Origin of the sequence: Variovorax nivicola, from assembly GCF_051216475.1 — a bacterium.
In the GTDB taxonomy this organism is placed as follows: domain Bacteria; phylum Pseudomonadota; class Gammaproteobacteria; order Burkholderiales; family Burkholderiaceae_C; genus Variovorax.
This window is the reverse complement of the sequence record NZ_JBPJZK010000001.1, coordinates 614,347-839,097: the sequence shown is the minus strand read 5'-3', so window position 1 is coordinate 839,097 and position 224,751 is coordinate 614,347. Positions and strand designations below refer to the sequence as shown.

The following is a 224,751-nucleotide window of genomic DNA, read 5'->3' as shown; positions in this document are numbered from 1 at the left end:
TGCCCAGCGCCACCACTGGCCGGTGCGGCGCGTGGATGAAGGTGTTGCGCGAATTCAGCGCGCTGGCCTTGCCGCTCAGCCGGTTGCCGGAGTCGTCCGCCGGGTGCAGGCTGGCAACCGCGTTCCAGCTGCCGACGTCGCTCCACAGGCCTTCGAACTTCACGACCGCGATGTCCCTGTGCTTTTCGAGCACGGCGTAGTCGATGCTGTCGGGGCGGCAATCCTCGAAGGCGGCGCGGTCCAGTCGCAGGAAGCTGCCGTCGGTTGCAACGGCTGCGGTGGCACGCTCGCAGGCCAACAGGATGTCGGGTGCATGCCCGCGCAGCGCCGCGATCAGCGTGCGCGCCTGCACGAGAAGGATGCCCGCATTCCAGCTGTAGCCGCCATGCAGGATCAGCTGTTCAGCCACCGCAGCTGTCGGCTTTTCGACAAAGCGCACCACGGCTTGGCTGCGCCCGTCGGCCGAAGGCTCGCCGGCTTCGATGTAGCCGTACGCGGTGCTCGGAAAGCTTGGCACCACCCCGAAGGTGACGATCTTGCCGGCCAATGCGGCCTCGACGCCGGTGCGCACGGTGCGGGCGAACAGCGCGGCTTCGGGAATGTGGTGGTCGGAGGGCGCGAACAGCAACAGGTCGTCGGGCTCGGCCAGCAGGGCGGCCGAGGCCATGGCGGCAGCGGTGTTGCGCGCCACCGGCTCGAGGATCTGCCGGCCCGTGGCATGCGCGTTTTCCACCGCTTCCTTCACCAGGAAGCGATGGTCTTCCGAGGTGACGCAGGTGATGTCGGCATTCAGCACCGCCAGCCGTTCGAGCGTGAGGTGCAGCAGGCTCTTGCCGCCGACCAGCGGCGCAAACTGCTTGGGCAGCGCCTTGCGCGACAGCGGCCACAGCCGCGTGCCGCTGCCGCCGCACAGAACCACGGGATGGATGAGTGGGGTGTTCATGATCGTTTTGCGTTGTGGCGGGGTTTGATGGGGTTCAGATCAGGCCGGAGTACGCCGCATAGCTCACGGCCTGGGCACGCGAATGCACGTGCAATTTCTTGTAGATGTTCTTGATGTGAGCGTTGACGGTCTGCCCCGAGATGCCCAGCTTGAGGCCGATTTCCTCGGTGACGTGGCCGCGCGCCACGAAGCGCAGGATCTCGCACTCGCGCGCCGTCAGCGTCGCTTCGCGCGGAGGCGGCTCCACAGATGGCGGCGTGCTGCTGTCGGGCCGGTGGCTCAGCCGAGAGAGCAGCCGGCGCGCCAGCCGCGGCGTGATGGCCGCGCCGCCGTTGACCACCTGCAGCACGGCTTGCGCAAAGCTCTGGAGCCACGCGTCCTTCAGCAGGTAGCCGGTGGCGCCCAGCTCGAAGGCATGCAGCACGTGCGACTCGTCCTCGAGCGCAGAGATCACGATGATCTCTCCCGTGCGGTGGTGCTCGCGGGCTTCCTGGATCAGGTCGAAGCCGGTGCCGTCGCCCAGCCGCAGGTCGACCATCAGCACGTCGAACTCGTGCGTGGCCAGCAGACGGCGGCCGTCGCGCAGGCTGCCGGCCTGGCCTTCGAGCTGGATGCGCAGGTCAGACAGCAGCTCCTGCGCGATCACCCGGCGCATGAATTCGTCGTCGTCGACGAGCAGCACGCGCACCGGTGCATCTTCCTGCCCCGTCAGGAAGCCGGGCCACAGCGGCGCAACAGGCGGAACGATGCCCGGTGGAAACCCCGAGCGGCCATCGGCCTGCTCGCCAAGAAAAGGGGATGCGTTGTCAGGCATGGGTGTGTCCCAGGTTGGAGTTGATGTGGGTGCTGGTGCCGTTGCTCTGAAAGCGTGTGAGGTCCGCCGTGAAGGCCGGCGCCGGGTCGTCGAAGCCGTGCGGGTTCGCGGCCTGCCAGCGCCAGCAGTCGGCGCACATCTGGTCGAGGTCGCGGCGCGCGCGCCAGCCGAAGGCGAGATACGCGCCGCGCGCGTCGGCCCAGTAGGCGGGCGCGTCGCCGGGGCGGCGCGGCCCGATGCGCAGGGCGATGCGGCGGCCGCTTGCGCGCTCGAAGGCCGACACCACTTCGAGCACCGAAGCGCCACGGCCGGTGCCGAGGTTGGTCATGAGGATGCCGCTGCGGCGCACTGCATGGCGCAGCGCCGCCACATGGCCTTCGGCCACGTCCATCACGTGCACGTAGTCACGCACGCCGGTGCCGTCGATCGTTTCGTAGTCGTCGCCGTGCACCACCAGGCATTCGCGCTCGCCGGCCGCGACCTGCGAGATGTAGGGCATCAGGTTGTTGGGCAGCCCGTGCGGGCGCTCGCCGAGCAGGCCGCTTTCGTGCGCGCCGACGGGGTTGAAGTAGCGCAGGCAGGCAATGCCCCAGCGCGCGTCGGCTTGCGCCAGGTCGGCCAGCACGGTCTCGACCATCGCCTTGGTGCGGCCGTAGGGGTTGACCGCGCCGTGCGGTGCGGTCTCCGCAATGGGCGAGGTTTGCGAGTCGCCGTACACCGTGGCCGACGAGGAGAACACCAGCGTGCGCACATCGGCACGGCCCATGGCCTGCACCAGCGCCAGGGTGCCGGCCAGGTTGACGTCGTAGTAGCTCACCGGGTCGGCCACCGATTCGCCGACCGCCTTCAGCCCCGCGAGATGCACGACCGCTTCGACCCCGTGCGCGGCGAACACGCGGTCGAGTGCCGCCGCATCGCGCACGTCGCCGCGCACGAGAACGGGTTCGACGCCCGTGATGCACGCCACCCGCTGCAGCGAGCGCGCGTCGCTGTTGACGAGCGAGTCGAGCACCACCGGCAGGTAGCCCGCCGCGATCAGCGCCACGCAGGTGTGGCTGCCGATGAAGCCGGCGCCGCCTGTCACGAGGATCCTGGGGGTGGGCATGGTGGTGGTCCTCGGGTCGTGTCAGCCGGCGATGCAGCGCTGCAGTTCCTCTTCGAGGCGCTGCAGGATCGTGTTGCGGTCAAGTTCGGCCTCGGCGAAGCGGCGGCCGGCGGAGCCCAGCAGCTCGCGCGTATCGGGCGACATGGAAAGCTGTTCGATGGCATCGGCCAGCGCGGCCGCATCGCCCGGCTCGACCACCACGCCGCGGCCCCACACGGCCTCGCTGAGCGCGGTGCCGGCGTGCGCGGTGACGATCACGGCGCGGCCACTCGCGAGCATGCCGCCCAGCTTCGACGGCATGACGAGGTCGGCGGCATCGGCGCGCTGGGGCAGCACGTGGATGTCGGCCATACCCAGCAGCTCGTTAAGCCTTTCGGTAGGCTGCAGGTCGAGAAAATGCGTGTTGCCCAGGCGGATGCACGCGTCCATCAGCGAGGCCCGGCTCGGGCCGTTGCCGCAGAACACGAAGTGGATGTTGTGGGAGCACACCAGCAGGCGCGCCGCCTCGGCCAGCAGCTCGATGCCTTGCTTGCTGCCGAGGCTGCCCGCGTAGAGCACGACCACCGCGCCGGCCGGAATGTTCAGCTCGGCCCGAAAGCCCTGCGCCGGCACGCCTTCGGCCACCGGCGGGCGCGCAATGGGCTGAATGGCTTCCACGTCGACCCAGTTCGGAAACAGCACCAGCCGCGATTCGTCAACGCCTTTCTCCATGGCCTTGGTGCACATCGTGGAAGAGATGCTCGACACCCGGTCGAACTTGCGCATCAGCCAGCGCTCGGCGGCTAGGGCGAAGCGCCGCACACGCTCGCCGCGCACCCAGCCGAGGCCGAATGCAGCGTCCACTTCGTAGTCCTGCACGTGCAGCCAAGACCGGATGCCGAGCAGCTTCGCGAAGCACAGCGCGGCCGGTGCGCAGGAGATGGGCGGCTCCACCACGAACACCACGTCAGGCTTCCAGCGCAGCTGCGCCAGCAGCAGCGGAATGCTCGACAGCGTGAAGGACAGTAGATGCCCGATGCGTCCCAGCGCACGGGGTTTCGACGGTACCCAGGTGGGCGCGCGGCAGACCGTCACGCCATTCCAGTCGGTCTTGCGGTACGCCCAGGCCGAGTAGCCCTCGAGCACCGACCACTGCGGAAAGAAGGGCGGCGACGCAATCACCCGCACCTGGTGCCCGCGGGCGTGCAGCCACTCGGCCATCTCGCCCGAGTACTTGCCGATGCCGGCCAGCTCGGGAGCGAAGTTCATCGAGTAGACGAGGATCTTCACGATGCCCGCCTCCGCGTCAGCAGGCGCACGATCGGGAAGAAGCCGAATTGCAGGCGCATGCGCGTCTCGTACAGCACGAAGTCGGTCACGCAGGCAATGAAGAACACGTAATGCGGCCTGTCCGGAAAGACCATCACCACCGCGCCGTAAGACGCCAGCCGCAGCGCAACCTCCAGCAGCGCCCAGGCGCCGAGCGACCCCATCGAGGTCTTCAGCGAGAGCACCATCTCGTGGTGGATCGTGTAGGTGCGCAGAAGGAAGTACGGCGCAATGCACATGAAGATGGTGCGCGCCTCGTTGCCCAGCTTGAGCAGCGGCGCAGCCACCGAGATGAGCGCGGCCAGCCCGACGAAGAGCCCGCAGCCCAGCAGGAAGGAATGCTTCGCCAGGCGCAACTTGGCCGCGTTGAAATTGCCTGCGTCCGTTTCCAGCATCGCGGGCGTCTTCGTGACCAGGAAAGCCTGCACGAACTGCGACGGCGCCTCGGCCAGCAGGAACGCGAGCTTGAAGGCCCCCACGTAGCTCAGCGGCATGAAGTACGCCACGATGAGCAGGTCTGACTTGCGCAGCAGGAACATGAGCAGCGAATACACCGTCGCGCCGGCCTGCGAAGCCAGCCCGAGCGCGGCCCGTCCGGCTGGTGGCGCGGCGCCGTTGCCCGGCAAGCCGACAGCCACGCACACCACCACGACGGCGAACAGGTTGATGAGCAGCAGGTGCGCCACGCCCAGGTCGAAGCGCACCGCCACGCACAGGCTCACGCCCACGACCAGGATGGTCGCGCGGATGCCGCTTTCCAGGTTGAGCAGCCCCGCGTGGCCGAGGCCGCGGCTGAACGAGAGCCGCAGGCTGTTGAACGAGAAGACAGCCAGCGTGGCCACCAGCAGAAGGAAGGGCGCGTCGCCCACGGGCATGTGCTGCACCGTGAGGATCACCGTCACCAGCACCGTGGCCAGCGGCAGGCCAATGGCCAGCGTGCGCACCACGTCGCCGCGCGTCACGCCGGGTGGCACGGTCGCAGCATTGCGCGAGAACAGCAGTGAGCTGCCCAGCGTGCCCATCACCAGTGCCACTTCCATGACCGACTGGTAAATGGAGTACTCGCCGAAGCGCGCCGGCGAAATGCTCGCCGCCATCAGGAAGATCGCCAGGAAGCCCGACAGGTACACATACAGCCGCGAAGCGAGCGCGCCCAGGCCCGACAGCCAGGCCATGCGCGCGCCGGGCGGAGCAAGTGGCAGGCTGAAGTGCTTCATGGCGTCGGCTGGCTCCACGCTTACTTGCCGACCGGGGCGCGAGACACGCGGCCCGTGTCGAACAGCCGGCGCACGAATGCACCGGCCCGGAACGCGTTGTTCTTCGCGCGGCGGGCCATCTGCAGCGCGTAGGTCACGGCCGCCACGGTGTGCATGTGGCCGCGCAACGCGAAGGGCATGGCCATCTTGGCGCTGCCCTGGAAGTGCAGCGCCACCACGCGCGTCAGCTCGCCGGCGGTGCTCGTCAGCCAGGCCTTGCCGTCGCGGTACGCAATGCGCTTGGCGCCGCCGAGCACCTGGAACTCCCGCCGCGCGAGGTTGTGCATGCCGTTGATGTTGTGGTCGATGACCGTGCCGTCGAGCACCCGGTTGATGGGGGCGTCGTTGCCCGTGGCGTGGGCCCAGAGATAAAGCAGCGTCATGTCGGACACGCCGCCGCGCACGCCGCGCGCTACGAAGCGCGCCGCGATGTCGCGCAGCTTTCTGCGGCCGGAGGGTGTGGTGTAGCTGTCGAGCACGTAGGCCACGAAGCGGCGCAGGCCGTTCGCGGTCCAGTAGCTCACGTGTGGCGAGATCTGGCAGGGGTTCCAGCCGTCAGCGGACTGCATGCAGGAACCCGAGAAATCCGACTTGCCCGCCAGCCGCACGATATGAGGCCCTGCACCCTGAAAAAGCAGCACATCGCTGTCAATCAGCACGAATTCGCGCACATCCGCGTGGGATTCCAGAAACTGCGCTAGGAGAAAGTAGCGCCGGAAGCAGATCTTTTCGAACTCCGGCGGGTTGCTCGACAGATGCACGTAGGACCGGCAGAAGCGTTCATACGCCGGACCCGCGTCGGTGTCCGACAGCACGAAAAGCGGCTCGCCGGCCAGCGCCGCCGATTCGCGGCAAAGTGCGAGGGTCTTGTTCTGGCGGTCTTCCACGACGATGAAGGGCAGGGTTGAGTTCATGGCGCTTGGTTGAGGGTTGATGGGATGTGACAGCGTTCGTTGTGTTCAGGGCTTGCGCGCCGTGACGCTCTTCATCAGCGCAACGTGCGCGGGAAGAAAGCGGCCGGCGGCGTCGATGGGCATGTCCAGCGTGAAGAGGCCGCGCACGGCAGCCGCTTCCGAAATCCAGCTGCGCAGCTGCGCAGCCGTGAAGCGCGCCGGCGCCTCGCGGCCCCACGAGGCGCTCAGCGGCGTCAGCACGTGGAGCGCCAGCTCCGACGGCGGCGCGGTGAGATGCGCGGGCGGTTGCATGTACTCACCGGCCATCAGGTTCTGGCAGGGCGCCGACTTGACGCTGAAGCGCTCCGCGCCTTCGCCCGCGTTGAAGGCCAGCCAGCGGTTGGCGGCGCCCGTGCGGGCCGCGCTGCACAGCATTTCCCAGCCGGCCGGCGTGATGCCCTTCGTGTTGTAGGTACCGTCGAACCACCAGCCGCTCACGAGCGAGCCGTAGCGTTCCGACCAGTCGCGGATCACGCTCGACCAGGCGGCGATGAAGCGCGCGGGCGGCGGTTCCTGCTCGGACACGTCGCCCAGGCAATCCATCAGCGCGCGGTCGGCCTGCGGGGCGCGAAACGGCAGATAGAGGATCAGCGAGATGCCGCGCTTGCGCAGCGCCTGGCCGATTTCCATCGGCAGGTCGCGCGGCGAGCGGTTCGCGGCACTGGCCGGGCAGAGCACTTCGAGCGCGGCATTGGGCGCGATGTACTGGCCGTTGTTCTGGCCCAGCGTCAGGATCAGGTGCGACGCGCGCATGTCCGCCAGCGTTGCAGCGAAGGCCTCCACGTCGAAGCGCTTGATCTCGTTGATCGATTGCTTGTCGGGCAGGTAATGCACCATCACGCCGAAGCCCGGCATCGGGGCGCTCGCCGATGTTCCCGCGGGTTGCGCGCGGCCGGCCAGCGGCATCGCCGCCAGCAACAGCAGCGCCGCAAGAAAACGCATCGCGGGGAACGGCCATTTCGTCATGGCATGGCCCGGGCGAGCGACAGCGTGCCGCGCTTGAGCATGAGATAGCGCCCCGCGACCGCGGCGGGCGCGCAGGCGGTGGCATGGACCCACACCGGATGCGTGCGTTCGTGGTGCGCGAGGTGCTTGGCCAGCCGGTACGGGTCGCTGGCAGCGCTGCCCACGAAGAAGGCGTAGTCCGTGAACAGCTCGCGGTGCACCGGAATGTCCGACAGCAGCAGCGGCACGCCCAATGTTGCCGCCTCGGCTGCCGAGAGGTTGAAGCCCTCGAAGGTAGACAGCGAGATGAACGCGGTGGCGCCCTGGTACAGCCGCAGCAGTTCGTCGCGCGACACCAGCCCCCGGTGCCGCACCGAGCCGCGCACCTCGGGCGCCAGCGCGGCCACCATGCGCTCGACGTCGGCCGCGCCGTTGCCGGTGATGTCGAGGTAGTCGACCAGCCCGGCGCGCTTCATGCGCTCGAAGAGGGCGAGGATGCCGCCGAAGTTCTTGTGCGGGTAGTAGTGGTAGGCCGCGATGAGGTAGCGCTCGCCCGGTGCTGCATCCTTTGCCGCACCCGGTGTAGTGGGTGCCGCCGCGCCCCGGGGCGCGTCCACCGGGTTGAAGATCACAGCCGAATGCTTGCAGCGGCCGAAGTGGCGCTCGAAGTCCTGCTGGCTGCTGCGGCTGATGAAGACCACGTCCGCCGCGCTGTGCGCCGCGCGCCACAGGCTCCAGTCCAGGAAGAGGCGCTTGCTGCGCTTGAAATACTGCGGGTAGGCCTTGTACTGCAGGTCGTGGACGATGACGATCGAATCGCGATGCCGCCCGAACAGCGTCACCGGCAGAAAGTAGTTGGGAAACACCGAGAACAGCTGCTCACCCGTGAGCAGCGCGCGCAGGCAATGGAAGTTGTAGAGCAGCGTGTCGAGCACGAAGCGGCTGATCTTCAGGCGCTGCGCTAGCGCGTAGATGCGCGGATGCCGCTCGCTGACCGGCTCGATGCGGTCGTCCCGCGACATCCGCATGTGGCGCAGCAGCACCTCGGACACGTTGAGCACGCCGCCGGCCCCCTTGTTCAGGCGCACGGTGTCGTAGTAGAGGTAGGTGGCCATGATGGAACGTCCTCACGCGCTCGGAAGACCATGCCGCACCGCACGCGGGAGCGGCCGGCGGGCACGGGAGCTCAGGGCGCCGGCAATGACGGCGGCGATCAGGCCCGAAACCGCGAACGGTCCCCAGCCCAGGATCGGGCCGCGCATGAACGGCACGTAGGCTGCGAGCAGCACCAGCGCCGACAGGTAGGCGCCCGACAGCGGCCGGTTTGGATCGATGGCGCGGTCGACCACGCGAAAGCCCACCGAGATCGCATAGCCGAACAGCGCCGGCCCCGCCAGTCCGAAGTCGAAATACGCCGTGGTGAAGGGCGGCAGCGACAGGTTGCTTTGCGAGAAATTGCCAAGGATGGCCGACCAGCCGAGCGGGTCGAAGTCCGGAAACATCTTCAGGTCGCGCGGCAGGAAGAACGAGAACGCCGAGAGCAGGTAGCGGCCCCAGCCGAGATCGGGAATGGGTGCGCGTTCCAGGATGCCTGCGACCACGAACATGGCGTCGAAGTCCTGGCTGAACGGGAAGGTCGTGAGCTCCTCGCCCCAGAAGCTGCCGCGCGAGATCAGGTTCAGCACCGGGCCCAGGCCCGCGATGGAGCCGAAGATCACGCTGCCGAGCAGCCAGCGCCGGCTGCGCCCCAGGCCGTGGATGAGCAGCGGCAGCAACCCGATCAGCAGGATTTGCCGCGCCGTGTTCACCGGATTGGCCGCGACCACCGCCAGGCCGAACGCCAGCACAGCCGCGCACCACGACCACAGCGTACGGCGACGCACCGCGTGAATGGCCAGCGCCACGAAGCACATCAGCACCACCAGCTTGGGCAGCGTCGAATAGAAGATGAAGTCGATCGGCACGCTGTCGTCGCCGCCCGAGATGCCGCGCGCCACGAAGTTGAGCTCGGGCTTGATGAACAGCGTGGCGAAGGCCGCGAGCGAGCAGCTCAGCAGCAGCAGAAGAGGGTGGGCCACGCCGACCAGCCGGCGGTCGTGGCCTCCGGGCAGGTGCGCGGGTACGTCTGGCACGCCTAGCCGCGCGGCCTCCACGCCGGCCATGTACAGCAGCAGGAGCATCAGCGCCTGCGTGTGCGCCGCCGTGCTCATCACGCCTGCCTCCCAGAACTCCACGTCGTGAGAGATCTGCATCGCCGGCGCGATCGAGAAGTAGGTGAGGATCGTCGCGTAGTGGATCAGCAGGAACACGCTGGACCCGGAGGAGCCCAGCAGCGAGAGCTGGATCAGCGACAGCGCGCACACCGCCGCATAGCCCCACACGGGGTCGACCAGGCCGCACAGCATGGCGCAGACGATGCCGGACCAGAAGGAGAGGATGCGCATGGTGGGCCTGCTGTGGTGTGGCTGCTGGGTGGCTCAGGCGGCGACGTGTGCCGTCTGCACCGGGTCGATTTCCTCGACCGGGCGGATCGCCGTCTGGTAGTCGGCGTAGGTGCGGCGAAGGCCTTCGGCCAGCGACACCGTCGCGTGCCAGCCGAGGCTGCTGGCGCGCGACACGTCCAGCAGCTTTCTCGGTGCACCGTCGGGCTGTGCGAGGTCGTAGCGGATGGCGCCGGTGTAGCCCACCACATCGCGGATCAGCTCGGTGAGCTCGGCAATCGACACGTCTTCGCCGGTGCCGAGGTTGATGTGCCCGCGCATCGCGTCGGTCTGCCGGTCGTATTCGGCGCGCGACAGGTTCATCACCTCGATGCAGCCCTCGACCATGTCGTCGACGTACAAAAACTCGCGCCGCGCGCGGCCGCTGCCCCAGATCAGCACACTGGGCGCATTGCTGATCTTCGCCAGGTGAAAGCGCTGGATCAGAGCCGGCACCACGTGGCTGTTTTCCAGGTGGTAGTTGTCGCCGGGGCCGTACAGGTTGGTCGGCATCACGCTGCGGTAGTCGATGCCGTGCGTGGCGCCGTACTGGCGGTTGTAGCTCTCGCACAGCTTGAGCCCCGCGATCTTGGCGATCGCATAGGGCTCGTTGGTGGGTTCGAGCTTGCCGTTGAGCAGGTATTCCTCGCGGATCGGCTGCTCGGCCATGCGCGGGTAGATGCAGCTGGAGCCGAGGAAGAGCAGCCGCTTCACGCCCGAGACGAATGCCTGGTGCGTGACGTTGGTGGCAATGGCCAGGTTCTCGTAGATGAACTGCGCCGGGTAGGTCATGTTGGCGTGAATGCCGCCGACCTTGGCAGCTGCCAGGTAGACCTGGTCGATCTGCTCCGTTGCGAAGAAACGGGCCACGGCCGCCTGGTCGAGAAGGTCGAGTTCGCTGTGGGTTCGCGTCACCACGTCGTGGCCCAGTTCGCGCAAGCGCCTTGCCGTCGCCTGACCCACCATGCCGCGATGACCTGCAACAAAGATACGCATATGAGCTTTCGTGAAGAGGTTGATGAAGTTCGAGGGAGACGAAATCGAAAGAAATCGAAAGGAACGGTGATGGCCGTGGCTAGCGCGACCCGCGCGCACCGGTCACCACGCCGAAGGTCTTCAGCAGGATCGCGAGGTCCCGCCACAGCGACAGGTGGGCCACGTACTCCGCGTCCATCGCGGCGCGGCGGCGATAGCTGATCTCGTTGCGCCCGCTGATCTGCCACAGGCCCGTGATGCCCGGGCGCACGGCGCAGTAGTGGTCCCAGTAGTCGCCGTACAGGTCCTTCTGCGTGAACATGCAGGGGCGCGGGCCGACCATGCTCATGTCGCCCTTGAGCACGTTCCAGAACTGTGGGAACTCGTCGATGCTGTACTTGCGCAGGAAGGCGCCGAAGCGGGTGATGCGCGGGTCGTGCACCAGCTTCTGGTAGATCGCCCACTCGCGCCGCGCGGCCTCGTTCTGGCGCAGGTGGCGCGCCAGCACCGCGTCGGCGTCGGCCACCATCGAGCGGAACTTGTAGAACTTGAAGACGCGGCCGTCCTTGCCGTAGCGCGGCTGCATGTAGATGGCCGGGCCGCCCGAGGTGTAGAGCACGCCGAGCCAGATGAGCGCGTAGGCCCAGCCGAAGAAAACGAAGAAGGAGCCGGCCATCAGGATGTCGGCCGCGCGCTTGGCGCTGCGCAGCCAGGGCGAGCCGCCGAGCGGCCCGTACGCAGCCGTGTTGGCCGCCGCGCTGCCTGTTGCTCGCCCTGCGGAGGTGGTGGATCGAAGCGTGCTCATGATGTTGCGTGCTCCGGTTCGATGCGTTTGGGCATGACGGTGTCGGCCGTGTCCAGCGCGTAGTGGGGTTCGCTGCGTGTTGTTGTTGTGGCTGGGGCATAGCCGTAGTAGCCGTAGCCGTAGCTGCGGTGCTGGCGCCGCGAGGTGTCCACCGCGTTGAACACCACGCCGTGGAAGGCCGCGCCCACGTGGGCCAGGCGCTTGGCGCTTTCCACCAGCTCGCCCATCTCGCTGCTGTCGGCTCGGGCCACCAGCAGCAGCGTGCCCATGCTCGGCGCCATCGCGGCGGTCTCCGATGCCAGCAGGGTGGGGGGCGCATCGACGATCACCACGTCGTAGCGGCCGGACAGCGTTGCCAGCGTGTGCTCGAAGGCATCGCTGGTCATCAAGCCGGCGGGGTCGGGATGCAGCGTGCCCGCGCTCATCACGTCCAGGTTCAGCAGCACGCGGTGGTGGATGCCCTGCTCGAGCGGCACGCCGCCGGCGAGCACGTCGGACAGGCCGTTCTTGCGCTGCAGGCCGAACTCCTCGCTCAGGCTGCCGCGGCGCAGATCGCCGTCGATCAGCAGCACGCGCTTGCCCGAGGATGCGAGCAGCGTGGCGAAGTTCGACGACACGAAGGTCTTGCCCGCGCCGGCCGTGGCGCTGGAGATGAGCACCCGGTTGTTGGGCGCGCCCAGCATCGCGTACTGCAGCGTGGTGCGCAGGCGGCGCAGGCCTTCCAGCGCCGGGTCTTCCACATGCAGCGCCGCCAGCACCTTGACGCCGGGCTTGCCGGTGCGGATGGCGCGGTCGAGCACGCGTTGCTGGGTGCTCAGCGGAATCGTGCTGTACACGCTCAGGCCTGTGATGGCCTCGATGTCCTCGGGGCTGCCGATGGAGCGCTTCAGGTTCTTGCGCGCCAGCGCCGCGGCGCCGCCCAGGAAGAGGCCGCCCGCCAGCGCCAGTGCGATGACGATCAGCGGCTTCGGCCGCACGGGCTTCTCGGCCAGCAGGGCTTGGTCGAGCACGCGCACGTTGGCAACCTTGCCTTCCTTGGCCAGCCGCATCTGCAGCGAGCTGTTCAAAAGCGTCGCGTAGAGGTCGGTGTTGACCTTGATGTCGCGCTGCATGCGCAGCGAGTTCTGCTGCAGCATGGGCATGCGGCGGATGCGGCCGTCGACAGCGCCGAGCTCTTTCTTCAGCGAAGCGATCTGCGAGTCCAGCGTCTGCACCATCGGGTGCGCGGCGGTGAAGCGGCCCACCAGGTCCAGCCGCTTCTGCTTTGCATCGAGCAGCTTGGCCTGCAGGTCCACGTTCTGCGCCAGGGCATTGCGGGCTTCGTCGTCCAGGTTGATGGTGCCGTTCTGGTTGCGGTACTGGTTGTAGGCGTCTTCCGACTGCTCCAGCTGCTGCTTGAACTTGGGCAGCTCGGTGCCCAGGAAGGACAGCGCGCGCTCGGCCTGCACCGTCTTCTGGTCGATGTTCTGGCGCACGTAAAGGCGCGAGATCTCGTTGAGCACGTTGGCCAGCTGGCCGCGGTTCTCGGCCTGCAGGCTGACGTCCATCACGCCGGACTGCTTGCCTTTCTCGACCACGCGCAGGTCTTTCTGCAGGCCCAGCAGGGTGAGCTGCTTCGAGTAGCGCACCAGCTCGAAGGCGCCACCGGGCTGGGCCTCGAACGAACCCACCAGCAGGTGCAGCACGCCACCGGGCACGCTGGCGTCGAGCGGCACGCCGGCCTTGCCGTTCAGGGGCGTTTCCAGGTCCGGGTTGGTCAGGGTGTAGTTGCCGCCTTCGCCCGCAATCAGCGTGAACTTCTTGCCCTCGAATGCGCTCGGCACGTCCATCTGCGCCACGGCGATCTGCTCGGTGCCCGAGACGTAGTTGCCCATTCCGAAGATGCCGGGAGTGGAGAGGTGACTCGAATGCCGCGCGAGGAACTCACCCACCACCGGGGTGTAGCGCGGCTTGGCGCTGATGAAGAGCTTTGTGTTCTCCATGGCCTGGCCGAGCACCATGCGCGAGCGCAGGATCTCGGTTTCGCCAGCGGTCGACGTCTTCACGCTGATGCCCCCGCCGCCGTTGGCGTCGCCGGGGAAGTTGCCGCCCGAGCGGTCGGGGTCCTCGACCTGGATCAGGATGTTGGCCTCGTACATGCGCTGGCCGAACAGCGCGTAGCCCACGCCCACCAGCAGGGCCAGCGCCGCGACGATGGCAATCAGCCAGCGGCTGTCGATCAGGATGTCGAGGTATTCATGGAACCGGGACTCCCGGGTCCAGGCGGTGGTCTCGAGCACCGTCACGGGAGCTGCCGCGGGTGCGGGAAGCGTAGGTTGCCAACGCGCGTTCATGGGGTTCACCTTTTCCTGTTGCGGGGGTGCTAGGCGCTTACCGGCGTGCGGTGTCGCGGGCAAGGTTGATGACCTGGGCGGCCGGCAGAATCAGGCCGAACACGCGGCTCAGGCTGACCAGCGGCACGCGGTCGACGTACACCACGTCGCGCGGCTGCAGCTCGAAGCGGTCGGCCAGCGCAAGCGCCACCGGGTTTTTCGCGTTGAGGTTGTAGACCTGCTGCACGTCGAGGTTGTCGGGCGAATTGCGCACCACATAGATCTGGCCGGGGTCGGAGGTGGCCAGGTCGGGTCCGCCCGCGTCGCCCAGCGCTTCGTTCAGGCTCAGCCGGCCGTTGTTGCGCATCTGCAGCGCCGACGGGGCCTTGACTTCGCCCATCACGTAGACCCGGCTGTCCTCGCGGGTGCCGACGTTCACCACGTCGCCGTTGCGCAGCGGGATGTTGTTGCCGTCGGCGCCCAGGGCCTGGAGCACCGGCAGGTTGATCTCCGTCGAGACACCGCCGCGCGTCAGCGTGATGCGCGAGCGGTCGCCGGCCTGGGTGAAGCTGCCGGCGCGGCTGATGGCCTCCGACAGCGTCATCGGCACGTCGGTGAAGATCTGCAGGCCGGGCGTGCGCACCTCGCCCTGCACGTAGGCGCGCTGGCTGCGGAACGACTGGATGCGCACCGAGACCTGCGGGTCTTTCACGAAGGCCTTGATGCGCCGCGCGACCAGCTCCGACGCGCCGCTTTCCGTCAGGCCCTGCAGCTTGGCGCGCCCGATGTAGGGGAAGAAGATTTCGCCCTTGGCATCGACGATGAAGCCGGGCGCGACGGTCACGCCGGTCGGGTCTGACTGCTGCGCGATCACCGCGCCGGCGTTCGGCAGCAGCTCGGGGTGGTCGTACACGATGATGCCGACCACGTCTCCCGGCCCGATGGTGTAGGTCGGCGGCGCGGCGAAGAGGCGCTTGATGTTGTCGGGCACGCTCTTGGGCTTTTGCGCGATCTGCGCGCGGATCAGGTCGGGCGTGATCGCAATGACCTTGCCGCTGCCGGCGGAGGCCGTGCTGTCACCCGTGGAGCGGTCGAAGCCCAGCGGCCCCACCGAGCCGAAGCCCGGCGCGCAGCCCGAAAGCGCGACCAGCCCGAGGGACAGCAGCAAGGCCAGGCCAAGCCATCGCAAGCGGGACTCCACCTGTGCCTGGGCACGGACTGCGAGAGGGCGCGTTCCGCATGACTGCGTCGCTGGATCTTTGCGTTGCATGGTGATCTCCTTGACGGCCGGTTGAGGGTGGGTGCTTGGGGTGAATGAATGAAAGGGTGAAAGGGCTTGCCTCAGGGCGCAGCCCAGGTGGTGGGCATGGCGTGTTCGGCGCCCGCGAGCGGGCGGCTCTGGCTGCGTCGTCCGGTGCTGGCGCCGAAGCAGCGGTCGGTGACCCAATCGCCGACACACTGGAGGAACAGCCGCTGTCCCTTCTCCGTGCAGACGGTGTGATCGACCTCGCCCATGAACTCGTACTGCACCGCCTGCGTGAAGGGCTGGCGGGCGAAGGCGCCGAGCTGGTCGCGGCCGCGGTCGCATACATGCAGAGAGCCCGAATACAGCAGCTGCACCGCCACCTTGCGTTCGACCAGGCTCTGGAGCGCAGTGCCGAACCAGGCCGCGTTGACTTCAGGCGCGCGCTTCTCCGCGAAGAAGCCAGGCAGTGCTGTCGTCGAGTGGCTGCGCAAAAAGTGGCGCTGCAGCCAGCGCCTGGCCTTGCCGGGAAAGGACGGATGCGCGGGCGCGGCCAGCGCGCGGCGCAGGTTGCGCTCCCAGCGGGCACGCCGCTCAGGGAAGGCGAAGCCGTCGAACAGCGACACCGCCACCACGCGCGCATCGGCCAGGGCCGCCGACATGGCGTGTTCCACGCCCGAGCACATGGCGACGATCACGAACTGCCGGGCACCCAGCATGCGTTCGGCGATGTCCATGGCCGCCTGGAGGCTGTGCACGGCACGCGCCTGCAGGTCGGGCGAGGTGTCGAGCGCGTCGCTGTCGCCCACGCCGCCCAGGTCGAAGCGCAGGCTGCTCACACCGCGTGCGGCCAGCACGTGAGCCAGCTTCACGTTGATGCGGCGCGGGCCCACGCGATGGTTGGCGCCCATGTTGAACATGAGGCAGGCAATGTCGCCCGGCGCCTGCTGCGCGGGCGCCGTGAGCATGCCCACCAGCGCCTCGCCGGGGCCGAAGCGCATCGGCGTCTGCGTTGCTCTTGCTGTCGTCATGTCATTCATGAAGGGCCCCCTGGAGGCGGTTGAGCGCATCGGCCGGGACCATTGCGCTGTTGGGGTACGGGTCGGAGGCCCAGTCGAGCTGGTGCTTGAAGTACGCGAGGCGGACCGGCATGTGGCGCGACTGCTGGTCGGCGGCCCATTGCGCGGTGCGCTCGTCGTCGGGCTCGGCCAGCACCAGCGTGTCGTGCAGGGCGGTGAGCGGCAGCGATTCGGGAACCAGCGCCGCAAGCTGAGCGCGCAGCGCGGGCGAGAGCGCGGTGCCCAGGGCTTCCTCGGGCAGCGCGTCGGGCTCCTGCATGAGGCCGCGGCGCCAGGCCAGGTCGGGAATGCAGAAGGTCGTGTCGATGGCGGCCACGTGCTGTTCGCGCAGCAGCCGCGCATAGCGGCGTCCGTCGATCACCGGCTCCCACAGCACCAGCCGCACGGGGTCGCAGCGTCCGCCGCGCGCGGCCAGCACGGCCAACGTGGCGCCGAGCCGCGCGCCGATCCACACGATGGAGGCGCCCGGCGCGCGCCGGCGCAGCTCCTCGTGCGCCGAGCACAGGTCGCGGCGCCAGCCGTCGAGCTCGCCCTCGCTCTCGTCGCCGGGTGAGTCGCCCGATCCGTAGAAGTCGAAGCGCAGCGTGGCGATGCCGGCGCGCGAGAGGCGCTCGGCCAGCACCTTGAAGAAACGATGGGTGCGCAGGCCTTCCTGCCCGAAGGGCGGGCACAGGAGCACCGCGGTGTTCTCGGCCCGGTCTTCGTCGGCGGCATGGAACACGCCGAAGACCTGGCGCGAGGCCGGCCCGAACATGAGCGGCGTGAAGCGGGTCATTGCGTGGCCCCCGCGTAGCGCGCTGCAGTGTTCGCCTTGGGAGCGGTCAGCTGGCTCATGCGTGTGCCGCCGTCACCCGACCCGAACGATTGGGCGCGGGCTTCGGTCTGGCGCCATTCGGCGAGCGAGCCCACGCAGTCGAGCCGCTCGGGCGCCGGCCCCACCACCAGCCACAGGATGCGGCCGGCCACCGAGAGCTCGACGCTGCGGCGCTCCGGCGTCAGGCCCACCTCGAAGGTCTGCGACGACACCAGTAGGCCCACGCCGATGGCCTTCAGGCAGGCTTCCTTGCGGCTCCAGCAGGTCAGGAAGGCGCGGTCACGCTCATGCGCGGGCAGGGCGGCCAGCGCCTCCTGTTCGCGGTGGGTGAAGTATTCCGCCGCGAGCACTGCCGCATCCGGCACCGGGCGCATCAGCTCGACATCGGCGCCCAGCGGGCCGCGCCCGCCGATGGCGATCAATGCCAGGCCCTGGCTGTGGCTCAGCGAGAACTGGGTGCGCGTGTGACCCGACAGCGAGGGCCTGCCGAAGGAGCCGGTGGACAGTTGCAGCGCGGCGTTGTGCAGGCCCGTGTACTCGCTGAGCGCTTGCCGCAGCGCGATGTGCGCAGCCACGAAGCGCTGGCGGTCGATGGGAGAGCGCAGGTTCTCGGCGCGCGCGCATTCTTCTTCGGAGAGCACCTGGGCGGGCAGCAGGTCGGTGAAGCTGTCCAGGTCGACGTACCGGCAGACCGGCGCGTCGATGGAAAGTGCGTAGGCGGAGCTGTTCATGCTCGTCATCCCTTGCGCAGCCAGTGGCCGAGGGCACCGAACAGACCGCCGCGCTGTGCCTGCGCGGCCGTGTCGGCGGCCAGTTCTGCGAGGTCCGACGGCACGCCCTGCGGCGCGCTGTGCGCCGAAGAAGCGATCTGCCCGAGGTTCTCGAACAGGTAGCGGCGCGGCTCTACGCGGTGCCCCAGCATCTGCGCGGCCTGCTGCACCGCGCGCAGCACCAGCAGCGAGTCGCCGCCGAGGTCGAAGAAGTTGTCGCTGGCGCGGATGTCGCTCACGTCGATGCCGATCACGCCGGCCCAGATCTGGGCGAGCTGCGCCTGCTCGGGGTTGAGCAGGCTCTGCGGCGCCTTGTGCCCGTTGCCATTGATGGCATCGGCCGGCGCGCTCTTGTCCGCGTCCGCGGCTGCCAGCTTGCGCAGGTAGGCCGCGCTGGTCGAGCCTTCGGTGCTGGCGATTTCCGCGAGCGTGGCGGCAGGGTCGTCGGCCACGCGGCGCAGAACTTCGAGATAGCGCTCGCGCAGCTGGGCACCCGTTTCGCGCAGGTATACGTCGGCGTTGTAGATCAGCGCGCCTTCAAGGCCGTGCGGCTTGTCCATGAGCCACACGCCGATGTCGTCGGTGGCGCCGTGCTGCATCACGTGCATCTGGCGGGTCTGCAGGCTGCCGACGCTGCGGGCACGCTCGCGCGCATCCTGGAACGAGAACATCGCCTGGTAGGGCCCGGAGGTCTTGATCTGCCCCGCATAGCCCGGCTCGGCCATCAGGCGCTCGAACGGCACCTGCTGGTTGTTCATCATCGACAGCAGTTCCTGCTTCACGTAGCGCATGAAGGCAGGCAGCGGCAGCGTCTGATCGACTGCGAGCGAGACCGGCAGCACGTTGTTGAAGAAGCCCATGACGTCTTCCGTCTCGGCCTGCTGGCGTCCCCGCACAGGGTTGGCGATGACGATGGTGTCGTTGCCCGTTACCTGCGCCATGGTCAGCGCGTAGATGCCGAAGGTCAGCATGCTGAGCGTCACGTCCATGTCGCGCGCGATCTCGCGCAGATGCTGCGTGCTCTGCAGGTCGACGTGGATCCAGTGCGCGCCGCCCTGGCCGCTCTTGCCCGCGCGGCGCGGCATGTCGGTCTTTGGCGGGCGCACGGCCTTTGCGCCTTCGAGCCGGCCGCGCCAGAACGCGAGCTGTTCCTCGCAGGCAGGCTCCGTCAGCCACTTCTCGAGCCACTCGGCATAGTCGCCGTGGGTGGTGGCGAGCGCAGGCAGGCTGTGCGGACGGCCGCGTTCGGCGGCGTCGTACAGCGCGCCCAGCTCGCGCTGCATCAGGTCGAAAGACCAGCCGTCCCAGATCAGGTGATGCGGCACGAACAAAAAGACGTGCTCGTTGTCGTCGAGCTGGAACAGCGTCGTGTTCATCATCGGCGCGCGATGGATGTCGATTGGCCGGTCCGACATTTCCTGCATGCGTTCGGCCAGCTCGGCCTCGCGCTGGTCAGCGGGCAGGCCGCGCAGGTCGACCAGCGGCAGGGCGAATTCCACAGACTCCGCGATCATTTGCACCGGCTTGCCGCTCTGCGCATCGATGCCGATGGAAGTGCGCAGCGAGGGCTGGCGGCGGATCATTTCGCGCAGTGCGCCTTCGAAGCGCGCCGCGTCGAGTTGTCCGGTCAGGCGCTGCGCCGAGGGCGCGTTGTAGACCGAGCGGCCCGGGTGCAGCTGCTCCATGAAGCGGATGCGTTCCTGCGCAAGCGTGAGCGGCGCGCTGCGGCGCTCGCTGTGGCAGGCAATCGGCGCCTCCAGGCCGACGCCCGCGCCCTGCAGGCCCTGGATGGCCGCGGCCAGCTTCTCGGCCGTGGGCGCCTCGAACAGGGTGCGCAGCGGTAGCGTGACCTGGAACTCGCGGCTCAGCAGCGTGGTGAGCCGCGCGGCCAGCAGCGAGTGGCCGCCCATGGTGAAGAAGTTGTCGTGCATGTCGAGGCCCGGCAGGCTCAGCACCTTCTCCATGACCGCGAGCACCTTGCGTTCGTGCTCGTTGCGCGGGGCGGCGCCGCGCCGCACCTCGTTGCGCGCAACCGCTTGCGGCGGCGGCAGCGAGACGCGGTCGATCTTTCCGTTCGGCAGGGTCGGCAAGGCATCGAGCGTCACCACGTGCTGCGGCAGCATGAAGGCCGGCAGGTGCTTGCGCAGGTGCACCATCAGCGCATCGAGGTCGAAGCCGGCGCCCTGGGCGAGCGCAAGGTAGGCCACCAGGCGCACGTCGCCGGGGTGGTCTTCGCGGGCCACGACCACGCTGCGCGAGACACCGGCTACTTCGCAGCAGCGCACCTCGATCTCGCCGGGCTCGATGCGGTAGCCGCGCACCTTCACCTGGAAGTCGAGCCGGCCGAGGTGGTCGAGCAGCCCGTCGTTGCGCCAGCGGCCGCGGTCGCCCGAGCGGTACACCTTCTTCGCAGTGCCGAAGATGCGCACCGTGACGAAGCGCTCGGCGGTCAGCTCGGGGCGGTCGAGATAACCCAGCGAGACGCCTTCGCCCGCGATGCAGATTTCGCCCGGCACGCCGATGGGGCAGGGCTGCAGGTTGGCGTCGAGGATCCAGATTTCGGTGTTGTCGACAGGCTTGCCGATCGACACGCCGCGCGACGCGATCTCTTCGGGGCGAACATGCCAGGCCGTGGAGTACACCGTTGTCTCGGTCGGGCCGTAGCCGTTCCACAGGCCTTCCATGCGCTCGCACAGCGCCAGCGCCATGCTCGGGCGCAGTGCTTCACCGCCGGTCCAGCCGCGAAAGCCGGGGGCGCCGCCAGCCCACTGGGCATCGAGCAGCAGCTGCCACATGCCGGGGGTGGCCTGCAGGAGCGTGATCTGTTCTTCATCGAGCGCTTTGGACAGCCGATTACCGTCCATGGCGACTTCGCGCTTCACCATCACGAGCTCGGCGCCCGCCGCCAGCGGCAGCAGCAGATCGGGCACGGCCATGTCGAACGACAGCGTCGTGACGGCGGCGATGCGGTCGGCCGGGCCGATGCCCGATTCGCGCTGCATCCACTGCAGCAGGTGGGCCACGCCCCGGTGATGGGCGATGACGCCCTTGGGCAGGCCGGTCGAGCCGGAGGTGTAGATCACATAGGCGGCGTCTTCGGGCCCCGGGTCGTCGGTGCTGGGCGGCAGCGCATCGCCGGACAGCTTGAGCCAGGCGGTGTCGCGGTCGATCTCGAAGACCCGCAGAGCCGCGTCGGCACGCCAGCCGCGCGGCGCCGCTGCGATGTCCGACGTGGTCAGCATCTGGCTGAGGCTGGCGTCGGTCGCGTAGTGGTCCAGCCGCGCCTGCGGAAACGAGGTGTCGAGCGGCACGTAGGACGCACCCGCCTTGAGAACGCCGAGCATCGCGACGACCATCTCCAGGCTGCGCTCCAGGCACAGCCCCACGCGCTGGCCGCGGCCCACGCCGCGCATGCGCAGTGCACGCGCCAGGCGGTTGGATTGCGCATCGAGCTCGCCGTAGCTGCAGCTTCGCGCGCCGTCGCGCACCGCCGGGTGGTTGGGTTGCCGTGGCACGCGTGCAAGAAAGCCGGCGTGCGCCAGCGGCTCGCCGACCAGCGGAACCCGCGCGGGCTGCAGCGCCAGCAGTGAACGCGCGGCGGTGCTGGACAGCACTTCGAGCCTGCCGACGGTTTCGTCGGGCTTGTGCGAGGCCGACTGCAGCACGCACTCGAACATGCCGAGCCAGCGCTGCACGCTGACCTCGTCGAACAGGTCGGTGTTGTATTGCACTTCGACCTGCAGGCCGCCGTCGAGCGGGCGCAGGTTGACGAACAGTTCGAAGTTCTCGTACTGGCGGGCGATCGTGTCCTGCACGACATTGAGGGTCGTGAACGCCTGCGCGCTGCTCGCCACGTCGGGGTCGACGTTGAAGGCCACGCTCACCAGCGGCAGCCGGCTCGGGTCGCGCTCCAGCGACAGCTGTCCCAGCAGCGCGCCGTAAGTCAGCGCCTGGTGGTCGAAGGCGTCGAGCACGGCGGTGCTGCATTCGTCCATCAGCGCGTCGAAGCGCATGCCCGAATGGGCGGCGATACGCAGCGGCAGCAGGTTCACGCAGTGGCCAACCAGGCCGGGCATGTCGTGCGCGAGCTGGCCCGAAGCCGGAATGCCGACGACGATGTCCTCATGGTTCGTGAGGCGGTGCAGCGTGGCAACGAAGCCGCTGAGCAGGCCCGTGAAAAGGCTGACGCCGGCCCTGGTGCTCGCCGTGCGCACGGCATGCACCAGGCGCTTGTCGAGCAGGCGCTCGGCGCGGCGCGAATTGAAGGTGCGAACGGCTGGGCGCGGGCGGTCCAGCGGCAGGTCGAGCACCGGCAGCGTGTTGCCGGAGAAGCGGCCCAGCCAGTAGTCGATGTGCGGCTGCATGTCGGCACTGGCGGCCGCGGCGGCTTCCTCGGCGGCGAAGTCGGCGAAGAGCGGCGCGGTCTTGAGCTTCAGGCCGATGCCGGTTTCTTCGGCATAGAGGTGGCCCAGCTGCTCGGTGATGACCGCCCACGACCAGCCGTCGCACACCACGTGGTGCGCCGACATCACGAGCTCGTGCTCGGCATCGTCCAGGCGGTACAGCGCGGCCCGGAAGAGCGGGCCATGCTCCAGCGAGAAGGGCGTGCACACCGCATCGTCGTGGGCCTCGCGCAGTGCCTGCGCGCGGGCTTCAGGTTCGAGTGCGCCCAGGTCCTGCTCCACCAGCAGGTTCTCGCCGGGAGGGCTGACCAGCATGTAGGTGCCGTCGGGCGAGATGGTGGCGCGCAGCGCCTGGTGGCGCTCGAGCAGCCGGGCCATGGCACGCGCCAGGGCCGGGCAGTCCAGCGCGCCGCGAAGGCGCAGCACGACCGACTCGTTGTAGGCCATCGAGGCTTCTGTGCTCAGGGTTGCGCCGAGCCAGACTTCGCGCTGCGATTCCGTCGTCGGAATGATGCATTCGATGACACCACCGCTGGCGGTGGGCTTGAGGACGGCGTTCATGCTGCGGCCTTTCCATTGATGAGGTGTTGATGGGAGGCGGCGTCCTCGGGCACGTACCAGAAGGGCTGGCCGTCGATGTCGCGGGCCAGGACGCAGCCGTCCTCGACGGGCTTGCGCACGTCGAAGCGGGTGGGGGTGGGAGCGCGGCGCGGCAGGAAGCCGGACTCCTGCATCTCGGCGACCGAGTCCTTGAAGGCGCGCTGGATGAAGGCGATGTCCTCGGCGCTGTGCGCGCTCGTGAGGAAGCACGGGAAGTTGTCCAGGATGTGCACGCCGCGGCTGCGCATCATGGCGAACAGCAGGTCTTGCAGCGGGTGGTCTTCGAGCCAGCTCACGCGCCACAGCGAAGCGAAATGGCGGATCTCGATGGGCGCGCCGACTTCTTTGCACCAGCCCGAAAGCTCGGCGGCCATGGCGGCGGTGTTGCCCGTGAGTCCGGCCTGCAGCGCGGGGCCTGCCTCTTTCAGATGCGTGAGCGATGCCTTGGCCGCAGCCAACGCCAGCGGATGGCGCACGAAGGTGCCGGCGAAGTAGGTCACGCCCACGCCCGGAATCGAGTCGTCGCCGTACTGCCAGGGGCCGCCGTCGAGAGCATCCATGAATTCGCGCTTGCCCGCGATCACGCCAACCGGAAAGCCGCCGCCGATCACCTTGCCGTAGGTGGCGAGGTCGGCGCGCACGCCGAACAGCTCCTGCGCGCCGCCCAGTGCGGTGCGAAAGCCGGTGATGACCTCGTCGAAGATCAGGCAGCAGCCGCTCTTGGCGGTGATGTCGCGCACCTCGTGCAAAAACTCGCGCGGCTGGAAGTCGGGGCGACGGCTTTGCACCGGCTCGGCCAGCACCGCGGCCAGGTCGTCGGCGTTCTCGCGGATGAATTCCAGCGCCTCGGGCGTGCCGTAGTCGAGCACGCGGATGTCGCCGAACATGCCGCTCATCACGCCCGGCGCGGCCGACAGGCCCTTGCCGCCCCTGCCGGCGCGCACCAGCACTTCGTCGAAGGTGCCGTGGTAGGAGCCGGTGAACACCACCACCGTGCTGCGGCCGGTGACGGTGCGCGCAATGCGCAGCGCGGCCATCACGGCCTCGGAGCCGGTGTTGCACAGGCCGGCGCGGTCGCTGCCGGTGAGCTCGCAGATCAGCGCCGTGACTTCGGCTGCCAGCGGGTGCTGCGGGCCGATCTCGTAGCCGTCATCGAGCTGCTTGCGCACGGCGTCTTGTACGAAGTCGGGCTGCCAGCCGAACATGTTCATGCCGAAGCCGTTGAGCGCGTCGACATACTCGTTGCCGTCGAGATCCCACATCTTCGAACCCTTGGAGCGCTCGATGACGATCTGGTAAGTGATCTCTTTGGTGACCGGCCGGAAGCCGTTGACCACGCGCGGGTCGGCCATGTGGGCGCGGTTGGCTTCGGTGAACTGCTTGCTTTTTTGCGTGCGTTCCACGTAGCGCCGGATGAAGGCGGCAAGGCGCGCTTTCTGGCGGCCGCTAGGCTCGGCGTTGCGCTGGGTGTGGATGCGGGCGATGGCGCCGAAGGCCTTGTTCACGTCATAGCGCACGGGTTGCGCGGGGTCTTCAGCAGGCGCCGCGGCCGCAGGCGTGGCAGGCGCGGGTGCGGCCTGGGCCGGCATGGCTTGCAGCGTGATGATTGGCGTGGCCGGAATGCCGCCCGACAGCAGTGCGAGCTGCTGGCGCATCAATTCCATTTGCTGCGAAATCAGCTGCGACAACTGGGCGTCGCCTGCATTGCTGCTCTGCATCGGCATGTACACCGGCATCTGCTGGCGCAGTGCGGCCTGCGGAACAGAGACCGCGTTTTCGACTGGCGCGGCCACAACGGCAGCTGCCGGTGCAGGAGCTGCCTCGGGCGGCAGGCTTTCGCGCAGGAAGGTCGAGAGCGCATCGAAGCTGCGGTAGCTTTCCATCAGCTGGCGGAAGCTGAGGTTGACCTTGAAGTGCTTCTTGATCTGCGTGGCGGCCTGGGTCAGTGTGAGCGAGTCCAGACCCAGTTCGCCGAAGGGCGCGTGCCCTTCCGCCTGTGCCATGTCTAGGCCGGAGATGTCCTCGAACAGGCTGCGCAGGCGCGCGTCCACGTTCGAAGCGGGGGGATGAAGAGGCGAGGGCGTTGCTGCTGTCACGATCGACTCCAGAGCGGTAGGTGGAACAAGAGGGACGAAGGAAGGGGCCGGGGCGGCGACGGGCGCGGCCACGGTGGCAATGGCTGGGACGGCGGCGATGTCGACCCAGAAGCGCTTGCGCTCGAACGGTGTGGTGGGCAGGCGCACGCGTTGCGCGCCGATGCGTGAGACGAGGCGCGACAGCTCGACATCGGCGCCGCAGGTCCAGAGGCGGCCCAGCGCCAGGTGCAGGGTGCGGGCCTCGTCGGCCGGCTCGCCCTGCAGCAGCGACACGACGCCGCTTGCGCCGTGCTGGCGCACGAGCGTCGCGAGCATGTTTCGCGGGCCTGATTCGACGAACAGCGGGTTGGCTACCTGCTCCATCGCGCAGCGCACGGCCGGCGAGAAGCGCACGGTGCCGCGCAGATGCCGGGCCCAGTAGGCGGGGCTGGTGGCTTCGGCGTCTTCGAGCGGCTGGCCGGTCAGCGTCGAGTAGATGGGGGTTTGCGGTGCACGCAGTGCCACCTTGCCGACCAGCGCCTCGAAGGGCTCGACGGCCGCGTCCATCATGGCGGAGTGGAAGGCGTGCGAGGTCTGCAGCGGGCGGCTCGGAATGCCGTCTGCTTCCAGTGCCACCTGCAGGGCCGCAATGGCGTCGAAGGGGCCAGCGGCGACGCAGGCCGTGGGGCCGTTCTCGGCGGCCAGCGAAAGCTGCGGGCCGAGCCGGTCGAGCAGTTCGGCCGCGCCCAGGCGCACCGACAGCATCGCGCCGGCCGGCTGGGCCTGCATGAGTGCGCCACGGCGGGCGACGAGCCGGGCGGCGTCTTCGAGCCGCATCACGCCTGCGATCACGGCCGCGACGAATTCACCGACGCTGTGGCCGATCAGCGCATGCGGCCGCGCGCCCAGCGCCAGCAGCCGGCGCGCGAGGGCGTATTCGAGCGTGAAGATCGCGGGCTGCGTGGCGGCGGTGGGCGCCAGCGATTGCGGGTCGTCCGAGAACATGCGCTCGCGCAGGTCGAAATCGGTCGCGCCTTCGAAGGCGGCCATGCAGTCGCCGAACGCTGCGGCGAACACCGGGTCGTTCGCATGGAGGTTCTTGCCCATGCCGGCGTACTGCGCGCCCTGTCCGGGGAACATCAGCACGAGTTGCAGTGCGCGCGAGGCGGTGCGGCCGCTGACGCGGCGGGGCGAGTCGGCATTGCGCAGGGCTGCGATGGCCTCGGCGGTGTTGCTGGCCACGACAGCGCGGCGGAAGGCGTGGGCCTTGCGGCCGACAGCGAGGGTGTGGGCCACGTCGGCCAGCGGCAGTTCGGCGTGGGCTTCGAGATGCGCTGCGAGCTGTTCCGTGGCCAACGTGAGCGCGGCCTCGGAACGTGCCGACAGCGACAGCAGTTGGTCGCCCGTTGCCAACGGCGAGGCCGGCCGCGGCGGCGCCTCTTCGACGATGACGTGTGCGTTGGTGCCACCGACGCCGAAGGAGCTGACGCCCGCGCGGCGCGGCAGGTCGGCGCGAGGCCACTGCTGCAGGCTGGCGGTGACGTGGAAGGGCGTGCGCGCGAAGTCGATGGCCGGGTTCGGCGCGCTGAAATGCGCGGTCGGCGGAATCTGTTCGTGGTGCAGCGCAAGCGCCGTCTTGATGAGGCCGGCCGCGCCCGCCGCCGTGACCATGTGGCCCACGTTGCTCTTGAGCGAGCCGAGCGTGCAGTAGCCGAGCGCATCGGTGTGCTCGGCATAGGCCACGGCCAGCGCCTCGACCTCGATCGGGTCACCCATCGGCGTGGCGGTGCCGTGCGCTTCGACGTACGAGATGCTGCCCGCATCGACGTCGGCCGCCGCCAGCGCGGCACGGATCACCGCGGCCTGCCCATCGACGCTGGGCGCCGTGAAGCTGGCCTTGGAGCCGCCGTCGTTGTTCACGCAGGCGCTGCGCAGCACGGCGTAGATGGTGTCGCCGTCGGCTTGTGCGTCTGCGAGCCGCTTGAGCAACACCACGGCCGCGCCGTCGCTGAAGACGGTGCCCTGGGCCTTGGCATCGAAGCTGCGCGTGCGGCCGTCGGGCGAGAGCATCGAGCCCTCGTTGTAGAGGTAGCCGCTGCGCGGCGGGCAGGTGACCGAGGCGCCGCCCGCGAGCGCCATGTAGCACTGGCCCGTGCGCAGTGCATGGAAGGCCTGGGCCACGGCCACCAGCGAGGTCGAGCAGGCGGTGTGCACGCTGACGGCCGGGCCGGTGAGGTTGAGCCGGTTCGCCACCCGCGTGGTGATGTAGTCCTTCTCGTTGGCCAGCATCACCTGGAATTCGCCGACCGGCTCCACCAGGTCGGGCCGGGTGCTCACGTGGCGCTGGAAGTAGGTGGCGTTGTACATGCCGGCGTACACGCCGACCGGGCCCGGTGCGGCGTCGGGCACGTAGCCGGCGCGTTCCAGGCATTCCCAGCAGATTTCGAGGAACACGCGCTGCTGCGGGTCCATCAGCTGCGCTTCTTTGGGGCCGATGCCGAAGAAGGCGGCGTCGAAGTCCTCGATGCCGTCGATCACGCCGCGTGCGCGCACGTAGGCCGGGTCGCTGCGCAGGGCCTGGCTGATGCCGGCGTCGAGCGTGGCGTCGTCGAAGAAGCTGATGGTGTCGCGCCCGGCGACGAGGTTGTCCCAGAACTGCTCGACGTCTGCCGCGCCGGGGAAGCGGCCTGCGGTGCCTACCAGGGCGACTGCGTCGTCGATGTCGCTCGAAAAGGTGGCCGCTGCGGTCGGTCGATCCTTGGAACCGGCCGCAGCGGCCGTGGCGGGCTGATCGCCCGCCGGCTGCATCCGCTCGCCCATTGCTTTTGGCGTGGGATTGCGGAAGAAAAGATTGGTCGACAGCGGCAGCCCGGTGCCGCGCTGCAGGTCGGCCAGCACCTGCAGCACCAGCAGCGAATCGCCGCCGAGATCGAAGAAGTTGTCGTTGCGCCCGACCTTCGAGATGCGCAGCGCACGGGCGAAGGCCTCGCACACCTGCTGTTCGATGGCGTCGTGCGCTTCTTCGAAAGGCTGCGCAAGTTCGGGGCGCTCGCCGGCCGGCTCGGGCAGCGCCTTGCGGTCGAGCTTGCCGTTGGGCGTGACGGGGAGTTGCGCGAGCCACACCTGTGTGGTGGGCACCAGCGCAGCGGGCAAGCGGGCGCCGAGGTGGGCGCGCAGGGCATCCCACGAGATCTTTTCCGAACGCGCGACCAGATAGGCCACCAGGCGTAGCTGCCCACCTTCGTCGGGCCGCGCGACCACCGCGCAAGACTGCACGGCGGGGTGCGCGAGGATGGCCGCCTCGACCTCGCCGGTCTCGATGCGGTGGCCGTGGATCTTCACCTGCCCGTCGCGGCGGCCGATGAATTCGACGGTGCCGTCGGGCAGCCAGCGCGCGAGGTCGCCGGTGCGGTAGAGCCGGTCATCGGGGCCTCCGAATGGGTCGGGCACGAAGCGTTCGGCGCTGAGCGCGGGTTGCCGCAGGTAGCCGCGGGCCAGCCCGTGGCCGCCGATGCAGAGCTCGCCCACGAAGCCGGTCGGCAGCAGCGCCATCGAGGGGCTCAGCACGCGCAGCACGGTGTCCTTGATGGGGCGCCCGAGCGGGACGGAACGCAGGTCTTCGGGCAGCGGCGATGCAATGCGATGCGTGGCTGCGAAGGTTGTGCACTCGGTGGGGCCGTAGCCGTTGCTCAGCGTCAGGCCGGGCAAGGCGGCCAGCGCGCGTCGCACATGCGGCACCGACAGCGCTTCTCCGCCGGTGAAGAGATGCCGCAGGCCTGAGAGGTGGGCTGGGTCGTCGTCGACCACGGCATTGAAGAGCGCGGCGGTGAGCCATGCCGTGTGCACGTGGTGGCGCGCGATGGTGTGTGCGAGGCCGGCGCCGGTGGGCACGCGTTCGTCGTGGATGACACAGCAGCCGCCATTGAGCAGCGGACCCCAGATTTCGAGCGTGGCCGCATCGAAGCCGAGCGGCGCCGCATGTAGCACGGCGAGGCCGGGAGTGAGCGCGACATAGTCCACGCCCACGACGAGCCGCAGGATCGAGCGATGGCAGATCTCTATGCCCTTTGGCGTGCCCGTCGAGCCCGAGGTGTACATGACATAGGCCACCGATTCGGCATCGAGGGTCGGAGGATTCCATGCACTGCGGTTTGTTTTGTCTTCGTATTCGTCGAGCAATAAAACGCCGTGATCGGGGGGGACGAGGTACTGGTGCGCCTGCGTCGTGAGCACGTGGTGCGCGCCGGCCTCGCCGAGCATGTAGGCGACGCGCTCGGGCGGGAAATCCGTAGGCACCGGCACATAGGCGCCGCCGGCCTTGAGGATGCCGAGTTGGGCGACGATGGCCGCCATCGAGCGGTCGAGCAGCAGGCCAACGCCGTCGCCGCTGCGAACGCCCAGGCCCTGCAGGCGCTGCGCGAGTTGGTCGGAGCGCCGGTCGAGTTCGCCGTAGCTCATCTGCGCGTCGCCTTGCGCGAGGGCGATGGCGTCGGGGGCGGCCATCGCCTGGCGGGCGAACATGGCGGGCACCGTGAGGGCAGGGTCCACCGGCGCGAGGGCCGTGTTCCATTCGACGAGCTGAGCGGTTTGGTCGGCGCGCGGCAGCGTGCGGATGTCGTTCAGGGCTGCATCGGGGTGCTGCAGGAGGTCTTCGGCGGTGTCGACGAGGGCTGCGAGCAGCTGATCGATTGCGGTGGCATCCATCAGGCTTGCGGCTGCATCTATATAGAGGGACGCCGAAGCGGCGTCGAAGCGCAGCCGCAGCGGGGCATCGGCATCGGCTTCTTCGCGCAGCCAGAGGGAGGTGGGCTGCACGGCTGCTTGCGATGCCGAGCGGCGGCCGAGATCCAGTTCGGCCAGCCAGGCGCCAGCGGCCTTGGTGGCGTCGAAGGCGACGGTGGTCGAGCAGCGCATCGGCGCGGCGCCTGCCTCATGCAGTACGGGCCAGAGGCCTCCGAGCCAGCGCGACTGCAGCAGCAGCCACGCGCCCGCGAAGAGGGTGTCCGGCAACTGGCCGGTGGTGGCGAGCCACTGGGTCCAGCGCTGGGCGAAGCGGGGTTCAAGTGCCACCGAAGCGCTGCGACGGTCGGCCGATCCCTCCGAATTGGATCGCGGCACGAACAGGTCTTCCAGAACAAGGTCCGGAGCAGCGAGTGCTTGCGAAACAGTTTGAATTTCCATGTAAATATCCCAAAAGAAATACAATGGAAGCAATTGGGTGAATGGAAATTCCATTCACCCAATTAAAGAGGAGGAAGCTGACTTGCGTTCTTTTCGTGTCTTCATCCTAGGAGGTTTCCCTTGGCCAATGTGTGCACTTTAGGCCTCGGTTACAACTGGATAAGGTTATTTCGAAAACGTACTACCCGAATCGTCCCGTTCGAGGTAACTGATGCGCGATTTGGAGGAAAAAGCCCACCGCACGGGCCCTCCAAGTGCCCGAAAGGGGCCACTGAAGCGGGGTACTCCTGGGGAGAAACAGGCTGCGCACAGGGAGGGAATGCGCTGTCGACCGCCTTGCGCGCATGACCACCTCGGATCACGCGCTACACCGGAGAGTCATGCGGAAAACGCACTGGCCTCACTGTCGAAAAGTGAAACATCCTTCCGGGCGCGACTGTTATTAATTGGATTAGTCTGTAACCGTATAAAAAATAACTGTACAAAACCTGAAAATCGCAAAGACTGAAAGAGTTATCGGCTTCAAATCTTCCGAGGGTAAAAAATGCTTCGCGACATCCTATTACCCGATGTAGTTCTCACGCGCTGTGATTACTATTTGGAATCGATTCTTCCGAACAATTCAGATGCATTGACAGCCAACGCCACATACTTCGGCAATGCGGCGTGGGCCAAGGAATATCTGGACTACTGCCACCGCGACGCGCATTTCCGCAGCCGCTGGCTCGCCGCCGGGGGCGACTGGACGGACAAGGTCGTCATCGACCTGGGCTGCGGGCCGGGTAACCTCTTCGCCACGCTGGGCGGCAGGCCCAGACTGCTGATCGGCGTCGACGTGGCCGGAGGCTCGCTGGAGCTGGCTGCGGGCCTGGGCTACACGGCGGTGCTGGCGGACGCGGCGCACACGCCGTTCCGCTCGCAGGTGGCGGACATCGTGGCAATCAATGCATCGCTACACCACTGCGACGACATGAAGGCGGTGCTGCAGGAGGGGGCCCGCCTCGTGAAGCCCGATGGCCTGCTGATTACCGACCACGATCCGCAGCTCACGGCGTGGGACTATAAGGGCCTGGCCAGGCTGATGTGGGATGCGCGGCTGTGGGTCTATCGCGCGACAGGGCACGGTTTTCACAAGACCGGCAGTCAGCAGTCATGGGGGCTGAGAACCGAAGTGCATCACCGGCCCGGCGACGGCGTGACGAAGGAGCTCTTCGAATCCACGCTGGAGCCGCTGGGCTTCGAGGTTCGCGTGCATCCGCACAACCACCAGATAGGAGCGCAGGCGCTGGCTGGCGACGTCGGGCCGGCGCAATGGAAATACCGCATGGGCAATGTGCTGTCGGGCCGCGACCCGAAGGCACCCGCGAGCGCGCTGTCGCTGATGTGCATTGCAAGGCGCAAGACCGCAGAAAAAGCGCCAACCAACTGAACGCCCGGCGACTGCTGGTAGCCTTCCCGGATTCTTCGAGCGCGGCCCCGGGCATCCGGGAGCGCGAGATTCAGTTATCCAGGAAGGAATCCGGTAGTGGTTGTGACAGGAAGGAACTGGCGCGCGGGCATTGCGCTGACCGCGGCATTGATGGTGGCAGCGTGCTCCACCTCCCCCAAGGCGCCAGTGGCGGGGCCGGGCGAATACGTCGTCCAGCCGGGCGACACGCTCTATCGCATCGCGTCGAAGACCGGGCGCTCGCCGGGCGACATTGCCCGCTGGAGCAATCTGCAGGACCCCGACAAGCTCGAAGCAGGGCAGGTGCTGCGCGTGGTACCGCCGGGTGGTGGTGCATCGTCCGAGCCGCCTCCTGCCAGGAGCGCAGGCGCCGAACGTCCGGAACGCCCCGAGCGTTCGAGGCCGCCCCGGGCCGCGGCGCCCGAACCAGTCGCACCGCCGGCGTCGCGGCGCAGCGACTGGGCCTGGCCCGCGCAAGGCCAGGTGATCGCGGGCTTCAACGGCACCAGCAACAAGGGCGTCGACATCGGCGGCAGCGTCGGCGACCCGGTGGCATCCATCGGCGCTGGCAAGGTGGCCGTGACGGAAACGCTGCGCGGCTACGGCAGCGTGCTGATGGTCGATCACGGCGGCTCTTATATGTCGGTCTACACCAATGTGCGTACGGTGCTCGTGAAACAGGGCCAGCAGGTGAAGCAGGGCCAGAAGATCGCCGAGATCGGCGGCGCGGACGGTGGGCGCGCCAGCCTCCACTTCGAGATCCGCTACCGCGGCAATGCGGTCGACCCGCGCCAGTACCTGCCGGCAAGGTGACCGGACGGGGCGGCCTCTGGCGAAAGGCATCCCCCAAATTGGCGATATCGCGGTGCCTGTGAAATGCGCAGACTCTCGCCCTTAGTCTTAAAAAAAGGGGCGGTAATGGAACTCGTGCATTGGCTGTTCATCATTTTCGGCATCGCATTGGCGCTGACCACCCAGTGGTGCCTGCTCGCACCGTTCAGCCTCGAATGGAAGCCACTGCGCGAGCAGATCACTGAACAGGTCACTCAATCGGCCGCGCTGCTCGAAGAGTGCGCCTCGGGGCGCGACGCCAGGGCCTAGCCTCCCGGCCGGTTCCAGCCCGCCTGCTGTCGCAGGCCCTCTAAGATGCTCGCTCTTTCTGGATGACGTGAAGACGCGAGAGGCAAAGGGAGGGCCACGCATGATTTCTTTGCTCCACACCGCGGACTGGCAGATAGGCCGCGTGTTCTCGCAATTCGAACCCGACGACGCCGCGGCACTGTTCGAGGCGCGTTTCAAGGTGGTCGAGCGGCTGGCCGCCATTGCGGCCGAACGCAAGGTCGATGCTGTACTGGTTGCAGGCGATGTGTTCGATTTGCAGACCGTATCGGACAAAACCATTCGGCGCATGTTCAACGCCATGCAGGGCTTTTCCGGCCCCTGGCTGCTGATTCCGGGCAACCACGATTCGGCGCTGAGCGAATCGGTCTGGAGCCGCGCGCAGCGGCTGGGCGCCATCGCACCGAACATCGTCTGCTGCCTGGAGCCGAAGCCCCACACGGTGGCGGGCAAGTTCACGCTGCTGCCCGCGCCGCTCACGCAGCGCCATACCTACGGCGACCTCACCGACTGGTTTGCCACGGCGCCAAGCGAAGAAGGGCTGCCCCGCATCGGGCTGGCGCACGGCTGCGTGCAGGGCATCCTGTCCGAAGACATCGACTCGGCCAATCCCATCGCGACTGGGCGCGCGGCGCAAGCCCGGCTCGACTACCTCGCGCTCGGTGACTGGCACGGCACGCGGCAGATCGACGATCGCACCTGGTATGCGGGCACGCCCGAGACTGACCGCTTCAGGGCCAACGACTCGGGGCAGGCGCTGCTGGTCGGCATCTCAGGTGTCGGGGCAGTGCCGACGGTCGAGGCGATCCGCACCGGCCAGTTCGACTGGCAGCAATGGGAGCCGCGGCTCACGGTGCCTTCCGACATTGATGAACTGGTGGAAAAGCTGGAGCAGGTGAGCGGCAGCGACGTGCTGCAACTGCGCGCGCAGGGCGCCTGCGACCTCAACGGCCACAACAGGCTGAGCGCCGCGCTCGACGCCGCCCGCGCTCGCGCCCGTGCCCTGGTGTGGGACGGCGAAGCGCTGCGGCTGGAGCCGACGGAAGACGACATCCAGGCGCTGCACGCCGACGGCTTTGTCGGCGAGGCGCTTCAAGAGTTGCGCTCGCAGCAAGGCGATGCCGATGCCGAAGTGGCTCGCGACGCGCTGCTCACGCTCGCCCGCATCCTCGACGCTCAGGGAGCGGGCGCATGAAGTTGCAGCGTCTTCGCATCGAGAACTTCAAGCTGTTCCGCGCACCGCTCGAAATCGACGGCTTCACTGACGGACTGAATCTTTTCGCGGCGCCCAACGAGTCGGGCAAGTCCACCGTCGCCGAGGCCATTCGCGCCGCCTTCTTCGAGCGGCATCGCTCCAGCGCCGTCGAGCACCTGCGGCCATGGGGCGAGAGTTCGGCAACGCCCACGGTCGAAGTCGATTTCGAACTCGACGGCAAGCCGTGCCGGCTCACCAAAGCCTTTCTCGGCAAGAAGCGCTGTGAGCTTGTCATCGATGGCAAGGCGATGGACGGCGCGGTGGCCGAAGACCATCTGGCTGCATTGCTGGGCTTTCGCTTTCCGGGCAAGGGCGCCAGCACGCCGGAGCACATGGGCATTCCGGGGCTGCTGTGGATCAAGCAGGGCACATCACACGACATTGCCAGCGCCGTGGGCTTCGCCAGCGACCACCTGCGCAACGCACTCGGCGAATCGTTGGGCGAACTGGCTTCCAGCAACGGCGATGCGGTGCTGAAGGCGGTGGAGAGCGAACGCAACGAACTGCTCACGCCCGCCGCCGGAACACCGCGCGGCGCCTTCGCGGATGCCATCAGGCTGCGCACGGAGCTCGAAGCCGACATCGAACAGCTGCGCGCCGACATCGAGTCTTATCAGTCGGGCGTAGACCGTCTCTCCGGCCTGCGCCGCGATCACCAGCGCGATGAAGCCGCGCGGCCCTGGACGGCGCTGCGGGAGCAACTGGCCATCGCACGGCAGCGGCTGGACGAAGCCAAGGGTTTGAACGACAGGAAGACCGCGCAGGACGCCGCGCTCAGGCAGGTCACGGCGCAGGTGAATTCCTGGCGAACCCAGCTCCAGGCGATGGAGCGTGAGGAAGCCACAGTCGTCCTGCGCGAGAAGAATCTGCAGGCGGCACAGGAAGGCTTGGCCAAGGCGCTGGGCGAATTGCAGGCGTGGGAACCCCGTCACGCGGCTGCAGCAAGGGCCGATGCCGGCGCGCGCGAAAACCTGCGCCTTGCGCGGCAGGCGGCCTCGCGCATCGCGCAGGAGAAAACCGTCGAAAGCCTGGCCGAGCAGCTTGAGGCGCTTGCACAGAGCCACGAGAAGGCAAAGGGCGAGCAGGACAAGGTCACGCGCCTGCAGGCCGAGGCGCAGGCGCTCGCGGTGCCGGAGGGCGAGCTCAAGCGGCTTCAGCGTTGCGCAGATGCGCATCGCACGGCGCAAGCCAGGCTCGATGCGGTGGCGACGGCCCTGGAGTTCGAGCTGCAGCCTGCTGCGAAGGTCCGGGTCGCCGGCACCGAGCTTTCCGGCTCGAAGCGCCAGACCGTCATCGCGCGGACCGACATCGAGATCGAAGGCGTAGGCCGCATCACGGTGCTGCCGGGCGGGGCTGATCTGGAAAGCCTTGCCATCGAACGGGACCGTGCACGCGACGAACTCGCCGGGCTGTTGCAGGTCCTGCGCGCGGAGAGCGTCGCGGCTGTCGAGGAGCGCATGCGGCAGCAGGCGTTGCGCAAGGGCGAAGCCGGTGCGGCGGTGGCCGTGCTGGCTGCGCTGGCACCGAAGGGGCTGAGCGCGCTCGCCGCGGACATCGCCATGCGCGAGGCCCGGCTGGCTGAAGCAAGGCAGGTTCTGCAGGGCATGCCGCCGGCCGACGCGGCGATGCCGTCGAGCGCGCAGGCCGAATCGGAGGAGGGCGCCGCACGCGCGGCGCTGGAGGCTGCATCCGCGGCACTCAACGACGCCAAGATTGCCGCCGGCAATGCGCGCGAGCAGGTCAAGGCTGCTGAAGACGAACTCGCGGCGGTCAAAGCCACGCTGAATGACCCGATGCGCGCCAACCGCAAGACGGAAGCCGGCGCTGCATTGACGGATGCGCTCGCGCAGCAATCGGCCCTGCAAGACAAGGTCGCTGAGCTGGCACAGCAGTTGCAATCCGCCAACCTGCCGGTGCTCGCTCAGGACGTGGAACGGCTGGAGCAAAGCGTCAAGCAGGCCGAGTCCACGCACAGCCAACGGGCCAACGAGATCACCCGGCTCGAAGCCGAACTCGAAGCCAGAGGCGCGCTGGGCCAGGAAGAAGCTGCGTCCGAGAAGCGGCGCGAACTGGAGCATGCCGCGCGGCGTTGCGCCGAACTCGAACGCCGCGCGAAGGCGCTGGACCACCTGCTCAAGCTGCTGCGCGAAAAGCGCTCAGCCCTGGCACGACGCCTTCGCGCGCCGCTGCAGAAGCACCTCGACCACTACCTGCAGATTCTTTTCCCTGGTGCGCAGGTCGAGGTCGGCGACGACCTTTCGCCAGGCCGCATCACGCGGCAAGGCCTGCGAGGCGCCCAGAGCGGCGCATTCGAAGAACTCAGCGTGGGCGCGCGGGAGCAGATGGGCGTCGTCGCCCGGCTGGCCTATGCCGACCTGCTGAAAGAGGCGCGCAAGCCGACCTTGCTCATCCTCGACGACGCGCTGGTGAACACCGACGAAGATCGCCTGCGGCAGATGAAGCGGGTGCTGTACGACGCGGCAACGCGCCACCAGATACTGATCTTCAGCTGTCATCCGGAGGCCTGGCGCGATCTCGGCGTCGTGGCGCGCGGCATTCCGTGATGTCTTGGCATTGCGACGTCCACCTGCAATCACACTATCCAGAATATTCGGCCGGTCGCTAAACTGCGCCGTCATGCGTCGCTGGCTTTGTACGTCCGCAGTTATTGCCTTTCTGTGCTGTCACGGGTTGGCCGTGCTTGCTCAGAACATGGTGGGCTTCGGGCAGCACCAGGCCAACGTCGCGCAGGTGCATCAGGCCAGCGCCTGCGAGCTTCATCAGGGCCACGCCGGTGCTTCGGTTCTGGATAACGGCATCGATTCCGACGAAGTGGACCTTGCCGCCGGAAGGCGCGAGATTTCACTGCCGGCCCTTCGACCGGAAGCTCCCCTGGAATTTGCCGTGACGGTCTTGCCGTCCGCGCCTCTCGAGCGGCCCATGCGGCCGCCACAACGCCTCTCCTTCCTCGCATAGGTCGTCTCGTTTCGACCTGGGGCCTTCGGGCCCTGCTCATTGCGTGTGCTCGCGCCGTCGGCATTGACGGCCGTCCGATGCACATCCGCCATCAAGAGGACGAAGAAGAGGAGAAAAAACCATGGAGCAATCGAGTGACGTGATGTTTGCCAGGCTGGCCGATTTCAGGATCGACGCCGAATTGCTGAGGCAGCATTTCCTGGCACACGTGAAGCCGATGCCGTCGACGCCATACCGCGACAACCGCGTGGACTACATCGGCTGGGCTGTCACCAGCCGCGACGGCACGCTGGAGGACGGCATCCGGCGGATTCCCGCAAAGAATGCGCGCGGCGTCACGCCGACAGACGCCTGCAGCGGTTACCTGGCCCGGGTGATGAATGCGCTGCGCAGCCATGGCCTGACGCCCTTCAGGGCCCGGATCATGCAGCTCGAAAGCGAAGGCCAGGAGATGCCGCTGCACAACGATGCGGCCAAGGAAACCTGGCGCCTGCACATCCCCATCATCACCAACCCCAATTGCTTCTTCGAATGGCAGCGCGCCGACGGCAGCATCGAGAGCGTGCACTTGCCGGCCGACGGCTCGGCCTGGCTGGTGCGGGTGGATGTGAACCACAGGGCGGTCAATCGAAGCCAGCAGCCGTCGAACCGGGTTCATTTGCTGATGGGACTGGATGCCAATCCATCCTTCGAGATGCTGACCGAGCCCTGGCTGCCTGTGCTCCAGCAGCAGTTGGTGGCTTGAGCTCGCATGAAGAATGCGCGATGGCTGGTGTGCCTGGTAGCAGCCGTTCTGCCAGTCGCGGCCCAGGAAATCGAGGCCGGCCGTTGCCGGGTGGAGCGCAACGCAACGCTCTCCCAGCTCGACCGCGTCTACGTGCGCGACGAGTTCCGCATTCGCTACACGCTGGAGGGAACCCACGCGCTGCCGGACATTCGCGATCTCGACCGCAATGGCATACCCGACAAGGTGCAGGACGTGGCAACGCAACTGGTCGTGGGCCGCAGGCTGTTCACCGATGTGATGGGGCTGACGCACCCCATGCGCCAGCCACGCTATGCACGCGCCACCTCGATCGACGTGTTCCTGCTGAAGATGGAGAAGGGCAACGGGATGTCCTACGACGAGGTGATGAACTATCGACTGGGCTCCGACGAAGCGGCCGGCGGCTGTGCCCTTCGCATCGATCTGCTCAACCGCCACGCGAACCAGAACGTGACACCGATCCACGAGCTTTTTCACCAGTACCAGTACGGCTACACCATGTTCAAGGCGCGCTGGTTCCTGGAAGGCACCGCGCGCTGGTCAGAGTACGCGCTGCGCCCCGGAAGCGGACCGCAGCAGCCGTTGCCGGCCACGCTGCCGGCACTGCGCGAGCAGGTGTTCTCGCAGACCTACGGGGCGAGCGGCATGTGGAACCGTCTGGCGGGCATGCTCGACCCCGACGGCCGGCTCAGGCTGCCGCCCGGCTTGGCGCAGACCACCTATGTCGATGGCAGCCTGGTCATCCGGGGCGACCAGTTGCACGGCGCGGCCTTCATCAAGGCGCTGCTGGAGGCGCTAGGCCCGCTCGACCGGCAGGTCGCGGCACGCAATGGCTGGCCGGTATTTGGCTGGAAGGAGGAGGATCAGCGTTCTTCCGCACACGACGCGGAGATACTCAAAGGCGTGCTCCAGGCGACGCGGAATGAAGCGGCGCGCTCGAAGGCCCGCAGGCCGGCCGAACTGGAAGAATTTCTTGCGCTGGAGGCGCTTGTGAAAAAGGATGTGCCATGAGTCTGGGTGAACTGCTGGCGTCGGCCAGGCCCGCGATTGCGACGCTGTGGGACGAATGCACGAGCGCCTGCGCCGGCATCGACGCAGAGGCCGCGGGCGTGCTCTTCATGTCGGTCTGCAACGGGAAGGAACGGGCTCATGTCGTGACCATCCGCGGAAAGAACTTCGAGCAGACATGGGTCAGGGGCGCGCAGCTGCTGCATGCCTGGCTGCGCAAGCAGAAGAGTGCTGCGCCAATCTGGCTGCGTGTGGATGTGGTGCACACCGTGCACGCCATGTCCTGGCAGGAGCTGAAGCAGGGCTTTGCGACGACCAAGCGCAACTACTTTCGCCATGGCATCGCGTTCAAGCCCGATTTTTCCGTGGCCATTCTGGAGCCGGAGATCGGTGCGCACGCCGTGCTGTACGACGGCGCACTCGACGAGGCGACACCCAATGCGGCGAATCTGAAGCTCTACGGCAAGTACCGTTACGGGCTGGAGCTGGAATGGCCGACGCAGGCGCAGGAGCCGATCTGGGTCTTCGACACGCGAGCCGTGTTCACCGACGGCAAGCAGCTTCACGCCATCGAGCATCAGGGCCGGGGCAAGGGCCATCGCGTCATGCCCGAGTGGAACGCAGGCCAGGTGCACGACATCGTCACGACCAGCACCGCATACCTCGCACGGCAGGTCAAGCCGACCGGCCAGTACCACTACGGCTGGTTTCCCTGCTTCGACCGTCCCATTCCCACCTACAACGCGCTGCGGCACGCCAGCTCCACTTACGCGCTGCTCGAAGGCTGGGAGCTGACGCAGCGCCCCGAGCACAAGGCCGCCATCGACCGGGCGCTGGCCTACCTCACGCAGACGCTGATCCAGCGCGCCACGCTGCCCGGTGGGGAGCAGGGCGCTTTTCTCGTGGACGTCGACAACGACAACGAGATCAAGCTGGGCGGCAACGCCGTGTGCCTGCTGGCGATGGTCAAGTACACCGAACTCACCGGCGACCGGCAATACCTGCCGCTGATGGAGCAGCTGGCCCTGGGCATCGTGCACATGCAGGACCCGGGCTCGGGCCGCTTCGTGCACGTGCTGAACCACCCTGACCTCAGCGTGAAGGAAGAGAACCGGATCATCTATTACGACGGCGAAGCCGCCTTCGGCCTCATGCGCCTGTACGGGCTGACCAGCGATCCGCGCTGGCTGCAAACCGTCGAGAAAGCGTTCGGGCATTTCATCGAAGCCAGACACTGGCAGGCCCACGACCATTGGCTGAGCTACTGCGTCAACGAACTCACGCTCTACAGATCGGACGAGCGCTACTACCGCTTCGGCCTGGACAACGTGCGCGACCATCTCGACTTCGTGCTCGAGCGCATCACCACCTTTCCGACGCTGCTGGAGTTGATGATGGCGGCGCAGAAGATGATCGTGCGCATGCAGGCAGATCCGCAGCACGAGCACCTGCTGCAAGGCTTCGACATCGACAAGTTCTACCGGGCCCTGGAGCAGCGTGCGCGCTACCTGCTGACGGGCCACTTCTGGCCCGAGATCGCCATGTTCTTCAAGAACCCGGGGCGCATCGTGGGCAGCTTCTTCATTCGCCACCACAGCTTTCGCGTGCGCATCGACGATGTGGAGCACTACCTGTCGGGGTACGTGGCGTACTGGAAGTACCTGCAGGGCGGCGGGCGACCTTCCCTGACGCAACAGGAAGAGGCAAGGCAAGCGGCACCGGCCGCCATCGCGCAGACATAGCGGTGCCTCTTGCTGCCCGGAAACGCTCCGGGTAGGCGTTTTGTCATGGTCCCGTGCCCACGCGGGCAGGGCGCTTGACTCCCCTGCAAAGGGGCGCTTCGCTCATGTGCGAAGACAGCGTGATTCCTACAGTCATCCCCAGGCCGAACGCTTCTGTCCATACCGGGCAGACAGGCGGTTCAGGCCGGTCACGACAACCGGGGAACACGCATGGAACCGCTCGCATTGCTGCCGAGACCCTTCATGAACCTGCTGCGGGAAGACGCAGGCATGTCGTTCATGGAGTTCGCTCTGATCGGCGCTCTGGTGATGGTCGTGTGCCTGCTCCTGCTGCTCGCCATCCGGCGCAGCGCCTGAACTCGCGGAGCCGACCATGCAAGAACTCGACGCCGTTCTCGAACTGCTGGCAATGCTGGCTTCCGACATCCGCATGCCCGCGCTTTTCGCGCTGCTCGTGGTGGCAGCCGTCAGCGACTGGCGCTCCTACCGCATTCCCAACTGGCTGACCTTCGGCGGCGCGCTCTTCGCGCTCGTCTACGGCACGCTCGCTGCCCGCACGCCAGCCGCAGGCGCAATGAGCGCTTTCGGTGGCCTGGGTGTGGGCTTCGCTGCGATGCTGCCCTTCTATGTCCTGGGATTGATGGGGGCGGGCGACGTGAAGCTCATGGCCATGGCAGGAGCCTTCATCGGTCCGCAGCAGACGCTGATGGCGGTGCTCTTCACCTTCATTGCCGGCGGCATGGCGGCGCTGGTGTTCGCCATCCACCGCCGCCGCCTCGCGCACATGCTTGCCAACGTCAAGACCGCGGCACAAGGCATGGCGTTCTCGAGCATGGCGGGCATCCGCCCCACGGGGCACGTTCACATGAGCCAGTCCGTGGGGAAGCTGCCCTATGGCATCTGCATCGCGGCGGGCACGGTGGTCGAAGTGCTCGCACATCAACTGGGCTACGTCTAGCCCTCTCATCTTTTACCTGCGACGGAGGTTCGTATGAAGAACATCAAGGCGATCGGGCTGATCCTTCTGGCCCTTCTGACGGGGCTGGCGGCCGCGGTCTACGCGGCCGGGTGGATCTCCAGACAAAGCGGCATCGCGTCCAACAAGGTCGTGGTGGCCGCCGTGGACATCGAACTGGGCAGCCGCGTCAACGCGCAGATGCTGTCCACGGTCGACTGGCCCAGCGACTCGGTGCCGAACGGCTCGTTCAGCGACATCAAGGCGCTGGATGAGCGCGTGGTGAAGGTAGGCGTGCTGCGCGGCGAAGCGCTCATTGAAGGCAAGCTGGCACCGGTGGGCACCCAGGGCGGGTTGTCGGCGGTGATCGCCAGCGGCAAGCGAGCCATGACGGTGCGCGTCAACGACGTGGTCGGCGTCGCCGGTTTCGCGCTGCCGGGCAACTATGTCGACGTGATGGTCAACGCCCAGCAGGACAAGGGCCGTGGCGAGGAAGCGTCGCAGATCAGCAAGACCGTGCTCGAGAAAGTGCTGGTGCTGGCGGTGGCGCAGGAGGCCAACCGCGACGACACCAAGCCCAAGGTCGTGAGCGCCGTGACGCTCGAACTCTCGCTCGAAGATTCTGAAAAGCTCGACCTGGCACGCAGCGTGGGCACGCTGTCCCTGGTGCTTCGCAACCAGATGGACAAGACCACGGTCGCCACCGGCGGCATCACCAAGGGCCAGCTGTTCGGCGAGAAAGACATCGTGCAGGTCTCCACCGCGGCTGCGCCTGCTCCGGCCCGCCCGCGTATCCATCGTGCAGGCCCCGCCGCGCAGCCGGCTTCCCAGTGCGTGGAAGTCATCCAGCACGCGGGCAGCTCGCTGACCTGTTTCTGATCCGGTCATCAGGAGGAACACCAAGTGCGCCATATCTCAACAACACTCGCCCGCCTGCTGGCGACCCTCGCGACAGTGGCGGCTCCCGCCGCCATGGCCGCGGAGGTTGCGGCAACCGCCTCGGCCACGGCCGCCATGCCCGCCGCTGCACCTGCAGCATCCGCTGCGTCCCCGGCGGCAGCGGGCAACGCTCCCAACAGCCGACGCTGTACCGCCATCATTCCGGACGACCAGCCGACCCAGGCTGTGCTCGGAAAGTCGGTGGTCATTCCCCTGCGGGCGCGTGTGGTGCGCATCGTGGTCAGCGGCCAGCCTCCGAGCCGGGCGCCGGCGGCTTCTGCCGCTGCCGTGCCGGCGGGCATGCAACCGCCCGCACAGGCTGCCAATGCGAATGCCGGCGACGGCGTTGCCGATGTCGACGTGACGCTGCTGAGCCCGACCGACCTGTTCTTTCGTGGCCGCCAGGCGGGCTCGATGAACGTCGTGCTGCAGAGCGCCGACGGCACCTGCTACATCAAGGACGTGATCGTCACCATCGATCCGATGGCGCTGCAGGCCAAGCTGGCGGAGCTGATGCCCGAAGAGCGCCGTATCCGCGTGCGCAGCGCCGAGAAATCCATCGTGCTCACCGGCGAGATCAGCGACGCGCTCAAGCTCGACGACGTGATGAGCCTGGCGTCGGCCTACGGCGCGGACGGCAAGAAGGTGGTGAACCTGCTGCGCGTCGCGACGCCCCAGCAGGTGATGCTCGAGGTGAAGATCGCCGAGGTCAGCAAGACACTGCTCGACCGGCTGGGCTCGCGCGTCGGAATTGCGCGCACGGGCAACGGTGGCCTGAACAACTATTCGCTGATCTCCAACTTCCTGAGCACGGGCGCTGGCCTGGCCCAGGCGCTGCGCATCGGCCGCACCTCGCTGACCATCGACGGCCAGAAAGACGACGGGCTGGTGCGCATTCTTGCGGAGCCCAACATCATGGCCATCAGCGGCCAGCAGGCCAGCTTCCTGTCGGGCGGCAAGATCTTCATTCCGGTGGCGCAGAGCGCCGCTGGCGGCGGCGGCACGAACATCACGCTGGAAGAAAAGGAGTTCGGCATCGGGGTCAAGTTCACCCCGACCGTGCTCAACGGCGACCGGATCAACCTCAAGATGGTGTCCGAGGTGTCCGATCTCTCGCAGACCGGCTCACCCTTCACCACGGTCTCGGGCGTTACCGCGGTACTGCCTTCGCTGACGGTGCGGCGCGCGGACACCACCGTGCAACTCAACGACGGGCAGAGCTTCGTCATCGCCGGGCTCATCAAGAGCAACGTGAACGAGACCATCAAGCGCTATCCGGGCCTGGGCGAAGTACCGGTCATGGGTGCGCTGTTTCGCAGCACCGAGTTCCAGAACGAACAGACCGAGCTGATGTTCGTCATCACGCCGCGCCTGGTTCGTCCGCTGGCCGAGTCGCCGCGGGTACCGACGGACAACCACGTCGTTCCCAGTCGCGCCGAGGTCTACCTCAACGGCGCCCTTGAAAGCGCCACCCCGGCACCGGCCGCCCCGGCCAGCGAAACCCCGTGAGGAGCACCACCATGTTCATCAGATCGACCACCGTCGCGCTCGTCTGCCTTCTTGGCGCCAGTTGCTCGACCGTTACGCCTAACTACGACGCGCGCTTCGGCGACGCAGTGCGCGACGCAAAGAAAAAGATGACGCTGAACCCGAACGCCGGCAAGAACGGCGACCCGGTTGCGGGCATGGACGGCCGCTCGGCGCGCGAGTCGATGAATCAGTACCACGAGTCCTACAAGTCGCCGCCACCGGCGGTCAACGTCATCAACATCGGCGGCCAGATCGGTGGTCAGGGCGGCGGCTCGGGCAAGTAACGGGCTGCGTTTTCTCTCGAATTCGATCCTCGAAGTCTTTACATGGAAAGGAGAGCGCCACGAACTGCAACGAACTTTTTTCCCTCACCCACCATTGTTTTCAAACCTGATTTCCAACTGTTCAAACCTTGAAAGGAAAGAACCATGAAGAACTTTCTCCAGGCCATCGGCCAATCGACTCGCGGCTTCATGCTCGAGGAAGAGGGCGCCCAGGTCGTCGAGTACGCGCTGATCATCGCCGTCGTCTCGATCGCACTGGTCGTTGCACTGAAGGGCCTTACGGCCAACAACGGCGGCTTCACGAGTTTCATCACTCGCGTCACGACCTGCCTGACCGGGACGACCTGCACCTGAGCAGTCTGTCGTGGAGGGAAGCGGGTCCGGTTTTCCGGCCCGCTTCGTTCCACCCACCCATCCGCTCCCACTCATTCTTCTTCAACACGAATTGGGGTCATCACCATGTTCAAGTCATTCATGACAGACGAGAGCGGTGCGCAAGTGGTCGAGTACGCATTGATCATCGCCGTGGTTTCCATCGCGCTGGTGGTCGCACTGCAAGCGCTGTCGGGCAGTACCGGCCTGGGCGCGTTCATCGACCGAGTCACCACCTGTCTGGGCGGCACGAGCTGCACCTGACGCGGCTTTCCTGCGTTGTTCCAACCAGCAAGAAAGCCGATCATGTTCACCTGCCGCCAGCATCGCCGCCAGCGTGGCGCGATGATCGTCACAGCCGCGCTGTTCCTGTTGTTCCTGATGGGCTTCATGGGCATCGCACTCGACTTCGGCCACCTGTTCGTCATCAGGACCGAACTGCAGACAGCGGTGGACAGCTGCGCCCTGGCCGCCGCGCGCGAGCTCGACGGACAGGGCACAGCCCTCACGCGAGCCACGAGCGCAGGCCAGACCGCCGGCAACGCGAACCGCGTGAACATGCAATCGAGCACCTGGAGCGGGCAGGGCAAGATCGTCACGGCCGACATCACGTTTCGCGACTCGGCCTACGCCCTCACGACCGCGCCCGCCGTGGCCCGCTATGCGCAGTGCACGCACACCCAGCCCAACGTCAACATCTGGCTCATGAAGGCCATGGGCGCCTTCTCGGGCGATACCGCCGGCAATCCCGCTACGCGCAGCGTCACGGCGAGCGCGGTCGCCACGCGCGCCAGTGCACAGACCACGTGCCCCATTCCCGTCGCCATGAAGCCCAAGCCGGGCGGCACGGCACCGAACTACGGCTTCACCGTAGGTGAATGGGTGACGCTCATCCAGGCGCAGAACGCGGCCGCGGGCGGCCAGATCGGCTGGGCCAATCTCGACGGCAGCAACAGCGCCTCGGAAACCGAATCCGAGCTTGGCAATCGCTGCGGTACCAAGGTAGGCGACACGCTCGGCACGCCCGGGGTGCAGACCTCGGTAGCTGACGTCTGGAACCAGCGCTTCGGCATCTACAAGAACAGCGGCGATCCAAGCGTGGATCGGCCCGACTACACCGGCTATGCCTACACCTCGCTCAACTGGCCCGCGCAGTTCAATGCCTACAACGGCGCGCCGGGCGCCGGAGCACCCGCGAGTGCCCAGAACTTCGTGACCAAGCGGGCTTCCTTCGCGTCCTGCGCCGACACCGGGACCAAGGTGAAGGGCGCGAACAGCTGCGAATCGATCACGGGGCTGTCGCTCAACAGCTTCCAGAAGCTGGCCAACCCGGGCAACGTTGCCGGAGGCCACATGCAATACGGCTTTGACCGCCGCATCGTCACGGTGCCGGTCATCGACGGCGGTAACCACGTGATCGACTACGCCTGCATGCTGATGCTGCAGCCGCTGAGCATTCCGATGACCGACACGCTGCTGGAATTCCGCGGCAACGCGGGCGCCGTGGGCAGCCCCTGCACCACCAGCGGGCTGGCCGGCGGATCGGCGGGGCCACTGGTTCCGGTGCTGGTGAGGTGAACGCCATGAAAAGATCCCATCACACACAGCGTGGCGCGGCACTGATCGAGCTGGCGCTGATCACGCCGCTGCTCCTGCTGCTGACCTTCATTGCCACCGAGTTCGGCCGCGCGATGTACGAGTACAACGCGGTCGTCAAGTCGACCCGCGACGCGGTGCGCTACCTGTCCGTGCAGACGCCCGGCACGCACGTCACCGAGGCGCGCAACCTGATCGTGTACGGCAACACGGCCGGCACCGGGGCGCGGCTGGTGCGCGGGCTGAGCCTGTCGAACGTGCCGTCCGGCAGCTGCTGCACCTGGCAAACGGCCGGGGCGAACCCGATCATCACCACGGTGACGGTGCGTGTCAGCAGCTACACATTCCATTCGCTGTTTCCCTCGGTGATCGGCGTCGTCTTCGCCGATGCGAACGGCAACATCGTCTTCAGCGAAATCGCAGCCACCATGAGGGCGCCATCATGAGAAAACGCATCACCGGCGCGACCACGGTCGAATTCGCCTTGGGCCTGCTTATCTTCCTCATGTTCGTGCTGGGCATCGTCGACTTCTCGCGCATGCTGTTCACGTGGAATGCGGCCCAGGAGGCAACACGCGCGGGGGCCAGGTATGCGGTGGTGTGCGACGACACCGGCCAGCAGGCGCTGGTGCTTGCCCGCATGAAGGCGCTGCTGCCGCAGATCAGCACGGTGTCGGTGGCGTGGGCGCCTTCGGGCTGCACGGCCGCGACCTGCCAGGGCGTCACCGTCAGCATCACCGGGCTCAACTACCAGTGGATCTCTCCCATCGCAGGTGGTGTCGCACCGCTGATCCCGATGCCGGGCTTTTCCACCTACCTGCCGCGCGAGGTGATGCGCAAAGACCCGAACAGCGCAGCCATCTGCTCCTAGCAACGCACCGGACACGACCATGAAGATCGCCATCATCTCCCCCAATCCGAACCACCTCCAGGACATGCGCAAGGTCCTCGAGGCGCGCTCCCACCACGTGTCGCTGTTCGAGGGCGGCAAGAGCCGGATGCAGTGGGTCGTCGAGAAGGCGGCCCCAGAGCTCTTGCTGGTCGACGGCATGTGCTGCGATCTTCAGGAGCTCGTGCTGGTGGAGAAGCTCACGATGCAGCACCCGGCGATCGCGGTGGTGCTTCTGTGCGCCATGCAGACGCCGGAGTTCCTGATCCACGCGATGCGCGCGGGCGTGCGCGAGGTACTGCCGTCGCCATCCGACACTGCCGCGCTCGAAGCCGCCGTCGAGCGCATCGGGCTCAAGATGGCCGGCACGCAAGCGCGCGGCCCTGGCCAGGTCGTGGCGTTCATGCCCTGCAAGGGCGGCAGCGGAGCGACCTTTCTCGCGACCAACATCGCGCACCAGCTCTCGCGTGAGCGCTCGGTGCTGCTGATCGACCTGAACCTGCAGTTCGGCGACGCGCTGTCGTACGTCAGCGACCTGCGGCCGAGCTCCACCATGGCGGACGTTGCACGCGACATCGGCCGCCTCGATGCGTCGCTGCTCGCGGCCAGCGTGGTGCGCGTGGCGCCGGGCTTCAGCATCCTGCCTGCACCCGACGACCTTTCGCGTGCGCTGGAGGTGAAGGCCGAGCACATCGATGCGATCCTGCAGGTTGCGTTGCCGATGTATGACTTCGTGCTGTTCGACCTCGGCACGCGCATCGACACGCTCTCGATCCGGGTGCTGGACCGCGCGGACCGCATCTTTCCCGTGCTGCAGCCGAGCCTGCCGCACATCCGCAACGTGACGCGCCTGATGCACGTGTTCAAGTCGCTGGGCTACCCGGCCGGCAAGGTCGAGTTGCTCGTGAACCGTAGCGCCGGTGGCGGGGAAATCGGGTTGTCGGACATGCGCCGCTCGCTGGTTGGCGCGACGCTCACGATCGTGCCGGACGGCGGCAAGGACGTGGATGCGTCCATCAACCGGGGCGTGCCGCTGGCGGAGATGTCGCGCGGCAGCACGCTCGCCAAGCGGCTCGCCGAGATCGCTCACTCGCTCAGTCCGCGGCAGGAGGTGGCGCCCAGCTTCATCGGACGGCTCTTCCGCCGTGCCTGAGCACCACCGGATCATTCTTCTTCAACAGCAAGGCAGGTTCCCATGTCATTCAGAGAACAGCTCAATGCGATCGACGCCGATCCCGCCGCGCGGCCCGAAGGGCACGCAGCCGACCTGACCGCGTCGCCCTTTGCGTCGGATGCCTACAAGTTGCTGAAGGAGCGCATGCACCTGAAGCTGCTGGAGCGCTTCGACCTGGCGGCGCTGGAAACCCTGAAGCCCGAAGTCCTGCGCCAGGAAATCTCGACCATGGTCACGCGGCTGCTGCAAGAGGAGCCCGAGGCGCTCAACGACATCGAGCGGCGCACGCTGATCCGCGACATCCAGCACGAGATGCTCGGCTTCGGGCCGATCGAGCTGCTGATGGCGGACCCGTCCGTCTCGGACATTCTGATCAATTCGCACGAGAAGGTCTACGTGGAGCGCCGGGGCCGGCTGGAGCTGACCAACGTCAGCTTCACTGACGAGAAGCACCTGCTGCGCATCATCGACAAGATCGTCTCGCTGGTGGGGCGGCGCATCGACGAGTCCAGCCCCATGGTTGATGCGAGGCTGCCCGACGGCTCGCGCGTCAATGCGGTCATCGCGCCGGTGGCGCTCGACGGGCCGATGATGTCGATCCGCCGTTTCGCGAAGATCCCGCTGCGCATGGAGAACCTCGTGAACGAGCTCAAGACGCTGACGCCGCCAATGGCGCAGATGCTCGAGGGCCTGGCCCAGGCGAAGGTCAACATGCTCATCTCCGGCGGCACGGGTGCGGGCAAGACCACGCTGCTGAACATCCTGTCAGGCTTCATTCCGCCGACCGAACGCATCATCACCATCGAGGATGCGGCGGAGTTGCAGCTGCAGCAGCCGCACGTGGCGCGCATGGAAACGCGGCCGATGAACATCGAGGGCAAGGGCGAGATCACGCAGCGCGCGCTGGTGCGCAATGCGCTGCGCATGCGGCCCGACCGCATCGTCATCGGCGAGGTGCGCGGCGCCGAGGCCGTCGACATGCTGCAGGCGATGAACACAGGCCACGAGGGCTCGCTCACCACCATCCATGCCAACACGCCGCGCGATGCGCTGGCGCGGCTGGAAAACATGATCGGCATGGCGAATTTGAACCTGCCGCACCGCACCGTGCGCCAGCAGATCGCGTCGGCCATCACGGTGGTCGTGCAGGTGCTGCGGCTGGTCGACGGACGGCGCAAGGTCACCAGCATCCAGGAGATCACCGGCATGGAGGGCGAGGTGGTCACCATGCAGGAGATCTTCACTTTCCACCAGACCGGCATGGGGCCCGATGGCCTGGTGCGCGGTCATTTCCACGCGACTGGTGTCAGGCCGAAATTCGCGGAGCGGCTGCATGCCTACGGCGTGGACCTGCCTGACACCATGTTCGAGCCGGCCAAGCACTACGAATAGGAGACAGCCATGTTCGACAACCTGGGGGGGCACACCCTCATCACCGTCACCGTGCTGGTCTTCGTGACCGTGCTGCTCATGATCGAGGGCCTGTATCTGCTGTGGCGCTCCTACAAGGGGCCGGAGGCGCGCAAGATCGAGAAGCGGCTGCAGGCGTTTTCCGCCGCGGTCGATCGCACGTCGCAGGCGCACCTGGTCAAGGAGCGCATGCTCAGCGAGGTGCCGTGGATGCAGCGCATGCTGCTGAGCCTGCCGCGGGCGCACCGGCTGGACCGCTTCATCCTGCAGGCGGGGCTGGACTGGACGGTTTCCAGCTTCCTGCTGGTATGCGGTGCGCTCGGCGTGCTCGCGTTCTTCGTGACGGCGTCGATGGCACGCCAGCCGATGCTGCTGGCGCTCGCCGCCGGGGTCTGCGCAGCGATGCTTCCGGTGCTCTACCTGCAGCGCCAGCGCAGCCGCCGGCTGGCCCGCATGGAGAGGCAACTTCCGGATGCGCTGGACCTGGTGACGCGCGCACTGCGCGCGGGGCACTCGTTCGCCAGCGGCGTGCAGATGATCGGCGAAGAAATGGCCGACCCCATTGCCAGCGAGTTCCGCATGGTCGCCGACGAGGTGAATTTCGGCGTCTCGCTGCAGCAGGCCCTGACCAACCTCAGCGAGCGCATGCCGCTCACCGACCTGCGCTACTTCGTGGTGGCGGTGCTGATCCAGCGCGACTCCGGCGGCAACCTGACGGAGGTGCTGGGCAACCTGAGCCGGCTCATCCGCGACCGGCTCAAGCTGCTCGCACGGGTGCGGGTGCTTTCGTCGGAAGGGCGGCTGTCGGCCTGGATCCTGGGGCTCATGCCATTTGCCCTGGCGGCGCTCATGAACATCTTCAACCCCGAATTCATGTCGCCGCTGTGGACGGACCCGATCGGGCAGATGGTGATCAAGTACATGCTGGTGCTGATGCTCGTGGGCATCGTGCTCTTGCGCAAGATCGCGAAGATTCGCGTCTGAAGGAGAAGGACCATGACCATGCTGTTTCCCATCCTCGTTTTCCTGGCCGTGTCGCTGGCGATAGTCGGCCTTGCGGTCTGGATGTCTCCGACGCGCACCGAGCAACGCCTGCAGGCGGTGACGCCGTCGGCCGGCAAGTCGGCCTGGGCCGAGACTGCCGTCAAGATCGTCGGCCCCTTCGCGCAGTTGTCTTCGCCCACCAGCGACGCCGCCTTGTCGCCGCTGCGCGTGCGGTTCCTGAATGCCGGCATCCGCTACCCGGACGCCTACCTTGTCTACTTCGGCATGAAGACGCTGCTGCCGCTGGGCTTTGCCGCGCTCGCGTTCCTGGGGATGCGGGCGACGGGAGCAGCGGACGGCACGGAGATGTTGCTGTACCTCGCGGTGGCGGCCCTGGCCGGCTGCTACCTGCCCAACCTGGTGCTGCGCCTGCTTATTCGCGCGCGTCGCCGCGAGATATTCGAGAACTTCCCCGATGCCGCCGACCTGATGCTCGTGTGCGTCGAAGCAGGCCTGGGGCTGGACGCCGGCCTGGCCAAGGTCACAGAGGAAATCCAGGTCAAGAGCGTGGCGCTGGCGCAGGAACTGCACTGGACCAACCTGGAAATGCGCGCCGGCGCTACGCGCGAGAAGTCGCTGCGCAACCTGGCGCTGCGCACGGGCGTGGAAGAGATAGGCACCTTCGCGACCATGCTGACCCAGTCGGACCGGTTCGGCACCAGCATCGGCGAATCGCTGCGCGTGTTCTCCGACGATCTGCGCCACAAGAGGCAGGTTCGTGCAGAAGAACTGGCGGCCAAGGTACCGACCAAGATGCTGCTGCCGCTGGTGCTGTGCATCTTTCCGTGCATCTCGCTGGTCATCCTCACGCCGGCGGCGATCCGGATCATCCGGATGATCATGCCGATGCTGAACGGGTATTGAACCGGGCGCCGCTCCTGGGGCAACCCGGTGCGGCGCGCTGCTTCAGTGCACCGGCGCCGTGTCGAGCTGGTGCTTCACCGCGTAGATGTACAGCTCGAGGCGGTTCGTCACGCCGAGCTTCTGGTAGATCGACGTGAGGTGGTTGCGCAGCGTGTGCTCGGTGACGAAGAGCTTCTCGGCCAGTGCCTTGTTCGAGGCACCGCTGCCGGCCACGACGATGCGGACGATCTCCCGTTCTTTCTGCGTCAGGCTCGCCAGCCTGGCGGCTTCGGGGTCGGCCTTCGGCGGCTTCTTCGTCGAGGTCAGTTCGGAGAACACACGGCCCATGGTTTGCGCATCGACGCAAAGCTCGCCTCTGTAGACGCGCTCGATGGCCTCGAGCACCTGCTGGGCCGGGGCGTCCTTGCGCATCACGCCGCGCGCGCCGTGCAGCACGGCGAGGTCGAGCGTGCGTTGTTCGCGCTCCGCGGTGAGCACGACGACGCGCGACACCTCGTTCGACAACAGCCTGGGCAGGATGTCGATGGCGCAACGGCCGTCGAGATCGAGGTCGAGCACGATGACGTCGGGCGCGAGATCGTCCGAGGTTGCCACTGCGTCGTCGCAACAGCTGGCCGTTCCGACGACCCGCATGCGCGGCTGTTCGCCGTCGATCAGCCTGGACAGGCCCCACAGCATGGTCTGGTGGTCGTCTACGAGCAGGACACCGATGGGATGGGCAACTGGTTGCATGACGGGCTCCTGATTTGTCTTCTGGGTTGTTTTTCTCAGATGGGGATTTCCACCAGCACCGCGGTGCCGCCACTCGCGCACTGGTGCACCTGTGCCCGCCCGCCGAGAGCCGCAGCGCGCTCGGTGATGGAGCGTGGGAGGAACTTCGTGAAGCTCTCTTCACAGGCTTCGTTTTCGATTCGCAACTGCAGGCGCCCGTTCTTGCAGCCGAGGCGGATGCTGCCGTGACGCGCTTGGGTGTGCTTGCAGATGTTGTTCAATCCCTCGCCCACCAACTGCAGGACTTCCGCGGTCATCCGGTCGTCCAGTTGGACCTGGCCGTCGACGGTGATGGCGATCTCGATGCCGTAGAGCCCCTTGATCCGCTCGGCCTGGCGATGCAGATGGGGCAGTACAAGCCCGCAGGGACTGCTCGCGCTGTGCTTGACCGCACCGGCGTAGCGGCGCAGGTCGGCGATCACGCCATCGGCCACGCTTGCGAGCTTGTCGAGATCTTCACTCAGGGGGTTGTCGGCCGCCGCCTTCTTGCGCAGCGCGCACAGGCCCATCCGCAGGCCGATGTACGGCTGCACGGCCGTGTCGTGCAGGTCCAGCGCGAACTTCAGGCGCTCTGTAGCGGCGGCTTCGGAGGCCATGCGGTCGAGCACCTCGATGGTCTCGATGACCGGAAAGATCTGTTCCATGAGGTGCGCCAGGAACAGCGCGTCGGACTTGTTGAACAGTCCGTCACGGGACGACACGAAGACCCGGCCCTCGCCCAGCCGCATCGGCAGCGGGGCGCTGATGAAGGCGCGGGCCTCCAGCATGGCGATCACTGCGGCGCAGCGCTGCGCGCCTTCGTCGTCCTCTATGCGCCAGCCGCTTGCGCCGGCTTCGAAGACATGGCTTTGCGCACACAGCCAGCTCAGGGGCCAGGGCAGGCGGTTGCAGAGCACGGTGTGGTCCGGCGCCAGCGCCATGAGGGGCGATTCGGCGATGCGGCCGATCGTCTCGACGCTGACGTGTTCGCAGGCGTCGTTCTTGCGCAGCGTGCGCAAGATCCAGTTGCCGGTGGATGTGTCCCGCGTCAGGAGGATGCAGTGGCTTGCCCTGAAGAAGGCCAGTGTCTTTTCCATCGTGCGGGCGACGGTGCGGCCGGCCCCGAATCGGGGGTTCGAAAGCTGACAGACATCGCCCAGGAGCGCGAGGCGCCGCTGCAGGCCCAGCTTCGAGCCGCCCCAGTGCACGATCATGTGCCCCAGCGCCAGCAGGAAGGTGGTGCGCATCAGCAGCTGCGGCGAGTCGCCGCCCGTGCTGGTGGCCAGGCCGCAGGCGGCGAACGACGCGACCGACGCGACCGTCACGCGGGCGCCTTCCTCGAAACCCCAGCGGAACGAGGAGGTGAGGATCGCGAAGAAGTAGAAGAGGAAGAAAAGACTCTGGACGCCGTCGGTCACGAAGATGATCAGCGTGAACCACAGCACGTCGGACCAGTGGATGGCCCTGCCCTGGAAATACGGGCGGCCCATTCGCGTGCAGGCGTACACCAGCAGGCTGTGCAGGATATATCCGGAAAAGGCCAGCCAGACGGGAACCTGCAGCCGGTTGTCACCGGCATCGACCGCGACAGCCAGCAGCGCGGAGACCGACAGCACCATCCGCATACGGGCCACCATGAGGGCATCCGCGGCGACGCTTGCGTCGACGTCGGGGGCAGTGGTGCGGGCCAGCATGGAGAAGGGGCCTTGGCGCGAGGTGCGCTACGACAGGCAAGCCATGCGGCGATGGGCATCGAAGTTCGGCGGTGTCATTTTGGAATTCATTCTTCCCACCTGAAAGTGATGTATGTGAAGGTTTCACATTACTACTTTCGTAGTCAAAGACAATTGGGGGTCGATGCATCCGGATGGCTTGTGACGTTTGTTGCATCAAGTAACATTCATCCATTCCCCAGGCTTTTTCGAGCCCTTGTCGAGGGGCCGCCACTCTCAATCGACAAGAAGTGCGTTAGTTGCGGGTACCCGTTCAGTGCGAACAACAGGGCCGCTCGCCGCTCGTTCCAAGGCTGCCATCCGCCGCGCGACCAACGCCGTCTGGCCCAGGGGAGTGACCCGCAGGACGACCGCCTGTTTGAACTTCTGGTGGGTTTGCCGGGCACGGCAGGCCGGAGGAAGTGTGGCCTCCACCATGCCCGCTGCATTCAACACGGCCACGGAGTTGATCTCTGTCGGATCGTCGACGCGCAGGGGGAATACTGAATTGCCGATCTTGCGCAGGTAGTCGAGCGGCATGACAGGCCATTTCTGCCCCTCGGCAGCTGCTACGTGGCCGGTCTGCAGGCTGGCGATCTCCGCGTGTCCTTCGTCCGTGATGGCGAACACCACGGCACTCTCGTACTGTTGATAGCCGAAGTGATCGAAATGAAATTCGGCCTCGATGAGTCCGGTCGCCAGCAGGACAGATGCGTTCCTGATGTCCGGGTCAGCCGTGAGCGTGACCGGAAACTTCTCGTGAAGAAGTCGAAGGAGGAGGGTGAGCGGCATACATGCTCCTATCTGCACCTTCTGTGCGTATCGAGCGGTTCGTCATGAGGTCCGAGGGTCATTCGGGTTTAAATGTGATTTTTTCACTTTAATTATTTTGTTTTACATCAACCGCTCGACCTTGTCGATAGGAGGCACTCCACGGCCGTGAGGCCGTGGATGAAATCTGCTGTGGATAGCGAAAGAAGGGGGCGCCCAGGCAATGCGGGCGCCCCTCAGCCTCGAGTCAAGGCGTGAACGTCACCCGCTGTGCGATCAGCACACCGTCGACCACACGGTCTCCCACGATGGTCACGCGCTGGCCGTTGGCCAAGTTCGCGACGGTGCCGTTCTCGAAGGCTACTCCGCTGCCGCTTGCATCCACGGGCTGGCCGCGGACCCTGAAACTGGCAGGCGACTGGTATGCGCCGATCGCGCCGATCAGCGTGAACGAAGCCGGGCCGCCGGTGCCCGGCGTGTTGCGGATGCGCAGCTTCTTCACCACCAGCACACCGCCCGACATGAAGCCGTCGACCTCGACTTTCACGCCGTTGCCGAGCGAGCCCGCCGGTCCGCCGGTGATCTGCCCATTGGTCGCGTCGACTGGCGTGCCCAGCACCTTGAACGAGCCGCGCGAGGCGAAGTCGGTGATGACGCCCGCCAGCTGGACAGCAATGCCGTCGCTCACCGGGATGGCATACCAGCCCTGCACTGTCGTGGCCGTGAGCACGCCCGCGACTGGCGCGGCGGTACCTCGGGCGCGCACGATGATGCCGTTGGCCAGCGACGATGCGTTCATGCCTGGGAAGGCAGCCGAGCTGAAGTTGATCGTCAGCTGGCCGAGCGTGAAGGTCTTGCGCACGGTGTCCAGGTTCTGCACGGTCCCTGTGACCAGCGGATCGGTCAGGGTGGGGGCGATCTGGATGCGCGTGGCGCGCAGGGCGCCCGGTGCGCTGGGCAGGCCCCACACCTGGACGATGCTGCCCGCGCCGACGTCCGCCAGCCCGTTCGCGTCGGCCCAGACGGTGGCCGAGTCGATGCTCACGAGGGTTCCCATCACGACGAAGCTGCCGGCCGAGGTGTCGATGCCCGATGCCGCGCCGCGCAGTTCGGCGGCCGACTGGACCTGGGTGGCCACGCCGCTGGTGAAATTGGCGTCGACCTTGCCTGCAACGCGCGCACTCATGCCGATCTGCAGCTCGGTGGCGTCTTCGATCATGAAGGTGGCGCTGTCGGTGTCGTAGCGCAGCCCGTTGAGGATGATGCTGCCCAGGCCGTCCGCCGCACCGATGCCGGCGGCGTCGGCAGACACGCCAGTGCCGCCCGAACCTACGCCAGAGCCGTCCGTGTTGCCGTTGCCGGCGGTCGTATCTCCGCCCGCACCGCCCGAGCCCGTGGAACCTGTGCCAGTTCCAGTTCCAGTCCCCGCTCCTGTAGAGGTATCTCCTCCGGTGCCCGTCTGCGTGGTGTCACCCGTGCCGACGCCCAGGCCGCCCACGGAGCCGCTGCCACCGCCTCCACCCCCGCCGCAGGACAGCAGCAGGGCCATGAGGCCGACGGACAAAAGGCCGAGCATGAGCCGGCGGGGTGTCTTCATCGTGTTCATGGCTTGGGCTCGCTTTCTGGTGGGCGGGGCAGCACAGGCGCGCTCTCGTCTTCGTAATAGGTATAGATGCCGACCCTGATACGCCCCTTTGCTCCGGCAGGGGCGCGGTCGACTGCCTGTGTCATTTCCTGCGCCAGCTCGTGGTGCAGGGCTGCCCAGCGTTCCCGGACGAGGCGCTGGATCTGCTCGCATTCCTGCAGCGTGAGCCCGCGCGCGTACACCGCCCGCTCGAGCATTCTGGGCTCCTCGCCCAGAGTGTTGGAGACGGCCGCCAGCAGGTGGTCGCGGCCGTTGTCGCCCAGGAAGGCGAGCATGGACTGGAGATCCTGCACCGGCACGAAGCCGTCGGCCGTGAGTTCGACCACTCCTGCGTCCTCGGTCACCATTTGCAGGCGCACCAGCTCGTCAAGGATGACGCGATGGTGCACGTCGCCGCGGCTGCTCATTCGCGCCACGGCCTCGAAAGAAGGCGCGGCGTTGCCTGCCGTGATGGGCAGGCGCCTGAAAGTGTCATCCTGGGTAAGCATCTGCAACCACAACGTGAAAGTCTTGGCTGCTGCCGACAGCTCGGTGTGGGGCAGGGGGTCGACGGTAGCCCGGACCTTGGCGGTCACCGCCTTGCGGTTCAGGCCGGTCGTGATGGACAACTGGCTCAGGTTGGGCTTGGGCACGCCCTGGCCGCGCCAGCTTCGCTGGGCTTCTTCGATCAGCAGGTCGCGCAGCAATTCCTCGAGGTGGGGGTGCTTGACCCCCATCGCGAGGGCGAGCCTTACCACCGGGCGAAGAATGCGAGCGCAGGCAGCAAGGGCCCAGTCCAACCGGTGTTCCATGGAGGCGTGCGGTATTCCTGAAGGTGCGGTTCAAAAGAGGATCAGCGGCATCGGCCGCCGATCACGACCCACCATTGTCATGTGCAATAGTCACATATGAAAGCTTTGGACTACTGTTCTTTCGACAGACAAGAACAGGACAAATGCCCCTTTCGGTTCCTGCGCGACGTGCGCAAACTGAACCAATGAACCCGAACCCGACCAGAAATTTCGAAAGCTTGCGTGCCGGCCTGCACGTCCTCAGAGCGGACGTCGGCCCAGGCGCAACCTTGACAAAGCTGTGCACCCAGCTGCACCGAACAGGCGTGCTGATCCCGGACCCTTTGACCGGAATATGTCGAACGGTCAGAAAGACATGCGACGCGTATCTGGAATTCGAGCCGGCTCGGCTAAAGGGCGCGGTGCGCCTGGTACGTGCGCCCGCGGAGACCGCGACTCGCTTCTTCTGGCCGGAAGTCCCCGGCTCGAGCGTTCTTTTTCCTGTGAACGGGTTCATTGCCGGTTTCCTTTCCAGCAATGAGTTCATCGTGGATGACCAGATCACGTACTCCGTCTACTCGCTGAAGCCCGCAAATCCGGCGCCCATCGAGAAGATCGTGATCCGGTGCCGCTGTTGCCTGCAGCGGATGTGGGTCCGGCCAGGCCGAAATCTGGTGGTCATGTGCCCGTTCTGCGGAGTCGACACCGATTTGGATCCGTTCTGCTGAGGAGCGCGGCTCTATTCGATGGAGATCTTCGCCTGTGCAACCACGCCCTTCCAGCGCTGCAGGCCGTCCTGGATAACGCGCGTGACCTCCTCAGGACTGCTGGACTTCACCGCATAGCCCAGCTTCGCCAGCCTTGCTGCCAGATCCGCATCGAGTGCCTTCCGAGTCGCGTCGCGCACCACCGAGAGCACGGGCGCCTGCACGGCGGCGGGAGCCAGCAGGCAATACCAGACCTCGTAGTCGACCGACGGGCCGCCGATCTCCCTGAGAGTGGGCACCTCGGGCAGTTGCGTGCTGCGCTGCGCCCCGAACACAGCCAGCCCGCGCAGCTTGCCGGCCGCGATCTGCGTTGCCACCGAAGGCGAGGTGGCGTAGACCATGTCGATCTGCCCGCCCATTGCATCGTTGACCGCAGGCGCCGTGCCCTTGTAGGGCACGTGCAGCGAGCGCAGCGGCGAGATTGTCGAAAGATATTCGCCCACCAGGTGCGGCGAAGTGCCCGCGCCCGGCGTTCCGTAGCTCAGCGACTTCTGCTTCGACAGCGCCACCAGTTCGTCGAAATTCCTTGCCGGAAAGTCAGGCCGCACCGCCATGACCACCTGCGTGGTGCCGATCATGCTGACGGGTGCAAAGTCCTTGAGCGGGTCGTAGCGGACATTGCGGTTCACGCTCGGGTTCGTCGCGAGGTAGTCGTTGGCGAACAGCAGGGTGTAGCCGTCGGCCGGCGCGCGCGCGACGATGTCGGTACCCATGTTGCCGCCGCTGCCCGGGCGGTTGTCGACGATCACCGTCTGCCCGAGCAGCTTGCCAAGCCGGTCCGCGAACGGTCGGGCGATGGTGTCGAAGCCACCGCCCGGCGGGAACGGAACGACCAGCGAGATCGGGCGCGTGGGGAAGTCCTGGGCTCGGGCATGGAGCAGCGGTGCGCCCATCAATGCAGCGCCGAGGCCGAGCACGGTACGGCGGCGGCTGTCGAAATGACGATGCCCCATGTCAGAGCCTCGGCAACTCGATCTGCAGAAGCTGGCTCCCGGTGACAGCCGTCATCGTGCCCAGAGCGTCGCCGGTGTACAGCGAAGAGTGCGCCTCCCAGTCGCGGTCGCCGGCGCCGCCGGCCGTACCTTGTCCTTCCAGCACGAATACGATGGTGTTCGGCGGTATCCCGACCTCGCTGCCCACCGCAAGCGAGATCTGCGACAGCGTGGTCTGCGCCTCGGAGAAGGTGCCCAGGTGCTTGCGCGACACGCCGGGGCGGGCTTCGTCGCTCACCCAGCCGGCGGTGGAAGGGCGCATGAAGACCGGCTTGTCGTACCGGCTCTCGGGGTAGCGTAGCTCGCGGCCGTTCACGTGCTCCCACACGGCCTCGTAGGCGTCCTGGTTGCGCGTGCCGCCCTCGGGCTTGTCGACCTTGTAGACCCCCGCTTCGAAGCGGCCGGTTTCCTTCAGCTCGCCGATGCCCTGCTGGAAGGCTTCTTCCGAAAGGTAGCCGCTGCGGCTCGCCCCCCCGAACTGCAGCACCAGCGTGAGCGATTCGCCCGAGATGCTCTGCGGGCCGTAGAACACGCCCTCGGGAAAGTAGCCGACCATTCCCGGTTTCATGACGCCGTCGCGGGAGAAGTCGGCGTCACCTTCGAGCTGTACGCGCACCTGGTCGAAGTTGTGGCGATGGCGCGGCGAGTCGAAGTCGTTGAAGGTGTTGGAGAGCTGCAGGAAGAAATTGCCCGGCGTTCCGTCCTTGCCCGACAGGAGCGGGTAGTAGCGAAAACGTCCGCCGCGGGCATGGACGCGCTCGATCATCGAGAGATCGCGCAGGTTCAGAATCTGTTGCATGGCACTGCTTGTCTCTGTCTGTTGGAATGGCTCGCATGCTGGCGCAGTCCCCGCCGTCTGCCCAGCGACATTTATGCACAGCGGCGTTGCCGTTACGGCAACTTCCCCTCTCCACCATGAAACCTAGACGCCCCCTGCTGGACCACCTGAACCTGGCGACCCTGAGGCTCATTACCGCCATCGAGCGCGAGGGCAGCCTCTCGCGTGCCGCCGCAACGCTGCACATCGTGCCTTCGGCCGCGAGCCGCCGCATCACGCAGCTCGAGACTCCCGTGCTGAGCCGCACGGCCCGGGGTGCGGTGCTGACCGCGGCGGGCCTGTCGATCGCACGCTGCGCACACACGCTGATGGACAGTGTCGAGGCCCTCGACGACGAGTTGCAGAATCTCCAGGCCGGCGTCACCGGCCGTATCCGGCTCGTTGCCTCGATCTCGGCCATCGTCCAGCACCTGCCGCAGGATCTCTCGCTGTTCCTGGGCGAGCACCCGGGCATCAAGGTCGAGCTGGCCGAGCACACGAGCGCGGAAATCGTCGAACTGCTGATGCAGCAGCGTGCCGACGTCGGGGTCTTCGTCGCGGAAGGGGAGATCCCCGGCCTCGCGCTGCACCCCTACCGCGCGGAGCGGCTCGTCGTGATCCTGCCCGCGAGCCACCGGTTCGCGAAGCGCAAGCGCCTTCGCTTCGAGCAACTGCTCGAAGAAGAATGGGTGGAGCTCCCGCCCGGCACCGCGCTGGCGACCCGCGTGGCCAAGGAGGCCCTGAAGCACGGTGTTCGGCTGCGCACGCGCATCCAGGTCAAGGGCATGGATTCGGCAAGCCGCATGGTGCAGTGCGGGCTGGGCATCGGGCTGCTGCCGCAAGCCAGCCTGGAGCAGCAGGCGCAGTTTCGCAACCTCGCCTTCGTGCCGCTCGACGAACCCTGGGCAAATCGCGTGAGCTACCTGGCCGTGCCTGCGCTCACCGAGCCCACGCCGGCAAGTCGCATGCTGCTGCAGGCGCTGACGCATCTCTGATTCATGCCGCCGCCTGAGGTCCGATGAAGAACTCGACCGCCCGCGCTACCACCCACGGCACGATGACATGGTCGCCGTCGAAGGGCTGCAGCGTCAGGTCGTGTCCGCTCTCCAGCAGCCGCCGCGCATGCGGGTGCGCGCTGGTCTCGATCGGCAACTGGCTGTCCGAGCGGCCGTGCGCCAGGAACACGCGCGGCTTCCCCGTCTGCGTGAACGCGTTCATGAAGCCCGCCGACAGCCCGATCACATGGCTGGCCACATCGCCGTTGGTCAGGCCGAGCGACAGGGCATAGCTGCCGCCATCGGAAAAACCGGCGAACGCCAGGCGCTCGGGGTCGATGCGGAAATGCGCGGCTACCGTCGACAACGCGCCGTCGAGCCGTTCAAGGTCGGGGCCATGCCCGCCGACCACGATGTCCCACGTCGGGTACATCGACTGCGGGGCCAGCAGAAGAAAGCGCCGCGCACGCGCATGGGCCACCAGATGCGGCAGCACCCGGTTGGCCTCGCCGCCCGCGCCGTGGAACATCACCAGCAGCGGCAGCGGTGCATCGGCGGGCAGCCCCTGGGGCACCACCAGCACGGCTTCGCGCCCTTCGGCGAACGAGAGGCCGTGGCGTCCGGGTGGCAGCGGAGCGGCCACGGGCACAGCGCCCGGGCGAAAGCTCATGCGACCAGTCAGCGCGCCGCCCAGCAGGCTGGCGTCGATCATTCGATCGCTCCCATCTGCGGCGACACCGGCGACGAGGCACAGGCGATGCCGCGAAATACCGCGCATTGCGCGAAAGACTGCGTCGACAGCGGCAGCTCCTTGCGGCGGCAGTACTTGCTGGTGAGCTTGAGCAGTTCCTTGATGTCGCGGCCGCTGGCGCCGGCATATTCGACCACCAGCCTGTCGATCACCGTGCCCGGAAGCTCGACGCCCAGTTGGGTCGACAGCGTGGACCAGAGCCGACGCGCGTCGTCGGGGCCCGGTGACTGGTAGTCGATCACCGCGATGCAGCGCGACAGGATGGCCTCGTCGATGTCGCCGACCCGGTTGGTGGTCATGAACAGCAGGCCGCTGAAATACTCGAGCGTGCGCAGGAACTCGGCCACGATGGCGTTGTGCTGCAGGTCGTTGTCGCGCCGGCGGATGTACACGTCGGCCTCGTCCAGCAGCAGCACGCAGTCCCAGCGCGCGGCGCGCTGAAGGATCTTCGTCAGGCTGGCCTCCACCGAGCTGGCCGTCACGCCGAGCTGGCCCGAATGCACGCGGTACAGCGGCTTGCCGACCACTTCCGCATAGACCTCGGCGGTGAGCGTCTTGCCCAGGCCCGGCGCGCCCTTGCACAGAATGGTGGTGCCGCCCGACTTGCCGGGCACCACGTCTTCCACGAGGAAGCAGCGGTCGGCCGTGAGGATGTCGATCAGGTCGCGATGCGCCTGCGGCAGCACCAGCCGCTCGCGCAGGCCGGGCTGGTATTTGTATTCCAGCACGTGCTGCGCATGCACCCAGATGTTGCGGTGCCAGTCGAGGTGGAACAGGTGCAGGTAGCAGTGTTGAGGAATGCGGTCGAAGCCCTTGTCGACACCACTCTCGCGCCAGTAGTGCGGATCGGCGGCCAGATCGAAGCGGCGCTGCAGCAGTTCCTCGTCGTTCACGCAGCGCGCCACGGCGCCTTCGGGCAGCCGGTGGCACGCCATGCCTGCCCGGGGGCCTTCGCCGGCCGTCCAGGCGCTGCCGTCGATGGTGAACTGGGCACCGAACTGCGGCTGCAGCTTCGTGAAGCACGCTACCTGCTTGTCGTACTCGCGCTTGAACTCGGCACATTCCTTGTGAAAGCCGTGATCGGCAAAGAGGCCGGCCAGCGTGCGGCCGGGCAGGTCTTCGGCGTAGAAGCTCAGGCCCCAGGTCATGCCCGCGAAGCGCAACCGCGGTTCGGAGGGCGGCTCGCGGCCGGCGGCCTGCAGCGTGTTGGCCAGCAGGCCCACCAGCACGTAGGCCTCGTTGTCCGCCGGCTGCACAAGGCGCACTGCATGGACCAGCCAGGGCAACAGTACGCCGTCCTTGCCGCGCTGGTAGAGCCAGCCATCGATCAGGTCACGCGCGAGCCACTCGGTCAGCGCCGGGACCATCGACTCCAGGCTGGAGATGGGCTGCGCGGGCGGTTCGCCATTGAGGTTGTCCAGCGCAAGCAGCTGGAACACCAGGTCACGCGAGCCGGCGGCCAGGCCCAGCTGGAAGAGCAGGTTGAGCGAGTGCCCGTCGAAATGCTGGCTGGACACGATGCGCACACCGCTTCCGGCGCCAAGCCCACCCAGTTGAAGGCCAAGCGGCGTTTGCGCGCCGACCTGACCCTGCAGCGCAGCGGCCAGCATCTCCGGTATCTCGAGTTCCACGGTGTCTCCTCGTGTCGCCTTCGATGCTAGCCACGAGGTTGGGCCTGGCGCTTGACCTGGGTCAAGACTTGGGGGCAGGGCGCTAGGAGTCGTTTGCCTGCGCAAGCAGCCATTGCCTGAAGACCTGCAGCGACTGCATCTGCGCCGACTCTTCCGGATACACGAGGTAGTAGCCCTTGGCATAGCGCCATTTGCGGCGCGACAGCCGCCGCAGGCGCCCCGATGCCACCGACTCGTCGCTCATGTAGGGCGGCAGCAGTGCTACGCCCATGCCGGCCAGCGAGGCGTTCAGGGCCATCGACATGATGTCGTAGCGCGGCCCTTCGCGTCCTGCCTCGCCCACGATGCCTTCGCGTGCGAACCATTCGTCCCACGCGCCGGGCAGGGTCTGGTGGTGGATCAACGCCGAGCGCGGCGTGTTCGCATCGACCGCCTTGCCGTGCGCGGCGATCCAGGCCGGTGCCGCGTAGGGCGAGAGGTCCAGCGGCAGCACGAACTCGCTGCGCAGGCCGGGCCGCTGGCCGTCGCCGAACTCCAGCGAGGCATCGACCGGCGTGGCGCTGAAGTCCACCGGCCCCACGCGCGTGCCCAGGTTGAGCGTGATCTCGCCATGGTCGCGCGTGAAACCGGGCAGGCGCGGAATCAGCCAGTAGCTGCCGACCGAGGCGCCAACCGACAGCGACAGCTCGCCTCCGCGGCCCTTGAGCGCCATCACATTGGCGGTGGCGCGCTCCAGCCGCTGCAACAGCGGCCCGACTTCGCCCAGGTAGTAGCGGCCCGCGTCCGTCAGCGCCAGGGCCTCGCGCCGGCGCGTGAAGAGCCTGACGCCGAGCCGGTCTTCCAGTGTCTGCACCTGCCGGCTCACCGCGCCTTGCGTGAGGCGGAGCTCCTGCGCGGCAGCGGTGAAGGAGCGCAGCCGCGCGCTGGCCTCCAGGCACATCAGGGACATCGTCGAAGGAGCGCGAACGTGATGGTTCATGAGAAAAGAACAAGTCTGGTGCATGCACCCGATGAGGTTGCCTATGCGCACCGGCCTCGTGCATGAGGAAAGCTCATGCTAAACCCAGGAAACATGGCTTGTCCAACCCGGTTGGCGGGCAGATCATCCGCTCACCGATCCTTCATTGCCGGAGTTCTCTGCCATGCGTCCACGTGCCTTGCTGTTTACTCTCGTCCTCGCCGTGCTGGCGGCGGTCTCGATGCCGGGCCTTGCGGCCTATCCCGACAAGCCGATCCGCCTGATCGTGCCCTCGGCCCCGGGCGGCGCACCCGATGCGCTGATGCGTGCACTGGGCGCGCAACTGTCGCAGCAGATGGGCGTGCCCATCGTGGTCGACAACAAGCCCGGCGGCTCCTACACGATCGGCACCATGGACCTGGTGCATTCCGCACCCGATGGCTACACGCTGGCCTACGGCAACATCGTCTCGCTGGCCACCAACCGGTCGCTGCTGCCCAACGTGCCGTATGACGTCGAGAAAGACCTGACGCTGGTCGCCAACACGCTGCGCCTGTCCAACTTGCTGATCGTCAACAACGACCTGCCGGTCAAGAGCGTGCCCGAGCTGATTGCCTACGCGAAGAAGAATCCGGGCAAGCTGGCCTTCGCGTCCGACGGCAACGGCACCACCGCGCACCTGGGCGTCGAGCTCTTCAAGGCCATGACCGGCACCGACATGCTGCACGTGCCCTACAAGGCTGCGACGGCCGCCATCACCGACCTGATCGGCGGCGGTGTGCAGCTCATGATGGTCAACACGCCGGTGTCCGGCCCGCAGGCCCAGGCGGGCAAGGTGAGGGCGCTGGGCATCTCGTCGCGCCAGCGCTCGCCCACCTATCCGAACATTCCCACCATTGCCGAGGCCGGCGTGCCGGGCTTCGAGGTGGAGGCCTGGGGCGGCATCATCGGCCCGGCCCGCATGCCCAAGGACGTGGTGGCGCGCCTCAATGCCGAGATTCGCGCCGCACTGGCCAACCCGGCATTGCGCGAACGCTTCAGGCTGCTGGGCGCCGAGACCGATTTCGCCACGTCGGACCAATTCCTCGACCTCTCGCGGCGCGAGACGCTCAAGTGGGCCAAGATCATCAAGGACTCGGGCGCGAAGATCGATTGAAGGCCCGGTCGATTCCTCCAACAAACCCTTCTTGCCAATGACTCCCTGGAAAGCCGCAAGGCCCGGCGATCGCCTCGACGCCATCGACACCCCCGCGCTCGTGCTCGACCTCGACGCCTTCGAGCGCAACCTCGCGCGCATGGCCGAGGCACTGCGCGACAGCGGCGTGCGCCTGCGCGCCCATGCCAAGTGCCACAAGACCCCGGAAATCGCCCTGCGCCAGATCGCCCTGGGCGCGACCGGCATCTGCTGCCAGAAGGTCAGCGAGGCGGCTGTGTTCGTCGAAGCCGGCATCGCCGACGTGCTGGTCACCAACCAGGTGATGGGCGAAACCAAGCTGCGCCACCTGGCCGCGCTGGCCCGCAAGGCGCGCATGGGCGTGCTGGTCGATCACCCGCAGCAGGTGCAGGCGCTGGTTGCCGTAGCGCAGGCGGAGGACGTGACGCTGGATGTGTACGTCGAAGTCAACGTCGGCGCCAACCGATGTGGCGTTGCCCCCGGCGAAGAAGCAGTTCGACTCGCGCAGCAGATCGCGGCCAGTGCACCGCTGCGCTTCATGGGCCTGCACTGCTATCACGGGCCAGCCCAGCACCTGCGCGCACCGCAAGACCGCGCCGCGGCCATTGCCGCTGCCGCAGAGGCTGCGCGCATGACCCGCACGGCCATCGAAGCCTGCGGCATCGCCGTCGAGCGCGTGACAGGCGCGGGCACCGGCAGCTTCCTGCACGAGCGCGACTCCGGCGTCTTCAACGAAATCCAGGCCGGCTCCTATGTCTTCATGGATCGCGACTACGGCGACAACCAGCGTGGCGAGCACGACATCGCGTTCGAGCACGCACTGTTCGTGCGCACCACCGTCATGAGCCGCGCCACGCCCGAGCGCGCCATCGTCGACGCGGGCCTCAAGGCCTCCAGCGTGGACTCGGGCATGCCCACCGTGTGGCAGCGGCCCGACCTGCGCTACGTGAAAGCCGCCGACGAACACGGTGCGCTGGCCACGCCCGATGCCGCCGCGCTTTCTCTGGGTGACCAGCTGATGCTGGTACCCGGCCATTGCGACCCGACCGTCAATCTCTACGACGACCTGGTCTGCGTACGCGGCGAGCGGGTGGAGGCCCTGTGGCCGATCACCGCGCGCGGCGCGCTGCTTTAACTCCCTTCAATCCAAGGCAATCCAAGGCAATCGATGCAGGAAAAATTCGACCTTCTGATCCGCAACGCAAGCATCGTCGACGGTACCGGCGCACCCCGCTTCACGGGCGACATCGGCATTCGCGGCGACCGCATCGCACGCATCGGCGATCTGTCCGCCGCGCACGGCGAGGTGGAGATCGACCGGGCAGGGCGCATTGCGGCGCCCGGTTTCATCGACGCGCACACCCACGACGACCGCCTCATGCTGTCCGACCCCGACATGGCGCCCAAGGTCAGCCAGGGCATCACCACGGTGATCGCGGGCAACTGCGGCATTTCGCTGGCGCCGATGCCGGGCGGCATCACGCAACCGGTCACGCCGCCGCTGAACCTGCTCGACGAAGAGGGCGGCTGGTTCTCCTTTCCCACCTTCGCCTCGTACATCGGGGAACTGCGCGCCAAGCCCGCCGCGACCAACTGCGCCTTGCTGGTGGGCCACACCACCTTGCGCGTTGCAACGCTGGACGATCTCGAACTGCCGGCGACGCAGGAACAGATCGCCCGCATGCGCGAACTGGTGCTGGAGGCGCTGCAGGCCGGCGCCATCGGCGTATCCACTGGCCTGTTCTACGAACCATCGATTGCCGCGCCCACCGAGGAGGTGATCGAAACCTGCCGTCCGCTGAAAGACTTCAACGGCGTGTATTGCACCCACATGCGCAACGAGGCCGACCGGGTGATCGACTCCTTAGAAGAAACCTTCCGCGTCGGCCGCGAGGTCGGGGTGCAGGTGGTGATCTCGCACATGAAGGTGGTGGGGCCGGCGAACCATGGCCGTTCGGAGGAGGCTCTGTCCTTCATCGAAAAGAACATGGCCAACCAGCCGATCTGCCTGGACTGCTATCCCTACACGGCCGGCTCCACCATCCTGTCGGCGGACCGGGCGGCAAGCTCCTCGCGCGTGATCGTGAGCTGGTCGAAATCGCTGCCCGAACATGCCGGCCGCGACCTGGACGTCATCGCAAAGGAAATGGGCGTCACCGAGGAAGAGGCGATCCGGCGTCTCAGCCCCGCTGGCGGAATCTACTTCCGGTTGGACGAGGCCGACGTGCAGCGCATCCTGAAGTTCGACCAGACCATGATCGGCTCCGACGGCCTGCCGCACGATGCCGCGCCGCATCCGCGGCTGTGGGGCAGCTTTCCGCGCGTGCTGGGCCACTACGGGCGCCTGCTCGGGCTGTTCCCGCTGGAAACCGCGATCTACAAGATGACCGGGCTGACCGCGAAGAACTTCGGCCTGAAGGACCGCGGTGTCCTGAAGGAAGGCGCATATGCCGACCTGGCATTGTTCGACGCGGACACTGTGGGCGAGGCCGCCACGTATGAAACGCCGATTGCACCGGCCCACGGCATCGAGGCGGTGATCGTCAACGGCGCGGTCGTGTGGCGCGACGGCGGTTCGACTGGGGCGCGGCCGGGGCGGGTGCTGGCGCGCGAAGTGCCGCAGACGGCGAGCTGAGGCGCTGCCACTGAATTGAAGCAGCGCGACGCTGCTACGCCGAAGTCATCGGCGTGCCTGGGACCGCGCCATTCGTTCTCGCCGATGCGATCCGCTTTGAGGCTGCTGTCAGCCAATCTTGGCTTGTGGTTGGCAGCCGATCCTTTGGAATCAGCTGGAGCGTGTCACTGGTCGCGCTTGATTCGCAGCCCAGATTTGGCCTTCGCCATCCATGCTCGGATCTTGGCGACGATTTCCTCCCGATAGGTCCAATAGCAGATCTCGCCCCTTTCCTCCCTGTCACTACGCTCACTGAACTCACGGTTGAGATCAAGAAAATGCTCCAGAACGGCACGATCTTTTCTGTTGCGATCCGTGATCCATTGCGCGACCTTATCGTTCCGCATCGGATGGACGAAGTAGTGCCACCAGTAGTTGTAGATCAAGGCTTTGTCGAAGCCTCCATCCCTGACCAAGAGAGCAGCGGTGTCGAGCATTGCAAACATCTTCTTTGCCAACTCTTCGTAATCCGCATCTGAAGCGGCCGCTACCTTGATCGCCTTCCAACCGTCTTCAAGCGCCTGAGTGCGTTTCTCAAGGAAGCCAATCGTTTCTCTGTAGCGCGCCATCCTGGTATCGGCATTGAGCTTCCAGATGAAACTACCAATGCCCGCCACAATTGCAATTAGCTGAAGCCAATCCCTCAATGCCACACCGCTTTGCTGCGAAATCTGCTGTGTGCATGCCGCCAGAAGCTCATCCATGTTCCTTTTCCTCGTCATGATTCGACATCATGTGTGGTTCGATGCCTATTGGGAATGTTGATAAAACGAGCGCGGGATCGGTAGATGGGTGAACAAGCTGTCCGAGGAACCTCTCGTGAGCTTCGGCGATGAACCGAACTCGAGAGGAATTGGCGCAGTAATTTAATTACTCTACTTCGGTGAGGCCAATCCCATGGATGAGGGATACATCGCAAGGTTGCTTGAGTTCAAAATCCGCTCCACTGAAACGGAGAGGTTTTCATGGCGAAATGGGCGGACTATTGCATCTCAGCTGTTCGATACAACAGCGGAAACATTCATATCGATCGAGTCCAAGTGCGAGTACACGACGACGAAAAGAACACGATTGGAGCTGCAAAGGAATACTCGCGTGCAGAAGTCGTCAAGCTGCTTGAGCTAGGCAAGACGTTCATCACCATCGTCGAGAAAGGTGGTCGCTGGAGCAAAGGAGCACCCGTCAAAGTCTTGCCGGTGATGACAAACTACATCACTACTGCTGCTGATAAATCGGCTTCTGACAATCTCGAAAACCTTGCCTCCTTCTGAGTTTCTGGCTGTGGCAACTGCTGTGTCGAGGGTACGCCGTGGAGTTGAATTTCCAGATTACTTTGATCAAGTTCGATAACCGCTTGCACAGAGAAGCTTGGTGAGCAATGCGACGGCTTGAAGCCCTCGAACGACCGACTCGCAATCAATGATGGCAAGTTTGATGGTGCGCAAGATATTTCGATAACAGAGGAAACTTGACGGGAGCTCGCTGTGGTTGACGATTGCAGATGAGCGTTGGCTGGGCCCAGCTACTTCGTGCTGGACACACGCGGCCGGCTGGCGTACTCCGAACTCATGGCCGTCATCGAACCGATCGAGGCCTTCGGCTATCTCCTAGACTGCATCGCGCGGCGGTTGTACGCACGCCGGGTTCACGCCTGAATCAAACACCTGCGCCTGCACCGGCCGCATATCGATCCACGCTTTCCTTCTTTGTGCGCTGAGACGTCCGTTGATACGGTCGCTCTCTTTGCATTTCGAGGCAAGCGACCATGGGCGCGAGAGATTTCGAGCGGCAGATTCTTTCGGGGGCCGATGGCTCCGTTCGGCATCAGGCTGACGTGCTGGTGATCGGTGGTGGCCCCGCCGGCGCATGGGCCGCGGTGAGCGCCGCCGCGCAGGGCGCGCGCGTGCTGCTTGCCGACAAGGGCTTCTGCGGTACCTCGGGTGCGACAGCGCCTTCGGGCACCGGCCTCTGGCACGTGTCGCCCGACGGCAAGGCGCGCGAAGAGGCCAAGGCCAGCCGGCTCGCGATGGGCGGCCACCTGGCCGAGCAGGCCTGGATGGACCGCGTGCTCGAGCAGACCTGGGCCAACGTCGAACGGCTCAAGGACTGGGGTTACCCCTTTCCCGCCGACGACCAGGGCGCGCTGCGCTGCACCTCGCTGCAAGGCCCCGAATACATGCGGCTGATGCGCAAGCGCGTGAAGGAGTCGGGCGCGCGCATCCTCGATCACAGCCCCGCGCTGGAACTGCTGGTCGATGAACACGGCACGGTCTGCGGCGCTACCGGCGTCAACCGGCAGACGGGCGATACGTGGGTGGTGCGTGCCGGCGCGGTCGTCATTGCCACGGGCGGCTGCGCCTTCCTGAGCCGCGCGCTCGGCTGCAATGTGCTCACCGGCGATGGCCAGCTGATGGCGGCCGAAGTGGGCGCGGCGCTTTCGGGCATGGAATTCTCGAACGCCTACGGGCTGGGGCCGGCCTTCTCGTCGGTCACCAAATCGCTGTTCTACAACTGGGCGACCTTCTACGCGGCCGATGGCGTGGCGATCGAAGGCGCGGGCTCCTCCAAGGGGCGCAGCGTGATCGCGCAGACGCTGCAGTCGCAACCCGTGTTCGCCTGCCTCGACCGCGCAGACGCGCAGATTCGTGCGTGGATGCGAACCGCACAACCCAACTTCTTCGTCTCCTTCGACCGCCAGGGCATCGACCCTTTCACGCAGCACTTTCCGGTGACGCTGCGGCTCGAAGGCACCGTGCGCGGCACGGGCGGCCTGCACCTGGTGGATGACAGCTGCGCCACATCGGTGCCCGGCCTCTATGCCGCGGGCGACGCCGCGACGCGCGAGCTGATCTGCGGCGGCTTCACGGGCGGCGGCAGCCACAACGCGGCCTGGGCGCTGTCCTCGGGCTTCTGGGCCGGCGCCGGGGCGGCGGCTTTCGGCCGCGATGCACGACGCGCCGCCGGTGCCAGCCGCACGGCCCTGCGCGCGGGCGGCGTGGCGCTGTCGTCGCGCGGTGCGACACCCTTCGACAGCCAGGAAGTGATCCGCGCCGTGCAGGCCGAAGTCTTCCCGTACGAGCGCAACTGGTTCCGCCAAGGCGATGCACTGCACGATTCGCTCTCGCGGCTCGATGCCCTCTGGGAGCGCCTGCGCACGAGCGCGCCGGCCGCATCGGCCACCGAGGCCGTGCGTGCACGCGAGGCCGCCGCCATGCTCGCCACCTCGCGCTGGATGTATCGCAGCGCCTTGCAGCGCACCGAAACGCGCGGCATGCACCGCCGCCGCGAGCACGGCGTGCTCGATCCGGCGCAGCGCCACCGGCTGCTCAGCGGCGGGCTCGACGAGGTCTGGGTGCAACGGCATGCCGTACAGGACGAGGTGGCCGCATGATCGAAGTCATCAGCGCCGACCGCTGCACCGGCTGCAACATCTGCGTGAGCGCTTGCCCGACCAACGTGTTCGAGGCAGTGCCGGATGCTCCGCCACGCATCGCGCGGCAGGACGATTGCCAGACCTGCTTCATGTGCGAGCTGTACTGCCCCGAAGACGCGCTCTACGTCGCACCCATTGCAGACCGCGGCGCCACAGCCGAAGAGCGCGATGCCGCCGCCGAGGCCTTGATGGGCAGCTACCGCCGCGACGTCGGCTGGGGCCGCGGCCGGCAGTCGACCGCATCGGCCGATGCCAGCTTCGAGCTGTTGCGGCGCGCGCACTGAGCCGTCCTTTTCGTCTTTCTTCCGAATTTTTCTTCCGCGAGCTTTCCCGATGCCAGATCTTTCCAGCCGTCGCCGGTTGCTGCGCGGCGCTGTTGCCGCTGCAGCCGCGAGCGCACTGCCCATCTTTTCCATGGCGCAGGGCAACGGCCAGGTGCTGCGCCTCGGCTACATCGGCCCGGGCAAGAAGCCCGCGAACGCCACTGGCTGGGCGCTGCGCCAGGGGCACCTGCTGCGCGAGCTGGCGCCGCTCGGCTTCAGGGAAGTGACGACGCGCAACTTTCCGAACGGGCCCGATCTCAACGAAGCCTTTCTCTCGGGCGCGCTCGACGTCGGCATCTACGGCGACACGCCCGCCGTGGTGGCCCGCTCGCGCGGACTCGATGGCCAGCTCATCGGCTTCGACGCGGTGGGCATGAACGTCTGGCTACTCACGCCGCGCAACGGCGTGCGCAGCGTGAAGGAACTCGAAGGGCAATCCATCGGCGTGGCGCGCGGCTCCTACATGCACCGCTACGTGCTGGGCCTGCTCAAGGAAAACGGACTGCAGAAGTCCGTCAAGGTGATCCACATGTTCCCGCGTGACGGTGAAGCAGCGCTAGACCAGGGCTCGATCGCCGCCTTTGCGGCGCAGATCGACGTGGGGCCGCTGCTGGCCTCGCGCGGCTACCCGGTCATCGACGAGGCCGAGAAGCATCCAACGCTGCGCGGCACCTCGGTGATCGTCGCGTCCGGCAAGGTGCTTGCGGCAGCGCCCGGGTTGCCCGCCGCATGGACGCGCGCGCGCCGTACGGCGCTGCAGGAGATCCGTCGCAACAGCGCGGACTACTACGCCTTTCATTCGGAGGTCAGCGGCTTTCCGCTGGACATCGTGAAGGTCTCGCATCCGCTTTCGCATTTTCCCGAGGCCGCGTATCCGCCCGAAGGCCTGGCACTGCTCGACGAGGTCAAGAAGTTCCTGCTGGCCGAAAACCTGGTGACCCGCGATTTCGCGCTGGCACAGTGGCGCGTGAACGACGCCTGAGCTAACGCCCGGCAACCTCGGCCAGCAGCGCCTCGCTGCTCATTCGCGGCGACGGGGGTAAGGCCTCCGGCGCGCCTGTCGTGCGAATCACCCGGTTGCTGCTCAATACCCGGTTGCGCACCTGCTGCGCGCCTGCCGTGAGGTTGTAGTCGATGCGGTAGTCCCATGCCCCGACCGGCACCTTGCGGTCGCCAAGGCGCTCGATGCGCACTTCCGCCGCGCTGCGCTCGCCCGGCCCGATCTCGCTGGCCTGCGAGAAGCCATGCCCGAAGCCGATGACCGAGCCGGCATCGTCGTACAGCGTGACCAGCACCTCGATGCCGACCAGCGCCATTTCATCCTTGCGCGTGTTGGCGAGGCGGCCGTACAGCCAAATCTCGCCATCCTGCTGCACCAGCCGCACGCGCGTGAACTGCAGCGGCGGGCCCTCGATCTTCCAGTACGGTGCCGACAGCGCATCCACCTGCAGCTCCTGCCGCGTTGGGGTTCCGTCGCCCGGCAGCTTGATCAGCACCGGCACCATCTCGCCAGGCATCAGCGTGCCGATGGGGACCGCTTCGCTGTTCTCGCCGATGCGGCTGTCGCGGTCGTAGAAGATCGCCTTGACATTCGGCCGTTCGAGGGCCGTGCCGGTTTCGTTGCGCGCAATCACCAGCAGTTGGGGTTTCGCGGAGCTGCCGCTGCCCACCAGCACCTGGCGCGCCTCGAGCTTGAGGCCTTCGCTCGCGATGGTGCGCTGCGCCGTCGAAGCGCCGCCCGGCCTGTATGTGCCCGGCGGCTGGTTGCGGTCGATGACGTAGGCCATGACACCGAAGAAGCCTGTGACCAGCACCACCACCGCTGCTGCAGCCAAGGCTATCGTCCGCGCCATGGTCTTGGCGCGTGCCGACTGCTCGACCGCCAGTCTCCGGCCGGCTTCGTCTTTGACCTGCTCGAGCACCCGCTCCAGCCGGTCGGAAACGTCGTCTTCCACGACCGACATCGACCCGCAATGCGCACAGGTGTACTGGTTGAGGCCGGAGCGTTGAAGCACGCCGCTGCCGCATTCACCGCACTTGAGCGTCTGCAGGTCGATGGTCAAAGGGGCTCCCTCGTGGCGATTGCGCCGCGGCGGCGATGCCGGGCGTTACCGTGCGCATCTTAGCGAGGCGCAGGACCAGCATCGACCCAAAGGGGCCGCATGCCTATGCCGCCGTGGCTTCGCTTCCGAGCGTTGCGAACGCGGGCGGTTCGAAGGCCGTGACCGGTGGCAAGGGCGCGGTCCACAGCGCCACCTCCACCTGCGCACTTTGCGCCGAGCAGCCTTGGCCGAGGCGGGAGCTGCCGGTGTCCGGTGTCAGCACATTCGGGTTGCCGTGCTTCTCCAGGCTGCCCGGCTTGCGTGCATCGAGCGGGTCATACCAGGCGCCCGTCGCTATCTGCGCCACGCCGGGCCGCACGCCATCGGACAGCACCGCTCCCGCGAGGAATTCCCCCAGCGCATTGAAGACGCGCACCAGGTCGCCGCATCGGTGCACGACGAGAGCTTCAGCTTCGACTTCGAGCTGCTCGACCTCGTGCGCATTCCCGAGCCGCACCAGCGCATCGACGACCATCCGCACAACCTCTCGGGCGGCCAGCGCCAGCGCGTGATGATCGCGATGGCCGTGGCCTGCAAGCCGCGCCTGCTGGTGGCCGACGAGCCGACCACGGCCCTCGACGTGACCCAGATCCTCGAACTGCTCGACGGCCTGCGCCGCGAGCTCGATATGGCGCTGCTGCTGATCACGCACGACCTCGGCCTGGTCGCTCAGTGGGCCGACCGCGTGGCCGTGATGTATGGCGGAGAGAAGGTCGAAGAAGCGCCCACCTCCCGGCTCTTTGCCGCACCGTCGCATGCCTACACCAGGGGCCTGCTGGGCGCCTCGCTGCATGCCGGCAGCTCGCTGCACTACGCCGATGCAAGGCTGCCCGAGATACAGACGCGGCTCGATCCCGGTACTGGCGTGCGTGACTTCGCGCTTCATGTGCCCCAACCCACGTCGAAGGTGCGGGCCTTGCCGGTTCGCAACGCGGCCGGCGAGCCGCTGCTGTCGGTGCAGGACCTGCGCACCGATTACCCAAAGCGTGGCGGCGGCGTGCTGCATGCGGTCGATGGCGTGTCCTTCGATATCCGTGCTGGCGAAACCGTGGGACTGGTGGGTGAGTCGGGCTGCGGCAAGTCAACGTTGTCGCGCACCTTGCTGCGGCTGGTGAACCCGGCGAGTGGTCGCATCGTTTTCGACGGCACCGATATCGCGTCGCTGTCCGAGAAGGCGCTCAAGCCGTGGCGCCACCGCGTGCAGATGGTGTTCCAGGACCCGTATGCGTCGCTGAATCCGCGGCGCAGCGTGTTCGACATCATCGAATCGGTGCTCAAGGTGCACGGAGTGTCGGACCGCGCGGAGCGGCACAACCGCATCGCGGCCATCCTGGAGCGCGTGGGTCTGCCGGGCGATGCGGGGCGGCGCTTTCCCAACGAGTTTTCGGGAGGGCTGCGGCAGCGCATTGGCATTGCTCGGGCGCTGGTGCTGCGGCCCTCGCTGGTGGTGCTGGATGAGCCTGTGTCGGCGCTCGATGTGTCTGTGCAGGCGCAGATCCTGAATCTGCTGGTGGAGTTGAAGGAGGACTTCGGGCTTTCCTACCTTTTCATCTCGCACGATCTCTCTGTGGTGCGCTACATCGCTGACCGTGTGATGGTGATGAACCAGGGAAAGATCGTCGAGACCGGCAGCCACCGCGACATCTGGAACCAGCCGCAGCATCCGTACACGCGCAGCCTGATCGCCGCGGTGCCGGGAGCGGAGCAGCGCAAGGCAGCCTGAGCCGCCCTTGTTGTCTGTCAATCCCCGCCGCACCCGCTGCGCTCGAGCACAGGCAGCAACTGCGGCCCCAGCGACTTCAGAAGCTGCGTCGGCAGCGCGCTCGTGAACCGGTAGCGGGCGGCATAGGGTTCGTGCACGTAGGCCATGATGGTGCCGAAGTAGCGGTCGCCGATCATGAACACGAAGGTGGCCGAGCGGTCGATCTTGCGCTCCGAGATCACCCGTCCGCCGCGGCCGGTCTGCTCGTAGCGGTGGTCGCCGGTGCCGGTCTTGCCGCCGATCTCGATCGCGCGGCCGTTCGCGTCCACCAGCGCGCCCTTCAGGCGCCGTGCCGTGCCGTCATTCACCACCTCGACCAGCGCGCGGCGCACCGTCGCGGCCACCTCGGGGGGCAGCACCTGTTCGACGCTCGCGTTGCGCGGCTCCAGCCGTGTCTCGTAGGGCGTGTCGCGCCCGAAGTGCAGTGCGCCGACCCGTTGCGTGGGCCGCCGCACGCCGTCGTTGACGATGATGCCCATCAGTTCCGCCAGGGCGGCCGGCCGGTCGCCCGATGCGCCGATCGCGCTCGCGTAGGAGGGCGTCAGCGATGCAAACGGGTAGCCCAGGCGCTGCCACGAACGATGAACCTGCGCGAAGGCGTCGAGCTCGATCAGCTCGCGCAGGCGCTTGTCCTGCGCGCTCTTGTGGCGCGTCTTGAAGAGCCAGGCGTAAACCTCCTGGCGTTCGCGCGTGCTCGCGTCCAGCACCTCGGTCAGTGTTGCGCCGGGGTGGCGCCGCAGGAAGCCCACCAGCCATAGCTCGAGCGGATGCACCCGGGCGACGTAGCCCCGATCTGCGAGCGACAGGCCGGCGTAGGTGCTGCGCAGCGCCTGCAGTGCGCGCGGAGAGCCGGCGCCGCGGCCCAGCCGTTGCGTGAGCAACTCATCGAGCCTCGCGTCGCTGGCGTCGGGCTCTATCGTGAACAGCACGCTCGCCAGGCGTGGCGCCGACGGCCTCAGGCCGCGCAGCAGCAGTGCCTCGGCGTCCGCGGCCGACTGGCGCTGGTACTTGCGATGAAAGCGGATGAGAAAGGCCGAGCCTTCGCGGTCGGCAAAGCGCGCGAGCAACTCGCGCCGGCCAGGGGCGACAGGGTCCTTCAGCAGGCGCTCGGCGTCCGACGCGCCGCCGAACATGCGGTGGCGCACCAGGTCGCGCATCAGGCGGATGAACACCAGGTTGACCGAATGCTTGAAGCCCTCCCGCACCGTCATCGAGCTGCTGTTGCGCGAGCGCTCGAAGTTCTCGAACTGGTGCAGGCCGCCGCCGGTGAAGAAGGCCTCGCCCGGGCTCGCCGAATACTTGCGCTCCATGGCCGCCTCGAGCATTGGTGCGAGACGGCGATCCTTGGCGCGCAACAGGTACTGCCGCGCCCACGCGCCCAACGGGTCGCGCGGGCTCGGCGTCAGTGCCGACAGCTCGGCAGGGCTCAGATCGGCCCAGTCCGCGTGCAGCTGCGCCACGAGCTCAAGGTAGCTCACCAGGGTGCGCAGCTTGGCGGTCGAGCCGAGGTCCAGCCGCGCGCCCTGGTTCACGTCGAAAGGCTGGTCGATGTTGTCGGCCTGAACGCGCAGCAGGTTCTCCTGCACGCCGCGCTCGAACAGCGTGAAGCTGTAGACCAGTGGGCTTGGGTCCGCACCCGGGTCGAGCATGTGGGAGCCGAACAATCCCGCTGCCTTGGCCGCGGCGGGCGTCCGCAAGCCCGCCAGCACCCGCGCCGCCAGCACCTGTGCTTCGCCGTCCAGGCTGGTCTCGGCTTCGAGGTCGAGGCGCTCCAGGTCGTAGGCACGCGGCACGTTCAGCAGCGTGGAAATGTGGGTGCGCAGCGCGGTCGCGGCCTTGCGCTGCACGAAGTCCGGCCGGGGCGCTGGCGGCAGTTCGGGCTGCAGGCGCAAGGGCAGCGGCAGCGCCGCATCGCGCAGCGAGGGCGTGATCAGGCCTGCCTCGGCCATCAGCCGCAGATAGCTGTCGGTCAGCCGGGCCAGGCCTGCGCCGTCGCCGAGCAGGTGCTGCGACGGGCGGCGCTGCGCGATCATCAGCGACAGCGCCTGCTTGAAGGCCTCGGCCTGCTGCCGGAGCGCTTCGTCCGAGGGAGCTGTCTCTTCAGCGTTGTCGGCGAGCAGGCGGTTGACCTCGCCGAAGTCGCGTCCGTACCAGGCCCACAGGCCGTCGCCCAGGCCGTGCACCTCGCCGATGCCCGGGCGTGCGGCCAGGGGCACGGTGTCGAGGTAGTCGACGACGATCTGGCGGCGTCGCACCTGCGTGTCCTCGCCGTCCTGGTAGGCGCGCAGCGAGGCCGATGCCATCTGGCGCAGCTTTTCTCGTACCGAGCCGGTGCGGCCCTGAGGCGAATGGCGGTACTTTTCGATCTGGGTGGCCAGCGTGCTGCCGCCCGTTGCCGTCTGGCCCAGGTTGACCGCCCGCAGCGCCTGCTCGAGCGCGGCTTTCGCGAAGCGCTCCGGATCGATCGCCGGGTTGCGCTGCGCCGGCTGCGCGTCCAGCAGGTGGCGGTCTTCGACGAACAGCAGGGCGCTCACCAGCAGCGGCGGCACCTCCTCGAAGCGCTCGTACGCGCGCTTCGGCACGCGCGTGTGCAGCAGCGCCGCGTTGCGGCAGTCGCGCACGGTCAGGCCGGCCTGGTTTTTCTCGCGGTAGGGAGCGAAGAGCCCGTACTCCTGCAGTTCGAGCAGCCGCGGCGACATGCGGGCCTGGCGGGTGACGACGTAACCCTGCGGCTTCAGGCGTTCGATGTAGCTGGGAAGGTCGTGGTAGCCCAGCCGCTCGTCGTAGGGCCCGGTATGGGGAAAGCGGATGGCATCGCTGGCACCGGCGTCGACACTGAAGCGGGCATCGTCGGCGAGGTCACGCCACAGGGCCGATTGCAGCCGGGAGGTCTTCAACTCGTCCGCCACGAATACGGCAAGCGCTCCCCCAGTGGCGAGCCCAGCGCCGACCCAGAAGAGCTTCTTGAACCATTTCATGCTCTGCCTCGCGAACAGCCTGCACCGTGGGTTCCTCAGTCACGATGATGCGCTTTTCGCGGCGATTTGGCTTGTGCATGATCAAGCCGAGATTACCGGACGCATGGGCGGCCCCGGCGCCTTGCCAAAGGCGCTACTTCTTCGCCTCGTCCACCCAGACATCGGCCAGGTTCGACTCCACGCCATCCGCCGTCAGCGAGTGGTCGTGCACGCGCTGGTTGGCGATGGTGATGAACACCGGCTGGTAGAGATTCAGGGAAGCGCCCATCCGTTGTTTGGGCCGCAGGGCTGCGCGGCTAACCTGCGACGCCCACGCTTTCTCGTTCTGAGGAAAGCGGGCGAACAAACCTATCTCCAGAGGGAATCCAGAACCATGTTGCTTTCATTCCGACGCGCGTTTTCCGTGACGGTGCTTGCTGTCGCCGGCCTTAGCGCCTCAGCACAGGCACAAGAGGTGCTGCGCGTGGCCGCTTCGCCGGTGCCGCACGCCGAGATCCTGGAGTTCATCCGGCCGCAGCTGAAGGCGCAGGGCGTCGACCTGCAGGTCAAGGTGTTCAACGACTACGTGCAGCCGAACCTGGCAGTGAGCGACAAGCAACTGGACGCCAACTTCTTCCAGAACCGGCCGTACCTCGATTCCTTCAACAAGGACCGCAAGACCGACATCGTGGAAGTGCCGAACAGCGACGTGCACATCGAGCCCTTCGGTGCCTATTCGCAGAAGATCCGTAAGGCTTCGGAGCTGCGCGAGGGCGCTGTCGTCGCGATTCCGAGCGACCCGTCCAATTCAGGCCGGGCGCTGTCGCTGCTGGCGAGGGAAGGGCTGATCAAGCTGAAAGACCCGTCCAACATCAAGTCGACCGCGCGCGACGTCGTCTCCAACCCGAAGAAGCTGGTGATCCGCGAGCTCGAATCTGCGCAGCTGCCGCGCGCACTGCCGGACGTGGACCTGGCGCTGATCAACACCAACTACGCGCTCGAGGCCAAGCTCGACCCGAGCAAGGACGCGCTCTTCATCGAGAGCGGCCAGAAGTCGCCCTATGCCAACTTCATCGCTGCGCGCAAGGACAACGCGGGCTCGCCGGCGGTCGCCAAGCTGGTGGCCGCGCTCCACACGGCGGAGGTCCGCAAGTTCATCCAGGACAAATACAAGGGTGCGGTGATCCCGGCTTTCTGACCACGTGATCAGGGTCGTGGAGATCAGCGGCGGCATGCCCCATCAGGACGAGGCCTGCGCGGTCTTCGCGATCGATGCAGCTGGCTGCTCTGAAGCCATCGTCGGCGTGCCGGTGTTTTCCACCCAGCCGCCGCCCAGCGTCTTGTAGAAGGTCACGAGGTTGGTCAGGCACGACAGGCGCGTGGTGATGAGGTTCTGCTGCGCCGTGTAGAGCGAGCGCTGCGAATCCAGCACGCTCAGGTAGCTGTCGACGCCACGGCGGAATCGAGCGTCCGACAGCCGGTAGCTCTCTGCTGTCGCGTTCACCAGCGACTGTTGTGCATCGAGCTGGCGGCCCAGTGTGTTGCGCTGCGCCAGCGCGTCCGAGACCTCGCGAAACGCCGTCTGGATCGCCTTTTCGTACTGCACCACCGAGATGTCGCGGCTCACGGTCGCGATCTTGAGGTTGGCGCGATTGGCGCCACCGTCGAAGATCGGCAGCGTGATCTGCGGCGCGAAGCTCCAGCTGCCCGAGCCGCCCTTGAACAGGCCTGAGAGCTGGCTGCTCGACGTGCCGGCCGACGCGGTGAGGCTGATGCTCGGATAGAAAGCCGCGCGCGCCGCGCCGATGTAGGCGTTGGCGGCTTTCAGGTCGCGCTCGGCCTGCAGGATGTCGGGCCGCCGTTGCAGCAGCTCCGAGGGCAGCCCCGGCGGAATGGTGGCCAGCGGGCTTGCTGCGGCTGCCATGCCATCGGGCAGCGATTGCGGCAGCAGTTCGTCGGGCACGTCGGCGCCCACGAGCAGCACCAGCGCATTGCGGTCTTGCGCTACCTGCGAGGTGTAGCGCTCGACGTCGACACGCGCGGTGTCGACGCTGGTCTGCGCCTGGCTCAGCGTGAGCGCCGACGCCACGCCCAGCTCGAAGCTGCGCTGGTTGAGGCTGTAGGAGTCGCTCTGGCTGCGCAGGGTGTCGCGCGCGAGCTTCAGCTGGTCCTGGTCGGCCGCGAGCGTGAGGTAGCTGGTCGCCACCTCGGCCACCAGCGTGATCTGCGTGCTGCGTCGTGCTTCGGCTGTGGAGAAAAATTGCTCCAGCGCCTGCGCGCTCAGGCTTCGCACGCGGCCGAACAGATCGATTTCGTAGGAGCTGAACCCGAGCGACGCGCTGTACTGCCGCGCCGTGAGGGCCTCGCCCGTCGACGACAGGTCGGCCGGCGTGCGGCTGCCGCTGCCGCTGGCACTGGCGTTGACGGTGGGGAAAAGCGCCGCATCCTGCACCCGGTACTGCGCGCGGGCCTTCTCGATGTTCAGCACCGCGACGCGCAGGTCGCGGTTGTTGGCGAGGCTCATCTCGATCACGCGCTGCAGCGACGGATCGGTGAAGACTTCGCGCCAGCCGAGGTCGGCGACCGGTGTTGAGGCCGGGGCGTTGCCCGTGTCGCCAGCGAACTTGCCGGCCACAGGCGCCGCGGGCTGCTGGTAGGTGGGAATAAGGCTGCAACCGGCCATCAGGGCGGCGAGCGCGAGCGGAGCAAGGCGGAATGGTTTCATGGCAGACACCTCAGGAAGCGGCCGCAGCCGGTTGTGCATGCGAGTCCGGCAAAGCGGGCAAAGCAGGCGAGGGCGACCGTCCCTTGAAGAGGCCGCGCACCAGCACGAAGAAAAGAGGCACGAAGAAGATCGCGAGCAGCGTGCCCGACAGCATGCCGCCGATGACGGCCGTGCCCAGCGCATGCTGCGCGCCGGCCCCCGCACCGGTGCCCAGCACCATCGGCAACACGCCGAGCACGAAGGCCAGCGAGGTCATGAGGATGGGCCGCAGCCGCATGCGAGCAGCCTCCATCGCCGACTCGACCAGGCTCTTGCCGTGTGCGTGCAAGTCTTTCGCGAACTCGACGATCAGGATGGCGTTCTTCGACGCTAGGCCGATGGTCGTGAGCAGGCCGACCTGGAAGTACACGTCGTTCATCTTCCACGTCAGGATCGCGCCGATCAGCGCGCCCAGCACGCCGAGCGGCACCACCAGGATCACAGAGAACGGAATCGCCCAGCTCTCGTACAGCGCCGCGAGACACAGGAAGACGATCAGGATCGACAGCGCATAGAGCAGGCCGGTCTGGCCGCTCGATGCCTTTTCCTGGCGCGACAGGCCGGTCCATTCGTAGCCGATGCCCGCGGGTAGCTTCGCCACCGCCTCCTCGACGATGGCCAGCGCCTCGCCGCTGGAGGCGCTGCCCGGCTTGGCCATGCCCAGGATTTCCACCGAGGGCACGCCGTTGTAGCGCTCCAGCCGTGGCGAGCCCGAGATCCAGCTCGCCTTCGAGAAGGAGGTGAAGGGCACCATGGTGCCGGCGCTGTTGCGCACGTACCAGCGGTCGATGTCCCCGGGCAGCATGCGGAACGGTGCGTCGGCCTGCAGCAGCACCTTCTTCACGCGGCCCTGGTCGATGAAGTCGTTGACGTAGCTGCTGCCCCAGGCGGTGGAGAAGGTGTCGTTGATGTCGGACATCGAGAGGCCTTGCGCCTGCGCCTTGTGCGGATCGATCTCGAGCCTGAACTCGGGCGTGTCTTCCTGGCCGTTGGGCCGCACGGCCACCAGCCGCGGGTCTTTGGCGAGCGTGCCGAGCAGTTGGTTGCGCGCCTGCATCAGCGCCTCGTGGCCGAGGTTGGCGCGGTCCTGCAGCATCAGGTCGAAGCCGGTTGCGTTGCCGAGCTCCGACACGGCCGGCGGCGCGAAGGCGAACACCCTGGCATCGCGCAAAGTCGCGAAGAAGGCGGCAGCCTTGGCGCCCACGCCAGTCACGCTCAATGCGTCGCCCTTGCGCTCGTCCCAGGGCTTGAGCTTGATGAACGCAAAGCCCGTGTTCTGCCCGCCGCCTGCGAAGCTGAAGCCCGCCACGGTGAAGAGGCCCGAGACCGCATCCTTCTGGTCGACCAGGAAGTGATGCTCCACCTGGCGGATCACGTCGTCCGTGCGCGCGTTGGTGGCGCCCGGCGGCAGTTGGATCAGCGCAAACATCGTGCCCTGGTCTTCGTCCGGAAGGAACCCCACCGGCAGCTTCATGAAGCCGAACACCACCGCCGCCAGCAGCACCGCGTACACGGCCATGTAGCGCCAGCCTTTGCCCACCATGTGCCGCACGATGCCCTGGTAGCGGTGGTTGCCGCGATCGAAGCTGCGGTTGAACCAGCCGAAGAAGCCGGTAGTGGCCATCGCATGATCTTTGTCGACCGGCTTGAGCAGCGTTGCGCAAAGGGCGGGCGTGAGCACCAGCGCCACGAGCACCGACAGCGTCATGGCCGAGACGATGGTGATGGAGAACTGCCGGTAGATCACACCGGTGGAGCCGCTGAAGAAGGCCATTGGCACGAACACCGCCGCAAGCACCAGCGCCACGCCAACCAGCGCGCCGGTGATCTGGTCCATGGACTTGCGCGTGGCCTCCTTGGGCGAGAGGCCTTCGTCGGCCATCACTCGCTCGACGTTCTCGACCACCACGATTGCATCGTCGACCAGCAGGCCGATGGCCAGCACCATCGCGAACATTGTCAGCGTATTGATGGTGAAGCCGAAGGCCGCGAGCACGCCGAAGGTGCCCAGCAGCACCACGGGCACCGCGATGGTCGGGATCAGCGTGGCGCGGAAGTTCTGCAAGAAAAGATACATCACCAGAAACACCAGCACCACGGCTTCGACCAGCGTCTTGACAACTTCCTCGATCGAGATGCGCACGAAGGGCGTGGTGTCGTAGGGCTTCTGCACCTTCATGCCCGGCGGGAAGAACTTCTGGAGTTCGACCAGGCGAGCGTCGATGCCCTTGACCGTGTCGAGCGCGTTGGCACCCGTGGCCAGCTTGATGGCCAGGCCCGCGGCCGGCTTGCCGTTGTAGCGCCCGACCGTGTTGTACGACTCGCTGCCGCGCTCGATGCGGGCCACGTCGCGCAGGCGCACCTGCGAGCCGTCGGTTTGCGTGCGCAGCAGGATGTCCTCGAACTCCTGCGCTGTTTTCAGGCGCGTCTGCGCGGTGATGGTGGCGTTGAGCTGCTGGTTGCTTGCCGCAGGCATGCCGCCGAGCTGGCCAGCGGAAACCTGCGCGTTCTGTGCCGTGATCGCGTTCTTCACGTCCAGCGGCGTGAGGCTGAAGCTGGAGAGCTTGTTCGGGTCGATCCAGATGCGCATCGCGTATTGCGAGCCGAAAAGCGTGGTGTCGCCCACGCCTTCGACGCGGCTGATTGCGTCCTGCACGTTGGCTGCCACGTAGTCGGACAGGTCGGCGCCGTTCATGCTGCCGTCTTCCGAGGTGAAGGCCAGCACATTCAGGTAGTTGGAGGCCGACTTCGTGACGGTGACGCCCTGCTGTTGCACCTCTTGCGGCAGCAGCGGCGTGGCGAGCGAGAGCTTGTTCTGCACCTGCACCTGCGCGGTGTCTGGGTCGGTGCCGTTCTCGAAGGTGAGCGTGATGGTGACCGAGCCCGACGACTCGCTGGTCGAGGCCATGTAGCTCAGCCGGTCCAGCCCCTTCATCTTCTGCTCGATGACCTGGGTGACGGTGTCTTCGAGCGTCTTGGCGGAAGCGCCGGGGTAGTTGGCGGTGATTGCGACGGCGGGCGGCGCGATGCTCGGGTATTGCGCAATCGGCAAGGTGGCGATGGACATGACGCCGCCCAGCATCACGATGATGGCGAGGACCCACGCGAAGATGGGGCGGTCGATGAAGAAGCGTGCCATGGTGGTCTTCCTGGATCAGTCCGCCGTGGTGCCGGACGAGGGGAGGGCGGCCTTGGCTGTCGTTTCGGTACCGGGCTTGGACTTGGGGTTCCACTGCACCGTTTTCACCTCGACGCCCGGCGCCGCGCGCTGCTGGCCGTCCACCACGAGCTGGTCGCCGGCCTGCAGGCCGCTGCGCACCAGCCATTGGTCGCCGATGGCGCGTTCCGTTTCGAGCACGCGTCGCTGCAGCTTGTGCTGGGCGTCCACCACATAGGCCGTCGGCTTGCCGGTGCTGTCGCGCGACACGGCCTGCTGCGGCACCATGAGTGCCTGTTCCTTCACGCCTTCCTGCAACACGGCGCGCACGTACATGCCGGGCAGCAGGTCCGCCTTGGGGTTGGGGAACACCGCTCGCAGCGTGATGGCGCCGGTGTTTTGGTCTACGGTGACGTCAGAGAATTCGAGCTTGCCTTCGAGCGGATAGGCGCTCCCGTCTTCGAGCAGCAGCCGCACCTTTGCGGCGTTGGCGCCGCTCTTTTGCAGATCGCCCCGGGCCATGGCCTGCTTCAACTGAAGCATCGCCGCGCTGGATTGCGTCACATCGACATAGATCGGATCGAGCTGCTGGATGGTGGCCAGCGCGGTCGACTGGCTCGCCGTGACCAGCGCGCCGGGCGTGACCGTCGACTTGCCGATGCGCCCGGAGATTGGTGCATCGATGCGTGCATAGGCGAGGTTGATGCGACTCGTCTCTACATTGGCCCGCGCCGAGGCGACGTCGGCCTCGCCTTGCCCCAGCGAGGCGGCGGCGTCGTCGTAGTCCTGCTGGCTTACGGCCTTGATGGCGACCAGTTCCTTGTAGCGCTCGGCCTTCAGCCGCGTGGTCGTGAGGCTGGCCTGCGCCTTGGCGAGCGCGGCGACGTTGCTGTCGTAGGTCGCCTTGTAGGTGGCGGGATCGATCTGGTAGAGCGTTTCGCCGGCCTTGACGTCGCTGCCTTCGCGGAACTGGCGGGCCTTCACGATGCCGCCGACCTGGGGCCGTACGTCGGCGATGAGAAAGGGCGCCGTGCGCCCGGGCAGCTCGGCCGTGATGGCCACGCGCTGCGGCTGCACCGACACCACCCCGACCTCGGGCATGCCCAGCGCAGCGGGCGGCCCGCCCGGTGGCTTGCCGCAGGCGACAAGCATGAAGGTAGACGCGAGGGCTGCCGTGAAGGTCAGGCCATAGGTGAGAGGTGGACGCATGGCGAATCTCCTGAAGAGCGACGGAATAGTGATGGGGTTGGGCTGCAGTTAAACAGACAGTACTGTCTAGTAATGTATTTTGACTTCCAGCGGCTGTCAATTAATAATGAACACTGTTGTCTAGAAATGAGGAGACATTTAGATGCGAGTCAAAACAGAGGCCAAGCGCGACGCCATCGTTCAGGTGGCCGCCGAAGTGTTCCGGGAGCTGGGGTTCGAAGGGGCCTCCATGGTGGAGATCGCTGCGCGCGTGGGCGGCTCGAGGGCCACGCTGTATGGCTACTTCAGCTCCAAGGAGGAGTTGTTCGTTGCCGTGACCCACGGCATGGCCAAGGTCCATTTCGCGCCGATTTTTGCGGCGCTCGGGCAGGAGAGCGACGACGACCTCGAACAGGTGCTGCAACGTTTCGGTGAAAAGATCCTGGTGGTGGTGTGCTCGCAAGAGGCCATCCAGGCGCGCAGGGCCGTGATCGCGGAGTCGGGCCGCAGCGACATCGGGCGGTTGTTCTACGAAGGAGGGCCCAAGAAGGGGCTGACCGAGTTGGCGGGTTTTCTGGAACTGCAGATGCAAAAGGGCCGGCTGCGCAAGGCCGATCCGCAGGTGGCAGCGCGCCACCTGACGGCATTGCTGGATTCGGAGACCGTCATGCCGTCTCTTCTCGGTATCGAAGGACCGTTGTCCCGAAAGGATTTGCGGGAAGCGACACGACGCGCTCTGCAGGCCTTTCTCGGAGGCTATGCGCCCGAAGGAAAGAAGGCGAAGTGAGCTGGCGACATGCGCGCCGCGCGCACCCAGCTTGCATCGACACGGTCAATCCCGTACGCTGACCCGGCGTCTTCGCGCACCACCCGAGCCCTTGCGGGCCGCCGGGCCGGCTTTGCGGACGCCAAGGAGTCCATGCCATGCCAAGCCGATCGAACGGCCTCGCGGCCGAAGTGGAAGCAGTGCGAACGCTGGCGCTCGTCGGCGCCGCGGCCGCTGGCAAGACCTCTCTTGCCGAGGCCTTGCTGTACAAGGCGGGTGCCATCGGGGCGTGCGGCAGCGTCGAGCGCGGCAGCACCGTCAGCGACCACGACCCGCTCGAGCGCCGCATGCAGCACTCGCTCAATGCATCGGTGATGCACCTCACGCATGCCGGCACGCGCATCCACTTCATCGACACGCCTGGCGGCCCGGACTTCCTCGGCCAGAGCCTGCCGGCGCTGGAGGCGGTCGAAACGGCGGCGGTGGTCATCAATGCCGCCGCCGGCATCGAGCCGATGGCGGTGCGCATGATGGCGTACGCGGCCTCGCGCCACCTCGCCCGCATGATCATCGTCACCAAGATCGACTCGCAGGGCGTCTCGCTGGCGGGTCTGCTGGCCGACATCCAGGCGACCTTCGGCCGCGAATGTCTGCCGCTGAACCTGCCCGACGGGGTCGGTAGGCAAGTGGTGGACTGCTTCTTCAACCGCTTCGGGCGGTCCGACTTCGGCCCTGTCGAAGCGGCGCACCGTGCGCTGGTGGAGCAGGTGGTTGAGGTCGACGCGGCCTTCGTCGACCGCTACCTAGAGGAGGGTGACGTGGATCCGGCCGAGCTGCATGCGCCGCTCGAGCAGGCGCTGCGCGAAGGCCACCTGATCCCGGTGTGCTTCGTCTCGTCGCGCAGCGGCGCCGGCGTGGCCGAGTTGTTGGACGTGATCGTCAAGCTCCTGCCGGCCCCGACCGAGGCCAACCCGCCGGACTTCATCATTGGCGAGGGCGCGCAGGCCAAGCCCATGGAGGCCAGGCCCGACCCGTCGCTGCACGTGCTGGCGCACGTGTTCAAGGTCACGATCGACCCCTATGTCGGCAAGATGGGCATCTTTCGCGTGCACCAAGGCACACTCACGCGCGACAGCCAGCTCTACATCGGCGACGGCCGCAAGCCCTTCAAGGTGGGGCACCTGTTCATGCTTCAGGGCAAGGACCATGTCGAGGTGTCGCACGCGGTGCCCGGCGACATCGTGGCAGTGGCCAAGGTCGAGGAGATCCATTTCGACGCCGTGCTGCACGATGTGGCCGAAGACAGCCACGTGCATCTTGCGCCGCTGGCGTTCCCGGTGCCGGTGCACGGCCTGGCCGTGGAGCCCAAGCGCCATGGCGACGAGCAGCGCGCCTGGGAGATCCTCGGCAAGCTCACGGCGGAGGATCCGTGCCTGCGCATCGAGCATGTGGCCGCGACCAACGAGACAGTCCTCTACGGGCTCGGCGAACTGCACCTGCGCATCGTGCTCGAACGCCTGCGCGAGGTGTACCGCTTCGAGGTCCAGACGCGGCCGCCCCGCATTGCCTACCGCGAGAGCGTGACCGCGCCGGCCGAGGGCCATCACCGGCACAAGAAACAGACCGGCGGCGCTGGCCAGTTCGGCGAAGTCTTCCTGCGCATCGAGCCGCTGGCGCGCGGTGCGGGCTTCCAGTTCGTCGACGAGGTCAGGGGCGGGGCTATCCCGGGGCAGTTCATCCCCGCAGTCGAGAAGGGCGTGCGGGAGGTGCTGGTGTGCGGCGCGATCGCTGGCTACCCCGTGGTCGATGTGCGCGTCGTGGTGCACGATGGCAAGCATCACAGCGTCGACAGCAAGGACATCGCCTTCGCGACTGCCGGCCGCAAGGCCTTCATGGCCGCCATCCGCGAGGCCCGGCCGGTCGTGCTCGAGCCGATCGTCCAGATCGAGATCGACGTGCCAGAGCATTCTGTCGGCGATGTCACGAGCGACTTGTCGGCGCGGCGCGGCCTGGTCACCGGGACGTCGGCCCTGGGGGGCGGCATTGTGGCCGTCGGCGGGCAGGTGCCCATGGCCGAACTGGCCAACTACCAGTCGCGGCTCAATGCAATGACCAGCGGCCAGGGCCGCTACACCATCGCGTTGTCACACTACGAAGCCGTGCCACCGGCTGTCCAGCAGACGTTGATGGGTCAGTATCGGGTGCATGAAGAGGACTAGGGTGGGCTATCTTGCCAGCCATGCGGCGGGCATGTTATTTAACATAATGCACATTGTGTTATTGGGCGGAACCAAGCTACGGCGTTGCTTTATCCGGCTGCTTCAAGATCTGGGTGGTCAAGGTTTCTTGCCTGCGAATTTGAGTTCTTCTATAAAAGGCTGTTGGGCAAGCGAAGCGCGTCAGGCCGAAGGCAAGCGTCGAGGAGCTGTGGGCAAGTCACGCACCCCGAAGGGGCTGTCCACAGGCTTGTCCTGTGGGCAGGTGACTTGTCCATAGCGGACGGGCAAAACACCGTTTCGAGATCTCATTGAGTTCAACAAAGCCGAATCACAACGATGCTCCACGAAGGGATACAGAAGCGACCCATCGCGCTTGACAGGCATTTTCGCATTCGGTTTTGGGCTACCGCCTGGTCAGAACTCGTCAATGTGGGTCTTGCCCCATCGACCCGACGAGATCGACTTTCTCACGTTGACGCTCTGTACTCTCACACCGACGAGGCACATGGCGACGGAGCCCTTGATAACGCGTTGAGCGAGCTGGACGTCGGGCGCGTTCAGTCATTTCTCGAAGCGTTTCTGCTCTCTTTGCAGCTTGGGACGCAATCGACACCACCAACGCGTGTCATCCGCTGGAAGACTGCCTTTGGATTTGTTCGCTGGACATTACTTGCCCTGGGCTCGGTTGTTGACAGCCAAGAGGCGCTACAGGCTCTTGACAGGAGGGTTCAGGCGCTTAGCCAGCTATATGGCAGTCTTCGACCTCGTCGTCGCCTTCCTGCACATGTTGTACGAACAGTTCCCACGGCTGTGCTCGAGGAGTTATGGGAGCGGATCACACCAGGTGCGACGACCAATCCTTTTCGAGATGAAGCGCTTCAGTGGAGAAATCTCGTTTTGTTCAGCATGCTGCTGCTTCTCGGCCTTCGATGTGGTGAACTGCTCTCCGCAGCTTCCGACGCAATCAAGTCAGAGCGATCACGAGACGGACTCATGCGACATTGGGTCAACATCCAGTTCAATAAATACGAGGACGATCCCAGGTCGACACCTGCATCAATAAAAACTGGGAACTCCGTGCGGCAGTTGCCCATTTCAAACCAAATGGAGGCGATGGTTGCCAACTACATCATGAACCATCGCGGTCGAAAGGACAGCAGTTATCTCGTGCTCAATCGATATGGAGCGCCGCTTTCCACGCGTGGCCTCAGGCGAGTCTTTGAGACCTTGACTTTGAGTCTTACACCCGCTGCGCGGAGGTTGTTGCGAGATCGAACTGGAATGGAATGGCTATCGCCCCACGATCTTCGCCATACCTGTGCGGCCTTCAGAATGCAACATCTGATTGACACAGGCACCGCGATGGAGGATGCAATGCAACTAATGCGCGCATTTTTCGGCTGGTCGCACGAGTCGCAGATGCCCAAGCTGTACGCGCGAACTGCATTCGAGTCAAAGCTGAACTCAGTGATGGACAGCCATTTCAATGCTCGCGTGGCTGCGATGAGAGACCTTCAGAGGAAAGAATGACGCTCGTCTCTCAAGTCCAGAATCCACGGGACGGCACGCTTCACTCGGCCCTCTCGGCTAACTTACCAAAGTTGCCTTCTGTACTGCGCTACGAAGACGACTATGACGGCCGTATTCACGCGATCAAAGAACCTGAGATCCTTGATCACTGGGAGATCGTAGAGAACGGATTCACTTCCAAGCTGAACATGACAGGCCACACGCCAACCATTCGGCGGCTCACGAGATGGCTCGTCGCAGATACATTGACTCATCTAGCGCCAGCCACCGCTGCCTTCTACGGAAGAAATCTCCTCAATATTGACAGCAACATCATTGAATACTTGATACTTGCTGGCCCTCTCTGTGTCAGAGAAGCTTGGCATGATCAGTTTCCCAAAGCCTTGGATGGAGGGAAGGCTCGCGCAGCAAAGTCGCTTTTGCGACTCTGCTGCGCGTTGCACATACTCGCATGGTCACCGGAATATATGCCGCTGGTCTCAAGCCTAAGGGAACCTCGCCGCGATCCATATAGCAAACTGAGAGAAGGCGATGCGTTTCTTAACGTTGATGAAGAGAGCATCTTGGTCAGGCTATTTGATCGCACTGCGCATCAAATTCTGATCGAAGCTAGCTCGGTTTCGGAGGTCGAACTTCAGGACATCGGGATGCTGCTCACCGGCTACCAGTTCGGGATGCGGCCGGTGCAAATCGGACGGCTAGCGTTGTCTGGGTATACAGCTCGAACTCACGAGTCTGGTGAGGTCAGTGTGCATCTCTCGTTTCCGATGGCCAAGCAACGCTCTTCGGTCGCACGCTCTCTCACTCTCAATCGTCGTGTAAAGCGCGAATGGGCGCCGATATTTGTGGAACTGCATCGACGCAGAGCACAAAGAGCTGAGCATCCTTCTGAGAAACTTTTTCAGCATTCATCTGCGCGCTCAGTTGGGGAGCATATGCGCGAAGCCCTGAAGAAAAATGGCCTTCCTGGGCGCAGTGCATATTCATTGCGGCATACCGCTGCACAACGCCTCGCAGATTCTGGCGCAAGTGCTGAAGAACTCGCAGAGTTTTTGGGGCATTTGACTTGGAGCACATGCTTGGTCTACTTCGAAGTCTCGCCAGCTCAAGCTGCTCGAGTCAACAAGGCTCTCGGGATCTCTGAGACATACAGACAAGTCCGAACTATCGCGGAGCAGCGATTCATATCATCGGATCAGCTTGCGGCTCTCAAGGGAGATAAACAGATCGCAGGAGCTCCACACGGAATCCCCATTTCTGGGATTGGTGGCTGTGAAAGTGGGCAACCGGCCTGCCCTTTCAATCCAGTCGTGTCGTGCTACGGTTGCCCGAAGTTTATGCCGGTTTACGACATATCCGTGCATAGAGGCACACTCACGGCCATGCGCTCGATCGTCAAGATCTTTGAAGAAGCGTCAAGACTCGAAGCTGCATCGCCAGCGTTCATGCAGCTGCAGCGAACAATCGCCGACATTCAGCAGGTCATACTTGATGCGGAGGAAAGCGATGCTCAGCGCTGAATCTCTCTCCGACACTGAAGGGGTGCCGCCCTCTTCTTTTCAAGCCTATATTGCGACCGGGAAGCGACTGGCCATTGATCGCGGATTGCAATGGGCGATCATATTGAATGCTCACGGCGAGTGTGAAAGAGACGAAGCCTGGGATATTGCCGCACTAACTGGGCGTCCGAAGCGCGGCCAATTGCTGCGGCAATTTGGCCCTCCCGCGTCGATCAAGCTTGCAGGAGAACGGTTGAATAGCTCGGGCGAGCTTGCGATCAAAGTTCGCCTATGCCCAACAGAAGCTTGGTGTGATTTGATGAAGTCGGTTGCGATTCGATCGATAGCAGATGGACTGACGCCGATACACGTGCTTGGACAAGTCCAAGCTCTTCGAAGCATCGCAGCTTGTACAGCTTCAGAGCCCTGGGAGCTCCGCGGTGAGGACCTAAGGATCGCACTGGCGGCTGCGGCGAATTCTGAAGGTGAAGGTGGCGCGCAGGAGAAGATCAGAACGGCCATCCGGCGCGTGTTTGATCGACATCACATTTCGGACTTTGGCCCGCTGGCTTCTTATGTTCGAGACGTTAAGGCTCACGCTCTACCGAAACGGTCCAAATATCTGAATGAGCATCGACTTCAGAAAGAACTGGCAGAGCGCAAGAACTCCGATCGGTTGCCCGACCGAGACGCGTTCTGGGAATTTGTTCGTATCGTGTTTACTGAGAAGCCGCAGACGTTCAATGACTTCATGCGTTTCTCGATCGGCAAGCTCTTGATCTTTACTGGTCTCAGAGTCGGCGAAGCGACCGCCCTCCCCTTGGACTGGCGGAGGTATCGCGAATATGTGGACTTTGACGGTACGCCTGCGGGGCAAAGAGGCGGATATTCCACCGCCTCTTTGCTTCGCTTTTTTTCGGAGAAGCAAGGCGAAGCAGTTGCTTCGGGCTCTGTCCTTTACGAAGACCTTCAACCTGTGCCGTTAATGTTCGCGGAGCAAATCACGGAAACACTAGATGCAGTAGTCAAGGCTACACAGCCGCTTCGAGAAACCTTGGAACTCCAGACACGGACGGGTCGTCCTCTTCCATGGTTTGCTACAGACCAGTGTGTCGACGTCCAAATTCTGTATCCGATCCTCAGTGGAAATCCCTACTGGCTTGATGTCGATGTCGCGCACATGGATCGACTAACCGCGCGCTATGTCGATTCTTTATTTGATCCTATTGTGTTCAAGGAGGCGGAAGCATTGCAGTGGAAGGAGATTGGAGGAAAGAGGAGCGCCGCGTTCTACATGTATTTTCATCGCCTCAAGAGTGATGGCACCATAAAGCTACGAGATCGAAATGGAACAGAGTTGAGAGGCAGGATCGATTGGGACCATGTCTATCTACATATCGGTGAGTTGGAGGACTATCTGCGGACCCGGATGACCACGAAACTCTCAGATGTGTACACGCTGCCAGTCTCGGGTGGAGGATCGATGCGCTCCCATGAGTTTCTTTTCCTCCAGCCGAAAAGATCCTTGGGGGAGGCACGAAGTGGTGCCCCGGTTGACGTGTCCAGATACTTTTCAGTTGGTGTCATGGAGCCCACTTCGATCCAGATCGCTCTGGGTGGAACGCAGGATCATCGCTCGCTCTTCGAAGCGTACGGCCAAACCGAGGCTGATAGAACTTTGCGTGTGAACACACATGCCTTTCGGCATCTACAAAATACCGAGCTCTTTAGGCTCGGCGTTTCCGATGCGATCATCACAAAGCGGTTCAAGCGGCGTAGCGTCGCTGAGAGCTACGAGTACGACCATCGAAGCCTTCAAGAGCAACTGGACCAGATGGAACTCCCCGAACACTGGGACACCATACTCGGTGGGAGCAAGGCTGCGGAGGTCGGAAAGATGATCAAGGCAGGGATTGCAAACGGACCAATCGTCAACGAGTTCAAGGCAATTCAGAAGGCCGACGGCGAAGACGCGGCATTGAATTTCTTGCGTGTTGAGGCGGACGGTTTTCATTCAACGCCGTACGGCCACTGTCTCAACAGCTTCACGGTAGATCCCTGCCCCAAGCACCTCGAGTGCTTTGCAGGGTGTCGGCACTTGTCAGCCACGAACCTAACGGAGAACCGTCGGCATCTTGTTGAGCTTCGCGGGCGATTGAAGAGCGCGGTGGAAGCAGCATCCGAACGACCACCCTCCTCCATCGGTCGCACGAATCAGATTGCACACGCGCAAGCCCGACTCGACGGAGTTGAGCGCTTGCTTGCGACACCACCTGGCCAGCAAGCTTTTCCTGAAGGGAAGGACTTTTCTCGCCCCGAAAGAGGGAGTGTTTTGGATGGGTAGACGAAAAGCGGATGCCGACGATGAGGAACTGCGCGAAGTTCTTGAGCAACTTCTAGTCGAAGACCTGGACATCACCGCTCGGGCTGTCACACGTCGACATTCGCAGCTCGCGAATGCTTCGGCAGTCGTCCGAAGTCCTGAACGATCCGCTTTGCTAAAGCTGTACCAGGAGCGGCAAGCACATACGCGCTCGCTGGTTCGGCAGATTGGCAAGAGGTCGTCTACCGAGGCTGCGCGAATGATCGAGGATCGAGATCAGGAAATTGCGCGATTGAAGGAAAACCTCGCGGTATTGGTCGAATCACACAGACTGATGCTCGTCGCGATGGGTGAGCTCGGAGGCACCAAGAAGTTGGTGCAGCTCTACGAGCGGCATCGCGAGACTCGAGAAAAACTCGCCAAGTTGCACGCGATCCGCTGAGCACGTCAGGGCTGTTTCACTCACCCAATGAGCGAACGTATCTACGAAATACCCAGCCAGACATCTCGCGGCCTTCGACACTGCGCCAGGTGATCAAAGCCCAGTCGGATGTCGTTGCCTCGAGGTGTACGATTTCCCCCTGTCTTATCGTGCCGACCACGGGGGATAGATTGCGAGCATTCAGGTGCACCTTGAGTGCCTTGATAGCAATACGACGATTTTGTAGAAAAAGCGGGGGGACGTCGTTTTCCCTGATTGCTTTCGCGATTTCACGAGCCATGGCTCGGCGGTCCTCCTGTTGAGAAGCCTTTCCCAACAAATCCTTCACGTAGTAGTCCAACGGAGCGGTCAGCATCCAAAGCACGATTCCAATGAGGATCTGTAGCCAAATCTCGGGGCTAACACGCTGCGCAAGAGCGAGAAATAGGTTGCTTGCAGTGTTTGCCGTAGAAGGTGCGCTGGAGCCGTCGTGCAATCCCGAGTCGACGACGACTTGGCGAATGGTCTGGATCTGTGATGGCGCTACCGTCAGGCCAGCGGCCTCGATTGCAGATGCGAGGCCGTCGAATTTGTGTTGTGTCAGCTGAAAGACGCTGAGCATTCGGGCGATGGGATCATCAGCATTGCCCTCGCCCAAGATGCTTCCGACCGGCCCCTTGGGCATCAGAGCATGCACCCACCTTTCATGCCCCGTCAACGCAGCGACACCCGCGAGGGCTGGAAAGGATCCGGCCCCCAGTGACGCTAGCGCGGCGCTTCGACCAATTAGGTCGTTCGAGAGAGCACCCATGTGCAGCGACTTCAAGGCGCTGGCCGCAAGAGTTGTCGCGTTCAGCGATTTCAAAAAGTCGCTTGACACGATGCCGATGTTCAACGGCTTCATCGCGTGGCTGAGGGCCGTTGCTGTATTCAGTGACTCAAAAAGCTTGCTCGGAAAAATCCCAGCGTTCAGCGCCTTCGTCGCAGCCCCGACACGCGTGATCACGTCCAATGACTTCATGAGGTCATTGCCTATGCTCATTGATTTCAACGTGCTCGAAAACAACTTGCTGCCACTCAGCGCGTTGATTTTGTCGCCTATCTGCGAGCTCGATTGCAATGCCTTCAGCACCTGGTACGGCTCTTTGGCCGATTTTTTTGGGGGCGGCAGTTCCGACGATCTCTCCTCATCCATTTCGACCTCCATCTGACTCGTTTTTGTGCCGAAGATCACAAATGAAACGCCAAATTCCTCGCGCCCATAGTGCACGTTCCTTGGGTTGCCAAGCAAAGATACCACTCCATGGTCCCGCTGTGCGGTGAGCTGCGCCGCAACGAATTGCCGCAGGTTCCGCCCGCATGTGATGCGGGCCTGTTGCCCATCCTGTGGAGCAGCAACACCGGCTCGGAGGTGATGACCCGCATTGCCGCGCCCATGGTGGGCGGCATGGTGACCGCACCGCGGTTGAGCATGCCCGTTGTTCCTGCCACTTGGTATTTGTCGCGCATGCCCGTTTGTCTGCTGTTTCCATTTAACCCACTGAAGGAGTCGTTCAATGAAAGTCTTGCATCCCCTCGCATTCGCGCTGCTCGTGGCATCGGCCGCCGCCGCCCAGGCCCAGATGTCGAAGGACGAGATGTCGTCTATGAAGACGCCGGCCCCGGGCCAGCAGGCAGCCTTGATGCTGACCGAAGCGGTCGTCCAAAATACCGATGCCACCGGCGGCGTGATCGTGCTCAAGCACGGCGACATTCCCAACATCGCCATGCCCGCCATGCCCGCCATGACCATGGGCTTCGATGTGGCCGACAGGAAGATGCTCGACCCGTTCAAGCCCGGCGACAAGGTCCGGTTTCATGTAGAGATCATCAAGGGCAAGCCGACCGTGACGCATTTAGAGGCAGCGCGCTGAGCTGATACGATTCTTCTTCCCGGGAAAACAGCCTCCCGGCCTGCAAAGATTGACGGTGTCCCGTCCAAGCGCTGACGACTCATAACGGAGTTATCCGTGGACACCGTACTGCCTGACGCACCCCCTGCGCTTCCGCGCCCCTCCAGCCCATTTCCTTCGCCGAAGCCCTGCGCTTCGGTAAAGTGTCGGCGGCACTGCAGTGGTGCTGCATGCCGCATCGGCAGCCGCGCGTTGAAGAACAAAGGGATGCGGAGCATCGCCGCCGCCTTGAAATACTCACCAAGTCAAGCTAGATGAGTAGCACTTCCGTGCCTCGTACGCGGATGGGTCTCGCGCGCTTGTTGCCCGCTGGCGTCGATCCCGGCGCCTTGCCCTTGCTCGCCGCGCGGGGGCTTCGCGCCTTCGGCGACGGGTACATGGCGGTGCTGCTGCCGGTCTACCTGCTGTCCATCGGCCTGGGCACGCTGGAGGTGGGCATCGTGAGCACGGCGACGATGCTGGGCTCCGCGCTGGCTACGCTGGCGGTCGGCGCCTGGGGATACCGTTTCCCTGGCGGCCGGCTGCTGCGCGGCGCGGCCTTGCTGATGGCGGCCACGGGTTTGGGCTTCGCAGGCTTGGCATCGTTCTGGCCCCTGCTGGTCGTCGCACTGGTCGGCACGCTAAACCCTAGTTCTGGCGACGTGAGCGTTTTCCTTCCGCTGGAACATGCTCGCCTGGCCGCGGCGGCTCAGGGTCACGCGCGAACCGCGCTGTTTGCACGCTACAGCCTCGTTGGCGCGCTGTGCGCCGCGCTGGGGGCCTTGGCTGCCGCCGTGCCCGACTGGCTGGTGCGACACAGCGAGTTCGCGCGTCTGGACGCGCTGCGAGGGATGTTCCTTGTGTACGCCGCGATCGGGCTGACCGTCTTCTGGCTCTATCGGCGGCTGCCGGCACACACATCAGCCAGTAACCCAGACAGTCCGCATGTCGCGCCAGCCCCGCTCGGGCCGTCACGTCGTGTGGTGGTGCGACTGGCGGCGCTCTTCAGCGTCGACGCCTTTGCTGGCGGGCTGACGGTCAACGCGCTGATGTCGCTGTGGCTGCTCGAGCGGTTCGGCTTCTCGCTCACCCAAGCGGGCGTGTTCTTCTTCTGGACCGGCTTGCTGAGCGCGGCATCCCAACTCGCCGCGCCGGTGGTTGCGCAGCGCATCGGGTTGCTCAACACCATGGTCTTCACGCACCTCCCGGCCAACGTCTGCCTGGTGTTGGCTGCACTGTCGCCCAACCTGCCGATCGCGCTGGGCCTGTTGACGATCCGTAGCGCGCTGTCGTCCATGGATGTCCCCACGCGGACGGCTTACGTGATGGCTGTCGTGACGCCAGCCGAGCGTGCTGCGGCAGCGAGTTTCACGGCGGTACCCCGGAGCCTGGCAGCGGCCATCAGTCCGACGATCAGCGGAGCGCTCTTCGCCGCCGGATGGATTTCCTTGCCGCTCATCGCGTGTGGCTTGCTCAAGATCACCTACGACCTCACGCTCTGGCGTGCCATGCGACGGGATCGACTGGATGGGGAGTAGGTACGCAAGGTGCTCCTGATCTGGAGCGCTTTTCGATAGGCAGGAAACACCTGTGCGCGCGTGCCTTTTACGCCGGATAGCGAACGATCACAATGATCGTCATGAAACGCCTCTCGGATGATTCTTCAGGCGGCCGCTCGAAGATGCGGACTGCATTTCGCCAAATCGAGCGGGCTGTCGCATCGGTGCTGTGGTCATCGGCGCCGCGGCCTTGATCGGCTGGTTGGTTGTCGAGCTATACGTCAAGGTGGTCACTACGGACTGACTTTGGCTCAGGTTCTAGACCACACCGGTGGCATGCAGCGATTGAATGCCGTGATAGCCGACGTAGAGCCCGACCAGGATGATCAGGGCACTCGATGCATACGGAGCCCTGCGCGCGAACGTTCCGAAGCCGGAGAAGCGTTTCGACGCGTGCTTCACGCCCAGGGCAGCGACGACGCCAGCGGCAACCATCGTGATCGCCAAGCCGACGCTGAAGCAGAGCACGAGGGACGCTCCGAGGGTGAAGCGCTTGAGCTGCAGGCACAGCAGCAGCACCGTGATGGCGGCAGGACAGGGAATCAGGCCTCCCGTGAGGCCGAACCCGATGATCTGTCCGGTGGTGACATTGCGGCTCGCAAAGCGACGCTTGATGTCGTTGGCGTGCGCCCGTTCGTGCGCATCCTGAAAGCCCGGATCGGAGACATCCAGGCCATGGTCTCCGTGATCATGGCCGTGACCATGTTCGACAAATTCCACATCAAAGCTGTGTGCGTGGCCACCGTGCGCAATCGACAGTCTGACGGTGAACTCGTGCGGCTCGGGAATCTCGTCGACCGATTCGAGATAGCCGCCCTTGCTGGCCAGAACGAACGCTTGACGCTCCCCGCTAGGACGTTGCGTTTCGATGGTGACGGTCTGGCCTTGCGGCACAGTGTCATGCCCCTCGAATCGGACGCGGAATCGAGGCGGAACTCCATCTTCGAACACTTCCAGGTCAACGATTCCATGGCCGGTATCGATGCGGCGCTTCTCCTCTCCATGGCCGTGATGATCATGCCCATGGTCGTGATCTGTCTCGATCCGCTCACGCTGCTGTTCGCGGTAGGTCCGCCAGAGCATCCAGAGCGCAATCGCGATGATCAGCACCGCCGAAGCCACCTGAAAGTAGGGCTCGGTCTCCTCGGCACTCCAGTTGCGGCCGAGGTAGAGGCCACCCATCGCGACGGCCCAGACAACCGCCGTGTGCGAGAGCGTTGCCGCGAGTCCGAGCAAGACGGCCTGTCCAACCGTACCCCTGACCGCAACGATGAAGGCAGCCATCATCGTTTTCGAATGCCCGGGCTCCAGGCCGTGCAGGGCACCCAAGAGGATCGCGGACGGGATGAAGACCCAGGCGTTTCCGGATTGAAGAAGTTGAGCGAAGTTTTCCAATTTGGCGTCCTACTCGCGCTGTCACGGAGTGATGTTTGCTTGCCGTTCAAGTACTGCTGAGTGCGACCTGGTTCGGTCGACGTATCCTATCCCCCCCGAGGGGATGCAGCAATGGAATCCCGGAGACTCTGTGCGGGCTAGAGGAGCTGCGGCGCCACGTCGCCGGAACAACTGCGCAATTTGACGTACACAGCATCGCCCGCTTCAAAGCGGGTACGTGCAGGCAAGGCGACGATGCGCCTTCTGAGGTGACCGAGGTCCGCATACGACAGCAACGCGAATGTGCCTGTCGTCAGTTGCTCGGTTGTGGCAGTGCTGCGACAATCGCTCGGCGCAGCACCCCGGAGCGTCGAGGCAGTGCCGACTTCCTCCACCCGGGCCTTTCGCCAACCATCGTTGAAGGCGTACCTGCCTTCGTAGATGGTGGCGCAGCCGGACAGCACACTGAGGACACATGCAAGCGCACCCAGCACGCAACAGCGTCTGAAAGTCATGCTGATCCTCTGTGCGCGGCCAGCTCGACGTTTACTTGCCCGAGAAATTCGAAGCGATGTAGTTGCCAGGCAGGCTGAGGAAGACGTATAGCGTGCTCTTGTCGGCTTGCGTGACGGCGGCGTTCTTGAAGCTCACCTTCCACTCCTTGCCCTTCTTGCCGTCGATCTGTTCGACCTTCTCCACCTTCACGGCTTCCCAGCTCTTGTCGAGCTTGCCGCCACTGACCAGCGAGGCCTTGCGCTGGGAGGCGCAATCGACAGCGACCTTTTCCGATGCGGGCGTGTTCCCGTGGAAGTGGCAGCTGCCGCCCTCCGAAGCCATGGTGAAACCAGCGCCGGCGAGGGCTGCAAACGAGGCCAGGGCCATCGCGATTCTCTTCATTGAGTCATCCTTTCTTGATGATGGTTAGTCGAGGGAATCCCTGCCAGGATCGGCAGTCTTTCCAATCTCCATGTCCTCGTGCGTGTGCTTGTGCTCTTGGTCAGGGAAACGAAAACCGTTGGGATCTGAGTCGTGCTGGTAGCCATGCAGTTGCATGAGCAGCAGCAACACGCCGGCATAGACCAGCGCAAGGTTGGCGGCGAAGCTGAAGCGCCGGAATGACGGGCGATGACGCCAGAGCGCCAGCAGCGCAACCATCACGGCCAACGCGGCGATCTGGCCGATCTCGACGCCGAGGTTGAAGCTCAGGATGCGGATCAGCATCGAGGTGCTGTCGTCGCCGAGCGGCAGCTGCTGCAGCCGCGTCGACAACCCGAAGCCATGCAGCAATCCGAAGCCGAACACTGCGACGAGCAGGTTGGGCGACTTCATGTCGAAGTACTTCTGAAAGCCGCCGTTGTTGTCGAAGCCTTTGTAGATGACGCTGATCGCGATGATGGCGTCGATCAGGTAGTAGTTCCAAGTGATCTTGAAGTACGTCGCGAACACCAGGGTGATGCAATGGCCCAGTGTGAAGACGGTGACGAACTTGGCCACGTCCTTGAAGCTCGTGAGAAAGAACACCACGCCGAACAGGAACAGCAGGTGGTCGTAGCCGGTGAGCATGTGCGTGGCGCCGAGGCCGACGTACTGCAGGTAGCCGCCGCTGAGCATGCGCTGGCGGTCGGCTTCGGAGATGCCGTGGGCGAGCACGTCAAAAGGCAGGCCGATCATCAGTGCCAGCACGGCGAGTGCCAGCAACGCGAGTTTCCTGTGAGGGATCAACATCAAATCTCTTTCAATGGATACAGGTTCGAAAAATGGACGGGGCAAGGCGCACTCACTCGAGCGCCAGGTCCCAGATCAGGTGCGCATCGATGAGGAGCCGATAGGTCGCACGCAGCGCATCGGCACGCGCCTCGAGCGCGGCGCGGGACGCCTCGAGGAACTGGCGCCGGGCCAGCAGCAGCGATTGCAGGTCCGCTTCTCCCAGCGAGTACGCGCGCTGCGTGAGGCGCGCGCTCTCGCCAGTGGCCGTTGCGCCCCGTTCGGAAAGGTGCCAGCGTGCGAGATGGCCGGTGGCGTCCGCGTAGGTCTCGGCCACCGCCGTTTCCAGCTCGCGCTTCTGGCGATCAACGGCTGCGCGCGCCACCTCGACTTCCTGCAGCGCCTGCTTCATGCGCTCGTCGCGGTAGGTGCCGCTCAACGGAATGCTGACGCTGACGCCCACGATGCGTTCCTTGCGGAAAGCCTCCGACGCCGCGAAGACACCGACGGTCGGATCCGGCACGCGGTCGGCCGAGGCGCGCGATGCGGCCAGTTCGGCCTTACGCAACTGCCCTTCTGCAATGCGCAATGGATCGGCGGCTTCCAGCACGCGCTCCAGCCACCGAGCCTCTGCCTCCGCCGGCGGGCGTGGATCGGCCATTGGCTGCGCGGGCAGTTGGGCGCCCGGGAATCGAACGCGCAGCTTGGCCCGTGCCCTGGCGAGGTTGGAGGCCGCCAGGCTCGCCTGGCGCTCCACGTCCGCGAAGTCGGCCGTGGCCACGCTGACATCCAGCGCCGAGGCATCGCCCGCTTTCTTGCGGCTCTCGACGGCTCTCAGGTTGGCCTGCGCAAAGGACTGCTGCTCCTGGAAGAGTGTCTGAGCCTGTACTGCAGAGAGCCCGTCGATCCACAGGTCCAGCAGGGAGCGCGCGGACTCGTGGACGGCCTCGCCGACTTTGGCCTGCGCGATGACCTGTTCCGTTTCGCCGAGCTGTCGGTCGAGATCCGCCTTGCCGTTGATGCGGATGGGACGCTCCAGCTGCGCATGCCACTCCTTGGAGGCGGGGCCGCCATCGTCGAAGCTGCGCCGCTGCACGGCGAGCCGGGTCGTCCATTCGTTCGGCGACGCGGCAATCATGGCTGCCGAATGGCCCGCAGCCGCCTGGGCACTGCGGGCCTCGCGGACAGCCGGATCCTGTTCGATCCACTGCCGCGCCACGATGGTGGAAGGCAGGTCGGGTGGTGTCACCTGGTTTTCAGCGAGCACGGGCAAGGCCCAGGCGATCATTGCGATCCCGGTCCACAACTTCATATGATTTCTCCCTCGAAGGCCACGGGCGAGGCCCAGTAGCGGATGCCGGTGCCGGCAAAGTCGCGTTGAACACGCTCGAGCAGCTGCGCCAGGTCCTGCTCGCTCAGCAGGACCTGGATCTGCATGGCGCGGCTGCGGCCCATGACCTGCTCCTGCGCACTCAAGCGGCCGTGCGGGGCACCGTGGCTGTGAACCTGGACGCTGGTGAACACCTCGCTGCCTTCGCTCTCCAGCAAGGCGTCGAGCAACTTTTCCTCGACCGCGGGCGGGCAGATCAGGTTCAGGCAGTACTCATGCATGACGCACCTCCAGCGTTGGGTCGTCGCGCTGATCGCGCGCGTAGGCGAACCGCAGGTACAGCAGCGGCAGAAGAGTCAGCGTCAGGGCGGTGGCCGTGATCAAGCCACCGATCACCACGATCGCCAGCGGGCGCTGGATCTCGGAGCCCGGGCCGCTGGTGAAGAGCAGCGGCACCAGGCTGAAGGCAGTGATCGCCGCCGTCATCAGCACCGGCCTCAGCCGCCGTCGGGCGCCCTGCGTGACGCAGGTGACCAGGTCGTGCCCTTCGGCGCGCAGTTGGTTGAAGTAGCTCACCAGCACCACCCCGTTGAGCACCGCGATGCCCAACAGTGCGATGAAGCCGACCGAGGCCGGCACCGACAGGTACTCCCCAGTGACCCAGAGCCCGACGATGCCGCCCACGAGCGCGAACGGGATGTTGCTGAGCACCAGCAGGGCCTGGCGCACCGACCCGAAGGTGGTGAACAGGATCAGGAAGATGAAACCGATCGCCAGTGGCACCACGAGGGTGAGCCGCGCCGCAGCACGCTGCTGGTTCTCGAACTGTCCACCCCAGCTGATGCGGTAGCCGGTGGGCAACTTCACCTCGGCCGCCACTTTGGCCTTGGCCTCGTCGACGAAGCCGACCAGGTCGCGTCCGGTGACATTGGCGATCACCACGCTGTAGCGACTGCCCATCTCGCGGTCGATCTTCACCGGGCCGCTCTCGCGCGTCAGGGTGGCCAAGGTTTCGAGCGGAACGCTCTGGCCATCGGACGTGGTGATGCGCAGGGCTGCAAACTCGGCCGGCGAGATCTTCACGCTGTCGGGCCCGCGAATCACGATCGGAACGCGCCGGTTGCCATCGATCACGGTGCCGGCGCGCTGGCCCTCGATCTGGACCCGCAAGGCATCCTGCACGTCTTCCACCGACAGGCCGTAGCGCCCGGCGCTCAGGCGGTCGACGACCACCCGCAGGTACTGCACGCCGTCGTTCTCGACGGTGTACACGTCCTGGTTGCCTGGCACCGTCTTCATCAGCGTCTCGACCTGGCCCGCCAGCTCGTTGAGCTTGTCGAGCTCGGGGCCGAAGATCTTGATGGCCAGGTCGCCGCGCACGCCGATGATCATTTCGGACACCCGCATGTCGATCGGCTGGGTGAAGCTGTAGCTGATGCCAGGCATCTGGTCGAGCACCTCGCGAATACGGGCGACCAGCGCATCCTTGTTGGCCAGCTTCCATTCGGCGCGCGGCTTGAGGACGAGAAAGGTGTCGGTCTGGTTCAGGCCCATCGGATCGAGGCCGATCTCGTCGGAGCCAGCACGCGCCACCACGCCCGTGATCTCGGGGATCTGGCTCATGAGGGCCTGGTGGATCTTCAGGTCCAGTGCAGCGGTCTCTTCCAGGCTCACCGAAGGCAGCTTCTCGATGCCCACGATGATGTCGCCTTCGTCCATCGCCGGCAGGAAGGTCTTGCCGACTTGGGTATAGACGCCCGCGGCCGCGGCGAGCATGACGCCGGCCACGATGAACACGACCTTCTGGTGACTCAGCGCCCAGCCAAGCACCGGTTCGTAGAGCTTGAGCAGCTTGCGCGGCAGCCATGGATCTTCGTGCGCGACCTTCTTCAGCAGGAATGACGACAGCACCGGGATGACCGTGAGCGACAGCACGAGCGAGCTGAACAGCGCGAACACGATGGTCATCGCCACGGGCACGAAGTACTTGCCTTCCAGGTCCTGCAGTGTCAGCAGCGGCAGGAACACGGTCACGATGATCAGGATGCCGGCGGACACTGGAACCGACACCTCGCGCACCGAGCGCAGCACCACATGCAGCCGCGGCAGCTTGCTGTCCTCCTTCTCGCGGCTGATGTGCTGCACGATGTTCTCGACCACCACGACCGCGGCGTCCACCAGCATGCCCAGCGCAATGGCCAGGCCGCCCAGGCTCATCAGGTTGGCCGACATGCCGACAGCGCGCATCAGGATGAAGGTGCTCAGTGCGGACAGCGGCAGGATGACGGCGACCGCCACGGCCGCGCGCACGTTGCCGAGGAAGGCGCCCAGCAGCACCAGCACGATGATCGTCGCCTCGATCAGCGCGGTGGACACCGTGCCGACGGCCTTCTTCACGAGCTCTGCGCGGTTGTAGAAGACCTTGATCTCCACGCCCTTGGGCAGGGTGGGCTTGAGCTCGGCAAGCTTCGCCGTCACGCCCTCGACCACTTTCTGGGCGTTGGCGCCTGCCAGTCCGAGTACCAGGCCTTCAACCGCTTCGGCCTTGCCGTCCTTGGTCACGACGCCATAGCGCGTGACGCTGCCATCGCGCACCTGTGCCACGTCGCCCAGCCGTGCGATGTTGCCGTCCTTGCGGCTGATCACGATGGCGCGCAGGTCGTCCGCGGTCTTGATGTTCCCTTCGCTGCGCACCAGCAGCACTTCGCCGCCTTCGCCGAGCCGGCCCGCGCCGTCGTTGCGGTTGTTGGCTTCGATGGCGCTCTTGAGCTGCGCCGTCGATACGCCGAGCGCCGAGAGCTTGACGGGGTCCGGCACCACCTCGAAGCTGCGAACCTTGCCGCCCAGCGCGTTCACGTCGGCGACGCCCGGCACCGCGCGCAGGGCCGGACGAATCACCCAGTCGAGCAGGCTGCGCCGGTCCTCCAGCGACATCCCGTCGGCTTCGACGGTGAACATGAACATTTCGCCCAGCGGTGTGGTGACAGGCGCCATGCCGCCGCTGATGCCGGTGGACAGATCGGCCGAGATGTTGGCCAGGCGCTCGGACACCTGCTGGCGGGCCCAGTAGATGTCGGTGCCGTCCTGGAAGTCCACCGTCACGTCCACCAGGCCGTACTTGGACACCGAGCGCAGCATGCGCTGTTGCGGGATGCCGAGCATCTCGACCTCGATCGGGCCGGCGATGCGGCTCTCGATTTCTTCCGGCGTCATGCCGGGCGCCTTCATGATGACCTTCACCTGCGTGCTGGACACGTCCGGGAAGGCATCGATCGGCAGATTGCGGAAGGCATACCAGCCAAAGCCCGCAAGCAGAGCGGTCGCAAGCAGCACGAACAGGCGCTGCGACAGCGCGAACTGAACAAGACGGTTGAGCATGTCAGTTGCTTCCGCTCTTGCCGAGCCATGCCGCCTTCAGTGCGATCACGGAGCCGGTCGCCACCTGCTGGCCAGCGCGCAGGTTGCCCGTGACCTGGACCGACTGGCCCGCGCTGGAGATGACGTTGACCGGCTGCGCGACGAAGCCCTTTTCGGTTCGGACGAACACGTAGGCCTTGTCGTCCTGACGGGCAATCGCTGGCAGGGGCAGCGCCCAGCCGGCGGTGTTCTCCGCGAACGGAACCTTGACCTGCACGACTTCGCCCGGGCGCAGCAGCTCGCCGCCTCCTACCACCCGGGCGCGCAGCGTGACCGTCTGGTTGTCGCTGACCGTGGCACCTACCGACATCGGTGTCGCGCTGGCTTCGCGGCCGACCACCGTGATCGAGCCCGCGGTCTTGCTCGAGAGGGCCTGTTGCTGGCGATCGGATGGAATCTGGATGTCGAGCCAGAGCTGCGACGTGTTGACCAGGCGCAGCAGGGAATCGGAGCCCTGCACGCGCTGCCCGGCTTTCACATCGAGGCCGACGACTGTGCCGGCGCTTCTGGCGCGCACGACGAGGCCGTCCTGCAGGTTGCCTGCGTCTCCCATCTTCCGAATGGCAGCAGGATCTACCCCGGCGAGGCGCAGGGAAGCTTCGGCAAACCGCAGGCGGGCCGCAGCCTCCTGGTTGGCTGCATTGGATTCCTGGACGCGCCGCTCCGGAGTGATCCCCTCGGAAAAAAGCTGGCGTTCGCGCGCGGCGGCCTGACCGGTCAGTCTGGCCTTGCTGACCGCCTCCAGCAACTTGAGCTGCAAGTCGCCGTACTCCGGGCTGCTCAGGCGCAGCAGCGGCTGGCCGGCCTTGACGGGCTGCTGCTCGTCGACGAGCAGCTCTTCCACCCGCCCGCCGAACGGGGCGCTGATGACTTGGTTGCCGCTGGGAGGCACCACCACGCGGGCGGGATAGGCCATGCCGCTGATCGACGATGGTTTTTCCAGCGGCGCGAGCGTGATGCCGAGCGCCTGCATCTGTGCGGCGGACACCGGGAACTCGGCGGTCGATGGCGTGGCCGCAACGGCGCTGGCCACCATGAGAAAACCGGACACGCAGCCGAGCGCGGCACGGCGGGCGAGCAAATAAGACATAGAAACTCCACGAGAAAGCGATCCCGCCGCGCAATCAGGCGACGAGGAGAAGGCAGCGCCGCAATGGCGCCGCCAGGGCTTCAACCGTGGAGCGAGGGCGGCGCGCGGCCGTCAGGAGGAACGGTTCGAAACAGCGGGATGGGCACCCGCTCTCGACCAGGGCGCCAGCGCACGAGCGCTTCGGCCACGGGCTGTGTGATGAGCCCGAACAAAACGAACAGCGGCACAAGCGCCAGGAACTTCGGCGCGGAGTCCGGAGTGGCGAGCTGGATCGGGGTGCCTTGAAGCGCCGACATCGAGTGCCCGCCACCGTGATCCGCGTTGTCCGAATCGACATGCAGCGAATGGTCGTCGTCTTGAGCCACTTGCTCGAAGGACGAGTGGCCCACATCCAACTGGCCGGCGTGGCTCGAGTAGGCCTCGGGGCCGCTTTCGTGGTGATGCGCGTGGAACGGCGAACTGATCAGGTCCACGGCGATGACCAGCACCAGCAACCAGCGCACGAGCAGCATCACCCCGGCCCTGGCGGGGGCGATCGACCTCGACAGTTGGACGGTGCTCACGCTCACAGGTACTTCGTGATGTCTTTGAATTCAGCGATGGCGGTGCCGAAATCGCGAGGCGACTTGGCGACCTCTTTGAGGCAGTGATCCAGGTGATCGTGGATCAGTAATTTCTTGGCGGCGCTGATCGCCTTTTCGACCGCATGCAACTGCTGCGCGACGTCCGCGCACTCACGCCCGCTCAACATCATCTCGATGACGTTCTGCAGGTGCCCGTTGGCACGCTTCAGGCGCTTGATCAGGTCCGGGTGACTTTGGTGGAGGGGTTCGCCGTGCACACCGCATCCTATCAGGGGGGATACAAAAAGCTCCAACAGGTCCGCACCGCGAAGGGGAATTCGTTGCGCGCAGGCTCGCTCGACGAGATGGCGAGCGAGGCGCGATGCTGGAGCCTAAGAGGCCGATTACGGGTTCTGGGCTTACGACGTGCGCCAGCCAACACGGTGCCCGGCTGCTGTCGCATCGTGACGGGCATCGTCCTCAGTGTGCAGATAGATGCTGGTCGTACTGATGTTGGCGTGCCCCAAGTTGTCTCGGACCACTTTGAGGTCGACTTTTTCGCTCAGATGACTTCCGGCTGTGTGGCGGATCCAGTGCGTCGACGCCTGCTCGAGGTGGGTGGCCGCAGCTTCGAAGTCGGGACCTCGCTGCCGCAGCGCGGCCGCGGCAGCGTGCATCACCCCTTTGACGAGTTCGTGGATGGCGCTTCGTGCCATTGGCTTGATCGGCGCGATCAGCGTCCTCACCAGCGGCGTGTCTTCGCCCTCCAGCGGGAGCGGACTCAAGGCACAGACCTTGCGGTAGCGCATCAACTCGGCCATCAATTCGCCCGTGGCCGGCACCAGGCGGGTCTTGTTGCCTTTGCCGGTGATTTCAAGCCACCAGCGCTCACGCCCATCGGTGCCGCGATGGCTGAGGAATCCGCCCATGCGCGCGTCGCAGATCTCGGACACGCGCAACCCACCGATGTAGAGCAGTGAAAACAGCCATCGGCAGCGCGATGCATGATGCCTTTCGCGTTCGCTGGACACGGGCATTCCTTCGATCGCGGCCTTCACCAAGCTCCAGTGTTCCTCTGGCAAAAAGCGGCTTACACGAGGTGCCGCCTGCCGGCGCTTGCGCCGGCTCAACGCCAATGGATTGCCGGCCAGGTACCCGGCCTCTACGAGCCAGGAGAACATGGCGTTGAGGATCGACAGCGCTTGGCGCTGGCTCGAGGCGCCCAGAGGGCCGGCGAATGGTCGCCAGAGGGATGAGTTTCGACTGGGCCGTTGCACTGCCTGCATGACCCAGCGTTCAACTGGTTGGGGATCGCCCAGGAACCGTTGATAGAGCAACAGATCCTCGTGCGTGAGGTCCGAGAGGGCCACGCCGCGCTGCAGGAGGCTCCACAGCATGAGTCGTTCGGCTTCCTTGCGATAGCTGGCGAGAGTGGCCGGCGAGTCGACGTAGCGCGCCAGCCAGGCCAAGACCGCGCTGCGGTCATCCACCGCCGCCAACTGCGAACGCCCGACGGCGCGATTACGTCCACGGCTGCCATCCAAGTCTGCGGGGATGGTCATCTGATCGAAGCTGACGAGTGCATTCATGGTGTCAAGCTACGCGCGAAATCGAAACGGGATTGAGTTTATGGACATTAGAAGGGTTATGTCCATAGATTAGGAGTTAATTCAATAAATTCAACGTATTACGTTGTAATATTTATTAATGAACACTGAAATCGAACTTCAGAGCGACATCGAAGCCCTTAGGGGGCGATTTACGGAAACAAAAGACCTCTACCGCGAGGTTTGCGCGTTGCTGTTCTTTCGCTATGGCGTCACTCCCACGGCGAGCAAGCTGTACCAGTTTGTGCGCAAGGGCTCGATGAGTGCGCCGGCGGAGGCCCTGGCCAAGTTCTGGGAGGACCTGCGCAGCAAAGCGCGCGTCGAAATCGACCATCCGGATCTGCCGCCCGAACTGAAGACGAGTGCAGCGGAAGCCATTGCCGATTTATGGCGGCAGGCCACGGCCGCCGCGCGCCATGAACTCGCGGCGCTGCGCGTGGAGGATCAGGCCGCGGTCGAGCAAGCTCAGGGTGAGGAAACCCGGGCCCTCCAGGCGGCAGCAGAGGCGCTGGCCAGCGCCGATACCCTGCGTCAACAGTTGGGCGCGGCTCAGGAGTCGCTGCAGCAGCGGCAAACGGATCTGGAGGTCGAGCGGCGCGCCCATGCCGGCGCCGCGGCCAGGCTGCAGGATCTGCAGCGCCATCTGGAGGAAGCGCGCAACCAGCAGGAGCGGGTTCGGGCGGATTTCAGCGCGGAGCTGGCCAAGGCACGAGCGGCCGTGGACGTCGCGAACGGCCGTTCGGATGCCGCCGAACGGCGCGCGCTGCTGGAGATCGACCAGGAGCGTCAGACCCGGATCAAGGCTGACAAGCAGCTCGAGACGCTGCGCGGCCAATTGGCACAGACCGAGGGTCGCCATCGCGAGAGCATGTTGGCCCAGGCCGACACCGTCACGCGGCTGCAGGTCAAAGCCGATGCGGCCGAGGATTCGCAAAGAGAGCTGACGGCCAGCAATCGAAGCCTTGTTGATGATCTGCAGGCAACACGGGAGCGCCTCGCAGTAGCTCAACAAGAAGCGACGCAGTTCAGAGCCGAAACACAGACACTGCGTGCCCTCTTGGAGCGGCTTTCGCCGCCGGAACCGGCGCCGCCACAGGGGGCGTCGGCATCAAAGACCGTCAAGGCCGGCGCGCGAAAAGCACGATAGACAGTCCCGTCTCCGACGGGGCTTCGAAAACCAGAACACAACGAGGATCTTCCGACATGACATTGCCGTCGACGTACTACGACTTGGTGTGCCAGCTACGTCCCTACGTGGTGGACTTTGCCGAACAGGATGCGATGGATCTGTTGGATGAAGAAGAGCCACCCGCATCCATCCACAGCGTTGACGACTTTGAAAGCCGGTTCGGCGAGTGCATGCAGGCGCTCGAAGAGCAGGCGCTAGGACCCTGGGCACGTCAGACGGGCCGCAGCATCGACTTCCTCAAGCAGCATTTGCCCGACGAGCAGGCACGCACGTCGCTCACCAGCCTCTACGCCACCGCGATGCTGGAATACCACTGCGCGGTCAATTTCATGCTGGCGGGCAGGAAGACCTTTCACTTCAGCGACAACTTGGCAGAGCATTTGGCGCATACGGAGATCAACCTGAAGGCTGGGATGGTCGAGCTGCCTTTCACGACCTGCCTTTTCACCTTCACCTCGCGCGCGGTGATCAACGCGATGCACGACACCCGACTCGGCTCCAGCAGCGGTGCAGACCCAAATCGGAATGTGGCTGGCCTGGATTATTCAGCGCCGATCTCGGCATTTCTGACGGTACACGCAGCCGATGCGGGTTTGCCGGGCCGCAAACTAGTCATTGCGGCGTGGCACGCGCGCGTTCCGGGCAATGTCTACTACGCGATCAAACGCGAGCTCTATCTGGGCGACGACTGGACGCTGGAGCAGGCCCTTCGCACGGAATGGGAGGCACTGAGCCCGCAGACGGCGACGTCCGGCCTGAACATCGATACGGTCGATGGCGTTGTCTCACACCAGGGCGACGAGGCTTTCTACACCGATGGCTTGTTGTTCTACAGGATCCTGCTGAACGCTGTGCTCTACCTGTCTTCCAGCCAGGCCGAACTGACTCCTCGGCTCAGCCCCAGACCCTCGCGCGACGAGATCGAGAGCATCCGCTCCGACAAGAAGTGGCGCAAGGCCAAGCAGGCAGCGCTTCGGATGTCAGAGCTTGACTACGACGAAGTGGGCCAGTCTGTGGGACGCATTGTGGTGCAACGTGGCATCGAGCCGGCTATTTCGGAAGGTCGCCCCGCGGGCAACAGCCCTCTGGTGCGCTTCATGGTCCGCGGCCACTGGCGCCGGCAGGCGCACGGTCTCGCAGGCCAGGAGCGAAAGCTGATCTGGATCGCCCCCTTTTACAAGGGGCCCGATCTGGCGGCCTTGATCAACAAACCCTACGTGGTGAAGTGATGACTCTCGAAAGTCAAGATCCATTGTCCTCGACCGGGCGCAGCGGCATGGTTGAGCTTGAGGAACTGGAGGCCCGGTTCGCTCTGGTGACTCAGCAGCTCCTCGACAGTGACTGCCGTTGCCCTCCAGCATTGCATGCCGTGCGTCGCCGCACCTTTGCAAACGGCTCGCACCACCACGTGTTGCAGTGTCAGCATTGCGGCGAGCAGCGCGGTAGCCCGCTTCGCGCCAAGGACGCCGAGGCTCGCCTCGCAGGAATGACCGCGCAAGAGTTCGACCCGGCGATCGCGCAGACCTATGCGGAGCACCGCAGGGCGATCGTGACGGAGTTCAAGGAGTTACAGGCCTTGGTGACAGAACGTCGTGGAGGATGGGCTGCACTGATCGCCGCCGACCGAGCGGAGGAACGCGCAAAACTGGAGCGCGTTCAAGCCCTTGTTGCGCAATGCGCTGCCGACATAGCGGCCGAAGTTGGCGAACAAAAAACCGCCGATATTCTGGCCACACAGGCCATCGCGCTGCGCAGAAAACTGCGTGATGCGCTCTTCGACGCAACGACCAGATTCACGTCGGAGGCCGAACTGAAGGCGTGGCTGGTGGCGCATCTGTCCGAAGACTTCGAACTCCACGCAGAGGTGGCGGGACGCCATGTGGCTGAGGGCGTACGCGTGATCATCGACTACCTGGCCTATCCCAAGCCGCACCTGCTGGCAAATGGTTTCGCGCCGGCGCATTTCGGCATCGAGGTGAAATACCTCGGCCAAGCCGACGGTTTCTCACACAAGGCGGCGCGGGGGCTTTGGCAGACGGTGAGCTACACGGACTCCGAGTTCTACCTGGACGACGTCACGATCCGGCCCAAATTCGCGCTGCTGTTCAGCAACATCTCGTTTGAAAGCGAACACCAGTTGCTCAACCGCCTTGGCATGGAACTCGAGAACGATCGAGCGCTGTGGAGCGGGCTGCTGCAGCTGGCGAACCACGCCAATGTCGGGACGCTGGAAATCAAGGGCTCACGCGATGCCTGGAAGGGTTGGAAGATGGCGTTCAGCGGCGGAATGTACTTTTACAGAAACCACTACATCGGCAAGTGCGAGTACGGTCTCTCGAACCCGAGAATGATCGAGAAAGTGCGCGTCGGGAATTTTTAGCCAAAAGACACACCATGAAAATCCGCACATTGCAGACGGCGCTCGTTGATGCCACGTTCTCCCTGGCCGGGCTCGGGTCGCTGGGCTTTGGCCTTTACTTCATGGCCAACAAGGAACTCGCACTTGCTGTGACAGCGCTTGGAGCTGGACTGGTTCTCCTTTTGGCTGCAACCATTGACCGCTTCGAATCCCTGAAGGGCTTGGGGATGGAGGCCAAAACGCGCACGTTGAAGGAGACGATCAATCAGGCGCAGGTTGCAATCGATCAGCTGAGGGACCTCGCCGAGGTCACCGGAGGAACTTTGCTGTCATTGACCAGCGCTGTCGGGCGGTGGGATGCGGCGCCCAGCGTGGCGGAGGCCCACAAGCTGTCGCGACAGGTGCTTCGAATTCTTCAAAGCCTGGGAAGCTCTCAGGACGTTATTCGAGCGGCGCTATTGCCTTGGGCAAAAGCTGCCGCCATGGATCTTTTCCAGGCCCAGCTTCAACGACTGCACGAACTCATCAGCGCGCGGGTGTCCGCGCTTGATGCGGAAAAGGTGAACCTCTCCTCGCCTGAGCAACTGAATTTCGCAAGGAGGGCGCAAGAAGCGGGGGCATATCCCGGTGTGTACGCCGCCCGTTTGCCCGAGTGGGATCTTCACGAGTATGAAATTCGGGTACTGGAAATGTTTGACGGCGCTCCATTGCTCGAGGACGGAGCACGCGCCAAGTTCAGACCAGAGTTCGTGGCTGCAGCCGCGGAATTCGGTTTCCTGGCGTCAAATCTCGACTTCCGCAACAAGATGTTGTGGAGCCGAGTGCGGCAACCAGTGTGATTTGCGAGTCCTATGAGTCGGCAGCTCCGGCCGCCTTGCGCAGGGCACGTAATTCCAAGCGCGCAGACTCGCGGATTTCTTCCCGGTCCAGTTCGACTGCAGTGTCGTCGACCCAGGTTTCCCAGAGGCTTTCGAGCCAGGCCTGCCGGGTGCTGAACGCTTCGACTGCGTAGTCGAGCCAACTGGCATAACCGGCGGGCGGTGGCAATGGTTTCTGAATGGTGAAGAGCGTTCTCCTTGGTGACGCAGTGCAATGCTGAGATCAGCAGATACGAGGCCGGCATCTGGCAAGTCGAGCCCGAGCAATCAGGCCTGTGCGATAGATCGCTAACGAGGAAGAACGCAATGATCGGCTGGTGGATAGTTGTGGCGGCTCAGACGCCTGAGGAACGCGACCGAGCAATCGATACCAGGCCGGCAGTGCTGGCGAATTGGGAGGTTGGGCCAGGCGGAATCGAGTGGCTGCACCAACTCGTCAAAGCAGGCAAAGCCAGCCAGTTGTCATTCAGCGGCTACCCGAACCGCTACACCGCCAATGCGGGTGATGTGCTGCCGCTGCTTGCAGGCGGTCCGCCGGCACACCGAGGCCCTCCAATCATCGGAGACGACTACGTCATGCCGGCGAACTGGAAGGGCAACGTGATCTTCCATCAAGACAAGATCGCAGCCAGCCCGCCCGAGCAGGTACTGACCATCGACGCATGGGACATGTCGTGAGGCCCCTGCAGGTCCATGGCATGACGGTCAAGTTGCGGCGTTTTCGGCCACGGCATTCCGCTCCCAACCCTCGGCCGATGAAACCAGCCATGAGGACCTAAAGCAAAGATTGGTGAAACCAGGGCAGCAGACTCACTCACCAAACCAGAATGTGAGCCAGGAGCATACGGAGACCAGCACAGCCGTTAGTGCGAGTGCATTCGAGCGGAGAAGAACCGTTCGAGCACGTAACAATCGAAAGCTATCTAGCATTGCAGAGTCCTCCTTCTACATGCGGCACCCTTTACGGCAGATTGCCCGCCACCGCTTCGCAAGTCAATTGCCCAATAGTTCGCACTCCGCCACTCTGATCAGGGGGAGCACTTCCGGAGCTCATCACGGCCGGTCAAGCGTTGCAGCGACGGATTGTTTGACGACGTGGGGTGTTCTAGGAGGAAAATCTTGAACATGACCCAGAAAACGAGTCGGAAAAAGGTGCCTCGCCCCGCTTCGCGGCCGCTTGTTCGCGGCGTTTCATCTCGGCGACGGATCGAGGAGCATGCGTTGGAGAACCTACTTAAACGGTTCGATCCAGAGCTACACGGAGGAGAGGTGATGGCCTGGCCACCGCTGGGAGTTGAGGTCTTGCCATGACCACGCAGGAGAAGCGCCGCGATGCAATGACTCAGGCTCTTGCAAACACGCGGATTGCGGGCCATGAACCTACACCACGATTTTTGGCGGACGTCGCTGCGGTGGTTGAGGGCAAGATGACGTATGAGCAGGCCATTCGCACTAGCGCAGCAAGGGCTCGTAGTCGCAATGGCTCAGAACCGTCCGGGCTTCCCAAGACATAGAGCGGCGATCACGCGGTTGTCAGGAGGGGGCCGATACCGCGTGCCCATGTATGGCTGCATAAACAAGTCATTCTTAATGACTTAACCGCTTATGAGCTAAAACTGGCCGTATCCCGGCTTGACCTCGTCAAGGCCACGGGCGTGGCCATCGGCACCGCGATCGCCGTGGGCAGCGGGCCAGCCTGGGCTGGATTGCTTCAAGCGGCCGTGTACCGCAAACCGCCCGCGCCGGTCTGGTGGGCGGGCACCCTGCTCGCGATCGGTGGTGGCGGCCTGATGGTGATGTCGGGATCGGGCGGCGGCCTGCGCGTCGACCTCACCGGGTTGGCGCTGTGCCTGGCCTCGGGGCTTTGCTACGCGATCTACACGCTGGTCAGCCAGCGTCTCGTGAGCCAGTCGCCGCCAGCGACGGTCACGCTGTGGGTCTTCGCGGTGGCCTCCGTGATTGCCATGCCGACCGCACTCTCGATCTTCGGCCCCTTCTCGACCACGCCCTCCGGCTGGGTCCTAGTGGCCTATCTGGGCCTTGTGTCAACCGGCATCGCCTACCTGCTGTTCAGCCATGCACTGCAGCACATCTCCGGCGGCTCGGGCGTCACGCTGGCACTGGCCGAGCCCGTCACCGCCTTCGCGGCTCGCCATTTTCGTCGTGCACGAGCGCCCAGCCCCTTCGGCCTTTGCAGGGCTCGCGATGGTGTTGGCTGGCTTGCTGATCGTGGTGTGGACCGAAGCGCGCAAGGCCCGGTGACACCGCCCTCTGCTCACTCCTGGCCGTGACCACCGGCAGCTTGACACAGAACACCAGCCAGGCGTGCAGGCAGCGGGGTGCGCCGAGCGTTGCCGCAAGCCTCCATGCCGATCAGGCACGGCGGCAGGTTGACGAAGAGCGTCGCCATCTGATCGCACGACTGCGGTGGCACCGGCTCTCTTCAGTTCGATGCGGATGTCACGGGACGGCACTTCGGTAAGCGAACAGCCATTCCATCTTGGCAAATGGGAGCGATCAGTCTCTAGCCACGAGCGATCGAGTCAAGAGTAGACACGGGGTATCCTTGCCTTCCGCTCTACTAGCAGGAGCCTGGACGGCTCCCCATTTCTGCCTTGCAGACATGGCGAGTGGCTGGCTTCAGGCTCGTCCGATCGCTGGATGACTCGCCCTTTTTGAACATGAGCGGATCTGCGAGCCATGCACTTCAACAAGGGGAGCAAAAAATGACAGACCCCAAGCAAATTGTTCGAGACGGCTATGACAAGGTGTCCCTTGCCTATCGAAGTGGCAACGAGGCAGACGAAGACCCCGTCTACTCGCGTTGGACCGCACGTCTTGCCAATGATCTCGAGCCGCCCGCCCGCCTCCTTGACCTGGGTTGCGGCTGTGGCATCCCGACAACCAAAGCGCTTGCGGCACTTGGCAGCGTGGTCGGCGTAGACATCTCGCCAGTGCAGATCGAGCGGGCACGTTCGCTCGTACCAGAGGCCGAATTTTTGTGCGAAGACATGTCAGCGCTTCGTTTCCCGCAGGCCTCGTTCGACGCCGTTGTGGCCTTCTACGCAATCATCCACGTTCCATTGGACGAGCAGCCAGATCTGTTCAAGCGCATTGCGGGATGGCTGAAGCCCGGCGGCCTCTTCGTCTCCACTTTGGGAAGCGGCGCCTGGACCGGTACAGAGAAAAATTGGCTGGGGGTCGATGGTGCTGAGATGTATTGGAGCCATACGGACTCGCGGACTTACAAGGCCTGGCTTGCAGAGGCCGGGATGGACTTGCTGGCCGACGAGCACATCGTCGAGGAGGGCAGCCCGCTAGGCCATCACGTGTTCTACGCGAGACGCAAGAGCTAATCTCTCTCGGGGTCGCCTGAGGGCCGTTGGCTTGGGAGTTCAGGTCGACTATCCGGCCGAACGTCCGCTATCTAGAAAGTTGCGCAGCCGCTCAGGGCCCTCGCTGCCATTTGTGTGGCAGTAGCTCGTCGATGCAGCTGTTCAGGTGCGTCGGCATTCCAATGATGCCGGCAGCGCCCATGCGTTGCCAGGGCAGGCCGAGTACGAGGGCGTCGAGTTGCTCGTGGGTCCGAGACTGCGGCGCGCCGCAGCCGCCACCAGGCCAGGCGAAGCGGCCCTGGTGCAGTCGCCTGGCGGCCAGCCAGATACCGATACCGTCGTGCACCAGGACCTTCATGCGGGTGGAGGCGCGGTTATAGGCGTGGTGAGGCCGAGCGGAGCCGAAGACCTGAACGACACGCGCCAACGCGGTGTCGGTGCCAACGCGCATGTCCATGGGTTCGACACAGAGCCAGACAGCATCGACCCGGATCATCGAAGCCAGTCACGCAACCAGGCTGCGCAAGCTGCGGCGGCCGATGCCGGCCAGACGACTGTGACGGTCGTGCCCGAGCGTTGAAGCTCGATGCGGATGTCACCCTCAATCGCCGGGGCTGTCAGGGCCAAGGGGATGAAGGTCGGCGCGGGTTCCGGCGGGGCTCTTGAGGTGAGACCGCCGGCGGCAGTGTCGGTGGGTTGTGCTGGGCATCGATGACCCATTTGCTCAGCATGTTGGCGTTGAGGCTGTGGGCCAGCGCGACCGCCGCGACGGACACGCCAGGTCGCATGCATTGCGCGATGACCGAAGCCTTGAAGTCCGGGGTGTGCCCGCGCCTGCGTCGCCGACCCATCAAATCGATTCCGTAAGTGTCCATGTGTCCGCTTGAGTTATGCGGACGCGAGGCTCTTACGTGGGGACCCTGAGTCAATATGACTTGGCTGGTCGCTTACGCTTAATCAAACCATCTATCGTCTCCACATCATTCATCGCGGACACGATGCCTGTCGGCTATCAGGCCATCAAGATGACTTCGCTGCGCGCTTACAAAGGAGCGAGCTTCATAGTGCACCGAATACTTTCATGTTCAGCGCCTCATGAAAATCTTTGTGCTCTCGATCTAGCGTTTGGCAGGAGCGCAATCTTTCGGCTGTCTTGAAACAGTTTGAATTTAATGTATCGTTTTACAACAGTGCTTTGCAGGCCGATGCCCAAGGATGACTCAGTTCCTCTTGGCTTGCGTGGCGCCCTTCAACAGTTCAATCCGCCTGACGTGCCATGAAGCTGAACTATCGAGCGATGAAAAAGCCGCAAGTCATCTACCAATGGACGCTAGTCCTATGGGTTGTGCGGTTGTGGGCCACCTCGTGTGTTTCGTGGTTGAAGGCAGTTCGTTACGAACGGACGAGGTGTATGCAAGAGGTCTTTTCTTTCAGGCCGTGGCCTTTGGGTTTTTCCGACTTCCATATTGGATTGGTGGCCTCATTGCTGTCTTGGTCGTTGAAGAAGCTAGCTGTCACACGGGGGCTTCGCTTCTCATCGTCCGAAGGGTTTCCGATCAATCGACTGTCTGAGTAGACCCGTCAAGAACGGATGGTGCTCGACCAGCTTCTTGCCCTGCGCAAACGCACTTGATTCCTCGAGTGTCTGTGCAACGTTGTCGATTGTTGTCGATCAACTGCCGGTCACGGGCGTGCTCGCGCTCCATCCTGAACTCCCAAGAGCCTGACGATCACTTCGTCGTCATGCCTTCTGGATCACCGCCGCATAGGCTTTCACATCAACTCAATCCAACGCAAACATGACACTTTCTCGTCGCACATTCCTAGGGTCGGCCGCCGGCGCAGCCGTAACTGCCATTTCATTGCCTCGCCCAGCCTCTGCTGCCAGTGAGGTCGGAGACGTGGTGGGCAAAATTACAGTCGGCTATCAGGGCTGGTTCGCGTGTACTGGCGACGGTGCCCCGATCAACGGCTGGTGGCACTGGGCTGCGAACATGAGCCAGAGTCCTTCCCCATCCAACAAGGGTATTACCGCATGGCCCGACATGCGCGACTATCCGAATAGCTATCGCACTGCCTTCGCCAATTTTGGCAATGGCTCTCCCGCCAGCCTGTTCTCTTCCTACGACCAGGCGACGATCAACACTCACTTCTTCTGGATGCAGCAAAACGGCTGCGACACAGTAGCCCTCCAGCGCTTCAACCCCACCGGTGGTGAAGGACCCACGCGAGATGCGATCGCGACCAAGGTCCGCAGCGCTGCGGAGACCTTCGGGCGCAAGTTCTACATCATGTACGACGTGACTGACTGGACAAGCATGCAGGCCGACATCAAGGCCGACTGGTCCAATAAGATGGAGGCGCTGGCGGCCTCGTCCGCCTATGCTCGGCAGAACGGTCGCCCCGTGGTGGGCATCTGGGGCTTCGGTTTTACTCCCGGCAACGGCGTTGACCATCACCCATGGTCGGCCGCAGTCTGCCTGGACGTCATCAATTGGTTCAAGAACCGAGGCTGCTACGTCATGGGCGGCGTGCCGACGCACTGGCGAACCGAGACCCAAGACTCCAAGACCGGCTTTCTTGGCGTCTACCACGCCTTCAACATGATCTCGCCGTGGATGGTCGGCCGAATCGCAAGCGTCGCTGACTCCGACAACTTCTACACCAACGTCAATCTGCCGGATCAGGCCGATTGCAACGCCTACGGCATTGACTACCAACCGTGCATTCTCCCAGGCGATCTCAGCAAGCGGCAACGAGTTCATGGCGACTTCATGTGGCGGCAGTTCTACAACATGAAGCGGCTGGGCGCCCAGGGCTTCTACATCTCGATGTTCGATGAGTACAACGAGGGCAACCAGATCGCGAAGACCGCAGAGACCGTTAATTTTGTTCCGACAAACTCGGGCATGCTGCCCCTGGACGAGGATGGCACGGCCTGCTCCGCCAACTACTATTTGCGGCTCACGGCCGATGGTGGAAAGATGCTGAAGGGACAGATCGCGCTCACCGCGACCCGGCCTACCCGACCTGTTCTCAGCGGCGGGAGCAGCAGCACCGGCCAAGTCATCTGCCTGCTTGCGCCAGCCAGCAACCGCTACGTGACTGCGGAAGATGCGGGAGCTTCCTCTCTGATTGCCAATCGCAGTGTCATTGGCGGCTGGGAACAGTTCGATTTGCTGGATGCCGGCAACGGCACCATCGCGCTGCGGGCTCGTGCCAACGGACTCATCGTCTGCGCCGAGAGTGCAGGCGCCTCCCCGCTGATTGCCAACCGAACCAGCGTCGGACCATGGGAGAGTTTCCGGCTAATTACCAATGCCAATGGCACCGTCAGCTTCCAGGCCGTTGTAAATAACCTGTATGTGACGACGGGGAACGCCGGCGCTTCCGCACTGACCGCAAACCGCACGGCCATCGGCGTCTCGGAGCAATTCGTCCTGATTACCGGTTGAGCGTCGACAGAGATTTCCGCATCATTGTTGGCTGGAGTCATGGGATGGACACCCCCTTTTTTTAACGAGGGGGATGGTGTTGGGTAAAGCTGTGAAGCCCTCAACACTTCCAGGAGATCAGCCATGACAACCGTTCGCGTGGGTCTTGATTTAGCCAAGAACGTCTTCCAGGTGCACGGTGTCGATGACCCTCTGCGGTTCATCCGGTGCGGCGCCGCTACCTGAACCTTGGCCTTGGCCTTGGCCGCGGCCTTGGCCTTGGCCTTGGCCTTGGCCTTGGCCGCGGCCGCGGCCAGTGTGATATCGGATCCGGCGTCAGAGTGCCGCAAAGCGCGCCATGGTCTCTTCCAGCATGTCCTCCCGGCGTGCGGGTGTCTTCCCCGCCGGGTTGGAAAAGTTCATCCATCGCAGGTTCTTTACACCTATCTTTCGGAAAGTGCCGCGAAAGAATATCTTGGTGATCGGATTGCCGAAGAGCCAGCGGTACAGGAAATCCGGCGTTGCCATGACAGTCAGCAGCGTGACGCCTCGAAGGTTCTTGAGCCCGTTCTGAAAAGGCCTTCCGGGCTTTGTCTCGGAGTAGACGATCCCCTTGGTCATGACCTTGTCGATGAAGCCCTTGGTCATGGCCGGCATCGACTCCCACCAGATGGGGAACGCGAACACCACGTGATCCGCCGCGCGCAATCGCCGCTGATAGTCGAGCGCGGCGGCATCGACCACGGTCTTGTTTCGCCAGGCGGCAAGGTCCGCGGCCGTCATGACGGGATGGAAACCATCGGCATGCAGGTCGATGACATCGACTTCATGCCCCGCCCGCACGAGCCCGCGAATGGCGGCCGCAGTCAGGGCCGCCGTGAAGCTGCGCTTGTGGGGTGCGTTTTCCGACGCACCCAGCGCATAAGGATGGTCGAACACGATCAGCACTTTCATGGTTCTGGGTCCTCATTGACAAGCCGCCTTGCGGCGACGAAAAAGTAACAGTACAATTGTACCGATACTATTCAATAAGACAATCCCGATGGAACAAGACGGTCGTTTCGCGCGTGGCGAGGCACGCAGGCTGTTGCTGCTCGATGCAGCGGTGCGTGTGATCGCGCGCGAGGGCACAGGCAGCCTCACGCATCGGGCTGCGGCGGCGCAGGCCGATGTCTCGCTGGCATCCGCCACCTACCATTTCCCCAACATTGAAGAGTTCAGGCGCGCCGTGTTCGATCACGCGGGATCGCGCATCGGACTTGCCTTCCGCGCCGTTCTGGAAGCAGGAGATGTTCAGCTGGCAGACATTCCGAGGGTCGTTGCCGAATTCAGCGCTTCGCTGACAACGGTGCGTCGCGAAGATACCGTCGCCATCTTCGAGATGATCGTGGCAACGGTCCATCGCCCTGAGCTGCGATCGGTGATCGAGGTTCTCGACAACCGGCTTGCCGATCTGCTCGCACCGTATGTGGGCAACCGCCGCGAGGCATTGACGGTCACGGCGGCCATCCAGGGACTCATCCTCACCGCTCTGGCCTCGAACACTCCCGCGAACGCCTTGCGGGTATCGATCGAAGACCTAGTCTGTCGGTTTCGCCACACCCCGGATAACGCTGCGCGCCACGCGCCCGGTAAAAAGAGAAAGGACAAAAACCCATGAACACACTCCTTGCTGCCCTGAGCGGATTGGCGTGGACCATCGTCTACATTGCAGCGATTCGCATCGGTCTACGCCAGCGCACCTATGCCATGCCCATTGCGGCACTCGGCCTGAACCTTGCCTGGGAGTGGATCTACGCAACGCACGGCCTGATGTTTCGCCCCCAGCCGCAGGCTTGGATCAATCTCGTGTGGGCGCTTGCAGATACCGGCATTCTTTTCACCTTCTTCCGATACGGAAGAAGTGAATTCCCTCGCTTCGTCAGCGGGCCACTCTTCGTCGCCGCTGGGGTGGGCATGGTCGCGGTGTCGTTTGCAGTGCAGGGCCTCTTTGTTCTGGAGTTCGGAATGGCCGGTATGCAGGCCGCCCGTTACTCGGCATTCCTGCAGAACCTGCTCATGTCGGGACTGTTTATCGCGATGTTCGTTGGGCGGCGTGGTGCACGAGGACAAAGCCTCGTGATCGCCATTGCCAAGTGGATCGGAACGCTGGCGCCTACGATCACTTTCGGTGTTCTGCTCGACCTCCCCTTCATTCTCGGCATCGGCATCCTCTGCTCGGTCTTCGATCTCGCGTACATCGCCTTGCTTGTGTGGGCCAGACGAAAGCCACAGATGTTCACCGCGGAATCTCGTCCACTCGAACGTTAAGGCGCGATGACTCGAACTTGTAGCCCACGCCGTAGATCGACCGGATCGTCACCTGTCCGCTGCTGGCCACGACGAGCTTGCGGCGCAGGTTCTTGACATGGCTGTCGACGGTGCGGTCGGTGGCGGCGGGCCCGCCGGTGTAGAGGTGATTAAGCAGCGTGTCCCGAGGAAATACCCGTTCTGGCGTTGCTGCAAGCACCCTGAGAAGCCGGAACTCGATCCGCGTCAATTCAATGGGTGCGCCGTACCACCAGGCGCGGTAACCATCGTCATCGATCTCCAGTGCATGTTCCTTGCGGGAGGCGAGACCGGTACGGCGCAGCATTGCTTTGACACGCGCAACGATCTCGCGGGGACTGAACGGCGTCTTGCAGATGTAGTCGTCTGCACCGATATCGAGCCCGGTCAAACGGTCAGCTTCTTCGACCCGGGCGGTGAGCATGATGACAGGCACGTTGCTGAATTTTCTGAGCTCGCGGCACACGATCAAGCCATCCTGCCCGGGCAGCATGAGGTCGAGCAGGACCAGATCTGGTCGATGTGCTTTCACTGAAGGCAACACGTCCCGTCCGTCGGCGAGCCACGTCCAAGCATACCCCGACGCATGAAGATATTCGCCGATCAGCGCGGCCAGTTTCGGCTCGTCCTCGACGATCAGGATGTGCCCATCCGTTTCAGGATTGACGACTGTCATTCAGAAGCCTCCGAGCATTGCGTGTTCGCCTGCGGCAGGTGCAACGCAAGCCACAAGCCACCCAGCGGCGAGAGCCCGGCCTCGATACGGCCGCCGTGTGCCTCGGCGAGGCTGCGGCAAATGGCCAACCCCAGTCCGGCGCCACCGCTGGCCCGATTGCGCGAGCTTTCGCCACGGAAGAATCGTTCGAACAGGTGTGGAATGAGGTCCTCGTCGACACCCGGTTCGGAATCCATGAAATCGATGATGAGTTGGCCACTCTCTTCGCGCGCGCAGATCCGCAGAAGACCACCGGCATTGGTGTAGCGGCAGGCGTTCGACAGCAGATTGTTGAAAAGCTGCTGCATCCGCCGCTCGTCGGCAAGCACGATGAGCGGCTCTGGCGACAGTTGCATATCGACCTCGATATTCGCATCCATGAATCGACCGCGAAATGCATCGACAGCAAGTTCGAGAATTTCTCTCAGGTCGCTCTCGACCTTGAAATAGATCAATGCGCTCACGTCTGCCAGCGAGAGGTCGTAGAGGTCGCCCACGAGCTTGTTCAACAGATCGACCTCATGCTGCAACGAGCGCACCGCGTTCATGTTCAGAGGACGCACACCATCCCTCCATCGCTTCCAGCTCGCCATGCAGTACGCCCAGCGGCGTACGCAACTCGTGCGATACATCCGCCACGAACGCGCGCCGCATCTCCTGGTTGCGCTGCAGGGAATAGGCCAGCGAATTGAAATCGCGCGCCAGCTGGCCCACCTCGTCCTGCGAAGCGACATCGACCCGGCTGGCATAGTCCCCCGCAGCAAGCCGGTGCGTTGCCGCGGCAACGCGCCTGACAGGCGCCAGCAATGCCCTGGAAATCCACCAGGCAATACCTGCAGCCATCAACACCGCGAGGCCACTGACGATCCAACTGGTGCGCGCCTGACTTCTTTGAAAACGGCGATCGCTGGCTTCGCTCACGCCTTCGAACGGAACCATGACGAGCCAGCCGACCGTCGCGCCGTCAACCACGACCGATCGCTGCGCCGCTCCCTCGGTCGCCTTTCTGAGGCCGGCGATGACGTTTCGCTGCTCGTCGAGCAAAAGCAGCCTTGGCATCGCCCCGGGTGAACCCGCCAACGGTGAGCGCACCGATCCGACAGGAAATTCCGCCGATGCAATCGGTACCCGACCCGGTCGAACCAGCCTGAGCCATTCGAGTGGGTTGCCGCGCAGGAAATCCCAACTTCCATGCTGCTTGTAGGCGGCCACCACGCCCGGCAGTGCGGCATCCATGCGCTCGACACCTTGTTCATTGAGGTATCCGACGAAGCCCCGCGAAAAGTTCCAGTTCGAGACCGCACCAATGGTCACGACGGCAAGGACGACCGTCGCCAGCACGGCAAAGAAAAGCCTGGTGGTGATGTTGAGTTTCATTGGGGCGATTTTTTGGAGGACAACGCAGCGGACGGTCGCTTCTCCGAACTCTCTGCACATTGTTTGTGCACCATCGTGTCGTCTGGTTCAAGTTGTCCGTGAATTCTCTTCCGACGCACCTGCTTTCCCAGGAATCATCTTGCCGCTCCCCTCGAATCATCAAGCTCGCATCCTTCTTTCCCGCGCCTTTGCGGCGCTTGTCTTTCTTCTGATTCTGGTGACCCGGAGTGTTCATCGCGGAACGATTGCCGGCGAACTGCTTTCTTTCGCGGGCCTGTTGCTGGTGACGATCGCCGTGGTGGGCCGGCTCTGGTGTTCGCTGTACATCAGCGGATACAAGAACACGGAGTTGATCACCGCCGGCCCCTACTCCTTGACTCGAAATCCGCTCTACTTTTTTTCGTTTCTCGGCTTCGTCGGCGTCGCCTGCACCACGCAGACCTTCAGCCTTGTGGCCGTGATCACTTTGGCGTTCGGGCTCGGCTACCCGGTCACGATAAGAAACGAGGAGATTTTTCTACGGCAGAAGTTTGGCAAGGCGTTCGACGACTTCTGCGCAAGAACACCCAGGTTCTTTCCCAACTTTCGCAACTACCTGGAGCCCGACACCTGGGTGGTCTACCCCGGGCGCTTCCGGCGGACGCCGCGCGATGTGGTGTGGTTCATCTGGCTGGTAGCAATTGTCGAGCTGGTTCTGTCCATCAAGCAGGATGCGGGCTCTCCCGCTCTGCTTGTCCTGTTCTGACAAGGGAGACCCATGCGGATCGATCGCGTGAACTGCGCCATTCGCATTGGCCGGTTCGCGCTCATCCGGCTTGTTCATCGAATGAGATTCATGTTCAGGCGTCGCAAGGGAAGTCCCGCGAGCGCGGCGGCACTGCTCGCTCTGTGGGCGGTAGCCCTCATGCATCAAGCCCCCTCTCCGCCGACCATTTCGGAGACGGCACGGCCTTGCAGCCTCCGCCATCCCGCTTATGTCTTCACTGATGTTCCATCGCGCAACTGGCTGATCTGCGATCCGTTTTCACGCTGACCCTCTCCTGGCGATGCTGGTGGCCTCGGCGACGGTCCATGCCTGGTGGATGTGCGCCAGATCTTGGATATCGGAACGCGCGGCAGCAGCATCTCGATGGACTGGAGTTCATGATCTACCTGCCCGGTGGTCCAGACCGAGCGAGTTACCTTGACGCACACGATCTCGCGATCAACTCAATCGGCATCCGTGGCCCGTTCTTGACGCGCTGTCGGCTGTTGCACGCCTGAACTGAAATCGCAGCAACGTCGTGCAACCTCGGCAACCACGTGCCCCAGCGCGGCATGTGACTGCTTCAAGAAAATCGCGTCGTAGCGAACCGCCGGTACCGGTGGATCGGTCATCACGATTTGCATCAGTCCGTTCTGTACCTGCTGCCTGAAAAGATCGACCGGAAGCAGGCTCACGCCAACCCCGGCCGCTACCAGGCCACCCACCGCGACCGCATTGTTGCCGCCACAAATACGCTCGGGATTGACGCCCGCACTCTCGAAGCTCCTTGAACTCATGATCGTGATGATGGAGACCGGCGCCTGGTCGATGACGGGAACGGTACTCAATTCACGCAACGGCACCGTGCGCTTGCTGTCGAACTCGCCGGGGCGACAAAACCAGGCGAAGCGAGCACTGCCGAGCGTCATCCGCGCGACCGATGCGGGCAGCTCTGGCTCGGGCAGGATCGCGAGGTCGAGTCTTCCATCGATCACCTGCTCCTGCAGCGGTCCGGACATGTCGACATGGGGTTGCAGGATGACGTTCGGAAAAGATGCGCGCATCTGCTGCAGGAACTCCGGGAACCAGGTCAACGCAACCAGTTCCGTCAGGCCGATGTGCAGCACACGAGCCATTTGGCGACCGGCGTCCTGGTAGGCCTGCAATCGGCCAATGCTGTCCAGCAAGCCCTCGCACAGCGCGTACATCTCGTGCCCCTTCCCGGACAACCTCGCCTTCTTGCCGCCCCCTTCGAACAAAGGGGCAGCGGACTTCGCTTCGACATCCTGCAGCCGCTTGGTCGCCGCGGACTGGGTGATATGGAGCTTGTCGGCCGCCCGCTGAACGGTACCGAGCTTCGCTACCCAGTAGAACGTCTCGATCTGTTTGACGGTCAGCATCGTTATTCAGCTCCTTGGGTCAGCGGGTCGCGTGCGTCCGCGTCCTGATAGCGTGTTCCATAGTTGCACGTTGCACGCGCAAGCGACAAGACCTTGCGATGGAACGGTGTCAATGCATCGGGCCGCGCGACGGCGACGTAGCGCACAGGCGGCATCGCAGGCGCTACGTGGACTTCGCGCAGCATGCCCAGCGCCACGAGTTCGCATGAGATGGCGTTGGGCAAGCAGGCGATACCCAACCCGGCGCTTGCCATGCCGCCGAGTGCGGAAAAACTATTGCAGGTCAGGATGCTGCGCGGCTGCACACCGTTGCGTTCAAGCCATTTGCTCATGACCTGTCCGACCACCGAGTCGGCAGACTGGGACAGCAATGTCAATTGGCCGAGCTCCGACACAGCGAGCCTGCGTCGCTTCAGCTCGAACGCAGGACTGCAGTACCAACCGTTGCGCACGCTGGCGAGTGGAACCCTCCACATATCCGCCCAGCGCGGCGTGTCGGGCACGATGGCCAGATCCAACTGCGCGAGCCTGAGCTTTTCGTAAAGATCTGCAGCGATGCCGCCAACTTCCAGTTGGACATCCACCAGCGGGTAGGTAGAGCGCAGTGCATCGATGAAGCCAGGCAACCAGGTGAGCGCCGCAAGTTCAGTCACGCCCAGTCTCAACGAGCGGCGCAGTATTTTCTCGCTCGCATACTGGCTCAACAGGGCATCGCGCTGCTGAAGAATCGTGCGCGCTTGCGAGAGGATCTCGAGGCCGTCGACGGTCAGTCGTGCCGATCGCGACGCGCGGTCGAACAGCGGATTCGGGAACTGCCCCTCCAGTTCGCGAACGTGGCGCGACACGCCCGACTGGACGCTGCCGAGCTTGCGGCCAGCGGCCTCGAACGACCCCATGTCCGCAATCGCGACCAGTGCCTCGAGTTGAAGAAAGGTGATCTGGTGCGCCAATCTGTTCTCCCAAATTAATCACATTTTGGAATGAAATGTCATGCGAAATTATCTCTTTATTTTGCATTTCATTCCACCAAGAATACGACCTCCAAGCCGCCGCAATGCCGGTCGAGCTCCTCAGGAGCTCGCAATTGCGTTTTGAAGCACCCCCCCCTGTTTTTGGAGATCACATGAAATCGTCTGGCAAGCTGATCGCAGCGCTGTTCGCGCTCCCCCTGGCCCTGCTCGCGGGCACCGTACGGGCCGACCAACTCACAGATATCAAGGCGCGCGGAACGCTGGTATGCGGGGTGCTGGCCAACTTCGAGCCCTTCGGCTTCCAGGATTCGACGTCACGAGAAATCGCCGGCTACGACATCGACTACTGCAACGGCGTCGCGAAGGCTCTGGGCGTCAAGCCCACGCTGCAGGTGGTGTCGATGGATGCGCGAATTCCCGAGCTGCTGCAAGGCCGTGTCGACGTCCTGGCCGCGGTGCTCGGCTACTCGCCTGCGCGCGCCGAACAGATCGCATTCACGAATCAGTACTACGTCGCCAAGCAAGTCATCTCGGTGAAGACCGGCGGCCCGTTCAAGGTGCGGGACGACCTCGATGGAAAGCGCGTCAGCACGATCAAAGGCTCCAGCAACATTGCGATCATGGGGCAGGTCATGCCTACCGTTCAACTCGTCAGCTATGACGATTCGCCATCCGCGTTCCTGGCCATGGTGCAAGGCAAGGTCAATGGTTTCGTCGTTACCGAACCCATCATGCATCGCTTCGCCGCCAAGCTCGGCCAGAACATCAACGTCGAAGCGCTGTCGCCGCCGGTAGGCCGCGAATACTGGGGACTCGGCATCAAGAAGAGCGAGCCGGCGTTGCTCGATGCAGTGAACAACGCGCTGAGCGGAATGGAGAAATCCGGCGAAGCCCAGCAGATTTTCGACAAGTGGCTTGGTGCCAAGACGATCTATCGGATGCAGCGAGATTTCAAGAGCGCGCCGATCAAAGGCTGATCGTCAAGCCGTCATGTGTGCCGAGGACTACTCATGTTGACGCATCTCGACTTCGCGAGCATCTTCGCGGGCCCGAATCTGAAACACCTCGTGTGGGGAGTGCAGTACACCGCACTGCTCACGCTGACGAGCTGGGTACTCGCGGTTTCGCTGGGCACCGCAATGGCGACGCTGCGCACGACCGGCAACCCGCTCTTGGAGAAGCTCGTTGCCGGCTACGTTGCCTACCATCAGAACGTACCGATGCTCGCGCAGTTGTTCCTCTGGTATTTCGGGTTTCCGACGCTGCTGCCGGAAGCCGCTCAGGCATGGATCAACGCGCATGGGGGCGAATTCATCTTCGCGTCGATTTCCATCGGCCTGTGCATGGCGGCGTACTACTCGGAAGACATCAGAAGCGGCCTGCGGGCGGTGTCGACGGGCCAGCACGAGGCCGCTCGTTCGCTGGGCTTGAGCTTCGTGAAGTCGATGCGCTACGTGATCCTGCCGCAAGGCTTTCGCATCGCAATGCCGCCGTTCATCAACCATACGGTGGTGCTTTTCAAGAACACCAGTCTGGCCATGGCCATCGGAGTTGCCGAGATGACGTACGCGGTACGCGATATCGAGAACCAGACTTTCAGAACCTTTGAAATCTATCTCGTCGGAACGGTCTTCTACGTGGCCGTTTCATTGGGCTTGATGGGTTTGGGGGCCGCGATCACGCGCCGCACCCGTGTCATGGCGAGATGAACGATGTTTGACATCCTGGTCCACAACGGGCAGTTCCTGCTGCTCGGGCAATATCCCAACGGACCGATCGGCGGTCTTGCGCTCACGCTGATCCTCGCGCTGCTCGGCCTCGTCTTCGCGTTTCCGCTCGGCGTGCTGCTGGCGTTGTGCCGGGTTTCGTCCTACAGGGTGTTGAGCGTGTCCTCGGCGGTACTCGTCTACATCGTGCGCGGCGTGCCGCTCGTGATGCTGGTGTTCTGGAGCTATTTCCTGGTGCCGGGGCTGATCGGCCATCTCGTCAGCGCATTCACGACCTTGGTCGTCACGCTGGTGATCTATCAGGCGACCTACCTGTGCGAGATCGTCCGGGCGGGCATCGAGTCGATACCCAAAGGGCAGACCGAGTCCGCACGCTCGCTCGGCATGAGCTACGGGTCGACGATGCGTCACGTGACGCTGCCGCAGGCGCTGTACAACATGCTGCCGAGCATTCTGAGCCAATGCGTATCGACGGTGAAGGACACGTCGATCGGCTATGTCATCAGCGTCCAGGAGCTGACGCAGCCGTTTCAGGTTTTTTCGATCCTCGCGCTGACCTACTTCGTGGTGTGCTATTCGCTCACCCGATGCCTGCAGGCAGTCGAACGGCGCATCTCGCGTCGACGCACTGCGAGGAAAACACCCAACGTCAGGAACCTCATCGATGATTCAGTTCTCCAAAGTCAATAAGTGGTACGGCGAGTATCAGGCGCTCGTCGACGTCACCGCCGAGGTGAAGCGAGGCGAGGTGGTGGTCGTGTGCGGCCCTTCGGGGTCGGGCAAGTCGACGCTGATTCGTACCGTCAACCGCCTCGAGGAAATTCAAGGCGGCGAGATCACGGTCGACGGAACGAACGTCCATCAGGCTTCCTTGAACCTGAACCGGTTTCGCACCCGTGTCGGCTTCGTGTTTCAGCAGTTCAACCTGTTTCCTCATCTGTCGGCGCTCGACAACGTATGCCTGGCGCCGATGAAGGCCGCCGGAAAAAGCCGTGCGGACGCGAAGCAGCAGGCATTGGCGCTGCTCGATCGCGTGGGACTTGCCAGCAAGGCGGACTCCTATCCGCAGCAGTTGTCCGGAGGACAGCAGCAACGCGTCGCGATTGCCCGCGCGTTGGCAATGGAGCCGCCGGTCATGCTGTTCGACGAGCCGACAAGCGCCCTCGATCCTGAGATGGTCGGCGAAGTGCTCAACGTCATGAAATCGCTCGCGAGAGACGGCATGACCATGATGTGCGTCACCCATGAGATGGGGTTCGCGCGCGAGGTGAGCGACAGCGTCTGGTTCATGGATCACGGCGCGATTCTCGAAGTAGCCGATCCGCAAACGTTCTTTCGATCGCCGGAACACCCGCGCGCGCAGGCATTCCTGTCCGACCTGCGCCACTAGCCAATCGTCGTCGAAGCGAAGCCGCTCCCTGGTGAGATTCATGCCACCTGGCGGCTGCGCTACGCCCCAACCATGACTCTATGACAACACGCAACATGATCAACCCAATTACCGCGGACCTGGTGCCGGCGGTCGCAACACCCTGCTTCGTGGTGATGGAAGACCGCGTTCTGCACAATCTGCAGATCACTGCGCAAGCTTGCGGCGGCGTCGATCGCCTGATGCCGCACGTGAAGACCCACCGCGCTGCGTGGCTCGTCGCCTTGCTGCTGGCCAATGGTGTCGAAGCCTTCAAGGCCAGTACGCTTGCCGAGGTCGAAATGGTGCTGGCCGCAGGCGCCACGCGCGTCACGTGGGCGTTTCCGACCGTCAATCCACAGAACATCGGCCGCTTAATTGAACTGGCCACGGTATTTCCGAGGGCTGAACTCACGGGCTTGGTCGATTCCCCCGAGGGACTCGACACCTGGGCCCGCCTGCTCGACGGCGCTGCGCCTTCGATTCGCCTGCGTGTCGACCTCGATCCGGGGATGGGCCGCACGGGAGTCCCGATGGACCAGGCCGCGCTCGAACTCGCGCGCGCGGTCGCCCGGCTCGGCCGGCTTGCAGGGTGGCATCTCTACGACGGCCACATCCGCGGCGAGTACGACGAGCGCAAAGTTGAAGTTCAAAAGCTTGCCCATGCCCTGGAGGCTCTGCAGTCGAGCCTGCGCGATGACGGCATCGAGGTCGATGTGGTCGGAGCCTGCAGCTATACGTTCGACCTCTGGCCGCGCTCGGTGATGCGTCATGTGTCGCCCGGCACCTGGGTGTATTCGAACGCCCAGCACCTGAGGGAGCTTGCGCATCACAACTGGGTTGCGGCCGGGTTTGTGTTGACGACGGTTGTTTCCACACGCAATGGCACCTCGACGCTGGACGCCGGCAGCAAGGCGATCTCGCCGGACAAGCCGATGAGACAGCGCTTTCAAGACGTCGGCGAGATCGTGATGATGAACGAAGAGCACACGGTGATCGGCAACGACACCCTCGAAACCGGCGATCGACTGTTGCTGGTCCCGGAGCACACGTGTACCACCGCCTACCTGTACAGCAACGCACTGGTTCGATCCCTGGACGGACAGTGGGAATATCGCGATCAGCTTGGCAACGAGCGTTCGGTCGTTGCATTGACGCGGTCATCGCCCGAGCCGAAAAAGCGCCCGTCCACGGGCGGGCACTACAGCCTGTGGCGCCGTGCAGGTGGCCTGATCTTTGTTGCGGGGCAAGTTCCACGAGATCCTGCACGAAACATTCTTGGCGACACGATCGAAGAGCAAACGGTCGCTGTGCTCAACAACTTGCGTCTGGTCCTGGAAGACGCCGGCACTGATTTCAGCCGCCTTGTCCGTCTGCAGGTTTATCTGTCCGAGATCAGCGAATTCCAGCGCTTCAACGCCGTGTACGCCGAAGTGATGGGCAGTGCCGCTCCCGTGCGAACCACCATCGGATGTGCATTGAACGGCGTGCGTATCGAAATCGACGCTGTCGCGGAGCCTGGCAACGGGTCGATCGGCGCGCAGCGCTAACCAGGCCACCAGTTTTTGATAGGAAGAGAAAATGGATCTACAACTGAAGGACAAGACCGCGCTCGTGCTCGGCGGTGGTGGCGGGCTCGGCAGCGTCATCGCGCGAACGCTTGCGGCCGAGGGCGTACGCGTTGCCGTTGCCGACATCGATCTGGAGGCCGCCGAAAAGACCGCGCAAGCGGTGAGAGAAGCGGGCTCGCATGCCATCGCGCTTCAATGGGATCTCGCAGATCTGTCTACCGTGGACAGTCATGTCACCCGCATCGAGAACGAACTGGGATCGATCGACGTACTGGTGAACAACACCGGAGGGCCGCCGCCAACGCCGGCCCACGGACAGGATCCTGCTTTGTGGCGCAAGCATTTCGAGAGCATGGTCCTGTCGGTGGTATCCATCACCGACCGGGTACTTCCGGGAATGCGCCAACGTGGCTTTGGCAGGGTGATCACCAGTGCGTCATCGGGCGTTGTCTCGCCCATACCGAACCTTGGCTTGTCGAACGCATTGCGGATGTCCCTGGTCGGCTGGTCGAAAACGCTTGCGCGAGAAGTCGGTCGCGACGGCATCACATGCAACGTCGTCTTGCCTGGGCGCATCGCCACGGATCGCATCCGCTTTCTCGACAACGCCAAGGCCACGCGCGAAGGGCGATCGGTCGAGGAGATTGCGGCCGACAGCACGGGATCGATTCCAGTGGGCCGGTATGGCGAGCCGCAAGAGTATGCGGACGTGGTTACCTTCCTCGCAAGCTCTCGCGCTTCATACATTACCGGCTCGACAGTCCGGATCGATGGCGGCCTCATCGCCAGCGTCTGATCATTTTCAATTGAAGTTTCTCACCATGACCATCGACTCCCTGCAACTCGACGAAAAGATCATCACCGCCCTCTCGGGCATATCGACAGCCACGCTGACGACGGTTCTGCTCAAGCATGGCCTTCGCAACGTGTGGCTTCGCGGCACCCGTCCGATAGCGGAGGGCCAGCCGCGACTTGTCGGCCGCGCATTCACCCTGCGTTTCGTGTCGGCCCGGGAAGACCTTGCAACCCCCGCTTCGTGGGGCTCCCCCATTTCAACCCGCGCGGCGATCGAAGCAATGCCGCACGGCTGCATTGCCGTGGTCGGAGCATTGGGCGTCACCGATGCCGGAATCTTCGGCGACATCCTCTGCGCACGGATGCACAAACGCGGCGTTGCAGCGCTCGTGACGGACGGTGTGGTTCGCGATATTGCCGGCGTACTGGGCACCGGCCTGCCCGTGTGGTGTCAGGGAACCGCATCCCCGCCGTCCGTGGCCGGCCTGACCTTTGTCGGTTGGCAGGAACCCATCGACTGCGGTGGCGTTGCGGTATTTCCAAACGACGTGATCGTGGTCGACCAGGACGGCGCAGTGCTCATTCCCGCCGCGCTCCTGGACGAGGTGGTGGCGGCATCGGTGGAGCAGGAGCGGCTTGAGAACTGGATCATGAGCGAAGTCGAGGCTGGCGCCGCGCTGCCTGGCCTTTACCCGCCGAATGAGCCAAACAGGGCTCGCTACGAAGCAGCCCGAATATCGTCGGGCGGTGTCGGCGCCGATTCCATATAGACCACTTGCCCCGTCGAGACTGGCGAATTGGAGCGGCGCCAAAAATAGCCTCGAAGTCGAGGCGCTCGGCGCTTCCTCCTTCGCAGCGATCCTAAGCCCGGATCTTTTTCGATCCGACGTTGAAGTTTCCCGCAGGCACATTGCTGCTGCCCATCGCTGGTTCTTCATCGCGCAATCGTCGCCACAACGTGGCGCGGCTGATGCCAAGAATGGCGCAGGCCTGACGCTGGTCGCCCTGCACCGATTGCAGCACTTCGCGCACACGACGCAGTTCGGCGGCACGCCGTGCGCCCTTGAGCAGGCCATCGCGGACGGGCGCCGGGCGGGCTTGCGTGCATTCCGGGAACACCTCGAGCAACCGCGCGCGGTCCAGCTTGCCGGCGGGTGCGAGGTGGTTGTGGCAAGCCAACAGGCGCTCGACCATGTTCTCCAGTTCACGCACATTGCCGGGCCAGCCGTAGCCGGTGGCCAGCTCCAGCAAGGCGGCGAGCCAGGCCGATGCCTGCGCCGCCTGCACGCCCGCTGCGTTGGCGCGACGCGCCAGCAGGCTGGTGGCCAGGAGTGCGATATCGGCGCCACGCTCGCGCAAGGGTGGCGTCTCGATGCGCAACACCGCGAGCCGGTAGTACAGATCGCGCCGGAACAGGCCGCGATCGACCTGCGCGGCCAGATCGGCATGCGTGGCCGCGATCACGCGCAAGTCCACCGGCACGGCCGCGGTCGCGCCCAGGCGCAGCACCTCCCGCTCCTGCAGCACGCGCAGCAGCCGCGTCTGCAGCGCCAGCGGCATGTCGCCGATCTCGTCGAGGAACAGGGTGCCTGTATGGGCCGCTTCGATCAGGCCGGTCTTGCCACCGCGCCGCGCGCCGGTGAAGGCGCCTTCCTCGTAGCCGAACAACTCACTTTCGAGCAGGCTTTCGCTCAGCGCGGCGCAGTTCACGGCCAGGAACGGCTGCGTCGCGCGGCGACTGGCGGTGTGAATACCCTGGGCCACCAACTCCTTGCCGGTGCCGCTCTCGCCGACGACGAGGACCGTGGCGTCGCTGGCTGCGCACTGCACCGCCAGCTCGCGCACGCGCCGCGCCGCGGCGCTGTCGCCTGTGAAAGCCTCGATCCGGTAGCGCGCGGGCGCACCACGCTGCCGCTGGTTGGCGCGCAGGTGGCGGTCGGCGCGCTGTATGACGGCCGGGTCGCGACACACCAGCAGCGCGCCGGTGACCTCGCCGCTTTCGACGATGGGCGCGCGCCGCACGACCAGCGTGCGCATGCCGATCTGCAGCACTTCCTCGGCTGGGGCTTCGCGCAGGAGCAGCGTGGCGCCGAGGTCCAGCACGGGCTCCACATCGCTCAGCACGCGGCCGGCGAGCTCCGCAACGGAAGCGCCCAGCAGTTCCGCCATGACGGGGTTCAGGGCCTCGATGCGCTGGCGCAGGTCCACGGCGACCACGCCGTCCTGCAACTGGCCGAGGATGGTGCCCAGTCGTTCGTGGCGCGCCCGCTCCGCACGGCTGTGGCGTGCCAAGTGGATGGCGTCCTGCAGCGCCTGGCGCACGGCGTCGTCGGAATACATCAACACGCTGGCGATGCCGGCCTGTTCGGCCAGGTCGGCCACCAGCCCGGGCGAAACCACGGCCTCGATCCCGGCAGCGCGGAGGGCTTCCACGCAGGCAGGCGCATCGTCCGGTCCTCGGTAGCTGAACTGTGCGATGCCCATGCCGAACAGGGCGTCCAGCTGCGCCAGGTGCTCCGATGGTCCCTCGAACGACACCAGCCCCACTTTGTGCGAGATGGCGCGCGCTGCGGCCAGCGCGCGCATCAGATCGAAGCCGCGCACCTCCACCATCGCCACCGGAATGTCCAGGTGCTGGCGCAGCCATTCGCCACTGGCACCCGCGGCCACCACCGCGTCGACGGGGGTGCGGGCGTGCAGCGCGCGCACGGCCGCCACGGCATCGTCGAAGGCATGTCCGACCAGCTCGACATGTGCCTGCCCAGCCACCTCCGGTATCAGCCGCGCCAGCACGCGGCCTAGCCGATGGCGGGCCACGGCCACGATGTGGGGCGGGCGGGGAGTGGCAATGGAGGGTGCGTTCATTTCAGTGAATTTTATTGTTTCATGAATGAAATTCAAATGAGACGGATGACAGGCGTGCAGAGTTGCCAACGGCGACAAATGCCTTTTGAATCAATGGGTTAGAACGGGGAGGGTTTCCCCTTGGGCGCGTGGCACAGCGTTTGCGCAAACGTTGAGGCAACCCCTTGCGGAGCTCTTCTCCGCCAAAACACAGGAGACCAACTTGAATTTCCATCGTCTTTCCCCCGTGATCTGCGCAACCGCCGCCGCGCTGGCTTGCACGCTTCCCTTGACCGCGCAGGCCCAAGCCTGGCCCGCCAAGACAATCCACTTCGTCGTTCCGTTCTCGCCAGGCGGTGCCAACGACCTGATGGCGCGCGCGGCAGCGGAGGGCGCCGCCAAGATACTGGGTCGGCCGGTCATCGTCGACAACCGTCCCGGCGCGGGAGGCTCGCTCGGTGCCGATCTGGTGGCCAGAAGCGCACCCGACGGCTACACCTTCCTGATCAGTGCGGCAGGCGTCATCTCCAACAGCATGATCAAGAAGTCCATTCCCTTCAAGGATGAGGACCTGGTGCCCGTGGTCATGATCGGCCTGGCGCCCTCGGTGGTGGTGGTGCCCAAGTCGGCGCCGTACAACAACCTGCGCGACTTCGTCGAGGCATCGAAGAAGGGCCCGGGCTTCAACTTTGCCACTGCGGGCACCGGCAGCACGCCGCACTTCGTGGCCGAGATGCTCAACGTGAAGTACGGTGCCAAGCTGCAGCCCGTGCCGTACAAGAGCGGCTCGGAGAGCACCACGGCCGTATTGGGAGGACAGGTCGAAGGCACGTCCGAGGCCAGCATCATCGCGCTGCCGCATATCCGGGGCGAAGGCAAGTTCAAGGCGCTGGCCACCACCTGGACGCAGCGCATCTCGGCGTACCCGCAACTGTCCACGGCCGTCGAGCAGGGCTTCCCGGACCTGCAGATCGCGCACTGGGCCGGACTTCATGCGCCGCGCGGCACGCCCAACGACATCCTGGACAAGGTCGCCGCCGCCGTGGACAAGGCCATGCACGAGCCCGCCACCGCGGCAAAGCTCAAGGGCATGGGCATCGAGCCCATGGGCGGCACCCGCCAGGACTTCGTGAAGTTCACCGACGCCGAACGCAAGCGCCTGGGTGAGATCGTCAAGGCTGCTCACATGCAGGAAGAGTGATGAAAAAACTCAAGGCAACCCTTGTCGCCATCGGCAGTGCTTTCACCTTCGGCGCGTATGCCCAGGGCCAGGCATTGCCCTACCCAGATACATCCTGGTCGCAGGGCGACCCCAAGGGCCTCGGCTGGTCGACACAGAAACTGGCGGAGCTTGGGCAGTATCTGAAGACTGTTCCCGAAGGCAGTCTGATGGTCATCGACAAAGGGCAAGTTGTGGCGCAGTGGGGCGACGTCACCAAGCGCGTGAAGCTGAGTTCTGTGCGCAAGAGTTTCGTGAGTGCCCTGTATGGAATCTATGTGCAGGAAGGCCGCGTGGATCTGTCAAAGACGCTCGCGCAAATGGGCATCGACGATGTGCCCCCCTTGACCGCTGCAGAGCGCCAGGCGACTGTGCGCGACGTTCTCGAAGCGCGCTCCGGGATCTACAGGGCTTTCGTGGGAGGGACGCCTGCCATGCGTGCAACGATGCCCGCACGCGGCAGTCATGCGCCCGGCACGTTCTGGTATTACAACAACTGGGACTTCAACGTCGCCGGAGCGATTCTTGAGCAGCAGTCTGGAATCAAGCTTGGAACGGCTTTTCAAGACCGCATCGCCAAGCCGTTGCAAATGCAGGACTTTCGACCAGAGGACCTCTACTATGTGACCGGCGCACCTGGCACGCCTGCAGAAGAGACGTCGAAATATCCTGCGTACCAATTCCGCATGAGCACGCGCGACGTTGCACGCTTCGGCTATTTGCTTCTTCGCGCTGGCAGCTGGACCGGAACGAACATTGTTCCAAGCGCCTGGGTCCGCGAAAGCACGACTTCTTACTCCGACCTCGGCGCAGCGGGCGGGTACGGCTACTACTGGTGGATCAACGACTGGCCGGGCATTGCCGAACCCCACTACAGCGCCAAAGGCGCGCTGGGAAAGAACCTCGTGATATTTCCTCGCAAGGAGATCGTGGTCGTCTACCTGAACCATACCGACTACCCCGAGAACATCAACTCGGTTTCCGAGTCCGAGCTGAAAAATCTCCCTAACATGAAGCCCCCTCAGATGGCAAAGCTCTTGCAACTGATCCTCGAGGCAAGTCCGCAGCAATGAAATGAACACCAAACAACAACTACGCGCCCTGGTGCAGGCCTGCCGCGGCGTCATCGTCCCGGGCGCCTTCAATGCACTGTCGGCCCGGGTCATCGAAGACTTGGGCTTCGAGGCGATCTACATCACCGGCGCCGGCGTCACCAACATGCATTTCGGCATGCCCGACCAGGGCTTCGTGGGCCTGGCCGAGATCGCCGACCACACGGCGCGCATCCGTGACGCGGTCGGCCTGCCGCTGATTGTTGATGCCGACACCGGCTTCGGCAACGCGCTCAATGTGCGCCACACCGTGCGAACGCTGGAGCGCGCGGGCGCCGACTGCATCCAGTTCGAGGACCAGGTCGCGCCCAAGCGCTGCGGCCACTTTGCGGGAAAGCATGTGATTCCCACAGAAGAGGCCGTGAACAAGATCAAGGCGGCGGCCGATGCAAGACAGGACGCCGACCTGCTGATCCTGGCGCGCACCGACGCCTGCGCGGTGCACGGCTTCGAGGCGGCGATCGAGCGCGCGCAGAGGTTCGCCGAAGCCGGTGCCGACATCCTTTTTGTCGAGGCCGTGACCACCGCAGACGAAATTCGTGCACTGCCACAGCGCCTGGATCGCCCGCAGCTCATGAACATGGTCGTCGGTGGGAAGACACCCATCTTCAGTGCCGAAGAACTTGGAGGCATGGGCTACGGCCTCGTGCTTTATGCAAACGCCGCGTTGCAGGGCGCGGTGGCCGGCATGCAAAAAGCGCTCACGGTTTTACGCGATGCAAAGCGCCTGGAGGAAGACCCCGCGCTGGTCACGCCATTCGCGGAACGCCAGCGGCTCGTCGGCAAACCCGAATGGGATGCGCTGGAGCGTCTCTACATCTGAACAATGAACAAACTTTCATCTATCGACATCCAGCAATCGGTGCTGCTGATCATGGACTACCAGCCCGCCGTTCTGGGCTTCATTCCCGATCCAGGACCGCTGTTCGCGAAGGTCATGCCTGTACAACGACTGATGCGCTCGCGAGGAGGGACGGTGGGCTTCGTACGCGTGGCCTTCGATGCGGCCGACCTCGAGGACTTTCCCGCGCACAGTGCCATGGGTGTGCGCGTCAAGGCGGCGGGGCACAACATGCATATCGACTCCCCTTCGACCGCCGTCTATGCGGAACTGGGCTCCATGCCGGGCGACATCTTCGTTCGCAAGACCCGGGTCGGCGCCTTCTCCACGACCGACCTCGACGCCCAGTTGCGGCGCGCGGGCATTGAAACCGTGGTGCTCGCTGGCGCGCACACCAGCGGAGTCGTGCTCACCACTGTTCGCGAGGCACACGATCTCGACTATCGGGTCATCGTCCTCTCGGACGCCTGTGCCGACCCCGATGTCCGGGTCAACGAGTTTCTGTTGAAGGAGGTCTTTCCCAGGCAGGCCGTGGTGACCACTGCGGCAGAGTTCTGCGAGGCATTGACCCCTTAGCCCGTGCACATCACGCTTATCTATTTGCCAACACGAGGGCCAACCGCATGAAGGTTCTCGTGCACGACGGCATCGGCATCTGGCCGAATTGACCGTCCTCGCGCCCCTCAAACCTTCATACCCGAGGTAACACCATGGTCGACGATTTGATCGGAAGAAGTAAATGAAAGCCATCGTTGCGCACGCGAACGGTATCGGCCTCGCCGAACTGCCCATCCCGACGCCAAGTCCGCAGGAGGTGCTGGTGCGCGTCCGCGCGGCTGCGCTGAATCGCGCCGATCTCGCCATGGCGAGCGGTAAATCCCATGGTGGAAAGGGTGGTCCAGGTACGCCCATCGGCTTGGAGTGGGCTGGCGAGGTCGTTGCCGTGGGTTCCGCGGTGACGGGAATCGAAATCGGCTCCGGCGTGATGTGCTCGGGTGGTGGCGGCTACGCCGAATACGCCGTCGCCGACCATCGGCAAGCGCTGGCCATTCCGAAGAGTCCGCCCGATTTCACCGCGGCGGCTGCGTTGCCGATCGCCCTCAGGGCCATGCACAACGCGATCGTCGGTCTTGGCCGCCTCGCGCAAGGCGAAACGGTACTGGTTCTGGGCGCCGGCTCAGCTATCGGCCTGGTCGGCCTGCAGATCGCCCGGATCATGGGTGCGGGGCGGGTGATCGGCTCGTCGCGCGATGCAGGGCGTCGGGCCCGGCTCGCGGAATTCGGCGCGGATCTCGCGATCGACACGGACGACGAAAATTGGCCGGGCCTCGTGATGGCGGCGACCGACGGCCGAGGTGCCGACCTCGTCGTCGATCTGGTCTCCGGTCCCGGCATCAATCTGACGCTCCGCGCGACGGCGCTCGGCGGGCGCATCATCAACAACGGTCGTCTGGGCGGTGTCGGCACGAGCTTCGATTTCGACCTGCACGCAAGCCGCCGGATTACCTATATCGGCTCGTCGTTTCGACTGCGGACGCTTGACGAGATCGCGGCGATCAATGGCCGCATGCTGCCCGATCTTGCCGCGTCGCTCGTCGATGGACGGCTGCGCATGCCGATCGATGCGACTTTTCCGCTTGGCGAGGCTGCTGCGGCCCTGGCCCGAATGCGGGCCAACGAGCATTTCGGGAAGATCGTCCTGATCCCATGATGTTGATTGACCTCTGCTGCCAAGAAGTGGAAGCACTGCCCCCGATTCCTCTAAGGTCCCCTGTATGACTGATTTGCCCTTCTATGCACTACCCGGATTGATGAACGATGCACGGCTCTGGCAGCACGCGATTGCAGCGATGCCCGGGCGGCTGACCCGCATCGCTGACGTCGTCGCACACGACAGCGTCAGTGCGCTGGCCGCCGCGGCATTGGTCAGCGCGCCAGCCGAGCGCTTCGCACTGGCTGCTTTTTCGCTCGGAGGCTATGTTGCTTTTGAGATGCTTCGGCAAGCACCGGAGAGAGTTGTGGCGTTGGCTCTCGTGGATACGAGCGCTCGGCCAGACACCCCGGAATCGATTGAGATGCGGCAACGCATGATCGCGGGAGTAGCCGCAGACGCCGAAAATTTTGCGGCCGTAGCTGGCGCCTTCCTGCCCCGGGCCGTCCATCCCTCGCGCGTCGGCGACGCCACGCTCGGCGAATTACTCGCATCAATGGCGCGCAGCGTCGGCACCGAAGGTTTCGTGCGACAGCAGCGTGCCGCGAGCGGTCGGCCGGACAGCCGGCCGCTGCTGAAAGACATCCAATGCCCGACGCTTGTCTTGTGCGGGCGGCAGGATCAGCTCACCCCACTTGAATGCAGTGAGGAAATGGCGGCTGGCATACCGGGAGCGCAACTGGTGATCCTCGAAAATTGCGGACACGTGGCACCGCTCGAACAACCTGAAGCCGTGAATGCAGCGCTTTTGCGCTGGCTGGAGCGCGCCTAGATCGTTTTTGATTTCAGCTGTTGCCTGACTGAGATTCCGATATGCCCTGGTATCACTACGTGTCCTACTTCTTCGGCGGTGCCTTTCTCGTGAACGCGATACCGCACGTCGTCGCAGGAACCTCTGGGCATCCATTCCAGAGCCCTTTCGCGAAGCCTCCCGGCAAAGGCCTGTCTTCGCCCTTGGTGAACGTGTTGTGGGGAGCGTTCAATATCGCAATCGGCTACTTGCTCGTCTGCCAGGTCGGTGACTTTGATCTACACAGCCCCCTTCATTCATCGGTCGCAGGGCTGGGCGCGCTGTTGATGGCGGTGTATCTGTCTCGCTCGTTCGGGCGCCTTCACAAAGGCAATGCACCGCGCGAGTGACCAGCGGCCCACCGTCCGTCGAGGCCTTGGAGGCTGTGAGACTGCCTCTCAGCTCGCGGCGCGGTGCGCGTTTACGGGTTACTCTAATATCAAGCCGCTTTGATTTGTACGCAAACCGGAATCACCGCCGCTCTGCGAGATTCTTCCGGGAGACATAAAGCGGTCCGTCGGTGTACTCGACCACGTCGGTCTCGGAAAACCAATCGCCCAAGAGGGTCGCGCAATTGAACACGCCTGAAACCACCTACATGACCGCGACCGAACTCGCGGGTGCGCTGGTCGCGCGCAAAGTCTCGGCCGTCGAACTCGCGCAGGACGCGATCGCGCGTATCGAGCAGTGCGACGTGCAGCTCAATGCGATCTGCGTACGCGACTTCGATCGCGCGCTCGATGCGGCGCGCGAGGCCGATGCCGCGCGGGCGCGCGGCGAAGTTCGACCGCTACTCGGCATCCCGATCACGATCAAGGAGTCGTTCAACATCGCGGGCTTGCCCACCACTTGGGGCATGCCGCCATTCAAGGATTTCAAGCCCGCCGAAGACGCTGTCGCCGTCGCCCGCCTGAAGGCCGCGGGCGCCGTGGTGCTCGGCAAGACCAATGTGCCGTTCGCGCTCGGCGACGTGCAAAGTTACAACGAAATCTACGGGACCACCAACAACCCGTGGGATCTGGCGCGCACACCCGGCGGCTCGTCGGGTGGCTCGTCCGCGGCATTGGCGGCCGGCTACGGCCCGCTCTCGCTCGGCTCCGACATCGGCGGTTCGCTGCGGGCGCCGGCGCACTACTGCGGCGTGTACGCGCACAAGCCGAGCTTCGGGCTGCTGCCATCGCGCGGCCAAATACCACCGCCGCTGCCGGCCTTGCCGAACGATCGCGACCTCGCCGTGATTGGTCCGATGGCACGCAGCGCCGGCGACCTCGCGCTGATGCTCGATCTGCTGGCCGAGCCCGATCCGCAGACGCTGGGCATCGCGTACCGCGTGGCTTTGCCCAAGCCGCGCCACGAGGAGCTCACGAGCTTCCGTGTGCTGGTGCTCGACACGCATCCGCTGATGCCTTCGGATTCGAGCATTCGCACGATGATCGACAAGTTCGCGAATCAGTTGTCCAAGGCCGGTGCCAAGGTTGCGCGCGAGAGCACGTTGCTGCCGGACCTGGCCGATGTGGGGCGGCTCTATATGCGCCTGTTGCTGTCGACGCTTGCGGCCAACTGGCCAACCCCGATGTACGAGGAAGCGCGGGGCCGCGCTGCGGCGCTCGCCGCCGACGATGTCAGTCTTGCCGCCGAGCGCACGCGCGGTATGGTGCTGAGTCACCGCGACTGGCTCGCGGCGAACGGGGCCCGTGTGCAGCTGCGGCGTCGCTGGCAGGTGCTGTTCGAGAGCTTCGATGTGGTGGTGTGCCCGGTGATGCCTACGCCTGCTTTTCGGCACGACCAGAGTCCGGATCAAGACGCTCGCCGCATCCAGGTCGATGGCCGCAGTCTCGACTACACCGATCAGTTGGTTTATTCGGGCACTGCGACCGTGCCGGGCCTGCCAGCCACGGCGGCGCCGATCGGCCTGTCCGAAGGCGGTTTGCCGATCGGTGTGCAGATCATCGGCCCCATGTTCGAGGATCGCACGACGATCCACTTCGCCGAGTTGGTCGCGCGCGAGTTCGGCGGCTTCGTGCCGCCGCCGGCGCTGTGCGGTTGATCGGGAACAGGACACGCCGACCCTCGACAGACAGCAGTCATCTACTGCGAGCTAAGTCCTTGATCTGAACCGGCAACGTGTGATCCAAACTTCGACAATGCGAAGCTTGCCTACCAGGCCACCACGTCGTCTGTGCCGCCCTCGCGGTAGCGCGCGAACCTGTCGTGCAGGAAGTCGACCAACGCGCGCGTCTTCGCCGACATGTGGGCCTTGGTCGGAAAGACGACATAGATGTCCGCCGACGGCGGCGCCCAGCCTTGCAGCACCTGGCGCAGGCGGCCTGAACGCAGGTAGGGCGTGGCATCCCATTGCGAACGCAGCAGGATGCCGTGCCCATCGAGCGCCCACGCCAGTGCGCATTCGCCGTCGTTGCTGCTGAGCGCGCCACGCACCTTGACGGTCTCCTGGCGGCCGCCCGAACGCAGGTGCCATGAGCCGAAGGCCTCGTCGCCTTCGCGGATGAACAGGCAGCGGTGCTGCTGCAGTTCGCGCGGATGGACGGGTTCGCTGGCCTTCGCCAGATAGGCCGGCGCGGCGCAAAGAATGCGCGTGTTCGACGCCAGCTTGCGCGCCGTGAGCCGCGCATCGGGCAGCGCGCCGATGCGCACCGACACGTCGAAGCCCTGCTCCACGAGGTTCACCGGACGGTCGGTGAGGTGCAGCTGCACCTCGACCTCGGAGAAGGCCCGAGCGAACTTCGACAGCGCCGGCGCGATGAAGCGCCGCCCGAAGCCCAGCGTGGCGCTGACCTTCAGCAGCCCGCGCGGCGCGACCTTGGCGCCCGACACCGCGCGCTCCACGGCATCGAGCGCATCGAGCACGCGCGCGCCTTCGGTCAGGTAGGTTTCGCCCTCGGGCGTGAGGCTGATGCGCCGGGTGGTGCGGTTCAGAAGCCTCACGCCCAGGCGCGCCTCGAGCGCTGCGAGACGCTTGCTCACCGAGGGCGGCGTGATGCCCAGTTCCTGCGCCGCCGCGCTAAGGCTCCCCTGCTTCATCAGCACCGCGAAGAAAGAGAGATCGGAGAGCGCGTCCATCGTGGTCGCGATATTAAGTCGCCACAGGAAAGAATCAATTGCCCCGAGCGACTTTGTGGCGCCAGAAGAACTACCTACGATTCATTGCAAGCGGAAAGCCGCAGCGTTTTCGAAGGAGACACCCCATGAATGAACTCTTCCCTGGCTTCGAACGGCACCATGTCGACGTGGGCCATGGCATCGCCATCTCGGCGGTGGTCGGCGGGCGCGGCGCGCCGCTCCTGCTGCTGCACGGCCACCCGCAAACGCATGCCATCTGGCACCGCGTGGCGCCCATGTTGGCTGAACAGTTCACCGTCATCGCGGCCGACCTGCGCGGTTATGGCGACTCGTCCAAGCCCGAGGGCGCAACAGACCATTCCAACTACTCGAAGCGCACGCTGGCGGCCGACCAGGTCGCGCTGATGCGCCATTTCGGCTTCGTACGCTTCGACGTGCTGGCGCACGACCGCGGCGCCCGTGTCGCATACCGCCTGGCCATGGACCACGCACAGGCCGTGCGCAGGCTGGTGCTGCTCGACATCGCGCCGACGCTGGCGATGTATGCGCAGACCACCGAGGCCTTCGCGCGCGCCTACTGGCACTGGTTCTTCCTGATCCAGCCGGCGCCCTTGCCCGAGCGGCTGATCGAAGCCGACCCCGCCGCCTACATCCGCGACGTGATGGGCCGGCGCAGCGCGGGCCTCGCGCCCTTCGATCCACGCGCCCTGGCCGAGTACCAGCGCTGCCTCGCGCTGTCCGGTGCCGCGCACGGCCTGTGCGAGGACTACCGCGCTTCGGCCGACATCGACCTCGTGCACGACCAGGCCGACCGCGATGCCGGCCTGCTGCTGCAGCCGCCGCTGCTCGCGCTGTGGGGCGAACAGGGCGTGGTGCACCGGTGCTTCCGCCCGCTCGACGAATGGCGCCGCGTGGCGCGCAGCGTCGAGGGCAAGGCAATGCCCTGCGGCCACTACATCGCCGAGGAAGCGCCCGAACAGCTCCTGGCCAGGGTGCTGCCCTTTCTCTCGACAGAAAGCCATTCATGAAGACGCCCGCGACCCTCTACCGCAAACTCGTCGATTCGCACACGGTGACGCCACTCGACGCGCAGAACGTGCTGCTGTTCTGCGATCTGCACCTGATGAACGAATACACCAGCCCGCAGGCCTTTGCCGGCCTGCACGCGCAGGGCCGCGAGGTCGCGATGCCGGGGCAGAACGTGTCGACGGTGAGCCACATCATTCCGACGCACCCCGTGCGGCACCGCATCATCCAGGACCCGGCCTCGGCGCTGCAGGCGAGCAATCTCAAGCGCAACTGCGACCGCCACGGCATTGCGCTGTTCGACACCAACGACGCGCTGCAGGGCATCGAGCACATCATCGCGCCCGAACACGGCATGATCCGCCCCGGCATGGTGGTGATCTGTGGCGACAGCCACACCACCACCTACGGCGCGCTCGGCGCACTGGGCTTCGGCATCGGCACGTCCGAGGTCGAGCACGTGCTGGCCACGCAGACGCTGGTGTACCGCCTCGCGCAGGACATGCGCATCCGCGTCGACGGCCAACTGCCGCTGGGCACCACCGCCAAGGACCTGATCCTGATGATCATCAGCCGCATCGGCGCCCAGGGCGCGCGCGGCTTCGCGGTTGAGTTCTGCGGCAGCGCCATCGAGGCACTGTCCGTGGAGGCGCGCTTCACGCTGTGCAACATGGCGGTGGAAGCCGGCGCGCGCGGCGCGCTGATCGCGCCCGACCAGGCGGCTGTCGACTACGTGCTGGCGCGCGCCCCCGACATCGACGCCGCCCTGCGCGAACGTGCGCTGGCGCACTGGGCCACGCTGCACAGCGACGAGGGCGCGGTCTTCGACGCGGAGCACCGCTTCGATGCCGGCGAGGTAGCACCCTACGTGACCTGGGGCACCAGCCCCGACCAGGCGATTCCCATCGATGGCACCGTGCCCGCGGCCGAAGGCGCGCAGCGCCTGAGCATCGAGCAGGCCACGCGCTACACCGGCCTCGCATCGGGCGCGCCGATCGAAGGGCTGGTGGTGCAGCACGTGTTCATCGGCTCGTGCACCAATGCGCGCATCGAAGACCTGCGCGCGGTGGCACAGGTGGTGAAGGGCCGCCACGTGGCGCCCGGGCTGCGCGCGATGGTGGTGCCGGGCTCTGGCGCCGTAAAGGCGCAGGCCGAGGCCGAGGGCATCGCGGCGCTGCTGATCGAGGCCGGCTTCGAATGGCGCCAGCCCGGCTGCTCCATGTGCTTGGCCATGAACGACGACGTGCTGTCGCCGGGCCAGCGCTGCGCGTCGACCACCAACCGCAATTTCGAAGGACGCCAGGGCCGCGGCGCCATCACGCACCTCATGAGCCCGGCCATGGCCGCGGCCGCCGCACTCACGGGCCGCATCACCGACGTTCGCCAGCTGGAGACCCTGCCATGACCGCCACCCACGACCGCATCCAGGGCATTGCCGCGCCGATAGCGATTGCCAACCTCGACACCGACCAGATCATGCCCAAGCAGTTCCTGCGCGGGATCGACAAGGCCGGGCTGTCGCAAGGCCTGCTGTGGGACCTGCGCTTCGATGGCGAAGGCCGCGCGCGCCCAGACTTCGTGCTCAACCAGCCCGCCTACGCTGGCACGCGCATCCTGATCGGTGGCGCCAACTTCGGCTGCGGCTCGAGCCGCGAGCACGCAGTGTGGGGACTGCAGCAGTACGGCATCGAGGCCGTGATCGCGCCGAGCTTCGGCGAGATCTTCTATTCGAACGCGATGAACAACCGCCTGCTCGCGGTGATGTTGCCGCCCGCCGAGGTGCAGGCGCTGTTCGACGCCGCAGGCACCAGTGCTGCGCCGCTGCAACTGGAGATCGACGTGCAGCGCCTGGAAGTCCGTTCGCCGGTCGGCACCCACGCCTTTGCGCTGTCCGAGCGGCACCGCACCATGTTCCTCGATGGCCTGGACCTGATCGGTGCGTCGCTCGTGCACCGGCCGGCCATCGAGGCCTTCGCGCAGCGTCACTGGGCCGCGCAGCCCTGGACGCGCGACGTTGCCCGGCGAACGAAGGAGCGGCTCGATCACCCACAACAACAACCAGAGACAAGTCCATGACAAACCGCCACCGCTTCCTGCTTTGCGCCCTTGTGCTGTCGTCAACCGCTGCCGCGACAGCAGCCTATCCCGACAAGCCGATCACGCTCGTCGTGCCCTACACTGCCGGCGGTCCCACCGACCGCGTGGCACGCGACTTCGCCGAGGCCTTGCGCAAGACCCTCGGCGGCACGACGGTGATCATCGACAACGCGGCCGGTGCCGGCGGCAACATCGGCGCGGCCAAGGTGGCGCGGGCCGCACCCGACGGCTACACGCTGCTGCTGCACAACATCGCCATGGCCACCGCGCCCGCGCTGTACCGCACGCTGCCCTACAAGCCGCTGGAGGACTTCGAGTACCTCGGCCTAGTCAGCGAGGTGCCGATGACGCTGATCGGCAGCCCCAACCTGCCCGCATCGAACCTGGCCGAGCTGACGCGCCTTGTCGCGGCCAAGCCCGGCAAGCTGACCATCGCGAACGCGGGCATCGGCTCGGCGGCGCACCTGTGCGGCCTGCTCTTCCAGCAAGCGACCAAGGGCAGCATGGTGGCCGTTCCGTACAAGGGCACGGCACCAGCCATGTCCGACCTGCTGGGCGGCCAGGTCGACCTGATGTGCGACCAGACCACCAACACCAGCGCGCAGATCGCAGCCGGAAAAGTCAAGGCCTTCGGCGTGACCACGGCGGCGCGCATCCGCACGCCGCAGCTGGCGTCGGTACCAACCTTCGACGAAGGCGGCCTGAAGGGCTTTCGCGTGGCCGTGTGGCACGGCCTCTATGCGCCGAAGGGCACGCCCGCCGCCGTACTCGACAAGCTCAACGCCACGCTGAAGGCCAGCCTGAAGGACCCCGACTTCCAGCGGCGCGAAGCCGACCTGGGTGCGGTGATCGTCACCGACGAGCGCTCGGGCCGCGAGGCGCACAAGCGTTTTGTGGCGCAGGAAACGCAACGCTGGTTGCCAGTGCTGAAAGCTGCAGCCCAATACGCAGACTGAAAAACAGAACGGAGAAGACAGGATGAATGAGTGCTGCGAGCTTTGCACCATGCCGACGTTCCCTCCTTCTCGGGCCATCCACTTCAACAAGAAAGCACCATGACCACGCGATCCTTCTTCTTCGCACTCCGATCCGTCGCACTCGCATGCGGCCTTTCCCTAGGCGCTGTCGCGTCCGTGCAGGCCGCGCCCGACACCGGGCTGCTGGCGGCCGCCGAGAAGGCGCAACCCGCGGTGATCGACAACCTCAAGGAGATGGTGCTGATCGAGTCCGGCACCCTGAATGTCGACGGCCTGCTCAAGATGGCCGACGTGGTCGAAGGGCGGCTCAAGGCCGTGGGCATGAAGACGGAGCGGCGCAAGGCCACGGCCGGCGCGGGCGCTGACATCGTGATCGGCACGCTCAGGGGCACCGGCAAGCGCAAGATCATGCTGCAGGGCCACATGGACACGGTGTACCCGATAGGCATCCTGAACGGCCAGCCCTACAAGGTCGACGGCAACCGCATCTACGGCCCCGGCATCGCCGACGACAAGGGCGGCCTCGCGGTGATGATGGCCTCGCTGAAGATCCTGGCCGATGCGGGCTGGCGCGACTACGACACGCTCACGGTGATCACGAACCCCGACGAGGAAGTGGGATCGGTGGGCTCGGGCGAACTGATCGCCGCCCTGGCCGACCAGCACGACACGGTGCTGTCGTTCGAACCCACGGTGGCCAAGACGGTGGTGAAGGGCGAAGGGCTGGTGCTGGGCGCGGCCGGCGTTGGCAGGGCCACGCTCGAGGTGACGGGCCGAGCCTCGCACGCGGGCGCCGCGCCCGAGCTGGGCCGCAACGCGCTGTACGAACTGTCGTACCAGATGCTGCAGACCAAGGACATCGCCAAGGACATCCCGGGCGCCGCGCTCAACTGGACCGTGTCGCGCGCCACCGGCCCGCTCAACCAGATCACCGAGAAGGCACAGGCCCTAGGTGATGTGCGCATCACGCAGCCCGGCGCCGAGACGAAGCTCGAGGCGGCGCTGAAGACCAAGATCGCGAGCAGCAAGCTGATTCCCGATACCGAGACGACGGTGAAGGTCAGCGTCGGCAGCCCGGCCTTCCTGGCGGGCGAGAAGGGCCGTGCGCTGGGCGAAAAGGCCCAGGCGATCTACAGGGAAATCGACCGCGACCTCGTGCTCACGCCGATGATCGGCGCCGGCACAGACGCGGGCTACGCGGGCCGATCGGGCAAGGCCACGGTGGTCGAGAGCTTCGGCCTCGCAGGCTTCGGCTACCACGCGCGTGACGAATACATCGAAGTCGATTCGATCGTGCCGCGCCTCTACCTCGTCACGCGTCTCTTGACCGAGATCGGCAAGCAGTAACCGGCGCCGCGAAGGCCTGAAGTCGGTCAATACGCTGGTGTGCCGCCCGCGGAGCATCGTCGCAAGGCCAATTCTGACCAATGCCGCCAAACAGCGATGCATACGCAGACGCTCCACAGGTCCCCGATAAATGATGGTCAGCCTGCTTTGCGGTCGAATTTGGCTCGCGCAACCTCGATATTCGTGCGGTTCGCGTACGCCCACTCCCCCAACCCGGAGATGGGGAGAAGAAGGGACAGGCCAAGTGCAGTGAGTTCATAGTCCACACGCGGAGGAATCGTCGGAAAGACGGTTCGAGTGACCAGGCCGTCACGTTCGAGACTTCGCAGTGTCAAGGTCAGCATGCGTTGCGAAATGCCTTGGATGAGTCGCCGGATTTCGTTGAATCGCTTCGGCCCGTGTCCAAGCACCATGACTATCAGCACGCTCCACTTGTCGCCTACACGCACGAGGATGCCGGCGACCGGCTTGCAACTTTCCTGCAGTCCTGCGACGTCGTGCGCCTTGAGCTGTGCCTGCAGCGCATGGGCCTTCGCGGCGGTGGTTGAAGTGGTTACTTTCATGTGCCTGGGGTTCCGTTCATGTGCCCACGGTTCTCTGCATGTGCCTTCTTGCGAAGACCAATGGTGGTCACTACGATGACCTTAGTTACTAGTTTATACCTGCCTCATATCGGCAAAGACACACCATGAAGATCCTCCATATTGACTCCAGCGTTCTTGGCGAACACTCGGCGAGTCGCCGCCTCACCACGGCGGTTGTCAAGCGATTGCTCGAAGGCAACCCTGATGCTTTCATTACCTACCGCGATCTGGCTCGGAACGGCGTCCCGCAGTTCAGCGGAGCACTGGCGAACTTAGCGAGTGTCCCAGTCGAAAAACGAAGCTCCGAGCTGCAGCGTGATGCCCTGGAACTCTTCGCTGCAGTCGAGGAGGTCCTGGCCGCTGACGTCATCGTCGTCGGGGCGCCGATGTACAACTTCGGCATTCCGAGTCAGCTGAAGTCATGGCTTGACGCACTGGCCGTGCCTGGAAAGACCTTCCAATACGATGCCACCGGTGTCAAAGGCCTGCTCGGCGCGAAACGCGTCGTGATCGCGTCGGCTCGCGGTGGGTTCTACGGGGCTGAGACGCCGATGGCCGCGCTTGATCATCAAGAGACCTATCTGCGCTCATTCTTCGGCTTCCTGGGCGTGACCCGCATGGAGGTCGTTCGCGCCGAGGGGTTGAAAGTCAGTGACGAGATGAAAGATCTGGGCATGGCTGCAGGTCTTCGTCAGGCAGCGGAGTTGCAGGTCGCTTGAGCAAGCGTCTGGGCGACCACACGTAGGCGTGAAAGGCTGACGCTGCCCGCGAGCGTCTTGCCCTGCGCGGGCAGCACCGAGCCGACGGCCAGCGGTTCCAGTCGATCTTCGCCTTCATGATGCCAGTCAAGACCGTGCCATAGCATCTCGTGATGTTCATCCCGACTTAGAGCGCCAATTTGACTATCTCGACAGGCTTGCCGCTTGATCCAAGCAGAGCCGCGTCCTTCAAAGCTAGAGCTGAGCTTTCATAAAGAGCTCCGCCACAGTCATCTCCAAGGCACCTGCAATGCGCAAGACTGAGACAACGCCAGGGTTCTGACTTCCACGCTCAATGCTGCTCATGTAGGAGCGATCAATGGAGCTTCGATGCGCAAGTTCTTCCTGAGAAATTCCCTGCTCGAGTCGGGCACTTCGAATCGCAGCACCAAGAGCAACCAGCGCGGGATTCTGCGCGTGCCGAGGTGATGAAATTGGCATCCAGCGATGGTTGCCATATGATGCCAATCACACCACGGATGATCTTCCACATTTTATAAAATGCCAAGTGCTGCGACTGGTGGTCAAGACCAATCGCACCAGATCACATGTGTTCGGCCAACGCCAGATTCTGTATAGGAGCGCACTATGTCCACCAAGGCTCAACGCCAGTACGCGATGCAGCAGGCTCTTGCGAACACCCAGCTCGCCGGTCATGAGCCAAAAGCCGAATTTCTTTCAGATTGCGAGGCCGTCGTCGCAGGACAGATCACTCACGAAGAGGCGTTGGTCGCGAGTGTGGCTCGGGCGCGGCGCCTGGACTCCATGCTCGAGAAGTTTGACCCCGAACTCCACGGAGGTGAGGTGATGCGAACATTTCCAGTGGGCAAAGAGGTGTTCTAGAGCGACGGGTTCGCCATGTCGGTGAAGCTCCCATGAAACGCGACATGCATCTGATTCGACAGATTCTCTTTGCCCTTGAGCATCGACCGGAACACAAGGCGAGCTTGGACCTTCACATCGATGGCTGCGATCGAATTCTGATTCGATACCAGCTCCTTCTTTTAGCGCAGGCTGGCCTCGTGGATTTCGAACCTGAAGTGGTCGACTCGGGTCGGATTGCAAGGGTCCATGTGTTTGGTCTGACCTGGAGCGGGCATGAATTCCTGGACGCAATTCGGCCCGAAGAAATTTGGGCCGAGATCAGCGATTGCGTAGAAGAAGCCGGCGCCCTGCCCTTTGAACTGATCCAAGCTCAAGGGATGCGCTTGTTAAAACGAGCGGCCCGGAAATCCAGGCAAATAGATCGCCGCCCGCTTACCTGAGCGTTTCATCTGCACAACGGCCGCCGAAGAAATAGAGCAACGTTGCCTAGTGAATCCATTTGGCAACGCCATTGCCCGTTTAGATACCTTGAAAGCTACGTATCGCCGCGCTGAGCGATACGTCTTTCCCAAGTGAAAACATGATGAAAACCGACGGCATGTGGGGAATCGCAACAGCGACCGCTGGTTCCTACTTTATTTCTCCGAACATTCATTGTGTTATTCACAGACCCCCGGTCGGCCACCTCGAAAAGATGCCGAGGCCCGCGCCGCTATTGCGACAAGGTTCAAAGTCATGTGTTTGGATGCAGGCCTCAAGGTCCCGCAGGTCGCACAAGCTCTTCAGGTGACAGAGCGCACCGTCTATGCGTGGTTTTCAGGCAAGACCGCGGTGCCGTACGCGGCCTACAAGCTGCTGCGCATCCTCAACCGGTTTGAGCTCCCAGGCTGGCCCGGCTGGCACATGCATAGCGGCAAGCTGTGGACGCCTGAGGGCTTCGGGTTCGATCCGGTCGATGGTGCTTGGTGGTCCCTCCTGGTACGCCAAGCAAGGGCCTTCAAGGGTCAATACGACCGTGCGAACCGCCTCGAGGATCTGATGCAGGCGCAGGGTGCAGCGCGCGCGGCGCAGGCCAAGGAGGTCACGACGCTGGCCGGAGCGGCGCTCGCAGCGCCCGGCCCCTCGGGCTTGTCCGAGGGGCGGCGCGCAGCGCCGCCTAACTTGTTCTTAAAACACTTTGGAACACAGACACGCAAAAACACCGGCTTCTCATTGGAGAAACAGGTGTCTTCGTTCGCTATCACTTCGATAGCAAATTGGTCGGTGGCCACTAACAAAGGGGGTGCGAATGGTTAGGCGTTCGCAGCGTAAGGGGCGCAGCGTCTCGGCGTCATCGGGTGTGACTTCGCCAGGACGGCAAGCGCGACTGAAGACCGCGATGGGTCAACGTGGTGTGGGATCGGCAGGCCTTCTTGGCGGGCTCTTGGCGCGCGCGGGCGTTGCTGATGGCCCCCTGCCCCCTCAGTTGCCTGCTGGCATGCGGCAGGTGGCTCCTGAGCGTGTTCAAGAGGCCATGAAGGTGGTCGAGGACTGGGTGGCCGGTCTGGACGATGGAGGTGTCAGAAAGCCTTGATTAAGTCGGTCCCCGGGGGTGGTGGAACACCGTCCGAGGGCCTAACCAAATTCAACTGTAGGAGAGCTGAAATGGCTATTGGTGAGTCTATTGCCGGCGATGTCGGCTGTGTGAGCTGGCAACAAGAGGTCGATGCTGCCGCATCGTTGTCGATGACCGAGGCGCTTCCTCGGATGAGTGGCGCTGCCGCACTTCTGCTGCGTGTTGCTCGTGTCGACCAGTCTGAGGATGCGGCCGCTGCTGCAAGGTGGCTTGGCCGGTATGGCCCCTTGGCGGCTGCTGTAGGGGCGATGGTGCGCTCTGTCGAAGGTGGCGCATGAGTGCGTTCACTGACCGGCTCTACCGTGAATGGCTTGCTCCGCATCGTCGTGATGACGCCCGGGTGCAGGGCTTCCGGCTTCGTGAATCCCTCGATCGAGCACGTGAGCGAGAGCGCTGGGTGGCGGATGCCCTCGCTCTTGGGGCTGCATACCAGTGCAGGATACGAATTGAGCGCGATTTCTGTGGTCCGCAGGGGTCGGAGCGAAGCGTAGAGAGGGGCAGCATGCCCCTGCATAGCGGGAGCCCGAATTGAGCGACGGTGACCTCCCCCTATTGGTTCTCGCGTGGCTAATTGCTTGTTTCTGCGCAGACAGAAATCGCGCATTGCTAGACGGTATTCTTTTGCTGTCTAATTGAAGGAAATTCAGTGCGCAAAAAGCTAAAGCCCAATTGCACATTGTGTGCAGAAAACACTCAGCGCTTCGGCGCGCCCCCAGAGCCTCTGCCTTCGTAATTCACACCCTTCGTCTGCTTGATCTCGATCTTCTTGGCATCGAGACACGGCTCATTCGAATAAACGACCTTGCCGCCTTGAACGCACTTGTAGATCGCGTGCTGTGCCATCGCGCTGGATGCAAAGCCCATCATCGTCAAGCCGAGGGCCAACGTGGCGCCTGCCTGTCTCACCATTTGCCGTCCTTGGGTATCGCCTTGGGCGCATTGGCTCGTGCCGCCGCGGCCGCGGTGATCATCGCCGCGGTATCCGACCGGTTCACCTTGTTTGCGAAGTCGACGGCCGTCATGCCCAGCTGGTTCTTCATCGTCGTATCGGCGCCCTCGGCCAGCAGCAGCTTCACCGCTTCGCTCGAACCGTACATCGCCGCCATCATCAGCGGCGTGGTGCCATTGGGCGATTGCGCGTCGATGAACGCGTAGTTGTCGAGCAGCACCTTCATGATGGTCAGCTGGCCGCTGGTGGCTGCGTAGTGCAGCGGCGTCCAGCCCGTCTTGTTGACTGCCGCATCGCGCTTCAGCAGTTGCGTGACCAGATCCTGCTGGCCCTTGATCGCAGCCAGCATCAACGGGGTTTCGTCCTTGGCGTTGGCCAGGTCCACGTTGGTCTGCGGCGACTCGATCAGCACCTGGATGACTTTCGGCGACGGCTCGCGCAGTGCGATCAGCAAGCCAGTCTGGCCGTGCTCATCACGCGTGTTCGGGTCAAACCCGCGCTGCAGCAGGCTGCGCACGCTGCTGGCGTTGTCGCCGCGCACGGCTCGGAAGAAATCCTCGAACGAGCCTGCGTGCGCAGAAAAAGATGCAGTAATGACAATGAGATAAATCGATCTCTTAATGTAGTTTTTCATGATTTGACATCCCTGAACAATGTTTCGAAGTTGTCGCTCGTCGCCTTGGCGATGGCCTCTACGGGCATTTTTCGCAGCTCGGCGATCTGTTGCGCCACGAATGGCACATACGACGGATTGTTGGTCTTGCCGCGGTACGGCACGGGCGCGAGATAGGGGCTGTCCGTCTCGATCAGCATGCGATCCAGCGGCACGAAAGCGGCCACGTCGCGCAGGTCCTGGGCCTTCTTGAAGGTCAAGATGCCAGAGAACGAGATGTAGAAACCCAGGTCGAGCGCCGCGCGCGCCACCTCGGCGGTTTCGGTGAAGCAATGGAACACGCCGCCAGCCGCGTTGCCGGCGCCGTCCTCGCCCTCCTCCTTCAGGATCGCCACCGTGTCGGCCGAGGCCTCGCGGGTGTGGATCACCAAGGGCTTGCGGGTCTGCTGTGCGGCGCGGATGTGCACGCGAAAACGGTCGCGCTGCCATTCCATGTCGGCAATGCTGCGGCCGCCCTTGCGCTCTTCCATCTGGTAGTAGTCGAGGCCGGTCTCGCCGATGGCAACCACGCGCGGCCGGGCGGACAGCCGCACCAGGTCTTCGACGCTGGGCTCGGCGATGTCCTCGTTGTCGGGGTGCACGCCCACGCTGGCCCAGAAGTTGTCGTAGCTGGCAGCAAGGGCCTGCACTTCGTCGAACTCTTCGAGCTTGGTGCAGATGCAAAGCGCCCGGTCGACCTGCGCGGCGGCCATGGCGGCGCGGATCTGCGGCATCTGGCCCGCGAATTCGGGAAACGTGAGGTGGCAGTGAGAGTCTGTAAACATGGCGCTGATTGTCGGGCCCATGCCAGAAATACCGCGGTACCGGCTTTGCCGGGCCGCAATGAGGAGAAGACGATTAGATAGTTTGCGTGGGGCGGTCGGACGCCATCGAGCCGCCCAGTGCGGCTTCGATGCGCGCCTTCAGCTGACGCGACTTTTCGTCGGACGGAAAACGAATGCCCACGCCAGGCGCCCGGTTGCCAGCCGCGCGCGATGGCGTGATCCAGGCAACCTTGCCGGCCACCGGATAGCGCTGCGGGTCTTCCGGCAGTGTCAAAAGCACGTAGACGTCGTCGCCGAGCCGGTATTCGCGGGTGGTCGGAATGAAGATGCCGCCCTCCGCAAACAACGGAATGTAGGCCGCGTACAGCGCACCCTTTTCCTTGATGGCGAGCTGGATGACGCTCGGCCGGGCGGGCGTGGCGTTGGCGGCGGGGGCTGTGGGTTGATTCATGGGCGACGAGCGGCAGAGTTTAGGGTGGTTCGCGCTTCGCTCACAAGCGCTTCCAGCATGAGGCCCGCATTGAACGGGTGTTCCGCGGTTCTCGCGGCGCTTGCAAGCGACTTCGACCAGCGTGCCAGCGCCAGCCGGGACGGTGCCGCAGGCAAGTCGGCAGCATCGAAGAATCGGGGTTCGGCGCCGTTGCCGACAGCCATCAGGTCGTGGCAAAGCTTCTGCAGCGCGCCGACTGCTTGCGCCGGCGCGTGATCGACCAGAGCACCCACATCGCCGCGCGTCATGGCCTTGGGAAGCAAGGCCCATGCCTTGGGCGACTGGCCCGAGCGCGCAAGCCGCAAGGCGTCGCTCGGCCGGCCGCCGGCAGCGCGCAGCAGGGCGGCCGCATCGGCAGCGGGCACATCTTGCGCGGCCAACCAGGCTTCGGCCTCGGCAGTCTCGGGCCATGGCAGCGTGAAGCCCAGGCAGCGACTGCGGATGGTCGGCAACAGCTGCCACGCAGCCTCACTGGCGAGCACGAAGCGCACATCGCCGACCGGCTCCTCGAGCGTCTTCAGCAAAGCATTCGCGGTGATCGTGTTCATGCGCTCGGCCGGATACACCAGCACCACCTTGCCACGGCCACGTGCGCTGGTGCGCTGGGCAAAGCCGACCGCATCGCGCATCGCCTCGACGCGGATCTCGCGGCTGGCCTTGCGCTTCTTGTCGTCGATGTCGGCTTGCGCCTTCTCGTCGAGCGGCCAGTTCAGCTCCTGCATGGCGACTTCGGGCATCAGCACGCAAAGGTCGGCGTGGGTGCGGACCTCGATGGCATGGCAACTGGCGCAGTGGCCGCAGGCAGTGCCCTCCTCCGTCGGCTGCTCGCACAGCCATGCGGACGCCAGTGCCAGAGCCAGCTCGTACTGGCCGATGCCGGAGGGGCCTTGCAGCAGCCAGGCATGGCCGCGCTGGCGCAGCAGTTCCGCGAGCGGCCGGCGCAGCCAGGGGGTCAGTGCCGGAGCACTCATCGGGTCGCTCCGCCGTTCAGCACGCCACGCGCCACCAACGCCGTTTCAACCTGCTGCCAGACCTGGTCGCGGGACTGGCTGGCGTCGATGCACACGAAGCGCTTCGCATCGGCAGCCGCACGGGCCGCGTAGCCCCCGGCGACGCGGCTGAAAAACTCGACAGGCTGGGCTTCGAACTTGTCGGGCACGCGGGCACCGGCCAATCGCTGTGCCGCGATCTCGGGCGCAAGGTCGAACCACAGCGTGATGTGCGGCTGGAGCAACGTCGCCCTGCCCGCCTCCGCCTGCACCCACCGCTCGAGCGTCGACAGCACGGCTTCATCGAAGCCACGTCCCGCGCCCTGATAGGCAAAAGTCGCATCGGTGAACCGGTCGCACAGCACCACGTCGCCACGCGCCAGCGCCGGTTCGATGACCTGCACGATGTGGTCGCGCCGCGCCGCGAACACCAACAGCGATTCGGTCAGCGGGTCCATCGGCTTTTCGAGGATCAGGCCACGCAGCGTCTCGGCCAGCGGCGTGCCACCGGGCTCGCGCGTGCGCACCACTTCGCGGCCCTGCGCCCTGAACAGCGCCTCCAGCGCATCGAGATGGCTCGACTTGCCGGCGCCGTCGATGCCTTCCAGCGTCAGAAACAGACCGTTGTCACTCATTGGGTCGCCTTCGGTTTGTTGGGACTGCCGCCGCCGCGCTGATATTGGTTGACCGCACGGTTGTGGTCGTCGAGCGAGCTGCTGAACTGGCTGGTGCCGTCGCCGCGCGACACGAAGTACAGCGACTTGCTCTGCGCCGGCTGCACGGCTGCGAGCAACGCGGCCTTGCCGGGCATGGCAATCGGCGTGGGCGGCAGCCCGCCGCGGGTGTAGGTGTTCCAGGGCGTATCGGTCTGCAGGTCTTTCTTGCGCAAGTTGCCTTCGAAGGCCGTGCCCATGCCGTAGATCACCGTCGGGTCGGTCTGCAGCGGCATGCCGATGCGCAGGCGGTTGGTGAAGACGGCCGCGATTTCCGCGCGGTCATTGGCCTTGCCTGTCTCCTTTTCGACAATGCTGGCCAAAATAAGCGCCTCGTCGGCCGATTTCAGCGGCAGATCGGAGGCACGGGCTGCCCAGGCGGCTTCGAGCTTCTTGTCCATGGCTCGCATCGCGCGCTGCAGCAAGGCGACGTCGGTCGAGCCTTTCGAGTAGGTGTACGTGTCCGGGAAGAAGCGCCCTTCCGGGTGCAGACCCGGCTTGCCGAGCTTGGCCATCAGCGCCTCGTCGGTCAGGCCCACGCTGTCGGGCTTGAGCTGGTCGGCCTTGGCGAGTGCGGCGCGCACCTGGCGGATGTTCCAGCCCTCGACCAGCACCAGGCTGCGCGTGGCTTCCTCGCCGCGCACCAAGATGTTGAGGAGCATCTTGGGCGTGACGCCACGCTCCAGCTCGTAGCTGCCGGCGCGCATCTGGCGGTCTTGCCCCGAGACGCGGAACCACAGGTAGAGCAGCTGCGGCTGCACGTCGACGCCCGTGTCGGCCACCGCCTGCGCAATGCCTCGCGGCGTTGTGCCGGGTTCGACCGACAGATCGACGCTGGGCGCCGGCAGTTTGAGCGGCTGGTGCACCCACCAGAGGCCGGCGCCGCCGAGCGCAAGCGCAATCAGGGCGGCGAGCAGGAAAAGCGTGAGGAAGAAGCTGCGCACGGATCCGATGTGGGGATGACGAGAAAAAGCCGGAGGATGAGATGAAAAAACCGGTGGCCTTGCAGACTGCAGGGCGGGAGCCCCTGCCGCCCCGAAGGAACAGGCACGGCCATGATAATTCAGCGATGACCACTGTCGTTCTCAATGGCGTGACCGCCCTCTCCCACCTTGGTGTGATCCGTGCAGAGGGCCCCGATGCCGCCGGCTTCCTGCACGGCCAGTTGACACAAGACTTCTCGCTGCTCGGCGCCTCAGACGCCCGGCTGGCCGCGCTGTGCACCGCCAAGGGCCGTGTGATCGCAAGTTTCATCGGAATCAAGCCGCAACCCGAACTCATTCTGCTTGTGTGCAGCCGCGACATCCTGACCGCCACGCTCAAGCGCCTGTCGATGTTCGTGCTGCGCGCCAAGGTCAAGCTGACCGACGCCACCGAACAGTTCGCGCTGTACGGCCTGGCCGGCACCGCCTTGACTGGCAACGGCCTCGATGCCGCAGCGCTGCCCGGTAAGCGCACAGCTGTTGGCGACGAAGTCAGCGCCGTGTCGCTGTACCCCGCCGACGGCGTTCCACGCGCGCTCTGGATCGCGCCGGCCGGCCATGCCGCCCCCGTGGGCCCCACGGTCGATGCCAGCCTGTGGCAATGGAGCGAAGTGCGCAGCGGCATCGTGACGCTGACTACGCCGGTCATCGAGGCCTTCGTGCCGCAGATGATCAACTACGAATCGGTCGGCGGCGTGAACTTCAAGAAGGGCTGCTACCCCGGCCAGGAAGTGGTCGCGCGCAGCCAGTTCCGCGGCACGCTGAAGCGGCGCACCTATCTCGTTCAGGCCGATGCGCCCGTGTCCGCCGGGCAGGAAGTGTTCGCAGCCGGCGACGCCGATCAGCCCGTGGGCACCGTGGCGCAAGCTGCGCCGGCTCCCGATGGCGGCTGGTCCGCGCTCATCTCGATGCAGATCGCCGCGCTCGAAGCCGGTGGCCTGCGCGCCGGATCGGCCGATGGCGCAGCGCTCACGGTCGAGCCACTGCCCTACCCCTTGCTCGAAGACATCTGAGCCACCCTACCCCCAACGCCCTTGAAGAAGAGGGGCGTTTGGCGCTATCGAACAGATAGCGCCATTTTTTTGCGCGCCGTTTAACCCTGCCGCCGATGCTGCGCCGTAGAAGCCTGCACCGATCAACTACCGGCAAGGAAGACACACCATGAAGCGCAGATTCTTCTCCACCGCCCTAGCCCTGAGTGCCGTGGCCTCGTTCTCGGCCTGCGCGCAGAGCCCGGAGCGCTCTTACGCTCCGCCCACGCCGTCCAGCCGCATCGGCTCGCTGATGCAGATCAGCGTGGTCGATCGCGGCACCGGCGCGGAGCTGCCGATCTACCGCCATCGCGGCGAATACTGGGTGGCCGGCCGTCCCGGCGCGCGCTACGCGATCCGGGCACGCAACGCGATGGGCGAACGCATCATGGCCGTGATGTCGGTGGACGGCGTCAATGTCGTCACCGGCGAAACCGCGGGCATCGGGCAGAACGGCTATGTGTTCAGCGCGAGGGAGCGCAGCGACATTACCGGCTGGCGCAAGAGCGACTCGCAGATCGCGGCCTTCGAATTCGCCGCGGCCGGCAATTCCTACGCGAGCCGCACCGGCCGGCCCGATGACGTGGGCGTGATCGGCGTTGCGATGTTTCGCGAGCGCATGCCAGAGCCGCTGCCACCGCCCATCACGCCATACCCGCGCCGCGACGAATACGGCGAACGCGAGCGCCGCAGCGAGTCATCGTCGTACCAGGGCGATGCGCGCGCCAAGGCAGGTTCCGTCGACAGCGCCGCCCCGGCAGCCGAGTCTTCAGCGGGCAGCATGGCCCGCCAGTCCGCGCCCAGCCCGAGCCTGGGCACCGCCCATGGCCGCCGCGAGACTTCGTACGTCGGTAAGACTACCTTCGAGCGCGCGCAGTCGTCGCCCGACGAGGTGGTCCGCATCCGCTACGACAGCCGCGAGAACCTCGTCGCCGCGGGCGTGATTCCAGTGCCGCCTCCGCCGCGCTGGCCGCGTCCGGCGGGTCCGTCGCCATTCCCGGGTTCGGACCCGGGCTACGTGCCGGACCCACCCAGCCGCTATTGAAGCTATTGAGAAGAGGAAGAAGAAAGAAGAGACCGACGCATCTCGACATGCGGGATGCCGGCCTCCTCGAAGCCATCGCCATGCGGCGCATAGCCCAGCCGCGCATAGAAGCGCTCGGCGCTGCGCTGCGCATTCAACGCCACCACGCTGTCGCCGCGCGCCCTGGCGGCTTCTTCGAGCACCTGCATCACCGCAGCGCCGTGCCCGCCGCTGCGCAGGTTGCGATGCACCGCCATGCGCCCAATGTGCGAGACGCCGTGCTCGGCCGGCAGCAACCGGCCCGTGGCGATGACCTGCCCAATGCGGTTGCGCGCCACCGCGTGCAGCACCACGGCATCGTGCTCGTCCCACTCCATCGCTTCGGGAATGCTCTGCTCCTCGATGAACACCGCGCGCCGCAGGACGCTCGCGCCTTCGCCCAGCGTGGCCCAATCGCCCGTCTCGACGGTGCTCATGCGCTCGCCGGCCTCATAACCGGTCAGCACCTCGCGCAGTAGCGTCGGCACCGGCTTCGAGGTCTGCGTGGCCGGGTCGGCAAACACATAGACCAGCTCGCAGCCCACCAGGAACTGGTCTTGCCGAAACAGCCCGCCCTCGAACACCATCGATGAATTGCCGATGCGCGTGCAGCGCATGCCCACGTCGAGCATGTCGTCCATGCGGGCCGAGGCCCGAAAGTCGATCGTGGCCTTGCGCACGTAGAGATCGCCGCCGAGCGCGTGCATCGCCTCTTCGTACGGCAGCGCCAGCGCGCGCCAGTAGTCCGCGATGGCGGTGTCGAAGTACATCAGGTAGTGCGCGTTGAAGACGATCTTCTGCATGTCGACTTCGGCCCAGCGCACGCGCAGGCGGTGGAAGAAACGGAAGTCCTTGCGTTGGGTGGCTGCCGTATTGCTCATGGTGTCAGTGCTTCTTTGAGTGCCCGGGCCGCATCGTCCTGCGCCTGCAGCGCCTCTGGTATCGCCCGGCCCATCTTGATGAATTCGTGGATCACGCCGCGGTAGATCTCCAGGTCGACCGGCACGCCCGCAGCGCGCAACTTGTCGGCATAGGCAATGCCCTCGTCGACCACCGGATCGCATTCGGCCAAACCGATCCAGGCCGGCGCCACGCCGTCTACGTCATCGGCTAGCAGCGGTGCGAAGCGCCAGTCGTCGCGGTCGGCCGGCGTGCGAACGTATTGCGCGAAGAAGAAATCGATCATCGCCTTGGTCAGCAGCGGGCCGTTGACGTGGCGCAGGTGCGAGGCCGTGTCCTGGTGAGCCGTCATGCCGGGGTAGATCAGCATCTGCAGCGCGAGCGGCAGGCCGGCATCTCGCGCAAGGATCGCGCAGACAGCCGCAAGCGTGCCACCGGCGCTGTCACCGCCCACCGCCAATCTCGAGGGATCGAGGCCCAGGCTTGCGCCCTCTTTCGCGATGAACTCGAAGGCCTCCCACGCATCGTTCGACGCGGTCGGAAACTTGTGCGCGGGCGCAAGCCGGTAGTCCACCGACACCACCGCGCAGCCGCTCTTCGCGCTCAGCACACGGCACAGCGTGTCGTGCGTGCGGATGTTGCCGACGGTGAAGCCGCCGCCATGGAAATAGATGAGCACGGGCAGCACCGCCGAAGACGGCGCATACAGCCGCGCGGCAATTGCATACCCGTCGCGTGCCGCGATGGTGAAGTCTTCAACCCGTGCCAGCTCGGGCTTGGGCACTTCGAGCACGCCCGCGCCCTTTTCGTAAGAAGTCTTGGCCTCCTCGGGCGTGAGCTGATCGAGCGTGGGATGGCCGGCGCGTGCCATGCGCTCGACAACGCTGGCCATCTTCGGGGTGAGCCGCGTGGCCGGTGGTGTTCCGGGCGCGACAGCGGCAAGGGTTTCTTTCGTGTGCAAGACTGATCGCTCTTGTTAGATTTGGCTGGTCGGCAATCGTACTGCCCCGGGCTCCCCGAGGCCTTCATCCCCATGGCACTCATCCAATACCTCACCCAGATCCAGTTCGAGTTCGGCGCGATCAAGCTGTTGTCCAGCGAATGCGCGCGCATCGGCATCAACCGCCCGCTGATCGTGACCGATGCCGGCGTGCGCGCAGCCGGCGTGCTGCAGAAGGCACTCGACGCCATCGCCGATCTCGAGGTCTCGGTGTTCGACCAGACGCCTTCCAACCCCACCGAAGCCGCAGTGCGTGCGGCCGTCGAGCTGTACCGCAGCGGCCGCTGCGACGGCCTGATCGCCGTGGGTGGCGGCTCCGCCATCGACTGTGCCAAGGGCGTCGCCATCGCGGCCACGCATGAAGGCCCGCTCAAGACCTACGCGACCATCGAAGGCGGCTCGCCCAGGATTACCGATCGCGCGGTGCCGTTGATTGCGGTGCCCACCACCAGCGGCACCGGCAGCGAAGTGGCGCGCGGCGCCATCGTCATCGTCGACGACCATCGCAAGCTCGGCTTCCACAGCTGGTTCCTGATGCCCAAGGCCGCCATCTGCGACCCCGAGCTCACGCTGGGCCTGCCGCCCAGGCTCACGGCCGCCACCGGCATGGACGCCATTGCGCACTGCATGGAAACCTTCATGTCGGCCGCGTTCAATCCGCCGGCCGATGGCATCGGCCTTGACGGGCTCGAGCGCGCCTGGGGCCACATCGAGCGCGCAACAAAAGACGGCAGCGACCGCGAGGCGCGCCTGAACCTCATGAGCGCCTCGATGCAGGGCGCCATGGCTTTCCAGAAGGGCCTTGGCTGCGTGCATTCGCTCAGCCACAGCCTGGGCGGTGTCGATCCGCGCCTGCACCATGGCACGCTCAACGCCCTCTTCCTGCCTGCCGTGATCCATTTCAACGCTGGTGCGGAGTCGGTGCAGAAAGAGCAGCGCCTACAACGCATGGCGCAGGCCATGCACCTCGATTCGGCAGGCGACCTCGGCGACGCAATCCGCGACATGAACGCACGCCTCGACCTGCCCAAGGGCCTAGCCGAAGTAGGCGTGACGCCCGCGCTGTTCGAGAAGATCATCGACGGCGCAATGGCCGATCACTGCCACAAGACCAACCCGCGGCTGGCCACGCGCGACGACTACAAGGCCATGCTCGAAGCCTCAATGTAAGGGCTTCTTCTACGCGTTGTTTCAGAGGAGAAAGGCGCCTTTCTGCGCCCCTCACGTCATTTATGTGACATAAGGAATTTCTAGACTGTCACCGAAGGTTTCTCAGCCGCAGAAGCCCAAGGGTCAGGGAAGTTCCGAATGCCGCGTACCGTCCAAGTCCACACCGTCCTGAGCGCCGAGCAGCTCAAGTTCCGCTCCATGCGGGGACAGGAAGGCCTTTCGCAACTCTTCGAGTTCGAGGTGGACATGGTCAGCACCAGCTTCAGCCTCGATCTGAAGCAACTGCTCGGCACTTCGCTCACGCTGGAGCTGGCCGACGAAGGCGCGCCGCGCTTTCTCAACGGCACCGTGGTGCGCTTCGAGCTGGTGGGCCGCGCCAACGAAACCGGCCGCCACTACATCTACCGCGCGCTGGTGCAGCCCTGGCTGTGGTACCTCACGCGCACCACCGACTGCCGCATCTTCCAGAACAAGAGCGTGCCCGAGGTGCTCGACGAAGTGCTGGGCAAGTACGGCTTCCAGTTCGAGAAGCGCCTCACGGGCAGCTACTCCGCTCAGGAGTACTGCGTGCAGTATCAGGAAAGCGATTTCGCCTTCGTGAGCCGCCTCATGGAGCACGAAGGCATCGCCTACCACTTCGAGCACAGCAACGGATCGCACCTGCTGGTTCTGGCCGACGACACAGGCAGCTACAAGCCGTTGCCCGGCCACGCCAGCATTACCTACCGCCCGCGCGACCGCGTGCTCAATGCGATGGAGCCCTGCATCGACCAGTGGCGCGTGTCCGAGCAGATCACCTCGGGCCGCGTGATGCTCGACGACTTCGACTTCAAGAAGTCGCGCGCCTCGCTGCAAAGCGTGCAACAAGACCCGAAGGCCCACGAGCATTCGACCTACGAAGTCTACGAATGGCTCGGCGGCTACAGCGAGCACCAGCAGGGCGACGCCTACGCAAAGATCCGCCTGCAGGAGCTGCAGTGCGCACACGAGCTGGCATCGGGCCACACCAACGTGGTCGGCATGGCGCCGGGCTACCTGTTCGAGATGACGCACTGCCCGCGCGAATCGGACAACCGCGAATACCTCGTCACCGAAACCCGCTACGACCTGCAGGAGCCCGAGTACTCCTCGGGCGGCAGCACTGAATCGGTGTGCGAGTTCGACTTCACCGTGCTGCCCTCGACCGTGGCCTACCGCCCCGCGCGCAGCACGCTGCGCCCGCGCACCAACGGCCCGCAGACCGCCACCGTGGTCGGCCCCGAAGAAATCTGGACCGACCGCTTCGGCCGCGTGAAGCTGCAGTTCCGATGGGACCGCTATGGCCACTCCGATGAAAACAGCTCCTGCTGGGTGCGTGTGTCGAGCAACTGGGCCGGCGCCAACTACGGCACCATGCACATGCCGCGCGTGGGCCAGGAAGTGATCGTCGATTTCATCGGCGGTGAGCCCGACCGCCCCATCATCACCGGCCGCGTCTACAACAGCGACCAGATGCCACCGTGGGAGCTGCCCGCCAACGCCACGGCCAGCGGCATCCTCACGCGCTCCAGCACCGGCGGCGCGGCCAACCAGGCCAACATGCTGCGCTTCGAAGACCGCACAGGCGCCGAGCAGATCCTGCTGCACGCCGAGCGCAACCTCGACGTCGAGGTCGAAGCCGACGAGACCCACACCACCGATGGCACCCGCACCACGCTCATCAAGGGCCACGAGTCGGCCACCTACCAGGACGGCGAGACGCGCGACATCACCGCCGGCGCAAAGGAAACCATCACCGGCGGCGACACCCGCAGCGTGACCGGCGGCTTCACCGAGACCGTGACCGGCGGCGTGAACCAGACCATCTCAGGCGGCAAGACCCGCATGCTCAGCGGCGGGCTGAACGACACCATCACGGGCGGCGTGCAGCTCGCCATCACCGGCGGCTTTCACGGCACCATCGACGGCAAGGAAATCCGCTTCGTCAGCGACGGGCGCAACGACACCATCAACACGTCGAACGACGTGCTGGTCAACGGTCCCTCGACCACCACGGTCACCGGCCCCACGGTCCACACCTCGCCGGATGTGACCTTCAACACCACCAACCACATCCACAACACGACGCAGCACGTCATCAACACCAACGTCTACAACACGACGTCGAACACCTACAACAACCTGACGGTCGACTACACCAACAACTCCGCCACCTACACCAACAACTACTCCAAGAGCAGCGACTGGAGGTGGTTCCGCCTGGGCGGCACCGGCCTGAACATGGACGTGTCGGGCATTTCGCTGGGCGTGCTGGCCGTGCGTTCGATGGCCATGGGCGTGCAGGCGCAGGCCATCGGCGTGAAGCTGGAGGCTGTAGGCGCGGAGTGGAAGAACAAGGCCATGTCGCTGGGGGATGCCGGTGCGCTCATCCAGCTCGTGGGCACGGAGATCAAGACGGGCGGTCTGCGCGTTGGCATCCAGGCGCTCAAGATCCTGCTCTGAGGCGTAGACAAGGTGCTCGATATCGTTCTGTGGGGAGTGTTCGGCATCGTCAGCCTGGGCGTGATCGCGCTCGCCGGGATCGTGCTCACAGTGGCGCTGATGAGCCATCGTGCCTATTCCGAGGAAGGCCGGCTGTGGCAGCAGCTGCAGGCAGGCGGGCGCCCGCTGCGGGGCGTCGCGGTTTCGCTGGTGCGCTCGCCCAGCGGCTACTCCAGGCGCGGCCCCGTCGGGCAGCGCATGACGGCCGTGCAGTTGGGCGTCGCCTACGTCGATGCCGCCGGCATCGAGCAGCAGACCACCTTGCGCACGCTCATCGACGAGGACCTGCTGGCCCATTTCTCCGCGGGCCGGCCCGACATTCATCTGCTGCAGGACCCGCAGGACCCGTCGCGGCTGGCCATCGACCGCAGGCACACCCCGCTGGAGATCCGCGGCGCAAGGCGCTGACTCCGCCGTGAAAACCATCAAACCCCTGCGCCTGAGCGTCCTGACGCGGCCCTTCCTGCGCGCGCAAAGCCAGCAAAACCAGCGTCTGGCGCTCACCGTGATCGGCATGCACACCCTCGGCGAAGGGGGCGTGCTGCTGCCGGAGACGGAGCTCTGGAAGACCGTCTCTACCGAACTGGGAAACCAGTCCGCGATCGATCTCGGCATTCCCAAGCTGCGGCCCGAGTTCCTGGTGAGCGGCCAGGCCTACACCTGCCACCAGCAGGACAAGACACGCTGCGCGGTCGACCTGCGCGTCGGCACCTTGCGGCGCCAGTTCCTCGTTTCGGGCGACCGCTACTGGCTGGATGGCCGCGCCACCGAGCCGCAGGCTTTCGACACCATGCGCCTGGACTGGCGGCACGCGTTCGGTGGCCCCGGCTTTGCCGCCAACCCCGCGGGCATCGGCTACGCACCCGAGATGGTCAATGGCCTGCTGGTGCAGCGGCTTCCCAACGTCGAACGCCCGGGCGATGGCATGGACCGCCCTGACCGGCATCCGGTCCCGGCCTGCCCGGGCGCGATGGACGTCGATCTGCCCGAGCGCCTGAAGCTGCTGGGAACGGACTACGGCGACCAGTGGCGCGAGACGCTCTACCCCGGCTTTGCGCGCGACATGGACTGGCAGTTCTTCAACGCCGCGGCTGCGGAACAACGCTGGAACGACGAACTGTCCATCCCCGCAGCCGCGCCCTACGAGATCTGGAACATGCACCCGGAGCATGCAGTGCTGCGCGGACGGCTTCCGGATCTGCGCGCACGCGGCTTCGTGGCGAGAAAGTCTGCGCAGCCCCTTGCGCTGGAAGAGGTGCCGCTGCGGCTGACCACCGCCTGGTTCTTCCCGCACGTGGCGCAGGTCATGCTGATCTTTCACGGCGAGACGCTCATCGTCGAGGACGATGCCGCAGATATCACGCATGTCATGCCAGCGATGGAGGCGGCAGACAGCCCGCTGCGCCCCCTCTCCCACTACGAGAAGGTCTTCGAGAATCGCTGCAACCTGGAGAAAGGCGCGATCCATGCGCTCCTCGACGAGGAACTGCTGCCGGCCTCGGCCATCGGCCCCTGGCTGGACCAGATCGACGCGCGCGAGTCGATCCTGGCAAGGAACATCAAGGCCAGGGGCGAGAGCCTGCGCGCCGAACTGACGGCGCGCGGCCTGGAGGCCGGCCACAAGCCGCGCCATTTCCGGGAACGGCCCCTGCCGAAGCCTTTCGACAAGATGCCCACGCTGGCCGAGCTTCCCGAGTTCATCGACAAGACACGCGCCTACCAGCGCGAACAGCAACGCAAGCTGGAGGAAGCCAGGCAGGAGGTCGCGAAGGCGGCCCGGGGCAACGCATCCGAATCGCGCAAGGCGGGCTTCGACAGCAGCCGGATCATCGAGGAAAGCCAGAACGCGCAGCTCAAGGGCCCGCCGAAATTCGAGGCCGAGACGATCCTCAAGGGCCTGGCCGGCATCGCCGCGGCCACCGGTACCCCGGCCATGAGCGCCGCCGAGCACGCCGAGCTGCAGGCCATGGGGCAGCGGGGCCGGCAGGACATGCTGACGCTGTACCGCATGGGGGCCCACCACCAGGCCGCTGCCGATCCGATGGCCGCTGAACAGAATACGCAGGCGCGCGAACGCGTGCTAGCCGCCATGGCCACGGACCGCGATCTGTCCGCCATGGATCTGACGGGCTGCGACCTGTCGGGCCTCGATCTGCGGGGCGCCCGCATGCACCAGACCTTGCTCGAAGGCGCCAGCCTCCAGGGCACCCGCCTGGATGGCGCCGACTTGAGCCAATCGGTGCTGGTGCGCGCCGACCTGCGCCAGGCCTCGTTGACGGGCTGCAACCTGGAGCGTGCCAACCTCAGCCTCGCCCGCTGCGAAAACACCAACTTCGCGCAGGCCCGCTTCGAGCGCACGCAGATGGAAAAGCTGCGCCTCGACGGCTGCTGTCTCGACGAAGTGACGTGGAGCCACCTGTTGCTGCAGGGGATCGAACTCGCAGACTGCAGCCTGCGGCGCGCCAACCTGAGCTACGTGAGCATGGCCGAACACAGCCGGCTGGCGCGCTGCGACTTCGGCGAGGCACGCCTGGAAAAGGTGCTGTTCGTGCAAGCCGAATTCGAGTCGGTGGATTTTTCCGGCGCCACCGTCGAAGCCTGCAGCTGGGCCCACACTCCGCTGCACAAGGGCATCCGGTTTCGGCATGCCTTGCTCAAGACCACCAGCTTCGTCGGCACCACGGATCTTCGCGAGGCCGACTTCGAGGATGCCACGCTGGTGCACTGCACCTTGCGCGAGCTGCCTCTCGATGGCGCGAACTTCAGGCGGGCCACGCTCGATACCTGCGATTTCTCCTCCGCGTCGCTCAAGGGCGCGGACCTGCGCGCGGCGGCGGCGCCCGACAGCCTCTTCATCCGCGCCGATTTCACGCGTGCCTCCCTGCGGCTCGCCAATCTCATGAACGCCAATCTTCAGAAGGCCTGCCTGGTCGATGCCGACCTGGGCGAGGCCAACCTGTTTCGTGCCGATGTCGCCCAGGTCCTCATCAGCCACGGCACGATCACCCTGGGTGCCCACATCGACCAGATGAAGACACTGCCCCGGCGCCCCGGGGCGGGCAGCGCGTGAACGCCGAGACGCTGGCAGCCCAGGTCCGCAACGGTGAGCCGATCCGCGAGAAGGACTTCAGCAACATGGACATGAGGGGCATCGACCTGCGCGGCGGCGTGTTCATCGAATGCAGCTTCCGGGGCGTTCAGGCCGATGCCGCGCGCCTGGGCGAATCCCTCTTCGAGAAGTGCCGCTTCGACCAGGCGCAGTTGCCGGCGGCGGAGCTGACGCGCGCCGCCTTCCACGAGTGCAGCCTGCGGGATGCGGTGCTGGATGCGGCCTCCATGCCGCATTCGGTGTTCAGCGGCTGCACGCTGCCGGGCATTCGGCTGGAAGAGGCCTTCATGGACCAGGCGAACTTCCATCAAAGCGAGCTGCACAACGCCTGCCTGGACCGGGCCAGCCTCGACAAGGCCGTGTTCTCAGAGTGCGACCTGACGGGCGCGTCCTTCAATGCGGTGGCCTTCTCGTCGACCATCTTCTTTCGCGCAGCGCTGACGGGCACGCGCTACGCCGGAGCCAGCTTCACGAACGCGATCTTCAGCGAGGCTGATCTTGCGGGACAGGACTTCTCCGGGCAGCAGTTCCACCTCTGCCAGTTCATCGATGCGGTGCTGGCGGCGTGCCAATTCCGCGATGCGCGCCTCACGCAGTGCAACTTCAAGGGTGCCGACCTGCGCAACGCGGTACTGGCAGGGGCGCAGGCCATGCAGTGCCTGTTTCCCGAGGCCGACCTGCGCGGCGTCGATGCGCGGCGCGGCCACTTCCAACAGAGCATCTGGGTCGACGCCCATCTCGACGGCGCGGACTTCTCGCAGGCGCAGCTCGAGCAAGGCGTCTTCCATCGCGCGCACTGCGGGCAGACCGCATTCACCGGCAGCCGCCTGGACTACGCCGATTTTTCCTACGCCTCGCTGGTCCAGGCCGACTTCCGCGATGCCGCTTTCCTGCGCACCGTGTTTCATCGCGCCGACCTGGACGGTGCCAGGTTCAGCACCCGCCTGGGTACGCTGGACCGGGACCCTGCGCTGCACGAAGCCGAGAAGGTGGCGCTCCAGCAGCCCGAGCGCGCATCCCGCCTGGACCGCGACGTCCATGGCCGCCGCCCCAAGAAAGAAAGCCCATGACCTCCAGCCGGAACACCTCCCGGAACACGGCCGACGACACGATCGCCACCGCACGCCATGCAACGCAAGGCGTGCTGGATCCGCTGATGCAGCGCCCTTCCCATGCCGCCCATGCGGCCCGCGCGGACTCCGGCACACAGACCGCCACGGTCATCGCCACCGATGGCGATCCCTGGTTCGAGGTCGACCTCGACGACGGCCAGGGATCACTGCGCTGCCGGCGCGTCGCCAGCTGCCTGCTGCTGCCTGCGCCGGGCGATACGGTGCTGATCACCTCGACCCGCCAGGGCGACAGCTTCGTCATCGCGGTGGTAGCCCAGGCCGACCCGCGGCAGGCGACGCTGGCCGTGGACGGCGACCTGACGCTGGTGTCGCGCTCGGGTGGCATCCGCGCGCGCAGCGCCGGCCCCATGACACTGGAGTCGGACACCTCGATCTCCATGCAGTCGCCTAAGTGGCGCGTGCAGACCCGGCAGGCCCATTGCGAGATCGGGGAGATGGACTACCAGGGCGCCCACATCCGCTTCAGCGTGCTGGTGTCGCGCTTCGTCGGGCGCACCTGCGAGGTGGTGCTGGATCGCCTCAACCTGCTCACCCGCTCGAGCTTCCGCCTGACCGAGGAGATGGAACAGGTGCGTGCCGGCCAGATCGACATCCAGGCCGAGCAGACCCTGCGCCTGCATTCGAAGAACACGCTGCTGACCAGCAAGGGGCTGGTCAAGGTCGATGCCGAGCAGATTCACATGGGCTGAAAAAAGGAGCACCGCATGTTCGCCAACTGCCAGATGATGGGCCTCGATCTCGCCTTCCCCGACGTCTGCAAGACGCCGCCGGCGCTGCCCATTCCCTACCCGAACTTCGCGCTCGGACCCACGGCCATCCCCAACGCCTGGAACATCCTGTACGGCGGCGCGCCGGCGCACAACCTGGCCACAGTCACGCCGATCACCAACGGCGACAACGCGGGCGTGCTGATGGGGGTGGTGTCGCAAACCGTCATGGGGCCGTCGCGCCACATCACCGGGGCCTTCACCGTGCTGCTCAAGGGCACGCCCTGCACGCGCATGACCAGCCTGTCGGTGCAAAACCGCTGCAACATGGTGGGCATGCGCATCGTGCCCAGCCAGTTCAAGGTGCTGGTGCTGGCGGCCTGACTCGAGGGTCAGAGGGGCGCGATGCACTTCCAGGCGCTCAATGCCTGGTCCGAAGCGCTACTCCGCTTTCACGCCCGCCGTACGGATGACCTTGCCCCATTTGGCAGTCTCCGCAGTGATGAAGGCATCGAACTCCTCTGGCGTGCCGCCTGCCGGAATCGTGCCCATCGCGTCGAGCTTCGCACGCGTCTCGTCGCTCCTGACGATGCGCGCCACCTCCTCCGACATCCGCTTGACGACGTCGCGCGGCGTAGCGGCCGGCGCCAGCATGCCGGCCCAGGTGCTGCCGGTGAAGCCCGCGAAACCCTGCTCGATGAAGGTCGGCACCTCGGGCGCCGCCGCCAGTCGCTTGTCGCCCGCCACGCCAATCAGCCGCACCTTGCCTGCCTTCGCCTGGTTGATGAGGCCCGTGGGCGCATCGAAGAAAAGCTGAATCTGCCCGCCCATCAGGTCGGTCAACGCCGGCACCGCGCCCCGGTACGGGATGTGGATCATGAAAGTCTGCGTCAGCGATTTCCACAGCTCGGTGGTGAGGTGCGCGGCCGAGCCGTTGCCCGACGAGCCGAAGCTCACCTTGCCCGGGTTGGCGCGCGCATAGTCGATGAGTTCTCGAGCCGTCTTGAACGGCGCATCGACATTCACCGCGGCCAGCAGCGGCGACACCCCCATCAGCGACACGCCCGTCAAATCCTTACGCGGGTCGTAGGGCAGCTTGGGGTACAGCGTGGTGTTGGCCGCGTAGGCGGCAATGACTACGCCGAAGGTCGTGCCGTCGGGCGCCGCCTTGGCGATCGCGTCGACACCTATCAAGCTGTTGGCGCCGGGCTTGTTGTCGATCAGCACCGGCTGGCCGAGCTTCGTCTGCAGGCCGATCTGCACCAGCCGCGCCATCTGGTCGGTGAATCCGCCGGGCGTGTAGGGCACGACGATGCGGATCGGCTTGGTCGGCCATGCGCTCTGCGCGAACGATGGCAAGGCGAGGCTTGCGGCGGCAGTGGCGAGCGTGAATCGGCGGCGAGACAGCGTGGCGTGAGGCATGGTGGCGGTGTTGCTTTGGAATGAATGGATCGGGCCATTCTCGAAGCGCCGCACACTGGCGCGGTCAGGGTTTGCCCGGCGGGTCAGCGCCCTTCGACGTACGCGAGGATCGCGGACAGCCACGACGCGATCAGCGCCAGCCAGACCCACACGAAAACCGCCGTGAGCTTGCGCTGCCACGCAGGCGTCTCGCGCAGGTCGCGCGTGACCAGCGTGAGCAGCGCCTGACCGCCGTTCAGCAAAGGCAACGGCAGCAGGTTCACCGCCGCCAGCTTCGCGGCGAGCATTCCGAGCAGAGGCAGGAACGCATGCTGATCGGCAAAGTCCCGTGCACCGCTCACCAGTTGCCGCCCCGTTGTCAGCGGATCGAGCGCACCCGTCAGGAACTGCGCGAAGCCATGAACCAGGCTCGGCACCGCGGCCCCCTGGCGCAACACCAGCGCGACAACGATGAGCGCAGCCACGCCCGCCAGCGGGATCGACACTTGCACAGCGCGTGGCTTGTGATTGAAGGCGTCGTCGAAGTAGCCGGGCGGCTTGTCGAGCGGCACGCCCTCCTCCCGCGTGTCCTTGAACTGCACGCTGCCACCCAGCGGCACCGCATGCAGATGGAAGATGCCGAGCGACAACAACCGCGGGCCGAAACCCAGCGACACCGCGCGCACGGTGATGCCCCACCAGCGTCCCAGCGCGGCCATCGCGAAGAGATGAATGCAGACCAGCAGTGCAATGGCGGCGATGAACTTCAGGAAGATGAGCATTTTTTTGAGTCGCCAGACGGTGTTTTCAGCGCTGAAGGACGCGTGACGTCGCCAGCGGCAACCGCATATCGAAGCGCGCCCCACCACCCGCTTCATTCGCCGCCTCGATCCGCCCGCCATGCGCATGCACCACAGCCTGCGATAGCGCCAGCCCCAATCCAAGCCCAGGCGTCTTCTCATCCGACCTCGCCGTGGCTCCGCGATAAAAGCGCTCGAACAGATGCGGCAGTTCGTCCCCGCGAATGCCGGGTCCGCTGTCCGCCACACTGATGACCGCCTCGTTCGCTTCCACGTCCGCACGAAGGCTCACGCGCACCGTGGTGCCCGCCGGCGAAAACTTGAGCGCGTTGTCGAGCAGATTGGCCAGCGCCAGACTCGCCGCGCCGCGTGCCACCCGCGCGGCCACGGGTGGCGCAGGCTCCAATGAAATCTCCAGCCGCCGTTCGCGCGCCAGCGGCTCCAGCCGGCGCACGGCTTCTTCCGCCAGCACGTTCAGCGACACCGTCTCAGCCGCATCGCGCTCCTGCCCCGCATCGAGCCGGGCTAGCACCAGCAGTTCTTCGACCAGCAGCGTGAGCGACTCGACTTCCTCGAGCGAGGAATGCAGCGTCTCCACATAGGCCGCCGGTTCGCGCGGCCTGCGCAGGGCCAGTTCGAGCTCGGTGCGCAGCCGCGACAGCGGCGAGCGCAGCTCGTGCGACGCATCGGCCGTGAAGCGCCGCTGCGCCTCCATGCCCTGCTCGATGCGCGCCAGCATGGCGTTGAGCGTGTCGACCAACCGGCCGATCTCGTCGTTCGTTCCGGGGTGAGGCAGCCTCTCGCCCAGATTCGCGTCGCCGATGCGGTGCGCCTGCTGCACCACGTCGTCGATGGCGCCGAAGGCGCGCCGGGTGATCAGCGCGCCCGCCGCGCCCAGCGCCAGCAGCAGCGCGCCGCCGAGGATGAGGAACAGCACGCTGGCCATCGCCACCGTGCGGTTCACGTCGTCCAGCGAGCCGGCCACCTGCACCGCCAGCAGCGATGAAGAACCACGCCCCGGCACGGGCACCGAGACCATGCGCGTCGGCTCCTCGCCGAAGCCGTCGAGCGTTTCGAACACGGTCTCGCCCGCCGCGAGCCGCTCGCGCAGCGCGGGCGGAATGGGCAGTTGCGCCTCGCCGAGGTTGCTGCTGCGCGCCAACACACGGCCTTCGGCATCGACGATCTGCACCAGCCGGTCCAGCCGCACAAACGACGGCGCGCCGGGGCCGGGCGGGGCCTCGTGCACGATCACGGTGTCGCCTTCGCCGGCGGACAGCAGCATGCCCATTTCGGTCTCGGCCAGCGCCAGCAGCGCCGCGTCGAGCTCGCGGTGCACGTTGCGCGCGAACACGAGATACGAGCCGAAGGCGGCGATCGCCATCACCACCACGATCACGCTGACGTGCGCCAGCGCCAGCCGCTTGCGAAAACTAAGCATGTGCGTTGCCGGTGCTCGCGCCATCGTCGGCCAGCGCCAGCCTGAAGCCGCGCCCTCGCACGGTCTGTATCAGCGGCGCGGCCGGAGGCGCGTCGACCTTGCGGCGCAGGTTGCTGATGTGCACGTCGATCAGGTTGTCGATGGCGATCAGGTCGTCCTTCCACACCTGCTCGGCCAGGCGCGACCGGCTCACCACCTCGCCAGCATGGCGCAGCAATATCTGCAGGATCGCGAATTCCTTGTGCGTTAGGTCGAGCACCATGCCGCCGCGCAGCACGCGCTGGCTCTGCGGGTCGAGGCTCAGGTCGGCCAGTGAGAGCACTACGGGCCGCATGATCTCGGAGCGGCGCAGCAGCGCGCGTACGCGGGCCAGCAGCTCGTCGAAGGCAAAGGGCTTGGTCAGGTAGTCATCGGCGCCGGTGTTGAGGCCGGCCACGCGGTCGCTCAGCGCGTCGCGGGCGGTGAGCATGAGCACGGGCGTCTTGCAGCCGCGCTGGCGCAGGTCGCGGCACAGCGTGAGGCCGTCTTTCCCGGGCAGCATCCAGTCGAGCACGATCAGGTCGTAGGCGACGATGAAGGCTTCTTCGTCGCCCTCTTCCGCCGTGTGCACGACGTCGACGACAAAACCCTCCTCCTGCAGGCCCCGGGCCAGCAGCCGGGCGGCCTTGCGGTCGTCTTCGATCAGCAGAATTCTCATGGCACGGATCATGCCCCGGCTTCCTGACTTCAGGCCGCCAGGGTGCGCCAAGGGCCGATCCTTAAGAAATCTTCAGGATTTCTTGAGGGCTTCTTCAGGCGCCCTTTCGTACGCTCACCGTGAGGAGACGGGAGCGGATCAAGGGCATGGGGAAAGCACCCCGTGCGCAGCGCGCCCGTCCTCGCAACGGACGCATTGCGATGATGAAAAAGAAATCCCTGTACCAGATGACGCCGGCACGCATCGTGTTTGGCGTGCTGACCTGCGCGGCGCTGTGCGTCGACTCGTTCGACACCACCGCCCATGCCGCCACCGCCGTGGCCGCCGCACCTGCGCCGATGCTCGTGCGCCAGGGCAACCGCCTGAGCGTGCCCGCCGGCTCGCCGCTGCGCGATCGCCTGTTGGTCGCCACGGTCGGCCAGGACGCTCTGCCGCACGAAGTGAGCCTGCCCGCCACGGTGGAGGCCAACCCGGCCAGCACCGTCAACATCCTCCCGCCGCTGACCGGCAAGCTGCTCGAGCTGAAGGTGCGCCTGGGCGACACGGTCAAGCGCGGCCAGGTGCTCGCCACGATGGCCTCGCCCGATCTCGCTCAGGCCGTGGCCGACACGCAGAAGGCGCGTGACGCACTCGACCTGGCGCAGCGTGCGCTGGTGCGGGCGCGCGGCGTGAACGAAGCCGGCTCCAATGCCGCGAAAGACGTGGAGGCGGCCCAGAGCAGCGTCGCGCAGCAGACGGCCGAACTGCACCGCAGCGAAACGCGCCTGCGCAGCCTGGGGGCTGAAGGCAGCGGCGGGCAGGCTGGCCAAGTGCTGAAGATCGTCGCGCCCATCGCCGGCACGGTCACTGCGCTGAACGCGGCCGCGGGCTCCAACCTGAACGACGCCACTGCAGCACTGATGACGGTGTCGAACCTCGACTCGGTCTGGGTCACGGTCAACGTGCCCGAGAACGTCGTTGGCGCGGTCGCCCCGGGGCAGAACGCGGTCGTCACGCTGGCGGCCTACCCGGGCCGCAGCTTCACCGGCAGGGTCGGCTTCGTGAGCGCAGTGCTCGACGCGGACACCCGCCGCGCCCGTGCGCGCATCGTCTTCGCCAACCCCGACGGGCTGTTCAAGCCCAACATGTACGCGACGGCGGTGCTGGGCGTGCCGCAGGGCACGCAGCCGCAGGTGCCGGCCTCGGCGCTTTTGATGAACAACGACAGCGTGAGCGTGTTCGTCGAGGCCGAGCCCTGGACCTTCGTGCGGCGCATGGTCGAGCTGGGCCGCGAGGACGGCGACAAGGTCCGTATCCGCAGCGGCCTGGCCGTGGGCGAGCGCGTGGTGGTGCGTGGTGGTGTGCTGCTGAATGATTAATCTCATCATCACCCAGTTCTTCCGCCGCAGGCACCTGGCCTGGGCGATGTCGGTGGCGCTGGTGCTGTTCGGCGCCTGGTCGTGGACGCGGATGACGGTCGAGGCCTATCCCGACCTCGGCGACGTGACCGTGCAGGTGACGACGCAGGTCAACGGCCTGGCCGCAGAAGAGATCGAGCAGCAGATCACCACGCCGCTGGAGCGCGCGCTGAGCAACACGCCGGGGCTGGCCTCGATCCGCTCGAGCAGCACCTTCGGGCTGTCGCTCATCAACCTGAGCTTCAAGGACGGCACCGACGATTACTTCGCGCGCCAGCGCGTCACCGAGCGCATCGGGCAGGTCAGCCTGCCTTCGGGGGCGCAGCCGGGCCTGGGCCCCGTTGCGGGGCCGGCCGGCGAGATCTACCGCTACACGCTCGAATCGGACACGAAGAACCTGATGGAGCTGTCGGAACTGCAGCGCTGGAAGGTGATTCCCGCGCTCAAGCAGGTGGCGGGCGTGGTGGACATCAACAACTTCGGCGGCTTCACCCGGGAGTTTCAGCTCGAGCTCGACCCGGCGCGCCTGCAGAAGTACGGGCTGGTGCTGAACGACGTGGTCACGGCCATCAACAACAACAGCGCCAACGCGGGCGGCGGGCGCATCGCGCGCGGCGACCAGAGCTACGTGGTGCGCGGCATCGGCCAGATCCACACGCTGGACGACCTGGGCACGGTGGTGGTGGCGCAGAGCAACGGCTCGCCGGTGCTGGTGCGCGACCTGGGGCGGCTGCAGTTCGGCCACCAGGAGCGCGGCGGCATCCTCGGCAAGGACACCAACCCCGACACCATCGAGGGCATCGTGCTGATGCTCAAGTACGAGAACCCGTCTCGCGTACTCGAAGGCGTGCACGCCAAAATCGACGAACTGCAGGCCGAACTCGCGCCCATGGGCGTGAAGATCGTTCCCTACATCGACCGCGACGACCTGGTGAAGCTCACCGTCGACAAGGTGACGCACACGGTGCTCGAAGGCATGGCGCTGGTGTGCTTCGTGCTCATTCTTTTCCTGGGCAGCCCGCGCAGCGCGGTGGTGGCTGCCGTGGCTATTCCAATGTCGCTGGTGACGGTGTTCATCGTGATGCACTTCACCCGCATGCCGGCCAACCTGTTCTCGCTGGGCGCGATCGACTTCGGCATCATCGTGGACGGGGCCATCGTGGTGATGGAAGCCATCTTGCGACGGCGCGAGGAGGAACCCGAAGCGACCCTCACCGAGGGGAACATCCTCGAAACCGTGAGTCACGTGTCGGGGCCGATCTTCTTCGCCACGCTGATCATCATCACCGCGTACTTTCCGCTGTTCGCCTTCGAGCGGGCCGAGGGCAAGCTGTTCAAGCCGATGGCATTCACGGTGGGCTACGCGCTGGTGGGCGCCCTGCTCTGCGCGCTCACGCTCATTCCGAGCCTGGCCTACGTGGCGCTGCGCAAGCCGAGCAAGCCCTTCGTCAACAAGCCGCTGGAGTGGCTCACGCGCGCCTACCGCCGCGTACTGGCGAAGCTGCTGGACGTGCCCGCCATCGCCTACGGCCTGAGCGCGCTGGCGCTGGCCGCGGTGGTGGTGCTGGGCGCCACGGCCGGGCGCGAGTTCCTGCCCGACATCGACGAGGGCGCGTTGTGGCTGCAGGTGCAGCTGCCTTCGGGCCTGTCGCTCGACAAGGCCAGTGAGATGGCCACCGAGCTGCGCCATGTGCTGCTCGAATACCCCGAGGTGTCGTACGTGGTGACGCAGCTCGGCCGCAACGACGACGGCACCGACCCGTGGACGCCCTCGCACATGGAAGTGCCCGTGGGCCTCAAGCCCTACAGCGAGTGGCCGGCCGGGGTGAACAAGGCGGCCTTCGTGCGCACGCTGACCGAGCGCTTCGCGCGCATGCCGGGCTTCGACGTGGGCATCAGCCAGCCGATCATCGACGGCGTGAACGACTCGGTGGGCGGCGCGCACAGCCCGCTGGTGCTGCGCATCTACGGCGACGACCTGAAGGAAAGCCGGCGCATCGGCAACCAGATCGTCGATCTGCTGGAGACGGTGCGCGGCACGGCCTCGGCCTCGCTCTTTCAGGAGCCGCCGATCCCGCAGGTGGTGATCGAGCTGAACCGCGAGGCGGCGGCGCGCTTCGGCGTCAACGCGAACGACGTGGCCAGCCTGATCCAGACCGGCATCGGCGGCGCGCCCGTCATTACGGTGTACGCGGAGAACCGCACTTACAACGTGGCGGTGAAGATGCCCAAGAGCGCCAAGGGCAACACCGAGGCCATCGGCGCGCTGCTGCTCAACAGCTCCAGCGGGGCGAAGGTGCCGCTGTCCCAGGTGGCAGACATCCGGCTGCAGACCGGTGAAAGCACCATCTCGCACGAGATGAACGAACGCCAGATCACCGTGCGCGTGGACAACCGCGACCGCGACCTGGCCTCATACCTGGAAGAGGCGCGGGCGCGCATCGCGAAGGAAGTGAAGTTCGACCCAACGAAGTTCAGGCTGCAATGGGCCGGCCAGTTCGAAAACCAGCAGCGCGCGCAGGCCCGCCTGGGCGTGTCGCTGGCCATCGTGGTCAGCATCATGGCGGTGCTGCTGTTCTTCCAGTTCGGCAAGATCCGGCAGGTCGCGCTGATCCTCGGCGTGGTGCCGATGGCCACTTTGGGCGGGCTGATCGCGGTGCACGTGGCGGGCGAAACGCTCAACGTGGCCACCGCCGTGGGCTTTATCGCGCTGTTCGGCGTGTCCATACAGAACGGGATCATCATGGTCGCGAACTTCCGGCGCGTGCGCGGCGAAGGGCTGGCGCTGCAGGCGTCGGTGCTCGAAGGCGCGGCCGAGCGGCTGCGGCCGGTGCTGATGACGGCCACGGTGGCATCGGTCGGCATGTTGCCGGCAGCACTGGCCACCGGCGTGGGCACCGACGTGCAGCGCGGGCTGGCGACGGTGGTGGTTGGCGGGCTGGTGGTGTCGACGCTGCTCACGCTGTTCATCCTGCCGACGCTGTATTTCGCGATGGAGCGGGTGTTCGAACGCAAGGGCTGGGGCACGCGCTCGCGCCGCGACCGCTAGGAAGGCTGGAGACAGACAACATCATGAAGAAGACGACAACGACAACAACAAGCCTTGGCCTTGCAGCGCCCGTGGCGGCCGGCATCGCGCTGCTGCTGGCCGGCTGCGCGGTCGGGCCCGACTATGCGCGGCCGCCGCTGAACCTGCCCGCGCAGTACACGACCTCGCCGCCCACCAGCAAGGAGGCCGAAGGCGTGCCGCTGCCGCGCCTGTCGCCCGAGCTCGACGTGCCGGCGCAGTGGTGGCAGGCCTTTCGCTCCGAACCGCTGAACGCGTTGGTAACGCAGAGCCTGGCGGGCAACCCGACCATCGAGGCTGCCGACGCAGCCCTGCGCGCGGCGCAGGAGAACGAAGCCGCCGACCGCGCCGCGTTCTGGCCCAGCGTGGCGCTGGGCTACTCGCCCACGCGGCAGCGTGTGGCCAGCGCGGTCGCGAGCCCTGTATCGTCGAATGCGAACCTGTACACGCTGCACACGGCGCAGGTGACGGTGTCGTACACGCCCGACGTGTTCGGCGCCACGCGCCGGCAGGTCGAGAGCTCGCAGGCGCAGACCGAATTGCAGCGCTTCCAGAGCGTGGCCGCGAAGCTCACGCTGAGCAGCAACGTGGTGGCAGCCGCGATCACCGAGGCTTCTCTGCGCGCGCAACAGCAAGCCACGCTGGCCATCATCGAGGGACAGAAGGAAGTGCTGCAGGCCTACCGCAAGCAGCAGACGCTGGGCCAGGTGGCACCGGCCGATGTCGATGCGCAAGAGGCCTCGCTGGCCGCCACCGAGGCCACGCTGCCGCCGCTGGACAAGCAACTGGCGCAGCAGCGCAACTTGCTGGCGACGCTCGCTGGCCGCTACCCGAGCGAAGGCGTGGCAGCGCATTTCGATCTCGATGCATTGCAACTGCCGGCGGAGCTGCCGCTGACCTTGCCGTCCAGCCTGGTCGAGCACCGGCCCGACGTTCGCGCGGCCGAGGCGCAGTTGCAGGCAGCCAGCGCCGCCATCGGCGTGGCAGTCGCCGCGCGGCTGCCGAACGTGACGCTGGGCGTGAACTCGTACGGTTCGTCGGCCTACACGCTGTCGGAGCTGTTCAAGTCGTCTTCGCTGTTCTGGACCGTCGCGGCCAGCGTGACGCAGCCCATCTTCGACGGCGGCGCCCTCAAGCACCGCGAGGCCGCCGCGCGAGCCTCGTTCGACCAGGCGGCCGCGCAGTACCGTGCGACGGTGCTCGCCGCCTTCCAGGACGTGGCCAACACGCTCGAAGCCATCGATGCCGACACCCGCACGCTACAGGCTGCCCTGAAGGCCGAGCGCACTGCCTCGCAGAGCCTGGCGCGCACGCGGGCGCAGGTGCGGCTCGGCGACGCCAGCGCGCTGTCGCTGCGCATTGCACAGCAGGCACAGCAGCAGGCGCTGCTCAACCTCGTGCAGGCCCGCGCGCTGAGGCTGACCGACGCGGCGGCCCTCTTCCAGGCGCTCGGCGGCGGCTGGTGGAATACTGCTGCTCCACCGGCACAGTTAGCCGCCTCGTCTTCTTCCCATTCCCCCGCATCGCCATGAACATCATCCGCCACGAGATGGGCCCCCGCTTCAGCGAGATGGTGACCGTCGACCTGGGCGCCGCGCGCCTGCTTTACCTCTCCGGCCAGGTGGCCGAGAACCCGTCGCTCGACATCACCGGGCAGATGCGCGAGATCCTTCATCACATCGACGACATGCTCGCGACGCAGGGCGCGACGAAGAAAGACCTGGTGAGCGTGACGATCTACCTGCGCACCGTGGGCGACTACGCCGCGATGAACTCGGTGTGGGACGAATGGGTGCCCGCCGGCCACACGCCGGCGCGCGCCACGGTGGGGGCGAAGCTGATCGACTCCGAATACCGCGTCGAGATCCAGGCCACGGCGGCCGTCGGGCCCGTGCCATGAAAGGTGTGCGTCGCATGGTCGCTCTGTGGGCGTTGACGCTCGGCGGCTGCACCGCTTTCGATGCGCACTCTTTCGATCACTCGGCCGGCTGGCGTGCCGCGCAGGTCGTCAGCGTGGGCCGCGCGGGCGATCTGGCCAAGGCCGCCGACCACGATTGCGGCGCCGAAGGTGGCGCTGCTGCCCCCTACGCCGTCGTGCGCTATCGCAACGGCGGCGTGCACACGCGCTCGCTCGGCACAGGGCGCTGGCCCGCGGGTGCCGCGCTGAAGGTCGGCGATGAGGTGGAAGTGAACATCCTCGACTGCGCCGCGCCGCTGGCGCTTCTCGGTCAGAGGGGCAGCGTCTCGGGCACGCCGTCGCGCTGAAGCCAGCCTTCGAATTCGTCGGACAGCCGCTGCGCCTCGCGCGTAGCCCGGCCCCAGGCAGAGATACGCGCCTGCGCATCGTTGGCGAAGTGGATGAAATCCTTGCGGTCGGGCAGCTTGCCGTTGGGCAGCGACCGCACCCATTCGGGGTCGGGCGCGAGCACCACCATGCGGTCGAGAAAGCCGCTGGCCTTGTGGCGCCAGCGCAGGCCCTTGTCGAGCCAGCCTGGCACCACTGCCCGCTGGAAATGCGGGTACAGCACGATGCCCTCGTCCGCCGGCTGGTAGTCGAGGTGCAGGTGGTAATCGGTGATGCCGCCGTCCCAGTAGGCGCCGCGCGGCGCGCCCGGAATGTCGTGCACCGCCGCCAGCAGGAACGGGATGGAACACGAGGCCTGCAGCACCATGTTGAAGTTGGCTTCGCTCAGCGCATGCTGGCGCGTGCGGAAGTCCCGTGTGCCGAAGGGCAAGGCCGCGCCGGGCGTGGAGAAAACGCAGCGCTCCAGCCACGCGCCCAGGCTCTTGCGGTGCAGGCTGTTGGTGGCAAAGGCGCCCAGGTAGCCGACCGGCGTGCGCGCCCTGCCTTCGCGCCCCAGGATGTGGCGCCCGCGCGAAGTCACCACGTGCAGGCGATAGCGCGGATGGCTCAGCACTTCGCCGATGCGCCCGCCGTAGAAGGATTCGAGGCTTTCGGCGAAACGCTCGCTCAGTTGGCTCGGGCTGAGCCGCTTCTGCCCCGGCGGCACTTCGAACTGCTGGTGCACGTAGTCGTGCTCGAAGCGTTCGAACGCGGCATCAGGGTCGGCCAGGCAGGCCGTCGACAGCCGCCATGCGCCAATGGACGCGCCCACCAGGTGCACCTGCTGGCTCGACTGCGTGAGCCAGCGGCCGAAGATGAAGCGGTCGAGCGCACCGAGGATCAGGCCCTTGGGGCCGCCCGCCGCACCGGGGATGGTGCGCACGTCCTGCGGGCGCAGACCGTGCTGTTCGATGTGTTTGCGAGCCGCGGGGCCGGCGTAGATGCGCAGGGCTTTCATCATGCCGGACGGGTCAGCAAGAAACGTGCATCGCGGCCTGCTGCTTACTTGCGCAACCCCTGCAGCTTCGCAAAAGCGCTCGCCATCTGCCCCGCCGGCTGCGGCGAGTTGTCGCGCCGGCCTTGTTGCTGCTGGCCGCGCCCCGCTCCTTCGAAGCGGTTGTCGCGCGGGCCGTCGCGGCGCGCGGGCGCCGCATCGAGCTTCATCGACAGGCCGATGCGCTTGCGCGCCACGTCCACTTCCATCACCTTGACCTTGACGATGTCGCCGGTCTTGACGACTTCGCGTGCGTCGTTGACGAACTTGTGGCTCAGCTGACTCACGTGGACCAGGCCGTCCTGGTGCACGCCGAGGTCGACGAAAGCGCCGAACTGGGCCACGTTGCTCACGGTGCCCTCGAGGATCATGCCCTCGACCAGGTCCTTGATGTCGTCCACGCCGTCGTTGAAGCGCGCCACCTTGAAGTCGGGGCGCGGGTCGCGGCCCGGCTTTTCGAGTTCGCCCAGGATGTCCTTGACCGTGATGACGCCGAATTTCTCGTTGGCGAACAGCTCGGGCTTCAGCGTCTTGAGCATGTCGGCGCGGCCCATCAGCTCGGCGATGGGCTTGCCGGTCTTCACGATGATCTGCTCGACCAGCGGGTAGGTTTCGGGGTGCACGCCCGTAATGTCCAACGGGTCGGCGCCGTCGCGGATGCGCAGGAAGCCTGCGCTCTGCTCGAAGGCCTTGGGGCCGAAGCCGCTCACATCGAGCAGCTGCTTGCGGGTCGAAAACGCGCCGTTCGACTCGCGCCAGCGCACCACGGCCTTGGCCACGCTGGCGGACAGGCCCGAGACGCGGCTGAGCAGCGGCACGCTCGCGGTGTTGAGGTCCACGCCCACCGAGTTCACGCAGTCTTCGACCACGGCCTGCAGGGTGCGCGCGAGTTCGCTCTGGTTCACGTCGTGCTGGTACTGGCCCACGCCAATGCTCTTGGGGTCGATCTTCACGAGTTCGGCCAGCGGGTCTTGCAGGCGGCGCGCGATGGAGGCGGCGCCGCGCAGGCTCACGTCCACATCGGGCATTTCCTGCGAGGCGAATTCGCTGGCCGAGTACACGGAGGCGCCGGCTTCGCTGACGACGACCTTGTCGACCTTCATTTCGGGCGCGCCGGCCTGCGCAGCCATCTTGGCGAGCAGCTTGATGAGGTCGGCGGCGAGCTTGTCGGTTTCGCGGCTGGCAGTGCCGTTGCCGATGGCGATGAGGTTCACGCCATGCTTGGCGCACAGCTTGCCCAGCGTGTGCAGCGAGCCTTCCCAGTCTTTTCGCGGCTCGTGCGGGAACACGGTGGCGGTTTCGACTAGCTTGCCGGTGGAGTCGACCACGGCCACCTTCACGCCGGTGCGGATGCCAGGGTCCAGGCCCATCACGACGCGCGGGCCGGCGGGCGCGGCCAGCAGCAGGTCGCGCAGGTTGTCGGCAAACACCTTGATGGCGACTTTTTCGGCGTCTTCGCGCAGGCGGGTGAACAGGTCGCGCTCGGTCGACAGCGCCAGCTTGACGCGCCAGGTCCAGGCCACGCACTTGCGGATCAGATCGTCCGACGGGCGAGCCGCATGGCTCCAGCCCAGGTGCAGCGCGATGCGGCCTTCTGCGATGCTGGGCTTGCCCGGTTCGGGCTCCACGGGCAGCACCAGCTTGGCGTCGAGGATGTCGAGCGCGCGACCGCGGAACACGGCCAGCGCGCGGTGCGAGGGCACGCGGCCGATGGGCTCGTCGTACTCGAAGTAGTCGCGAAACTTGGAAACGTCGGCGTTGTTCTCGTCCTTGCCGGCCATCAGGCTGGACTTGAGCAGGCCTTCGGCCCAGAGCCATTCGCGCAGGCCCTGCACCAGGCCGGCGTCTTCGGCCCAGCGCTCGGAAAGAATGTCGCGCACGCCGTCGAGCACGAGCGGCACGGTGGAGAAATCGGGGCCCGGCTTGCCGTCGTCGAGCGTGGTGGCGGGCTGCAGGAAGGCCTTGGCTTCAACGGCCGGGTCGAGCGCGGGGTCGGCCAGCAGCTTGTCGGCCAGCGGCTCAATGCCGAATTCGCGGGCAATCTGGCCCTTGGTGCGGCGCTTTTGCTTGAACGGCAGATACAGGTCTTCGAGCTCCTGCTTGGTCGGCGCGAATTCGATCGCGGCGCGCAGCTCGGGGGTCAGCTTGCCCTGCTCGTCGATGGCCTTGAGCACCGCCACGCGGCGGTCTTCGAGTTCGCGCAGGTAGGAAAGACGCGCTTCCAGTTCACGCAGCTGGGTGTCGTCGAGGCCGTCGGTGGCTTCCTTGCGGTAGCGGGCGATGAATGGAACCGTGGCGCCTCCGTCGAGCAGTTCGACGGCGGCCTTCACCTGGTTCTCGCCGACCTTGATTTCGGCGGCGAGCTGGCGAATGATTTTCTGCATGTCTTGAGCGCGTCCCTGGCAAAGCGCGGGAGTTTGCCATAGGCGCGGACGGCGCCCTTCCGGGCCGCCCGGCGGTCGTGTTACAGCATGCTTTCCGCTTCAGCCCGGGCGCCGGCCTGCGCCTGGCTCGGAACCACCAGTTGCACGCTCAGCCCGCGCGGCGCGGCATTTTCGATCGTCAGTTCGCCGCCGATGGCGTCGGCCCGGGAGCGCATGCTGCGCAGGCCCTTGCCCTTGCCCTCGCCGGTGTTGGTGGAAGACGCGCTTCGCGAACCCAGCCCGCGGCCGTTGTCGCGCACCTCCAGCATCAGCAGCCCACGGTCGCGAAGGCCGAAGCGCAGTTCGACACGGGTCGCCTGCGCATGCCGCAGCGCATTGGACATGGCTTCCTGTGCCACCCGGCAGATCTGCATCGCGGTTTCCGGCGGCACCCAGCGGGCGTGGGCCTCGCTGGCGATATGCCATTCCAGTGCGATGCCAAGCCGGTCGAACGCGGGCTGCAGCCGGTAGCGCACGTGGGCCAGCCGCTCGACGACGCTGGCGGAGGTCTGGTCGTCGAGGTCGTCCACCGTCATCTGGAGTTCGAGCAGGCAGTCCTGCAGGGCCATCGACAGGCTGCCGGGGCCGGCGGACCGGGGGTCCTGGCTGGCCAGCAGCGCCACCAGCCGGGACCCCACGCCGTCGTGCAAGTCGCTGGCGATGCGCCGTCGCTCGGCAATCACCGCCTGCACCGCCTGCGATGGTCGATGGTCAACCGCGCGGCGCCGGAAGACCAGAAAACAGACGCTCGCGATGATCGCGGCGAGCACCGCCACGTTCAGCGCCTGCAGGGCCCAGAAGGCGAACGGCATGTCATCCGCCGTCACGCTGAGGGCCGAGGTGGCCCGAATGACCTGTGCGGTCACGGGCGTCAGGTGCAGCGCACCCGCCAGGCCGGCCCACATCAGCAGTCGCCGGCGCGAGACGCGCGAGCGCAGCCACGTCAACAGCACGCACCACGAGCCGATCGACAGCCACACGAACTGGTCTTCCAGGAAGTGCGGTAAAGAAAGGACCTGCGGCGCCAGCATGGCATGGGCTACAGAAGCCCCCGGTGGGAGGCAAAGCTCACGGCCTGCGCGCGGGTGTGGGCGTGCAGCTTGCGGTAGATGTTCTTGACGTGTGCGTTAACCGTTTGGGCGCTGATGGTGAGCTGCAGCGCGATCTCTTCGGTTACGTAGCCCGTTGCTACAAGTCGCAACACTTCGCGCTCCCGTGCGGATAACGTCGCCTTGGTGTCCGGCGGGCGCACCGGGTTGACGTTGGAGCGCTTGTGATCGAGGTGCACGAGCAGCCGGCGCGCCAGCCGGGGGGTGATGGCGGCCCCGCCGTTCACCACCTGCAGCACGGCCTGGGCATAGCTCTGGAACCACGCGTTCTTGACCAGGTAGCCGGAGGCGCCGAGCTCGAAGGCATGCAGCACCTGGGGTTCGTCCTCGAGCGCCGAGATGACGATGATTTCCGCCGCGCTGCGGTGCCGCTTGGCCTCTTCGATGAGCTCGAATCCGCTGCCATCGCCCAGGCGGATGTCGACCATGAGCACGTCGAACTCATGCTGCAGTAGCAATCGTCGGCCTTCGCGCAGCGTGCCGGCCTGCCCTTCGAGCTGAATGCGCAGGTCGCCCAGCAATTCCTGGGCGATGACGCGACGCACGAAGGGGTCGTCGTCCACCAGCAGGACGCGTACGGGTTTTGTCTGTTGCCCGGTTAGGAAATCGGGCCACGGGAGAGTGTCGGCGGACGGCGAGAGGAGCCCGCCGAACTGGCCGGGATTGGCGTATTGCCTAGCCCCGTTGCCCACATCTGTCAATGAAATGTCGAGATCGCTTTCCATTCCAGCCCCTTTGTGACAAATAGCACATCTTGTTCGTGACCAAAAGTTAATTCATTTCTACTCAAATTTTGGGTTTCAGTTTTTTTGATTACTTTGGTTGCATTTTGTTTCGACTAGTCAACAATGTCCATCGAAAGTTGTAGTTTTTCTCTCGGACATCGCACCAAGGGAGCCTTCCCCCACAGCCCCCGAAACGGTGCAAAACACACCTTTCGCCATAGCCTCGCTCTACCCAGCACTGGGCATTTTTCCCCGGTTCCTCGACGCAGAAACTGCACCTCGGTCGTGACGGAAGCATTTCAAGCAGTGCCACTGACCGTTAGCTGATGGCCGGATCGATCCGGCGATCGGGTTCGTTTCAACAACTTTCGAGGAAGCATCATGAAGAAGACACTCATCGCGATCGCAGTGGTTCTGGTTGGAAGCGTTGCCTCGGCAACCAGCACCACGGCCCTCGCCGCCACCAGTACGACGACCGGCTCTTCCAGTTCCGCCGGATCTGTGGCAGCCAGCTCGGGCACGGGCAGTGCACTGAGCTACAACGCGGCCAACTCCAGCTCGTCGGCCAGCGCCAACGCTGCTGGCGGCGCAGTCAGCTTTCCGGGTCTGCGCATCGGTGGCGCAACGGCAGGCGGCACGGCGACCACACAGGGCCGCGTGACCAGCGTGGCTGCAACGACCGGCAACGGCGCCGCAGCGGGTGCTGCCAATGCTTCGGCCAATGCAGGCGCGACCGCCAATGCCAACTACAGCGCTGGTGGACCGAACTCGGTGAGCGGCAGTGCAGGCGGCACCGCTGGCTCCACGACCAACAACACGGCTGCAACGGCCGCGGGTCCTGGTGGCGGCCTTGCCGTGGTGACGCGCACCTCCGGCACGACGTCGAGCTTCAATGCCTCGTCGGGCGCCATCAACGGCTTCGTCAACGGCACGACCACCTCGGCGACGGCGGGTTCGACCGGCGGCTCCTTCGGCGTGACCAACATCAGCCTGGGCAATGCCATTGGCTTCAGCAACGGCGGCGGCACCGGCGGCCTGGCTGGCTCCGGCGCAACCGCATCGGCTCCCTGAGACCCGCTTGCACTGGTTGTTGTACTCAGAAATGGGGAGGGGCTTGCCCCTCCCCGGCTTCCAAAGGAGTTGAGAACATGAAAAAACTTATTGTCCTGACCTTGCTGGGCTTGTCCGCGGGCGCCATGGCGCAAACCACGGCGGGCGGTGCCAACAACCAGTCATCGAGTTCAGCCACCACCTCGGCCCAGGGCAACAGCCAGGCCGTGAACTTCAACACCAACACCCCCGCGGACACCCGTGCGACGCTGAACCAGAACGTCAACAACACGGGCGCCACGACGAGCACCGTCGACTACCGGGGCAGCTACACGATCAAGAACGTGCCGTCGGTCAACGGCCCCAACCTGACGACGAGCAACGACACCTGCATGGGCAGTTCGAGCGCCAGCGCGAACGGACCGGGCGTCGGACTCAGCTTCGGCACCACCTGGACGGACGAGCACTGCAAGCGCCTGAAGATGAGCCGCGAGCTCTGGAACAAGGGCATGAAGGCTGCCTCGCTCGCCATGGACTGCATGGACCCCGCGGCCCTGGCGGCGCTGGAAATGACGGGCACGAAATGCCCGCAGTCGATGACTGCGGACGAGCGCGTGACCGCCTATGGTCCGCAGGCATCGGCAAGCGGTGCGCTCCTGGCACCGCCGCGCCCGGTGGCTGCGGCTGCGCCAGTGGCCCCCGTCGCAGTGGTACCGGCGCCACCACCAGCGCCCATCGCCGAAGTCGCGCCCGCCGCTCAGCCGGTGGCCGCGGCCCAGGACGAGCCTCCGGCAGCGGTGTCGATGCCCGTTGCCAGCGCCACGGTGACGGCAATGGACCCGGGCGAAGTGGCTGCCATTCGCGCAGCACAGCCGGCCGGCGACGTTGCGTCTGTATCGATGGCGGTCCGGCAATGACCGCGTGGAGCCTGACATGACCAGGACCGTAATCCTCTGGCTGGCGGCTTGCTGCACAGCGACAGTCGCGGCTGCGGCGGCCGCGCCCTCGCCTCCGGTGCTGCGCATCGAGCGGATGAACATGGGCAGCGGCTTGCAGAACGCACGGGGCACCGAGAACGCCGAGCCGGTCGGCACCCTGGGCGTATGGCACGTGCCGCAGTACCTGCCGGGCTTTCCGACGGCCGCGACGATCTGGCCGCGCGTGATCATCCTGCAGTGCGCCAGCGACCTGTGCTCCGGCTACGAGATCACTCCGGAGATGGGACGCGGCGAATACCTCTTCTTCGTGCCGGAGAAGAAGTAAACAAGCGGCGTTGGCCCGCGCGCCGGACGGCCGCGGGCCCGCGTTGCCTTACCCTTCGCGGATGACATTCCTCGCGCGCGTCCTGCGCGTCTTGCGTGCCCTGCTCCGCGCCGTTGGCACCGCGCTCATCGTTCCCCTGCTGCTCTTCGAGGAGTGGGGCTGGGAGCCACTGGCTGCGCTGGCGGCACGGTTGTCCCGCCTTCCCTTCTGGGCCGCGCTCGAAGAACGGCTGCGCCGGCTGCCGCCCTGGGGCGCTGTGCTGGCCTTCTTCGTACCCGTGTTGCTGCTGCTTCCGGTGAAGGTGCTGGCTCTCTTTCTCTTCAGCCGCGGCCATGCAGCCACGGGCCTCACCGTGCTCGTGCTGGCCAAGCTGGCGGGCACGGCCATCGTCGCGCGGATCTTCCAGCTGGTCGAAGGGCCGCTGATGCGCATTCCATGGTTTGCCCGCTGGTATCCGCGATGGAAGGCCTGGAAAGACCACGTGCTCACCATCGTTCGACAGAGCCGTCCGTGGCGCGTGGTGCGGGCGCTGAACCGGCGCATTTCGCGCGGCTGGCGGCGGTTCAGGGAAGGTTGATTTGGCTCATTTTTACCCGGGTATATTGTCATTTCAATTTAACCCGGGTAATATTTGATGCATGAACCTCTCTGAAGAAACCCGGCGCGCCCTCACCCGCCAGTACAAGGAAACTCCGCGCCCGGCCGGCGTCTTCGTCATCCGAAACAAGCTGAACGGCCGCGTCTACGTGGCCGGCAGCATCGACGTCGAAGGTGCGATGAACCGCGCGCGCTTCGAACTGAACATGCGCGCTCACCGCAACAAGGCGCTCCAGCAAGACTGGAACGCGCACAGCGCCGGCCATTTCAGCTTCGAGGTAATCGACCGGATCAAGGAGCGCGAAGACCCCGATTTCGACCGCAAGGCTGAACTCGACAGGCTCCTGCCACTCTGGCAGGAAGAGCTTCAATGCTTCGGCCCGAACGGCTACAACACGCCATGAGCGCCCACGCAACGTACGGCGGCGAGATGCCGCACACCGGAGCGCATCAGCGAGTAGATTACGCACCTCGTTTCGCTTGGCACCCCCAGGAACAAAACACCCGAATGTCATCTGACACCCCACCCACCACCCTGACCGTGTTCTTCGGCTTCCAGCGCATCGCACAGGGCAGCAAGGCCGAAGTGCTCGACCAGCTGCGCCGCCGCGACGACCCCGGGCCGTACCTCGTTTTCGACGACCAGACCGGCACGCAACTCGACCTCGACCTGCGCGAACTACCCGAACTGCGCGAACACGAACCAGAGCACCGCGACGACACCCCGCGCGGCGTCGGTCGGCCCAAGCTCGGCGTTGTCGCACGCGAAGTCACGCTGCTGCCGCGCCATTGGGACTGGCTCGGACGCCAGCCCGGCGGCGCCTCGGTCGCGCTGCGCAAGCTGGTCGACGACGCCCGCCGCGTGAACGCCGAGCGCGACACCGTGCGCGCGGCACACGAAGCCACCTACCGCTTCATGACCGCCATCGCGGGCAACCTGCCCGGCTTCGAGGAAGCCACCCGCGCACTGTTCGCCGGCGAAGAGCAACGCTTCGGCAACCTGATCGAGCCCTGGCCCGCCGACGTGCGCGCCCATCTGCAGAAACTGTCGGCCGCAGGCTGGCCTCCCCAATGAGAACAACACCCGAGACAACCGGCGCCGGCAGTGGCGCCGACCCTAGCGGCCTGCAAGGCGTGCCCGTGGCGCCGGTGAACGCGCCGCGCCCGCTATGGAAGGTCTTTCTTTTCTTCCTCGCGCCGATGTTGCTCAGCAACATCCTTCAATCGCTCTCGGGCACGCTCAACAACGTGTACGTGGGGCAGATGCTCGGCGTGGGCGCGCTGGCGGCGGTGTCGAGCTTCTTTCCGGTGATGTTCTTCTTCATCGCCTTCATCATCGGCCTGGGCGCCGGCGCTTCGGTGCTGATCGGGCAGGCCTGGGGTGCGCGCGACGTTGCCAAGGCCAAGGCCGTGGCCGGCACCACGCTCACCGTCGGCGTACTGATGGGCCTGGTGATCGCGGTGTTCGGCGGCGCGTTCACCACGCCGATGCTGGCCGCGCTGGGCACGCCGCCCGACGTGCTGGCCGACTCCACGCGCTACGCCCGCATCATGCTGATCGCAATGCCGGGCGTGTTCGTGTTCCTGCTGGCCACCGCGATGCTGCGCGGCGTGGGCGACACCGTCACACCGCTGCTCACGCTGGTGATCTCCACGCTCATCGGGCTGGTGGTCACGCCCGCGCTCATCCGCGGCTGGGGCGGTCTTCCGCAGCTCGGCGTGGCGAGCGGCGCATGGGCGTCGGTGCTGTCCTTCATCGTGGCGACCACCTGGCTCGGATTCCGGCTGCGCCAGAAAAAGAGTCCGCTCGCGCCCGACGCGGCGTTCATGCGCAACCTGCGCATCCAGCCGCAATTGCTGAAGGCCGTGCTGCGCATCGGCGTGCCCACGGGCGTGCAGATGATCGTCGTGGCGCTGGCCGAAGTGGTGCTGCTCTCGATGGTCAACAGCTACGGCTCGAATGCCACGGCGGCCTACGGCGCGGTGAACCAGGTGGTGGCGTACGTGCAGTTCCCGGCGATCTCCATCGCCATCACCGCGTCGATCCTCGGCGCGCAGGCCATCGGCGCGGGCCGTGCCAACCGGCTCGGCGCAATCGCGAAGACGGCGCTGCTGATGAACCTCGTGTTGACCGGCGGGCTCGTGCTGCTGGGCTACCTGTTCTCGCGGCCGCTGATGGGCTTTTTCATCACCAGCGCGCCAGTCATCGAAATCGCCCAGACGCTGCTGCACATCATGCTGTGGAGCCTGGTGATCTTCGGCATGGCCGCTGCGCTGTCGGGGATCATGCGCGCCAGCGGCTCGGTGCTGGTGCCCACGCTGATTTCCATCGTCTGCATCCTCGGCGTGGAAGTGCCGGTGGCCTGGGTCATGAGCCACCGCATCGGGCTCGACGGGATCTGGATTGCCTACCCCGTGACCTTCGGCGCAATGCTGCTGCTGCAGACCGCGTACTACCAGCTGATTTGGCGCAAGAAGGCAATCCACCGGCTGGTGTAACCGCTACACCTTGGCCGGGGCGACGGCGGATCACTCCCCGTCGAAGGCCTTCTGCGCCGCGGCGAGATCGAGCTTGATCATCTTCATCATCGCCTCCATCGCGCGGGCGGCCTTGGCTGGGTCCTTGTCCTGGAACATGCGGATCATGGCCATGGGCGCAATTTGCCACGACACGCCGTAGCGGTCGGTGAGCCAGCCGCACTGCACCGGCTGGCCGCCGCCTTCGAGCAGCTTGTCCCAGTAGTTGTCGACCTCGGCCTGCGTCTCGCACTTCACAAGCATCGAGATGGCCGGGTTGAACTTGTACTGAGGCCCGCCGTTGAGCACCATGAACTCCTGCCCTTCGAGCTCGAAGGTCGCGGTGAGCAGCGAGCCCTTCTTGGCCGGATTGACGTCGCCCCAGAGCAGCTTGTCGGTCACGCGCGAATTCGGAAAGATGGATGTGTAGAACTTCAGCGCATCTTCGCCGTTGCCGTCGAACCAGAGGCAGGGAACGATCTTTTGCATGGGGTCTCCTTCGCTTGAATGATGAACCGGAGGGTTCAGTATCAAAGCGGCGAGCGGTGCTTGTCAACCCGCGCGGCGGCTGTCAGCGGGAAGTTCCCATGCGTGCTCCGTCTACCAGCGATAGGTGGCCGTCGCCACCGCCGTGCGCGGATAGCCGTAGTAGCAATTGCCATAACCGCAGTTGGCGATGTAGGTCTTGTTGGTGAGGTTGCGCAGGTTCAGTGCCAAGCTCCAGCGGTCGATGTCGTAGCCGATCATGGCGTCGAACACCGTCGATGCTGTCACCTTGCTCGGCCATGTGGCCTCGCCGTCGCCGTAGTTCGAGCCGGTGTAGCGCGCGCCCAGTCCGACCTTCACGCCGTTGGCGAAGCGGTAGTCCGCCCACACCGACAGCCGGTGGCGCGGCACGGCCGTGGCCTGCTTGCCGATCTCGCTGGCATTGCTGCTGGCCGTGACGATGGCCCTGGGCGTGTAGCTGTACGAGGCCGTGAGGTTCATGCGCGACGCAATCTCGGCCGTGGCCTCGAGCTCCAGCCCGCGCACCGAGATCTCGCCCGTCTGCTTGGGCAGGAAATCGCCGTCGTAGCTGATGTAGTTCTTGCGCCGCAGATCGAAGATGGCCGCGCTGTACATCGCTTTGCTGCCCACCGGCTGATAGCGCACGCCCGCCTCCACCTGCTTGCCGCTTTCCGGCTTGAACGGCTCGCCCGACACGGGGTCGATGGTGGCGGTCGGCGCGAACGACTCCGAGTAGCTCACGTAAGGCGCCCAGCCGCTCGGGTGCAGGTAGACCAGCCCTGCCCGGCTGGTGAACTTGTGGTCGCGAATGCGCTGGCGCGAGCCGTCGATGCGGCTGTCCACGGTGCTGTCGGCGCGGTCGTAGCGCCCGCCCAGCGTCAGCGTCCAGCGGTCGCCCCACTTGATCTGGTCTTGCAGGTAAACGCCGGTTTGCGTGAGCCGGGTGACGCCGTTGAAGTACGGGTCCGGCAGCTCGATCGGCCCGCCGTACACCGGCGCGTAGATGTTCAGCGGCGAGGCGCTGCCGCCGCTGAAGGTGACCTGGTCGATACGGGTGCGCTGGTAGTCCAGCCCGACCAGCACCTTGTGCTGCGTCTCGCCCAATCGGAAGTCGGCCTGCGCCTGGTTGTCGAGCGCCACCGCGCCGATGTTCTCGCGGCTGCCGAACACGCTGCGCGACATCTGCTGGAAGTTGGCCGGGTCGGTCGGGACATCGGGGTTCAGCGTGGTGAAGCCGGACAGCTGCGTGCCCTTGTAGTCGAGCTTCTGGTGCGCATAGCGCGCGTTCTGCCGCACCGTCCAGGTGTCGTTGATGCGGTGCTCGAACTGGTAGCCAACCATCTCCTGGTCCTGGTTGAAGCGGTCGAAGCTCGGCTCGCCCACGAAGAGCTTCGAGGGAATGTAGGTGCCGATCGCGGTCGGGTCGAGCGAGCCGATCTGCGGCCGCGCGCGGGTGTAGACACCGCTGCGCGTACGGCTGAACTGAGACAGCAAGGTCAGCGTGGTGTCGCTCGAAGGCTTCCAGGTGAGCGAGGGCGCGATGTACGTGCGGTCGTCGGCCTCTTTCGCCGCCGGCAGTTGTGCGTCGCGCAGCAGGCCGGTGATGCGGTAGAGCACCTTGCCGTCCGCATCCAGCGCGCCCGAGAAATCGCCCGCGACCTGGCGGCGCGCGTGGTCGCCGACCTGCAGTTGCAGTTCGCGCACGGGCTCGGCCGTCGGGCGCTTGCTGACCACGTTCACCACCCCGCCGGGGCCGCTCATGCCGTACAGCACCGACGAGGGGCCGCGCAGCAGTTCGATGCGCTCGGCGCCGTAGTTCTCGGTGCGCCACACGCCCCAGGTGCTGTTGTTGCGCAGCGGCAGGCCGTCGAGGTAGAAGCCCGGCGAATAGGCGTCGAAGCCGCGCAGCGAGATCCAGTCATAGCGCGAATCGGCGCCGTAGGTGGTGGTCGACACGCCCGGCGTGTAGCCCAGCGCGTCCTTGAGGTTGGTGGCGCCGATGGCCTCGATGCGGTCGGCCGTTACCACCGAGATCGACTGCGGCGTCTCGATGATCGGCGTATCGGTCTTGGTGCCGGTGGCGCTGCGCTTGGCCACGTAGCCCTGCACGCGGCTTGTGGCGCTCTCTTCGCTGTCGGCCGTCACCGTCACCGCTGGCAGCGTGGAAGAACTCGATACGGGCGCGGTCTTGATCACCGCGGCGTTGCCTTCCATCGTCACAGCCAGGCCGCTACCGGCCAGCAGCCGGTCGAGCGCCTGCCGTGGCGTCAGGCTGCCCGCGACGGCGGGCGCGGTCTTGCCGGCCACCAGGCTCTGCTGCACGACCAACTGGATGCGGGTCTGCCGCGCCCAGTCGTTCAGCGCCTCGGCCAGAGGCTGCGCCGCGATGCTGATCTGCTGCGGCGCCCCCTGTGTCTGGGCCAGCAGCGGCGAGCTCGCAAGCGCGAGCGCAATTGCCAGGGCCAGCGGTGCCGGCGTCATCTTCAAGCGGTTCGTCATCCGAAATCTTCCAGGTAGTGAATACAAATGGTTCCTATCTGGGCTGACGCACGAACCGCCGGAATTACCGTAGTGCCGGCAAAAAAATCTTTCTCTTTCTTCTAGGGGGTGGGCAGGATTTCCGCGACCGGACCGGTCTCTTTCAGGCGCACGGGCAAGGCGCTCGCCAGGGCGCGCCGCAGCGTGCGCGCGTCCCGCGGATCGAAGGTGCCGCTCAGCCGCAGGGCGGCCACGGCCGGATCGTTCACCACCAGGCCGGTGTTGCCATAGCGTTCCAACTCGGCCAGCGCGCGCGACAGCGGTGTGTCGACAAAGCTCAGCCGGTGTTCCCGCCACGGCGCGATGCCCTCGCCCGGAACAGCCGCCACGGCAGACAGCACGCCCTGCGCGTCGCTCTCCACCTGTTGGCCTGCAGTGAGAAAGAGCTCGCCGCCCTGCGCGCCCGGCACCCGGCGCGTGACGCGCACCTTGCCCTCTTCCACCGACACCCGCGCCCCATCGGCGCCCTGCATGCCAGGCGTGTGCCGAACGGCGAAGCGCGTGCCGACCACCCGCACCTGCAGCGGCCCGGCCAGCACGTCGAAGGGGCGGCTCGCATCGGACTGCACGGCGAAGACCGCCTGCCCATCGATCAGCGTCACCTCGCGGCGGTCGCGGAAAAGGCGCACCTCCAGCCGGGTCGCCGTGTCCAGCCGTAGCCGGGAGCCGTCGGGCAAAGGCGCTTCGAGCTGCTGCCCACGCCGGGTTGCAAAGGCCTGCTCGAACACGGGTTGGGCCTGGATGTGGCTCCATCCGAGGTAGCCGGCGCCGACCGCCATGCCCGTGGCCGCCAGCGCGAAAGCCGGCTTCAGGAAGCCGCGACGCGTGGGAGCCGACCGGTTGCCCTCGAAGCCGCTGCGCCAGGTCGCGACCGTCTCCGGCGAAATCGCATCGAAAACCTGCCAGCGCGATTCCCACTGGCGGTAGGCCTCGCCATGCCGCGCGTCCGCGTCGAGCCAGGCCTGGAACTCGCGCTCGTCCGACGCGCGCCATTCCTCGCGGTTGCGGCGGACGAACCACTCCAGCACGTCCTGTCGCAGGCGCGTTGCGTCTTCTGGCGTTGGCAGCGGTTGGGTCATGGCTCTGCGAGCGTTCCTATGGATGTAGACGCGCGAGCGGGGCTAAACCCCGTAGTCCCCGTAGTCGTGGTGCCTGCCGCGCGTTCTCTCTTCTTATTCATGGCCGCTGGTGCGCTCCAGGCACGCCCAACATGCTTCCATCGCGATGCGTAACTGCATCTCGACCGTGCGCACCGAAATGCCCATGCGCTCGGCCACCTCGGCATACGAGAGGCCGTCGAACTTGTAGAGCACGAAGGCCTCCCTGCAGCGCGGGGGCAGCCGGTCGATGGTCTCGACCATGGCCGCCAGGCCCTGGCCGGAAGACAGGATGGTGTCGGGCTCGAAGGTTTCCGGGCCGATGCAGTCGTCGAGTTCGAGCGGTTCCTCGTCCGGCGCCGCCGTGTCGCCGCCCGCGCGCACGCTTGTGCGGCGATGGTGGTCGGTAACCAGGTTGCGGGCCGTGCGATAGAGCAGCGCACGCGGATCGCGCACCACGCTGCCCGTGCGCTGCGCCTCGTACACCCGCGCGTAGCTCTCCTGCGCCAGGTCGGCCGCGGTAGCGCGGTCGGACACCTTGCGGGAAAGAAAGCTCAGCAGCTCGCGGTAATAGCGTTCGAACACAGGCGCACCACAGCCGGAAATGGGAGGTCGAAGTCCAGGAGCAGGTTGGCTTCGACACGGCGTGGCTTACCTGATGCGATCAGAAAACGGGAAGCGGCGATTATCTGCGGCTTCCGTGCCGCCCAGCCAAAGAGGGCGTCAGGCGATGCGGTAGAAGCCCAGGTCGGAGCGCACGCCCGCGTTCTTCGTGAACGCGACGGGATCGAAGCCTTCCTCGGCGAACTTCCTCTTCACGAACTCGGCGGCCGAGGCCACGGCCTGCTCGCTCGCCCACTCGACCAGCGTCACCACGTTGAATTCGCCGCTGCCGCCGGTCTGGTCCAGCACGTAGGTGCGCTGGCAGCCCGGCCAGGTGCGCAGCATCTGCTGGATGCGCTGCATCTGGGCAATGAACTCGGGGCGAGCTTCGGCGGGCACGACAAACTTGTCGATGCGGAAGACGGGACCAGATCGGAGGGCGATGGCATCGTTCGACATGAAGTGGGTTCCTTGGTGAGAAAAATGCGCACAGGACCTGCGCGCTGAAAGTTATTCTCAAACCTCAACCAAAGTTGAGGTCAAGAGGTTTTTCTTCACATGAACGACGCACTGCAAAAGGCCGGCATCTCCCCCACGCTCACCGTCGGCGAAGTCGCGCGCCGCAGCGGCGTCACCGTGTCCACCCTGCACTTCTACGAGGCCCAGGGCCTGATCGACAGCACCCGCACTGCGGGCAACCAGCGGCGCTATCCGCGCACGGTGCTGCGGCGTGTGGCCTTCGTCCGGGTAGCGCAAAGGGTAGGCATTTCGCTTGCCGACATCGGCACCGCGCTGGCTACCCTCCCCGCGTCCGCCGCGCCCAGCCGCGAAGACTGGGCCCGGCTGTCGGCCTCGTGGCGCGCCGAGCTGGACGAGCGCATGGCGCAGCTGCAAAAACTGCGCGACACGCTCGACGACTGCATCGGCTGCGGCTGCCTGTCGATCGACCGGTGCAAGCTGCGCAATCCGCTGGACCGGCTGGGCGCCGAGGGCCAGGGGCCGCAACGCCTGCTGGTGAAGCGCCGCGCCTAGAAACCGTAGAGCGCAGCCGGGTTGTCCACGAGGATGCGCCGCCGCGTGTCGTCGCTGGTCGCCCAGGAAAACAGCAGGTCGTACAGCGGCGCGCTTTCGGGCCTGGGGTTGCGCCCCGGGTGCGGCCAGTTGCTGGCCCAGAGGCAGCGCTCGGGAAACTTCTCGGCCAGCGTGCGGGCCAGCAGGCTCACGTCGTCGTAGCTGGGCGCGCCGGTCTTCGAGGTTTCGTAGGGCGCCGAGAGCTTGATCCACACGCGCCCCGAATCGAGCACGCGCAGCAGCGACTGGAACGACGGGTGCTCAGGCGCCACCGGTTCCAGGAACTTGCCGTTGTGGTCCAGCACCAGCCGGCACGGCAGGCGCTTGAGCACCGCTTCGTGCTCGGGCATCGTGCGGCCGTCGAGCTGCAGGTTGACCATCCAGTCGGCATTGGCCAGCCGCGCGGCCATCGGTTCGAGCGATGCCCAGCTCAGCACGCCGCCGATCATCATGTAGCGCACGCCGCGCATGCCGCCCGCGTGCAGGCGCGCAATCTCGGCATCGGCCACGTCGGGCGCAACCAGTGCGATGCCGCGCGCCGCATTGCCGAACTGGGCCAGCGCATCGAGCGTGCAGCTGTTGTCGAAGCCGTAGCCCGTGGGCTGCACGACCACGGCGCGGTCGATGCCCAGCGGCTGCTGCACCTGTTCGCGGTAAGCCGACACGGGCGAATGTGGCGGCACCCATGCGACGTTCGGAATCAGCGGGAAGCAGTCTTCGTAGATGTGGACGTGGCAATCGCAGGCGCCTGCGTAGCGCGCATTCCGGGTCGGTTCCATGGGGCTCTCTTTGCGGGATGTGTGGATCGGACGTTCAGGCGCGCGCGCCGAAGGCCTGCTGCCAGCGGTAGGCCTCGGCCGCATTCACAGCCCCCTTCGGCGCCCTGCCCTGGAAGATCTCCGCCAGCTGCGACACGGTTTCCATCGCCTGGTGCTCGACAGCCGCCGGCGTGAGCCCGCCGATATGCGGCGTGGCGATCACGCGCGGGTGCACCGCCACGCGCGGCGACGGCATCTGGTCGGGCGCGCGGCCCACGTCCACAGCGCATCCAGCAATCACGCCGGCATCGAGCGCGGCGAGCAGCGCGTCTTCATCCACGAGATTGCCGCGCGAGGCATTGATGAAGAAGGCGTGCGGCTGCATCGCGGCGAAGGTCTTGGCGTTCATCATGTTTTCGGTCGCCTCGGTGGCCGCAGCAAGGCAGACCACGAAGTCCGATTGCGCCAGCAGCGCGTCGAGCTCCACCTGCGCGAACTCGGCCCTGCCTGTCGCGGTGTACGGGTCATACACGACGATGCGCATGCCCAGCGCCAGCGCGACATCGCACAGGTAGCGGCTGATCTGCCCGTAGCCGATCACGCCCAGCGTGCTGCCACGCAGCTCGCGCCCCATCGCCGGCACCACGGGCCGGCCTGCGTGATAGCCCTCGGCCGAGGCGCTGATGTGCCGCCCCAGGTCGATCATCACGCCCACGATCCACTCCGACACCGATGGGATGAACCCCGCGCTCGCCTGCGTCACCAGCACGCCATGCCGGCTGGCGGACGCCACGTCGATGTTGCGGATGTCGATGGCGCAGCGCACGAAGGCCTTGAGCTGCGGCAGCGCCGCGAACAGCGCCTCGTCGCCCACCGTCTGGCGGTAGGAAATGATGGCGTCGCAGTCGTGTGCCAGTTCGGCCAGTTCGCGCGATGAGAGATCGGTGTCCGTGGGGTTGAAGCGCACCTGCGCGATGGCCTGCAAGGCGGCCGTGGCGCGGTCGCCGAAGTAATGGGCGAGCTTGCTTTGCGGATGGCTGACGAAAACCGTGGTCATGAAAGAAGACTTCTGCTCAGGAAAGAAAAGGACTAGCCGCGCGGCGGCGCCACCGATTCACGCGCCACCAGCGTGGGCGCGAAAACGAACTCCTGCGTCGGAATCGACGGATCGGACAGCCGGCTCATCACCCGCTCGACCATCACCTGCGCCATCTCGGGCACCGGCACGCGCACCGACGTCATCGCGGGGTGCATCAGCGTCGAGAGAAACACGTTGTCGATGCCGATGACCGACACGTCCTGCGGCACCGCCAGGCCCGCATCGCGAAAGCCCGCCATCAGGCCGAAGGCCAGCAGATCGTTCACGCCGATCACGCCGGTCGGGCGATTCTTCGACTTCGCCATCAGCCCGGCCTGCATGCGGCCCAGCTCGCTCATCATCGAATCGCCGTACTCGTCGACCGGCATGCCTTCGATGACCTGCGCGCTGCCTTCGAGGCCCGCGCTCTTCGCGGCGGCCAGGAAGCCGTAGATCTTCTCGTTGCGGCTCATGGTGCGGCCCGACGGGGTGACGAAGGCCAGCCGGCGATGCCCCTGCTCGATCAGGTGCTGCGTGGCGATGCGCGACGACTCGAAGCTGTCGACCGTCACGTGGTCGATCACCGAGGCCCCACCGGATGCGGCGGGCGTGGCGCGCCGGTCGTAGCTCACCACCACCAGCCCGCGCTCGGCGGCCGCCTCCACGTGCTGCTCGTCGACCAGCGACGAGATGATGATCACGCCGCGCACGCCGTGCGCCATCAGGTCCTCGAAGAAATGCGCTTCCTTGGCAGCGTCGCGGTAGGTGTTGCCGATCATGATGCGAAAGCCGTAGCGCTCCTGCGCCAGCGTTTCCACCTCGCGGGCAATGAAGCCGTACATCGGGTTGGCCATCGACGGCACCAGCAGCCCGATCAGCGGCGTGTACCCCGTCTTGAGCTGCCGCGCCGAGGTGTTGGGCCGGTACTTGAGGTCGCGGATGGCGGTCTCGACGCGCGCCAGCGTCTCCTTGGCCATGCGGTCGCTGCGCCCGTTCAACACGTTCGACACGGTGCTGGTCGACACCCCTGCCCGCTGGGCTACATCACTGATTCTGCTCACGGCATCCTTCCTGTTGTCTCTGGTCTTCGTCCTGTTGCGGTCCGCTCACATCCCCATGCGCAGCGGCAGCCACGTGGAAAAGGCCGGCACCAACACCAGGACCACGAGGGTAACGAACAAGACGGCCAGGTATTTCATCATCGGCCGCGCCACGTCCTTCACCTGCGTGCCGGTGATTGCGCAGGTGGCGAACAGGCCCAGCCCGACCGGCGGCGCGAACAGCCCGAAGCCCATGGCAATGACCATCACCGTGCCGAAGTGCAGCGGGTTCACGCCCAGCTGCGAGGCAATGGGCGTGAGCAGCGGCCCGAAGATGATGAGCGCCGGCGCGCCTTCGAGAATGGCGCCGAACACGATCATGATGAGCACCGACAGCAGCACGAACATCGTGCTGCCGTAGGAGTGTGCAAAGCCGATCATGAACTCCGACAGGTACTGCGGAATCTGCTGGATCGTGAGCGCAAAAGACAGGCTCGACGCCGCAGCCACGATGAAGAGAATGCCGCCCGCCATCGACGCCGAACGCACGAACAGCCGCGCCACCGACTTCACCGTGAGCTCGCGAAAGGCCAGCCAGCCCACCACCAGCGCATAGACCACCGCGAACGAAGACACCTCGGTCGAGGTCGCTATGCCCGAGGTGACGCCCTTGCCGATCATCGCCACCATGACCAGCGCAACCAGCGCGCCGCCCAGCAGGCGGAACATGGGCGTGCGCACATCGAAGGCCTCATCGGGGTTGATCTTCGTGCCCACGTAGATGGTCACCGCGGCCAGCGACACCGCCAGCACCACGGCCGGTATCAGCCCTGCCATGAACAGCCCGGCAATCGAGATGTTGGCCACGAAGCCCATGATGATCATGTTGATGCACGGCGGAATGGTCTCGGCCATAACCGCGGTGCAGGCCAGCAGGCCGGCGGTTTCGTTCGGGTCCTGCTTGGTCTTGCGCACGGCCGGCATGATGATGCCGCCCACTGCCGCGATGTCCGCCAGTTTGGAGCCCGACACGCCAGAGAAGAACGCAGTGGCCGTGATGGTGATGAGCCCCAACCCGCCGCGCAGCCGCCCGAACATGCGCAGCAGCAGCTCGATGAGCCGCGACGACATGCCGTTGGCCTCCATCAGCAGGCCCGCCAGCACGAAGAACGGAATGGCCAGCAGCACATAGTGGTCGGTGCCCGCCATCACCTGCTGCGAATACACCAGCATGGGCAGCGACGGATCGGCCATGAAGAACACCAGCGACGACAGCGCGAGCACGAAGGCAATCGGCATCCCCAGCGCCATGCCGCCAAGAAAGCCCGCCAGGAGCAGCGCCCAGGGTGGAATCGCGTGCTCGCTCATCAGCGTGTTCCAGCCCACCACCGCCGCCGTCAGCGCCAGCCCCACGCCCAGCGTGGACCACACCATGCGCGACGGCCCGTTCACCGCATTGGCCAGCCCGAACAGCGTCATGAACAGGCTACCGATGGCCACCGGGTACACGTAGATCCACTGCGGCAGGCCGATGGAAGTCGTCATGTTGTACGAATCGAGCAGCAGCTCGCACGACGATGCGAAGAGGCTCGCCGACACCCCCACGATGATCCAGCTGCCGAACTGGATGAGCGCCGGCTGCCAGCGCGCCGGCAGCATGCCGCGGAACAGGTCCACGCCCACGTGCTGGCTGCGCGCCAGCACCGTGGCCGCACCGAAGAACACCTGGATCACCATCAACGCGCGCGCCACCTCCTCCGCCCAGTCGAAGGGGTCGTGCAGAAAGTACCGGAAGACGACCGAGATGAAGACGACCACCACGTCGATGGCCAGCACCGCGCCGGCCACGTATTCGGTCATGCGCATCAGCCAGGCCAGCCAGCGGCCTGCGGCGTGGCTGGCATCGAAGCCGAGCGCGGGTTGCAACGGCAGAGACATGCTCGACATGGCGCTTCAGACCCGGGCGCCGTTGATGGCAGCGAACAGCGGCCCCGTCTCCGGGTACTGCTTGGCGAAACCAGCCCAGAGCTTCGTTTCCATTTCCTTGCGGACCTGGTCGCGCTCGTTCTTTGCCATGGGTGTGAAGGTGATGCCGAGCTTTTTCAGCTCTTCCATCACCTGCTGCGTGCGCTCGTTGCCGATCTGGCGCTGCTGCAGCGTGGAATCGGCCGCGGCCTTCAGGAAGGCCGGGCGCAGTGCGGCGGGGATGCGGTCCATCGCGCGCTTGCCGGCCACGCAGACCATCGGGCTGAACAGGTGCTCGGTCATCCAGCAGTGCTTGACCACCTCGTTGAGCTTGTTGGCCAGCACCGTGCCGGCGTCGTGCTCGAAGCCGTCGACCACGCCGGTCTGCGCCGCCATGTAGAGCTCGCCGAAAGAGATGGGCGTGGGGATCGCGCCCATGATCTTGAAAGTCTCGATGAAAGCCGGTGTGGGCAGCACGCGCAGCTTCACGTTCTTGATGTCGGCCAGCCCCTTCACCGGCTGCTTGGTGTAGACGTTGCGCGCGCCGTAGTGCGCACCCCAGGTGATGATCTGGCAGCCCGTGCTCTTCACCAGCATGTCGTTGAGCTTCGGCCCCACGCCCGCCTCCACGGAACGCGCCACGTGCTCGTAGCTGTCGAACAGGTAGCCCAGGTCGAGCATGCCCAGCTGCGGCGTTACCGTGGCCCAGATCGACGAGCCCGTGAGCATCATGTCGATGGAGCCCACCTTCACCTGCTGCACCACGTCGCTTTCCTTGCCGAGCTGGTTGTTCGGAAAGTAGTCGATGCGGATCTGCTCGCCCACCGCCTTCTTCAGGTTGGCCTGCATCAACTGCACCCATGCGAAGTGCGAGGAATTGAGGTCGGCCACGTGGGACGACGACAGCCGCAGCGCCACGGCTTTTTCCTGCGCGAAGGCGTGCTGCGAGAAACCCGCCGTGGCCGCCGCAAGCGACAAGGCGGACGATGACTGGACGAACCGGCGGCGTGAAAGCGAGGTCATTTTCTTGTCTCCTGGAGGGTTGTCGGGTCGTGCGCCCGTTTTTGGTGGAACGATTTACTGTATCGATACACAAGAATGCCGACAATGCGCTTCCGATAGGTGTTTTCCTCCGTAAACGAGGTAAAGACCGCGCGCTGCAAAGCAAAAGGCAGAATGGAAAAACCACAGGACGCCGCATGACCACCATCACTTCATCGACACCCGACGCCGCCCGCGCCTATGCCGTCGAAATGCATGGCGAGCAGAAGTACGGCCCTCATCCGTACGTGCACCACCTGGACGCCGTGGTCGCCCTGCTCCGGCCCTACGGCGACAAGGCACGCGTCATCGGCTACCTGCACGACGTTGTCGAGGACACCGAGGCCACGGTGGCCGACGTGCGCTCACGCTTCGGCGAACTGGTGGCAGCCTGCGTCGCGCTGCTGACCGATGCGCCCGGCGCCAACCGCAAGGAGCGCAAGGCCAAGACCTATGCGGCGCTGGCGAAGGTAACGGGCGACGAAGAACTCGCGCTGGTGGTGAAGGCCGCCGACCGGCTGGCCAATGTGCGGGCCTGCGTGGCGGACGGGCATCGCACGCTGTGGGACACGTACCACGGCGAGCACCCGACCTTCAGGGCCGCTGCGTTCAGGGCGGGGCAATGCGATCCGCTGTGGAGCGAGCTGGACAGCCTGCTCTCTCCCGTGCACGCGCCTTAGCCAGGTTGGCACCAAGCTCGCGCGGCGCGCTCGTCAGGTGCCGCAATCGCTGCCCAGGTCCGTCTTGCTGCGCGACAGCGGCCGGATGGCGTTGCTCCCCGTGGTCAGGGGCTCGACCACCTCGCGGCGAAACGCTTGCAGCGCCTTCGAGGAGTCGGGGCCCGTGCGCGAGGCCTCGATGGCGATGCGCCCTCCCGGCAGGCGCCATTCCTCGACTCGGAGATTTCCCCGCTGCTTGAGCCCGAGTCGTGTCGTTGTGCTTTCGCAAGCCGCGAAGCGGGCTTGCAGCGCCTCGGGGACTGGCGGCGGCGCGCTCGTGGATTGAACGGTGCAACTGCGCGAAAACGCGCGCACCGGATCTGCCGCGCCGGTGAACGACACGTCGATTTCGTCTTTCGTCTCGTCCTTCGGACCGACCAGCGGACCCGCCGGGCACTGCGCGCCGGCAAAGCTGGGCGCCGAAGGCAGCGGCGAATCGCTGCGCAGCTTGTAAGTCAGCTCGTGGCGCGCCTTGCTCGTGCGTTCCCGCTCGCGAAGGATGGCCCTTGCGCCGACAACGCCCGTGGGCGCCTTCACCTCGCTGGCGTAGCGCACCCTGAAGAGGTCCGTTTCGATGTCGTTGTCGCCCGGCGCCAACCGAGCGAGTGCCTCTGCCGCAGTCTTGGGGCCGCCCTGAGACGGATCCCAGCGAATCGCGTACTCCGCCTGCGCTGCTGCCCCGCCCGATGCGAAGACGCTGATGCCGCACGCCAGCACCATGACCCATCCGGTTCGTTGCTTCATGTCGGTTCCCTCTCCTTGGTGTGCTTCATTCTAGGAAGCAGGTTTTTCGCCGCATCCCCTGGAAAGAGGATTGCTTGCGCACGCAATCCTCTAGGCGCGGCGAGGGTTCGAGAACTCCATCACCCCATCGTCCACCGCCCCGAAGCGCAGGCTCACAAGGTCGCGCGCGTAGTTCTGATACACCCGCCACGGTGCGCGCGAACCCTGCTTCGGAAACCTGCCCACCGCGCGCTGCACATAGCCCGATGAGAAATCGAGCCAGGGCTCGGGTGCCATTGCGGGGTCGGTGTTGCGCGGCGTGCATTGGGTGCAGCCATGCTTCTCCATGTGGTTGAGCAGCCGGCAGACATACGCGCAGGTCAGGTCGCTCTTGAGCGTCCACGAGGCGTTCGTGTAGCCGAACGACGAGGCCAGGTTGGGCACGTCGCTGAACATCATTCCCTTGTAGTTGAAGGTCCCGGCCGGGTCCACGCGATGGCCGTCTACGTCGATCTGCACTCCGCCGAGCACCTGCAGTTCGAGGCCAGTGGCGGTAACGACCACATCGGCCTCCAGTTCAGCGCCCGACTGCAACCGGATGCCGCCCTGCGTGAAGGTGTCAACCTGGTCCGTCACCATCGAGGCGCGCCCTGCGTTGAGGGCCGCGAACAGGTCGCCGTCGGGCACGAGGCAGATGCGTTGGTCCCACGGGTTGTAGCGCGGCGTGAAGTGCGTGGCGATGTCGTAGTCGGGGCCGAGGGCCTGCCGCACGCCGCCAAGAATCATCCGCTTCGCACGCTCCGGCTTGCGCCGCGCGAGGCGGAAGAAGTACATGGCCAGCAGCACGTTCTTCCAGCGCGTGAGGCCATAGGCCAGCTTGTCCGGTAGAAAGCGCCGCAGCCCGTGCGCGATGGGGTCCTGTGCCGGCCGCGCGACAACATAGGTGGGCGAGCGCTGCAGCAGCACGACATGCGCGGCCGTCTTTGCCAAGGCCGGCACCAGCGTCATCGCGGTCGCGCCGCTGCCGATCACGACCACCCGCTTGCCGCTGCAGTCGAGGTCTTCGGGCCAGTGCTGCGGATGGACGACACGACCTGTGTAGTCGCCGATGCCCGCAAACTCGGGCGTGTAGCCGGCTTCGTACCTGTAGTAGCCGCTGCACAAGAAGAGAAAGCTGCAGCGCACGCGCAGCGGAAGGCGCTCGGGGCCATGCTCGACATCGACGCTCCAGCAGGCATCGGGCGTCGACCACGAGGCGCGCACCACGCGATGGTTGAAGCGGATCTTTCGGTCGATGCCATGCTTCGCCGCCGTCTCGCGCAGGTAGTTCAGGATCGTGGGCCCATCGGCAATCGACTTCGCGTGAGTCCACGGACGGAACGAATAGCCCAGCGTGTACATGTCCGAATCCGAACGCACGCCCGGATAACGGAACAGGTCCCACGTGCCGCCGCTGCGTTCCCGCCCTTCGAGGATGACGTAGCTTCGGCCCGGGCAGCTCGCCTGCAGGTGGTAACCGGCGCCGATGCCCGAGAGGCCGGCGCCGACGATCAGGACATCGATGTGCTGCACCTGCTGTCGCTCTTCTTCCTGCATCGACTTGTCTCCTTAGCTCTTGCCGACCGGACCTCCTGCGGCGGGAGTGCCCCGGATCATCAGCCACGCACTCACCGCACTCAGCACGGCCAGCCCGGCGCTCAGCAGCATCACCCAGCGAAAGCCAGCCACGAACGATTCGGCCACGGCCCGTTTGACCGCCGCAGCCGTGGCTGCATCCACGCCCGGTGGCAGCGCCGCGCCGGCCAGCTTGCTGCGCTCGCCTTCAAGAAAAGCCGATACCTGCGCCGAGGCGCCCATCTCGCGCAGGTTGTTCGCCAGCGCCGCGTCGAAGGCCCAGGCCATGATCGCGCCGAACACCGCAATCGCCAACACCGCCGCCGCTCGCGACACGGCGTTGTTCACGCCCGAGGCCACGCCCGCCAGGTCGGGCCCGACCGCATTCATGACCGTGGTCGTCAGCGGCGCGACTGTCACCGTCATGCCGAAGCCCAGCACCACCACGGCCGGCAGAAAGCCGCTCCAGTAGCTCGCGCCCACGCCCGGTAGCGCGAACAGCGCAAAGCCCACCGCCGCGATCGAAGGCCCGATGACCAGCGGCATGCGCGGCCCGAAGCGGTCGACCAGTTGCCCGGCCCAGCCCGAGAGCGCGAACATGATGAAGATGAACGGCAGCAGCGCCGCACCCGCCACCGTGGCCGAATAGCCCTGCACCTGAATCAGGTTGAGCGGAAAGAAGTACAGCCCGCCGCCCAGCGCCGCATAGAGCAGCAGTGTCAGCAGATTCGCGCCGCTGAAGTTGCCGATGCGCAGCAGCCCCAGCGGCAGCATCGGCGTGCGCACCTTGCGCTCGACTGCGATGAAGCCCACGCTGCCCAGCACGCCGATGACCAGCGCCGCGAGCACGGCCGGCGAACCCCAGCCCTGTGTCGGCGCCTCGATGAAGGCGTAGACGATGCCACCGAGTCCGGCCGTCGCAAGCAGCGCACCCCACACGTCCAGCCCGCCGCTGGCCGAGGCGCCGCGGCTTTCGGGCACGTGGCGCCAGGCGATCCACAGCACCAGCAACGCCATCGGCACGTTGATGAGAAACGCCCAGGTCCACGAGAAATGGTCGACCAGGAAGCCGCCCAGCACCGGCCCCACGGCCGCGGTGATGCCGCTGAAACCCGACCAGGTGCCGATGGCCTTGCCGCGCTCTTTCTCGGGAAAGGCCGCGCTGATGAGCGCGAGGCTGCCCGGCACCAGCAGCGCGCCACCGATGCCCTGCACCGCCCGCGCGGCAATGAGCTGTTGCACGCTGGCCGCGAGCCCGCAGGCCACCGACGACAAGGCGAAGATGCCGACGCCGATTGCAAAGATGCGCCGCCGGCCATAGTGATCGCCGAGTGCACCGCCCACGAGCAGCAGCGCCGCCAGCAGCAAGGCATAAGACTCGACCACCCATTGCGCCTGGAAGGCCGTGGCCAGCAGGTCGGCCTGGATGGCCGGCAGGGCTACGTTGACCACCGTGCCGTCGATGAAGGCCATGCTCGAACCCACGATGGCCGCGGCCAACACCCAGGGCTTGGAGGCTTCGGGACAGGCCCCCTCTTCCACATGGGCACCATGCAGGATCAGCGTGTCGTCGCAGGGCGCCTTGCCGATCTGTGCCATGGGGTCTCCTTCTTATGGGATTCCGGTCTTGCCTCTTTTTTCTTCTCCGAGGCGGGGAGAAAGAATCAGGTCGCGCAGGCGGTTGCCGACGGATTCGCACGCGCCGCACTCACGCTGCGCGCCATCGCCGCGGCAGCCGCCGAGGTCACGCGCTGCGCCCCTTGCGCTACCGCGTCCATTCCGCTGCCCACGGCCTCGCCGAGGTTCAGCTGACACACCACCGTGCGCGCTTCGTCCGAGCGCCGCAGCGTCCAGTTGAAGCTCGCATCGACACGCCCGCCGTCGACCGCGTCGAACTGCTGCAACTGCACCGCGATGCGCCACACCGGCTGCGAACTCTGCCGGCCGCCCTTGGTCACGTCGAGCGCGCCGAGCCGCCCGGCGATGCCGCTGGCCAGCGCATCGCGCAGTTCGTTCTCGAACGACGCGGCCCAGCGATGCTGCTCCAGCACCTCGACCTGCACGCTGCCGTTGGGCTGGCGCACCACCATCTGCGGCCGTGCGAAGCGCTCGGGCACGGCCACGGGCGCGAGCTCGATGTACAGCGGCGCGGCACTGCCGAGCGTCGAAGGCGCGGCCTCGGCGGCAGACACCGGGCTCGCCAGCGTGTAGTAGTTGTCGGGCTTGCTCGCGCAGCCTGCTGCAAGCACGGCCAGCGCTGCCGCCGCCACGAATGCGAGGTGGTGGTTCTTCTTCATTTCTTGTCGTCCGGTTTGCCGCGCAGCAGCGACTCGGGGTGGCGTTCGAGGTAGTCGGTCAGCACGCGCACCGAGCCCGCGGCGCGCGTCAGCTCCTGCAGCGTCTGGCGCATGTCCTGCTGCAGTGGCGAATCGTCGGCCAGCGTGCGCTCGGCACTGTTCACGGTCTTGCGCACGTCCTTCATGGCCGCGGCCAGCTCGGGCGTGACGTCGTTGTTGATACGGGTCACCGTCTGCTCGGTGGCCGTCAGTGTCTTGTTGAGCGTGGCGAGCGTGGTGCGCAGGTCGCCCGCGATCTGCTCATACGGCACCTTGTTGAGCTTGGTCGCGATTTCCTGCACCTGCGACTGGATCTCGTCGAGGCTGTTGGCCACGGTTGGCAATTCGATCGGGTTCTTGTTCAGGTCGATCTTCGCCGGCGGCGCCTTCGGGAAGAAGTCGAGCGCCACGTACACCTGGCCGGTCAGCAGGTTGCCGTTGCGCAACTGGGCGCGCAGGCCCTTCTCCGCGAGGAAGCGCAACCGTTCCTGCTGGGTGGCGCGCGATTCAACGCCGCTTTCGCCGGCGCGGCGGCGCAGGCGATCGGGGTAGACCTGCACCAGCACCGGCATGCGGAACTCGCGCTCGGCGCGGTCGAACTCGACACCGATCGACTTGACCTCGCCGATCACCACGCCGCGAAAGTCCACCGGCGCGCCCGGCGTCAGCCCACGCAGCGACTGGTTGAAGTACATCAACAGGGTTTGCGAAGGCCCGTCGGGTTCCTTCATGGCGGCGGCTTCGTCCTGCGCCAGCGTGAAGGCGGCGTTCTCCTTGGCGACCGGGCCCATCGCGTCGTCGGGCGCCTGGAAGGCGATGCCGCCGAGCAGGATGGTCGCCAGCGACTGCGTGCGCAGCGTGAAGCCGCTGGCGCTCAGCTGCGCATCGATGCCGCTGGCCTGCCAGAAGCGCGTGTTCATGCCCACGAACTTGTCATAGGGCGCGTTGATGAAGACGCGCATGGTCACGCCGCGCCCGTCGCCGTCGAGCTCATAGGCGGCCACCTGCCCGACCTTGACGCGCCGGAAGTACACCGGCGAGCCCACGTCGAGCGAACCCACGTCGTTGGCTCGCAGCAGAAACTGCTTGCCCGAGTCGTCGCGCGTGACGATGGGCGGGGTTTCGAGTCCGGTGAACTCGCCCGCGGTTTCCTTCGACACGCCCGCGTCGGCGCCGATGTAGGCGCCCGACAGCAAGGTGTTGAGGCCCGAGATGCCCGAGGTGTCGAGCCGGGGCCGCACCACCCAGAAGCGCGAGTCCGAGGCGGTGAAGCTCTCGGCCTCCTTGTTGAACTGCACCAACACGCGCACGTGCGAGCGGTCGCGCGCCAGCCGCAGGTGGGTGACGAGGCCGATCTGCACGTCCTTGTACTTGACGGCGGTCTTGCCGGCCTCCAGGCCCTCGGCGGTCTTGAAGGTCAACACCACCTCGGGGCCGCGCTCCAGCAGGATGCGGGCCACCAGCGTAATGCCGACCAGCGCGGCCACGATGGGAATCAGCCAGATCAGCGAGGGCAGCCACTCGCGTCGGCGCACCACGCGCGGCTTGGGCAGCGGGGGCTGGGCGGACGGCGCCGGTTTGTCCTGGGGTTGGTCTTCTTCACTCATGCTGGTTTCTCGTCCCTGTTTTCATGTCCCTGCGCAACTTCGTTCTCCTGCAGGGTGGCCTGCGCCTCCTTGCTGTCCCACGTGAGCTTCGGGTCGAAGCTCAGCGAGGCCAGCATGGTCAGCACCACCACCGACCCGAAGGCCGCGATGCCCACGCCCGCGGTGATGACCGCGAAGCCCTGGATCTGCACCAGCCCGGTCAGCAGCGACACCACGAACACGTCGAGCATCGACCACCGACCGATCACTTCGATGATGTGATACAGCTTGGCCCGCTCGCGCCGGCGCCAGTTGCTGCCGCGCTGCGCCAGCACCACGAGCAGGAAAAGCACCGCCAGCTTGAACAGCGGCACCAGGAAGCTCGCAATGAAGACGATGGCCGCCAGCCCGTAGGCGCCCGACACCCAGAAATAGATCACCCCGCTCAGGATGGTGTCGTACTGCGCGCCGAACAGCGTGCGCGTGATCATCACCGGCAGCAGGTTGGCCGGTATATACATCATGCAGGCCGCTATCAGGAAGGCCCAGGTGCGATTCAGGCTCTGCCGCTTGCGCGTGTGCAGGTGCGTGCCGCAGCGGCCGCAGGCGTCGCCCTCCTCGGCGTCCTTCCAGACGGCGGCGCAGTGCGGGCAGGCCATGAGGCCGAGCGAAGCGGCGGTAGGAACCGGCGCGTCTTCGTCGTGATGTTCGTGCCGCTCGAGGAAGGCAGGCAGCTTCATGCCGACGCCCTGTCTTCTTCAGCCTTGGGTTCATCCTTCGGGCGGAAGGTCATTTCCCAGAACGCGCCCGGGTTGAACGACAGCACCGCCGTCAGCATGACCGTCAACGCCATGAAGGCCCACAGCGCCGGCCCGGGCACCACGCTCGCCATGCTGGACAGCTTGACGATGGCCACCAGCACACCGAGCAGGAACACTTCGATCATTCCCCAGGGCCGCAGCGACTGCATGGCGCGCACCAGCAGCGCGAAGCCCACGGGACGGTGCTCGCGGCTCAGCGGAATGAGCAGGTACGCGAGGATGCACAGCTGCAGAAAGGGAAAAAGAATGGTCGTGGCCAGCACCAGCAGCGCCACCAGCGACATGCCCTCGGCGCTAAGCGCTATCACGGCGCCGGCCAGCGTTGTCTGGCTGCGCAGGCCTTGGAGCTCGATCTCGACGATGGGAAACAGGTTCGCAATGGCGAACATGATCAGGCAGGCCACCGTCAGCGGAAGGATGCGGCGCTCCTGCTGGCCGGGGTGCCGGCCGAGCTCGGTACCGCAGCGCGGGCAGTGCGCCACGTCGCGGGGATGCAGGGGCGCACGGCTGTAGACCGCATCGCAACCCGGGCAGACCACGGTGTCAGGTACTTCCTTCATAGGTGAGTACCCTAACTCATTCAGCCGCCCGAGCTTGTCGTCTTGAGCCGCAGCGTGCTGAAAACCGCCGCCACCGCGGCACAGCTGGCCGCCAGCACCAGAGCTACCACCGGGCCGTGGCCTCCGTGCGGGCTCCAGACGCTGAAAACGCCGGCCAGCACCACCGCCCCCAGCGTCTGCCCCGTCAGCCGGGCCGTGCCGAGCATGCCGCTTGCCGCACCGCTGCGGTGCGCAGGCGGCGAAGTCACGATGGTGTGGTTATTGGGCGACTGGAACAGCCCGAAGCCCAGCCCGCACAGCGCCATGCGCCAGGCGATGTCGGCATTGCCCGGGTGTGCCGGCAGCGCCGCAAGCAGCGCGAGGCCCATGGCCAGCAAGCCCAGCCCGATACCGCCCAACAGCCCGTCGGGGTAGCGGCCGATCAGCCGCCCGGCAATGGGCGCCATTACCACGATGGCCAGCGGCCACGCCGTGATCAGCAGCCCGGCCTCGATGTGGCTGCGCCCGTACACGTCGAGCAAGAGGAAAGGCAGCGCGATGTAGGCCAGCATCTGCGCGCAGAACGCGGCGACCGAAGTGCCCATCGACAGCGCGAACACCGGAATGCGCAGCAGGTCGATGGGAAACAACGGCACCGCCTGCCTGCGCTGGCGCTGCAGGTAGATGAAGCCGACCACCACGCCCGCCAGCAGGATGCCCCAGGCCGAAGCATGCGAACCCGTGGCGCCCTGCACCGCCCCTTCGCGCACGCCGAGCCGGTCGACGCCCAGGAAAACCAGCGAGAACATCAGCACGTTCAGCGCCACGTCGATGGGCGAAAACCGCAGCCCTGCCGCCGGCGCCACGCGATTGAACGGCAGCGCCTTCATGCCCAGCGCGAAAGTGACAAGACCCAGCGGCACGTTGATGGCAAAGAGCCACGGCCACGAGGCCACCGACAGGATGGCCGCCGCCACCGAAGGCCCGGCCACCGAAGAAGTCGCGACCACCAGCGAGTTGATGGCCATGCCCTTGCCCAGTTGCGACGACGGATACGTCAGCCGCACCAGCGCCGCGTTCACGCTCATGATGCCGGCCGCCCCCAGCCCCTGGAAGGCGCGCGCAGCGATCAGCGTGCCCAGCGAATTGGCAAAGGTGGCGGCCAGCGACGACAGCGTGAACACCGCCATCCCCACCAGATACACGCGCCGGTAGCCCACGAGATCGCCCAGCGAAGCCAGTGGCAGCAGCATCACCAGCGTGGCGATCTGGTACGCATTGACCACCCAGATCGCCTGCGACGGGCTGGCCTGCAGCTCGCGCGCAATGCCCGGCAGCGCCAGGTTGACGATGGTGCCGTCGAGCACCGCCACGATCAGCCCGAGGATGATGACCAGCATCGCCCAGCCGCGCTCCGGCTGGGCCAGCCCGTCGATGGGCTTGTGGGTTGCATTGCCGCTGTCGTTGTCTCCGGCCGCCGTGAGCGCGGCGCCTGCTCGTACCGTGTTCATCAGGCTTCTTGCGCCCTTCCCGTCTTGCTGGTGGGTTCGGAGCGCACGCCGCCCAGCGTGAGCCAGGTCAGCACCAGCGCGATGAGTGCGCCGCCAGCCATGCCGGCCACCATTGGCAGCGGTCGGCCATCAGTGAAGAGGCCAACCACCGCCATCGCCAATGCGCCCGTCAGCATCTGCAGCGTGCCCAGCAACGCCGAGGCCGTGCCGGCGATGGCGCCGTGCATCTCGAGCGCCAGCACGCCGGTGGTCGGAATCACCAGGCCCATGAAGCCGGAGGCGATGAAGTACAGGACGATGAGCACCCAGATGTTGTCGCCGCCCATCGCAAAGTAGACAAACATCGCGACCATTGCCACACCGCAGCACACCACGCCGAACTTGACGAGGTTGACCAGCCCGTAGCGCTCGCCCAGCGAGCCGGTGAACTGCGAGGCCGCGATGAAGGCCGCCGCATTCACGCCGAAGGCCACGCTGTAGAGCGCAGGCGACAGGCCGTAGTGGTCGATCATTACGAACGACGAATTCGCCAGGTAGGTGAAGAAGCCCGCCATCGCGAAGCTGCCGATGAACACCAGCCCGAGGTAATGCTTGTCGCGCAGCAACAGCCAGTAGGCCGACAGCGCACTGCCAAGACTGCTTTCGACGCGCTCCGAGGCGGGGCGTGTTTCATCGAGCAGCTTGACCATCATCGCCAGGCCCGCGACGGCCGCGATGGTCACGGCCCAGAACACACCGCGCCAGCCGGCCACCGCGATCACCGCGCTGCCCGCGAGCGGCGCGAGGATCGGCGACACACTGAACACCAGCATCAGCAGCGACATCAGCCGCGCGGCATCGGTGCCCGTGTGCAGATCGCGCACCACGGCGCGCGGAATCGCCATGCCGGCCGCGGCGCCCAAGCCCTGGATGAAGCGCAGCACGATCAGCGTCTGGATGTCGGTCGCCATTGCGCAGCCCACGCTGGCGAGCGCGAACAGCAGCAGCCCCGCATACAGCGGCGGCTTGCGGCCCACCATGTCGGAGATCGGGCCGTACAGCAGCTGCCCAGCACCGAGCGACAGGAAGAACGCCGTGAGGCTCATCTGCACCGCGCCAATGTCGGCGTGCAGGCTCTGTCCGATGGCCGGCAGCGCCGGCAGGTACATGTCGATGGCGAAAGGCCCGATGGCCGAGAGCAGGCCCAGCAGCAGGGCCATCTTGAAGAAAGGGGAAGAACGCATTGAACCGATTGTCGCCAAGGGCGGCGATCGGTGCAGGCGTGGGGTCAGCGCCCGATTGGTGCTAATTCAGGGCAAAGAATCGGGCGGGCGAGAGGTTGTAGAACTTTGTTCGGAAGAACAGTTTCAACTTATTTGCCGGCCGGCCAGAACACCAGTGCGCGCAACTCGATGCTGCGCCGTGGCGGCGCCTCGCGAGAACCGGTCGGGTCTTCGAACGCGGTGTGTGCGGTGTAGCGCGCCACGCCGTCTTCGCGCGAGTCGTAGATCTTCAGCAGCAGAGCTTCGTCAGGCCGCAGCCGCGGGAACCAGTACCAGCGGTGCTCCGGGTTCCAAGTGAACGAATAGGTTTCGCCCACCTTGTCGGGGTAGACGAGGTCGCTGGGCACCAGGTCCTTGGGCGAGATGGAGCGCGCATCGCACAACGCGAGCGGCAGGCGCTCCACGGTGGCCAGCGGACGCCACAGGTTGATGATCGCGAAGCGGTGCTTCAGGCGCTCCTCGGCCTCTTCGGCCGGCAGATGGGCATGCACCCGGCGCGGCGCGGAGACGAAAGTCTGGTCGTTGTGCACGCGGCGCACCGGCTCGCGCAGCTCGGCCGTGCTGCGCGAGCCCTGCGCGCTGTCGCGCAGCGTGTGGTCGAACACCACGATCTTCTCGGCACCGGTGACGTCGCGCAGCAGGGCTTCGGCTTCGCGGTAGTAGATGTCGCGGATCGCGGCGTCCTGCGAGAAGTCGGCGAGCACGCTGCGATGCGAAATCTGCGTGAAGCCGCTGCGGTCGAGCGTCAGTTCGTTCAGGGCCACCAGAGGTCGGCCGTCGCGAATCATCACGCGGCGCGGCTCCAGTTCGCCGGTTACCCAGGGCGTGCCTGGCGGCGGCTCGAAGGTATAGCTCACGGGCCGGCCCTGGCCCGCCTTCAGGTAGTTGAGTTCTGCTTCCACCGAGGGCAGCGTGGCGGCAAGCATCTGTCCATTCGATCCAACGCTCATGTGGCGTGACTCCTCAAAACGGTTCCTTGAACGGCCGCAGGTCGAGTTCCTGCGTCCATGCGCTGCGGTGCTGCACATGCAGCTGCCAGTAGCTTTCGGCGATGGCTTCGAGCTGCAGCAGGCCGTCGTCGCCGGCCTGCTCCACGCGTTGCGGTGCGTTGTTGCGCAGGCGCTCGCCGTCGATGCCGCCATCGATCACCACATGCGCCACGTGAATGCCCTGCGGGCCGAATTCGCGCGCCAGGCTCTGGCTCAGCGAGCGCAACGCAGCCTTGGCCGCGGCGAATGCAGCGAACGGCGGCTTGCCGCGCAGCGCCGCGGTGGCGCCGGTGAACAGCAAGGTGCCGCGCGCGTGTGCTCCAGCAGCTTCGAAAGAATTGGCCAGCAGCCCGCGCAGCGCCTCGTGCCCGAAGATGAAGCCACCCAGTGCGCTGGTGCGCCAGGCCTGCGTGAACTGATCGACCGAGAGCTCCAGCGTCGGCGCGCGCGCTCCGCTTGCGGCATTGAAGATGGCCACGGTGAGCGGGCCCAGCGCCCTCGCCTTCTGCGCGATGCCGTGCATCTCGGCCTCGCTCGCCACGTCGCCCGTGAAGGCGTGGGCCCGGCCGCCGGCCGCGACGATTTCGCCGGCCACCGCATCGAGTTGGACCTGCGTTCGGCCGGTCAGCGCAACCATGAAACCTTCGGCCGCGAAACGCCGTGCAAGTGCCGCACCCAGCCCCGCGCTGGCGCCGACACCGGCGATCCACGCAACGGGCGATGGCCCTGAACCAAACGACGACGGAGATGGAGTGACGGAGGTGACAGTCATGAATGAGCACGAAGGCTATACCTGCACCCCGGGCCGCGGAACGATGCAAAAGGGATAACCTTATTCGGTGGCAGGTCGGTGCCCGGCGCTGCTTGACGTTGCACCGGGCTTCACTGCACGCGCCGCGCCCGCTACCCTATCGCCTTCCCGGACCGTCTACAACAACTCACAGCAATCGCTATCCAGGAGCAGCACCCCATGGCCCTTGCACGCACGATCCATGCCGACCTCTTGCGCGTGTTCGTTCTCACGCTCGTGTCGCTGTTCGCCATTCCGGCGGCAACGCTGGTCTTCACCGAGTACGCATTGCGTTCGCAGGATGCGGAATTCCTGCAGGCCATAGAAAAGCGCATCGTCGGCGACGCCCGGCTCTCTGCCGCAGACAAGGCCGAGGCGACCGAGTTCTACCGCAGCCATCCACTCTCCAAGGCCTGCGACGCCACCGCACCGGAAGACAAGAACTTCCACGACAAGGTGTGCAGCCCCTATTCGATGCAGTGGCAGTTCCACTGGGCCGACCGCGCCGCCATCTGGACCATCGTGCTCGGCGCCGCATTGCTCGCGGCGGCACTGGTGCTGGGTGCGCTGGCCTTTGCCAACCGGGGCCTGCGCTACGCCAGCTTCGTCGCCGGCTGGCGGCTCATGACGGTGTCGAGCGCTATTGAAGTCGTGCTGCAGAGCGCGATGCTGGTGTGGCTGTCGTTCTGGCTCACGGCATACTTCTGGCAGAGCTACTACGTCAAGCTGATCGCGCTGGCGGGCATCGCGGCCGGCGCGGCGGTGTTCTATGCGATCTACACGCTGTTCAAGAAACTGCCCTGGGGCAACGAGATCGAGGGCGAGCTGATCTCGCAGGCCGACGCGCCGCGCCTGTGGGAGCGCATCCGCCAACTGGCCGGCCGCGTGAAGACCACGCCGCCCGACCAGATCGTGGCCGGCATCGACACCAACTTCTTCGTGACCGAGGCGCCGTGCGAGGTCAAGGGCCGCACCTTTCAAGGCCGCACGTTGTTCGTCAGCCTCCCGCTGCTGCGCGTGCTCGACCAGACCGAAGCCGACGCGGTGCTCGCGCACGAACTGGCCCACTTGGGCGGCGGCGACACCCGCAGCAGCGCGGCGCTCGGCCCCAAGCTGCTGCAGTTCGACCAGTACACCTGGAAGATGCGCAGCGGCGGCCTCACCATCGTGGCGCACTACCTGCTGCGGCTGTACCGCATGATCTTCGCCTTCGCCCTGGCGCGCGACAGCCGCGAGCGCGAATACAAGGCCGACCGCGTGGCCGCCGGCCTCACGGCGCCGCATGCCATCGTGCAGTCGCTCATCAAGATCTCGGCCTACGCGAGCTACCGCAACGACGTCGAGCGCAAGCTGTTCGCACAGAACCGCGAGCATGACGGCGCGCTGGGCATCGCCCGCTTCGTCGCGGACGGCCTGCCGCCCTATGCAAGCTCCGACGCGTTCATCGAGGCGATGAAGACTGCTGACGTGCCGCATCCCTACGACAGCCATCCGCCGCTGCTGGAGCGCATGCGCAACGTCAACCACCACGTGCCCGAGAGCGCGTACGGCGCCATCGTCGCGACCGCGCCAGAGGCCTCGTGGGCCGACGAGATTGAAACTGCTGCGGCCATCGAGCAGCGCCTGTGGAGCGAGTACGAGCAGCGCTTCGTGCAGAACCACGAGCTGAGCCTGGCCTACCGCTACGAGCCTGCCAACGAGGAAGAGCGCGCTGTGGTACTGCGCCACTTTCCGCCGGCCAGCTTCACGCTGAAGAACGGCGACCGCATCGAGGTGACCTACACCGGCCTACACCGTACCGCCGATGGCGGCTCGACGATTTTGTGGGATGACGTCAAGGGCCTGACCTACCAGGACAACGCCTTCGGCGACATCCTCGTCGTCACCCATCACGACAAGGGCCTGCTGGGTGCCCGCACCACCAAGGTGAAGCTCGCAGGCTTCCGCAAGCAAAAGGAGACCTTCAAGGCCATCGCCGGACGCCACTGGCAACGGCACCAGATCATGAGGGCACAGCAACAACGGCAACAACAGCAGTCATGACACCCGGCGGCAACGGCCGCCCTTCCCCCTTCCGACAAGCTCCATAAAACCATCCAACACCGGAGACAACCAACCGTGAACCCCGTCGAACAAAGAACCATCTCCAAGATCAGCTGGCGGCTCCTGCCGCTGCTCATGATCAGCTACTTCATCGCCTACCTCGACCGCGTGAACCTCGGCTTTGCCGGCGCGGCCATGTCCAAGGACCTGGGCTTCACCGCCGCCGTGTTCGGCAGCGCGGCCGGTATCTTCTTTCTTGCCTACTTCCTGTTCGAGGTGCCGAGCAACATGGCGCTGGAGCGCTTCGGCGCGCGCCGCTGGATCGCCCGCATCATGTTCAGCTGGGGCATCCTCTCGGCGGCCCAGGCCTGGGTGGGCGGCTCGACCAGCTTCAACATAGTGCGGTTCCTGCTGGGCATTGCCGAGGCCGGGTTCTTCCCGGGCGTGATCTTCTACATCACGCTGTGGTTTCCGGCGGCGTACCGCGCACGCATCGTGGGCTGGTTCATGTTCGCCATTCCGATCTCGACCGTCATCGGCTCGCCGATCTCGGGCTACATCCTCAACATGGACGGCGTCGGCGGCATGCACGGCTGGCAGTGGCTGTTCATCCTCGAGGCGATTCCCTCGCTGATCCTGACCTTCTTCGTGCTGATGTACCTGCCCGACGGCCCGAAGGACGCCAAGTGGCTCACCACCGAAGAGCGCAGCTGGCTGGAGCAGACGCTCGACTCGGAGCGCCGCAACCGCGAGTCGATCAACAAGATCTCGTGGAAGCAGTCGCTCTTGAACCCACGTGTGATCGGGCTGGGCTTTGTCTACATGGGCATCACCGTGCCGCTGTACGGACTGAGCTTCTTCCTGCCGCAGATCATCAAGGGCTTCGGTGGGCTGAGCAACGTGGAGATCGGCTTCATCAACGCCTTCCCGTACCTGGTGGGCGCCATCGCCATGCTGTTCTGGACGCGAGCCTCCGACGCGCGCAAGGAGCGCAAGTGGTTCCTGCTGATTCCTCTGGCCTGCATCTTCATCGGCCTGGTGTTGGCCGCCGAAACCAGCGCGCCCATTCCGAAGATGGCCGCCGTGACGCTCGCCGCCTTCGGCATCTTCAGCGCGCTGCCCACCTTCTGGACGCTGCCCACCGCCATCCTGAGTGGCACCGCTGCCGCAGCGGGCATTGCATGGATCAACTCCATCGGCAACCTGGGCGGCTACATCGGCCCGACGATCTTCGGGGCGCTGAAGGACCGGATGGGCAACGACATCTACGCCGTGATTTTCCTGGCGCTGTTGTCGGCAGTGGCGTTCGGGCTGGTGCTGATCATCGGGCACGACGCGCGCACCGAGCAGGCGGCTGCACCCGGGCAGGTCTGATTCAGGCTTGGTCGGATGCCATTCCCGGTACTGCGATCCGTGCGGTTATTCACGCCCGACTCGTCATCAACTGTCATCTGAATGTTGCCTCGAACGTTTTACTGGAGCGCCTGTTCAACGCAACGACGCATTTCCTCGATCGATGTCTTTGCTTAGAAAGAACCCCATGAAGACCAAGCAGCTCATCCTCTCCAGCATCCTCGCGTTCGCCGGCCTTGCCATGCTGGCACCGAGCATCGCCTCCGCAGCGCCGTACCACCCCAAGAAGCACAAGGTGTGCAAGTGGGACGCGCGTCATCACCAGCGTGTTTGCCACTGGGTGCGTTGATTCCCCCGGTGCAAACCACTTGAAAAAGCCCGCTGATGCGGGCTTTTTTCATGGGGCGCCTGAAACAGGCTGACCGTCAAGTCAATACAGCGTCGCCCGCTGCCGCGCAGGCAGCTCCCGGTCATACGTCTCCCCATCGAACGCAGACTCGGTCAGCGCCGAAAGGATCGCCCCCGGCGTCGGCACCTCGCGCTTCGCATCCGCCGGCACCGGCGCCCACAACTTCGAGCGCTGGATCGCCCGCGCGCACTGGAAGAACACCGTGTCGACGGTGATCCGGATCACGCATTGCGGCGGCTTGCCGTCCATTGCGAGGCGTTCGAGCAGCGCGGGCTCGACTGTGATGTGCGCCCTGCCGTTCACCCGCAGCGTCTCGCCCACCCCGGGAATGAGGAACAGCAGCGCCACGCGCGGGTCGGCCACGATGTTGCGCAGGCTGTCGATGCGGTTGTTGCCGCGGCGCTCGGGCATCAGCAGCGTCTTCTCGTCCTGCACCGCGACAAAGCCCGGCGGGTCGCCGCGCGGCGAGGCGTCGAGGCCGCCGGAGCCGGTGGTGGCGAGCACGGCAAAGGGCGACGCGGCAATCAGCGCCTGGTAGGCCGGGTGCAGGTACGGAACCTCTTTCTTGAGCGAGGCCTCGCCGGCTTCGCCGAACAGGGCTTCGAGCTTCGTCACGGTGTCGATGGCGTGCGTTGTGGTCATGGCGATGGTTTCTGATTGAAGAATGTGATGGTTCAACCTGCCGTGCGCGCAGTATCGGCTTCAGGCAGCGATGCGCTGTTCCAGCCGCAAGCCAGTGCCGCCAGCGCAAGGAGCGCCGCGGCCACGCCGTAGATCCACGGCGGCGACGCAACCGGCAGCAGCAGGCCCGCGATCAACGGCCCGGTGCCGGCGCCGATGTCGCGCCACACCGAACGGGCGGCCAGCGCCTGCACGCGCTCCGGACCGGGCGTGCGCCGGGCCACGATGGGCGGCAGCAAGGGCAGTTGCAAGGCGCGCAGCACCACGATCAGCGCCGCGCAACTCCACAGCCAGCCAAGGCCGAAGCCCACGAGCGCGATGGCCGTGACGAGCGACAGGCTCACCAGCAAACGTTCGGCGCCGAAGCGCTCGGCCATGTGGCCGCCGACCGGGCTCAGCAGAATCTCCGCCAGGTAGCGCAGCGCCATCAGCACGCCGGCGACGATCACCGCGCCGCCCGGCAGCAGGTCTTTGCCAAGGTACGAGAGGCCGACGATGAATAGTCCGTCGAGCGTCAGCCCTTCCATGAACGACCAACTGTCCAGGCTGTTTGGCCGGCTGAAGCGCCGCTTCGGCTTGGCCACGGGATGCGGCACCGCCGGCAGCCGCCTCGTAACGAACCACGCAAGCAACGAGAACACCGCGAGGATGCCGAAGATCGTGCGCGGCCCGGTCCAGTGCGCCAGCAGCGCGCCCAGCGGCAGCGCCAGCACCGGCCCTACCGCGATGAAGGCGCGCGAGCGCCCGTTGCGCCGAGCCGCCCCCACCGGATCGGCCGTGGCCAGCGCCTGCGTCGACAGGTTCAGCGCCGCGAAGCACAGGCCCCACATCAGCCGCAGCGGCAGCAGCGCCCAGAAACCCGAGAGCGTGGCATAGCCCAGCCCGCATACGGCCGCTGCCAGTACGGCGATCGTGCAGGTCAGCCGGTCGCCGTTGCGGGCATAGAAGCGCGCAACGAAGCCATAGCCGGCGATGCGCACCAGCCGGTTGGCCGCGAGCAGCATGCCGGCCTCGGCCAGCGTCACGCCGAACTGGCTGGCGTACATCGGCAGCAGCAGGTAGAGCACGACGTCGGCCGGCAGCGAAAGACCGAGCGCCATCGCCGCGTGGCGGGAATTCAGGTCGGTGGGGGTGGGGTTGGGAGCGGTTTGGGTGCGTGACATCGAGCCCTGATGGTGCGCCGCCACATGCCGTGCCGACAAACGACATTAATGCCCGCCATGCGTGAGAAAATCGCACGCATGCCGCTTCGAGAGCCTCCCCTCAATGCCGTGCGCGCCTTTGCCGCGGCGGCTCGCCACCTCAGCTTCACGCGCGCGGCGCTCGAATTGCATGTCACGCACAGCGCGGTGAGCCGGCAGATCAAGAGCCTGGAAGAGTTCCTTGGTGTCGCGCTGTTCGAGCGGCGCATCCGCCAGGTCGCGCTGACTGCCGAGGGGCAGCAGTTCTTCGCGGAGGTGGAGCCGGCGCTCGCGCAGATCGGCGCGGCGGCCCGCTCGCTGCAGTTGCAGGGGCCAGCCCGCGCGGTGCGGATCAACGTGCGCCCTTCTTTCGCCGTGCGCTGGCTCATTCCGCGCCTGCCGTCTTTTGTCGAGCGCTACCCCGACATCGAGCCGCAGGTCGTCACCAGTACCGTCATGCCCGAGCAGGCCATCGACAGCTTCGACATCGCGGTGCGCCGCGGGCTCGACGGCTGGCCGCCTTCGATCGAGGTACAGCCTTTTCTTGAAGACGAAGTGCTG

General features: G+C 65.5%; 207 protein-coding genes and 1 pseudogene (2 of these 208 cut by a window edge). 107 read left to right on the top strand and 101 right to left on the bottom strand.

Features of this window, described 5'->3' with window-relative positions; translation table 11 throughout:
* From ACSFBF_RS03930 to ACSFBF_RS03845, 18 genes are all read right to left on the bottom strand, one after another.
* Positions 1–943: the 5' portion of a mannose-1-phosphate guanylyltransferase/mannose-6-phosphate isomerase gene (locus ACSFBF_RS03930; RefSeq protein WP_435465019.1), read on the bottom strand. The gene continues 554 nt to the left of window position 1, outside the view; the window shows 943 of its 1,497 coding nt (coding positions 1–943); it begins with the start codon at positions 941–943; its stop codon lies beyond the left edge, outside the window.
* Positions 944–977: 34 nt separating this feature from the next.
* Positions 978–1,757 carry a LuxR C-terminal-related transcriptional regulator gene (locus tag ACSFBF_RS03925; RefSeq protein ID WP_435465018.1) on the bottom strand — a complete coding sequence of 260 codons (780 nt, stop codon included), beginning with the start codon at positions 1,755–1,757 and terminating at the stop codon, positions 978–980.
* Complete coding sequence (galE, locus tag ACSFBF_RS03920) at positions 1,750–2,862, bottom strand: UDP-glucose 4-epimerase GalE (RefSeq protein WP_435465017.1); 1,113 nt, start codon at positions 2,860–2,862, stop codon at positions 1,750–1,752. The genes ACSFBF_RS03925 and galE overlap by 8 nt, the downstream gene beginning before the upstream one ends.
* 21 nt (positions 2,863–2,883) lie before the next feature.
* Positions 2,884–4,131, bottom strand: coding sequence for a glycosyltransferase WbuB (locus ACSFBF_RS03915; RefSeq protein ID WP_435465016.1), 1,248 nt, complete (start codon positions 4,129–4,131; stop codon positions 2,884–2,886).
* Entirely contained in the window at positions 4,128–5,387 is a 1,260-nt protein-coding gene (locus ACSFBF_RS03910) for a lipopolysaccharide biosynthesis protein (RefSeq protein WP_435465015.1), read from the bottom strand. Before ACSFBF_RS03910 ends, ACSFBF_RS03915 begins: the two co-directional genes overlap by 4 nt.
* Positions 5,388–5,407: 20 nt before the next feature.
* The gene (locus ACSFBF_RS03905; RefSeq protein ID WP_435465014.1) at positions 5,408–6,340 is read right to left on the bottom strand and encodes a hypothetical protein; all 933 of its coding nucleotides are present in this window, start codon (positions 6,338–6,340) and stop codon (positions 5,408–5,410) included.
* Positions 6,341–6,385: 45 nt separating this feature from the next.
* The gene (locus ACSFBF_RS03900; protein WP_435465013.1) at positions 6,386–7,345 is read right to left on the bottom strand and encodes a hypothetical protein; all 960 of its coding nucleotides are present in this window, start codon (positions 7,343–7,345) and stop codon (positions 6,386–6,388) included.
* Positions 7,342–8,439, bottom strand: a complete 1,098-nt coding sequence (locus tag ACSFBF_RS03895; RefSeq protein WP_435465012.1) for a glycosyltransferase — start codon at positions 8,437–8,439, stop codon at positions 7,342–7,344. The genes ACSFBF_RS03900 and ACSFBF_RS03895 overlap by 4 nt, the downstream gene beginning before the upstream one ends.
* A 12-nt stretch (positions 8,440–8,451) precedes the next feature.
* Complete coding sequence (locus ACSFBF_RS03890) at positions 8,452–9,768, bottom strand: hypothetical protein (RefSeq protein ID WP_435465011.1); 1,317 nt, start codon at positions 9,766–9,768, stop codon at positions 8,452–8,454.
* 33 nt (positions 9,769–9,801) lie between these two features.
* On the bottom strand, positions 9,802–10,800 hold the full coding sequence (locus ACSFBF_RS03885; protein WP_435465010.1) for a GDP-L-fucose synthase family protein: 999 nt from the start codon (positions 10,798–10,800) through the stop codon (positions 9,802–9,804).
* A 79-nt stretch (positions 10,801–10,879) separates the two neighbouring features.
* A complete protein-coding gene (locus tag ACSFBF_RS03880) occupies positions 10,880–11,584 on the bottom strand; it encodes a sugar transferase (protein ID WP_435465009.1) in 705 nt (234 codons plus the stop codon).
* Positions 11,581–13,917: a polysaccharide biosynthesis tyrosine autokinase gene (locus tag ACSFBF_RS03875; RefSeq protein ID WP_435465008.1), complete on the bottom strand. Its 2,337-nt coding sequence runs from the start codon at positions 13,915–13,917 to the stop codon at positions 11,581–11,583. The genes ACSFBF_RS03880 and ACSFBF_RS03875 overlap by 4 nt, the downstream gene beginning before the upstream one ends.
* A 37-nt stretch (positions 13,918–13,954) precedes the next feature.
* The gene (locus ACSFBF_RS03870) at positions 13,955–15,166 is read right to left on the bottom strand and encodes a polysaccharide biosynthesis/export family protein (RefSeq protein ID WP_435465007.1); all 1,212 of its coding nucleotides are present in this window, start codon (positions 15,164–15,166) and stop codon (positions 13,955–13,957) included.
* A 71-nt stretch (positions 15,167–15,237) separates the two neighbouring features.
* Complete coding sequence (locus tag ACSFBF_RS03865) at positions 15,238–16,170, bottom strand: alpha/beta hydrolase family protein (protein WP_435465006.1); 933 nt, start codon at positions 16,168–16,170, stop codon at positions 15,238–15,240.
* A 1-nt stretch (position 16,171) separates the two neighbouring features.
* The gene (locus ACSFBF_RS03860; RefSeq protein ID WP_435465005.1) at positions 16,172–16,993 is read right to left on the bottom strand and encodes a serine aminopeptidase domain-containing protein; all 822 of its coding nucleotides are present in this window, start codon (positions 16,991–16,993) and stop codon (positions 16,172–16,174) included.
* A complete protein-coding gene (locus ACSFBF_RS03855; RefSeq protein ID WP_435465004.1) occupies positions 16,990–17,763 on the bottom strand; it encodes a 4'-phosphopantetheinyl transferase family protein in 774 nt (257 codons plus the stop codon). Before ACSFBF_RS03855 ends, ACSFBF_RS03860 begins: the two co-directional genes overlap by 4 nt.
* A 5-nt stretch (positions 17,764–17,768) precedes the next feature.
* Complete coding sequence (locus tag ACSFBF_RS03850) at positions 17,769–22,766, bottom strand: amino acid adenylation domain-containing protein (RefSeq protein WP_435465003.1); 4,998 nt, start codon at positions 22,764–22,766, stop codon at positions 17,769–17,771.
* Positions 22,763–30,061 carry a hybrid non-ribosomal peptide synthetase/type I polyketide synthase gene (locus ACSFBF_RS03845; RefSeq protein WP_435465002.1) on the bottom strand — a complete coding sequence of 2,433 codons (7,299 nt, stop codon included), beginning with the start codon at positions 30,059–30,061 and terminating at the stop codon, positions 22,763–22,765. Before ACSFBF_RS03845 ends, ACSFBF_RS03850 begins: the two co-directional genes overlap by 4 nt.
* A gap of 631 nt (positions 30,062–30,692) precedes the next feature.
* Here ACSFBF_RS03845 and ACSFBF_RS03840 point away from each other — a divergent pair.
* From ACSFBF_RS03840 to ACSFBF_RS03730, 23 genes are all read left to right on the top strand, one after another.
* Complete coding sequence (locus ACSFBF_RS03840) at positions 30,693–31,490, top strand: class I SAM-dependent methyltransferase (RefSeq protein ID WP_435465001.1); 798 nt, start codon at positions 30,693–30,695, stop codon at positions 31,488–31,490.
* Between the two features lie 96 nt (positions 31,491–31,586).
* Complete coding sequence (locus ACSFBF_RS03835; protein ID WP_435465000.1) at positions 31,587–32,321, top strand: peptidoglycan DD-metalloendopeptidase family protein; 735 nt, start codon at positions 31,587–31,589, stop codon at positions 32,319–32,321.
* Positions 32,322–32,426: 105 nt separating this feature from the next.
* The gene (locus ACSFBF_RS03830) at positions 32,427–32,609 is read left to right on the top strand and encodes a hypothetical protein (RefSeq protein ID WP_435464999.1); all 183 of its coding nucleotides are present in this window, start codon (positions 32,427–32,429) and stop codon (positions 32,607–32,609) included.
* Between the two features lie 100 nt (positions 32,610–32,709).
* Positions 32,710–33,822 carry a metallophosphoesterase family protein gene (locus tag ACSFBF_RS03825; RefSeq protein WP_435464998.1) on the top strand — a complete coding sequence of 371 codons (1,113 nt, stop codon included), beginning with the start codon at positions 32,710–32,712 and terminating at the stop codon, positions 33,820–33,822.
* Positions 33,819–36,446 carry an AAA family ATPase gene (locus ACSFBF_RS03820; protein ID WP_435464997.1) on the top strand — a complete coding sequence of 876 codons (2,628 nt, stop codon included), beginning with the start codon at positions 33,819–33,821 and terminating at the stop codon, positions 36,444–36,446. The genes ACSFBF_RS03825 and ACSFBF_RS03820 overlap by 4 nt, the downstream gene beginning before the upstream one ends.
* A gap of 133 nt (positions 36,447–36,579) precedes the next feature.
* Positions 36,580–36,858 (top strand): hypothetical protein, encoded by a 279-nt coding sequence (locus tag ACSFBF_RS03815; RefSeq protein ID WP_435464996.1) that lies wholly within the window; start codon positions 36,580–36,582, stop codon positions 36,856–36,858.
* A 121-nt stretch (positions 36,859–36,979) separates the two neighbouring features.
* Positions 36,980–37,603 carry an aspartyl/asparaginyl beta-hydroxylase domain-containing protein gene (locus tag ACSFBF_RS03810; protein WP_435464995.1) on the top strand — a complete coding sequence of 208 codons (624 nt, stop codon included), beginning with the start codon at positions 36,980–36,982 and terminating at the stop codon, positions 37,601–37,603.
* A 6-nt stretch (positions 37,604–37,609) separates the two neighbouring features.
* Positions 37,610–38,635 (top strand): hypothetical protein, encoded by a 1,026-nt coding sequence (locus ACSFBF_RS03805; RefSeq protein WP_435464994.1) that lies wholly within the window; start codon positions 37,610–37,612, stop codon positions 38,633–38,635.
* The gene (locus ACSFBF_RS03800) at positions 38,632–40,374 is read left to right on the top strand and encodes an AGE family epimerase/isomerase (protein ID WP_435464993.1); all 1,743 of its coding nucleotides are present in this window, start codon (positions 38,632–38,634) and stop codon (positions 40,372–40,374) included. Before ACSFBF_RS03805 ends, ACSFBF_RS03800 begins: the two co-directional genes overlap by 4 nt.
* Positions 40,375–40,584: 210 nt before the next feature.
* Positions 40,585–40,731, top strand: coding sequence for a hypothetical protein (locus ACSFBF_RS03795; protein ID WP_435464992.1), 147 nt, complete (start codon positions 40,585–40,587; stop codon positions 40,729–40,731).
* 16 nt (positions 40,732–40,747) lie between these two features.
* Positions 40,748–41,332: an A24 family peptidase gene (locus ACSFBF_RS03790; protein WP_435464991.1), complete on the top strand. Its 585-nt coding sequence runs from the start codon at positions 40,748–40,750 to the stop codon at positions 41,330–41,332.
* A gap of 33 nt (positions 41,333–41,365) precedes the next feature.
* On the top strand, positions 41,366–42,208 hold the full coding sequence (gene cpaB, locus ACSFBF_RS03785) for a Flp pilus assembly protein CpaB (protein ID WP_435464990.1): 843 nt from the start codon (positions 41,366–41,368) through the stop codon (positions 42,206–42,208).
* Between the two features lie 93 nt (positions 42,209–42,301).
* Positions 42,302–43,777 carry a type II and III secretion system protein family protein gene (locus tag ACSFBF_RS03780; protein WP_435465913.1) on the top strand — a complete coding sequence of 492 codons (1,476 nt, stop codon included), beginning with the start codon at positions 42,302–42,304 and terminating at the stop codon, positions 43,775–43,777.
* A gap of 11 nt (positions 43,778–43,788) precedes the next feature.
* Positions 43,789–44,082, top strand: a complete 294-nt coding sequence (locus ACSFBF_RS03775) for a hypothetical protein (protein ID WP_435461424.1) — start codon at positions 43,789–43,791, stop codon at positions 44,080–44,082.
* 144 nt (positions 44,083–44,226) lie between these two features.
* Positions 44,227–44,436, top strand: a complete 210-nt coding sequence (locus ACSFBF_RS03770; protein ID WP_435464989.1) for a Flp family type IVb pilin — start codon at positions 44,227–44,229, stop codon at positions 44,434–44,436.
* Positions 44,437–44,541: 105 nt separating this feature from the next.
* Positions 44,542–44,718 (top strand): Flp family type IVb pilin, encoded by a 177-nt coding sequence (locus tag ACSFBF_RS03765; protein WP_435464988.1) that lies wholly within the window; start codon positions 44,542–44,544, stop codon positions 44,716–44,718.
* A 42-nt stretch (positions 44,719–44,760) separates the two neighbouring features.
* On the top strand, positions 44,761–46,032 hold the full coding sequence (locus ACSFBF_RS03760) for a pilus assembly protein TadG-related protein (RefSeq protein WP_435464987.1): 1,272 nt from the start codon (positions 44,761–44,763) through the stop codon (positions 46,030–46,032).
* 5 nt (positions 46,033–46,037) lie between these two features.
* Positions 46,038–46,496: a TadE/TadG family type IV pilus assembly protein gene (locus tag ACSFBF_RS03755; RefSeq protein WP_435464986.1), complete on the top strand. Its 459-nt coding sequence runs from the start codon at positions 46,038–46,040 to the stop codon at positions 46,494–46,496.
* Positions 46,493–46,921 (top strand): TadE family protein, encoded by a 429-nt coding sequence (locus ACSFBF_RS03750; protein WP_258354941.1) that lies wholly within the window; start codon positions 46,493–46,495, stop codon positions 46,919–46,921. The genes ACSFBF_RS03755 and ACSFBF_RS03750 overlap by 4 nt, the downstream gene beginning before the upstream one ends.
* 19 nt (positions 46,922–46,940) lie before the next feature.
* Complete coding sequence (locus ACSFBF_RS03745) at positions 46,941–48,092, top strand: CpaE/TadZ family protein (protein WP_435464985.1); 1,152 nt, start codon at positions 46,941–46,943, stop codon at positions 48,090–48,092.
* Positions 48,093–48,134: 42 nt separating this feature from the next.
* Positions 48,135–49,505, top strand: coding sequence for a TadA family conjugal transfer-associated ATPase (locus ACSFBF_RS03740; protein ID WP_435464984.1), 1,371 nt, complete (start codon positions 48,135–48,137; stop codon positions 49,503–49,505).
* 9 nt (positions 49,506–49,514) lie between these two features.
* A complete protein-coding gene (locus tag ACSFBF_RS03735; RefSeq protein ID WP_435464983.1) occupies positions 49,515–50,507 on the top strand; it encodes a type II secretion system F family protein in 993 nt (330 codons plus the stop codon).
* Between the two features lie 12 nt (positions 50,508–50,519).
* The gene (locus ACSFBF_RS03730) at positions 50,520–51,431 is read left to right on the top strand and encodes a type II secretion system F family protein (protein ID WP_435464982.1); all 912 of its coding nucleotides are present in this window, start codon (positions 50,520–50,522) and stop codon (positions 51,429–51,431) included.
* Between the two features lie 42 nt (positions 51,432–51,473).
* Here the strand turns inward: ACSFBF_RS03730 and ACSFBF_RS03725 are convergent, their stop codons facing one another.
* The 5 genes from ACSFBF_RS03725 to ACSFBF_RS03705 all read right to left on the bottom strand — a co-directional run bounded on the left by ACSFBF_RS03725 (position 51,474) and on the right by ACSFBF_RS03705 (position 57,100).
* On the bottom strand, positions 51,474–52,163 hold the full coding sequence (locus ACSFBF_RS03725; RefSeq protein WP_435464981.1) for a LuxR C-terminal-related transcriptional regulator: 690 nt from the start codon (positions 52,161–52,163) through the stop codon (positions 51,474–51,476).
* A gap of 35 nt (positions 52,164–52,198) precedes the next feature.
* The gene (locus tag ACSFBF_RS03720; protein WP_435464980.1) at positions 52,199–53,875 is read right to left on the bottom strand and encodes a sensor histidine kinase; all 1,677 of its coding nucleotides are present in this window, start codon (positions 53,873–53,875) and stop codon (positions 52,199–52,201) included.
* Positions 53,876–54,130: 255 nt separating this feature from the next.
* Entirely contained in the window at positions 54,131–54,685 is a 555-nt protein-coding gene (locus ACSFBF_RS03715) for a hypothetical protein (protein WP_435464979.1), read from the bottom strand.
* A 226-nt stretch (positions 54,686–54,911) separates the two neighbouring features.
* Positions 54,912–56,261: a DUF5666 domain-containing protein gene (locus ACSFBF_RS03710; RefSeq protein WP_435464978.1), complete on the bottom strand. Its 1,350-nt coding sequence runs from the start codon at positions 56,259–56,261 to the stop codon at positions 54,912–54,914.
* A gap of 5 nt (positions 56,262–56,266) precedes the next feature.
* The gene (locus ACSFBF_RS03705; RefSeq protein WP_435464977.1) at positions 56,267–57,100 is read right to left on the bottom strand and encodes a DUF6502 family protein; all 834 of its coding nucleotides are present in this window, start codon (positions 57,098–57,100) and stop codon (positions 56,267–56,269) included.
* Positions 57,101–57,285: 185 nt separating this feature from the next.
* On the opposite strand from ACSFBF_RS03705, the gene ACSFBF_RS03700 reads away from it, so the two are divergent.
* Positions 57,286–57,807 (top strand): hypothetical protein, encoded by a 522-nt coding sequence (locus ACSFBF_RS03700; RefSeq protein WP_435464976.1) that lies wholly within the window; start codon positions 57,286–57,288, stop codon positions 57,805–57,807.
* A gap of 11 nt (positions 57,808–57,818) precedes the next feature.
* On the opposite strand, the gene ACSFBF_RS03695 is transcribed toward ACSFBF_RS03700, so the two are convergent.
* Complete coding sequence (locus ACSFBF_RS03695) at positions 57,819–58,799, bottom strand: Bug family tripartite tricarboxylate transporter substrate binding protein (RefSeq protein WP_435464975.1); 981 nt, start codon at positions 58,797–58,799, stop codon at positions 57,819–57,821.
* 1 nt (position 58,800) lies between these two features.
* Positions 58,801–59,637 (bottom strand): hypothetical protein, encoded by an 837-nt coding sequence (locus ACSFBF_RS03690; RefSeq protein WP_435464974.1) that lies wholly within the window; start codon positions 59,635–59,637, stop codon positions 58,801–58,803.
* A gap of 116 nt (positions 59,638–59,753) precedes the next feature.
* Between ACSFBF_RS03690 and ACSFBF_RS03685 the strand changes: the two genes are divergently transcribed.
* Positions 59,754–60,650 (top strand): LysR family transcriptional regulator, encoded by an 897-nt coding sequence (locus tag ACSFBF_RS03685; RefSeq protein ID WP_435464973.1) that lies wholly within the window; start codon positions 59,754–59,756, stop codon positions 60,648–60,650.
* A 1-nt stretch (position 60,651) separates the two neighbouring features.
* Here the strand turns inward: ACSFBF_RS03685 and ACSFBF_RS03680 are convergent, their stop codons facing one another.
* The 3 genes from ACSFBF_RS03680 to ACSFBF_RS03670 all read right to left on the bottom strand — a co-directional run bounded on the left by ACSFBF_RS03680 (position 60,652) and on the right by ACSFBF_RS03670 (position 64,011).
* Positions 60,652–61,362 (bottom strand): alpha/beta hydrolase, encoded by a 711-nt coding sequence (locus tag ACSFBF_RS03680; RefSeq protein ID WP_435464972.1) that lies wholly within the window; start codon positions 61,360–61,362, stop codon positions 60,652–60,654.
* Positions 61,359–63,032 (bottom strand): AAA family ATPase, encoded by a 1,674-nt coding sequence (locus ACSFBF_RS03675; protein WP_435464971.1) that lies wholly within the window; start codon positions 63,030–63,032, stop codon positions 61,359–61,361. Before ACSFBF_RS03675 ends, ACSFBF_RS03680 begins: the two co-directional genes overlap by 4 nt.
* Before the next feature lie 82 nt (positions 63,033–63,114).
* Positions 63,115–64,011, bottom strand: a complete 897-nt coding sequence (locus tag ACSFBF_RS03670) for a LysR substrate-binding domain-containing protein (protein ID WP_435464970.1) — start codon at positions 64,009–64,011, stop codon at positions 63,115–63,117.
* A gap of 163 nt (positions 64,012–64,174) precedes the next feature.
* Between ACSFBF_RS03670 and ACSFBF_RS03665 the strand changes: the two genes are divergently transcribed.
* From ACSFBF_RS03665 to ACSFBF_RS03655, 3 genes are read left to right on the top strand one after another with little or no spacing between them, the layout of a single operon-like run.
* Positions 64,175–65,146: a Bug family tripartite tricarboxylate transporter substrate binding protein gene (locus ACSFBF_RS03665; RefSeq protein ID WP_435464969.1), complete on the top strand. Its 972-nt coding sequence runs from the start codon at positions 64,175–64,177 to the stop codon at positions 65,144–65,146.
* Between the two features lie 37 nt (positions 65,147–65,183).
* Positions 65,184–66,299: a DSD1 family PLP-dependent enzyme gene (locus ACSFBF_RS03660; protein WP_435464968.1), complete on the top strand. Its 1,116-nt coding sequence runs from the start codon at positions 65,184–65,186 to the stop codon at positions 66,297–66,299.
* Between the two features lie 33 nt (positions 66,300–66,332).
* A complete protein-coding gene (locus ACSFBF_RS03655; protein WP_435464967.1) occupies positions 66,333–67,799 on the top strand; it encodes an N-acyl-D-amino-acid deacylase family protein in 1,467 nt (488 codons plus the stop codon).
* Between the two features lie 164 nt (positions 67,800–67,963).
* Here the strand turns inward: ACSFBF_RS03655 and ACSFBF_RS03650 are convergent, their stop codons facing one another.
* Positions 67,964–68,542 carry a hypothetical protein gene (locus tag ACSFBF_RS03650; RefSeq protein WP_435464966.1) on the bottom strand — a complete coding sequence of 193 codons (579 nt, stop codon included), beginning with the start codon at positions 68,540–68,542 and terminating at the stop codon, positions 67,964–67,966.
* Between the two features lie 261 nt (positions 68,543–68,803).
* On the opposite strand from ACSFBF_RS03650, the gene ACSFBF_RS03645 reads away from it, so the two are divergent.
* The 4 genes from ACSFBF_RS03645 (at position 68,804) to ACSFBF_RS03630 (ending at position 72,576) form a co-directional block, all read left to right on the top strand.
* Positions 68,804–69,109: a DUF3892 domain-containing protein gene (locus ACSFBF_RS03645; RefSeq protein WP_435464965.1), complete on the top strand. Its 306-nt coding sequence runs from the start codon at positions 68,804–68,806 to the stop codon at positions 69,107–69,109.
* A gap of 494 nt (positions 69,110–69,603) precedes the next feature.
* Positions 69,604–71,229, top strand: a complete 1,626-nt coding sequence (locus tag ACSFBF_RS03640) for an FAD-dependent oxidoreductase (protein WP_435464964.1) — start codon at positions 69,604–69,606, stop codon at positions 71,227–71,229.
* Positions 71,226–71,555, top strand: a complete 330-nt coding sequence (locus ACSFBF_RS03635; protein WP_435464963.1) for a 4Fe-4S binding protein — start codon at positions 71,226–71,228, stop codon at positions 71,553–71,555. Before ACSFBF_RS03640 ends, ACSFBF_RS03635 begins: the two co-directional genes overlap by 4 nt.
* A gap of 49 nt (positions 71,556–71,604) precedes the next feature.
* Positions 71,605–72,576, top strand: coding sequence for an ABC transporter substrate-binding protein (locus ACSFBF_RS03630; RefSeq protein ID WP_435464962.1), 972 nt, complete (start codon positions 71,605–71,607; stop codon positions 72,574–72,576).
* Between the two features lies 1 nt (position 72,577).
* Here ACSFBF_RS03630 and ACSFBF_RS03625 read toward each other — a convergent pair whose 3' ends face one another.
* Positions 72,578–73,657 carry a hypothetical protein gene (locus ACSFBF_RS03625; protein ID WP_435464961.1) on the bottom strand — a complete coding sequence of 360 codons (1,080 nt, stop codon included), beginning with the start codon at positions 73,655–73,657 and terminating at the stop codon, positions 72,578–72,580.
* A gap of 103 nt (positions 73,658–73,760) precedes the next feature.
* A complete protein-coding gene (locus ACSFBF_RS03620) occupies positions 73,761–74,093 on the bottom strand; it encodes a molybdopterin dinucleotide binding domain-containing protein (protein ID WP_435464960.1) in 333 nt (110 codons plus the stop codon).
* Here ACSFBF_RS03620 and ACSFBF_RS03615 point away from each other — a divergent pair.
* Positions 74,088–75,419, top strand: coding sequence for a dipeptide ABC transporter ATP-binding protein (locus tag ACSFBF_RS03615; RefSeq protein WP_435464959.1), 1,332 nt, complete (start codon positions 74,088–74,090; stop codon positions 75,417–75,419). The genes ACSFBF_RS03620 and ACSFBF_RS03615 overlap by 6 nt on opposite strands.
* 17 nt (positions 75,420–75,436) lie before the next feature.
* On the opposite strand, the gene ACSFBF_RS03610 is transcribed toward ACSFBF_RS03615, so the two are convergent.
* Complete coding sequence (locus ACSFBF_RS03610; RefSeq protein WP_435464958.1) at positions 75,437–78,436, bottom strand: transglycosylase domain-containing protein; 3,000 nt, start codon at positions 78,434–78,436, stop codon at positions 75,437–75,439.
* A 133-nt stretch (positions 78,437–78,569) separates the two neighbouring features.
* Positions 78,570–78,704, bottom strand: a complete 135-nt coding sequence (locus ACSFBF_RS03605) for a hypothetical protein (RefSeq protein WP_435464957.1) — start codon at positions 78,702–78,704, stop codon at positions 78,570–78,572.
* Between the two features lie 105 nt (positions 78,705–78,809).
* Between ACSFBF_RS03605 and ACSFBF_RS03600 the strand changes: the two genes are divergently transcribed.
* A complete protein-coding gene (locus tag ACSFBF_RS03600) occupies positions 78,810–79,613 on the top strand; it encodes a MetQ/NlpA family ABC transporter substrate-binding protein (protein ID WP_435464956.1) in 804 nt (267 codons plus the stop codon).
* A gap of 42 nt (positions 79,614–79,655) precedes the next feature.
* Here ACSFBF_RS03600 and adeC read toward each other — a convergent pair whose 3' ends face one another.
* Genes adeC through ACSFBF_RS03585 form a run of 3 tightly spaced genes read right to left on the bottom strand, consistent with a single transcriptional unit; the run spans position 79,656 to position 85,545 of the window.
* Positions 79,656–81,140 carry an AdeC/AdeK/OprM family multidrug efflux complex outer membrane factor gene (adeC, locus tag ACSFBF_RS03595; RefSeq protein WP_435464955.1) on the bottom strand — a complete coding sequence of 495 codons (1,485 nt, stop codon included), beginning with the start codon at positions 81,138–81,140 and terminating at the stop codon, positions 79,656–79,658.
* A gap of 10 nt (positions 81,141–81,150) precedes the next feature.
* Positions 81,151–84,318, bottom strand: a complete 3,168-nt coding sequence (locus ACSFBF_RS03590) for an efflux RND transporter permease subunit (protein ID WP_435464954.1) — start codon at positions 84,316–84,318, stop codon at positions 81,151–81,153.
* A gap of 15 nt (positions 84,319–84,333) precedes the next feature.
* Complete coding sequence (locus ACSFBF_RS03585) at positions 84,334–85,545, bottom strand: efflux RND transporter periplasmic adaptor subunit (RefSeq protein WP_435464953.1); 1,212 nt, start codon at positions 85,543–85,545, stop codon at positions 84,334–84,336.
* A gap of 184 nt (positions 85,546–85,729) precedes the next feature.
* On the opposite strand from ACSFBF_RS03585, the gene ACSFBF_RS03580 reads away from it, so the two are divergent.
* From ACSFBF_RS03580 to ACSFBF_RS03555, 6 genes are all read left to right on the top strand, one after another.
* Positions 85,730–86,311 carry a TetR/AcrR family transcriptional regulator gene (locus ACSFBF_RS03580; RefSeq protein ID WP_435464952.1) on the top strand — a complete coding sequence of 194 codons (582 nt, stop codon included), beginning with the start codon at positions 85,730–85,732 and terminating at the stop codon, positions 86,309–86,311.
* Positions 86,312–86,448: 137 nt separating this feature from the next.
* Positions 86,449–88,509, top strand: a complete 2,061-nt coding sequence (fusA, locus tag ACSFBF_RS03575) for an elongation factor G (protein WP_435464951.1) — start codon at positions 86,449–86,451, stop codon at positions 88,507–88,509.
* Positions 88,510–89,040: 531 nt separating this feature from the next.
* Positions 89,041–90,039 (top strand): tyrosine-type recombinase/integrase, encoded by a 999-nt coding sequence (locus tag ACSFBF_RS03570; RefSeq protein ID WP_435464950.1) that lies wholly within the window; start codon positions 89,041–89,043, stop codon positions 90,037–90,039.
* Positions 90,036–91,559: a tyrosine-type recombinase/integrase gene (locus tag ACSFBF_RS03565; protein ID WP_435464949.1), complete on the top strand. Its 1,524-nt coding sequence runs from the start codon at positions 90,036–90,038 to the stop codon at positions 91,557–91,559. The genes ACSFBF_RS03570 and ACSFBF_RS03565 overlap by 4 nt, the downstream gene beginning before the upstream one ends.
* The gene (locus ACSFBF_RS03560) at positions 91,546–93,882 is read left to right on the top strand and encodes a hypothetical protein (protein ID WP_435464948.1); all 2,337 of its coding nucleotides are present in this window, start codon (positions 91,546–91,548) and stop codon (positions 93,880–93,882) included. Before ACSFBF_RS03565 ends, ACSFBF_RS03560 begins: the two co-directional genes overlap by 14 nt.
* Positions 93,875–94,303 (top strand): hypothetical protein, encoded by a 429-nt coding sequence (locus tag ACSFBF_RS03555; protein WP_435464947.1) that lies wholly within the window; start codon positions 93,875–93,877, stop codon positions 94,301–94,303. Before ACSFBF_RS03560 ends, ACSFBF_RS03555 begins: the two co-directional genes overlap by 8 nt.
* Positions 94,304–94,319: 16 nt before the next feature.
* Here ACSFBF_RS03555 and ACSFBF_RS03550 read toward each other — a convergent pair whose 3' ends face one another.
* Positions 94,320–95,573 carry an SH3 domain-containing protein gene (locus ACSFBF_RS03550; RefSeq protein WP_435464946.1) on the bottom strand — a complete coding sequence of 418 codons (1,254 nt, stop codon included), beginning with the start codon at positions 95,571–95,573 and terminating at the stop codon, positions 94,320–94,322.
* Positions 95,574–95,648: 75 nt separating this feature from the next.
* Here ACSFBF_RS03550 and ACSFBF_RS03545 point away from each other — a divergent pair.
* The 3 genes and pseudogenes from ACSFBF_RS03545 to ACSFBF_RS03535 form a co-directional block, all read left to right on the top strand.
* Positions 95,649–95,795: pseudogene (locus tag ACSFBF_RS03545) on the top strand (cation transporter); the annotation flags it as partial.
* Positions 95,796–95,838: 43 nt separating this feature from the next.
* Positions 95,839–96,195, top strand: coding sequence for a copper-binding protein (locus ACSFBF_RS03540; RefSeq protein WP_435464945.1), 357 nt, complete (start codon positions 95,839–95,841; stop codon positions 96,193–96,195).
* 293 nt (positions 96,196–96,488) lie between these two features.
* Complete coding sequence (locus tag ACSFBF_RS03535) at positions 96,489–97,751, top strand: MFS transporter (protein ID WP_435464944.1); 1,263 nt, start codon at positions 96,489–96,491, stop codon at positions 97,749–97,751.
* Positions 97,752–98,030: 279 nt separating this feature from the next.
* On the opposite strand, the gene ACSFBF_RS03530 is transcribed toward ACSFBF_RS03535, so the two are convergent.
* From ACSFBF_RS03530 to ACSFBF_RS03480, 11 genes are all read right to left on the bottom strand, one after another.
* Positions 98,031–99,167, bottom strand: coding sequence for a nickel/cobalt efflux transporter (locus ACSFBF_RS03530; RefSeq protein WP_435464943.1), 1,137 nt, complete (start codon positions 99,165–99,167; stop codon positions 98,031–98,033).
* Positions 99,168–99,304: 137 nt separating this feature from the next.
* On the bottom strand, positions 99,305–99,661 hold the full coding sequence (locus ACSFBF_RS03525) for a hypothetical protein (RefSeq protein ID WP_435464942.1): 357 nt from the start codon (positions 99,659–99,661) through the stop codon (positions 99,305–99,307).
* A 31-nt stretch (positions 99,662–99,692) separates the two neighbouring features.
* Positions 99,693–100,043: a DUF6488 family protein gene (locus ACSFBF_RS03520; RefSeq protein WP_435464941.1), complete on the bottom strand. Its 351-nt coding sequence runs from the start codon at positions 100,041–100,043 to the stop codon at positions 99,693–99,695.
* A 24-nt stretch (positions 100,044–100,067) separates the two neighbouring features.
* A complete protein-coding gene (locus tag ACSFBF_RS03515) occupies positions 100,068–100,871 on the bottom strand; it encodes a HupE/UreJ family protein (protein WP_435464940.1) in 804 nt (267 codons plus the stop codon).
* A 52-nt stretch (positions 100,872–100,923) separates the two neighbouring features.
* Positions 100,924–102,162 carry a TolC family protein gene (locus ACSFBF_RS03510; RefSeq protein WP_435464939.1) on the bottom strand — a complete coding sequence of 413 codons (1,239 nt, stop codon included), beginning with the start codon at positions 102,160–102,162 and terminating at the stop codon, positions 100,924–100,926.
* Positions 102,159–102,461, bottom strand: coding sequence for a DUF3240 family protein (locus ACSFBF_RS03505; protein ID WP_435464938.1), 303 nt, complete (start codon positions 102,459–102,461; stop codon positions 102,159–102,161). The genes ACSFBF_RS03510 and ACSFBF_RS03505 overlap by 4 nt, the downstream gene beginning before the upstream one ends.
* A complete protein-coding gene (locus tag ACSFBF_RS03500; protein WP_435464937.1) occupies positions 102,454–105,558 on the bottom strand; it encodes an efflux RND transporter permease subunit in 3,105 nt (1,034 codons plus the stop codon). Before ACSFBF_RS03500 ends, ACSFBF_RS03505 begins: the two co-directional genes overlap by 8 nt.
* Before the next feature lies 1 nt (position 105,559).
* Entirely contained in the window at positions 105,560–106,687 is a 1,128-nt protein-coding gene (locus tag ACSFBF_RS03495; RefSeq protein WP_435464936.1) for an efflux RND transporter periplasmic adaptor subunit, read from the bottom strand.
* An 80-nt stretch (positions 106,688–106,767) separates the two neighbouring features.
* On the bottom strand, positions 106,768–107,250 hold the full coding sequence (locus ACSFBF_RS03490; RefSeq protein WP_435464935.1) for a hypothetical protein: 483 nt from the start codon (positions 107,248–107,250) through the stop codon (positions 106,768–106,770).
* A gap of 2 nt (positions 107,251–107,252) precedes the next feature.
* Positions 107,253–107,528: a metal-sensing transcriptional repressor gene (locus tag ACSFBF_RS03485; protein WP_435464934.1), complete on the bottom strand. Its 276-nt coding sequence runs from the start codon at positions 107,526–107,528 to the stop codon at positions 107,253–107,255.
* Between the two features lie 141 nt (positions 107,529–107,669).
* Positions 107,670–108,839: a tyrosine-type recombinase/integrase gene (locus ACSFBF_RS03480; protein WP_435464933.1), complete on the bottom strand. Its 1,170-nt coding sequence runs from the start codon at positions 108,837–108,839 to the stop codon at positions 107,670–107,672.
* A gap of 118 nt (positions 108,840–108,957) precedes the next feature.
* Between ACSFBF_RS03480 and ACSFBF_RS03475 the strand changes: the two genes are divergently transcribed.
* Genes ACSFBF_RS03475 through ACSFBF_RS03460 form a run of 4 tightly spaced genes read left to right on the top strand, consistent with a single transcriptional unit; the run spans position 108,958 to position 113,244 of the window.
* On the top strand, positions 108,958–110,004 hold the full coding sequence (locus ACSFBF_RS03475; protein WP_435464932.1) for a DNA-binding protein: 1,047 nt from the start codon (positions 108,958–108,960) through the stop codon (positions 110,002–110,004).
* 56 nt (positions 110,005–110,060) lie between these two features.
* Positions 110,061–111,275 carry an AcrVA2 family anti-CRISPR protein gene (locus ACSFBF_RS03470; protein ID WP_435464931.1) on the top strand — a complete coding sequence of 405 codons (1,215 nt, stop codon included), beginning with the start codon at positions 110,061–110,063 and terminating at the stop codon, positions 111,273–111,275.
* Positions 111,275–112,426 carry a hypothetical protein gene (locus tag ACSFBF_RS03465; RefSeq protein ID WP_435464930.1) on the top strand — a complete coding sequence of 384 codons (1,152 nt, stop codon included), beginning with the start codon at positions 111,275–111,277 and terminating at the stop codon, positions 112,424–112,426. The genes ACSFBF_RS03470 and ACSFBF_RS03465 overlap by 1 nt, the downstream gene beginning before the upstream one ends.
* Before the next feature lie 14 nt (positions 112,427–112,440).
* A complete protein-coding gene (locus ACSFBF_RS03460) occupies positions 112,441–113,244 on the top strand; it encodes a hypothetical protein (protein WP_435464929.1) in 804 nt (267 codons plus the stop codon).
* A 10-nt stretch (positions 113,245–113,254) separates the two neighbouring features.
* Here the strand turns inward: ACSFBF_RS03460 and ACSFBF_RS03455 are convergent, their stop codons facing one another.
* Entirely contained in the window at positions 113,255–113,452 is a 198-nt protein-coding gene (locus ACSFBF_RS03455) for a hypothetical protein (protein ID WP_435464928.1), read from the bottom strand.
* Between the two features lie 137 nt (positions 113,453–113,589).
* Here ACSFBF_RS03455 and ACSFBF_RS03450 point away from each other — a divergent pair, with 137 nt between their 5' ends.
* The 4 genes from ACSFBF_RS03450 (at position 113,590) to ACSFBF_RS03435 (ending at position 116,639) form a co-directional block, all read left to right on the top strand.
* On the top strand, positions 113,590–113,961 hold the full coding sequence (locus ACSFBF_RS03450; RefSeq protein ID WP_435464927.1) for a hypothetical protein: 372 nt from the start codon (positions 113,590–113,592) through the stop codon (positions 113,959–113,961).
* A 629-nt stretch (positions 113,962–114,590) separates the two neighbouring features.
* Positions 114,591–114,797, top strand: a complete 207-nt coding sequence (locus tag ACSFBF_RS03445; protein ID WP_435464926.1) for an antitoxin VbhA family protein — start codon at positions 114,591–114,593, stop codon at positions 114,795–114,797.
* 141 nt (positions 114,798–114,938) lie between these two features.
* Positions 114,939–115,574, top strand: a complete 636-nt coding sequence (locus ACSFBF_RS03440; protein WP_435464925.1) for an EamA family transporter — start codon at positions 114,939–114,941, stop codon at positions 115,572–115,574.
* A gap of 435 nt (positions 115,575–116,009) precedes the next feature.
* Positions 116,010–116,639 carry a class I SAM-dependent methyltransferase gene (locus ACSFBF_RS03435; RefSeq protein WP_435464924.1) on the top strand — a complete coding sequence of 210 codons (630 nt, stop codon included), beginning with the start codon at positions 116,010–116,012 and terminating at the stop codon, positions 116,637–116,639.
* Between the two features lie 91 nt (positions 116,640–116,730).
* Here ACSFBF_RS03435 and tnpB read toward each other — a convergent pair whose 3' ends face one another.
* Together tnpB and ACSFBF_RS03425 are read right to left on the bottom strand one after the other, a co-directional pair.
* Positions 116,731–117,114, bottom strand: coding sequence for an IS66 family insertion sequence element accessory protein TnpB (gene tnpB, locus ACSFBF_RS03430; RefSeq protein WP_435464923.1), 384 nt, complete (start codon positions 117,112–117,114; stop codon positions 116,731–116,733).
* Positions 117,115–117,235: 121 nt separating this feature from the next.
* Complete coding sequence (locus tag ACSFBF_RS03425) at positions 117,236–117,406, bottom strand: transposase (protein WP_435465911.1); 171 nt, start codon at positions 117,404–117,406, stop codon at positions 117,236–117,238.
* 1,011 nt (positions 117,407–118,417) lie between these two features.
* Here ACSFBF_RS03425 and ACSFBF_RS03420 point away from each other — a divergent pair.
* Positions 118,418–120,073: a lectin gene (locus tag ACSFBF_RS03420; protein WP_435464922.1), complete on the top strand. Its 1,656-nt coding sequence runs from the start codon at positions 118,418–118,420 to the stop codon at positions 120,071–120,073.
* A 315-nt stretch (positions 120,074–120,388) separates the two neighbouring features.
* On the opposite strand, the gene ACSFBF_RS03415 is transcribed toward ACSFBF_RS03420, so the two are convergent.
* The gene (locus tag ACSFBF_RS03415; protein WP_435464921.1) at positions 120,389–121,006 is read right to left on the bottom strand and encodes an NAD(P)H-dependent oxidoreductase; all 618 of its coding nucleotides are present in this window, start codon (positions 121,004–121,006) and stop codon (positions 120,389–120,391) included.
* An 88-nt stretch (positions 121,007–121,094) separates the two neighbouring features.
* Between ACSFBF_RS03415 and ACSFBF_RS03410 the strand changes: the two genes are divergently transcribed.
* Together ACSFBF_RS03410 and ACSFBF_RS03405 are read left to right on the top strand one after the other, a co-directional pair.
* Positions 121,095–121,712: a TetR/AcrR family transcriptional regulator gene (locus ACSFBF_RS03410; protein WP_435464920.1), complete on the top strand. Its 618-nt coding sequence runs from the start codon at positions 121,095–121,097 to the stop codon at positions 121,710–121,712.
* Positions 121,709–122,362, top strand: a complete 654-nt coding sequence (locus ACSFBF_RS03405; RefSeq protein WP_435464919.1) for a transmembrane-type terpene cyclase — start codon at positions 121,709–121,711, stop codon at positions 122,360–122,362. Before ACSFBF_RS03410 ends, ACSFBF_RS03405 begins: the two co-directional genes overlap by 4 nt.
* Here the strand turns inward: ACSFBF_RS03405 and ACSFBF_RS03400 are convergent.
* Genes ACSFBF_RS03400 through ACSFBF_RS03390 form a run of 3 tightly spaced genes read right to left on the bottom strand, consistent with a single transcriptional unit; the run spans position 122,331 to position 124,472 of the window.
* Entirely contained in the window at positions 122,331–123,056 is a 726-nt protein-coding gene (locus ACSFBF_RS03400) for a response regulator (RefSeq protein WP_435464918.1), read from the bottom strand. The genes ACSFBF_RS03405 and ACSFBF_RS03400 overlap by 32 nt on opposite strands.
* Entirely contained in the window at positions 123,053–123,643 is a 591-nt protein-coding gene (locus ACSFBF_RS03395; RefSeq protein WP_435464917.1) for an ATP-binding protein, read from the bottom strand. Before ACSFBF_RS03395 ends, ACSFBF_RS03400 begins: the two co-directional genes overlap by 4 nt.
* The gene (locus tag ACSFBF_RS03390) at positions 123,615–124,472 is read right to left on the bottom strand and encodes a HAMP domain-containing protein (protein WP_435464916.1); all 858 of its coding nucleotides are present in this window, start codon (positions 124,470–124,472) and stop codon (positions 123,615–123,617) included. The genes ACSFBF_RS03395 and ACSFBF_RS03390 overlap by 29 nt, the downstream gene beginning before the upstream one ends.
* A gap of 139 nt (positions 124,473–124,611) precedes the next feature.
* Between ACSFBF_RS03390 and ACSFBF_RS03385 the strand changes: the two genes are divergently transcribed.
* The gene (locus ACSFBF_RS03385) at positions 124,612–125,217 is read left to right on the top strand and encodes a methyltransferase family protein (RefSeq protein WP_435464915.1); all 606 of its coding nucleotides are present in this window, start codon (positions 124,612–124,614) and stop codon (positions 125,215–125,217) included.
* 464 nt (positions 125,218–125,681) lie between these two features.
* Here the strand turns inward: ACSFBF_RS03385 and ACSFBF_RS03380 are convergent, their stop codons facing one another.
* Both ACSFBF_RS03380 and ACSFBF_RS03375 read right to left on the bottom strand, forming a co-directional pair.
* Entirely contained in the window at positions 125,682–126,617 is a 936-nt protein-coding gene (locus tag ACSFBF_RS03380) for a LysR family transcriptional regulator (RefSeq protein ID WP_435464914.1), read from the bottom strand.
* 2 nt (positions 126,618–126,619) lie between these two features.
* Positions 126,620–127,567, bottom strand: a complete 948-nt coding sequence (locus ACSFBF_RS03375; protein ID WP_435464913.1) for a LysR family transcriptional regulator — start codon at positions 127,565–127,567, stop codon at positions 126,620–126,622.
* Between the two features lie 104 nt (positions 127,568–127,671).
* Here ACSFBF_RS03375 and ACSFBF_RS03370 point away from each other — a divergent pair, with 104 nt between their 5' ends.
* From ACSFBF_RS03370 to ACSFBF_RS03340, 7 genes are all read left to right on the top strand, one after another.
* Entirely contained in the window at positions 127,672–128,565 is an 894-nt protein-coding gene (locus tag ACSFBF_RS03370) for a transporter substrate-binding domain-containing protein (RefSeq protein WP_435464912.1), read from the top strand.
* 33 nt (positions 128,566–128,598) lie between these two features.
* Positions 128,599–129,297: an amino acid ABC transporter permease gene (locus tag ACSFBF_RS03365; protein ID WP_435464911.1), complete on the top strand. Its 699-nt coding sequence runs from the start codon at positions 128,599–128,601 to the stop codon at positions 129,295–129,297.
* Positions 129,298–129,300: 3 nt separating this feature from the next.
* Entirely contained in the window at positions 129,301–130,005 is a 705-nt protein-coding gene (locus ACSFBF_RS03360; protein ID WP_435464910.1) for an amino acid ABC transporter permease, read from the top strand.
* Complete coding sequence (locus ACSFBF_RS03355) at positions 129,980–130,705, top strand: amino acid ABC transporter ATP-binding protein (RefSeq protein ID WP_435464909.1); 726 nt, start codon at positions 129,980–129,982, stop codon at positions 130,703–130,705. The genes ACSFBF_RS03360 and ACSFBF_RS03355 overlap by 26 nt, the downstream gene beginning before the upstream one ends.
* A gap of 80 nt (positions 130,706–130,785) precedes the next feature.
* Entirely contained in the window at positions 130,786–132,273 is a 1,488-nt protein-coding gene (locus ACSFBF_RS03350) for a Rid family hydrolase (RefSeq protein WP_435464908.1), read from the top strand.
* A 31-nt stretch (positions 132,274–132,304) separates the two neighbouring features.
* Positions 132,305–133,090 carry an SDR family oxidoreductase gene (locus tag ACSFBF_RS03345; RefSeq protein ID WP_435464907.1) on the top strand — a complete coding sequence of 262 codons (786 nt, stop codon included), beginning with the start codon at positions 132,305–132,307 and terminating at the stop codon, positions 133,088–133,090.
* 25 nt (positions 133,091–133,115) lie between these two features.
* Positions 133,116–133,859, top strand: a complete 744-nt coding sequence (locus tag ACSFBF_RS03340) for a ribonuclease activity regulator RraA (RefSeq protein ID WP_435464906.1) — start codon at positions 133,116–133,118, stop codon at positions 133,857–133,859.
* A gap of 91 nt (positions 133,860–133,950) precedes the next feature.
* On the opposite strand, the gene prpR is transcribed toward ACSFBF_RS03340, so the two are convergent.
* Complete coding sequence (gene prpR, locus ACSFBF_RS03335) at positions 133,951–135,954, bottom strand: propionate catabolism operon regulatory protein PrpR (RefSeq protein ID WP_435464905.1); 2,004 nt, start codon at positions 135,952–135,954, stop codon at positions 133,951–133,953.
* 226 nt (positions 135,955–136,180) lie between these two features.
* Between prpR and ACSFBF_RS03330 the strand changes: the two genes are divergently transcribed.
* The 8 genes from ACSFBF_RS03330 (at position 136,181) to ACSFBF_RS03295 (ending at position 143,653) form a co-directional block, all read left to right on the top strand.
* A complete protein-coding gene (locus ACSFBF_RS03330; protein WP_435465909.1) occupies positions 136,181–137,134 on the top strand; it encodes a Bug family tripartite tricarboxylate transporter substrate binding protein in 954 nt (317 codons plus the stop codon).
* Positions 137,134–138,225, top strand: coding sequence for a serine hydrolase domain-containing protein (locus ACSFBF_RS03325; protein ID WP_435464904.1), 1,092 nt, complete (start codon positions 137,134–137,136; stop codon positions 138,223–138,225). The genes ACSFBF_RS03330 and ACSFBF_RS03325 overlap by 1 nt, the downstream gene beginning before the upstream one ends.
* 1 nt (position 138,226) lies before the next feature.
* Positions 138,227–139,087, top strand: coding sequence for an isocitrate lyase/PEP mutase family protein (locus tag ACSFBF_RS03320; protein ID WP_435464903.1), 861 nt, complete (start codon positions 138,227–138,229; stop codon positions 139,085–139,087).
* 3 nt (positions 139,088–139,090) lie between these two features.
* Positions 139,091–139,681 (top strand): cysteine hydrolase family protein, encoded by a 591-nt coding sequence (locus tag ACSFBF_RS03315; RefSeq protein ID WP_435464902.1) that lies wholly within the window; start codon positions 139,091–139,093, stop codon positions 139,679–139,681.
* A gap of 163 nt (positions 139,682–139,844) precedes the next feature.
* Positions 139,845–140,816 carry a quinone oxidoreductase family protein gene (locus tag ACSFBF_RS03310; protein ID WP_435464901.1) on the top strand — a complete coding sequence of 324 codons (972 nt, stop codon included), beginning with the start codon at positions 139,845–139,847 and terminating at the stop codon, positions 140,814–140,816.
* A gap of 64 nt (positions 140,817–140,880) precedes the next feature.
* Positions 140,881–141,588, top strand: coding sequence for an alpha/beta fold hydrolase (locus ACSFBF_RS03305; RefSeq protein WP_435464900.1), 708 nt, complete (start codon positions 140,881–140,883; stop codon positions 141,586–141,588).
* A gap of 41 nt (positions 141,589–141,629) precedes the next feature.
* Positions 141,630–141,956 carry a hypothetical protein gene (locus tag ACSFBF_RS03300; RefSeq protein ID WP_435464899.1) on the top strand — a complete coding sequence of 109 codons (327 nt, stop codon included), beginning with the start codon at positions 141,630–141,632 and terminating at the stop codon, positions 141,954–141,956.
* Between the two features lie 224 nt (positions 141,957–142,180).
* On the top strand, positions 142,181–143,653 hold the full coding sequence (locus ACSFBF_RS03295; protein ID WP_435464898.1) for an amidase: 1,473 nt from the start codon (positions 142,181–142,183) through the stop codon (positions 143,651–143,653).
* A gap of 110 nt (positions 143,654–143,763) precedes the next feature.
* Here the strand turns inward: ACSFBF_RS03295 and ACSFBF_RS03290 are convergent, their stop codons facing one another.
* Positions 143,764–144,687, bottom strand: coding sequence for a LysR family transcriptional regulator (locus ACSFBF_RS03290; protein WP_435464897.1), 924 nt, complete (start codon positions 144,685–144,687; stop codon positions 143,764–143,766).
* A gap of 125 nt (positions 144,688–144,812) precedes the next feature.
* On the opposite strand from ACSFBF_RS03290, the gene ACSFBF_RS03285 reads away from it, so the two are divergent.
* From ACSFBF_RS03285 to ACSFBF_RS03265, 5 genes are all read left to right on the top strand, one after another.
* Positions 144,813–145,715, top strand: coding sequence for an alpha/beta fold hydrolase (locus ACSFBF_RS03285; protein ID WP_435464896.1), 903 nt, complete (start codon positions 144,813–144,815; stop codon positions 145,713–145,715).
* Positions 145,712–147,118, top strand: coding sequence for a 3-isopropylmalate dehydratase large subunit (gene leuC / locus ACSFBF_RS03280; protein WP_435464895.1), 1,407 nt, complete (start codon positions 145,712–145,714; stop codon positions 147,116–147,118). The genes ACSFBF_RS03285 and leuC overlap by 4 nt, the downstream gene beginning before the upstream one ends.
* Entirely contained in the window at positions 147,115–147,789 is a 675-nt protein-coding gene (gene leuD, locus ACSFBF_RS03275) for a 3-isopropylmalate dehydratase small subunit (RefSeq protein ID WP_435464894.1), read from the top strand. Before leuC ends, leuD begins: the two co-directional genes overlap by 4 nt.
* A complete protein-coding gene (locus ACSFBF_RS03270; RefSeq protein ID WP_435464893.1) occupies positions 147,786–148,766 on the top strand; it encodes a tripartite tricarboxylate transporter substrate-binding protein in 981 nt (326 codons plus the stop codon). Before leuD ends, ACSFBF_RS03270 begins: the two co-directional genes overlap by 4 nt.
* 99 nt (positions 148,767–148,865) lie before the next feature.
* A complete protein-coding gene (locus tag ACSFBF_RS03265) occupies positions 148,866–150,134 on the top strand; it encodes a glutamate carboxypeptidase (RefSeq protein WP_435464892.1) in 1,269 nt (422 codons plus the stop codon).
* 137 nt (positions 150,135–150,271) lie between these two features.
* Here ACSFBF_RS03265 and ACSFBF_RS03260 read toward each other — a convergent pair whose 3' ends face one another.
* On the bottom strand, positions 150,272–150,697 hold the full coding sequence (locus ACSFBF_RS03260; RefSeq protein WP_435464891.1) for a winged helix-turn-helix transcriptional regulator: 426 nt from the start codon (positions 150,695–150,697) through the stop codon (positions 150,272–150,274).
* A 125-nt stretch (positions 150,698–150,822) separates the two neighbouring features.
* Between ACSFBF_RS03260 and ACSFBF_RS03255 the strand changes: the two genes are divergently transcribed.
* Entirely contained in the window at positions 150,823–151,437 is a 615-nt protein-coding gene (locus ACSFBF_RS03255) for an FMN-dependent NADH-azoreductase (RefSeq protein WP_435464890.1), read from the top strand.
* Positions 151,438–151,671: 234 nt separating this feature from the next.
* Here ACSFBF_RS03255 and ACSFBF_RS03250 read toward each other — a convergent pair whose 3' ends face one another.
* Positions 151,672–151,917, bottom strand: a complete 246-nt coding sequence (locus ACSFBF_RS03250; RefSeq protein ID WP_435464889.1) for a helix-turn-helix domain-containing protein — start codon at positions 151,915–151,917, stop codon at positions 151,672–151,674.
* Between the two features lie 147 nt (positions 151,918–152,064).
* Between ACSFBF_RS03250 and ACSFBF_RS03245 the strand changes: the two genes are divergently transcribed.
* The 4 genes from ACSFBF_RS03245 to ACSFBF_RS03230 all read left to right on the top strand — a co-directional run bounded on the left by ACSFBF_RS03245 (position 152,065) and on the right by ACSFBF_RS03230 (position 154,194).
* Positions 152,065–152,319: an antitoxin VbhA family protein gene (locus ACSFBF_RS03245; protein ID WP_435464888.1), complete on the top strand. Its 255-nt coding sequence runs from the start codon at positions 152,065–152,067 to the stop codon at positions 152,317–152,319.
* Positions 152,320–152,351: 32 nt separating this feature from the next.
* The gene (locus ACSFBF_RS03240) at positions 152,352–152,741 is read left to right on the top strand and encodes a DUF2513 domain-containing protein (RefSeq protein ID WP_435464887.1); all 390 of its coding nucleotides are present in this window, start codon (positions 152,352–152,354) and stop codon (positions 152,739–152,741) included.
* Between the two features lie 160 nt (positions 152,742–152,901).
* On the top strand, positions 152,902–153,597 hold the full coding sequence (locus tag ACSFBF_RS03235; RefSeq protein ID WP_435464886.1) for a VC1465 family Xer recombination activation factor: 696 nt from the start codon (positions 152,902–152,904) through the stop codon (positions 153,595–153,597).
* A gap of 348 nt (positions 153,598–153,945) precedes the next feature.
* Positions 153,946–154,194 (top strand): hypothetical protein, encoded by a 249-nt coding sequence (locus tag ACSFBF_RS03230; RefSeq protein ID WP_435464885.1) that lies wholly within the window; start codon positions 153,946–153,948, stop codon positions 154,192–154,194.
* Positions 154,195–154,609: 415 nt separating this feature from the next.
* Here the strand turns inward: ACSFBF_RS03230 and ACSFBF_RS03225 are convergent, their stop codons facing one another.
* The 7 genes from ACSFBF_RS03225 to mltG form a co-directional block, all read right to left on the bottom strand.
* Complete coding sequence (locus ACSFBF_RS03225; protein WP_435464884.1) at positions 154,610–154,801, bottom strand: DUF4124 domain-containing protein; 192 nt, start codon at positions 154,799–154,801, stop codon at positions 154,610–154,612.
* Positions 154,802–154,818: 17 nt separating this feature from the next.
* Entirely contained in the window at positions 154,819–155,499 is a 681-nt protein-coding gene (locus ACSFBF_RS03220; protein ID WP_435464883.1) for an ankyrin repeat domain-containing protein, read from the bottom strand.
* Positions 155,496–156,302, bottom strand: coding sequence for a TatD family hydrolase (locus tag ACSFBF_RS03215; RefSeq protein WP_258354679.1), 807 nt, complete (start codon positions 156,300–156,302; stop codon positions 155,496–155,498). Before ACSFBF_RS03215 ends, ACSFBF_RS03220 begins: the two co-directional genes overlap by 4 nt.
* Before the next feature lie 73 nt (positions 156,303–156,375).
* Complete coding sequence (locus ACSFBF_RS03210; protein ID WP_093056792.1) at positions 156,376–156,753, bottom strand: PilZ domain-containing protein; 378 nt, start codon at positions 156,751–156,753, stop codon at positions 156,376–156,378.
* Positions 156,750–157,763, bottom strand: coding sequence for a DNA polymerase III subunit delta' (locus ACSFBF_RS03205; RefSeq protein ID WP_435464882.1), 1,014 nt, complete (start codon positions 157,761–157,763; stop codon positions 156,750–156,752). Before ACSFBF_RS03205 ends, ACSFBF_RS03210 begins: the two co-directional genes overlap by 4 nt.
* Positions 157,760–158,416 carry a dTMP kinase gene (gene tmk, locus ACSFBF_RS03200; RefSeq protein WP_435464881.1) on the bottom strand — a complete coding sequence of 219 codons (657 nt, stop codon included), beginning with the start codon at positions 158,414–158,416 and terminating at the stop codon, positions 157,760–157,762. The genes ACSFBF_RS03205 and tmk overlap by 4 nt, the downstream gene beginning before the upstream one ends.
* Positions 158,413–159,438 carry an endolytic transglycosylase MltG gene (gene mltG / locus ACSFBF_RS03195; RefSeq protein ID WP_435464880.1) on the bottom strand — a complete coding sequence of 342 codons (1,026 nt, stop codon included), beginning with the start codon at positions 159,436–159,438 and terminating at the stop codon, positions 158,413–158,415. Before mltG ends, tmk begins: the two co-directional genes overlap by 4 nt.
* 125 nt (positions 159,439–159,563) lie before the next feature.
* Between mltG and ygfZ the strand changes: the two genes are divergently transcribed.
* Positions 159,564–160,490, top strand: coding sequence for a CAF17-like 4Fe-4S cluster assembly/insertion protein YgfZ (gene ygfZ / locus ACSFBF_RS03190; protein WP_435464879.1), 927 nt, complete (start codon positions 159,564–159,566; stop codon positions 160,488–160,490).
* Positions 160,491–160,638: 148 nt separating this feature from the next.
* On the top strand, positions 160,639–161,553 hold the full coding sequence (locus ACSFBF_RS03185) for a hypothetical protein (RefSeq protein ID WP_435464878.1): 915 nt from the start codon (positions 160,639–160,641) through the stop codon (positions 161,551–161,553).
* A gap of 2 nt (positions 161,554–161,555) precedes the next feature.
* On the opposite strand, the gene ACSFBF_RS03180 is transcribed toward ACSFBF_RS03185, so the two are convergent.
* Together ACSFBF_RS03180 and ACSFBF_RS03175 are read right to left on the bottom strand one after the other, a co-directional pair.
* On the bottom strand, positions 161,556–162,452 hold the full coding sequence (locus ACSFBF_RS03180; protein ID WP_435464877.1) for a YbgC/FadM family acyl-CoA thioesterase: 897 nt from the start codon (positions 162,450–162,452) through the stop codon (positions 161,556–161,558).
* Entirely contained in the window at positions 162,449–163,363 is a 915-nt protein-coding gene (locus ACSFBF_RS03175; RefSeq protein ID WP_435465907.1) for an alpha/beta hydrolase, read from the bottom strand. The genes ACSFBF_RS03180 and ACSFBF_RS03175 overlap by 4 nt, the downstream gene beginning before the upstream one ends.
* A gap of 141 nt (positions 163,364–163,504) precedes the next feature.
* Here ACSFBF_RS03175 and ACSFBF_RS03170 point away from each other — a divergent pair, with 141 nt between their 5' ends.
* The 7 genes from ACSFBF_RS03170 (at position 163,505) to ACSFBF_RS03140 (ending at position 172,494) form a co-directional block, all read left to right on the top strand.
* A complete protein-coding gene (locus ACSFBF_RS03170) occupies positions 163,505–164,641 on the top strand; it encodes an iron-containing alcohol dehydrogenase (protein ID WP_435464876.1) in 1,137 nt (378 codons plus the stop codon).
* A gap of 138 nt (positions 164,642–164,779) precedes the next feature.
* Positions 164,780–167,122 carry a type VI secretion system Vgr family protein gene (locus tag ACSFBF_RS03165; protein ID WP_435464875.1) on the top strand — a complete coding sequence of 781 codons (2,343 nt, stop codon included), beginning with the start codon at positions 164,780–164,782 and terminating at the stop codon, positions 167,120–167,122.
* 12 nt (positions 167,123–167,134) lie between these two features.
* Entirely contained in the window at positions 167,135–167,569 is a 435-nt protein-coding gene (locus ACSFBF_RS03160) for a hypothetical protein (protein ID WP_435464874.1), read from the top strand.
* Between the two features lie 7 nt (positions 167,570–167,576).
* Positions 167,577–170,231 (top strand): DUF2169 family type VI secretion system accessory protein, encoded by a 2,655-nt coding sequence (locus ACSFBF_RS03155; RefSeq protein ID WP_435464873.1) that lies wholly within the window; start codon positions 167,577–167,579, stop codon positions 170,229–170,231.
* On the top strand, positions 170,228–171,340 hold the full coding sequence (locus tag ACSFBF_RS03150) for a pentapeptide repeat-containing protein (RefSeq protein ID WP_435464872.1): 1,113 nt from the start codon (positions 170,228–170,230) through the stop codon (positions 171,338–171,340). Before ACSFBF_RS03155 ends, ACSFBF_RS03150 begins: the two co-directional genes overlap by 4 nt.
* Positions 171,337–172,092: a DUF3540 domain-containing protein gene (locus ACSFBF_RS03145; RefSeq protein WP_435464871.1), complete on the top strand. Its 756-nt coding sequence runs from the start codon at positions 171,337–171,339 to the stop codon at positions 172,090–172,092. The genes ACSFBF_RS03150 and ACSFBF_RS03145 overlap by 4 nt, the downstream gene beginning before the upstream one ends.
* Before the next feature lie 15 nt (positions 172,093–172,107).
* Positions 172,108–172,494 carry a DUF4150 domain-containing protein gene (locus ACSFBF_RS03140; RefSeq protein WP_435464870.1) on the top strand — a complete coding sequence of 129 codons (387 nt, stop codon included), beginning with the start codon at positions 172,108–172,110 and terminating at the stop codon, positions 172,492–172,494.
* A 57-nt stretch (positions 172,495–172,551) separates the two neighbouring features.
* Here the strand turns inward: ACSFBF_RS03140 and ACSFBF_RS03135 are convergent, their stop codons facing one another.
* From ACSFBF_RS03135 to ACSFBF_RS03120, 4 genes are all read right to left on the bottom strand, one after another.
* Positions 172,552–173,532: a tripartite tricarboxylate transporter substrate binding protein gene (locus ACSFBF_RS03135; RefSeq protein ID WP_435464869.1), complete on the bottom strand. Its 981-nt coding sequence runs from the start codon at positions 173,530–173,532 to the stop codon at positions 172,552–172,554.
* Positions 173,533–173,615: 83 nt separating this feature from the next.
* Positions 173,616–174,293, bottom strand: a complete 678-nt coding sequence (locus ACSFBF_RS03130; protein ID WP_435464868.1) for a site-2 protease family protein — start codon at positions 174,291–174,293, stop codon at positions 173,616–173,618.
* Between the two features lie 25 nt (positions 174,294–174,318).
* Positions 174,319–175,752, bottom strand: coding sequence for a sensor histidine kinase (locus ACSFBF_RS03125; RefSeq protein ID WP_435464867.1), 1,434 nt, complete (start codon positions 175,750–175,752; stop codon positions 174,319–174,321).
* Entirely contained in the window at positions 175,745–176,449 is a 705-nt protein-coding gene (locus ACSFBF_RS03120) for a response regulator transcription factor (RefSeq protein ID WP_435464866.1), read from the bottom strand. The genes ACSFBF_RS03125 and ACSFBF_RS03120 overlap by 8 nt, the downstream gene beginning before the upstream one ends.
* Before the next feature lie 203 nt (positions 176,450–176,652).
* Here ACSFBF_RS03120 and ACSFBF_RS03115 point away from each other — a divergent pair, with 203 nt between their 5' ends.
* Genes ACSFBF_RS03115 through ACSFBF_RS03095 form a run of 5 tightly spaced genes read left to right on the top strand, consistent with a single transcriptional unit; the run spans position 176,653 to position 183,178 of the window.
* A complete protein-coding gene (locus tag ACSFBF_RS03115; protein WP_435464865.1) occupies positions 176,653–177,807 on the top strand; it encodes an efflux RND transporter periplasmic adaptor subunit in 1,155 nt (384 codons plus the stop codon).
* Positions 177,800–180,895: an efflux RND transporter permease subunit gene (locus ACSFBF_RS03110; protein ID WP_435464864.1), complete on the top strand. Its 3,096-nt coding sequence runs from the start codon at positions 177,800–177,802 to the stop codon at positions 180,893–180,895. Before ACSFBF_RS03115 ends, ACSFBF_RS03110 begins: the two co-directional genes overlap by 8 nt.
* Positions 180,896–180,918: 23 nt before the next feature.
* Positions 180,919–182,445: an efflux transporter outer membrane subunit gene (locus ACSFBF_RS03105; RefSeq protein WP_435464863.1), complete on the top strand. Its 1,527-nt coding sequence runs from the start codon at positions 180,919–180,921 to the stop codon at positions 182,443–182,445.
* Positions 182,442–182,813 carry a RidA family protein gene (locus ACSFBF_RS03100; protein ID WP_093056812.1) on the top strand — a complete coding sequence of 124 codons (372 nt, stop codon included), beginning with the start codon at positions 182,442–182,444 and terminating at the stop codon, positions 182,811–182,813. The genes ACSFBF_RS03105 and ACSFBF_RS03100 overlap by 4 nt, the downstream gene beginning before the upstream one ends.
* Before the next feature lie 14 nt (positions 182,814–182,827).
* The gene (locus tag ACSFBF_RS03095; RefSeq protein ID WP_435464862.1) at positions 182,828–183,178 is read left to right on the top strand and encodes a hypothetical protein; all 351 of its coding nucleotides are present in this window, start codon (positions 182,828–182,830) and stop codon (positions 183,176–183,178) included.
* On the opposite strand, the gene ACSFBF_RS03090 is transcribed toward ACSFBF_RS03095, so the two are convergent.
* From ACSFBF_RS03090 to ACSFBF_RS03075, 4 genes are all read right to left on the bottom strand, one after another.
* Positions 183,142–184,215, bottom strand: a complete 1,074-nt coding sequence (locus ACSFBF_RS03090) for a patatin-like phospholipase domain-containing protein (protein WP_435465902.1) — start codon at positions 184,213–184,215, stop codon at positions 183,142–183,144. The genes ACSFBF_RS03095 and ACSFBF_RS03090 overlap by 37 nt on opposite strands.
* A 44-nt stretch (positions 184,216–184,259) precedes the next feature.
* The gene (locus ACSFBF_RS03085; RefSeq protein WP_435464861.1) at positions 184,260–186,635 is read right to left on the bottom strand and encodes a Tex family protein; all 2,376 of its coding nucleotides are present in this window, start codon (positions 186,633–186,635) and stop codon (positions 184,260–184,262) included.
* Between the two features lie 80 nt (positions 186,636–186,715).
* Entirely contained in the window at positions 186,716–187,705 is a 990-nt protein-coding gene (locus tag ACSFBF_RS03080; RefSeq protein ID WP_435464860.1) for a sensor histidine kinase, read from the bottom strand.
* An 8-nt stretch (positions 187,706–187,713) separates the two neighbouring features.
* Entirely contained in the window at positions 187,714–188,508 is a 795-nt protein-coding gene (locus ACSFBF_RS03075; protein WP_435464859.1) for a LuxR C-terminal-related transcriptional regulator, read from the bottom strand.
* A 381-nt stretch (positions 188,509–188,889) separates the two neighbouring features.
* Here ACSFBF_RS03075 and ACSFBF_RS03070 point away from each other — a divergent pair, with 381 nt between their 5' ends.
* From ACSFBF_RS03070 to ACSFBF_RS03040, 7 genes are all read left to right on the top strand, one after another.
* Positions 188,890–189,579: a hypothetical protein gene (locus ACSFBF_RS03070; RefSeq protein WP_435464858.1), complete on the top strand. Its 690-nt coding sequence runs from the start codon at positions 188,890–188,892 to the stop codon at positions 189,577–189,579.
* A 77-nt stretch (positions 189,580–189,656) separates the two neighbouring features.
* Positions 189,657–190,475 carry a hypothetical protein gene (locus ACSFBF_RS03065; RefSeq protein WP_435464857.1) on the top strand — a complete coding sequence of 273 codons (819 nt, stop codon included), beginning with the start codon at positions 189,657–189,659 and terminating at the stop codon, positions 190,473–190,475.
* Between the two features lie 16 nt (positions 190,476–190,491).
* Positions 190,492–190,821, top strand: a complete 330-nt coding sequence (locus tag ACSFBF_RS03060) for a hypothetical protein (RefSeq protein WP_093056822.1) — start codon at positions 190,492–190,494, stop codon at positions 190,819–190,821.
* 61 nt (positions 190,822–190,882) lie between these two features.
* Positions 190,883–191,398, top strand: coding sequence for a hypothetical protein (locus ACSFBF_RS03055; RefSeq protein ID WP_258354649.1), 516 nt, complete (start codon positions 190,883–190,885; stop codon positions 191,396–191,398).
* A gap of 61 nt (positions 191,399–191,459) precedes the next feature.
* Positions 191,460–191,822 (top strand): GIY-YIG nuclease family protein, encoded by a 363-nt coding sequence (locus ACSFBF_RS03050; RefSeq protein ID WP_435464856.1) that lies wholly within the window; start codon positions 191,460–191,462, stop codon positions 191,820–191,822.
* A 104-nt stretch (positions 191,823–191,926) separates the two neighbouring features.
* Complete coding sequence (locus ACSFBF_RS03045; protein WP_435464855.1) at positions 191,927–192,493, top strand: DUF2239 family protein; 567 nt, start codon at positions 191,927–191,929, stop codon at positions 192,491–192,493.
* A complete protein-coding gene (locus ACSFBF_RS03040) occupies positions 192,490–193,917 on the top strand; it encodes an MATE family efflux transporter (protein ID WP_435464854.1) in 1,428 nt (475 codons plus the stop codon). Before ACSFBF_RS03045 ends, ACSFBF_RS03040 begins: the two co-directional genes overlap by 4 nt.
* A 30-nt stretch (positions 193,918–193,947) precedes the next feature.
* Here ACSFBF_RS03040 and ACSFBF_RS03035 read toward each other — a convergent pair whose 3' ends face one another.
* The 5 genes from ACSFBF_RS03035 to ACSFBF_RS03015 all read right to left on the bottom strand — a co-directional run bounded on the left by ACSFBF_RS03035 (position 193,948) and on the right by ACSFBF_RS03015 (position 199,139).
* Entirely contained in the window at positions 193,948–194,424 is a 477-nt protein-coding gene (locus tag ACSFBF_RS03035; RefSeq protein WP_435464853.1) for a VOC family protein, read from the bottom strand.
* Positions 194,425–194,535: 111 nt separating this feature from the next.
* On the bottom strand, positions 194,536–196,941 hold the full coding sequence (locus ACSFBF_RS03030) for a TonB-dependent siderophore receptor (RefSeq protein ID WP_435464852.1): 2,406 nt from the start codon (positions 196,939–196,941) through the stop codon (positions 194,536–194,538).
* A gap of 101 nt (positions 196,942–197,042) precedes the next feature.
* Positions 197,043–198,059, bottom strand: a complete 1,017-nt coding sequence (locus ACSFBF_RS03025) for a FecR family protein (RefSeq protein WP_435464851.1) — start codon at positions 198,057–198,059, stop codon at positions 197,043–197,045.
* 93 nt (positions 198,060–198,152) lie between these two features.
* The gene (locus tag ACSFBF_RS03020; RefSeq protein ID WP_435464850.1) at positions 198,153–198,662 is read right to left on the bottom strand and encodes a sigma-70 family RNA polymerase sigma factor; all 510 of its coding nucleotides are present in this window, start codon (positions 198,660–198,662) and stop codon (positions 198,153–198,155) included.
* 138 nt (positions 198,663–198,800) lie between these two features.
* Complete coding sequence (locus tag ACSFBF_RS03015; protein ID WP_435464849.1) at positions 198,801–199,139, bottom strand: antibiotic biosynthesis monooxygenase; 339 nt, start codon at positions 199,137–199,139, stop codon at positions 198,801–198,803.
* Positions 199,140–199,238: 99 nt separating this feature from the next.
* On the opposite strand from ACSFBF_RS03015, the gene soxR reads away from it, so the two are divergent.
* Positions 199,239–199,712 carry a redox-sensitive transcriptional activator SoxR gene (gene soxR / locus ACSFBF_RS03010; protein WP_435464848.1) on the top strand — a complete coding sequence of 158 codons (474 nt, stop codon included), beginning with the start codon at positions 199,239–199,241 and terminating at the stop codon, positions 199,710–199,712.
* Here the strand turns inward: soxR and ACSFBF_RS03005 are convergent.
* Genes ACSFBF_RS03005 through ACSFBF_RS02985 form a run of 5 tightly spaced genes read right to left on the bottom strand, consistent with a single transcriptional unit; the run spans position 199,709 to position 205,615 of the window.
* Positions 199,709–200,530 (bottom strand): amidohydrolase family protein, encoded by an 822-nt coding sequence (locus tag ACSFBF_RS03005; RefSeq protein WP_435464847.1) that lies wholly within the window; start codon positions 200,528–200,530, stop codon positions 199,709–199,711. The two genes, soxR and ACSFBF_RS03005, sit on opposite strands and share 4 nt — an antisense overlap.
* A gap of 34 nt (positions 200,531–200,564) precedes the next feature.
* Positions 200,565–201,566 (bottom strand): NAD(P)-dependent oxidoreductase, encoded by a 1,002-nt coding sequence (locus ACSFBF_RS03000; RefSeq protein WP_435464846.1) that lies wholly within the window; start codon positions 201,564–201,566, stop codon positions 200,565–200,567.
* 32 nt (positions 201,567–201,598) lie between these two features.
* Positions 201,599–202,648: a LacI family DNA-binding transcriptional regulator gene (locus tag ACSFBF_RS02995; RefSeq protein ID WP_435464845.1), complete on the bottom strand. Its 1,050-nt coding sequence runs from the start codon at positions 202,646–202,648 to the stop codon at positions 201,599–201,601.
* A gap of 45 nt (positions 202,649–202,693) precedes the next feature.
* Positions 202,694–204,565: a TRAP transporter large permease gene (locus ACSFBF_RS02990; protein WP_435465900.1), complete on the bottom strand. Its 1,872-nt coding sequence runs from the start codon at positions 204,563–204,565 to the stop codon at positions 202,694–202,696.
* A 15-nt stretch (positions 204,566–204,580) separates the two neighbouring features.
* Positions 204,581–205,615, bottom strand: a complete 1,035-nt coding sequence (locus ACSFBF_RS02985; protein ID WP_435464844.1) for a TRAP transporter substrate-binding protein — start codon at positions 205,613–205,615, stop codon at positions 204,581–204,583.
* 176 nt (positions 205,616–205,791) lie between these two features.
* On the opposite strand from ACSFBF_RS02985, the gene ACSFBF_RS02980 reads away from it, so the two are divergent.
* On the top strand, positions 205,792–206,313 hold the full coding sequence (locus ACSFBF_RS02980) for an HD domain-containing protein (RefSeq protein WP_435464843.1): 522 nt from the start codon (positions 205,792–205,794) through the stop codon (positions 206,311–206,313).
* A gap of 33 nt (positions 206,314–206,346) precedes the next feature.
* Here the strand turns inward: ACSFBF_RS02980 and ACSFBF_RS02975 are convergent, their stop codons facing one another.
* The 11 genes from ACSFBF_RS02975 to ACSFBF_RS02925 all read right to left on the bottom strand — a co-directional run bounded on the left by ACSFBF_RS02975 (position 206,347) and on the right by ACSFBF_RS02925 (position 218,505).
* On the bottom strand, positions 206,347–207,096 hold the full coding sequence (locus ACSFBF_RS02975; protein ID WP_435464842.1) for a hypothetical protein: 750 nt from the start codon (positions 207,094–207,096) through the stop codon (positions 206,347–206,349).
* Between the two features lie 90 nt (positions 207,097–207,186).
* Entirely contained in the window at positions 207,187–208,671 is a 1,485-nt protein-coding gene (locus tag ACSFBF_RS02970; protein WP_435464841.1) for a flavin-containing monooxygenase, read from the bottom strand.
* A gap of 12 nt (positions 208,672–208,683) precedes the next feature.
* Positions 208,684–210,288, bottom strand: a complete 1,605-nt coding sequence (locus tag ACSFBF_RS02965; RefSeq protein ID WP_435464840.1) for an MFS transporter — start codon at positions 210,286–210,288, stop codon at positions 208,684–208,686.
* Positions 210,289–210,353: 65 nt separating this feature from the next.
* On the bottom strand, positions 210,354–210,986 hold the full coding sequence (locus tag ACSFBF_RS02960; protein ID WP_435464839.1) for a PqiC family protein: 633 nt from the start codon (positions 210,984–210,986) through the stop codon (positions 210,354–210,356).
* The gene (locus tag ACSFBF_RS02955) at positions 210,983–212,632 is read right to left on the bottom strand and encodes a PqiB family protein (RefSeq protein ID WP_435464838.1); all 1,650 of its coding nucleotides are present in this window, start codon (positions 212,630–212,632) and stop codon (positions 210,983–210,985) included. Before ACSFBF_RS02955 ends, ACSFBF_RS02960 begins: the two co-directional genes overlap by 4 nt.
* Positions 212,629–213,351 carry a paraquat-inducible protein A gene (locus ACSFBF_RS02950; RefSeq protein WP_435464837.1) on the bottom strand — a complete coding sequence of 241 codons (723 nt, stop codon included), beginning with the start codon at positions 213,349–213,351 and terminating at the stop codon, positions 212,629–212,631. The genes ACSFBF_RS02955 and ACSFBF_RS02950 overlap by 4 nt, the downstream gene beginning before the upstream one ends.
* Entirely contained in the window at positions 213,348–213,992 is a 645-nt protein-coding gene (locus tag ACSFBF_RS02945; protein WP_435464836.1) for a paraquat-inducible protein A, read from the bottom strand. The genes ACSFBF_RS02950 and ACSFBF_RS02945 overlap by 4 nt, the downstream gene beginning before the upstream one ends.
* A gap of 20 nt (positions 213,993–214,012) precedes the next feature.
* The gene (locus ACSFBF_RS02940) at positions 214,013–215,482 is read right to left on the bottom strand and encodes an MFS transporter (protein ID WP_435464835.1); all 1,470 of its coding nucleotides are present in this window, start codon (positions 215,480–215,482) and stop codon (positions 214,013–214,015) included.
* Positions 215,482–216,705, bottom strand: coding sequence for a multidrug effflux MFS transporter (locus ACSFBF_RS02935; RefSeq protein ID WP_435464834.1), 1,224 nt, complete (start codon positions 216,703–216,705; stop codon positions 215,482–215,484). The genes ACSFBF_RS02940 and ACSFBF_RS02935 overlap by 1 nt, the downstream gene beginning before the upstream one ends.
* 128 nt (positions 216,706–216,833) lie before the next feature.
* Complete coding sequence (locus ACSFBF_RS02930; RefSeq protein ID WP_435464833.1) at positions 216,834–217,694, bottom strand: CmcJ/NvfI family oxidoreductase; 861 nt, start codon at positions 217,692–217,694, stop codon at positions 216,834–216,836.
* 13 nt (positions 217,695–217,707) lie between these two features.
* Positions 217,708–218,505 (bottom strand): SDR family NAD(P)-dependent oxidoreductase, encoded by a 798-nt coding sequence (locus ACSFBF_RS02925; RefSeq protein WP_435464832.1) that lies wholly within the window; start codon positions 218,503–218,505, stop codon positions 217,708–217,710.
* A gap of 198 nt (positions 218,506–218,703) precedes the next feature.
* Here ACSFBF_RS02925 and ACSFBF_RS02920 point away from each other — a divergent pair, with 198 nt between their 5' ends.
* The 3 genes from ACSFBF_RS02920 (at position 218,704) to ACSFBF_RS02910 (ending at position 222,268) form a co-directional block, all read left to right on the top strand.
* Positions 218,704–220,566: a M48 family metallopeptidase gene (locus ACSFBF_RS02920; protein WP_435464831.1), complete on the top strand. Its 1,863-nt coding sequence runs from the start codon at positions 218,704–218,706 to the stop codon at positions 220,564–220,566.
* A gap of 75 nt (positions 220,567–220,641) precedes the next feature.
* On the top strand, positions 220,642–221,940 hold the full coding sequence (locus tag ACSFBF_RS02915) for an MFS transporter (protein WP_435464830.1): 1,299 nt from the start codon (positions 220,642–220,644) through the stop codon (positions 221,938–221,940).
* Between the two features lie 166 nt (positions 221,941–222,106).
* Entirely contained in the window at positions 222,107–222,268 is a 162-nt protein-coding gene (locus tag ACSFBF_RS02910; protein ID WP_435458192.1) for an HHHH-motif protein, read from the top strand.
* An 81-nt stretch (positions 222,269–222,349) separates the two neighbouring features.
* Here the strand turns inward: ACSFBF_RS02910 and ACSFBF_RS02905 are convergent, their stop codons facing one another.
* Positions 222,350–222,970 (bottom strand): pyridoxamine 5'-phosphate oxidase family protein, encoded by a 621-nt coding sequence (locus ACSFBF_RS02905; RefSeq protein WP_435464829.1) that lies wholly within the window; start codon positions 222,968–222,970, stop codon positions 222,350–222,352.
* A gap of 32 nt (positions 222,971–223,002) precedes the next feature.
* Positions 223,003–224,172: an MFS transporter gene (locus ACSFBF_RS02900; RefSeq protein ID WP_435464828.1), complete on the bottom strand. Its 1,170-nt coding sequence runs from the start codon at positions 224,170–224,172 to the stop codon at positions 223,003–223,005.
* Between the two features lie 78 nt (positions 224,173–224,250).
* Between ACSFBF_RS02900 and ACSFBF_RS02895 the strand changes: the two genes are divergently transcribed.
* On the top strand, positions 224,251–224,751 hold the 5' portion of the coding sequence (locus ACSFBF_RS02895) for a LysR substrate-binding domain-containing protein (RefSeq protein ID WP_435465898.1). It continues 387 nt past the right edge of the window; 501 of the gene's 888 nt are visible here — the first part of the coding sequence; the start codon lies at positions 224,251–224,253; its stop codon lies beyond the right edge, outside the window.

What these genes read in the sequence shown, in the direction of transcription:
- ACSFBF_RS03925 (WP_435465018.1), bottom strand. Translation starts at nt 1,757, where the DNA reads ATGCCTGACAACGCATCCCCTTTTCTTGGCGAGCAGGCCGATGGCCGC.
- galE (WP_435465017.1), bottom strand. Translation starts at nt 2,862, where the DNA reads ATGCCCACCCCCAGGATCCTCGTGACAGGCGGCGCCGGCTTCATCGGC.
- ACSFBF_RS03910 (WP_435465015.1), bottom strand. Translation starts at nt 5,387, where the DNA reads ATGAAGCACTTCAGCCTGCCACTTGCTCCGCCCGGCGCGCGCATGGCC.
- ACSFBF_RS03905 (WP_435465014.1), bottom strand. Translation starts at nt 6,340, where the DNA reads ATGAACTCAACCCTGCCCTTCATCGTCGTGGAAGACCGCCAGAACAAG.
- ACSFBF_RS03900 (WP_435465013.1), bottom strand. Translation starts at nt 7,345, where the DNA reads ATGACGAAATGGCCGTTCCCCGCGATGCGTTTTCTTGCGGCGCTGCTG.
- ACSFBF_RS03895 (WP_435465012.1), bottom strand. Translation starts at nt 8,439, where the DNA reads ATGGCCACCTACCTCTACTACGACACCGTGCGCCTGAACAAGGGGGCC.
- ACSFBF_RS03890 (WP_435465011.1), bottom strand. Translation starts at nt 9,768, where the DNA reads ATGCGCATCCTCTCCTTCTGGTCCGGCATCGTCTGCGCCATGCTGTGC.
- ACSFBF_RS03885 (WP_435465010.1), bottom strand. Translation starts at nt 10,800, where the DNA reads ATGCGTATCTTTGTTGCAGGTCATCGCGGCATGGTGGGTCAGGCGACG.
- ACSFBF_RS03880 (WP_435465009.1), bottom strand. Translation starts at nt 11,584, where the DNA reads ATGAGCACGCTTCGATCCACCACCTCCGCAGGGCGAGCAACAGGCAGC.
- ACSFBF_RS03875 (WP_435465008.1), bottom strand. Translation starts at nt 13,917, where the DNA reads ATGAACGCGCGTTGGCAACCTACGCTTCCCGCACCCGCGGCAGCTCCC.
- ACSFBF_RS03870 (WP_435465007.1), bottom strand. Translation starts at nt 15,166, where the DNA reads ATGCAACGCAAAGATCCAGCGACGCAGTCATGCGGAACGCGCCCTCTC.
- ACSFBF_RS03865 (WP_435465006.1), bottom strand. Translation starts at nt 16,170, where the DNA reads ATGACGACAGCAAGAGCAACGCAGACGCCGATGCGCTTCGGCCCCGGC.
- ACSFBF_RS03860 (WP_435465005.1), bottom strand. Translation starts at nt 16,993, where the DNA reads ATGACCCGCTTCACGCCGCTCATGTTCGGGCCGGCCTCGCGCCAGGTC.
- ACSFBF_RS03855 (WP_435465004.1), bottom strand. Translation starts at nt 17,763, where the DNA reads ATGAACAGCTCCGCCTACGCACTTTCCATCGACGCGCCGGTCTGCCGG.
- ACSFBF_RS03850 (WP_435465003.1), bottom strand. Translation starts at nt 22,766, where the DNA reads ATGAACGCCGTCCTCAAGCCCACCGCCAGCGGTGGTGTCATCGAATGC.
- ACSFBF_RS03845 (WP_435465002.1), bottom strand. Translation starts at nt 30,061, where the DNA reads ATGGAAATTCAAACTGTTTCGCAAGCACTCGCTGCTCCGGACCTTGTT.
- ACSFBF_RS03830 (WP_435464999.1), top strand. Translation starts at nt 32,427, where the DNA reads ATGGAACTCGTGCATTGGCTGTTCATCATTTTCGGCATCGCATTGGCG.
- ACSFBF_RS03825 (WP_435464998.1), top strand. Translation starts at nt 32,710, where the DNA reads ATGATTTCTTTGCTCCACACCGCGGACTGGCAGATAGGCCGCGTGTTC.
- ACSFBF_RS03820 (WP_435464997.1), top strand. Translation starts at nt 33,819, where the DNA reads ATGAAGTTGCAGCGTCTTCGCATCGAGAACTTCAAGCTGTTCCGCGCA.
- ACSFBF_RS03810 (WP_435464995.1), top strand. Translation starts at nt 36,980, where the DNA reads ATGGAGCAATCGAGTGACGTGATGTTTGCCAGGCTGGCCGATTTCAGG.
- ACSFBF_RS03805 (WP_435464994.1), top strand. Translation starts at nt 37,610, where the DNA reads ATGAAGAATGCGCGATGGCTGGTGTGCCTGGTAGCAGCCGTTCTGCCA.
- ACSFBF_RS03800 (WP_435464993.1), top strand. Translation starts at nt 38,632, where the DNA reads ATGAGTCTGGGTGAACTGCTGGCGTCGGCCAGGCCCGCGATTGCGACG.
- ACSFBF_RS03795 (WP_435464992.1), top strand. Translation starts at nt 40,585, where the DNA reads ATGGAACCGCTCGCATTGCTGCCGAGACCCTTCATGAACCTGCTGCGG.
- ACSFBF_RS03790 (WP_435464991.1), top strand. Translation starts at nt 40,748, where the DNA reads ATGCAAGAACTCGACGCCGTTCTCGAACTGCTGGCAATGCTGGCTTCC.
- cpaB (WP_435464990.1), top strand. Translation starts at nt 41,366, where the DNA reads ATGAAGAACATCAAGGCGATCGGGCTGATCCTTCTGGCCCTTCTGACG.
- ACSFBF_RS03780 (WP_435465913.1), top strand. Translation starts at nt 42,302, where the DNA reads ATGGCCGCGGAGGTTGCGGCAACCGCCTCGGCCACGGCCGCCATGCCC.
- ACSFBF_RS03775 (WP_435461424.1), top strand. Translation starts at nt 43,789, where the DNA reads ATGTTCATCAGATCGACCACCGTCGCGCTCGTCTGCCTTCTTGGCGCC.
- ACSFBF_RS03770 (WP_435464989.1), top strand. Translation starts at nt 44,227, where the DNA reads ATGAAGAACTTTCTCCAGGCCATCGGCCAATCGACTCGCGGCTTCATG.
- ACSFBF_RS03765 (WP_435464988.1), top strand. Translation starts at nt 44,542, where the DNA reads ATGTTCAAGTCATTCATGACAGACGAGAGCGGTGCGCAAGTGGTCGAG.
- ACSFBF_RS03760 (WP_435464987.1), top strand. Translation starts at nt 44,761, where the DNA reads ATGTTCACCTGCCGCCAGCATCGCCGCCAGCGTGGCGCGATGATCGTC.
- ACSFBF_RS03755 (WP_435464986.1), top strand. Translation starts at nt 46,038, where the DNA reads ATGAAAAGATCCCATCACACACAGCGTGGCGCGGCACTGATCGAGCTG.
- ACSFBF_RS03750 (WP_258354941.1), top strand. Translation starts at nt 46,493, where the DNA reads ATGAGAAAACGCATCACCGGCGCGACCACGGTCGAATTCGCCTTGGGC.
- ACSFBF_RS03745 (WP_435464985.1), top strand. Translation starts at nt 46,941, where the DNA reads ATGAAGATCGCCATCATCTCCCCCAATCCGAACCACCTCCAGGACATG.
- ACSFBF_RS03740 (WP_435464984.1), top strand. Translation starts at nt 48,135, where the DNA reads ATGTCATTCAGAGAACAGCTCAATGCGATCGACGCCGATCCCGCCGCG.
- ACSFBF_RS03735 (WP_435464983.1), top strand. Translation starts at nt 49,515, where the DNA reads ATGTTCGACAACCTGGGGGGGCACACCCTCATCACCGTCACCGTGCTG.
- ACSFBF_RS03730 (WP_435464982.1), top strand. Translation starts at nt 50,520, where the DNA reads ATGACCATGCTGTTTCCCATCCTCGTTTTCCTGGCCGTGTCGCTGGCG.
- ACSFBF_RS03725 (WP_435464981.1), bottom strand. Translation starts at nt 52,163, where the DNA reads ATGCAACCAGTTGCCCATCCCATCGGTGTCCTGCTCGTAGACGACCAC.
- ACSFBF_RS03720 (WP_435464980.1), bottom strand. Translation starts at nt 53,875, where the DNA reads ATGCTGGCCCGCACCACTGCCCCCGACGTCGACGCAAGCGTCGCCGCG.
- ACSFBF_RS03715 (WP_435464979.1), bottom strand. Translation starts at nt 54,685, where the DNA reads ATGCCGCTCACCCTCCTCCTTCGACTTCTTCACGAGAAGTTTCCGGTC.
- ACSFBF_RS03710 (WP_435464978.1), bottom strand. Translation starts at nt 56,261, where the DNA reads ATGAAGACACCCCGCCGGCTCATGCTCGGCCTTTTGTCCGTCGGCCTC.
- ACSFBF_RS03705 (WP_435464977.1), bottom strand. Translation starts at nt 57,100, where the DNA reads ATGGAACACCGGTTGGACTGGGCCCTTGCTGCCTGCGCTCGCATTCTT.
- ACSFBF_RS03700 (WP_435464976.1), top strand. Translation starts at nt 57,286, where the DNA reads ATGAACCCGAACCCGACCAGAAATTTCGAAAGCTTGCGTGCCGGCCTG.
- ACSFBF_RS03695 (WP_435464975.1), bottom strand. Translation starts at nt 58,799, where the DNA reads ATGGGGCATCGTCATTTCGACAGCCGCCGCCGTACCGTGCTCGGCCTC.
- ACSFBF_RS03690 (WP_435464974.1), bottom strand. Translation starts at nt 59,637, where the DNA reads ATGCAACAGATTCTGAACCTGCGCGATCTCTCGATGATCGAGCGCGTC.
- ACSFBF_RS03685 (WP_435464973.1), top strand. Translation starts at nt 59,754, where the DNA reads ATGAAACCTAGACGCCCCCTGCTGGACCACCTGAACCTGGCGACCCTG.
- ACSFBF_RS03680 (WP_435464972.1), bottom strand. Translation starts at nt 61,362, where the DNA reads ATGATCGACGCCAGCCTGCTGGGCGGCGCGCTGACTGGTCGCATGAGC.
- ACSFBF_RS03670 (WP_435464970.1), bottom strand. Translation starts at nt 64,011, where the DNA reads ATGAACCATCACGTTCGCGCTCCTTCGACGATGTCCCTGATGTGCCTG.
- ACSFBF_RS03665 (WP_435464969.1), top strand. Translation starts at nt 64,175, where the DNA reads ATGCGTCCACGTGCCTTGCTGTTTACTCTCGTCCTCGCCGTGCTGGCG.
- ACSFBF_RS03660 (WP_435464968.1), top strand. Translation starts at nt 65,184, where the DNA reads ATGACTCCCTGGAAAGCCGCAAGGCCCGGCGATCGCCTCGACGCCATC.
- ACSFBF_RS03655 (WP_435464967.1), top strand. Translation starts at nt 66,333, where the DNA reads ATGCAGGAAAAATTCGACCTTCTGATCCGCAACGCAAGCATCGTCGAC.
- ACSFBF_RS03650 (WP_435464966.1), bottom strand. Translation starts at nt 68,542, where the DNA reads ATGGATGAGCTTCTGGCGGCATGCACACAGCAGATTTCGCAGCAAAGC.
- ACSFBF_RS03645 (WP_435464965.1), top strand. Translation starts at nt 68,804, where the DNA reads ATGGCGAAATGGGCGGACTATTGCATCTCAGCTGTTCGATACAACAGC.
- ACSFBF_RS03640 (WP_435464964.1), top strand. Translation starts at nt 69,604, where the DNA reads ATGGGCGCGAGAGATTTCGAGCGGCAGATTCTTTCGGGGGCCGATGGC.
- ACSFBF_RS03635 (WP_435464963.1), top strand. Translation starts at nt 71,226, where the DNA reads ATGATCGAAGTCATCAGCGCCGACCGCTGCACCGGCTGCAACATCTGC.
- ACSFBF_RS03630 (WP_435464962.1), top strand. Translation starts at nt 71,605, where the DNA reads ATGCCAGATCTTTCCAGCCGTCGCCGGTTGCTGCGCGGCGCTGTTGCC.
- ACSFBF_RS03610 (WP_435464958.1), bottom strand. Translation starts at nt 78,436, where the DNA reads ATGAAATGGTTCAAGAAGCTCTTCTGGGTCGGCGCTGGGCTCGCCACT.
- ACSFBF_RS03605 (WP_435464957.1), bottom strand. Translation starts at nt 78,704, where the DNA reads ATGGGCGCTTCCCTGAATCTCTACCAGCCGGTGTTCATCACCATCGCC.
- ACSFBF_RS03600 (WP_435464956.1), top strand. Translation starts at nt 78,810, where the DNA reads ATGTTGCTTTCATTCCGACGCGCGTTTTCCGTGACGGTGCTTGCTGTC.
- adeC (WP_435464955.1), bottom strand. Translation starts at nt 81,140, where the DNA reads ATGAAACCATTCCGCCTTGCTCCGCTCGCGCTCGCCGCCCTGATGGCC.
- ACSFBF_RS03590 (WP_435464954.1), bottom strand. Translation starts at nt 84,318, where the DNA reads ATGGCACGCTTCTTCATCGACCGCCCCATCTTCGCGTGGGTCCTCGCC.
- ACSFBF_RS03585 (WP_435464953.1), bottom strand. Translation starts at nt 85,545, where the DNA reads ATGCGTCCACCTCTCACCTATGGCCTGACCTTCACGGCAGCCCTCGCG.
- fusA (WP_435464951.1), top strand. Translation starts at nt 86,449, where the DNA reads ATGCCAAGCCGATCGAACGGCCTCGCGGCCGAAGTGGAAGCAGTGCGA.
- ACSFBF_RS03565 (WP_435464949.1), top strand. Translation starts at nt 90,036, where the DNA reads ATGACGCTCGTCTCTCAAGTCCAGAATCCACGGGACGGCACGCTTCAC.
- ACSFBF_RS03560 (WP_435464948.1), top strand. Translation starts at nt 91,546, where the DNA reads ATGCTCAGCGCTGAATCTCTCTCCGACACTGAAGGGGTGCCGCCCTCT.
- ACSFBF_RS03555 (WP_435464947.1), top strand. Translation starts at nt 93,875, where the DNA reads ATGGGTAGACGAAAAGCGGATGCCGACGATGAGGAACTGCGCGAAGTT.
- ACSFBF_RS03540 (WP_435464945.1), top strand. Translation starts at nt 95,839, where the DNA reads ATGAAAGTCTTGCATCCCCTCGCATTCGCGCTGCTCGTGGCATCGGCC.
- ACSFBF_RS03535 (WP_435464944.1), top strand. Translation starts at nt 96,489, where the DNA reads ATGAGTAGCACTTCCGTGCCTCGTACGCGGATGGGTCTCGCGCGCTTG.
- ACSFBF_RS03525 (WP_435464942.1), bottom strand. Translation starts at nt 99,661, where the DNA reads ATGACTTTCAGACGCTGTTGCGTGCTGGGTGCGCTTGCATGTGTCCTC.
- ACSFBF_RS03520 (WP_435464941.1), bottom strand. Translation starts at nt 100,043, where the DNA reads ATGAAGAGAATCGCGATGGCCCTGGCCTCGTTTGCAGCCCTCGCCGGC.
- ACSFBF_RS03515 (WP_435464940.1), bottom strand. Translation starts at nt 100,871, where the DNA reads ATGTTGATCCCTCACAGGAAACTCGCGTTGCTGGCACTCGCCGTGCTG.
- ACSFBF_RS03510 (WP_435464939.1), bottom strand. Translation starts at nt 102,162, where the DNA reads ATGAAGTTGTGGACCGGGATCGCAATGATCGCCTGGGCCTTGCCCGTG.
- ACSFBF_RS03505 (WP_435464938.1), bottom strand. Translation starts at nt 102,461, where the DNA reads ATGCATGAGTACTGCCTGAACCTGATCTGCCCGCCCGCGGTCGAGGAA.
- ACSFBF_RS03500 (WP_435464937.1), bottom strand. Translation starts at nt 105,558, where the DNA reads ATGCTCAACCGTCTTGTTCAGTTCGCGCTGTCGCAGCGCCTGTTCGTG.
- ACSFBF_RS03495 (WP_435464936.1), bottom strand. Translation starts at nt 106,687, where the DNA reads ATGTCTTATTTGCTCGCCCGCCGTGCCGCGCTCGGCTGCGTGTCCGGT.
- ACSFBF_RS03480 (WP_435464933.1), bottom strand. Translation starts at nt 108,839, where the DNA reads ATGAATGCACTCGTCAGCTTCGATCAGATGACCATCCCCGCAGACTTG.
- ACSFBF_RS03475 (WP_435464932.1), top strand. Translation starts at nt 108,958, where the DNA reads ATGAACACTGAAATCGAACTTCAGAGCGACATCGAAGCCCTTAGGGGG.
- ACSFBF_RS03470 (WP_435464931.1), top strand. Translation starts at nt 110,061, where the DNA reads ATGACATTGCCGTCGACGTACTACGACTTGGTGTGCCAGCTACGTCCC.
- ACSFBF_RS03465 (WP_435464930.1), top strand. Translation starts at nt 111,275, where the DNA reads ATGACTCTCGAAAGTCAAGATCCATTGTCCTCGACCGGGCGCAGCGGC.
- ACSFBF_RS03460 (WP_435464929.1), top strand. Translation starts at nt 112,441, where the DNA reads ATGAAAATCCGCACATTGCAGACGGCGCTCGTTGATGCCACGTTCTCC.
- ACSFBF_RS03450 (WP_435464927.1), top strand. Translation starts at nt 113,590, where the DNA reads ATGATCGGCTGGTGGATAGTTGTGGCGGCTCAGACGCCTGAGGAACGC.
- ACSFBF_RS03445 (WP_435464926.1), top strand. Translation starts at nt 114,591, where the DNA reads ATGACCACGCAGGAGAAGCGCCGCGATGCAATGACTCAGGCTCTTGCA.
- ACSFBF_RS03435 (WP_435464924.1), top strand. Translation starts at nt 116,010, where the DNA reads ATGACAGACCCCAAGCAAATTGTTCGAGACGGCTATGACAAGGTGTCC.
- tnpB (WP_435464923.1), bottom strand. Translation starts at nt 117,114, where the DNA reads ATGATCCGGGTCGATGCTGTCTGGCTCTGTGTCGAACCCATGGACATG.
- ACSFBF_RS03425 (WP_435465911.1), bottom strand. Translation starts at nt 117,406, where the DNA reads ATGCGACCTGGCGTGTCCGTCGCGGCGGTCGCGCTGGCCCACAGCCTC.
- ACSFBF_RS03420 (WP_435464922.1), top strand. Translation starts at nt 118,418, where the DNA reads ATGACACTTTCTCGTCGCACATTCCTAGGGTCGGCCGCCGGCGCAGCC.
- ACSFBF_RS03415 (WP_435464921.1), bottom strand. Translation starts at nt 121,006, where the DNA reads ATGAAAGTGCTGATCGTGTTCGACCATCCTTATGCGCTGGGTGCGTCG.
- ACSFBF_RS03410 (WP_435464920.1), top strand. Translation starts at nt 121,095, where the DNA reads ATGGAACAAGACGGTCGTTTCGCGCGTGGCGAGGCACGCAGGCTGTTG.
- ACSFBF_RS03405 (WP_435464919.1), top strand. Translation starts at nt 121,709, where the DNA reads ATGAACACACTCCTTGCTGCCCTGAGCGGATTGGCGTGGACCATCGTC.
- ACSFBF_RS03400 (WP_435464918.1), bottom strand. Translation starts at nt 123,056, where the DNA reads ATGACAGTCGTCAATCCTGAAACGGATGGGCACATCCTGATCGTCGAG.
- ACSFBF_RS03395 (WP_435464917.1), bottom strand. Translation starts at nt 123,643, where the DNA reads ATGAACGCGGTGCGCTCGTTGCAGCATGAGGTCGATCTGTTGAACAAG.
- ACSFBF_RS03390 (WP_435464916.1), bottom strand. Translation starts at nt 124,472, where the DNA reads ATGAAACTCAACATCACCACCAGGCTTTTCTTTGCCGTGCTGGCGACG.
- ACSFBF_RS03380 (WP_435464914.1), bottom strand. Translation starts at nt 126,617, where the DNA reads ATGCTGACCGTCAAACAGATCGAGACGTTCTACTGGGTAGCGAAGCTC.
- ACSFBF_RS03370 (WP_435464912.1), top strand. Translation starts at nt 127,672, where the DNA reads ATGCCGGTCGAGCTCCTCAGGAGCTCGCAATTGCGTTTTGAAGCACCC.
- ACSFBF_RS03365 (WP_435464911.1), top strand. Translation starts at nt 128,599, where the DNA reads ATGTTGACGCATCTCGACTTCGCGAGCATCTTCGCGGGCCCGAATCTG.
- ACSFBF_RS03360 (WP_435464910.1), top strand. Translation starts at nt 129,301, where the DNA reads ATGTTTGACATCCTGGTCCACAACGGGCAGTTCCTGCTGCTCGGGCAA.
- ACSFBF_RS03355 (WP_435464909.1), top strand. Translation starts at nt 129,980, where the DNA reads ATGATTCAGTTCTCCAAAGTCAATAAGTGGTACGGCGAGTATCAGGCG.
- ACSFBF_RS03350 (WP_435464908.1), top strand. Translation starts at nt 130,786, where the DNA reads ATGACAACACGCAACATGATCAACCCAATTACCGCGGACCTGGTGCCG.
- ACSFBF_RS03345 (WP_435464907.1), top strand. Translation starts at nt 132,305, where the DNA reads ATGGATCTACAACTGAAGGACAAGACCGCGCTCGTGCTCGGCGGTGGT.
- ACSFBF_RS03340 (WP_435464906.1), top strand. Translation starts at nt 133,116, where the DNA reads ATGACCATCGACTCCCTGCAACTCGACGAAAAGATCATCACCGCCCTC.
- prpR (WP_435464905.1), bottom strand. Translation starts at nt 135,954, where the DNA reads ATGAACGCACCCTCCATTGCCACTCCCCGCCCGCCCCACATCGTGGCC.
- ACSFBF_RS03325 (WP_435464904.1), top strand. Translation starts at nt 137,134, where the DNA reads ATGAAAAAACTCAAGGCAACCCTTGTCGCCATCGGCAGTGCTTTCACC.
- ACSFBF_RS03320 (WP_435464903.1), top strand. Translation starts at nt 138,227, where the DNA reads ATGAACACCAAACAACAACTACGCGCCCTGGTGCAGGCCTGCCGCGGC.
- ACSFBF_RS03315 (WP_435464902.1), top strand. Translation starts at nt 139,091, where the DNA reads ATGAACAAACTTTCATCTATCGACATCCAGCAATCGGTGCTGCTGATC.
- ACSFBF_RS03310 (WP_435464901.1), top strand. Translation starts at nt 139,845, where the DNA reads ATGAAAGCCATCGTTGCGCACGCGAACGGTATCGGCCTCGCCGAACTG.
- ACSFBF_RS03305 (WP_435464900.1), top strand. Translation starts at nt 140,881, where the DNA reads ATGACTGATTTGCCCTTCTATGCACTACCCGGATTGATGAACGATGCA.
- ACSFBF_RS03300 (WP_435464899.1), top strand. Translation starts at nt 141,630, where the DNA reads ATGCCCTGGTATCACTACGTGTCCTACTTCTTCGGCGGTGCCTTTCTC.
- ACSFBF_RS03290 (WP_435464897.1), bottom strand. Translation starts at nt 144,687, where the DNA reads ATGGACGCGCTCTCCGATCTCTCTTTCTTCGCGGTGCTGATGAAGCAG.
- ACSFBF_RS03285 (WP_435464896.1), top strand. Translation starts at nt 144,813, where the DNA reads ATGAATGAACTCTTCCCTGGCTTCGAACGGCACCATGTCGACGTGGGC.
- leuC (WP_435464895.1), top strand. Translation starts at nt 145,712, where the DNA reads ATGAAGACGCCCGCGACCCTCTACCGCAAACTCGTCGATTCGCACACG.
- leuD (WP_435464894.1), top strand. Translation starts at nt 147,115, where the DNA reads ATGACCGCCACCCACGACCGCATCCAGGGCATTGCCGCGCCGATAGCG.
- ACSFBF_RS03270 (WP_435464893.1), top strand. Translation starts at nt 147,786, where the DNA reads ATGACAAACCGCCACCGCTTCCTGCTTTGCGCCCTTGTGCTGTCGTCA.
- ACSFBF_RS03265 (WP_435464892.1), top strand. Translation starts at nt 148,866, where the DNA reads ATGACCACGCGATCCTTCTTCTTCGCACTCCGATCCGTCGCACTCGCA.
- ACSFBF_RS03260 (WP_435464891.1), bottom strand. Translation starts at nt 150,697, where the DNA reads ATGAAAGTAACCACTTCAACCACCGCCGCGAAGGCCCATGCGCTGCAG.
- ACSFBF_RS03255 (WP_435464890.1), top strand. Translation starts at nt 150,823, where the DNA reads ATGAAGATCCTCCATATTGACTCCAGCGTTCTTGGCGAACACTCGGCG.
- ACSFBF_RS03250 (WP_435464889.1), bottom strand. Translation starts at nt 151,917, where the DNA reads ATGCCAATTTCATCACCTCGGCACGCGCAGAATCCCGCGCTGGTTGCT.
- ACSFBF_RS03245 (WP_435464888.1), top strand. Translation starts at nt 152,065, where the DNA reads ATGTCCACCAAGGCTCAACGCCAGTACGCGATGCAGCAGGCTCTTGCG.
- ACSFBF_RS03240 (WP_435464887.1), top strand. Translation starts at nt 152,352, where the DNA reads ATGAAACGCGACATGCATCTGATTCGACAGATTCTCTTTGCCCTTGAG.
- ACSFBF_RS03230 (WP_435464885.1), top strand. Translation starts at nt 153,946, where the DNA reads ATGGCTATTGGTGAGTCTATTGCCGGCGATGTCGGCTGTGTGAGCTGG.
- ACSFBF_RS03220 (WP_435464883.1), bottom strand. Translation starts at nt 155,499, where the DNA reads ATGAAAAACTACATTAAGAGATCGATTTATCTCATTGTCATTACTGCA.
- ACSFBF_RS03215 (WP_258354679.1), bottom strand. Translation starts at nt 156,302, where the DNA reads ATGTTTACAGACTCTCACTGCCACCTCACGTTTCCCGAATTCGCGGGC.
- ACSFBF_RS03210 (WP_093056792.1), bottom strand. Translation starts at nt 156,753, where the DNA reads ATGAATCAACCCACAGCCCCCGCCGCCAACGCCACGCCCGCCCGGCCG.
- ACSFBF_RS03205 (WP_435464882.1), bottom strand. Translation starts at nt 157,763, where the DNA reads ATGAGTGCTCCGGCACTGACCCCCTGGCTGCGCCGGCCGCTCGCGGAA.
- tmk (WP_435464881.1), bottom strand. Translation starts at nt 158,416, where the DNA reads ATGAGTGACAACGGTCTGTTTCTGACGCTGGAAGGCATCGACGGCGCC.
- ygfZ (WP_435464879.1), top strand. Translation starts at nt 159,564, where the DNA reads ATGACCACTGTCGTTCTCAATGGCGTGACCGCCCTCTCCCACCTTGGT.
- ACSFBF_RS03185 (WP_435464878.1), top strand. Translation starts at nt 160,639, where the DNA reads ATGAAGCGCAGATTCTTCTCCACCGCCCTAGCCCTGAGTGCCGTGGCC.
- ACSFBF_RS03180 (WP_435464877.1), bottom strand. Translation starts at nt 162,452, where the DNA reads ATGAGCAATACGGCAGCCACCCAACGCAAGGACTTCCGTTTCTTCCAC.
- ACSFBF_RS03175 (WP_435465907.1), bottom strand. Translation starts at nt 163,363, where the DNA reads ATGGCCAGCGTTGTCGAGCGCATGGCACGCGCCGGCCATCCCACGCTC.
- ACSFBF_RS03170 (WP_435464876.1), top strand. Translation starts at nt 163,505, where the DNA reads ATGGCACTCATCCAATACCTCACCCAGATCCAGTTCGAGTTCGGCGCG.
- ACSFBF_RS03165 (WP_435464875.1), top strand. Translation starts at nt 164,780, where the DNA reads ATGCCGCGTACCGTCCAAGTCCACACCGTCCTGAGCGCCGAGCAGCTC.
- ACSFBF_RS03145 (WP_435464871.1), top strand. Translation starts at nt 171,337, where the DNA reads ATGACCTCCAGCCGGAACACCTCCCGGAACACGGCCGACGACACGATC.
- ACSFBF_RS03140 (WP_435464870.1), top strand. Translation starts at nt 172,108, where the DNA reads ATGTTCGCCAACTGCCAGATGATGGGCCTCGATCTCGCCTTCCCCGAC.
- ACSFBF_RS03135 (WP_435464869.1), bottom strand. Translation starts at nt 173,532, where the DNA reads ATGCCTCACGCCACGCTGTCTCGCCGCCGATTCACGCTCGCCACTGCC.
- ACSFBF_RS03130 (WP_435464868.1), bottom strand. Translation starts at nt 174,293, where the DNA reads ATGCTCATCTTCCTGAAGTTCATCGCCGCCATTGCACTGCTGGTCTGC.
- ACSFBF_RS03125 (WP_435464867.1), bottom strand. Translation starts at nt 175,752, where the DNA reads ATGCTTAGTTTTCGCAAGCGGCTGGCGCTGGCGCACGTCAGCGTGATC.
- ACSFBF_RS03120 (WP_435464866.1), bottom strand. Translation starts at nt 176,449, where the DNA reads ATGAGAATTCTGCTGATCGAAGACGACCGCAAGGCCGCCCGGCTGCTG.
- ACSFBF_RS03115 (WP_435464865.1), top strand. Translation starts at nt 176,653, where the DNA reads ATGAAAAAGAAATCCCTGTACCAGATGACGCCGGCACGCATCGTGTTT.
- ACSFBF_RS03110 (WP_435464864.1), top strand. Translation starts at nt 177,800, where the DNA reads ATGATTAATCTCATCATCACCCAGTTCTTCCGCCGCAGGCACCTGGCC.
- ACSFBF_RS03105 (WP_435464863.1), top strand. Translation starts at nt 180,919, where the DNA reads ATGAAGAAGACGACAACGACAACAACAAGCCTTGGCCTTGCAGCGCCC.
- ACSFBF_RS03100 (WP_093056812.1), top strand. Translation starts at nt 182,442, where the DNA reads ATGAACATCATCCGCCACGAGATGGGCCCCCGCTTCAGCGAGATGGTG.
- ACSFBF_RS03095 (WP_435464862.1), top strand. Translation starts at nt 182,828, where the DNA reads ATGGTCGCTCTGTGGGCGTTGACGCTCGGCGGCTGCACCGCTTTCGAT.
- ACSFBF_RS03090 (WP_435465902.1), bottom strand. Translation starts at nt 184,215, where the DNA reads ATGAAAGCCCTGCGCATCTACGCCGGCCCCGCGGCTCGCAAACACATC.
- ACSFBF_RS03085 (WP_435464861.1), bottom strand. Translation starts at nt 186,635, where the DNA reads ATGCAGAAAATCATTCGCCAGCTCGCCGCCGAAATCAAGGTCGGCGAG.
- ACSFBF_RS03080 (WP_435464860.1), bottom strand. Translation starts at nt 187,705, where the DNA reads ATGCTGGCGCCGCAGGTCCTTTCTTTACCGCACTTCCTGGAAGACCAG.
- ACSFBF_RS03075 (WP_435464859.1), bottom strand. Translation starts at nt 188,508, where the DNA reads ATGGAAAGCGATCTCGACATTTCATTGACAGATGTGGGCAACGGGGCT.
- ACSFBF_RS03070 (WP_435464858.1), top strand. Translation starts at nt 188,890, where the DNA reads ATGAAGAAGACACTCATCGCGATCGCAGTGGTTCTGGTTGGAAGCGTT.
- ACSFBF_RS03065 (WP_435464857.1), top strand. Translation starts at nt 189,657, where the DNA reads ATGAAAAAACTTATTGTCCTGACCTTGCTGGGCTTGTCCGCGGGCGCC.
- ACSFBF_RS03060 (WP_093056822.1), top strand. Translation starts at nt 190,492, where the DNA reads ATGACCAGGACCGTAATCCTCTGGCTGGCGGCTTGCTGCACAGCGACA.
- ACSFBF_RS03055 (WP_258354649.1), top strand. Translation starts at nt 190,883, where the DNA reads ATGACATTCCTCGCGCGCGTCCTGCGCGTCTTGCGTGCCCTGCTCCGC.
- ACSFBF_RS03050 (WP_435464856.1), top strand. Translation starts at nt 191,460, where the DNA reads ATGAACCTCTCTGAAGAAACCCGGCGCGCCCTCACCCGCCAGTACAAG.
- ACSFBF_RS03045 (WP_435464855.1), top strand. Translation starts at nt 191,927, where the DNA reads ATGTCATCTGACACCCCACCCACCACCCTGACCGTGTTCTTCGGCTTC.
- ACSFBF_RS03040 (WP_435464854.1), top strand. Translation starts at nt 192,490, where the DNA reads ATGAGAACAACACCCGAGACAACCGGCGCCGGCAGTGGCGCCGACCCT.
- ACSFBF_RS03035 (WP_435464853.1), bottom strand. Translation starts at nt 194,424, where the DNA reads ATGCAAAAGATCGTTCCCTGCCTCTGGTTCGACGGCAACGGCGAAGAT.
- ACSFBF_RS03030 (WP_435464852.1), bottom strand. Translation starts at nt 196,941, where the DNA reads ATGACGAACCGCTTGAAGATGACGCCGGCACCGCTGGCCCTGGCAATT.
- ACSFBF_RS03025 (WP_435464851.1), bottom strand. Translation starts at nt 198,059, where the DNA reads ATGACCCAACCGCTGCCAACGCCAGAAGACGCAACGCGCCTGCGACAG.
- ACSFBF_RS03015 (WP_435464849.1), bottom strand. Translation starts at nt 199,139, where the DNA reads ATGTCGAACGATGCCATCGCCCTCCGATCTGGTCCCGTCTTCCGCATC.
- soxR (WP_435464848.1), top strand. Translation starts at nt 199,239, where the DNA reads ATGAACGACGCACTGCAAAAGGCCGGCATCTCCCCCACGCTCACCGTC.
- ACSFBF_RS03005 (WP_435464847.1), bottom strand. Translation starts at nt 200,530, where the DNA reads ATGGAACCGACCCGGAATGCGCGCTACGCAGGCGCCTGCGATTGCCAC.
- ACSFBF_RS03000 (WP_435464846.1), bottom strand. Translation starts at nt 201,566, where the DNA reads ATGACCACGGTTTTCGTCAGCCATCCGCAAAGCAAGCTCGCCCATTAC.
- ACSFBF_RS02990 (WP_435465900.1), bottom strand. Translation starts at nt 204,565, where the DNA reads ATGTCTCTGCCGTTGCAACCCGCGCTCGGCTTCGATGCCAGCCACGCC.
- ACSFBF_RS02985 (WP_435464844.1), bottom strand. Translation starts at nt 205,615, where the DNA reads ATGACCTCGCTTTCACGCCGCCGGTTCGTCCAGTCATCGTCCGCCTTG.
- ACSFBF_RS02980 (WP_435464843.1), top strand. Translation starts at nt 205,792, where the DNA reads ATGACCACCATCACTTCATCGACACCCGACGCCGCCCGCGCCTATGCC.
- ACSFBF_RS02975 (WP_435464842.1), bottom strand. Translation starts at nt 207,096, where the DNA reads ATGAAGCAACGAACCGGATGGGTCATGGTGCTGGCGTGCGGCATCAGC.
- ACSFBF_RS02970 (WP_435464841.1), bottom strand. Translation starts at nt 208,671, where the DNA reads ATGCAGGAAGAAGAGCGACAGCAGGTGCAGCACATCGATGTCCTGATC.
- ACSFBF_RS02965 (WP_435464840.1), bottom strand. Translation starts at nt 210,288, where the DNA reads ATGGCACAGATCGGCAAGGCGCCCTGCGACGACACGCTGATCCTGCAT.
- ACSFBF_RS02960 (WP_435464839.1), bottom strand. Translation starts at nt 210,986, where the DNA reads ATGAAGAAGAACCACCACCTCGCATTCGTGGCGGCGGCAGCGCTGGCC.
- ACSFBF_RS02955 (WP_435464838.1), bottom strand. Translation starts at nt 212,632, where the DNA reads ATGAGTGAAGAAGACCAACCCCAGGACAAACCGGCGCCGTCCGCCCAG.
- ACSFBF_RS02950 (WP_435464837.1), bottom strand. Translation starts at nt 213,351, where the DNA reads ATGAAGCTGCCTGCCTTCCTCGAGCGGCACGAACATCACGACGAAGAC.
- ACSFBF_RS02945 (WP_435464836.1), bottom strand. Translation starts at nt 213,992, where the DNA reads ATGAAGGAAGTACCTGACACCGTGGTCTGCCCGGGTTGCGATGCGGTC.
- ACSFBF_RS02940 (WP_435464835.1), bottom strand. Translation starts at nt 215,482, where the DNA reads ATGAACACGGTACGAGCAGGCGCCGCGCTCACGGCGGCCGGAGACAAC.
- ACSFBF_RS02935 (WP_435464834.1), bottom strand. Translation starts at nt 216,705, where the DNA reads ATGCGTTCTTCCCCTTTCTTCAAGATGGCCCTGCTGCTGGGCCTGCTC.
- ACSFBF_RS02930 (WP_435464833.1), bottom strand. Translation starts at nt 217,694, where the DNA reads ATGAGCGTTGGATCGAATGGACAGATGCTTGCCGCCACGCTGCCCTCG.
- ACSFBF_RS02925 (WP_435464832.1), bottom strand. Translation starts at nt 218,505, where the DNA reads ATGACTGTCACCTCCGTCACTCCATCTCCGTCGTCGTTTGGTTCAGGG.
- ACSFBF_RS02920 (WP_435464831.1), top strand. Translation starts at nt 218,704, where the DNA reads ATGGCCCTTGCACGCACGATCCATGCCGACCTCTTGCGCGTGTTCGTT.
- ACSFBF_RS02910 (WP_435458192.1), top strand. Translation starts at nt 222,107, where the DNA reads ATGAAGACCAAGCAGCTCATCCTCTCCAGCATCCTCGCGTTCGCCGGC.
- ACSFBF_RS02905 (WP_435464829.1), bottom strand. Translation starts at nt 222,970, where the DNA reads ATGACCACAACGCACGCCATCGACACCGTGACGAAGCTCGAAGCCCTG.
- ACSFBF_RS02900 (WP_435464828.1), bottom strand. Translation starts at nt 224,172, where the DNA reads ATGTCACGCACCCAAACCGCTCCCAACCCCACCCCCACCGACCTGAAT.